Here is a 201,228-nt window from a genome sequence, read left to right on the forward strand (position 1 = left end):
TTTCCCCACGTCGGTGTGGGGGGAAAAAACGTTGGGGAGGGGGAGCAATCTCCCTCTCCACTGGGGAATGAGCCAGACTTGCGGACTGGCTCCATCGCACTCAACCCTCGAGCTTGCTTTTGAGCAGTTCGTTGACCTGTTGCGGGTTGGCCTTGCCCTTGGAGGCTTTCATGGCCTGGCCGACGAAGAAGCCGAACATCTTGCCGCGCTTGGCTTCGTCTGCCGCACGGTACTGTTCGACCTGCTCAGCGTTGGCCGCGAGCATTTCATCGAGCACGGCGCTGATCGCCCCGGTGTCGGTGACTTGCTTCAAGCCGCGCTTGTCGATGATCTCGTCGGCGCTGCCTTCACCGTTGGCCATGGCTTCGAACACCATCTTGGCGATCTTGCCGGAGATGGTGTTGTCCTTGATCCGCAACAGCATGCCGCCCAGTTGCTCGGCCGAAACCGGTGAGTCTTCGATTTCCAGGCCCTGCTTGTTCAGCAGGCTGCCCAGCTCGACCATCACCCAGTTGGCCGCCAGCTTGGCGTCGCCACCGATGCCCACGACTTTCTCGAAGTAATCCGCCTGTTCGCGGCTGGTGGCCAGGACGTTAGCGTCATAGCTCGACAGCCCGAACTGCGCCTGGAAGCGCTCGCGCTTCTGCGGTGGCAGTTCCGGCAGCGTGGCACGTACGTCATTGAGGAAAGAATCCTCGATGACTACTGGCAACAGGTCCGGATCGGGGAAGTAACGGTAGTCGTTGGCTTCCTCTTTACTGCGCATCGGACGGGTTTCGTCCTTGTTCGGGTCGTACAGGCGGGTCTGCTGGATGACCTTGCCACCGTCCTCGATCAGTTCGATCTGGCGCTGGATCTCGCTGTTGATCGCCTTCTCGATGAAGCGGAACGAGTTGACGTTCTTGATCTCGCAGCGCGTGCCGAATTCGACCTGCCCTTTAGGCCGGACCGAGACGTTGCAGTCGCAGCGCAGCGAGCCTTCGGCCATGTTGCCGTCGCAGATGCCCAGGTAACGCACCAGCGCGTGGATCGCCTTGACGTAGGCCACGGCTTCCTTGGCGCTGCGCATGTCCGGCTCGGAGACGATTTCCAAGAGCGGGGTGCCGGCACGGTTCAGGTCGATGCCGGTGGCGCCGTTGAATTCTTCGTGCAGGCTCTTGCCGGCGTCCTCTTCCAGGTGGGCACGGGTGATGCCGACGCGCTTGACCGTGCCGTCTTCCAGGGCGATGTCCAGGTGGCCCTTGCCGACAATCGGCAATTCCATCTGGCTGATCTGGTAGCCCTTGGGCAGGTCCGGGTAGAAGTAGTTCTTGCGGGCGAACACGTTGTGCTGGCCGATCTCGGCGTCAATCGCCAGGCCGAACATCACCGCCATGCGCACCGCCTCGGCGTTGAGCACCGGCAGCACGCCGGGCATGCCCAGGTCGACCAGGCTGGCCTGGGTGTTGGGCTCGGAGCCGAACGTGGTGGCGCTGCCGGAAAAGATTTTCGACCGGGTGGTGAGCTGGGTATGAATCTCCAGCCCGATCACGACTTCCCATTGCATGTGTTTCTCCTCAGAAGCCGGTTGGGGTGCGAGTGTGCCAGTCGGTATTGAGCTGGTACTGGTGCGCCACGTTGAGCAGGCGGCCTTCCTGGAAGTACGGCGCGAGCAGTTGCACGCCCACCGGCAGGCCATCGACGAAACCGGCCGGCATGGACAGGCCGGGCAGGCCGGCGAGGTTGGCGGTGATGGTGTAGACGTCTTCCAGGTAGGCGGCCACCGGGTCGCTGTTCTTGGCGCCGAGTTTCCAGGCCGGGTTCGGCGTGGTCGGGCCGAGGATCATGTCGACCTCGTTGAAGGCATTCATGAAGTCGTTCTTCACCAGGCGGCGGATCTTCTGCGCCTTGAGGTAGTAGGCGTCGTAGTAGCCGGCGGACAGCGCATAGGCGCCCACCATGATCCGACGCTGCACTTCGCTGCCGAAGCCTTCGCCGCGGGAACGCTTGTACAGGTCTATCAGGTTCTGCGGGTTTTCGCAGCGGTAGCCGAAACGCACGCCGTCGAAGCGCGACAGGTTCGAGGACGCTTCCGCCGGAGCGATCACGTAGTACGCAGGAATCGCGTGTTGCATGTTCGGCAGGCTGATCTGCTTGATGACCGCGCCGAGTTTTTCCAGCTCTTTGATGCTGTTCTGGATCAGGTCGGCGATGCGTGGGTCAAGGCCGGCGCCGAAGTACTCTGCTGGCACACCGATACGCAGGCCTTGCAGCGAACCGTTGAGGCCGGCGCTGTAGTCCGGCACCGGTTCGTCGATGCTGGTGGAGTCGTTCGGGTCGAAGCCGGCCATGCCTTGCAGCAGGATCGCGCAGTCTTCGGCGGTGCGCGCCAGCGGGCCACCCTGGTCCAGGCTGGACGCGTAGGCGATCATGCCCCAGCGCGACACGCGGCCATAGGTTGGCTTGAGGCCGGTGAGGTTGGTGAATGCGGCCGGCTGGCGGATCGAGCCGCCCGTGTCGGTGGCGGTGGCGGCCGGCAGCAGGCGCGCTGCCACGGCCGCGGCGGAACCGCCGGACGAACCGCCCGGTACATGTTCCAGGTTCCACGGGTTTTTCACTGCGCCGTAGTAGCTCGACTCGTTGGCCGAACCCATGGCGAATTCGTCCATGTTGGTCTTGCCCAGGGTCACGGTGCCGGCAGCGGCCAGCCTGGCGACCACGGTGGCGTCATAGGGAGCCTTGAAGTTGTCGAGCATCTTGGAACCGCAGCTGGTGCGGATGCCCTGGGTGCAGAACAGGTCCTTGTGGGCGATCGGCGCGCCGAGCAGGGCGCCGCTCTCACCGCCTGCGCGACGGGCATCGGCAGCCTTGGCCTGGCTCAGGGCCAGTTCTTCGGTGAGGCTGATGAAGCTGTTGAGCTGCGGGTCCAACTGGGCGATACGCGCCAGCAGGGTTTTGGTCAGCTCTTCGGAGGAAAACTTTTTGTCGGCGAGTCCGCGAGCGATCTCGGCCAGGGTCATGTGATGCATGAGAGGCTCTTTCCCTTTAGTCGATGACTTTCGGAACCAGGTACAGGCCGTTTTCGACCGCTGGCGCGATGGACTGGTAGGCCTCGCGGTTGTTCGGCTCGGTCACGACGTCGGCGCGCAGGCGCTGGCTGGCTTCCAGTGGGTGGGCCAGCGGTTCGATACCGTCGGTATTGACCGCCTGCATCTCGTCGACCAGCCCCAGAATGCTGTTCAGGGCAGAGGTGATGTGTGGAAGATCGGCTTCATTGAGGCCCAGGCAGGCCAGATGAGCGATTTTTTCCACGTCGGAGCGTTCAAGCGCCATGGGATTCTCCAGTGGAAAACAAAACGGACGCAGTTCGTCCGTGTGTTAGATTGTCGGAACACTACCGCAGTTCTACAGCCTTACGGCCGCGATTGTAGGGTTTGGTGCACAGAAAAGCGGCCAATTTAACATATTGGCGCCTTGCCCAAAATCCCTGTCGTTGTTAGAGTTTGCCGCACTTTTTTACCCACGCGTTGCCTAGGGTCCCTTTCCCATGTTCAAGAAACTGCGTGGCATGTTTTCCAGTGATCTTTCCATTGACCTGGGCACTGCCAACACCCTTATTTACGTGCGCGAGCGCGGTATCGTCCTGAATGAACCCTCGGTCGTGGCTATCCGCACCCACGGCAACCAGAAAAGTGTCGTGGCTGTCGGTACCGAAGCCAAGCGCATGCTGGGCCGTACTCCGGGCAACATCGCGGCCATTCGCCCGATGAAGGACGGCGTGATCGCCGACTTCAGCGTTTGTGAAAAGATGCTGCAGTACTTCATCAACAAAGTTCACGAAAACAGCTTTCTGCAGCCCAGCCCACGCGTGCTGATCTGCGTTCCATGCAAGTCCACCCAGGTAGAGCGTCGCGCCATCCGTGAATCGGCCCTCGGTGCCGGTGCCCGTGAAGTGTTCCTGATCGAAGAGCCGATGGCCGCTGCCATTGGTGCCGGCCTGCCGGTTGAAGAGGCCCGCGGTTCGATGGTCGTCGACATCGGTGGCGGTACCACCGAAATCGCGCTGATCTCCCTCAACGGTGTGGTCTATGCCGAGTCCGTGCGCGTGGGCGGCGACCGCTTCGACGAAGCGATCATCACCTATGTGCGTCGCAACTACGGCAGCCTGATCGGCGAATCCACCGCCGAGCGCATCAAGCAGGAAATCGGCACCGCCTACCCGGGCGGCGAAGTGCGTGAAGTCGACGTCCGCGGCCGCAACCTGGCCGAAGGCGTGCCACGTGCGTTCACCTTGAACTCCAACGAAGTATTGGAGGCTCTGCAGGAGTCCCTGGCTACGATCGTTCAGGCGGTCAAAAGCGCCCTGGAGCAATCGCCGCCGGAATTGGCGTCGGACATCGCCGAGCGCGGCCTGGTGCTGACCGGTGGTGGCGCGCTGCTGCGTGACCTGGACAAACTGCTGGCCCAGGAAACCGGCCTGCCGGTAATCGTTGCCGAAGACCCGCTGACCTGTGTCGCCCGTGGCGGTGGCCGTGCATTGGAAATGATGGACAAGCACACCATGGACCTGCTCTCCAGCGAATAAGTCGCGCCGGGTGGTCTATGTTGTTCGCTCCCGGGCAGCACTTTGCAGTGCTGCCCGTTGGCGTTTATCTTCTGTCATTCGTATCCAGGCCGGTTTGATACCGTATGAATAAAGCGAACATTTGCCTGGGAGGAGCGGCCTATTAAACCGCTTTTTGCCAAAGGCCCCTCATTGGGTGTGCGCCTGCTGGTGCTGGCCGTGCTGTCGGTCGCGCTGATGGTGGTCGATGCCCGCTTCACGCTGCTCAAGCCTGTGCGCAGCCAGATGTCGCTGGTGTTGATGGAGTCCTACTGGATCACCGACCTGCCGCAGCGCTTGTGGCAAGGTGTGGCCAGTCAGTTTGGCAGTCGCACCGAGCTGGTAGCCGAAAACGAGAAACTCAAGACCGAGAACCTGCTGTTGCAAGGGCGCATGCAGAAGTTGGCGGCCCTCACCGAGCAGAACGTGCGGCTGCGCGAGTTGCTCAATTCTTCCGCGCTGGTCAACGAGAAGGTCGAAGTGGCCGAGTTGATCGGCATGGACCCGAACCCCTTTACCCACCGCATCCTGATCAACAAGGGCGAGCGCGACGGTGTCGTGCTTGGCCAGCCGGTGCTCGACGCCCGCGGCCTGATGGGGCAGGTGGTGGAGTTGATGCCGTACACCGCCCGCGTGCTGCTGCTGACCGACACCACCCACAGTATCCCGGTGCAGGTCAACCGCAACGGCCTGCGGGCCATTGCCAGCGGCACCGGCAACCCGGAGCGCCTGGAACTGCGCCATGTCGCCGATACCGCCGACATCAAGGAAGGCGACCTCCTGGTCAGCTCGGGCCTCGGCCAGCGCTTCCCGGCCGGTTATCCGGTGGCGACGGTCAAGGAAGTGATACACGACTCCGGCCAGCCCTTTGCCATCGTGCGTGCGGTACCCACTGCCGCGTTGAACCGCAGCCGCTACCTGTTGCTGGTATTCAGCGATAATCGCACCCCGGAAGAGCGGGCCAACGACGCTGCGGTGGCTCAGGAAGCCCAGGACCGCCAGGGTGCTGAACCGGTCGCTCCCGGCGCCCAATCGCCAGCTGCGGTGCCGGCCACCGTGCCCAAGCCCGCACCGACTGCGCCGGCGGCCGCGACGCCTGCGGCTGCCCCAGCCGCCGCGCCTGCCGCGCCCTCAACTTCAACCCGTCCGGCCAGTCACGCGCCGGCAACGCAGCATGCCCGACCTGCGGCCAGGCCACCTGCTGCCACCCCGGCTCCCGCGCCGGCCACCAGGGGAGCACGAGAAGAATGAGCAGTACCCGATCCGGCAACGGCTGGATAGTCTGGCTGACCTTCGCCATCGGCCTGCTGCTGAGCGTTTCGCCGTTGCCGCAGTTCATGGAAATCCTGCGGCCCCTGTGGCTGGCTTTGCTGCTGGCCTTCTGGGCGCTGGCCTTGCCGCACAAGGTCGGGATGGTCACCGCATGGTGCCTGGGCCTGGCCGAGGACGTGCTTTATGGCACGCTGCTGGGGCAGAACGCGCTGATCCTGACCCTGATCACATTCCTGGTCCTGTCGCTGCAACAACGCTTGCGCATGTTCCCCATGTGGCAGCAATGCCTGGTGATCCTGGTGATCTTCGGCCTGGCGCAACTGGTCCAGCTGTGGCTCAGCGCGCTGACCGGCAATCGCCAGCCGACCCTGGCGCTGGTGCTGCCGGCCCTGGTCAGCGCCTTGCTCTGGCCCTGGGTCAGCTTCGCTTTGCGCGGCCTGCGCCTGCGTTTCAAGATCAACTGAATTCGGTCAGGAATCTACGTTTTCTGATTGAAATCCCTGTGGTGAGGGAGCTTTGTGGCGAGGGAGCTTGCTCCCGCTCGACTGCGCAGCAGTCGCAAAGTTCTGGGGCCACTTCGTGACTCAGCGGGAGCAAGCTCCCTCGCCACAAAAGCTGTTTGCATCCAGAGGGAGTTTATATCGATGAAACCGCTTTACCTCGCCTCCGGCTCGCCGCGCCGGCGTGAACTACTGACCCAGATCGGCGTGGCGTTCACCACTGTCAGCGCCGACATCGACGAAACTCCCCTGCACCACGAAAGCCCGGCGGCTTATGTCGAGCGTCTGGCTCGCGGCAAGGCCGAGGCCGGGCGCCGCGCTTTGGATGCCGGCGTGGACGCCTGTGTGCTGGGCGCCGACACGGCCGTGGTGCTGGACGGGCGGATTCTCGGCAAGCCGCTGGACCAGGCCGACTCGGTGGCGATGCTGCTCAGCCTGTCCGGCCGCGACCATGAGGTGTTGACCGCCGTAGCCGTGCTGGACGGCCAGCGTTGCGAATCCCGCGTAATCAGCAGCTGGGTGCGCTTTCGGCCCATCACCGAACAGGAGGCTCTGGCCTATTGGGCCAGTGGCGAACCCCGGGACAAGGCCGGCAGCTACGGTATCCAAGGCTTGGGGGCGGTGTTCGTCGCCGGACTCGAAGGCAGCTATTCCGCCGTTGTCGGCTTGCCGCTGTGTGAAACCGCGGAACTGCTGGGCCATTTCGGCATACCCTGTTGGCAAACCTTGAGCGCGCAGAGCGCCGACTGACCGATGCGGCCATAATCGTGAATATGTCTGAACGAGACCCTGCCATGAGTGAAGAGATCCTGATCAACATCACACCGATGGAATCACGCGTGGCGGTGGTCGAAAACGGAGTCCTGCAAGAAGTCCACGTCGAGCGCACGCAAAAACGCGGCATCGTCGGCAATATCTACAAAGGCAAGGTGGTGCGGGTGTTGCCGGGCATGCAGGCGGCCTTCGTCGACATCGGCCTGGACCGTGCGGCGTTCATCCATGCCTCGGAAATTTCCATGCGCGAGGGGCCTGCGGTGGAAAGCATCAGTGCGTTGGTCCATGAGGGCCAGAGCCTGGTGGTGCAGGTCACCAAGGACCCTATCGGCTCCAAGGGCGCACGCCTGACCACACAACTGTCGATCCCGTCGCGCTATCTGGTTTACATGCCACGCACGGCCCATGTCGGCATTTCCCTGAAGATCGAAGACGAAGCCGAGCGTGAGCGCCTCAAGCAAGTGGTCAGCGACTGTGTGGAAAAAGAAGGCATCAAGGAGGCCGGCGGTTTCATCCTGCGCACCGCCGCCGAAGGAGCCGGTGCCGATGAAATCCTCATGGACATCCGCTACCTGCGCAGGCTCTGGGATCAGATCGCCGCGCAGATCAAGACCATCGCCACCCCCAGCGTGATCTACGAAGACCTGGGCCTGGCGTTGCGCACACTGCGGGATCTGGTCAGCCCGAAGATCGAGAAGATCCGTATCGACTCTCGGGAAACCTTCCAGAAAACCACGCAGTTCGTCGCCGAACTGATGCCGGAAATCGCCGACCGCCTCGAACACTACCCCGGCGAGCGACCGATTTTCGACCTGTACGGGGTCGAGGACGAAATCCAGAAAGCCCTGGAGCGCAAGGTGCCGCTCAAGTCCGGCGGCTACCTGGTAGTCGATCCGGCCGAGGCCATGAGCACCATCGACGTCAACACCGGGGCGTTCGTCGGCCATCGCAATCTCGAAGAAACCATTTTCAAGACCAACCTGGAAGCGGCCACGGCCATCGCCCGCCAACTGCGCCTGCGCAACCTGGGGGGGATCATCATCATCGACTTTATCGACATGGAAGATGAAGAGCATCAGCGCCAGGTGCTGCGGACCCTGGAGAAACAGCTCGAACGCGATCACGCCAAGACCAATATCATTGGCATTACCGAGCTGGGCCTGGTGCAGATGACCCGCAAGCGCACCCGCGAAAGCCTTGAGCAAGTGCTTTGCGAGCCGTGCAGCAGTTGCCAGGGCCGAGGCAAGCTCAAGACCCCGGAAACCGTGTGTTACGAAATCTTCAGGGAAATCCTCCGCGAAGCGCGCGCTTACCAGGCGACCGGCTATAGAGTGTTGGCGAACCAGAAAGTGGTGGACCGTCTGCTCGATGAGGAGTCGGGCAATGTCGCTGAGCTGGAGGCTTTTATCGGTCGCACGATTCGTTTTCAGGTGGAAACCATGTACTCCCAGGAACAATATGACGTGGTGCTGCTCTGAAGGGCTTGGAAAGCGGCGTGCCCGCGAGTTCGAGTAACGCTGCCAGGGGAGCCCGTTGACATGGAGCGTCTGACACGCCTTTTGGCTACGCTGACCCGCTGGGGCCTGGGCCTGTGTGCGCTGCTGCTGGTGCTGTTGGCGTTGTATGTCAGCCTTGGGCGCGAGCTGGTGCCGCTGGTGGCTGAATATCGCGCCGAAGTCGAGAGTCGGGCCGCGCAAGCCCTGGGCATGCCCGTGCACATCGGCAGCCTGGAGGGCGGCTGGAGCACCCTGGCGCCGGTACTGGCGGCTCAGGACGTGGTGGTCGGCGATGGCGTGAACGCCTTGCACCTGGACCAGGTGCGGGCCGTGCCTGATGTCTGGCGCAGCCTGCTGACGCGGCAGGTGCGTATTGCCCATCTGGAAGTCAGTGGCCTGAAGATCAGCCTCAAGGAAAGCGCCGAGGGCAAATGGTCGCTGGAAGGCCTGCCGGTGCGGGACGACCAGCCCCTCGATCCGCAACAATTGCTGGAGCGAATACAGGTGGTCTCCCGGCTCTCGGTGCTCGACAGCCAGGTCACCTTGCAGCCACTGGACCAATCGCCGTTGACCCTGACCTACGTCGGCCTGAGCCTGCGCACCGGGGCCGTCCGCCAGCGCCTGGATGCTCGCCTGACCTTGCCTGACGGCCAGCCTGTGGCGATCAACTTGCGCACGCGGATCCGCGCCGCCGATTGGAAGAATGGCGAGGCCGACGTCTACCTGAGCTTGCCCCAAAGCGACTGGTCGAAATGGTTGCCGAAGCGTCTGACCCGGCAGTGGAATTTTTCCCGGATCCAGGCCGGTGGCGAATTCTGGCTCAGTTGGGGCGCGGGCACGCTGCAAAGCGCGGCGATGCGCTTGAACGCGCCGCAACTTCAAGGTGCGTACGCCGAACGCAAGCCGGTGCAGATCAACAACCTGGCCCTGAACGGCTATTTCCAGCGCGGCAGCCAGGGCTTCATCGCGACCTTCGACTCCCTGGCGATGAACCTGGGTGAGGTCCGCTGGGAGTCACGCCTGCAACTGCAACAGAGCAATGCCACGGACAAGGCTGAGGAGCTGTGGCATCTGCAAGCGGATCGCCTCGACCTGACGCCGCTGACCCCATTGCTCAATGCCTTGGCGCCGTTGCCGGAGGGTGTCGCGGCGGCGATCGACCATCTCAAGGTGACGGGCGGGCTGCGCAATGTATTGTTCGATTACCGGCCGCAGAACAGCGGCGATCAGAAAGTCAGCTTCGCCACCAACCTGGACACCGTCGGCTTCGATGCCTATCGGGGCGCCCCGGCGGCGCGCAACGTATCGGGAAGCCTGAGTGGCAATCTGGGTGGCGGCGAGCTGCGCATGGACAGCAAGGATTTTTCCCTGCACCTGGACCCGATCTTCGCCAAGCCCTGGCAATACCTGCAAGCCAACGCACGGCTGACCTGGAAGCTGGACAAGCAAGGCTTCACCCTGGTCGCACCCTATTTGAAAGTGCTGGGCGAGGAGGGTCGGATTGCCGGCGACTTCCTGATCCGCCTGCATTTCGATCACAGCCAGGAAGACTACATGGACCTGCGGGTCGGCCTGGTGGATGGGGATGGCCGCTACACTGGCAAATACCTGCCGGCGGTCCTCAGTCCGGCACTGGACGAGTGGTTGCGGACGGCAATCGTCAAAGGCGCGGTAGACCAGGGTTTTTTCCAGTACCAGGGCTCTCTGAACCACGGAGCAAGCGATGCGGCCCGCAGCATCAGCCTGTTCTTCAAGGTGCATGACGCCGAACTGGCGTTCCAGCCGGGCTGGCCGTCGGTCAGCAAGGTCAGCGGCGACGTCTTCGTCGAAGACAGCGGAGTGCGCATCTATGCCAGCCAGGGGCAGTTGCTGGACACCCAGGTCAAGGATGTCTCGGTAGAGGTTCCCCATGTGCCCAGCGGACAGAATTCCCACCTGCTGCTCGATGGCAGTTTCGTCGGGGGCTTGGGCGATGGCCTGAAAATCCTCCAGACAGCGCCAATCGGAACGGCCGAGACGTTCGCCGGTTGGGAAGGCGAGGGTAATCTGCAAGGCAGCGTGAAGCTCGATATTCCACTGGTCAAAGGCGAGCAACCGAAGATCCTGGTGGACTTCGCCACCGATAATGCCCGGCTCAAGCTCAGCGAGCCGGTGCTGGAGTTGACCCAGCTCAAGGGCGACTTCCGCTTCGACAGTAGCAAGGGGTTGAGCGGCAAGAACATCGGCGCCCGGGCGTTCGACCGGCCCGTGACCGCACAGATATTCGCCGAGGGCCGGGCGGGCGCGCTCAATACGCGGGTAACCGCGTCCGGGCGGGTGGAGGTCAAGAAACTCACTGACTGGCTGAACGTGACCCAACCGTTGCCCGTCTCCGGCGTGGTGCCTTACCAGCTGCAAGTGATACTCAACGCAGCGGACAGCCAGCTGTCGGTCAGCTCCAATCTCAAAGGCGTGGCCGTGGACCTGCCGGCGCCTTTCGGCATGGCTGCCGATGCCGGGCGCGACACGCTGTTTCGCATGACGTTGCAGGGGCCGGAGCGCCGTTATTGGGTCGACTACGGCGACCTCGCCAGCTTCACCTACGCCGCGCCGAGCGGGAAGGTCGCAGATGGCCGCGGCGAGTTGCTGTTGGGCGATGGCGATGCAGTGCTGCCGGGAGCCAAGGGGCTACGCCTGCGCGGGAACCTGTCGGAGCTGGACGTGGGTCCCTGGCAGGATCTGCTGAGCAAGTACGCCGGCCAGGACCCGGGAGGCAGCGCCAGGCAATTGCTTAGCAGTGCCGATCTTAAAGTCGGCAAGCTCACAGCCATGGGCACGACCCTGGACCAGGCCGCACTGCAGCTGGACCGCAAGCCGGAAGCCTGGGCCTTGCAGCTCGACAGCCAACAGGCCAAGGGCAGCGTGATCGTGCCCGACGCAAAGGCTGCGCCGATTGCCATCACGTTGGATTATGTCCGCCTGCCGGCCGCCGACCCTACCGTGCAGGCCGATGAAAACGCTCCGGATCCGTTGGCATCGGTCGACCCAACCAAGATCCCGGCGCTGGACATCGCTATCGACCAGCTGTTCCAGGGGCCCGACCTAGTGGGGGCATGGTCGCTGAAGGTCCGGCCGACCGCCAAGGGCATCGCCCTGAACGCATTGGACATGGGCCTCAAGGGCATGGTGCTGAACGGCAGCGGCGGCTGGGAGGGCGTGCCCGGGTCCACCACCAGCTGGTACAAGGGCCGGATCAGCGGCAAGAACCTGGCTGACGTGCTCAAGGGCTGGGGTTTTGCGCCGAGCGTGACCAGCCAGGAGTTCCGCCTGGATGTCGACGGGCGCTGGCCCGGTTCGCCGGCCTGGGTCGCCACCAAACGCTTCTCCGGAAGTCTCGATGCCTCGTTGAGCAAGGGGCAGTTCGTCGAAGTCGAGGGCAGCGCCCAGGCGCTGCGGGTCTTTGGCCTGTTGAATTTCAACTCCATCGGGCGGCGCTTGCGCCTGGACTTCTCCGACCTGTTCGGCAAGGGCTTGAGCTACGACCGGGTCAAGGGACTGTTGATCGCCAGCAACGGCGTCTACGTAACCCGTGAGCCCATCACCTTGACAGGGCCGTCGAGTAACCTGGAACTCAACGGTACGCTGGACATGGTGGCCGACCGGGTCGATGCCAAGCTTCTGGTCACGTTGCCGGTGACCAACAACCTGCCGATCGCCGCGTTGATCGTCGGGGCTCCGGCAGTGGGCGGGGCGCTGTTCCTGATCGACAAACTGATCGGCGACCGCGTGGCGCGCTTTGCCAGCGTAAGATACGACGTCAAGGGGCCGTGGAAAGAGCCTAAGATTACCTTCGATAAGCCGTTTTGATTGACTAAACAATTCACTGTGGGAGCGAGCTTGCTCGCGATGATGCAGGTATATCCAACATCTATGTTGACTGGTACACCGTAATCGCGAGCAAGCTCGCTCCCACAGGGGCACCACCAAGCAAAGGAGAACGGCCATGCCAGTCGCAGTCATCCAAATGGTCAGCCAGAGCGACGTACTCGCCAATCTGGCCCGGGCTCGGCTGCTGCTGGAGCAGGCGGCGGCCAAGGGCGCGAGGCTGGCGGTGCTGCCCGAGAATTTCGCCGCCATGGGCCGGCGGGACATTGCCGATATCGGTCGCGCAGAAGCCTTTGGTCAGGGGCCGATCCTGCCCTGGTTGAAACAGGCCGCCCGTGACCTCAGGTTATGGATCGTGGCCGGTACGTTGCCACTGCCGCCGGTGGATCGGCCCCAGGACAAAGCCCATGCCTGTTCGCTGTTGGTGGACGATCAGGGCCAGATCGTGGCGCGCTATGACAAGCTGCATCTGTTCGATGTGGATGTGGCGGACAATCGTGGGCGCTATCGCGAGTCCGATGACTATGCTTATGGCAGCAATGTGGTGGTCGCCGACACACCCGTCGGTCGGATTGGCCTGACGGTCTGCTACGACCTGCGTTTCCCGGAGCTCTATAGCGAGCTGCGGGCCGCCGGAGCCGAACTGATCAGCGCGCCGTCGGCGTTCACCGCGGTAACCGGTCTCGCCCACTGGGACGTATTGATCCGTGCCCGGGCCATCGAGACCCAGTGTTATGTGCTGGCAGCCGCCCAGGGCGGCGTGCATCCGGGGCCACGGGAAACCTTCGGCCATGCCGCGATCGTTGATCCGTGGGGCCGGGTGCTGGCGCAACAGGATCAAGGCGAGGCCGTGCTGGTGGCCGAGCGCGACGGCAACGAACAGGCGTCCATCCGGGCGCGCATGCCGGTGGCCAGCCATCGGCGCTTTTTCTCGCAGGGCGCTCGACAGCGGCCTGTCCAAGACGACGAATTCAAGGCGTAAAACATATGAGCGGGTTGTTGTCCTCAGTCAGTGAACACCTTTTAGCCCCCGGCGGCGTGACCCTCGAAAGCCTGCAAGGCGTGCTGGGCGAGCTGGCCGGCCCGGGCATCGATGCGGCCGACCTGTATTTCCAGGGTCAGATTTCCGAGTCCTGGTCGCTGGAAGACGGCATCGTCAAGGAAGGCAGCTTCAATCTCGACCAGGGCGTGGGCGTGCGTGCCCAGTCCGGCGAAAAAACCGGCTTTGCCTACAGCAATGCCATCACGCTCGAAGCCCTGGGCGCTGCGGCACGTGCGGCCCGTTCGATTTCCCGAGCCGGGCAGAACGGTACGGTCCAGGCCTTCAGCAGCCAGGATGTGGCGCAACTCTATGCGCCGGACAACCCGCTGGAAGTCATCAGTCGTGCGGAAAAGGTCGAACTGCTCAAGCGTATCGATCTGGCGACCCGTGCCCTCGATCCGCGTATCCAGCAGGTTTCGGTGAGCCTGGCTGGCGTCTGGGAGCGAATCCTGGTGGCCTCCACCGATGGCGGCCTGGCGGCGGACGTGCGGCCGCTGGTGCGCTTCAACGTCAGTGTGATCGTCGAGCAGAACGGTCGTCGCGAACGCGGCGGGCATGGCGGCGGCGGGCGCACCGACTATCGCTACTTCCTCAGCGAAGACCGCGCCATGGGCTATGCTCGCGAAGCGTTGCGCCAGGCATTGGTCAACCTGGAGGCCATTCCCGCCCCGGCCGGTACCTTGCCGGTGGTACTGGGCCCTGGCTGGTCCGGCGTGCTGTTGCACGAAGCGGTGGGGCATGGGCTGGAGGGCGACTTCAACCGCAAGGGCAGTTCGGCCTACAGCGGACGCATGGGCGAAATGGTCGCCTCGAAACTCTGCACCATCGTTGACGACGGTACGCTGGCCGGGCGCCGCGGCTCCCTCAGCGTGGATGACGAAGGCACCCCGACCGAATGCACCACGTTGATCGAGAACGGCGTGCTCAAGGGCTACATGCAGGACAAGCTCAATGCCCGCTTGATGGGCGTGGCCCGTACCGGCAATGGACGGCGTGAGTCTTATGCGCACCTGCCGATGCCGCGCATGACCAACACCTACATGCTGGGCGGCCAGAGCGATCCGGCGGAAATCATCGCTTCGGTGAAAAAGGGCATCTACTGCGCCAACCTCGGCGGCGGCCAAGTGGACATCACCAGTGGCAAGTTCGTGTTTTCCACCAGCGAAGCCTATCTGATCGAAGACGGCAAAATCACGGCACCGGTCAAGGGCGCAACCCTGATTGGCAACGGGCCGGAAGCCATGAGCAGGGTGTCGATGGTCGGTAACGACCTCGCCCTGGACAGTGGCGTAGGGACTTGCGGCAAGGACGGGCAATCGGTGCCGGTAGGCGTCGGCCAGCCGACCCTGAAGATTGATGCGATCACCGTGGGTGGCACGGGCGCGTGATATTCAAAGGTATGCATGAATCGTGGCGAGGGAGCTTGCTCCCGCTCGGTCGGTCCGACGCCTCGGGCGCGGCGACCGCATTGGGGCTACTGCGTAGCCCTGCGGGAGCAAGCTCCCTCGCCACAATAAAGGCAACTCCCAAAGGGGAGTGGGTGTGAGCGATCAACGCAAGCCGCGTTGGGTTTCGTCCAGCTCACGGATGTACTTGAAGATTTTACGGCTCGAAGCCGGTGGCTTGTTTTGCGCCACTTCGTGCTGGGCCTGACGGATCAGGGAGCGCAGCTGCTGGCGATCGGCCTCGGGGTAGTCGATGACGAATTTTTCCAGGGTGCCGTCATCGCCCGCGATCAAGCGATCGCGCCAGCGTTCCAGGTTATGGAAGCGTTCGTTGTACTGGCGGGTGGAGGCATCGAGTTGATCGAGCAGGACCAGGATGGCGCTGGTGTCCTGGTCGCGCATCAGTTTGCCAATGAATTGCAGGTGCCGTTTACGCGCGATATTCGCGGTGTGCTTGGGCGCATCGGCCAGGGCCCGGCGCAAGGCGTCGGTCAGTGGCAGTTTGGCCAGCAAGTCAGGCTTGAGTGTTGTCAGGCGCTCGCCGAGGTCAACCAGAGCATGCAGCTCGCGTTTGACCTGGGATTTGCTTTTTTCACCCTCGTAGAGGGAGTCGTCGTAAGAATCAACCATGGTGGCAGTCCGCAAAGAAACGCCGCCATGATAACCAGTCGGGGGCCACTTGTCCGGCCCGGTCGCTCGAAGGCCGTTACCGAAAGCAGAATTTGAGTGGAGAACACCATGAGTGCAGTTCAGAGCGTCGGCCCGCAAGCGTTGCCGGCCCTGCAGGAACAAGTCGAGCAGATCCTCGCCGAGGCCAAGCGGCAGGGCGCCAGTGCGTGTGAAGTGGCGGTATCCCTTGAGCAGGGCCTGTCGACCTCGGTGCGCCAGCGCGAGGTGGAAACCGTCGAGTTCAATCGCGATCAGGGCTTTGGCATCACCCTGTACGTGGGCCAGCGCAAGGGCTCGGCCAGCACTTCGGCCAGCGGCCCGGAAGCCATCCGGGAGACGGTCGCCGCTGCGCTGGCAATCGCCAGGCATACCTCCGAAGACGATGCCTCGGGCCTGGCCGATGCTGCGCTGATGTGCAAGGAACAGCGTGATTTCGACCTGTTCCACGCTTGGGACATCACTCCCGAACAAGCCATCGAACAGGCGCTGCGTTGCGAAGCGGCGGCGTTCGACGCCGACGCACGGATCAAGAACGCCGACGGCACGACGCTCAACACGCACCAGGGCTGCCGGGTCTACGGCAACAGCCACGGCTTTATCGGTGGCTACGCATCGACCCGCCACAGCCTGAGCTGCGTGATGATTGCCGAGGCCAATGGCCAGATGCAGCGCGACTATTGGTACGACGTCAATCGCCAGGGGCCGTTGCTGGCGGACCCGGTGAGCATCGGCCAGAAAGCCGCGCAGCGGGCCGCCAGCCGCCTTGGCGCGCGCCCGGTGCCGACATGCGAAGTGCCGGTGCTGTTTTCGGCGGAATTGGCCGGCGGCTTGTTTGGCAGTTTCCTGTCGGCGGTGTCCGGCGGCAACCTGTACCGCAAATCGTCGTTCCTCGAAGGCGCGCTGGGCCAGAAACTGTTCCCGGAGTGGATGACCATCGACGAGCGCCCGCATCTGTTGCAGGCCATGGGCAGTGCGGCGTTCGATGGCGATGGCCTGGCGACCTATGCCAAACCGTTCGTGGAAAACGGCGAGTTGGTGTCCTATATCCTCGGCACCTATTCGGGTCGCAAACTGGGGATGCCGAGCACCGCCAACGCCGGCGGCGTACACAATCTGTTCGTCACCCATGGCGAGGAAGACCAGGCAGCGTTGCTGCGACGCATGGGCCGTGGTCTGCTGGTGACCGAGCTGATGGGCCATGGGTTGAACATGGTGACCGGGGACTATTCTCGCGGTGCTGCAGGGTTCTGGGTGGAGAACGGCGAGATCCAGTTCCCGGTCCAGGAAGTGACCATTGCCGGGAACATGCGCGACATGTTCAAGCAGATCGTGGCGGTAGGAAGCGATCTGGAACTGCGCAGCAACATCCGCACCGGTTCGGTGTTGATCGAACGGATGATGGTGGCGGGGAGCTGAGGCCTGATGCATAAAAAAAAGGCGCGTCATCTTTGGATGTCGCGCCTTTTTTTTATAAACCAGAAATCCCCGTGGCGAGGGAGCTTGCTCCCGTTCGGCTGCGCAGCAGCCGCAAAAACTCAGCGACAATGAAGATTGAGGTAGCCCGATGGATGGGGTCTGCTTCGCAGACCAGCGGGAGCAAGCTCCCTCGCCACAAAAAGCCAGTCTCAAATGTGCATTGAGAAAGCTTACTCGCCCTCATCAAAATAGTTGTTGATCAACGCTACCAGCGCATCCATCGCTTCCTGTGCTTCATCCCCTTCCGTTGCCAAGTGGATCTTCGTGCCCTTGCCGGCGGCGAGCATCATCATTGCCATGATGCTCTTGCCGTCGATCATCGACTCGGGGCTGCGACCGACCCTGATGGTGGTGTCCTTGAATCGTCCGGCAACCCCGACGAACTTGGCCGATGCCCGGGCGTGCAGGCCCAGCTTGTTGATGATTTCAATTTCCTGAGCGGGCATCGCGGTGTGAATCCTTTAGCTGAGGTCGCGGTGGCGAACCTGGACGTTCTTCAGGGACTGTTGCAGGAGCTGACCCAGGCGTTCGGTCAGGTAGACAGAGCGGTGATGGCCGCCCGTGCAGCCAATGGCAATCGTGACGTAGGCACGGTTGCTGGCGGCAAAGCGGGGCAGCCACTTGAGCAGGTAGCTGGAAATATCCTGGTACATTTCCTCGACGTCCGGCTGTGCGGCCAGGTAATCGATCACCGGCTGGTCGAGTCCGGACTGCTCGCGCAATTCGGGTTTCCAGTAGGGATTGGGCAGGCAGCGTACGTCGAACACCAGGTCGGCGTCCACGGGCATGCCGCGCTTGAAACCGAACGATTCCACCAGGAACGCCGTCCCCGGCTCCGGCTGGTTGAGCAGGCGCAACTTGATCGTGTCACGCAGTTGATAAAGGTTCAGGTGCGTGGTGTTGACTTTCAGGTCCGCCAAATCGGCGATGGGCCCCAATAACTGGCTTTCATCGTCGATAGCTTCGGCCAGGGAGCGATTGGCGTTGCTCAGCGGATGGCGCCGGCGGGTTTCGGAAAAGCGCTTGAGCAGGGTCTCTTCGTCGGCATCCAGATACAGCACATCGCACTGGATATGCCGGCTGCGCACTTCCTCGAGCAGTTCCGGAAAGCGCGACAGGTGGCTTGGCAGATTGCGTGCATCAATGGACACCGCCACCAGCGGCTGCGCCAGCTCGGTATGGATCATCGCACGTTCGGCCAGCTCCGGCAGCAGCCCGGCGGGCAGGTTGTCGATGCAGTAGTAGCCGCTGTCTTCAAGCACGTTGAGGGCCGTGCTTTTACCGGAGCCGGAGCGACCACTGACGATGATCATGCGCATGTTTAATGACCGTTCTGCTCGTCCAGGACAACCTGATACAAGGCTTGGTTATTCGGTGCGCTGCGCAGTTTGTCGCGCACTTCCTTGCGGTCCAGCATGCTGGCTATCTGGCGCAGCAGCTCGAGGTGCGCATCGGTCGCCGCCTCCGGGACCAGCAGTACAAACAGCAGGTCGACCGGCGCGCCGTCGATGGCGTCGAAATCAATGGGGGCTTCAAGGTGCAACAGCGCGCTGATGGGCGCGGTACAACCCTTGAGGCGGCAGTGGGGAATGGCGATGCCGTTGCCAAAACCGGTGGAACCGAGTTTTTCACGGGCGACCAGGGCCTCGAAGACGCCCTGCATTTCCAGATCCGGCAGGTCGCTATGGATCAGGGTGGCGATTTGTTCGAGGGCTTTCTTTTTACTGCCGCCCGGCACGTTCACCAGGGAACGGCCGGGGGTCAGGATGGTTTCTAGTCGGATCATGGATTGGGGGGATTAACGACCGGTTGCGCCCTGAAGGAGGCTCTGGGTCTTTTCCTTATGCTTTTTGAGTTGGCGATCCAGCTTGTCGGTCAGCAGGTCAATCGCGGCATACATGTCTGTGTGCTCCGCGTTGGCAACCACCTCTCCGCCGGGAATATGCAGCGTGGCTTCGATTTTCTGCAGCAGCTTCTCGACATTCATCGTGACTTGCACATTGGTGATCTTGTCGAAGTGCCTCTCCAATCGGTCGAGTTTTTCGCCGATGTAGGTGCGCAGAGGTTCGGTCACTTCCAGTTGGTGTCCACTGATGTTGACTTGCATACAGCTTCTCCTTCGTTGCCAGTGCATAAAGCGGCAGGCAGAAATACCTGCCACTGGAACGCTGTGGCGTGGCCGGTTACATCAACCGCTTGCGTTCGCTCGAAGGCGCGATCCCGAGGGACTCGCGGTATTTGGCGACGGTACGGCGGGCCACCTGAATGCCTTGTGCCTCCAGTAAACCAGCGATCTTGCTGTCACTCAACGGCTTTTTCTGATTTTCCGCGGCCACCAGTTTCTTGATGATTGCGCGGATGGCCGTGGACGAGCATTCGCCGCCTTCGGAGGTGCTGACATGGCTGGAGAAAAAGTATTTCAGTTCATAGATGCCCCGTGGGGTATGCATGAATTTCTGGGTAGTCACCCGGGAAATTGTCGATTCGTGCATCCCTACCGCTTCGGCGATATCGTGCAGGACCAACGGTTTCATCGCTTCATCGCCGTACTCCAGGAAGCCGCGCTGATGCTCGACGATCTGGGTGGCAACTTTCATCAGGGTTTCGTTGCGGCTTTGCAGGCTCTTGATGAACCAGCGTGCTTCCTGCAACTGGTTGCGCATGAAGGTGTTGTCGGCGCTGGTGTCGGCGCGCCTGACGAAGCCTGCATACTGGGCGTTGACCCGCAGCTTGGGAACCGACTCCTGGTTTAGTTCCACCAGCCAGCGATCGTTGTGCTTGCGCACGATCACATCGGGTACCACGTACTCGGGTTCGGTGGATTCGATCTGCGAGCCGGGGCGCGGGTTGAGGCTCTGGACCAACTCGATGACCTGGCGCAGCTCGTCTTCCTTGAGCTTCATACGCCGCATCAGCTGGCTGTAGTCGCGACCGCCCAACAGGTCGATGTAATCGGTGACCAGGCGCTTGGCTTCGGCCAGCCAGGGCGTCTTGGCCGGTAACTGGCGCAGTTGCAGCAGCAGGCATTCACCCAGGTTGCGGGCCGCGACGCCGGCGGGCTCGAACTGCTGGATCCGATGCAGGACAGCTTCGATCTCGTCCAGCTCGATATCGAGCTCCGGGTCGAAGGCTTCGAGGATTTCCTCGAGAGTCTCGTCCAGGTAACCCTGATTGTTGATGCAATCGATCAGGGTGACGGCGATCAGGCGATCGGTGTCGGACATCGGCGCCAGGTTCAATTGCCAAAGCAGGTGGCTTTGCAGGCTCTCGCCGGCGGAGGTGCGGGTGGTGAAATCCCACTCGTCGTCATCGCTGCTGGGCAGGCTGCTGGCGCTGGTCTGGTAGACGTCTTCCCAGGCGGTATCCACGGGCAGGTCGTTGGGGATGCGTTCGTTCCATTCGCCGTCCTCAAGGTTATCCACCGTGGGCGCTGCGGCTTCCTGGTAGGACGGTTCCTGGATTTCGGTATGGGTCTTCTGTTCGACGTTGTCGGCCAGTGGATCGGAGTTGTCGAAGTCGTCGCCTTCTTCCTGGCGTTCGAGCATCGGGTTGGACTCCAGGGCCTCCTGGATTTCCTGTTGCAGGTCCAGGGTCGACAATTGGAGCAGACGGATGGCCTGTTGCAGCTGCGGTGTCATCGTCAGCTGCTGGCCCATTCTCAAGACTAGCGATGGTTTCATGGCAGGGGCTTAACACCTTATTCGCCGGCGCACATGCGCCATCCACTACAGGGCGCCGGAGCGCCAAACTTAAGCAAATTATATGCCTGAAACTGAAGTGTTTGCCTAGAGCGCCGCCACAATAAAATCAACAGCGCCCGGGCGACTTGCCAGACACTCGGGCTTACAGGCGGAACTCGTGGCCCAGATACACTTCCTTGACCAGGTCGTTGGCGAGGATGGCGGCGGAGTCGCCTTCGGCGATCAACTGGCCGTCATTGACGATATAAGCGGTCTCGCAGATATCCAGGGTCTCGCGCACGTTGTGGTCGGTAATCAAAACGCCGATCCCCTTGGCCTTGAGGTGGTGGATGATCTGCTTGATGTCCCCCACCGAGATCGGATCCACACCGGCGAACGGTTCGTCGAGCAGGATGAACTTCGGCGCGGTGGCCAGGGCGCGGGCGATCTCTACGCGTCGGCGCTCGCCACCGGACAGGCTCATGCCCAGGTTGTCGCGAATGTGACTGATGTGGAACTCCTGCAACAGGCTTTCCAGTTCCTGGCGACGGCCGGCCTTGTCGAGTTCCTTGCGGGTCTCGAGGATCGCCATGATGTTATCGGCCACCGACAGTTTGCGGAAGATCGACGCTTCTTGAGGAAGATAGCCGATACCGGCCTTGGCCCGGCCGTGCATCGGCTGGTGGCTGACATCGAGATCGTCAATCAGTACGCGGCCCTGGTCGGCCTGGACCAGACCGACAATCATGTAGAAGCAGGTGGTCTTGCCCGCGCCGTTCGGGCCGAGCAAGCCGACGATCTGGCCGCTGTCGATGGACAGGCTGACGTCACGCACGACTTGACGGCTCTTGTAGCTTTTGGCCAGGTGCTGAGCTTTCAGAGTTGCCATTACTGGGCCTTCTGCTCGGTTTTCTTTCTAGGCTGGATCACCATGTCGATCCGTGGACGCTGCTCGGTCACTTTGTTGCCAGTGGCGCGACCGGCACTGGCCAGTTTCTTGTTGGTGTCGTAGACGATTTTCTCGCCCTGGGTGGTGTTGCCGTCCTTGTCGATGACCTTGGCCCGGTCGATCAGGACAACGCGGTCCTGGGAGGCATGATACTGGATGGTGACGCCATAGCCCTGCACGGGCTTGGTATCGCCGGCCGTCTGCATCTGCTCGAAATAGGCCAGGTTGCCCACCGACGTCACCACGTCGATGTCGCCGGACTGGGTGCGGGTGAGGGTCACGGTGTTGCCGGTCACCTTCATCGAGCCTTGGGTGATGATCACGTCACCTTTGTAAGTGGCTACGCCGTTCTTGTCGTCCAGTTGCGCGTCGTCGGCCTGAATGCGGATAGGCTGGTCGCGGTCGGTGGGAAGAGCCCAGGCGCTCGCGCTTCCCAGTGCTGCGCCCAGACTGAGCAAAATAGGGAGGGTTTTAGCGAGCTTCATACTGTCCTCTTACGTTCGATAGCAGGTGTATCCTGCTTTCCTTCAAATACGCCTTCATTCCCGTGCCGGTCGATACACCTCCGGCGCCGTCGATTCTAACGGGTTGCTCGGTCTGCGCATATTGCTGCTGCGGGAACACGGTCATGCGACTGCTGGTGATGACGGTCGTGCGGTTTTTTTCGTCGGTACGGGCCACGCGCACCGAGTCGATCAGTTCCACCTCGGTGCCGCCGGAATTGACTTCGGCGTGCTCGCTCTGCACGTGCCATGGAAATTCTGTGCCGCGGAACATGTTCAGGTCCGGCTTGGTGACCAGGGTAATGTCGGTGGCCTTGACGTGGTCGACCTTGTCGGCCGTCATCTCGTACTGCACTTTGCCGTCGGGCAGGTATTGCAGGGTGTGGGTATTTGACGCATACCAGTCGATTCTTTCCTCGACCTTGGCCGCGGGCTGGTCGAGGAACCGTTCAGGGCTGATGTTCCAGTAGCCGACCGCGGCAAAGATCGCCGCGATGCAGCCGAACACCACGATGGTGCGAATTTTCTTGCTCAGCATAAATGGCTCACAGGTACGCGGCGTTGGCCGCTTCGAGGCGGCCCTGGGCGCGCAGGATCAGTTCACAGAATTCGCGGGCCGCGCCTTCGCCGCCGCGTGCCGTGGTGACGCCGTGGGCGTGCTCGCGTACGAAGCCGGCCGCGTTGGCGACTGCCATGCCCAGCCCGACCCGGCGGATCACGGGAAGGTCCGGCAGGTCGTCGCCCAGGTAGGCCACCTGTTCATAGCTTAGGTTGAGTTGGCCCAGGAGTTCGTCCAGCACCACCAGTTTGTCCTCGCGCCCTTGATAAAGGTGGGGAATGCCGAGGTTTTTCGCGCGCCGCTCGACCACCGGCGTCTTGCGACCGCTGATGATGGCGGTCTGTACGCCGGCGGCCATCAGCATCTTGATGCCCTGGCCGTCGAGGGTGTTGAAGGTCTTGAACTCGCTGCCGTCTTCAAGGAAGTACAGGCGACCGTCGGTCAAGACGCCGTCGACGTCGAACACCGCCAGTTTGATCGCTTGGCCACGGTGCAACAGGTCTGTGTTCATTACATGACTCCGGCACGCAGCAAGTCGTGCATGTTCAGGGCGCCCAACGGGCGGTCTTCGTCGTCGACGACCACCAGGGCGCTGATCTTGTGGTCTTCCATGATTCTCAAGGCCTCGGCGGCAAGCATCTCGGCGCGGGCAGTCTTGCCGTGGGGCGTCATGACCTGGTCGATGGTGGCGCTGTGGATGTCGATGGTGCGGTCCAGGGTGCGGCGCAGGTCGCCGTCGGTGAAGATCCCGGCCAGCTTGCCATCGGCTTCGAGGACCACGGTCATGCCCAGCCCCTTGCGGGTCATTTCCATGAGCGCGTCCTTGAGCAGCGTGCCGCGCAGGACCTGCGGCAGCTCCTGGCCGGCGTGCATCACATTCTCGACCTTCAGCAGCAGGCGTCGGCCGAGGGCGCCACCGGGATGGGAGAAGGCGAAGTCTTCAGCGGTGAAACCCCGGGCTTCCAGCAGTGCCACCGCCAGCGCATCGCCCATGACCAGGGCGGCGGTGGTGGAGGAGGTGGGCGCCAGGTTCAACGGGCAGGCTTCGTGCTCGACATGGACATTGAGGTTCACTTCGGCCGCCTTGGCCAATGGCGAATCCGGGTTGCCGGTGACGCTGATCAATTGGATGCCCAGGCGTTTGATCAGTGGCAGCAACGTGACGATTTCATTGGTCGAGCCCGAGTTGGACAGGGCCAGGATGATGTCGTCCCGGGTGATCATGCCCATGTCGCCGTGGCTGGCCTCGGCCGGGTGGACGAAAAAAGCCGTGGTGCCGGTGCTGGCCAGGGTCGCGGCGATCTTGTTGCCGATGTGCCCGGACTTGCCCATGCCGACCACGACCACGCGGCCCTTGCTGGCCAGAATCATCTCGCAGGCGCGTACGAAATCAGCGTCGATGTGGGGAAGCAAGCCTTGTACGGCTTCGATCTCGAGGCGGATGGTACGTTGTGCCGATTGAATCAGGTCGCTGGATTGGCTCATGTCAGAAATCGTATAGCCCGATGAAAAGGCGGCGATTATAGCGGTAATGAACGATTCCCTCACGTAAGTTCGTCATGCTTTGTGTGAATGGCTCGCCAGGCCTGAAATAAACTGTCGCTGTTTACTCGTGTGCGGACTGAACAGGCAGGGGGCTGGGCCTTGGGCGCATGGCGGTTGCAGTGATATAGTTCGCCGCCGGTTCGGGTGCCCGGCGGTGCTGGCGTCAGTCAGCCGGTCAGGGCATCCGGATGTGAGGCTGCATCGCAAGGAGTTTAGATGAGTGCCGACAACGCCTACGCGGTCGAGCTGAAGGGGCTGTCCTTCAAGCGAGGGACGCGCAGCATTTTCAATGACATCGATATTCGCATTCCACGCGGCAAGGTGACCGGCATCATGGGGCCTTCCGGGTGCGGCAAGACCACGCTGCTGCGCTTGATGGGCGCACAGTTGCGCCCCAGTGCCGGCGAAGTGTGGGTCAACGGCCAGAATCTTCCCGAGTTGTCACGCAGCGACCTGTTCGATGCGCGCAAGCACATGGGCGTGCTGTTCCAAAGTGGCGCGCTGTTTACCGATCTCGATGTGTTCGAGAACGTGGCGTTCCCCTTGCGGGTTCATACCGACCTGCCGGACGAGATGATCCGCGACATCGTCCTGCTCAAGTTGCAGGCGGTCGGGCTGCGCGGCGCCCTCGACCTGATGCCGGACGAGCTGTCCGGCGGGATGAAGCGTCGGGTCGCGCTGGCGCGGGCGATTGCCCTCGATCCGAAGATCCTCATGTACGACGAGCCCTTCGTCGGCCAGGACCCGATCGCCATGGGCGTGCTGGTGCGCCTGATCCGTCTGCTCAACGATGCTCTGGGCATCACCAGTATCGTGGTTTCCCACGACCTGGCCGAAACCGCGAGCATCGCCGACTACATCTATGTGGTAGGCGATGGCCAGGTGCTGGGGCAGGGCACGCCCCAGGAACTGAAGGATTCGGATAACCCGCGCATCCGTCAATTCATGAAGGGCGATCCGGACGGTCCGGTGGCGTTCCATTTTCCGGCCACGGATTACCGTACCGATCTGCTGGGGAAGCGCTGATGCGCAAGAAATCATTATTGGAAAGAATTCGGCTGTTCGGCCGCTCCGGCATCGACGTGGTAGCGGTCCTGGGCCGTTCCTCGCTGTTCTTGATGCACGCCCTGCTCGGGCGCAGTGCCACGGGCGGCGGTTTTGGCCTGTTGGTCAAGCAATTGCACTCGGTGGGTGTGATGTCCCTGGTGATCATCGTGGTCTCCGGGATATTCATCGGCATGGTGCTGGCCCTGCAGGGCTTCAGTATCCTGTCCAGCTATGGTTCCGAGCAGGCGGTAGGCCAGATGGTGGCGCTGACGTTGCTGCGCGAGCTGGGCCCTGTGGTGACCGCGCTGCTGTTCGCCGGGCGTGCCGGTTCGGCGCTGACGGCCGAAATCGGTAACATGAAATCCACCGAGCAGTTGTCCAGCCTGGAAATGATCGGTGTCGACCCGCTCAAGTACATCATTGCCCCGCGCCTGTGGGCCGGCTTCATTTCCTTGCCGGTGCTGGCCATGATTTTCAGTGTCGTGGGGATCTGGGGGGGCTCGTGGGTCGCAGTCGACTGGCTGGGGGTCTATGAAGGTTCCTACTGGTCCAACATGCAGAACAGCGTCGACTTCCTCGACGATGTCCTCAATGGCGTGATCAAGAGTGCCGTATTCGCCTTCGTGGTGACCTGGATCGCCGTGTTTCAAGGCTATGACTGTGAGCCCACCTCTGAGGGGATCAGCCGTGCCACAACCAAGACCGTGGTGTACGCCTCGCTGGCAGTCCTGGGCCTTGACTTTATTCTGACCGCCTTGATGTTTGGAGATTTCTGATGCAAAACCGCACCCTGGAAATCGGTGTCGGCCTTTTCCTGCTGGCTGGCATCCTGGCTTTGCTGTTGCTGGCCCTGCGGGTCAGCGGCCTGGCGCCGACAGCGAGCACCGATACTTATAAACTTTATGCTTATTTTGACAATATCGCCGGTTTGACTGTCAGAGCCAAAGTGACCATGGCCGGCGTCACTATCGGCAAGGTCACGGCAATCGATCTGAACCGCGAGGACTTCACCGGCCGGGTGACCCTGCAGCTGGAAAAGCGCGTGGATAACCTGCCGACCGATTCCACTGCATCTATCCTCACGGCTGGGCTGCTGGGCGAGAAGTACATTGGTATCAGCGTGGGCGGGGAAGAAACCGTGCTCAAGGACGGCGGGACCATCCACGACACCCAGTCGTCGCTGGTGCTCGAGGATCTGATCGGTAAATTTTTGCTCAATACCGTTAGCAAAGACGCTAAATGAGGAGCTTCTGAATGATCTCTATCCTGCGACGTAGCCTGTTGGTGTTGCTCGCGGCGCTGCCGTTGATGGCTAACGCCGTGGCCGCGCCTTCTGCACACGAAATCATCAAGACCACCACTGACCAACTGCTGGCGGACCTTTCCGCCAATAAAGAGCGGTACAAGAACGACCCGAGCGCTTTCTACGACTCGCTCAACCGTATCGTCGGGCCGGTGGTGGATGCCGACGGCATTTCCAAGAGCATCATGACCGTCAAGTATTCGCGCAAGGCAACCCCGGAGCAGATGGGCCGCTTCCAGGAGAACTTCAAGCGCAGCCTGTTCCAGTTCTATGGCAACGCCTTGCTGGAATACAACAACCAGGGCATCACGGTCGACCCGGCCAAGGACGAATCGGGCGAGCGCACCAGCGTCGGCATGACCGTCAAGGGCAACAACGGTGCGGTCTACCCGGTCTCCTACACGCTTGAGAAAATCAACGGCGAGTGGAAGGTTCGTAACGTGATCATCAATGGCATCAACATCGGCAAGCTGTTCCGCGATCAATTCGCCGACGCCATGCAGCGCAACGGCAACAACCTGGACAAGACCATCGACGGTTGGGCTGGCGAAGTGGCCAAGGCCAAGGAAGTCGCTGAAGACGCCCAGGAGAAGCAGCAGCAATGAGTGAGTCGGCTGTTCGTCTGGGGCAAGCCGGCGAGCTGATGCTCAGCGGCGTGCTCGACTATCGCACGGGCCCCGCGTTGCGCAAGCAGGGGCAGGCGCTGATCAAGTCCAGCGGCGCCGCCGAGGTGGTCATCGACTGCTCGCAGGTGCAGAAGTCCAGCAGTGTAGGTTTGTCGCTGCTGCTGTGCTTCATCCGGGACGCCACGGCGGCCGGCAAGACGTGGAGCATCCGTGCGATGCCCGAAGACATGCGTGAAATAGCCCAGGTCAGCGAACTGACCGAGTTGTTGACGCAACCCTGACCCACATCGCGAGCAAGCCCCCTGTCAGAGTCCTGCTACGCGGGGTTCGCAGGCGCGGGGCTTTTTTGTATGATGTGCGACCCGTGCGCACAGGGCGCCGATTGAGGTTGAGCATGCAGGCTGTAGAAGTTAAGAGCTTCCTTGAAGAAAAGCTGCCAAATACGCAGGTGGAAGTTGAAGGCGAAGGCTGCAACTTTCAGCTGAACGTGATCAGCGATGAACTGGCGGCGTTGAGCCCGGTGAAGCGTCAGCAGCAGGTCTATGCGCATTTGAACCCATGGATCACCGATGGCAGCATCCACGCGGTCACTATGAAATTTTTCAGCAGCGCGGCCTGGGCCGAGCGCACCTGAGCCCTAGGGCGTCGAGATTCTTATGGATAAACTGATTATTACCGGCGGCGTTCGTCTTGATGGCGAAATCCGTATTTCCGGGGCAAAGAACTCCGCCCTGCCGATCCTGGCCGCGACCCTGCTGTGCGATGGCCCGGTGACTGTAGCCAACCTGCCGCACCTGCACGACATCACCACGATGATCGAGCTGTTCGGGCGTATGGGCATTGAGCCGGTGATCGACGAGAAACTCAGCGTCGAGATCGACCCACGCACCATCAAGACCCTGGTAGCCCCGTACGAGCTGGTAAAAACCATGCGTGCGTCGATCCTGGTGCTGGGCCCGATGGTCGCCCGTTTCGGTGAAGCCGAAGTCGCATTGCCAGGTGGTTGCGCCATCGGTTCGCGTCCGGTGGACCTGCACATCCGCGGCCTGGAAGCCATGGGCGCGGTGATCGACGTCGAAGGCGGCTACATCAAGGCCAAGGCGCCTGAAGGTGGCTTGCGCGGCGCGCACTTCTTCTTCGATACCGTCAGCGTGACCGGTACCGAGAACATCATGATGGCCGCTGCACTGGCCAAGGGCCGCAGCGTGCTGCAGAACGCCGCACGCGAGCCTGAGGTGGTGGATCTGGCGAACTTCCTGATCGCCATGGGCGCCAAGATCAGCGGTGCCGGCACCGACACCATCACCATCGACGGCGTCGAGCGCCTGCATTCGGCCACTTACAAAGTGATGCCGGACCGGATCGAAACCGGCACCTATCTGGTGGCTGCTGCCGTCACCGGGGGGCGCGTCAAGGTCAAGGACACCGATCCGACCATCCTTGAAGCCGTCCTGGAAAAACTCAAGGAAGCCGGCGCCGAAGTCAACTGCGGCAAAGACTGGATCGAAGTGAACATGCACGGCAAGCGGCCCAAGGCCGTGAACGTGCGGACCGCTCCGTACCCGGCGTTCCCGACCGACATGCAGGCGCAGTTCATCTCCCTCAATGCCATTGCCGAGGGCACGGGCGCGGTGATCGAGACGATCTTCGAAAACCGTTTCATGCACGTGTATGAACTGCACCGGATGGGCGCCAAGATCCAGGTCGAAGGCAACACCGCCATCGTCACCGGCAACGAGAAGCTCAAGGGCGCTCCAGTCATGGCCACCGACCTGCGGGCCTCGGCCAGCCTGGTGATCTCGGCGCTGATTGCCGAAGGCGACACCCTGATCGACCGTATCTACCACATCGACCGTGGTTACGAGTGCATCGAAGAGAAACTGCAGATGCTCGGCGCCAAGATCCGCCGCGTACCGGGCTAGTCGCCTGCATGGGCACAAGGAGGTGCCTTGATTTCGTTTCAGGTCGAGGGTGGTTGCACCCTCGATGTATGTTCGGCGCCGCTTGCGACCGGACATGAGTACCTTGATAAGGACTGACGTTTCCCATGTTGACCATCGCACTGTCCAAGGGCCGCATCCTTGACGACACCCTGCCGCTTCTGGCTGAAGCGGGCATCGTGCCGACCGAGAATCCGGACAAGAGCCGCAAGCTGATCATTCCCACGACCCAGGCCGACGTGCGCTTGCTGATCGTGCGTGCCACCGATGTGCCGACCTACGTTGAACATGGCGCCGCCGACCTGGGTGTGGCGGGCAAGGACGTGCTGATGGAGTACGGTGGCCAGGGCCTGTACGAGCCGCTGGACCTGAAAATCGCCCGGTGCAAGCTGATGACCGCCGGCAAGGTCGGTGCCATCGAACCCAAGGGACGCCTGCGGGTCGCGACCAAGTTCGTCAATGTTGCCAAGCGTTACTACGCCGAGCAGGGCCGTCAGGTCGACATCATCAAGTTGTACGGCTCGATGGAGCTGGCGCCGTTGATCGGCCTGGCGGACAAGATCATCGACGTGGTCGACACCGGCAATACGCTGCGGGCCAATGGCCTGGAGCCCCAGGAGTTCATCGCCGACATCAGCTCCCGGCTGATCGTCAACAAGGCATCGATGAAAATGCAGCACGCCCGTATCCAGGCTTTGATCGATACCCTGCGCAAGGCAGTGGAATCGCGACACCGCGGCTGATCCACCTGCGCGACTGCGGTCGCGCCCGTCTATCCGTGTCATAGCCAATTTTCTCAGGTGCCCACGCGAATGGACTGGTAGCTTAGGGCGCCTGAGCATTTGCCATTAATGAGGCCCTCGCTATGACCGCACCCACATCGATTCGCCGACTCAACGCCGCCGACCCGGATTTTGCACATCATCTGGATCATCTGCTGAGCTGGGAAAGTGTGTCTGACGACTCGGTCAATCAGCGGGTGCTGGACATCATCAAGGCCGTGCGTGAGCGTGGCGATGAAGCACTGGTGGAATTCACCCAGAAATTCGACGGTTTACAAGTGGCATCCATGGCTGACCTGATCCTGCCGCGCGAGCGTCTGGAGCTGGCCCTGACCCGAATCAGCGTGCCCCAGCGCGAGGCCCTCGAAAAAGCTGCATACCGTGTGCGTGACTATCACGAGCGGCAGAAGCAGGACTCCTGGAGCTACACCGAGGCCGACGGTACGGTCCTGGGCCAGAAGGTCACGCCGCTGGATCGCGCCGGCTTGTATGTGCCCGGCGGCAAGGCGTCCTATCCGTCCTCGGTGCTGATGAACGCCATTCCGGCCAAGGTCGCCGGCGTCACCGAAGTGGTGATGGTGGTACCAACGCCGCGCGGTGAGATCAACGAACTGGTGCTGGCCGCTGCTTGTATCGCCGGGGTGGACCGGGTGTTCACCATCGGTGGCGCCCAGGCTGTGGCGGCGCTGGCCTATGGCACCGAGAGCGTGCCGCGGGTCGACAAAGTGGTCGGGCCGGGCAATATCTACGTCGCCACCGCCAAGCGTCATGTATTCGGCCAGGTCGGCATCGACATGATCGCCGGCCCTTCGGAGATTCTCGTGGTGTGTGACGGCCAGACCGATCCGGACTGGATCGCCATGGACCTGTTTTCCCAGGCCGAGCACGACGAGGACGCCCAGGCGATCCTGGTCAGCCCGGACGCCGAGTTCCTCGACAAGGTCGCCGCCAGCATCGACAAGTTGCTGCCGACGATGGACCGTGCCGAGATCATCAACACTTCGATCAACGGCCGTGGTGCGCTGATCAAGGTCAATGACATGGCGCAGGCCATCGAGGTCGCCAACCGCATTGCGCCGGAACACCTGGAGCTGTCGGTGGCCGATCCGCAGGCCTGGTTGCCGCAGATCCGTCACGCCGGCGCGATCTTCATGGGCCGTCACACCAGCGAAGCCTTGGGCGACTACTGCGCGGGGCCCAACCACGTGTTGCCGACTTCCGGTACCGCGCGCTTCTCGTCGCCGCTGGGGGTGTATGACTTCCAGAAACGTTCATCGATCATCTTCTGCTCCGAGCAGGGCGCGTCCGAACTGGGCAAGACCGCTTCGGTGCTGGCCCGTGGCGAGTCGTTGAGCGCCCACGCTCGTAGCGCCGAATACCGCATCGTCGATGAACAGGGGAACTGAACATGAGTAAATTCTGGAGCCCGTTCGTCAAGAACCTCGTGCCCTACGTGCCGGGCGAGCAGCCGAAGCTGACGCGGCTGGTCAAGCTCAACACCAATGAGAACCCCTACGGTCCATCGCCCAAGGCGCTCGCGGCGATGCAGACCGAGCTGAACGACAACCTGCGCCTGTATCCGGACCCCAACAGCGATCTGTTGAAGAGCGCCGTGGCCGGGTATTACGGGGTGCAGGCCAACCAGGTGTTCCTGGGTAACGGTTCGGACGAGGTGCTGGCGCACATTTTCCACGGCCTGTTGCAGCATGACCTGCCGTTGCTGTTCCCGGACATCAGCTACAGCTTTTATCCAGTTTATTGCGGGCTGTATGGCATCCAGTACGACGCGGTGCCGCTGGATGAGCAGTTCCGGATCGACCCGGCGGATTATGCCCGCCCCAACGGCGGCATCATCTTCCCCAACCCGAACGCACCCACAGGTTGCCTGCTGGCGCTGGACGCGGTCGAGCGGATACTCAAGGCCAGCCCGGAGTCGGTGGTGGTGGTCGATGAGGCCTATATCGACTTCGGCGGCGAGACGGCCATCAGCCTGGTGGACCGTTATCCAAACTTGCTGGTGACCCAGACGCTGTCCAAATCCCGCTCGCTGGCAGGGCTGCGCGTCGGCCTGGCGGTGGGGCATCCGGACCTGATCGAGGCGCTGGAGCGGATCAAGAACAGCTTCAACTCCTACCCGCTCGATCGCCTGGCGAATGTCGGCGGCGCGGCGGCGTTCGATGATCGTGAGTATTTCCAGCAAACCTGCCGGTTGGTCATCGAACACCGGGAGTGGGTCGTGACACAGTTGCAGGCCAAGGGGTTTGAAGTGCTGCCCTCGGCCGCCAACTTCATCTTCGCCCGCCACCCGCGGCACGATGCGGCGGGACTGGCAGCGAAGCTGCGCGAGCAGGGTGTGATCGTGCGGCACTTCAAGCAGGAACGGATCGCCCAGTTCCTGCGGATCAGCATCGGCACCCCGGAGCAGAACCAGGCGCTGATCGACGGCCTTGGCGAGCTCTAGAGCCCCTGTAATAGACCTGTGGGAGCGAGCCTGCTCGCGATAGCGTAGTGTCAGCCAATCTCTATGTTGCTGACCCACCGCTTCGCGAGCAGGCTCGCTCCCACAGTGTTTCCGGGTATCCGCAGGATTTGAATACACCGAAAATCCCCTGTGGGAGCGAGCTTGCTCGCGATGACGTAGTGTCAGCCAACGTTGATGTTGCTGACCCACCGCTTCGCGAGCAGGCTCGCTCCCACAGTTTTAAGGATCAGACCTCATTCGTGATGCGGTTCGCCGAGGAAAGTCAGTGAGGTGAACACGCCGCGGGTTGCCACGTCCTTGTTGTCCTTGAGCGGGATTTCCAGCTGCGCGGCGATGACATTCAACCCTTCGTTACGCACCAGCACCCGGGCCCGGCCTTCGGCATCGGTTTCGGTCGATACGGTGTTCGGCGCGCTGCGGTAGTCGCCCACCAGTTTCACACCGGCTGCCGGTTTGCCGTCGAGCAGCACCCGTACCGGCAGCGATTGGCCCGGTCCGACGGTCAGCGGATCGACCTCGGGCTGGATCAGGAACTTGATCGCCTCCAGTTTCGGCAGTTTCGCCCCCGGCTCATAAATGGCCAGGCTGTACTTGAAGGTGTGGGTCGACTCGATCGCACCGGGCACTTTGCTGCGACCTTCGTTGATCCATTTCTTTTCGGGCGTCTGGGACCACATGCCATTGTCCAGCGCCACAGCCAGCACGGCCGGTGGCTTGAGCGGTTGCAGGCGGGCGTGGTCCGGCAGGCGCTCGACCGTGACGGGGATCATCTTGCCGGCCAGATCATAAGCCCAGGCGCCGCTGATTTTCTGCGCCTTGAATGCATTGTCCTCGGCGCCGTGGCCGTAGATCACTTCGATGTTGCCGCGCCGTTGTTCCGTCCACAGGCCGTGGGCCGACGCTTGGGTAGCCAGGAGCAGGCCGAGAAGGGCGAATGTCTTGGAGTGTTTCATGCAGATGGTCCTTTACAGATCGAGGGTGAGGCTGAGGGTGAAATTGCGCGGCTCGCCGGGGTTGACCCAGTAATTGCTGTAGGAGCGCTCGTAGTATTTTTCGTCGAAGAGATTGTTGAGGTTCAGGCCCACGGTGACTTGGTCGCTGGCCTTGTAATGGGCCAGCAGGTCCACGGTGTGGTAGGCCGGCAGTTCGAAATCGCCGCCGGCTTCCCCCGAGCGATCTCCGACGTAGGTGAGCGCGGCGCCCACATCCGAACCCCGCAGGCGTCCGTCCTGGAATTCGTAGACCCCCAGCAGGCTGCCGCTGCGCTTGGCGACGCCGAGGATCCGGCTGCCGGTGGGAATGGCGGCGTCACCCTGGGTCACCTCGGCGTCGATGTAGGCGAAGGCGCCGATGACCCGGATGGCGTCGGTCAATTGCCCGGTGACTTGCAAATCGATGCCCTGGCTGCGGGCCTTGCCCATGGCGCGGCTGGTGTCGGTGCCGGGTTCCAGGGCCAGGACGTTTTCCTTTTCGATATGGAACGCCGCCAGAGTGGTGCTGAGGCGCTCATCGAACAGCTCGCTCTTGAGCCCGACTTCATAGCCGGTGCCTTCCTCCGGATCGAAGGGCTTGCCCTGGGCATCCAGGCCGTTGTTGGGCTTGAACGAGGTGGACACGTTGGCGAACAGCCCGACTTCAGGCGTCAGTTGATACAGCAGGCCGGCCCGTTGCGTCAGGGCGTCGTGGCGTTGGCGGCGGCTGAGGCCAGAGGTGTGATCATCGACATGCTGTTCGAAGTGTTCGTAGCGCACGCCGACCATGCCCCGTAACCGGTCGGTAAAGACGATCTGGTCCTGAAGGTTCAAGGCGCGGCTTTGCACGCGCTCGAAGAAGTCTGTGCCGGTGCGCAGACCATTGGGCTTTGGTTGGCCGTAGATCGGCTGGTAGATGTCGATGGGGTAGGCGCCGCCGTTGATGGTGGTGACGCGTTCGTTCTTGCGGTAGTCCTCGTACTCGCTGCCGATCAGCAGTTCGTGCTGCCAGGGACCGAGGTCGAACAGGCCGCGCAGTTCCAACTGGGTGATGCTGTCATGCCAATCGTTGTCCCGCTCGCGGTAGCGGCGATTGACGGTGTGGCCGTCGGCATTCAGTGGTCGTGCTTCGGAAGCGAACCCCCACAGTTCGCCTTGCTTGTAATGGCTGGCCAGGCGTACCTGCCAGGCGTCGTTGAGCTGATGTTCGAGGGCGGCCTGGAGCATGTTGTTGTGGTTGTCGATATCGCCGTCGTTGGGCTCGCCCAGGAAGGTCGAACGGGAAACGCCGCTCCAGCGATTGTTCGGGGCGACGATGCCGCGGTCGAACGTGGAGCTGTGGCGCACGATTTCGCTTTCCACCAGCAGGCGGGTGTCAGGGTTCAGTTGCCAGCTGAGAGTGGGAGCGACGAATACCCGTCGGCTGTCGACGTGGTCGCGAAAACTGTTGTTGTTTTCGACTGCCAGATTGACTCTCGATAACAGCTTGCCGTCGGCGTCCAGCGGCGTGTTGACGTCCAGCGCGGTGCGGTAGCGGTCCCAACTGCCGGCGCTGGTTTGCAGGGTAGTGAAGGCTTCGGGCTGGGGTTTCTTGGTCACGATATTGACCGTTCCACCGGGGTCGCCGCGCCCATATAGGCTGGCGGCCGGTCCCTTGAGCACTTCGATGCGCTCGATGTTGGCCGTGTCCGGGGTGCTCGGGTAGCCCCGGTTGGCGCTGAAACCGTCCTTGTAGAACTCCGAAGTCGTAAACCCCCGCACGCTGTATTCGTAAAGCGTCAGGCCGCCGAAGTTGTTTTGCCTGGAGACGCCGCCGGCATATTCCAGGGCCCGTTCGACATCGGTGCTGCCCAGATCCTTAAGTACGCTGGCCGGGACCACGCTGATGGCTTGCGGGATGTCGCGCAGGGCCGTATCGGTCTTGGTGGCGCTGGCGGAGCGGGTAGCACGATAGCCGCTCACGGGGCCGGTGGGGGATTCGTAGTCGGACGTCACGTTGATGGCGTCCAGCTCCAGGGGTTGGATATCTTCTGCGTAGCTGGGATCGCCCAGCAAGCCCAAGGCTAGGCTGGCCAGGGAAATCCGTTTCAAGGATGACATGTTATGTTGTTCCAATTCGATTTATTGAAACAATATAACACTACCAATGAGAATTTATGCTATCTCGGTTTTGTGAATTTCTTTGGGGCGAGGGAGCTTGCTCCCGCTGGGCTGCGAAGCAGCCCAAGGAGAATGGATGCGATCAGTCTGAGGTTTTGATGGGGCAGGTTTCAGGGCCGCTGCGCAACCCAGCGGGAGCAAGCTCCCTCGCCGGGTCTACTGCTCTTCCTTGACGGCCACCGGTGCCGGCGGTGGACGCAGGCCGATCTCGGCCGTGAGCTTGAGTTCCTTGCCGTTGCGCATGACCTGGATGGTCACCTTGTCGGTGGGCTTGATCCGCGCCACCTGGTTCATCGAGCGACGGCCGTCGCCGGCCGGTTCGCCGTCGATGCTCAGAATCACATCGCCCAGTTGCAGCCCGGCCTTCTGAGCCGGACCGTCGCGGAAAATCCCTGCCACGACGATCCCGGGGCGTCCCGACAAGCCAAAGGACTCCGCCAGTTCCTGGGTCAACGGCTGGACTTCGATGCCCAGCCAGCCACGAATCACCTGGCCGTGTTCAATGATGGACTTCATCACTTCCATCGCCAGTTTCACCGGAATGGCAAAACCGATGCCCTGGCTGCCGCCGGACTTGGAGAAAATCGCGGTGTTGATCCCGGTGAGGTTGCCGTTGGCATCCACCAGTGCGCCGCCGGAGTTGCCAGGGTTGATCGCGGCGTCGGTCTGGATGAAGTCTTCGTAGTTGTTCAGGCCCAACTGGTTGCGCCCGGTGGCGCTGATGATGCCCATGGTTACGGTCTGGCCGACGCCGAACGGGTTGCCGATGGCTAATGCGACATCGCCGATGCGGATGCTGTCGGAGCGACCGATGGTGATGGCCGGCAGGTTCTTCAAGTCGATCTTGAGCACCGCCAGGTCGGTTTCCGGGTCGCTGCCGATCACCCGGGCCAGGGTTTCGCGTCCGTCCTTGAGCGCCACCACGATCTGGTCGGCGCCGCTGGTGACGTGATTGTTGGTCAGCAGATAGCCTTCCGGGCTCATGATCACGCCCGAGCCCAGGCTCGACTCCATGCGTTTCTGCTTGGGTGAGTTGTCGCCAAAGAAGCGGCGGAACTGCGGGTCTTCGAACAGCGGATGGCTGGGCTTGTTGATGACCTTGGTGGTGTACAGGTTGACCACCGCTGGCGCGGCGAGGGTCACGGCATCGGCGTAGGACACCGGGCCCTGTTGCACGACCTTGCTCTGCGGCGCCTGTTGCAGATTGACGTCAAGGCTTGGCAGGCCGACCCATTGCGGGTACCGCTGGATAATCAGTAGAGCGACAAGCACGCCGGCCAACAGCGGCCAGCCGGAAAAACGCAGCGCCTTGAGCATGAAGCATGTCCCTACAAAGGTTGCAGGCGGGGTGAGACCGCCCATAATGTCGCGCATTATACGAGGCCGCGCGCGCCTCTGAACGGGATATTTAGGAGTCTTTTCATGGCCGTCGCCCTGAGCACCCTGGTCGAAGAAGCGGACCGCTACCTGGCAAGCAGCCGGATTGCCGATTACTGCCCCAACGGCCTGCAGGTCGAAGGCGCGCCTCAGGTGACGCGCATTGTCAGCGGCGTCACGGCCAGCCAGGCGTTGCTTGACGCAGCGGTCGAGGCGAACGCCGACCTGGTGCTGGTGCATCACGGTTACTTCTGGAAAGGCGAGAATCCTTGCATCACCGGCATGAAACAGCGTCGCCTCAAGACGTTGCTCAAACATGACATCAGCCTGCTGGCCTATCACTTGCCCCTGGATCTGCACCCCGAGGTCGGCAACAACGTGCAATTGGCCCGTCAGTTGGACATCACGGTCGAAGGCCCGCTGGATCCGGACAACCCGAAGATCGTCGGCCTGGTCGGCTCGCTGGCCGAACCGATGACGCCCCGCGATTTTGCCCGCAAGGTACAGGAGGCGATGGGCCGCGAGCCGTTGCTGATCGAAGGCGAACAGATGATCCGCCGGGTCGGCTGGTGCACCGGCGGTGGCCAGGGGTATATCGATCAGGCCGTGTTGGCCGGGGTCGATCTGTATATCAGCGGTGAAGCGTCGGAGCAGACCTTCCACAGCGCCCGGGAAAACCGCATCAGTTTCATTGCCGCCGGTCACCATGCCACCGAACGCTACGGCGTCCAGGCTTTGGGTGATTACTTGGCGCGACGCTTTGCGTTGGAACATATCTTCATCGATTGTCCGAATCCGATTTGATCCAACTCTGCCCCCAGTGGGAGCGAGCCTGCTCGCGATAGCGGTGAACCAGCCGACATTTAATGTGGCTGACACACGGCTATCGCGAGCAGGCTCGCTCCCACAGGGACATTGCATGGCCCGAACACCTGGGCATATCCATATGCTGTTTCGATCTAGTTGGCGCCCTGATTAGAAGAGGTCGCTGTGCTAGGATTCCTCGCTCGAACACGGCCCGCTGGCCGTTCATAAGAAAGCTTTCGTGAGTAGCCATGGTCGACAAACTGACGCATCTGAAACAGCTGGAGGCGGAAAGCATCCACATCATCCGCGAGGTGGCCGCCGAGTTCGATAACCCGGTGATGCTGTACTCCATCGGTAAGGATTCCGCCGTAATGCTGCACCTGGCACGCAAGGCGTTTTTCCCCGGCAAGCTGCCGTTTCCGGTGATGCACGTCGACACCCGCTGGAAATTCCAGGAAATGTACAAATTCCGCGATCGCATGGTCGAGGAAATGGGCCTGGAACTGATCACCCATGTGAACCCCGAAGGCGTGGCGCAGGGGATCAACCCGTTCACTCACGGTAGCGCCAAGCACACCGACATCATGAAGACCCAAGGCCTCAAGCAGGCGCTGGACAAGCATGGGTTCGACGCCGCGTTCGGCGGTGCCCGTCGCGATGAAGAGAAGTCCCGCGCCAAGGAGCGTGTCTACTCGTTCCGCGACAGCAAGCACCGTTGGGACCCGAAGAACCAGCGTCCGGAGCTGTGGAACGTCTACAACGGCAAAGTCAACAAGGGCGAGTCGATCCGTGTGTTCCCGCTGTCGAACTGGACCGAGCTGGACATCTGGCAGTACATCTACCTTGAAGGCATCCCGATCGTGCCGCTGTACTTCGCCGCCGAGCGCGAAGTGATCGAGAAGAATGGCACCCTGATCATGATCGACGACGAGCGCATCCTCGAGCACCTGTCCGAGGAAGAAAAAGCCCGTATCGTCAAGAAAAAAGTGCGTTTCCGTACCCTTGGCTGCTACCCGTTGACGGGCGCGGTGGAGTCCGAGGCCGAAAGCCTGACGGACATCATTCAGGAAATGCTCCTGACGCGAACTTCCGAGCGCCAGGGCCGGGTCATCGACCACGATGGCGCAGGCTCGATGGAAGATAAGAAACGGCAAGGATACTTTTAAGCTTTGAGTTACAAGCGGCGAGCTGCAAGTTAAAGGCGGTATGCGTAACTTCGCAGCTTGGTGCTTGCAGCCGGTTGTTGCGAGCCGTCATCGGATAATTCTCAATGGATTTCGAGAAACTGATTGTCTGGCAACGGAGCAAGTGTCTGGCGGTGGGGATTTTTAGAGAGTTTGCGCGATGCAGGGACTTTGGTTTCAAAGATCAGATCACTCGTTCTGCACTCTCGGTACCTTCCAATATTGCAGAAGGTATGGAGCGTGGTAGCGCTAGAGAAAAAGTTCGTTTCCTCTGGATCGCAAAAGCCTCCTGCGGGGAGTTACGTACGCAGCTCCTCATCGGTCGTGAAATTGCCTACATCGCAGACCCGCAGGCTGAGAATTGGATTACAGAAACCCGCGAGCTATCGAAAATGCTCTGCGGCTTGATCAACAAAATTTCTGACTAGCTGTACGCCGACAAGCTTGCCGCTTGAAGCTTACAGCTCGGAGCTTGAACCCAATGAGCCACCAATCTGATTTGATCAGCGAGGACATCCTCGCCTACCTGGGCCAGCACGAGCGTAAAGAGCTGCTGCGGTTCCTGACCTGCGGTAACGTCGACGACGGCAAGAGCACCCTGATCGGGCGCCTGCTGCACGACTCCAAGATGATCTACGAGGATCACCTGGAAGCCATCACCCGCGATTCGAAGAAAGTCGGCACCACCGGTGACGACATCGACCTGGCGCTGCTGGTCGACGGCTTGCAGGCCGAGCGCGAGCAAGGCATCACCATCGATGTCGCGTACCGCTATTTCTCCACCGCCAAGCGCAAGTTCATCATCGCCGACACCCCCGGCCATGAGCAGTACACCCGCAACATGGCCACCGGTGCCTCCACCTGTGACCTGGCGATCATCCTGGTGGACGCCCGCTACGGCGTGCAGACCCAGACCCGTCGCCACAGCTTCATCGCCTCGTTGCTAGGCATCAAGCACATCGTCGTGGCCATCAACAAGATGGACCTCAAGGGCTTCGACCAGGGTGTGTTCGAGTCGATCAAGGCCGACTACCTGCAGTTCGCCGAAGGACTGAAGAATCAGCCCACCAGCCTGCACTTCGTGCCGATGTCCGCCCTCAAGGGCGACAACGTGGTGAACAAGTCCGAGCGCTCGCCGTGGTACACCGGCCAGTCGCTGATGGAAATCCTCGAGACCGTGGAAGTGGCGGGCGACCGCAACTTCACTGACCTGCGTTTCCCGGTGCAGTACGTCAACCGTCCGAACCTGAACTTCCGCGGTTTCGCCGGCACCCTGGCCAGCGGCATCGTGCACAAGGGCGATGAAGTGGTGGTGTTGCCATCGGGCAAGAGCAGCCGCGTCAAATCCATCGTCACCTTCGAAGGTGAACTGGAGCAGGCGGGTCCTGGCCAGGCGGTGACGCTGACCATGGAAGACGAGATCGACATTTCCCGCGGCGACTTGCTGGTGCATGCCGACAACGTCCCGCCGGTGACCGACAGCTTCGAAGCAATGCTGGTGTGGATGGCTGAAGAGCCGATGCTGCCGGGCAAGAAATACGACATCAAGCGGGCCACCAGCTATGTGCCGGGCTCGATTGCCAGCATCGTCAACCGGGTCGATGTGAACACCCTCGAAGAGGGCCCGGCCAGCGCGTTGCAACTCAACGAAATCGGCAAGGTGAAGATCGCCCTGGACGCGCCGATTGCCCTGGACGGCTACGACAACAACCGCACCACCGGTGCGTTCATTGTCATTGACCGCCTGACCAACGGCACCGTTGGCGCCGGCATGATCGTCGCCCAGCCTCTGGCTCATGGCAGCAGCACTCATCACGGCAAGCTGGCCCATGTGTCGGTGGAAGAACGCGCCCAGCGTTTCGGTCAGAAGCCGGCCACGGTCCTGTTCAGTGGCTTGTCGGGTGCTGGCAAGAGCACGCTGGCCTATGCCGTGGAGCGCAAGCTGTTCGATTCCGGTCGCGCGGTGTTTGTGCTGGATGGCCAGAACCTGCGTCATGACCTGAACAAGGGCTTGCCGCAGGATCGCGCCGGACGCACTGAAAACTGGCGTCGCGCCGCCCACGTCGCCCGTCAGTTCAACGAAGCCGGCCTGCTGACCCTGGCGGCATTCGTTGCGCCGAGCGCTGAAGGGCGTGAACAGGCCAAGGACCTGATCGGTCGGGACCGTCTGCTGACCGTCTACGTCCAGGCCTCGCCGACGGTGTGTGCACAACGTGATCCGCAAGGGCTGTATGCCGCTGCTGGCGACAATATCCCGGGCGAGTCCTTCCCGTATGACGTGCCGCTGGATGCCGACCTGGTGATCGACACCCAGGCGCTGACACTGGAAGAGAGCGTCAAGCAAGTGCTGGAGTTGCTGCGCAAGCGCGGCGCGATCTAAGCGCAAGCGGCAATTAAAAAGCCCGCCGATGAGCGATCATCGGCGGGCTTTTTTTGTTGTCTGGAGGGATGCTATCGCGAGCAAGCTCGCTCCCACAGGGGATTGTCAGTGAATACAGAGTCGGCGTTCACCCCGATCCCTGTGGGAGCGAGCTTGCTCGCGATGAGGCCAGTGCAGCCACCTCAAGACTTGGCGGGATGTTCCCGATGCATCTGCTCCAGCAACGCATCCTTGTCCTGCCACAGCTGGTTGATCCAGCCCTGGAACTCCAGGCGATACGCGCCGTCCAGGTCGTAGCTCTTGCCGATGAACTGGGGTGGGATCTTCAGTTCCTGGAAGTGCACGACCACCTCGGCAACGTTGCCGCACAGCAGGTCCCAATACCCCGGACGACCGCCTGGGTAGTGAATAGTCACGTTGATGATCGACTCCAGTTGCTCACCCATGGCATCCAGCACGAACGCGATGCCGCCGGCCTTGGGCTTGAGCAGGTAGCGAAACGGTGACTGCTGCTGCGCATGCTTGCCTTCGGTGAAGCGGGTACCCTCGACGAAGTTGAAGATGCCCACCGGGTTGTGGCGAAACTTCGCGCAGGTCTTGCGGGTGGTTTCCAGGTCCTTGCCTTTCTTTTCCGGGTGCTTTTCCAGGTACGTCCTGGAGTAGCGTTTCATGAACGGAAAGCCCAGCGCCCACCAAGCGAGACCGATCACCGGCACCCAGATCAATTCCTGCTTGAGAAAGAACTTCAACGGGCGCACGCGACGGTTCAGCACGTACTGCAACACCATGATGTCGACCCAGCTCTGGTGATTGCTGGTGATCAGGTACGAGTGCTGGTAGTCCAGGCCCTCCAGGCCACTGAGGTGCCAGCGGGTGCGGCGCACCAGGTTCATCCAGGCCTTGTTGTTGCTGATCCAGGCTTCGTGAATGTGGCTCATCAGCCAGTCAGTGAAGCGCTGAGCGGCAGGAAACGGCAGCAGCAACTTGAAAATCGCCACGACGAACAACGGTGTGCAACAGACGATCGTATTGAGGGCTAGCAGCAGCGAAGCGATGACACCGCGCACGGCGGCAGGCAGGAAATCCAGCATTTAAAGGTCCATGGGTCGGTTGGCGGCTTGGATCGCGGTCAGGGCGATGGTGTACACGATGTCGTCGACCTGGGCGCCGCGCGGCAAGTCGTTCACCGGTTTGCGCAGGCCTTGCAGCATCGGCCCGAGGCTGACGCAATCAGCGCTGCGCTGTACCGCCTTGTGGGTGGTGTTGCCGGTGTTCAGGTCCGGGAAAATGAACACAGTGGCACGGCCGGCCACCTGGCTATTGGGGGCCAGTTGCCGGGCGACGGTTTCGTTGGCCGCGGCATCGTATTGCAGCGGGCCGTCGATCAGCAGGCTGTGCTGCGCCTCGTGAGCCAGCAGGGTCGCCTCGCGGACTTTCTCCACTTCTTCGCCACTGGCCGACTCGCCGCTGGAATAACTGAGCATCGCCACTCGCGGGGTGATGCCGAACGCGGCGGCCGAGTCGGCGCTTTGCAGGGCGATCTCTGCCAGCTCCGCAGCGCTGGGGTGCGGGTTCATCACGCAGTCGCCGTAGACCAGCACTTCCTCGGGGAACAGCATGAAGAACACCGAGGACACCAGGGAGCAACCCGGTGCGGTCTTGATCAGTTGCAGGGCCGGGCGGATGGTGTTGGCGGTGGAGTGGATCACCCCGGAAACCAGCCCGTCCACTTCATCGAGCGCCAGCATCATGGTGCCGATGACCACGGTGTCTTCCAGTTGCTGCTCGGCCATCGGTGCGTTCAGGCTTTTGCTCTTGCGCAGTTTCACCATGGGCTCGACGTAACGCTCGCGGATCGTGTCCGGATCGAGAATTTCCAGCCCTGGCGGCAGTTCGATGCCCTGGGCCCGGGCTACCGCTTCGACGTCGGCCGGTTTGGCCAGCAGCACGCAGCGGGCGATGCCCCGGGCCTGGCAAATCGCGGCGGCCTGCACGGTCAAGGGTTCGCTGCCTTCGGGCAGCACGATGCGTTTGTTGGCGGCCTGGGCGCGTTGGATCAGCTGATAGCGGAAGACCGCCGGCGACAGGCGCATCTCCCGTGGCGTGCCGCAGCGTTGGTGCAGCCAGTTGGCGTCCAGGTGGCTGGCGACGAAGTCGGTGATGATTTCGGCGCGTTCGCGGTCATCGATCGGGATTTCCTTGTTCAGGCCGTTGAGCAGGTTGGCGGTGTCGTAGGAGCCGGTGCTCACCGAGAGCACCGGCAGTCCGGCCTGCAAGGCGCCTCGGCACAGATCCATGATGCGTGGGTCGGGCAGGGTGTCGCTGGTCAGGAGCAGGCCGGCCAACGGCACGCCATTGATCGCTGCCAGACTGACGGCGAGAATGATGTCGTCGCGATCGCCAGGCGTCACCACCAGCACGCCGGGCTTGAGCAGTTCCACGGTGTTGCGCATGGTGCGGGCGCAAATGATGATGGTGCTCATGCGCCGGGTTTCGTAGTCCCCGGCATTGAGCACCTGCGCGCCCATCAGGTCGGCCACGTCACGGGTGCGCGGGGCGTTGAGCTCCGGGCGAAACGGGATGCAGCCCAGCAGGCGGAAGTCGCCGCTGCGCAACAAGGGCGAGTGCTCCTTGAGCCGTGCACTGAAGGCCTCGATGTTTTCGTCGGTGCGCACCTTGTTCAGGATCACCCCGAGAACTTTCGGGTCCTTCGGCCCGCCAAACAGTTGCGCCTGCAACTCCACGCGCCCGGAAAGCTCGGTCAGCACGTCGTTTTCCGGCGCCGACACCAGGATCACCTCGGCGTCCAGGCTCTTGGCCAGGTGCAGGTTGACCCGGGCGGCGTAACTGGCGCTGCGGGTCGGTACCATGCCTTCGACGACCAGCACATCCTTGCCGATGGCGGCCTGCTGGTAGAGGGTGATGATTTCTTCCAGCAGTTCATCGAGCTGGCCATCGCCGAGCATGCGTTCGACATGGGCCAGGCCCAGCGGCTGCGGTGGCTTCAGACCATGGGTGCGGGCCACCAGTTCGGTGGAGCGTTCCGGCCCGGTATCGCCAGGGTGGGGTTGGGCAATCGGTTTGAAAAAGCCGACTTTCAGCCCGGCCCGTTCCAGCGTACGCACCAGCCCGAGGCTGATGGAGGTCAGTCCCACTCCAAAATCGGTGGGCGCGATAAAAAAAGTTTGCATGCGGATTCCCTAAAGGTGCATGGCAAGGGCGAGGCCTATGTCTGGCCATCTGCCGTCAGATTCAGTCGCCAAGGTTATCGCTAACCGGGGTCTGTGCGCACCAGCCGCAACCGAAGCTCTGGCCTATTTTTTCAATACGTTGCGCCGGGTCCAGGACCCAGGCCCGTGACTGCCAGGGTGGCTGGTGACGCAGGTGCTGGGTATGGCCGCAGGACAGTTCGACCACCCAGTGGCCGTCCTCATCCTGGTGGAAACCGGTGACCGTCGATCGGTTCGAGCCAGCCCGTTTGTCCGGGTTCCGTTCGCTTTCGGGCAAATCCTTGTTTAGACTTGTCCGTTCTTCATTCTTATGCAAAAGGTCTCGCCCCATGCTGATCGCCGCCAATAAGGCTGTCTCCATTGACTATACCCTGACCAACGACGCTGGTGAGGTCATCGACAGCTCTGCCGGCGGCGCTCCGCTGGTCTACCTGCATGGCGCAGGCAACATCATCCCGGGCCTGGAAAAAGCCCTGGAAGGTAAAACCGCCGGTGACGAGCTGAGTGTTGCCGTTGAACCGGAAGACGCCTACGGTGAATACTCCGCCGAACTGGTCAGCACCCTGAGCCGCAGCATGTTCGAAGGCGTGGATGAGCTGGAAGTCGGCATGCAGTTCCACGCGTCGGCGCCCGATGGCCAGATGCAGATCGTGACCATCCGCGACCTGGAAGGCGACGATGTGACCGTTGACGGCAACCACCCGCTGGCCGGCCAGCGCCTGAACTTCAAGGTCAAGGTCGTCGACATTCGCGACGCCAGCCAGGAAGAAATCGCCCATGGTCACGTCCATGGCGAGGGTGGTCACCACCACTGATTTCTGCGCTACGCTCAGAGAACTGGAAAGGCGCCGTGAGGCGCCTTTTTTGGTCGGTTGCTGTTAGCATCGGCCGTGGCTGTTTCGAAAAGACCTGCAAACCTGGAGTTCGTCATGAGTGCTTTCCACGACCTTAAACTCAAAGCCCTGGATGGTCAGGAGCTTCCCCTGGCGCCGTTCAAGGGGCAAGTCGTGCTGGTGGTCAACGTCGCCTCCAAATGTGGCCTGACGCCGCAATACGCTGCGCTGGAAAACCTTTATCAACAGTTCAAGGACCGAGGCTTCAGCGTGCTGGGGCTGCCCTGCAACCAGTTTGCCGGTCAGGAACCGGGAACCGAGCAGCAGATCCAGGAGTTCTGCAGCCTCAACTATGGCGTCACGTTTCCCTTGTCCAGCAAGCTGGAAGTGAACGGTCCTGACCGCCATCAGTTGTATCGCCTGCTGGCGGGCGAGGGCGCTGAGTTTCCCGGGGACATTACCTGGAACTTCGAAAAATTCCTGCTCGGCAAGGACGGTCGCGTGCTGGCGCGTTTCTCGCCGCGTACGGCGCCGGATGATCCTGCGGTGATCCAGGCCATCGAAAAAGCGTTGGGCTGATTCCTGCGGTCAGGCAATCCCTATTGGGTCCAGGAGACATGCAGGCACCCTGAGGTGAGGGAGCTTGCTCCCGCTCGGTTGCGTAGCAACCGCAAAAACTTGGGGCTGCTTCGCACCCCAGCGGGAGCAGCTCCCTCGCCACAGGTATGGCGGCGCGCAAACTTTCCCATGCTGCTTTCTGATCCTTAATCACTCCAATCAATAGTGCTACCCAGCACTGCGCACGACACATATTATCCTCGTCATATCTGACCTGCGACCCTGTCCGTGGAGTGCCCCATGCCTGTAAAAGCCCTGTTCAAACCCTTTCATCTCGGCGCGCTCGAACTGCCGACCCGTGTCGTGATGGCGCCGATGACCCGTTCGTTTTCGCCGGGCGGCGTGCCGAACGCCAAGGTCGTGGAGTATTACCGTCGTCGCGCAGCGGCCGGGGTCGGTCTGATCGTCACCGAAGGCACGACCGTCGGGCACAAGGCTTCCAACGGTTATCCCAACGTGCCGCATTTTTACGGTGACGACGCGCTGGCCGGCTGGAAACAGGTGGTCGATGCGGTGCATGCCGAAGGCGGCAAGATCGTTCCGCAACTGTGGCATGTGGGCAGCGTGCGTCGCATCGGCACCGAGCCGGACGCCAGCGTGCCGGGCTTTGGCCCGTCGGAGAAGCTCAAGGATGGCCAGGTGGTGGTCCACGGCATGACCCAGGCCGACATCGACGACGTCATCGCCGCGTTCGCCCAGGCTGCCAAAGACGCCAAGCACATCGGCATGGACGGCGTGGAAATTCACGGCGCCCACGGTTACCTGATCGATCAGTTCTTCTGGGAAGGCAGCAACCAGCGCACGGACGGCTACGGCGGCAGCCTGGCCAATCGTTCGCGCTTCGCCATCGAGCTGATCCGTGCCGTGCGTGCGGCGGTGGGCGAAGGGTTCCCGATCATTTTCCGTTTCTCCCAATGGAAACAGCAGGACTACACCGCGCGTCTGGTCCAGACCCCTGAGGCCTTGGGCGAATTCCTCAAGCCGTTGTCCGAGGCCGGGGTGGATATTTTCCACTGTTCGACGCGGCGGTTCTGGGAGCCCGAGTTCGAAGGTTCCGAACTCAACCTGGCGGGCTGGACCCGCAAACTCACCGGCAAGCCCACCATTACGGTCGGTAGCGTCGGCCTGGATGGCGAGTTCCTGCAGTTCATGGTCAACACCGACAAAGTCGCCCAGCCGGCCAGCCTGGAGAAATTGCTGGAGCGCTTGAACAATGATGAGTTCGACCTGGTGGCGGTGGGGCGTGCGTTGCTGGTGGACCCGGACTGGGCGCAGAAGGTGCGCGACGGGCGCGAGCAGGAGATTCTGCCATTCAGCCGCGAGGCGTTGATGACGTTGGTTTGAGCGGCGCCTTGGCTGACGCTATCGCGAGCAGGCTCGCTCCCACATCGGTCCTCGGTGAGTATACGTTTTGTGTCCCGCCAAGCCTCCTGTGGGAGCGAGCCTGCTCGCGATGGCGGCCTCAGCATCATTGGGGATTCAGGGCATCGTCGGCGCAGCAGGTATCCCCTGTTCGCCGACGCAAGCCCCGCGCAACTGGGCCTCGAACTGCTCGATCACCGATGCCCAGCCCTGGCGGCTGGCATGCTGACGCGCATTGAGCCGCACGCAGCGCAGGTTCTCGCGAGCTTCCAATAGCCAACAGGCAGCCTCACAGAACGCCTCTTCATCCCCAGGCATCGCCAATACGCCGTTGTAGCCATGGCGAATGTGCTGCGCCGCCGCAGCCTGGTCGTAAGCCACCACGCCCAGCCCGGACGCCAGTGCTTCGAGCACGACATTGCCGAAGGTTTCGGTCAGGCTTGGAAAGATAAACACATCCCCGGACGCATAGTGGCTGGCCAGGGCCTCGCCTCGTTGCGAGCCGCAGAAGATCGCCTCGGGCAGTGCCTGTTCCAACGCCGAGCGCTGCGGGCCGTCGCCAACCACCACCAGTTTCATCCGACGCTCAGGGAACGTCTTGCACAGCGTGTCGAAACTGCGCTTGAGCAGGCCGAGGTTTTTCTCTGGTGCCAGGCGTCCGACATGGATCACGGCAATGTCGTCATCCCCAAGGCCCCAGGCCTGACGCAAGCAGGCCGAGCGCTTGACCGGATGGAACAACTGGCTGTCCACGCCTCGCGACAATAGCGCCACACGTTCGAACTGCCGTCGCTCCAGTTCCAGGCGCTGGCTGGGGCTGGGCACCAGGGTCAGGCTGGAGCGGTTGTGAAACCAGCGCAGGTAGTGGGTCAGTACGCGGCTCAACAAGCCGAGGCCGTACTGTCGGGTGTATTGCTGGAAATTTGTATGAAACCCACTGACCACCGCGATCCCCAGGCGCCGCGCCGCGCGCAGCGCGGATAAACCCAGCGGGCCTTCCGTGGCGATGTACAGCACATCCGGGCGATGACGTTTCCAACGCCGCATCAGCTTGTGCATCGACGACTGGCCCCACTGCAATCCCGGGTAACCCGGCAACGGCCAACCCCGACACAGCAGCAACTGCTCGTCACTGGTCCGGCGCTGATCCTCGGCCTGGCGCGGTCGGATCAGTTCCACCCGGTGTCCACGGGCACGCAGGCCTTCGTACAAGCGACCCAGGGTGTTGGCCACGCCATTGATTTCCGGCAGGAAGGTTTCGGTGACGAGCGTGATGTGCAGGTGTGTGGTCATGACCCCAGTGTCGACCGGGGCCATGTCGTCATTGTGACGCCCGTGTGATGGATTTGTGACCCGTCAGCCTCGCCGGGTCAGGGCCGTCTCGGCGCCTTGCTCGCGGACCCAGAACAGGGTCGCCCCGGCCACGGCCGCCGGCATCATCAGGATGTTCACCAGCGGGATCAGCAGCACCAGGTACACGCTGCCGCCAAAACCCAGGCTCTGCCAGCGCTTGTGCCGCAACCAGGCGAGCATTTCGTTCCAGCCCAGCTTGTGGTTGTCCGCCGGGTAGTCGATGTATTGGATCGCCATCATCCAGATGCCGAACAGCAGCCACAGCGGTGCTGCAACAACGTTGATCACCGGGATGAGCGACAGGACGAACAGGCCCAGGGCCCGCGGCAGGAAATAGCCGAGCTTGCGCGCCTCCCGAGCGAAGGTCCGGGGGACCATGGCAACCAATTCGCTCCAGCTGAAAGCGGGAAAGTCGTCGGTGCCACGGATGACCACCTCGACTTTCTCCGCAAGAAAGCCGTTGAAGGGCGCGGCGATGATGTTGGCGAGCATCGTGAACGTGAAAAACACCATCAGCACCACCAACACCACGAACAGCGGCCAGAGGATATAGCTGAGAAAGCTCAGCCAGTCAGGCAGCGTTGGCATCAGCGTATCGACCCACAGGCTGAACTGGTGGCCGGCCAGGTAGATCAGGCCGACGAAGAGCACCAGGTTGATCGCCAGCGGCAGGAGTACGAACAGGCGCAGGCCCGGGCTCAGGACCAGCTTGAGGCCTTCTCGCAGGTATTGCGGGCCGGACAGAACGGGGGCGGGCATAACGGGCTCCGAGCGAAGGTGAACGCGCCGACCTTACCGGCTTTGCTGTGCGCGGGAAAGCGTCGACACGGCATGTAACAACGTTTCCCGAGGCGATCGCAGCTATTGGAGGGGCCAAGGCGGATAGAGCTCACCTATGAGCTGGATTGTTAAACCGTATTTCCTTAATCTTCCCTCCCTCGATACGCTGCACCCATTCTTTTTCAGGACTGTCGAACCAAAGCCTTCCCCAAGTGCATCCACAGTCCTTTTTTACTTGCGCCGTTCACCCGGCGTTCCGGTCCGCAAGGTCCGGTCAACAGGAGCAGGTCATGTCTGAAGTCCGTCATTCGCGAGTGATTATCCTCGGTTCCGGCCCTGCCGGTTACAGTGCCGCGGTCTATGCGGCCCGTGCCAACCTCAAGCCGCTGCTGATCACCGGCATGCAGGCCGGCGGTCAATTGACCACCACCACCGAAGTCGACAACTGGCCGGGCGATGTCCATGGCCTGACCGGTCCGGTCTTGATGGAGCGCATGAAAGAGCACGCCGAGCGCTTCGAGACCGAAATCGTCTTCGATCACATCAATGCCGTGGATTTCGCTGCCAAGCCGTACACCTTGACCGGTGACAGCGCCACCTACACTTGCGACGCGCTGATCATTGCCACTGGCGCCAGCGCCCGTTACCTGGGCCTGCCGTCGGAAGAGGCCTTCATGGGCAAAGGCGTGTCTGCCTGCGCCACTTGCGACGGTTTCTTCTACCGCAACAAGCCAGTGGCCGTGGTCGGTGGTGGTAACACCGCTGTCGAGGAAGCCCTGTACCTGGCCAACATCGCCAGCACGGTCACGCTGATCCACCGTCGCGAAACCTTCCGCGCCGAGAAGATCCTGATCGACAAGCTCAACGCCCGTGTCGCCGAAGGCAAGATCATCCTCAAGCTCAACGCGACCCTGGACGAAGTGCTGGGCGACAACATGGGCGTGACCGGTGCCCGCCTGAAAAACAACGACGGCAGTTTCGACGAGATCAAGGTCGACGGCGTGTTCATCGCCATCGGCCATACCCCGAACACTTCGTTGTTCGAAGGTCAGCTGGAGCTCAAGGACGGTTACCTGGTGGTCAAGGGCGGCCGTGACGGTAACGCCACCGCCACCAGCGTCGAAGGCATCTTCGCCGCCGGCGACGTGGCCGACCACGTCTACCGCCAGGCCATCACCTCGGCCGGTGCCGGCTGCATGGCGGCCCTGGACACCGAGCGCTACCTGGACGGCTTGCAGAACGCTTCGTTCTGATTCGCCAGGCATGAAAAAACCGGCTTCGGCCGGTTTTTTCATGCCTGTCACAAGATCAGCGGCTGGACCCTGAGCCCTGTGGGAGCGGGCTTGCTCGCGAAAGCGGTATACCAGTCGACATCAATGTTAACTGACACACCGCCTTCGCGAGCAAGCCCGCTCCCACAGTTTTTGTGGGTCAGACGCAGTGCATTTCAGACCAGCTTCGCCAGGCACGCCTCCAGGATATCCAGCCCTTCCTCCAGCACTTGCGCTTCGGTGGTCAGCGGCGCCAGCAGGCGGATGATGTGCCGCGATTTTCCGCTGGGCATCAGCAGCAACCCCGCTTCCCGAGCCAGCGCCAGCAGTTGGGTCAATTGGGCTGCGGCCGGCGTGCCGTCGACGTGAGCCAGCTCCAGGCCGCGCATGGCGCCGACACCGGTGAGGCGGCCCAGGTAGGGCGTCAGTCCACGGCTGCGCCAGGACTCGTAACGGCTGACAATCGCTTCTTCCTGTTGCGTGCCCCAGGCCTTGAGGTTGGTGTCGCTCATCTCGTCCAGCGTCGCCAATGCAGCGGCGCAGGCGATGGGGTTGCCCGAGTAGGTGCCGCCCAACCCACCCTTGGGCAAGTTGTCCAGCAACGCCTTGCGCCCGACCACCGCGCCGAGGGGCACGCCGCCGGCGATGCTCTTGCCCAAGAGAATCAAATCCGGCTCGATGCCCAGTCGCGCGAATGCAAAGCGCTGGCCGGTACGGCCGAAACCGGACTGGATTTCATCGATGATCAGCACGATGCCTTTTTCGTTGCAGAACTGCCGCAGGGCCTGGGCGAAGGAGATATCCAACGCCAGGAAACCGGCTTCGCCCTGTACCGGTTCGACGATGAAGCAGGCCACGTCATTCACGTCGATCTCCACGCTGAACAGCCGCTCCATGGCCTTGAGCGCCTCGGCGCAGCTGATGCCGTTGTCCTTGCTGGGATAGGGCAGGTGATAGACCGGCCCGGGCAGGACGCCGATTTTCTGTTTGTAGGGCGCGACCTTGCCGTTGAGATTCAGGGTCGCCAGGGTGCGGCCGTGAAAGGCACCGTCAAAGGCAATGACTGCCGTGCGGCCGGTAGCGCCACGGACGATCTTCAAGGCGTTTTCCGCCGCCTCGGCGCCGCTGTTGGTGAGCATGCCGCTGACCGGGTAGTCCACCGGAATAAACGCCGCCAGGCGCTCCATCAGTTCAATGTAGGGTACATGGGGTGCGGCGTTGAACGCATAATGGGTCAGCCGCGTTGCCTGTTCGCGGATCGCCTCGACGATGCGCGCATGACAATGCCCCAGGTTCAACACACCGATGCCGCCCACGAAATCGATGTAGCGTTTGCCGTCGGTATCCCAGACTTCGGCATTCTTACCGTGGCTGAGGCTGACGGGATGAACGATGGAAATCGACTGACTGATGGTTTCACTGCTCATGGATTGCGGCTCGCAGGGGAAGAAGGGCAGGCCTTATTCAAGCGGCGAGCGCAGGGAGCGACAAACGAAATAAAGTTGCCGGGTCAATCTTAAAAGTCGGGTTGTGGGAAACGTAAGCCCAGCGACGGCTCTCTGTGGCGAGGGAGCTTGCTCCCGCTCCAGTGCGAAGCGCTGGCTGGGATGGGGCGGGGGGCTTGCGTTGTGAGTGCTGCGCACTCAAGCGGGAGCAAGCTCCCTCGCCACAAAAGCCGGCCCTGTCACAAAAACAGGGCGCGCCGCAAAAGTGGATCAACGCCGCCGTAACGGCTGCTCATCGAACTTGACGCCCGCCAGCCCATGGGCCATCAGTGCGCGGATGTTGCCATGATCCGTGCCCTCGGGAGTCGCCAGCACCGAACGGTAGTGTTCACCAAACGCCAGCAATGCTTCTTCATCGCTCAAGCCCTCAAGCAGCGCCAGGCCCAAGGTCTTGCACGAGCCTTCGTTCTGGCCGGCTGCGTTGTGCACGTCGCCATTGCTGAATGCCTGGGGCTGATAAGCGTAGCCGTCGGCGATAAAAGCCAGGGTCTGGGCGAAGGCATGCTCGCCGCTCTTGAGGTTCTTGCGGAAGGTGTTCAGGTCAGGCATCGGGTTTTCCTTTGGCGAACGCCGCTTGCTGCTCGGCGCTGGCTTCTTTCTGGTATTGGGCTTTCCATTCGGCGTACGGCATGCCGTAGACCCTTTCGCGGGCGTCGTCGAGGCTGACCTCGATCTGGCGTTCGTCGGCGGCGGCCTTGTACCACTTGGACAGGCAGTTACGGCAGAAACCGGCAAGGTTCATCAGGTCGATGTTCTGCACATCCTTGCGACTGTCCAGGTGGGCCACCAACCGGCGGAAGGCGGCGGCTTCGAGTTCGAGGCGTTGTTGATCGTTCATGGTGGTCTCTGCGAGACAGCTCCAAGCGGCAAGCTTCAAGCTGCAAGATGGATTGAGGTAGCCAAGCTTACCGCTTGTGGCTTGCAGCTTGAAGCGGCTACGAAGTAGCCCTGCTTGCCGCTAAAGTAATCGACACCGACTCGGCGAATCGCAGGGCGTGGGGCTTGTCGACCTCGACCTCGGCATACAGCACCGACTCGTTCGCCATGACCAGATCCAGCAACTCCTGGGTCAGACGTTCGAGCAGGGCGAAGCGGTTGCCTTCCACGTGGGCGATGATCGCCTTGGTGATGGTGCGGTAGTTCAGCGCGTGGTCGATGTCGTTGTCGCGTACCGCCTCCTGGGCGGCATAGAGGATGGTCAGGTTGATCAGCACATCCTGCTTGTTGAGGATTTCATCCTCGTTGATGCCGATGAAGGTGCGCAGGCGCAGGTCCTTGACCTTGATGCGTGCCATGGCTGGCTGTAGTTGTGGCATTTATTTGCTCCGTCGGATCAATTGCACGAACTCCTGGCGGCGGGTGCTGGGCTCGCGCAAGGCGCCCAGTAACACCAAAGTGTTCATGGTCGAGTTCTGTTTTTCGACACCGCGCATCATCATGCACCTGTGCCGGGCCTCGCTCACCACCGCCACGCCGGCGGCCGTGGTGTCGAGCAACCCTTCGCGCCGAGGCCGATGAGGACCCGGCGGTAATGCCGGGGCAAGGATAGCGTCATGGTGCCCTCCCAAGACAAGGCTATTTGACGTGCCGCCCGCCATTGACGGTCAGGGTCGTGCCGGTGACATAGGGGTTATCCAGCAAATAACGCAGGCCCTGGTAGATCACGTCGCTACCGGGCTCGATGCCCAGCGCGGATTTGGCCAGGGCCTTGGCACGGTACGCCGCGTCGTCGTCGGGATTGAACAATAGCAGGGCGGGGGCGATGCCGTTGACCTTGATGGCCGGCGCGTACTTCGCTGCGAATGACAGGGTCAGGCTTTCGAGGCCGGCCTTGGTGGCGCAATAGGCGATGTGCCGGCTGCTGCCCTTGCGTGTCACGTCATCGCTGATGTGCACGATATCCGCCGGCGTCGAGCGCTGCAGCAGCTCGGCGCAATGCAGGTTGATCAGGTAAGGCGCCAGCATGTGCACGCCGAACATGGCCTTGAAGGCTGCCGCTTCGTCTCCCGGGCTTTCCGGCAACCAGGCCGAGGCGTTGTGCACGATGGCCCGCAGTCGGTCGGTGTGCTGCTTGAGCTGTTCGATGAACGCCAGGACCCCCGCTTCGCTGGAGAAATCGGCAAACAGTAGGGTCGCCCCCAGGTCGCGCAGGGTCTGCACGCCCGCACGTTCGGTGCGATAGGTCGCGATCACCGGCTGTCCGGCTTCCAGCAAGCGTTGGGCGCAGTGCAGGCCGACGCGCTGGGCAGCGCCGGTGATCAGGATGGGAGCGATGGCGCTGGGCATGGGCAGGCTCGGTTCACGGCAAGGGCAAAACTATAACAGCGGCGTGCGATTGCGACGAATCCGTGGGACGCACATCTGTCTGCGGATACCTCTGAAGTTCGGCATTGCGCGTTAAACAACAAAACCGCGCCTCAATAGCGTTTGTTCTTGTAATAACGTGTCCGAGTGGAGTTAACTGGGATCCAATCTATTCGCCGGAATTGTCTGCAAATGACAGCAATCACAGACGATAGCTTTGTTTTCCAGGCATCAGGTGCGCTGAAAGGGGAAGATCTGTTTCCCATTCGCGAAGTGGCGCGCTTGACTGGTGTGAATCCCGTGACCCTGCGTGCCTGGGAGCGGCGCTATGGGTTGATCCAGCCCACCCGTACCGAAAGTGGCCACCGGTTATATTCCCTGGGCGATATCGAGCGGGTGCGCAGCATCCTGGGCTGGATCGAGCGCGGTGTGGCGGTGAGCAAAGTGGGCAAGATCCTGGCGAAGACCGAGTCGATCCAGCCGGTCTCCCCGTTGATTTCATCCGACCTGGTCAAGGCCGATTATATGCAGTGGCAACGCCAGGTGGCCGCTGCGGTCGGGGATTTCGACGATGTGGAGCTCGATCGTGTCTACGGGCAGATCTTTTCCACCTATGCCGTCTCGATCGTGTTCCAGGAAATCCTGATGCCGCTCTGGCGCCAATTGCTGCTGCGCCAGCAGGAATTCGGGCAGACCAGTGAATGGGTGTTCCTCGATGGTTTCCTGCGCTCGCGTATCATCCAGAGGCTGCTGCTCAAGCGCGAAGGTCGTGAACGGCGGGTCCTGGTGTGTGCCATTGCCGGTCATTGTCGTGAGTTGGACCTGCTGGTCACCGCTCTGTATCTGTCCAAGGCGGAGGTGGGCGTCAGGGTGCTGACGGTGGGATTGCCGTTCGATGAACTGGCCCTGGTGTGCCAGAAGATCCAGCCATTGGCGCTGGTGCTGGTGTCCAACCATGCACCTGTCCCGGACTTACCCAAACGCTTGCGTAAGCTGGCGATGAGCCTGGATTGTCCATTGATGCTGGCCGGCGATGCATCCGATCTGGCGCAGGACAGCCTCGCAGGCTCGTCGGTCGGTTGCCTGGGCAACGAGGGTAACGTGATGCGCCAACGCTTGCGCCAGCTATTGGCAGGGACTCTGGATACGTGATGGGCCGGTAGCGCAAGCGCCGCGCTAGATGTGCATGGCCGGGTGCGTCAGGCGATGTTGTTGCAGGATGTACTGGCGCAGGCGTTCGGTCTCATCCTCGTCGTTCTGGCTCAAGTGATAGGCAAGCAGGCCCCGGGCGGTTTCCCGCTCGAAAGTGCCCCGCAAGGAAATCCGTTCGTAGCCTGACGGGCTGAACCACAGGGCGAATTGCTTCGGTGGCTTGGCGCGACTGCGGTTTTGCAACAGAACGCCTTTGCACGACACTTCATGCACCCAGAGAGGTTCCGGCTGGCCCTTGATATTTTCCAGGGCGACCGCTTCTTCGAGCACCAGGCGCCAAGGGCGGATCTTGGGACCGTCCTCATAGATACTCGGCACACCCAGGCGCAGGTGCATCGCATGGAATTCGTCTTCCACCAGATGTAACGGAAAGGTCATCCGCTGGTTTTCGAAATTGGCTTGCAATGTGACCTGCTCGTTGGCGGCCAGGCGTGTCAGCAGGTCGCGGATCTGCGATCCACCATTGACCAGCAGGCTGGAGGTGACATCCCGCTCGTTCAACTGCGGGTTGTGCTGCATGGTCCGGATGAAGTCCAGCTCATCCTGGGTCAGAAGGGCATCGCGCGGCATGATGTGCTCGGATTGATGTTTCTTTTCGCTGGTGATTACAGAGAGTGACCGTTAATTCACCGATTTGTTTTCGCCGTTCGTCGCTTCAAGCCGAGCGATGGTTTCCCGTGCCTCGGCCAATTCCCGTTCCAACTGGACAACACGCTGCTGAGCCCTGACCTGGGCCGTCACGTCTTTTTGCACACCGACGAAATACGTGTGTCCGTCAGCGTCGTTTTTCACCGTGGTCAACGACAGTTCATTCCAGAACGGCGTGCCGTCCTTACGATAGTTGCGCAGCACCTCCCGACAGGCGCCGCCTTCCTTCAAGGTCCGGCGGATGTGCTCCAGAGCGGGTTGGTCGCGGTCACCCGATTGCAGGAAACGGCAATCCTGATACAGGATTTCGTCCCGGCTGTAGCCGGTCAACCGTTCGAAGGCCGGATTCGCGTAGATCAGGATGTTGTCCTCATCGCCTTCTTTTTCGGCGATGACAATCCCATCGTTCGAAGCATTGATGACCAGCTGCATCAGTTGCGCGTTGATCATGGGGAAACCCTCGGACGTCCTTGTTAGAGCAGGCATTCTAGAATAAATCGACAGGCTGTCCACTTGCCATTATCGCTTGATGAGAGCGATTCGCAGCCTGGCCGGTGCAACTGTTACTATCCGGCTCTTTATCAGGTTCAGGAACAGACAAATGAAAGTCGCCATTCTTTCCGGCTCGGTATACGGCACCGCCGAAGAAGTCGCCCGGCACGCCGCCAGGCTGCTGGACGCGGCAGGCTTCGAAACCTGGTACGACCCGCGTGCCACGCTGGCGCAGATCCAGGCATTTGCTCCCCAGGCATTGCTGGCGGTGACCTCTACCACCGGCATGGGTGAGTTGCCGGATAACCTGATGCCGTTGTATTCGACCCTACGCGATCAACTGCCGGCGGCGTTTCGCGGTTTGCCCGGCGCGGTCATCGGCCTGGGCGATGCCAGTTACGGGGATACCTTCTGCGGCGGGGGCGAGCAGATGCGCGAGCTGTTCGCCGAACTGGGCGTGCGCGAGGTGTTGCCAATGCTGCGCCTGGATGCCAGTGAAAGCGTTACGCCGGAAACCGACGCCGAGCCTTGGCTGGCAGAGCTGATCGAAGCGTTGCGTGCCTGAAGCGCTGCGATGACCCGCACGGCCAGTAAGCTGGCTGCCAATGCAACTATCGCCTCTGTGCGAGCTGACTAGACTGATTTTCCTGGGAGTAGAAATTTTGCCCGCCGGATTTACCTGAACATAATAAGAGCCGAGGTCATAGCCGTGAGCGTAGCGCCCCTCCAGACGACACCCAGCATCAAGGAACAGGTCAGTGCGGCCGAATGGCAAACCCGGGTGGACCTTGCCGCCTGTTATCGGCTTGTCGCGCTGCATGGCTGGGATGACCTGATCTTCACTCATATTTCCGCGAAAGTCCCCGGGACCGAAGACTTCCTGATCAACCCGTTCGGGTTGATGTTCCATGAAATCACGGCTTCGAGCCTGGTCAAGGTCGACCAGGTCGGCAACAAGCTGATGGACAGCCCCTACGAGATCAACCCGGCCGGCTATACCATCCACAGCGCGGTGCATGAGGTGCGCCATGATGTGGCGTGTGTGCTACACACCCACACCGCCGCCGGCGTTGCGGTATCGGCGCAGAAACAGGGCGTTTTGCCGATCAGCCAGCAATCGCTGTTCGTGCTGTCCAGCCTGGCCTACCACGCCTACGAAGGGGTGGCCTTGAATCACGAGGAAAAAGCCCGTTTGCAGGCGGACCTGGGCGACAGCAACTTCCTGATGTTGCATAACCACGGTTTGCTGACCTGCGGCGGCACCATCGCCGATACCTTCCTGATGATGTTCACTTTCCAGCGTGCCTGTGACATCCAGGTGCTGGCGCAGAACGGTGGTGCCGAATTGATCGCCATCGAGCCGCAGATCCTGGCCGGTGCCCGGGCGATGATCGCCGGAGTGACCAAAAGTGCCCAAGGCATGGGCGGCGCGTTGGCCTGGCCGGCGTTGCTGCGCAAGCTCGACCAGCAGGACTCGGGGTACAGAAGCTGATGCCCCTGGCCCAGATTCCCCTGCGTATCTGGCGCCAGCGCAGCCAGACCTTCATCTTCCGCGGCCACGCCATCCGCTATTGGGTCGCAGGCCAGGGCGAGCCGCTGCTGCTGATCCACGGTTTCCCCACCGCCAGTTGGGACTGGCATTACCTGTGGCAGCCGTTGGCGCAGCGCTATCGGGTGATTGCCTGTGACATGCTGGGTTTCGGCGACTCGGCCAAACCCAGGGAACATGTGTACAGCCTGCTGGAGCAGGCGGATCTGCAACAGGCCCTGCTGGCGCACCTGGATGTAAAACCGGCGGTGCATCTGCTGGCCCACGACTATGGCGACAGCGTGGCCCAGGAGTTGCTCGCGCGGCACTATGAAGCGCGCGTCGAGCTGGCCAGTTGTGTGTTCCTCAATGGCGGGCTGTTTCCGGAAACCCACCGCCCGGTGCTCGCCCAGAAACTATTACTCAGTCCCCTGGGCTGGCTGCTGGGACGGGCGTTCTCCCGGGTCAGTCTGGCAAAGAGCTTCCGGCAGATTTTCGGCCCCGCCAGCGGTCCCAGCGAAAGCGTCCTGGACGACTTCTGGAGCCTGATAGAAGTCAACCAGGGGCCGCGGATCATGCACAAACTGATCGGCTACATCCCCGAGCGACGGGTGCAACGCGATCGCTGGGTCCAGGCCATGCAGCGCGGCGAAGTGCCGTTGCGGGTGATCGACGGCGCGGTCGATCCGATATCCGGTGAACACATGGTGGCGCGCTATGAGTCGTTGATTCCCAATCCCGACACAGTGCTGTTACCGAATATCGGGCACTACCCACACACCGAAGCGCCGGTCCAGGTCCTCAAGCATTACCTGGCGTTTCGCGAAGCCATTACGCCGCGGTGCAGGAAGGTGGCGTGTTCCTGATCAATCAGCTTGCTCGCGAAATCTATGTCGATAGATACACCGCTATCGCGAGCAGGCTCGCTCCCACAGTTTTGACAGCGACATCCCCGATCCTATGCCGCCCACCGACCTTGTGGGAGCGAGCCTGCCCGCGATAGCCGTAAATCGGTCCAACACCGTTGCCTCACATCCGGTATCGCATCATCCCCCCACCTTATCGCCCACCATTCACTGGCTACCGTATTGATTGTGACCGACCGACAGGTGCCGGACACTCGGGCTCATTGTCCTATCGGCCTGCTGGAGTCCTGCCATGAATGAGTCTGTGCGCTTCGAAGATAAAGTCGTCATCGTCACGGGGGCCGGTGGCGGCCTGGGGCGTGCCCATGCGTTGTTGTTCGCCAGGCACGGCGCGAAAGTGCTGGTCAACGACCTGGGCGGGTCCGCCCAGGGGGAGGGCGCCAACGCTTCGGCAGCGGACCGCGTGGTGGCTGAAATCCGCGAGGCCGGCGGCATTGCCGAGGCCAACCACGACTCGGTCACCGACGGTGACAAGCTGGTACAGAACGCCCTCGACGCGTTTGGCCGGGTCGACGTAGTGGTCAACAACGCCGGGATTCTGCGGGATAAGACTTTCCACAAAATGGACGATGCCGATTGGGACCTGGTCTATCGGGTCCACGTCGAGGGCGCCTACAAAGTCACCCGCGCCGCGTGGCCGCACCTGCGCGAGCAAAACTACGGGCGGGTGATCTTCACCGCTTCCACCTCGGGCATCTACGGCAACTTCGGCCAGTCCAACTACGGCATGGCCAAGCTCGGCCTGTATGGCCTGACCCGCACCCTGGCCATCGAAGGCCGCAAGAACAACATCCTGGTCAACGCCATCGCCCCCACCGGCGGCACGCGCATGACCGAAGGCCTGATCCCGCCGCAAGTGTTTGACCAGCTCAAGCCCGAACTCGTCAGCCCCTTGGTGGTGTACCTGGCGAGCGAAACCTGCCAGGAAACCTCCGGCCTGTTCGAAGTGGGCGGCGGCTGGATGGGCAAGGTGCGTTGGGAACGCAGCCTGGGCGCCGGCTTCGATCCGCGCAAAGGATTTTCGCCTGAAGACGTCGCCGCCCATTGGCAGCAGATCTGCGACTTCGAGGATGCGGTTCATCCGAATGACAACCTTGAGGCGCTGAAGGAAATGATGGCGAATCTGCAGCGCTACGCCGTTTAGCCTCACCACTTCGATTCATTGCCGCTCCACGGCGGCAACCTGCCCTTGGTTGTCCGAGGCGTGCGCGATCGTCGTCTTCAGCCCCCGCGAAAAACACCCTGCATAAAAAAGGCCGCTGCAACAAAGCAGCGGCCTAAGCATGACGTTGGAAAGGAGCTACAAATCAACGTCGGTGTGCACGGGCTGATGGACCGATACGCCAATCCATCCGAATGACGGTGCGCCAGGCATGAGGGATGCCGTGGCGGCTTGTGCTTGCAGGCCCGTTGTCCTGAAAGCCCGGCCAGCATAGGGTCTGAGCGCCGCTGGAAACAGCCCGGTTCCGGACATGCACTGTTGCAGTGCGCGCAACAGTCGATCAAAAGGGTCGGGCATGGATTGCACTGATGACCCATCATCCAGTCCATCCATGCCTGGCGCAAAGGCCCGGCCCGCCTGGGCAGTCATCCTTTCGGGGGACAATGCGAATACCTCCTTGGTGCGCTTATCGCCCCTGGCTTGCGGCAGTAGGGTGAAGCCTCTGTCACTCACCGGGGAAGACGCATGACAACAATAACAATGCGCGCCATCTTCAAGCCGCAGGCGCTGGCCGCCGCGGTGGCCTTGGGTTGCTGTGCCCAGGCGCAGGCGGTTTCATTCAACATTGGCGAAATCGAAGGTCAGTTCGACTCTTCGTTGTCCGTGGGCGCGAGCTGGGGCATGCGCAATGCGGACAACGACCTCGTCGGCACTGTCAACGGCGGCAGGGGACAATCCTCCACCGGTGACGATGGACGATTGAACTTCAAGAAGGGCGAGACCTTCTCGAAAATCTTCAAGGGCCTGCACGATCTCGAACTCAAGTACGGCGACACCGGTGTGTTCGTCCGTGGCAAGTACTGGTATGACTTCGAGCTCAAGGACGAAAACCGCGAGTTCAAGGACATCAGCGACAGCAACCGCAAGGAGGGCGCGAAGTCTTCGGGCGCGCAGATCCTCGACGCGTTCGTCTATCACAACTACTCCATTGCTGACCTGCCGGGCACGGTGCGTGCCGGTAAGCAGGTGGTCAGCTGGGGCGAAAGCACGTTCATCGGCAACTCCATCAACAGCATCAACCCGGTGGACGTCTCCGCGTTCCGCCGCCCGGGTGCGGAGATCAAGGAAGGCCTGATTCCGGTGAACATGCTGTTCGCCTCCCAAGGCCTGACCGACAAGCTCACCGTCGAAGGTTTCTACCAGTTGGAGTGGGACCAGACGGTGGTCGACAACTGCGGCACGTTTTTCGGCAACGACGTGGTGGCCGACGGTTGCACCAGTGGCTACACCGTGGGCAGCCCGGCGATTGCGCCATTCGTGCCGTTGACCCGGTTGTTCGGCCAGGGCATCAATGTGTCGAGGGAAGGGGTGATCATTCCCCGTGGCGGCGACCGTGACGCCCGCGACTCCGGGCAATGGGGCACGGCGTTGCGTTGGCTCGGCGATGACACCGAGTACGGCCTGTACTTCATGAATTACCACAGCCGCACGCCGACGGTAGGCACCACCACGGCGGGCCTTTCCACGCTCGCGGCACTGCCGGGAATGGTCTCGATTGCCAACGGCCTGGCGCCTGGCAGCGGCGCCGGCCTGGCCCAGAGCGTGATGCTGGGGCGCGGTCAGTATTACCTCGAATACCCGGAAGACATCCGTCTGTACGGCGCCAGCTTCTCCACCACGCTGCCTACCGGCACCGCATGGACCGGGGAAATCAGCTACCGTCCCAATGCACCGGTGCAGCTCAACACCAACGACCTGACCCTGGCGCTGGTCAACCCGATTGCCGGCGGCGCGGCCTCGCCTATCGCCACTCGGCCGGGTGCGGATAACACCGGTTACCGGCGCAAGGAAGTGACCCAGATCCAGAGCACCCTGACCCACTTTTTCGACCAAGTGCTGGGGGCTGACCGCCTGACAGTGGTGGGCGAGGCGGCGGTGGTGCATGTCGGCGGGCTGGAGTCCAAGGACACACTGCGCTATGGCCGTGATTCGGTCTACGGCCAATATGGTTTTGGCGGGGATACCGATGGTTTCGTCACGTCGACCTCATGGGGCTATCGCGCCCGGGCGATCCTCGACTACTCCAACGTGATTGGCGGCGTGAACTTCAAGCCCAATGTGTCCTGGTCACACGACGTGGCCGGTTATGGCCCCAACGGTTTGTTCAACGAAGGTGCCAAGGCCATCAGCGTCGGCCTCGATGCCGACTATCGCAACACCTATACCGCCAGCCTGAGCTACACCGACTTTTTTGGCGGCGATTACAACGTTCTCGAAGACCGCGATTTCCTCGCGCTGAGCTTCGGCGTGAACTTCTGATCTGGCTGACAAGGAAAACCCAATGCGCAAGATGATCCTGCAATGCGGTGCCCTGGCTCTGAGCCTGTTGGCCGCGAACGTGATGGCGGCGGTGTCGCCCGACGAAGCGAACAAACTGGGCACCAGCCTGACACCCCTGGGCGCGGAAAAGGCCGGTAACGCCGACGGCTCGATCCCGGCCTGGACCGGTGGCATCCCGAAAAACGCCGGTGCGGTAGACAGCAAGGGCTTTCTGGCCGACCCGTTCGCCAATGAAAAGCCGCTGTTCACCATTACCGCGGCTACCGTGGACAAGTACAAGGACAAGCTGTCCGAAGGCCAGGTGGCGATGTTCAAGCGCTACCCGGAAACCTACAAGATCCCGGTCTACCCGACTCACCGCAGCGTGGGCCTGCCGCCGGAAATCTACGAGTCGGCCAAGCGCAGCGCGCTCAATGTCAACGCGATCAACGACGGCAATGGCCTGGCCAATTTCACCGGCAACCGCTACTACGCGTTCCCGATTCCCAAGAACGGCGTGGAAGTGCTGTGGAACCACATCACCCGTTATCACGGCGGCAACCTGCGCCGCATCATCACCCAGGCAATGCCGCAAACCAACGGCAGCTTCACGCCGATCCGCTTCGAAGAAGAAATCGCCGTGCCGTTCCTGATCAAGGACGCCGACCCGGAAAAGGCCAGCAACGTGCTGACCTATTTCAAGCAGGAGGTCACCGCCCCGGCACGCCTGGCCGGTAACGTACTGCTGGTGCATGAGACCCTCGACCAGGTGAAGGAGCCGCGCCTGGCGTGGATCTACAACGCCGGCCAACGCCGGGTCCGTCGGGCCCCGCAAGTGGCTTACGACGGCCCGGGCACTGCCGCCGACGGCTTGCGCACATCCGACAACTTCGACCTGTTTTCCGGCGCGCCGGACCGCTACGACTGGAAGCTGATCGGCAAGAAGGAAATGTACATTCCCTACAACAGCTACAAGCTCGACTCGCCGAGCCTCAAGTATGACGACGTGATCAAGGCCGGCCATATCAACCAGGACCTGACCCGCTATGAGTTGCACCGGGTCTGGGAAGTGGTCGGCACGGTCAAGCCCAGCGAAAGGCACATTTACGCCAAGCGCCACATGTACATCGATGAGGACAGCTGGCAGGCGGCACTGGTGGACCACTACGACGGTCGCGGCCAATTGTGGCGCGTGGCCGAAGGGCATGCGCAGTTCTATTACGACCATCAGAACCCGGGCTACACCCTCGAAGCGCTCTACGACATCATCGCCGGTCGCTACATTGCGCTGGGGATGAAGAACGAAGAGAAACACGCCTACGAGTACGGCTTCGAGGCCAGGGCGGCCGACTACACACCGGCGGCGTTGCGCTCCACGGGGGTGCGTTGATTTGCATGATCTGATTGCAGATGCGTGTGAATGAAGGGATCGCTTTTGTGGCGAGGGAGCTTGCTCCCGCTGGGGCGCGCAGCGCCCCCGAACCGGGCACCAGGGTTTATCAGGCCCAAACCAGGTGGGGCTGCTGCGCAGCCCAGCGGGAGCAAGCTCCCTCGCCACGGGATTGCGTCAAATTCATGAACGACCGGCAGCCGCATCTGCCGGTCGTTTTTTTATGGCTTGCAATCAGCGCGCTGAATACTTCTCCAAAGGTCTGCGACACAGGACTAGGGTGATGACACAACAATAAACAGGACCCACGCCCATGACCGCCATGACCCCGTGTCCGGACCGTCCAGGACTGCTCCCTCGCCTGTCCTCGACACATGTCCCGCGGCGGTCCCTGAGTGAGCCGTTGCTGACCTCCGAGGCCCGGGTAAAGCTGCTGTGCGCACCGGCCGGCAGTGGCAAGAGCGCGTTGTTCGCCGAGTGTTTTCTCCAGGCTCCCGCCGGATGTCGATTGCACTGGTTGCCGCTGGGCGGCGCGGCGCTGAGCCCGGTGCAACTGTGCGAGTGCCTGGCCCATACCCTCGGATTGCCACTGACGGATGAAGCGGGGTTGCTGGCACATCTGGCGCGGCTGCAAACCCCCACCTGGTTGTTCTTCGACGATTATTGCCGGGTGCCCAACCCGGAGCTGGACCGCCTGCTCGACCGTTTGTTGAACAGCAGCAGTCCGGCGTTGCACCTGTGGTTGAACGGGCGCCGTCGTCCCCACTGTAACTGGCCGCGCTTGTTGCTCGATGATGAACTGCACGAGTTCGACGCCCAGGCGTTGGTCTTCACTCCCGACGACGTCCAGTCATTGCTTCATCATCTGCCCGCGCCCCAGGCCGCCCGCACCGCCCGCGAGGTGATACAGCGCAGTGGCGGCTGGTGCGCCGGGGTACGCATCATTCTGCTCGAGCGCTGCGAATGGGCGCGCAGTCAGGCAACGCCGGGGCGAGTGGGGACGTTACTGGATTACCTGGAGCATGAGCTGTTCGGCACCCTGGCCCCGGAGCTGGCGCAGGCCTGGCGGGTGCTGGCGCATCTGCCGCGTTTCAACGCCCGGCTTTGCGAGCATCTATTCGCTGACACGGTGGGCGCTGAATGCATGCCGTTGCTGCGGGAGCTGGGATGTTTCATCGAGCCGTGGGAGCAGACTTGCGACTGGCTGCAGGTGCATCCGGCGCTGGCCCGACTGGTGCGCGAAGAACCCTGGCCGCAAGGGCGCTCCTGGCACCGGCGGGCCTGCCAGTGGTTTGCCGCCGAGCAGGATTGGCAGATGGCATTCGAGCAAGCCATGTTGGCTGAAGAGTTCGAGGCCGCTGTCAGTTTCCTTCAGCATCTGAGCTTCGAGCACATCCTGCAGCGTCGCAATGTGGTGCTGTTGCTGAATCTGCATGATCAACAAGGCGAAGCGCTGGCCCTCGGTACGCCACAATCGGTGGGATTGGTGACCGCCGCCCTGTTGTTCGCCGGGCGCTTCGACCAGGCATCGGTCTGCATCGAGCAACTGGCCCGTTTCGTACCGCAGCCAGTGGCCGGGCACCAGCAACAGTTGTTGGCGCGCTGGCTGGTCTTGCGGGGCTGGTTGTTGCACCTCTCGGGCGATGGTGACGGCGCACACGAACATTTCCTCCAGGCCCAGGCCAGCCTGGATCCGCAAGCGTGGGCCCTGCGCCTGTTGTGCCTGATGGGCCTGACGCAGCAGGCGCTGCTCAAGGGCGAGCTGGCGTCCGCGCAGTGGCTCAATCGCCAGGCGCTGTGCCTGGCCCGTGCGCAGGGTTCGCTGGTATTCGAAGGTTTGCTGGAACTCGACCATGCACAAGTGCTGGAACAACGTGGCGCGCCCCATCGGGCTGAACACCTGCTCGCGGCGGTCCAGGCGTTGCTCGATCGACCAGGGCAGGATTTTTCGGCCTTGTCGGGGCGCATTGCCTTGCGCCGCGGACGCCTGGCGTTGCGCATGGGGTTCGAAGAGCGAGCCGCAGAGCATTTCGAACTGGGGCTGGAGACGGGCTTGCTGTGCCAGGATAAACAAGTGCTCTACGGCTTTCTCGGCAAGGCCAGCCTGGCGGCGAACCAGGCCGACTACGACGAGGCTTTCCGACAATTGCGCGACGCCGAGCGGATCATGCAACAGCGGCACATTCCTGACACCGTCTACCGTGGCGTGTTGTTGCAAACCAGCTGCCAGTTCTGGCTGCAACAGGGGCGAGCGGAACTGGCCCACGAAGCCTTGAGGCGCGTGCTGCGGCATTTTCGCGGACCCCAGGCCAAGCATGCGCCACCCGCGACGCTGGAGTTGATCCCGCGACTTGAGTACCTGCTGGTGCTGGCCGAGGTCTATCTGCATCGGGCCCAGGACCCGCAGGCCCGTTTGCAGGCCATGATTGACCAGGCACAGCGTGGCGCGATGCACAGCCTGGAAACCGAGCTGTATCTGGCGCTGGCCGAGGTGTTGTGGTTGTCCGGCGACCGTTCCCAGGCCCGGTTGCTGGCGCAGCAGGGGCTTGAGCGCGTCAGTTGCTGGCGAGCCCGACAGGCCTGGTGTGAGTTGCGCCTGCGCCAGCCCGAACTGGCGTGCTCGGCACATTCGGTAGAGCCGAGCCAGGCCCCCGCGATCAGCGACGACACGTTGCTCAGTCATCGTGAGCTGGAGGTCCTGGAACTGATTGCCCAGGGGCATTCCAACCAGCAGATTGCCGAGCGCTTGTTCATCTCCCTGCATACGGTAAAAACCCACTCGCGGCGGATACATAGCAAGTTAGGGGTGCAACGGCGTACTCAAGCGGTGGCGAAGGCCAAGGTCATGGGGATGATGGGGTAGCTTGAATCAAACCGTGGCGACTTTACGGGCTCTTACATTTGCTTTTTCAAGTCGAAAGTGGGTTGAGGTATAACGGCGATGCGGTCGGACAGGAAGTTCGACACCTCACCATGACAAGGATGTTTATGAAGACTCGACTCTATTCTTTTTATTCTGAAAAACTGCTCGCCCTCAAGAACACTCGCGTGGATTTTGCCGTACAGGTGCTACTGGGCGAACATCTGGAAACGCTGGGCGTCAACCCGCTCAAAAACTATCTCAATACATTGGCGGCGTTTCCCGATCTTCAGGTCATATCGTCCAGGACGTTACTGGACGAAGCGCTGGCCTGCGTGGAAAAACAGCAATTGCCCCATTACACGCAAGGCATCAGCAACATCTTCAGCAAACGTTATTCCTTTGCCGACGAGGACCGGGTCAAGGCGCTGGACTTGATTACATTTGAAAGAATCGTTACGCATATTGTGACTAGCCTGGCGGAAAAGCCGGCAATGGATTTATCCGAGCGTTCCGTCATGCATCTGGACGCCGAGGATATTCATGGGGCTTTGAAAGTACACTTGCCCGATGTCGATCTGGAGAAAGTCTACGTCACCGGTTTTATTACGCATGACTCCGGCGAACGAGTAGTGTCATCTTCGGAGCCTCTGGTGGAATACCTGCTGGGCCATTTGCGCAATAACGAAATTCCTTACCACATCAAGGGCGATCACCAAGGCATTTACATGGTCGCGTTCAGTGGCGACGAGCGCGATCTTCATCCACGGTTGGCGCCCACTCATCTCAATGATCTATTGATCCGGATCGTGCCCGACTTCCTGGCTTGACCCTGGCCCGGTCTCATAGCCCATCCGCCAACTCACGGCCCGGGTCGCCGCCAGCAGGCGCTGCGCCGCCGGGCCATCTTCGTCGGCGTGAAACAGCGAGGTCGGACCGACGATGGTCATCACCGCCGCTACCTGGCCGATCGCATTGAACACCGGGGCGGACAGGGCATCTACCCCCGGCATCAACAGGCCATGCACATGGTGCAGGCCGCGCTGACGAATCTGTTCGCACAGCGTCGCATAAGCCCGGTCATCGGCCAGGGCGTGGTCTTGCGTGTCTCGCAGTTCCTGTTCCCGCAAGCCAATGGTCTCGCGCTCCGGCAGGTACGCGCCGAACACCAGCCCCGTGGATGAACTGAGCAACGGTAGCACCGAGCCCAGTTGGGTCACGACGGTCACAGCGCGGACCGCAGGTTCGATGCGCACCACGGTTGCCCCGTGATTGCCCCACACCGCCAGGAAGCAGGTTTCGTTCAGATCGTCGCGCAATTCGGCCAAGGGCAGGGCGGCCACTTGCAGTACGTCCATGCCGTTCAACGCGGCCAGCCCGACGCGCAAGGCTTCCCGGCCCAGGCCATAGTGGTTGGTCGCGGCGTTCTGCTCGGCAAACCCGCTGGCGATCAGGGCCTGCAGGTAGCGATGGACCTTGCTCGCCGGCATCTGCACGTGGTCGGCCAAGCGCGACAACGATGTGGAGGGTGAGAGTTCGGCCAGGGCCTTGAGAATGTCGGTGCCGACCTCGGCCGAGCGGACTTTCTGTTTAGCGTTATTGGGCGGGATTTGCATGGGCGTGCGAGGTCCGGAAGCGAATGGGCGTCTTTATAGCTTGACGGCCGCTGGTGAGCAAATTACGTTATGCGTAATTTGATTACGATAAAAACAACCCGGTGCGCCTCAGACTGCCCTTTGAGTGACGGACCGCATCTTAGGAGGCTCCATGAACCTCGATTCCACCGCGTCAGACCTGGCCTATCAGTCTGGCTTCGGCAATGAGTTCGCCAGTGAGGCACTGCCCGGCGCACTGCCGGTCGGCCAGAACTCCCCGCAAAAGGCGCCCTATGGTCTCTATGCCGAGCTGTTCTCCGGCACTGCATTCACCATGGCCCGCAGCGAAGCGCGGCGTACCTGGATGTACCGGATCCATCCCTCGGCCAATCACCCGGCCTTCGTCAAGCTTGAGCGGCAGATCGCTGGCGGCCCGCTGGGCGAGGTAACGCCCAATCGGCTGCGCTGGAATCCTTTGCAGATGCCCGCCGAGCCCACCGACTTCATCGACGGTCTGGTGCGCATGGCCGCCAATGCTGGCGCGGACAAACCTGCCGGCGTCAGCCTTTATCAGTACTGCGCCAATCGTGCGATGCAGCGGGTGTTCTTCAATGCCGACGGCGAATGGCTGCTGGTGCCGCAATCGGGACGGCTGCGCATTGCCACTGAACTGGGCGTGCTGGAAGTGGCCCCGCTGGAAATCGCCGTGCTTCCCCGGGGCTTGAAATTCCGGGTCGAACTGCTCGATCCAGAGGCCCGCGGTTATCTGGCGGAAAACCATGGTGCACCGCTGCGCCTGCCGGACCTGGGGCCAATCGGCAGCAACGGCCTGGCCAATCCTCGGGATTTCCTGGCGCCCGTCGCCCACTACGAAAACCTCGCGCAGCCGACCACACTGGTGCAGAAGTTCCTCGGCGAGTTGTGGGCGTGCGAACTGGGCCATTCGCCCCTGGACGTGGTGGCCTGGCACGGCAACAACGTGCCCTACAAATACGACCTGCGCCGGTTCAACACCATCGGCACGGTCAGCTTCGACCACCCGGACCCTTCGATTTTCACCGTGTTGACCTCGCCTACCAGCGTCCATGGCCTGGCCAATCTCGACTTCGTGATCTTCCCGCCGCGCTGGATGGTGGCTGAAAAGACCTTCCGTCCGCCGTGGTTCCATCGCAACCTGATGAACGAATTCATGGGCCTGATCCAGGGCGCCTACGACGCCAAGGCCGAAGGTTTCCTGCCCGGCGGCGCTTCGCTGCACAGTTGCATGAGCGCCCATGGCCCGGACGGCGAAACCTGCACCCGGGCGATCAATGCCGACCTTCAGCCGGCAAAAATCGATAACACCATGGCGTTCATGTTCGAGACCAGCCAGGTGTTGCGTCCAAGTCGCTTCGCCCTGGACTGTCCGCAGCTTCAAACCGACTACGATACCTGCTGGGCCTCGCTGCCTGTCACCTTCGACCCGACCCGGAGATAACCATGAGTCAATCTTTCCCTGCCCGTAGTTGGGTCGCCTGTGCCAACGGCCACGCCGATTTTCCGTTGCAGAACCTGCCTCTGGGCGTTTTCAGCATCGATGGCGGCACCCGGCGCAGTGGCGTGGCCATCGGTGAGCGGATCTTCGACCTGTCGGCTGCGCTGCACGCCGGCTTGTTCGAAGGCCTGTCGCGAGACGCCGTAGAGGCCATGGCCGGCGGTCAGTTGAACGGATTCTTCGAGCTGGGGCGCGGTGCTCGGGTTGCCCTGCGCGAACGGTTGCTGGAGCTGCTGCGCGAAGACAGTCCCTTGCGTGGCAAGGTGGAAAGCCAGGGTACGCAGTTGCTGCATGTCGCGGCTGAATGCCAGATGCACCTGCCGGCCCGGATCAGCGACTACACCGACTTCTACGTCGGGATCGAGCACGCGCAAAATGTCGGCAAGCTGTTTCGCCCCGACAACCCCTTGCTGCCCAACTACAAATACGTGCCTATTGGTTATCACGGCCGCGCCTCGACCGTGCGCCCGTCCGGCACCGACGTGCGTCGGCCCAAGGGCCAGACCTTGCCCGCCGGTCAGAGCGAGCCGAGCTTCGGCCCCTGCGCACGGCTGGACTATGAGCTGGAGCTGGGTATCTGGATCGGACGGGGCAATGCATTGGGCGAGCCCATCGCCATCGGCGATGCAGCCGAGCACATCGGTGGCTTTTGCCTGCTCAACGACTGGTCGGCTCGGGATATCCAGGCCTGGGAGTACCAGCCGCTGGGTCCGTTTTTGTCCAAGAGCTTCCTGACCAGCGTCTCGCCCTGGGTGGTGACGACCGAAGCGCTGGAGCCGTTCCGTCGCCCGCAAGCGCCGCGCCCGGAAGGCGATCCGCAGCCGTTGCCCTATCTGTCGGACAAGCGTGACCAGGCCGGCGGGGCATTCGATATCGAGCTGGAAGTGCTGCTGCTCACCGAAACCATGCGCGAGCAGAACCTGCCGGCCCATCGCCTGACGTTGAGCAATACCCAATACATGTACTGGACCGTGGCACAGATGATTGCGCACCACAGCGTCAACGGCTGTCAGTTGCAGGCCGGTGATCTGTTCGGCTCGGGGACCTTGTCCGGGCCACAGAACGGCCAGTTCGGCAGCCTGCTGGAAATCACCGAGGGCGGTAAAAAGCCGATCGAGCTGGCCTCGGGCGAAGTCCGGAAATTCCTCGAGGACGGGGATGAAATCATCCTGCGGGCCCGTTGCAGTCGCGAGGGTTTCGCCTCCATCGGCTTTGGCGAATGCCGCGGCAAGATTTTGCCGGCACGTTGAGGGGCAGGGCATGGATCTCTATACCTACTACCGCTCCACCTCGTCCTATCGGGTTCGTATTGCCCTGGCGCTGAAGGGGCTGGATTACCAGGCCTTGCCGGTCAACCTGATCGCTGCGCCGGGGGGCGAACACCGACAGCCGGCCTACCTGGCAATCAACCCGCAGGGCCGCGTGCCGGCCCTGCGCACCGACGAAGGGGCGTTGTTGGTGCAGTCGCCTGCCATCCTCGAATACCTGGAGGAGCGTTACCCACAGGTGCCGCTGCTGGGCGCTGACCTGGTGGTGCGTGCCCACGAGCGAGGGGTCGCTGCGCTGATCGGTTGCGACATCCATCCGCTGCATAACGTCAGCGTGCTCAACAAGCTGCGGCAGTGGGGGCACGATGAAACGCAGGTCAGCGAGTGGATCGGCCACTGGATCAGCCAGGGATTGGCGGCGGTGGAGCGGTTGATCGGCGACGAAGGCTATTGCTTCGGCGCAGTGCCCGGGTTGGCGGATGTGTACTTGATCCCGCAGCTGTATGCGGCCGAGCGGTTCAATGTGGACTTGCAGGCGTACCCAAGGATTCGTCGCGTTGCGGCACTGGCGGCTGCCCATCCGGCATTCCAACAGGCGCATCCGGCGAATCAGCCTGATACACCTTGATCTAAAGCCATGAAATCCTGTGGCGAGGCAGCTTGCTCCCGCTGGGGCGCGAAGCGGCCCCCGACCATAGCGGCATCAGGGACATAGGGCTGCTGCGCAGCCAGCGGGAGCAAGCTCCCTCGCCACAGAATCACCTCATCGCTGGCAGGGCAGCGGCCATCCCATCCCCTCAATGCACAATCGTATTGGGCGGCAAATGCCCCAGTCGCTCCGTCAGCCGGATTCGCTGGATCGGATCCTCACTGAGCATCAGTGCATGCTCCAGGTCGAATCGTTCGGCGTTGGGACAGTCGAGGCGCTGGTACAGGCTGGCCCGGGCCAGATAGTCGGCAGCGCTGGCGTTGCCCAGTTCCAGCACGCGCTCGGCGTCGATCAGCGCGGCGATGTATTCATCGTTCGCCAGATGCAACTGACGCAGGTTGCGCGAAAGGCGCTGGAGCATTTGTACCGGCTCGGCGTTGGCCAGGTGCTCGGCCCTGAGCGGCATGTTTGCACCGTATTGACGTTGCAGCAGTTCCCGACAGTCATTGGGATACAACCGACGGCCACCGCACGGGTCGAGCAGATGATCGGCGCCGCGTACCCTCAGGAGAAAATGGCCGGGGAAGTTGACACCGACCATCGGAATCTCCAGGCCCTGTGCCATTTCCAGGGCGATCAGGCCCAGCGCCAGCGGTTGTCCGCGCTTGCGCGCCAGTACCTTATCCAGCAATGCCGCCTGGGGTCGTAGCGGCGTGGAATCATCCTGGGCAAACCCCAGGTCGTTGAGCCGACGCAGCAAAGGCTGGCCCAGCTCAGTCACCGGCAGTATTGGCAGGTCATGGCCGACCCGCTGTTGCAGATCCTTGAAATCCTTTAGCAAAGCCGGCACGTCGACCCCGCGGTCATGTTCGGCCGCAATCCACAGCGCCGCTTCGAGCAGCGCCGGTGGCGAGTGGTGCAGGCAGTCAAGAAAGGCTTGGCGCGGTTTCATCAAACTCTCCGGGCTATGCCTCGTTTTAGCGCTGGCGTGCAATTTCGTCCAGTCCTCCACAAACGTCGTGACAGGTTATGCCCATAAGAGCCGGTGGCTGTCGCGGCTTATTCCGGCGTGTTTCAGCAAATTTCAGCTGCACGCCTATACTGGCGAAACAAGCAGAAGTGATTCGGGAGCCTTACGATGTTCGCTCTCATGCAAAGCTCCCGCCTTGAATCGCTGCACTTAAGCGTAGACCCGTTGACCGGGTTGAAGGCGGTGATTGCCATTCATTGCAGCCGCCCCGGGCCCGCCCTGGGTGGTTGTCGTTATCTTGCCTATCCCGACGACGAAAGTGCCGTGGCTGATGCTGTGCGCCTGGCCCAGGGCATGAGCTACAAAGCGGCGCTGGCCGGCTTGCCGGTGGGCGGCGGGGTGGCGGTGATCATGCGCCCGGCCCATGTTGAAAGTCGTGCGGCGTTGTTCGAGGCCTTTGGCCGTTGTATCGAGCAACTGGATGGACGCTACATCACCGCCATCGACAGCGGCACTTCTGTAGCCGACATGGATTGCATCGCCCAGCACACTCGCCACGTGACCAGCACCACCGCGGCGGGTGATCCTGCACCCCACGCCGCGATGGGGGTATTCGCGGGCATCCGCGCCACGGCCATGGCTCGCCTGGGCAGCGATAACCTGGAAAGCTTGCGGGTGGCGATCCAGGGCTTGGGCAACGTGGGTTTCGCCCTGGCCGAACAGTTGCACGCGGCCGGCGCCGAGCTGCTGGTCAGCGACATCGACCCCGGTAAGGTGCAATTGGCGATGGAACAGCTGGGCGCACACCCGATTGCCAACGACGCATTGCTCAGTACACCCTGCGACATCCTCGCGCCCTGTGGCCTGGGCGGCGTGCTCAACAGTCACAGCGTGGCGCAACTGCGTTGCTCGGCGGTGGCCGGTTCGGCCCATAACCAACTGAGCAATCTGCAAGTGGCCGATCAACTGGAAAGGCGCGGGATCCTCTATGCGCCCGACTATGTAATCAATTCCGGCGGCCTGATCTATGTCGCCCTGAAGCATCGCGGCGAAGAGCTGCCGACCATCACGGCGCACCTGTCGAAAATTGGCGCCCGGCTCACGGAAGTCTTCGCCCATGCCCAGGCGGAAAAGCGCTCACCGGCCCGGGTTGCCGATGAGTTGGCGGAGCGATTGTTGTACCGCTGAACAATCACCGGCCCCAATACTGAAAAAGACCGCAGCGTTCGACGGCGCCACAGGATCTACTCCCTGCGCGCCATCGAAGGCTGCGGTCTTTTCAAGTCATTCATCCGAAGGATTGAGCAGTTCGGACAAGGCGTCCGGCTGGCTCTTGAAGGCCTTGGCGAACACATCGCGATTCTTCGCCATGTAGATCCCGGCTTCCTCCACCTGTTGCTCGCTCAGCGATGGAACGGCTTTTTGCAACACCTCGGCCAGCAGTTCGGCGAGTTCCAGCATTTTGTCATGACGGTCAGCTTCGGCTTTATCCATGAACAAGCGCTCCAGATCTCGGCTGCTGCGGTATACCACTTCGACGGCCATTCACCACCTCACATGCCTTCACATTGGTTGTCTGTGTAACTACTGTATTTATATACAGGCAAAAGGATAAGCGAATCCTCTTGCTTTGGATAGTGGCTTTTCAATGTAGACCGATTTCGGCATAGGTGAGCAAAGCTTGCTCGCGAAGGGGCCAACGGGACACTGCCAAAAGTGTCGATTGCCAGCCCATCGCCATCTCACCTCCAGTCGCTGGCCTTTTTTCTGCATGCAGAACAATCGTCACGTCCAACCCGCATGATCCGGTCGAGTCGACCTAAGGAAACCACATCGTGAAAATCAACTGGGCCGAGAACCTGCGCCAGAACGTCCATCAAGTGGCCGAATCCCTGGGAAACCTGTTCGTCGAGACGTTCCACTACCTGGCATTGTTCGCCATCGGTGCAGTGACCGCTTGGGCGTCAGTCATGGAGTTCCTGCAGATGATCGAGGCGGGGCACATCAAGATCGATGACATCCTGCTGCTGTTCATCTATCTGGAATTGGGGGCGATGGTGGGGATTTATTTCAAGACCAACCACATGCCGGTGCGATTTTTGATCTACGTGGCGATCACCGCGTTGACGCGGCTGCTGATTTCCAACGTTTCCCACCACAATCCACCGGACCTGGGGATCATCTACCTGTGCGGTGGCATCCTGCTTCTGGCGTTCGCGATCCTGGTAGTGCGCTATGCCTCTTCGCAGTTTCCCTCAGTGAAAACCGAGCACCCGCACCGCAAGGTCGGCGCGGGCTCCAGCGAGCATACCGAAGTGGAGAAAGGCGAGGTCTAGAGGCCCGCAGCAGTCGAGGCCAAGCCTTGTGCCTGGGGAGGTGGCAGCTTGATGTTGTCGCTGTCGGTCATGGCTTCAAGAATGGACACGGCGCTGTGTCCTTGCTCGATAGCGATGCCGAACTGGATGCTCTGTACCAGGCGCTTGAGCTGCTGCGGGTCATTGCGCTGCTGGGCACTGATCATGCGCCTGGCAACGATGCGCCCGGCCTTGGACAGCGTCAGCATGATGCGGCCATCCAGGCCCTGGATGCTCAGGTTGATCTGGTAGTGCGGCGCAAAAGCGTCGGTAATGATCTGAAAAGGGTTGTCCATGATGCGTCACCGCCTGATTGAACGTGCAGTTGTTGACCGGCCATGATCGGGATTAGTTCGCAACACCGGACCATCGGCCATTCCATGATCATATTCATCGTGTGCTCCCAAGCGTCGCGGCGGGACAATCAGCAGAGAGGTCCCGATTGGCGGCGCTCTGTCATGGGGTAGCAAGGGGCATGCCGGAGGAATCGTCGGACAGTGTTCGCGGGGCATCAGCCTGGGACAGGCTGGAATGGGTCGGCGACGCTTACCCGTTTCGGGGCGCCATGTGCATCGACGGTGCAGCCAGGGTGATTTCCTGAGGGGATGACGCGGCGGGGAAACTCCCGACCTTAACAGCGCTTTTGTCCCTTGTCCGGCTTTATTTGCAAAACGATATTTATCTTTTTCCAGGGGTTGAATTGTTCTGTCGCCAGCCCGACTCTGTACTCAAGGGGTCGTAGAACCGATGTCGATGGCCCCCGGCGAGCTAGCTGAAATAAGGGATGAACTATGCAAATCCAAGTCAACAGCGATAACCATATTCAAAGCAGCATCCGACTGGAGGAGTGGGTACGTACTACCATCGAAAGCACGCTCGAACGCTACGAGGAAGACCTGACACGAATTGAAGTCCATCTGGGCGACGAGAACGGCGACAAGCCCGGTCCCCATGACATGCGTTGCCAGCTTGAAGCGCGGCCAAAGGGCCTCCAGCCAGTCTCGGTAACCCACAAGGCCGAATCGCTGGAGTTGGCGATCGAAGGGGCGGCCACCAAGCTGGAACACGCCCTGGAGCACTTGTTCGGCAAGCTGCGCGGCAAGCGCGCCGCCTCCACCACCCAGGCCGAATCCCTGGCGCTGGCCGATGCGATGCTGGAGCAGGAGTTCCTGGAGAATGAACGGGCGGCGCGGCACGGCTGAGCCGGCTGACTTTGCACTTCCACTGAAAAACGGGCCTGCAATGCAGGCCCGTTTTTTGTTTGTCATTCGATGTTGTGAGCTCAAGACGGTGTCCGTTCAGCTTGCCCCTGTGTTGAATGTGCCACCGCATCGCGAGCAGGCTCGCTCCCACAGGTTTCTGCGTAGGACTCATGGTCGCTGGAGATCCAATGTGGGAGCGAGCCTGCTCGCGATGACGGCAGCCGGGGCTAGCGCAGGAAGGCCTGGCGATATTCGCCAGGCGTCGCACTCAACGCTTGGCGGAATCGATGGGTGAAGTGGCTGGCACTGGCAAAGCCACACGCCATTGCCACCTCGCCCAGCGGCTGCGAAGTGCAACGCAGCAAGTGTCGCGCACGTGCCAGGCGCCTTGCCAGGAGATATTGATGAGGCGGCAACCCGAAGCTTTCGCGGAACATCCGTGCGAAGTGATATTCGGACAGCGTGCACAGGGCGGCCAATTGTCCCAGGCTGATGGCGTCGGCCAGATGGGTGTCGATGTAATCCACCAGCAAGCGTCGCTGATGGGCGGCCAACCCACCCTTGAGCCGTAGCCCCTGACGCTGGCCGACCTGACTGAGCAGCGCATGGTTGAGCAGGTCGTGCGCCAGGCTGGTGGTGAGCAGACGCTCACCGGGCTCGCTCCAGTTCAGCGCGATCAACTGGCGAAAGCGCTGGGCCTGTTGTGGATCGTCAAGAAAGGTCGCCTCGCGTAGCTGGACCTGGCGGGGTTCGCGATCCAATAGGGTGACGCAACCGAGGGCAAATTGCTCGGGGCTGAAATACAAGTGGGCGAGGCGAATGTCGCCGTTGATGACCCAGGCCGATTCATGCCCGGCCGGCAGGACGCAAAGCTTGCCGGGTGCCCCTGTGGTTTCGGGCCGTTCGCGACGAAACGTACCGGTGCCGCCGGCGATATAGCACGACAAGGTATGGTGGCTTGGCGCCTCGTAGTCCCGGGCGTCGTGATGATTGCTCCACAAAGCGGCCGCCATGCCATCTCCCAGTTCGGCGCTGTGCTCCAGGCGGGCATTGGGCGAACTGTTGAGCGCTTGAAAGACTTGCAGGGTTTGCAATGTAGGCATGATCGATTCTCTCCGGCCCCAATCCTACCCTGTCGACCGGTTCGTGCCAGCCTGCGCATCGAGAAAACCGCAATTTTACGCAAGCAGCGCAGAGGCAACGGCGGGACACTGAGCGTCCATGTCAGGAGTCGCCGCCATGAACCTCTCGTTGTACCTGCTCACCGTGCTCATCTGGGGCACGACCTGGATCGCGTTGAAACTGCAACTGGGTGTCGTCGCGATCCCCGTGTCGATCGTTTATCGCTTCGGCCTCGCGGCTCTGATTCTGTTTGCGCTGCTTCTGCTCAGCCGTCGCCTGCAGGCGATGGATCGCCGCGGCCACCTGATTTGCGTGGCCCAGGGCCTGTGCCTGTTCTGCATCAACTTCATGTGCTTTCTCACCGCCAGCCAGTGGATTCCCAGTGGCCTGGTCGCCGTGGTGTTTTCCACCGCCACCCTGTGGAACGCACTCAATGCCCGGGTGTTCTTCGGTCAACGGATAGCCCGTAATGTGTTGGTGGGCGGCGCCTTGGGACTGCTGGGGCTGGCCTTGCTGTTCTGGCCGGAACTGGCCGGCCATAGCGCGAGCCCGCAAACCCTGCTCGGGTTGGCGCTGGCATTGCTGGGCACCCTATGCTTTTCGGCCGGCAACATGCTTTCGAGCCTGCAACAGAAAGCCGGTCTCAAGCCGTTGACCACCAACGCCTGGGGCATGGCCTATGGCGCGACGATGCTGGCGCTATGGTGTGCGTTCAACGCGATCCCGTTCGATATGGAATGGAACGCCCGTTACATCGGTTCGCTGTTGTACCTGGTGATCCCGGGTTCGGTCATCGGCTTTACCGCCTACCTGACATTGGTAGGACGCATGGGGCCGGAGCGAGCGGCGTATTGCACGGTGTTGTTTCCGGTGGTGGCGTTGAATGTCTCGGCGTTCGCCGAGGGTTACCAGTGGACGACGCCGGCGCTGGTGGGCCTGGTCATGGTGATGCTGGGTAATGTGTTGGTGTTTCGCAAACCCCGGCCTTCGGCAGCGAAGGTCGCCTTGGGCGCACGCTGAGCTGAAGTCGGATGATAATCCCGTGGCGAGGGAGCTTGCTCCCGCTGGGCTACGCAGTAGCCCCGAGAGCAAGGGCCGCTTCGCGCCCCAGCGGGAGCAAGCTCCCTCGCCACGGGTTGGGCATCAAGCCTGGCGCGGGGTTATCTCCAGACTTGCGGGTTGACCAGGTGCTGCGGTCGCTCGCCCATCAACGCACTGCGAAGGTTATCCACAGCCAGATCGGCCATGGCGGCACGGGTCTCGAAGGTGGCCGAGCCGATGTGGGGCAGGGTGACGGCATTCTTCAACTGGAACAGCGGTGATTCAGCCAGCGGTTCTTTCTCGTACACGTCCAGCCCGGCGCCGCGGATGCGGTTGGTTTGCAGAGCGTTGATCAGCGCTAACTCATCCACCACCGGCCCGCGGGAGATGTTGACCAGGATTGCACTGGACTTCATCAGGCCCAGCTCGCGCTGCCCGATCAGATGGCGAGTCTTGTCACTCAATGGCACGACCAGGCAAACGAAATCTGCTTCGGCCAGTAATTGATCCAACTCGCGAAATTGCGCGCCCAATTGGTTTTCCAACTCGGGCTTGCGGCTGTTGCCACTGTAGAGAATCGGCATGTTGAAGCCGAACCGGCCACGGCGGGCAATGGCGGCACCGATGTTGCCCATGCCGACGATGCCCAGGGTCTTGCCGTGCACGTCGGTGCCGAACAATTGAGGTCCCACCGTTGCTTGCCATTGCCCGGCCTTGGTCCAGGCGTCTAGTTCGGCGACGCGCCGGGCGCTGCTCATCAGCAGGGCAAAGGCCAGGTCGGCGGTGCTTTCGGTGAGTACATCGGGGGTATTGGTGAGCAGGATCCCGCGTTCATTGAAGTAGGCCAGGTCGTAGTTGTCGTAGCCCACCGAGATGCTGGACACCACTTGCAGGTTCGCGGCGTGTTGCAGTTGCTCGCGCCCCAGCTTGCGACCGACCCCGATCAGGCCGTGGGCGTGGGGCAGGACTTCGTTGAACTGCGCGTTGATATCACCGTTCGCCGGGTTCGGAACGATCACCTCGAAGTCCTGTTGCAGGCGCTCGACCACCTGAGGCGTGATACGGCTGAAGGCAAGTACGGTTTTTTTCATCGTGCAAGGCTCGTCGGGCAGAGAATACCAAGCACGCTAACATTCTCGGCGACGGTTAGGCGAGAGGTGCTTGATGGAACGCCTATAAATTTCCCTCGTGGGGGCGGGCTCGCTCGCGAAGGCGTCGGGTCAGCTTGCATCAATGTTGAATGCCCGTCCGTCTTCGCGAGCAAGCCCGCCCCCACAGGGGATGACTTTGCCGTCCCGTAGACCTACGCAGCCCGCAGAGAAATAAACGCATAATCCAAGGCAGCCTCGGTGACGACCCGCGCCCCACAGGCCGTGACTTCGCGGGCTACGTCATCCCCGGACAGATGGAACAGCCATTCACCGGTTGCCTGCTCCGTCGGCTGCAAGGGCACCTGATCGATGGCGGCCGCGAACGCGACCATGTCCGGCAGGTAGGCGGTGAAGCCGTCGCCTTTGAGCGCGGTGGTGCGGATGCCCAGGGCCGCGCAGATGCGGTCCTTGGTCGCGATGTCTTCACGATCGGCCTGGCGCGAGCGTTCAATCAGCGTGGCCAGTTCTTCATCGGCCAGTTTGCCGCCCAGAATCAGTTGCGGGCCGGTTTCCCAGGATTGCGGTGGGCAGTCCTTGGCGGCCGGGTTGAGCGGGATGTGCGGGTTGATTTCCATCGGGTAGATGCGGCACACCAAGGGCCGCCGTTCGTAGATGCGACATAGGTTGTCCGCGTCAAGATTACGGCAGCGGCCCGCGTTATAGGCTGCAAAGGTGATTGCCACCCAGGCTTCGGCAGTGCCGCTGCGCACCACCGCCGAGCGACGCTGCGCATGTTCGCGCTGGGCCAGCGGCAGGCCGAGGCCAGTGGACAGGAAGGCTTCCACCAGAACAATGACCTGGCCGCCGTCTTCGGCCCACATCCGAGCCTCCGCGAGGGTCAGGGGGACATGATGGTCGGAGCAGCATTTGCCGCACCCTACGCAGGAAAACCTTGTGTTCATTGAGCGCCCGATCGCAAATGGTGGTAGGCGGCGACAGAAAAGCGCCGTGATCGGTCGGGCGAAGCAAGTTATGCGCCACTCACCGATCGGCAGGGGCGGGCCGGATCGAGTCCCACTCGGTCACATGGGCTGTCCTGGTCTTCTTGTGGTAGAGGCACAGCTCGGTACCGGTCGCCCCTTTCATGTGTTTCTGTGGGTATTGGCCCTGCAGTAACAGCGCGGTGTAGCCGACCCGATCGTCGAATTGCGCGGCGGTGCCCACTGGTTCAGCGTTCTTCAAGCCACTGGTCTTGATGCAGCTGGCCAGCACCGCTTTGTCGTAGGCAGCCCAGGTGTTGGGGCTGGAGGCATGAGCCTGGGCGGCCAGGGTCGTCAAGCCAAGAAGAATCAATGCGCGGGTTTTCATCGAAGGGCCTCGTTGCGGGAAGTCAGGTCGAGAGTATGCCTGAGGTTGCCGGACGACGACGGCCCCCGCGCTGCAACGCAGGCGCCGCAACCGCAAGCACCAGCGCTGCGACTCAGTGACCTTGTTCGGCCACGGCCTTGGCCGCCGTGATCAGGCACTTGGTCAGCTCTGGCGAGGAAAACTTGGTCAACACGCCGTTGGCCCCGGCCAGGCGTGCCTTTTCGCTGTTCATGGCGCTGTCCAGGGAAGTGTGCAGCAACACGTAGAGATGAGCGAAGTCCGGCGTTTCGCGCAGGGTCCGGGTGAGGGCGTAGCCGTCCATTTCCGACATTTCGATGTCGGAAACGATCAGGTTGATCTGCTCGGCCGTGCCTTGCAGGTCCAGCAGGCATTCGATGGCTTCCTTGGCACTACGGGCGGTGTGGCACTGCAAGCCCAGGTTGCGCAAGGTGTACACCGACTGTTGCAGCGCGACCTGGCTGTCATCGACCACCAGGATCCGCGCATTGCCCAGCACTTCGGCATCTTCCATGCTCAGTTCGGTGGGGGCGGTTTCGATCTGTGCAGGTGAAATGCCGTGGATGACTTTTTCGATGTCCAACACCTGCACCAGGGTGCCATCCACCGAGGTCACACCGGTGATGAACGCGCGCGTACCGCCGGAGCCATAAGGCGGCGGCTTGATGTCGGTGGTCAGGCAATGCACGATCTTGCTCACGGCCTGCACATGCAAGCCCTGCTTGGAGCGGCTGACGTCGGTGACAATCAGGCAGCCGCCATCCGGATCTTCCAGGGGCCGCTCGCCGATGGCGCGACTCAGGTCGATCACCGACAACGAGGTCCCACGCAGGGTGGCGATGCCTTTGACGTGCGGATGGGACTCCGGCAGCTTGGTCAATGGCGGGCAGGGAATGATTTCACTGACTTTCAGCAGGTTGATTGCCATCAGCTTGCCGCTGCGCAAGGTAAACAGCAGAAGCGAAAGTGAATCTGCGCGGGCTTTGTTGGAAGACATAAAAACCTTCTGTGGAAAAGGAGGGGCGAGCGTGAAGATCGCCAAAACAGCTTGTGATATCGGGTTATCGACTTGTCCGGGGCAGGCTTTAGGGCGAATGCTGTCGATGGCATGGATTGCCCGGGTAATGATCTGATGATTACCAAGCTGTTGTGGCGAGGGAGCTTGCTCCCGCTCGGCCGCGCAGCGGTCGCCAGATTCGCAGTCGCGCCACGGCTGATGGGAGCGCTGCGCACTCCAGCGGGAGCAAGCTTGCTCGCCACAACAGCCAGGCGCCGTTACTTGAGCCCCAACCGTTTCGCCATCCGCCCCAGGTTCGCCCGGTCCAGCCCCAGTTCCCGGGCGGCGCTGGCCCAGCTGTGCTGGTGGCGTTCCAGGCTGGCGCTGATCAGCCTGCGCTGGAAATCTTCCACGGCTTTGCGCAGGTCACCGGTGGGCGCAGGCATCGCCGGGGGAAGGTTGTCGGCTGCGGGCATGGCGTTCTCCGCCAGGGGTTGCGGCAAGTCCAGGTCCTGTGCGCTGAGGCTGAGAATTCGCGGGCGCGCCGGGCAATTGCCCAAGGCTTTCAGGGCGCTGCGGCCGATCAGGTGTTCCAGTTCCCGCACGTTGCCCGGCCAATCGTAAGCCAGCAGTGCGGCCTGGGCGTCGCTGGTCAGGCGCAGGCTGCCCAGGCCCATGCGTGACCGGTTCTGTTCGAGAAAGAAGCCACTGAGCAGCAACACATCCCGTCCCCGATCGCGCAGGGCAGGTACCTGCAACGGATAGACGCTCAAACGATGGTAGAAATCAGCTCGATAGCGGCCGTTGCGCACTTCTTCGGCCAGGTCGCGGTTGGTGGCCGCGATCAGGCGCACGTCCACCCGGTGTTCTTTGTCCGAGCCCAGGCGCTGCAATTGTCCGCTTTGCAGCACACGCAACAGCTTGGCCTGGACAGCCAAAGACAACTCACCGACTTCATCGAGGAACAGCGTGCCGCCGTCGGCCAGTTCGAATTTGCCGCGTCGCTCGTTCGTGGCGCCAGTAAAGGCGCCTCGTACATGGCCGAAGAGTTCGCTTTCCACCAGCGTGTCCGGCAGGGCCGCGCAATTGAGGCTGATGAGCGGCTGATCGGCGCGTTTTGACGCGGCATGAATAGCCTGAGCGACCAATTCCTTGCCGACTCCGGTTTCGCCGGTGATCAACACAGTCAGGTCACTGCCACCCACCAGGTTGATTTCTTCCACCAGGCGCTTGTGCGCTTTGCTCTGGCCGACCATGTCGCGATGTTGCTGGCCGCTGGCCTGGCGATAGACCTCGGCGCGACGATGCTCGTCCTCGGCCTTCAATGCCAGGCGTTCGATGCGTTCGGCGGCGCTGACCGTTGCGGCGGCGAGACTGGCGAAGGCTTGCAGGGCACTGAGATCGATGGGCTCGAAGCGTTCCGGGTTCAGCGAATCAAGGGTCAACAGGCCCCAGGGACGCTCATCGACGAACAAGGGGCAGCCCATGCAATCGTGGACTTCCAGGTGTTCATCGAGGCCGTCGACCAACCCGTCGTACGGATCGGGCAGGTCACTGTCGGCGGCGAAGCGGGTCGGTTGCGGGTTGGCCAGCAAGGCTTCGAAGCGGGGGTGTTCACTGACCTGGAAACGCCGACCCAGGGTGTCGGTGCTCAAGCCATCCACCGCCAGCGGCACCAGGCAGTCACCGTCCAGGCGCAACAGCGCCGCGGCGTCGCAGGGCAATAGGGCGCGCAAGGCGCCGAGCAGCCGACGATAGCGTTCGCCTTCAGGCAGCTCGCGAGACAGGTCGGCCACCAGCGGCAAGAGGGATGTCAGCAGGGAGGTTGCGGTCATAATGACTCCATGTAGTCAGATTGACTATATGACGAGCCGTGTCGTAATGACTACTCTATTTTTAACTTATTGATGTTTAAGTAAAAAATATGTGGCACGAAAACTGATAGACATGAGCATCAGTCAACAGGTCAGGAGTTACCTTATGCTCAGTCAAGAACAACGCGCCATTATCCGTTCCACCGTGCCATTGCTTGAAAGCGGCGGTGAAGCGCTGATCACCCACTTTTATCGCATGATGTTGTCCGAATACCCTCAGGTACGCCCACTGTTCAACCAGGCCCACCAAGCCAGCGGCGACCAGCCCCGCGCGTTGGCCAATGGCGTACTGATGTATGCCCGGCACATCGACCAGCTCGACCAGTTGGGCGACCTGGTGGCAAAAATCGTCAACAAGCATGTCGCCTTGCAGATCCAGCCAGAGCATTACCCCATCGTGGGCGCCTGCCTGCTGAGGGCGATCGCCGAGGTGCTGGGGGAAGAAATTGCCACGCCGCAAGTGATTTCCGCCTGGGGCGCGGCCTATAACCAACTGGCCGATATTCTGATCGGTGCCGAAGCCGGCCTGTATGACCAGAAGGCGGCAGCGCCCGGCGGCTGGCGTGGCGAGCGCGAGTTCATCCTCACGGCCAAGGTGCGCGAAAGTGCCGAGATCACCTCGTTCTACTTCGAGCCGGCGGACAAGGGACCGATCCTGCAGGCCGAGCCCGGCCAGTACATCGGTATGAAGTTGATGCTGGACGGCGAGGAAGTGCGTCGCAACTACTCCCTGTCGGCGCTGGCGGATAACGGCCAATACCGCATCAGCGTCAAGCGCGAGGCGGGTGGGCGAGTCTCCAACTACCTGCATCATCATTTCCAGATCGGCAGCAGTATCCAGTTGTTCCCGCCGTCCGGGGATTTCTACCTGACCGCCAGCGACAAGCCACTGGTGCTGATCAGCGGGGGCGTAGGCATCACCCCAACCCTGGCAATGTTGCAGGCGGCGCTGCAAACCGAGCGTCCGATACATTTCATCCATTGTGCGCGCAACGGTGGGGTCCATGCCTTCCGAGACTGGATCGATGACCTGGCGCAGCGGCATCCGCAACTCAAGCGATTCTATTGCTACGACGAGGATGACGGTGTGAGCCCGGCGGCTGACAAGGTCGGTTTGTTGAGCCAGGAGCAACTGGCGAAATGGCTGCCCGAGCAACGTGACCTGGACGCCTATTTCCTGGGACCGAAGGGTTTCATGGGCGCGGTGAAACGCCATCTCAGGGCGCTGGGTGTGCCTGATGGGCAGAGTCGTTACGAGTTCTTCGGCCCGGCGGCGGCGTTGGAATAAAAGCGGCGGCGAGCCTGGGCGACCGGGGCGCCATCATCGCGAGCAGGGCTCGCTCCCACCAGCAATGCTGTTCACTTAAGGTGTGTCACTTGTCGTGGCGAGGGAGCTTGCTCCCGCTGGGCCGGTCCGCGTTCGGGCGTAGCAGCCCAAAAGCTTGGGACCGCTGCGCGCTCCAGCGCGAGCAAACCTCCCTCGCCACGGAGTGGTGACGTCCTTGAGTGAACGGTATTACGCTCCCACAAGGGATTTATGGTGTGTTCACCACACCTTTCCCACCTGCCCGAATTAATCCGCACTTAACCCTCCCCTTGTCTATTGCCGTCAAAGTTGCCGGCGTCTGCTCGTTCGCTGTCATGGTCAGCGTGTAGACTTCGGCCATCCGACCGCGCCGGTATCGCAAGGCTGCGCGTCGATCCATGTCTATAAAGGAAAACGCAATGACTGAGGAAATGACGCGGTTAGGTCGCGAGCGGCGCTATCTGGTGCTGCTGGGACTGATCTGCCTGGGGCTGATCGGTGGGGCGCTGTACATGCAGGTGGTACTCGGTGAAGCACCGTGCCCGCTGTGCATATTGCAGCGTTATGCATTGTTGCTGATTGCCCTGTTTGCCTTCATCGGAGCGGCCATGCGCACCCGTCGCAGCCTGACCATTTTCGAAGGCCTGGTGGTGCTCTGCGCATTGGCTGGTGCCGGCGTGGCGGGGCATCACGTATACACGCAGTTCTTCCCGGCGGTCAGCTGCGGCGTCGACGTGTTGCAGCCGATTGTCGATGACCTGCCCCTGGCGAAGATCTTCCCGTTGGGGTTTCAGGTGGACGGCTTTTGCTCAACGCCTTATCCACCGATCCTGGGCCTGTCCCTGGCGCAGTGGGCATTGGTGGCCTTTGTATTGACGGTCGTGCTGGTGCCGTTGCTGGTGTCACGCAATCGCAAAGCGCTTCACTGAAACCCGTCGGTGAAACGCCCCGGTTCTCTCATACGGAGCCGGGGCGTTTTGCATTTCAGTCTTGAGCCGATTCGGCCTTGATCCGGCGCAAGAATGGGCTGCGACAGTGTGCGACACGTTGTCACATACCTGGGCGGTTACGGCATTTCCGACGTCGAATAAACACCTTTTCTTGTAACAAAAAACTGGGCGGTTTATCAGTTGCCCCTTCTCGTCCAGCAGGCATTTTTAACAGCGAAGCGCTGGATCGCCAGACCCCCGAAAAACGGGCGCTTGCCTGGTAAATGTCGACGGCATCAACCGCGCGGGCTGTCTGAATCGGGCGAAGTAGGCCTACGTTTTTTGGGGTTCTTGTTGAGAATTATTTTCGATAACATGCCGGCTCGTTGCGATTCGGACGATGGATTATTGCCTGTTCGGATAAAAATTATTTCGGGATAAGACATGGTCTACAGCGCCTCAGCTCACTACAATCGCCCGCACCGAATATCCGATCCGGCTCAGCTTGAGCGCGAGAGGTGGTCGAAGGGCGCCAGCGCCCCATGCGATCCCAAGTGTCGGTGCCTTCCAACTACCCGCACCAAATGGAATTGGGCTTGAACTAGGCCTTTGACCAACGAATAAGAACTCACTGCTGGCCCAGGATGTGTCGAACAGTGTCTGACGTTTGACGGGCAGCCCTTATTCAATCCAAGAAAATGCCAACCCTTGGCAGGGTGAAGTGTTGGCGATCAAAACCCAACTGCATTGCGCAAGCTGCTTTAGAGGTCGTGAGATGAGTAAAAACAGGTACCCCCGATTACTAGGCTTGTTGCCGTTGCTCGGCACGTTGCTGCTGGGAGGCTGCAACATGACCTTGCTCGATCCCAAGGGCCAGGTTGGCCTGGATGAACGAAACCTGATCATCACCGCCACGCTGCTGATGCTGTTGGTCGTCGTGCCGGTCATTGTCATGACGTTCCTGTTCGCCTGGAAATATCGCGCTTCCAACACCCAGGCCACGTACACGCCGAAGTGGTCGCACTCGACCAAGATCGAAGTGGCCGTGTGGACCATCCCGGTCCTGATCATCATTGCCCTGGGCTATGTCACCTACAAGTCGACCCACGCCCTGGACCCGTATCGTCCGCTGGAATCCGACGTCAAGCCGATCACCATCGAAGTGGTGTCGATGGATTGGAAGTGGTTGTTCATTTATCCGGAACAAGGCATCGCCACCGTCAACAAGATCGTGTTCCCGGCTCACACGCCGATCAACTTCAAGGTCACTTCCGACACCGTGATGAACTCATTCTTCATTCCGGGCCTGGGCGGCCAGATCTATGCGATGGCGGGCATGCAGACCAAGTTGCACCTGATCGCCAACCAGAACACTGAACTCGAAGGTATCTCCGCCAACTACAGCGGCGCAGGTTTCTCCGGCATGAAGTTCAAAGCGACCGCCACTACCCAGGAAGAGTTCGACGCCTGGGTCAACGAAGTGAAAAAGGCACCTAAACAGCTTGAAAAAGCTGAATACGAAGCCCTTTCCAAACCGAGCCAGAACAACCCAGTCGAACTCTACTCGTCGGTTACGCCGAACCTGTTCCAGACCATCATCGACAAATATGAAGGGATGAATCCAGGCAAGCCGATGCACCACGAGAAGCACGAGAAGGAAGTGGCGCACAACATGGAAGGGATGGACATGAGCTCGCATTCAGCTGCCGGGGCAGAGGAGTAAAAGATGTTTGGTAAATTAAGTTGGGAAGCGATCCCGTTCCACGAGCCGATTGTCATGGTGACCCTCGCCATCATCGCGCTTGGTGGCCTGGGGCTGTTCGCCGGTATCACTTATTTCAAGAAGTGGACCTACCTGTGGACCGAGTGGCTGACGTCGGTCGACCACAAGAAAATCGGCGTGATGTACATCATCGTCGCCATGGTCATGCTGCTGCGCGGCTTTGCCGACGCCATCATGATGCGTACCCAACAGGCCATGGCCACCGTAGGGTCGCCTGGCTACCTGCCGCCTGAACACTATGACCAGATCTTCACCGCCCACGGTGTGATCATGATCATCTTCATGGCGATGCCTTTCTTCACCGGCCTGATGAACCTGGCGGTGCCGTTGCAGATCGGCGCCCGTGACGTGGCCTACCCGTTCCTGAACTCCCTGAGCTTCTGGCTGCTGGTATCCGGCGTGGTGCTGATCAACGTGTCCCTGGGTGTCGGCGAATTCGCCAAGACCGGGTGGGTTGCTTATCCGCCGCTGTCGGGGTTGCAGTACAGTCCGGGTGTAGGGGTTGATTACTATATCTGGGCGCTACAGCTATCCGGATTAGGGACGACACTCACGGGGGTCAACTTCCTGGCCACCGTGCTGAAAATGCGTACTCCGGGCATGAAGCTGATGGACATGCCGATCTTCACCTGGACCTGCACCTGGGCCAACGTGCTGATCGTCGCTTCGTTCCCGATCCTCACCGCTACCCTGGCACTGCTGACGCTTGACCGTTACATGGATTTCCACATTTTCACCAATGAACTGGGTGGAAATCCGATGATGTACGTCAACCTGTTCTGGGCCTGGGGTCACCCTGAGGTGTACATCCTGATCCTGCCGGCGTTCGGTATTTTCTCCGAAGTCATCTCGACTTTCACCGGCAAGAAACTGTTTGGCCACCACTCGATGATCTACGCTTCGGGCGCGATCTCGGTACTGGGCTTCATGGTCTGGCTGCACCACTTCTTCACCATGGGATCGGGTGCCAGCGTCAACGCCTTCTTCGGCCTGGCGACGATGCTGATTTCCATCCCGACGGGTGTGAAGCTGTTCAACTGGCTGTTCACCATCTACCAGGGCCGGCTGCGCTTCACCAGCCAGGTGATGTGGACCCTGGGCTTCATGGTGACCTTCGCCATCGGCGGCATGACCGGCGTACTGCTGGCCATTCCGGGCGCGGACTTCGTGCTGCACAACAGCCTGTTCGTGATCGCGCACTTCCACAACGTGATCATCGGCGGCGCGGTATTCGGCTACATCGCGGGCTTTGCGTTCTACTTCCCTAAAGCGTTCGGCTTCAAGCTGCACGAAGGTTGGGGCAAGGCAGCGTTCGGCTTCTGGATCACCGGCTTCTTCGTTGCGTTCATGCCGCTCTATGCACTGGGCTTCATGGGCATGACCCGTCGCCTGAACACCACCACCAACCCTGAGTGGGTGCCGTACCTGTACGTCGCCATGTTCGGTGCGGTGCTGATCGCCTGTGGTATCGCCTGCCAGCTGATCCAGTTGTACGTCAGCGTGCGTGACCGCAAGAAGCCAGAAAACATGTGCGAACACGGCGACCCGTGGAATGCCCATACCCTGGAATGGTCGACCTCCTCGCCACCACCGTTCTACAACTTCGCCGTGCTGCCGAAGGCCGAAGTGATCGACCCGTTCACCGAAGCCAAGGAAAACGGTACCGCGTACCAGGCTCCGGCCAAGTACGAGCCGATCCACATGCCGAACAACACCGCGACCGGTGTGGTCATGGGTGCGCTGCTGACAGTGTTCGGTTTCGCCATGATCTGGCACATCTGGTGGCTGGCGATCGCCAGCCTGGTCGGCACCGTGGTGTATTTCGTGATCCATGCCGCCCGTGACGATCAGGGCTACATGGTGCCGGTGGATGTCATCGAGCGCATCGAAGCCGAGCAGCACAAACGTCTGGTCGCGGCCGGGAAGATCCCAGCCACCGCCACCCGTGTTGAAACCTCGTTGGAACAGGCTTAAACCATGTCTAATTTAGTGACCAATGTTGGACACGCCCATGGTCATGACCATGGGCACGATGACCATCACCACGACTCGGGCGAGATGACCGTATTCGGTTTCTGGCTCTACCTGATGACCGACTGCATCCTGTTTGCGTCGATCTTCGCGGTCTACGCGGTGCTGGTGAACAACGTCGCCGGTGGCCCGTCGGGCCACGACATCTTCGAACTGCCATACGTGCTGGGCGAAACCGCCCTGCTGTTGTTCAGCTCGATCACCTACGGCTTCGCGATGCTGGCCCTGTACAAGGGCAAGAAGTCCCAGGTGCTGGGTTGGCTGGCCATGACCTTCCTGTTCGGTGCCGGCTTCATCGGCATGGAGATCAACGAGTTCCACATCCTGATCTCTGAAGGCTACGGTCCCAGCCGCAGCGGTTTCCTGTCGGGTTTCTTCACCCTGGTCGGTACCCACGGCCTGCACGTGACCAGCGGCCTGATCTGGATGGCGATCATGATGTACCAGGTCCAGAAAAACGGCCTGACCGCCACCAACAAGACGCGCCTGAGCTGCCTGAGCCTGTTCTGGCACTTCCTGGACGTGGTGTGGATCTGCGTATTCACCGTTGTTTATCTGATGGGGACCCTGTAAATGGCTAACGCTCATTCCCATGATGGCCACGACGCCGGCCACGGCAGCGTCAAGTCCTACGCCATCGGTTTCATCCTGTCGGTGATCCTGACGGTCATCCCGTTCGGCCTGGTGATGTACCCATCGCTGCCGAAAAGCCTGACCCTGTGGATCATCCTGATCTTCGCCGTGGTCCAGGTCCTGGTGCACCTGGTGTACTTCCTGCACCTGGACCGCTCGGCCGCACAGCGTAACAACGTGGTCGCGTTTGTCTTCGCGGCGATCGTGATCATCCTGCTGGTCGGCCTGTCGTTGTGGATCATGTTCAGCATCCACACCAACATGATGGCGCACTGAGGAAAATCCGGATGTCCTTAAAGCACTTTATCCAAATCACCAAGCCGGGGATCATTTTCGGTAACGTGCTTTCTGTGGCAGGCGGGTTTTTCCTGGCCTCGAAAGGGCATGTCGATCTGGCCATCTTCCTGGCGGCGATGATCGGCACGTCCCTGGTGGTGGCGTCCGGTTGCGTGTTCAACAACTGCATCGACCGTGACATCGACATCAAGATGGAACGCACCAAGAATCGTGCCCTGGTCCAGGGCCTGATCCCGGTGCAACTGGCCCTGGCCTTCGCCACGGTGCTGGGTGTCGGCGGCGTTGCGTTGTTGTACTGGGTGGCGAACCCGTTGGCAGCGTTGTTCGCGGTCATCGGTTTCGTCATCTACGTTGGCCTCTACAGCCTGTACCTCAAGCGCAAGTCGGTCCACGGCACGCTGGTGGGCAGTCTGTCGGGGGCGATGCCACCGGTGATCGGTTATGTCGCGGTCAGCAACAGCTTCGACATGGCTGCGCTGACACTGCTGGTGATGTTCAGCCTGTGGCAGATGCCGCATTCCTACGCCATCGCGATCTTCCGTTTCAACGACTACCTGGCAGCCTCGATTCCGGTGCTGCCGGTCAAACGTGGCATCCGCGTGGCCAAGAAGCACATCCTGTTCTACATCCTGGCGTTCCTGGTGGCGACCTTGATGCTGACCTTCAGCGGCTATGCCGGCATGAGCTACCTGGCCGTCGCCGCCGCCATGGGCATGTACTGGCTGTACATGGCCTGGACCGGCTACAAGGCGGTGGATGACACGGTCTGGGCGCGCAAGCTGTTCGTGTTCTCGATCTTCACCATCACCGCCCTGAGCGTCATGATGTCCCTGGACTTCAAAGTGCCGAGTGAGCTGCTGCTGACTTACGCACCTTAAGCGCCAGACACCACACAAAAGCCCCGCCTTCGAGAGAAGAGCGGGGCTTTTTCATGGGTGGAGTCGTGGGAGCGGGCTTGCTCGCGAAGGCGTCAGCCCAGACGCCCCAAAACCTGTGGCGAGGGAGCTTGCTCCCGCTCGGCTGCGCAGCAGTCGCAAAACCGGCTCATGCGGTCTGCCCTGGAAAATGCAGGGGCCTGCTTCGCAGGCCGGCGGGAGCGAGCTCCCTCGCCACGGTGGGGTTGTGTGGCGCCGAATCAGGGATCGATCCTGGTTCCCCTGTGGGAGCGAGCCTGCTCGCGATAGCGGTGGGTCAGCTCGCAGGGATGACGGATATATCGACGCAATCGCGGGCAGGTTCGCTCCCACAGAAAAGCGGGGGAGGCGCTTTACTGTTGGGCGATGCTGTAGCCGTCGAAGGCCTTCTGCTGTTGCAGGGCGGTGACGATGCTCTTGCGGGTGGCCTGTTGTTCAATGCCGTCGTTGTCCAGGAAGGTTTCGCTTTCCAGTTCGGCTTCGTCGCCTTCACCCACGAAGTTGAAGCCGAGGAATTCGAAGGCCTCGCGGTCTACGTTCGGTTTGGAGCGCGGCGTGCGCAGCGGCAGGGTGACGCTGATGCCGTCCTTGCTGATGACGAAGATCTCGGCTTCCTTCCTGGCCCGTGAGGCCTTGCCTTTGCTGCCGCTCGGGTTGCTGATGGCCTGGTGGGTCTGGTTGAGCACCTTCAATGCCAGGCCATAGACCAGCTCCTGAAACGCTGGGTCGTCCTTGTAGCTGGAAAGGATGCGGCTGATGGGGAAGCGGCTGCTCAGGTCTTCCAGCGCCGCGAAGTCGGCGGCTTCGGCGTCCTTGAGTTGCTTGAGCTGGCCCATCAGTTCGTAGGCCTTGTCATCGTCGAAGGCATCGTGGGCCTGGCGGATGGCGGTGCGCAGCTCGCGGATCTGGTCGCTTTCGCGATTGGACTGGAACGCATCGAGGACCATCTCGCTGATGCTTTTGGCCTGGGGCAGATGCTGTGAAAGATTGATGGAGTTTTCGTATTCCGCTTTGCTCGACAGGGTGGCTACGGATTCAGCGGTGTTGGAATCGGACATTGAAATTTCACTACTTCTATTAGCTGGATAAGCCCAAAGGCGAGGTGCGTTTTTTCGGTCGCCTAATCTATTGGACCCAAGCGGTGTTGTCACGGCCGGACCGGTGAGAGGTCGCCATTTATTGCCAATGGTGGGCTCAAGTGCGCAACAGCTCCATCAATCGCAACGCATCGCCCGTCGCGGCGCCGCTGGCGGTGTTGTCGAAGATGCACCAGGTCGGTGTGTCCGGGTCGGCCTTCAGGTCTTTGGCAAACTGTTCCAGCCAGGCGTCTTCGTACGCGGAGTAATAAATCCGCGGCGAACCGTGCAAGCGGTAATACCGGATCCCGGGCCAGCCTGCGGGCCGGTCGCCTCCAGGCAAAGGCGATGGGTCGGCGCCGACACGCCCGATGCATGCGTCTTGTAGCAGCGCCGCAGCCTGGGCCGTGAGCCACTCTGGATGCCGCGGTTCCAGCACTGCATGTCCTTGATAGCGGTCGCGCAAGGTCGTGAAGAACGCCTCGGCATTCGCTTCATCGAACGCCAGCGACGGCGGCAACTGGATCAACAGGCAGCCGAGTTTTTCGCCCAGTTGCGAGCACTGGCCCAAGAACTCATCCACCAGGCCCTCGCAATCGCGCAGCCGTCGCTCATGGGTAATCGCCTTGGGGACCTTGACCGCAAACCGGAAGTCATCGGCAACGCTGTCCGCCCATTTGGCGTAGGTGGCGGGGCGGTGCGGGCGATAGAACGAGCTGTTGATTTCCACGGCCGGGAAGCGGGCGCCGTAGCGTTGCAAATGACTGCCTTGGGCAGGGAAGTCCGGCCAGTACATACGGGGCAGCGACCAGCCGGCGCAACCCAGGTAGAGACGGGGGGTAGGGGATCGGGTAGGCAAAGTGGAATCCCGGTGACAAGAGGTACAAGCTATGACCACCGCGAGCGCGGCAAAGGTGCATTCGTTTTTATTTCTGGCGCAGTACCCGGTTCACTCGCAAATAACGTTCTTGCCAGCCAGCTTGGAGCGGTACAGCGCCTGGTCCGCCCGGTGCAGCAAGGCCGCCTGCTGCTCATCGTCCAATCGTTGTACGACGCCAAAACTCAGGGTGATCCGAAAATCGCCCACCGGCAGCAGGTCGGACACGCTCCGGCGGATGGTTTCCGCCAGCAGGCAGGCGTCGGCCAATGTCGTGTTGGGCAGGATCATGATGAATTCATCGCCGCCCCAGCGCACAAGCAGATCGCCGTCGCGTTCGCAGCGTTCGACGCCCTGCACCACTTGCACCAGCGCGGCATCGCCGAAAGCATGGCCGTACCGATCGTTGATGTCCTTGAAGTCGTCCACATCCATGGCGATCAGGCACAGCGGCTGGCGAAAACGTTGGGCGCGCTCGCAAGCCAGCGGCAGGGCCTGTTCCAGGCGATAACGATTGGCGACCCGGGTCAGGGCGTCGGTTTCGGCAAGCCGGCGGTTTTCGTCGAGCTGGATCTGCAGCTGGTGGTTGACCCGCGACAACTCGCGGGTGCGTTCTTCGATGACCGCTTCCAGGGATTTATTGCGCCGCTCCAGTTGTTCGAACAGGCGTTTCTTGTCATCGATGCTGCGGTGGGCGCCGATCATGCGCGCCACCGTTGCGTCGGGATTGCGGGCGATCACATAGCCGCGATCCTCGATCCAGATATAGGACCCATCGCGCATGCGGCACCGATATTCGGCCTGGTAGCGTTGGGCGCGCTGTTCCAGGTAATCGTCGAACGCTGCCATCACTCGAGGATAGTCGTCCGGGTGGATGACGTTTTCCCAGGTCAGCACCGTGTTGCCGAGCGAATGAGGCGGGTAGCCCAACATCGTGTACCAGCCGGGGTTGCGGTAGACGAACCCGGTATTGGCATTCCAGTCCCAAATGCCGTCGCTGACCAGTTCCAGGATGGTGTGCAGCACGCCTTCGTCCAGATCGGACAGGTCGAACCGCAGCGTGTCCATGTTCGAGGCATCTTCCATGGTCGTTCCCCCAATCCCAAAGTGCTCGCTGAGGTGCAAGAGTAGCCGATGGGGCGGTGCGTCACTAGCGCTGCCGGAGCACCGCAGGCTCAGACAATCTTTGTGGCGAGGGGATTTATCCCCGTTGGGTTGCGAAGCGACCCCATGACGGTCGGCTCACTGTTCCAAGCATCGAGGCTGGCTATTATTGGGGCCGTTGCGCGCGCCAGCGGGGATAAATCCCCTCGCCACAATCATTCGGCTGCGGTTTGAGGCTTCCCCCATTTCTCCAACGCAAACTCGACAAAACTGCGCAGCTTCGGCAAGCGGTAGCGATCCGGCGCATACAAAAGGTTCATCGGGCGATGGGGTAGTTGATAGTCCTGCAACAGCGCCACCAGATGTCCATCCTTCAGGTCCTGGGCCACCAGCGCATCGGGCAGCATCACCACGCCCATGCCGGCCAGGGCGGCGCGGTGCAGGCCGGCGGAGCTGTTGATCAGCATCGGCCCGTTCACCGGCACCTTGATCTCACCCTTTGCGTCGTTGATCGGCCAGTGATCCTGAGCGAAGCGCCACTCGTCTGCGGCCGAATAGGCGAATGACAGGCAGTCATGGTGTTGCAGGTCCGCAGGCTGTCGCGGCGCGCCGCGTCTTGCCAGGTAGGCCTTGGACGCGCAGATGGTCAGGGTGTAGTCGACCAAGGGGCGGGCGATCAGTTTCGGATCGGGAAGGCCGAGGCGGATAGCGACGTCGAAACCGTGTTCGAGCAGGTCCAGACGCTGGTTGGTCAGCACCACATCGAGTTTGACCTGGGCGAAGCGTTGGCTGAATTCGGCCAGCGCCGGCGCAAGGCGTTCGGTGCCGAAAGTCAGCGGTGCGGTGATGCGCAGGGTGCCGGTGGGCTCGCCCTGAGTCTGTTCGGCCAGGCGTTCGGAATCCGCCACCAGTCCCAGAACTTCCAGGCAACGCTGATAGTAGGTCGAGCCGAATTCGGTCAGGCGCTGGCGACGGGTCGTACGGTTGATCAGTCGCACGCCGAGACGTTGCTCCAGCGCACGCAGGTGATTGCCCACCATGGTTGTGGACATTTCACACGCTTGGGCGGCGGCGGTCAGACTGCCGCCTTCCACCACTTTCACGTAAACGGTCATTGCCTGGAACAGGTCCATTATCAAGCTCGGCTTTTAAATGATTGAAGTGAGCTGGTGTTTATCCAGCATCAGTGGCTAACCATACTGGAAAAAACCACCCGATGGAGCCTGATCACCATGACCGCTGCCTGCCTGATGACCACCTACCAACCCTTGGCGTTGAATTTCACCCACGGATTGGGCACGCGCCTGTGGGACCAGGACGGCCGTGAGTACCTGGATGCGGTGGCGGGCGTGGCCGTGACCAATGTGGGGCACTCCCATCCCAGGTTGGTGGCGGCGATCAGCGAGCAGGCCGGCCTGTTGCTGCACACCTCCAACCTGTACAGCATCGATTGGCAACAGCGCCTGGCCCACAGACTTACCCAGCTCTCGGGTCTTGAACGGGTGTTTTTCAATAATTCGGGGGCCGAGGCCAACGAAACCGCGTTGAAACTCGCGCGCTTGCACGGCTGGCACAAGGGCGTCGAACAGCCCTTGGTGGTGGTCATGGAAAACGCCTTTCACGGGCGCACATTGGGCACGATGTCGGCCAGCGACGGTCCCTCGGTGCGGCTGGGCTTCAACCGGTTGCCGGGGGATTTCATCAAGGTGCCGTTCGGCGACCTCGCCGCGCTGGAAGAAGTCCGGCAGGCTCATGCAGAGCGCATCGTCGCGGTATTGGTGGAGCCGATCCAGGGTGAGAGCGGCGTGCAACTCGCACCGCCTGGCTACCTCAAGGCCCTGCGTCAGTTGTGCAGCCGGCGTGGCTGGCTGTTGATGCTCGACGAGATCCAGACCGGCATCGGCCGCACCGGCCAATGGTTCGCGTTCCAGCACGAAGGCATCGTGCCGGACGTCATGACCCTCGCCAAAGGGCTGGGCAACGGCGTGCCCATTGGCGCCTGCCTGGCGCGGGGCAAAGCCGCCGAACTGTTTACCCCCGGCAGCCATGGCAGCACGTTCGGCGGTAATCCGTTGGCCTGTCGGGTTGGCTGCACGGTGCTGGACATCATCGAAGCGCAAGGCCTGGTGGACAACGCCCGGTGTCAGGGCGAACGCTTGCTCAGTCGGCTCCGCGCAGAGCTTGCGGACAACCCTAACGTGCTGGCGATTCGCGGCCAGGGCCTGATGATCGGCATCGAACTCAAGCAGCCGGTCCGTGACCTGGCGCTGTGCGCAGCCCGCGATCATGGCCTGCTGATCAACGTCACCCGCAGCAAGGTCATCCGCCTGCTGCCGCCGCTGACGATTGACGAGCGGGAAGTGGCGATGATCGTCAGGGGTGTCAGTCGGGTTCTCGCGCAACCATGAGATCGGCCCAGACCCAATAGACAACGGCGGCTGCACTGATCAGCGCGCCCAACAGGCACACCGCGATCCAGCCCCACAGGGCATAGACCTGGGTCGCGGCAGCCGCCCCGGCGGCGCTGCCGACGGAGTAGAAGCACATGTACGCACCGACCAGCCGACTCTGGGCATCCGGCCTGGCAGCAAGAATCAGGCTCTGGTTGGTCACGTGGACGGCCTGCACGGCGAAGTCCAGCACGATCACCCCGACAATCAGCGCCAACAGCGACGTCTCGGCGTACGCCGTCGGCCACCAGGACAATGTCAGCAACGCCAGGGCGATCCCGGTGGTGCGCGATCCCCATCCGCGGTCGGCCCAGCGCCCGGCTTTCGAAGCGGCCAGTGCGCCCGCCACGCCCGCCAGGCCGAACAGACCGACCTGGGTGTGGGACAACGACAGCGGCGGCGCACTGAGCGGCAGCACCATGGACGTCCACAACACGCTGAACGCGGCGAAAATCAGCGCGGCCAGGACGCCCCTGACCCGCAGCGTGCGCTCGGTAATGAACAGCTCGAACAGCGAACCGAGGAGCGCCGGGTAAGAAACAGCGAGCCTGGGGAGGTCCCTCGAAGGCACATTCCTGGCAAGCACCCAGGCGAGCAAAACCATCAGCGCCGCCGATACGAAAAACACCGCGCGCCAGCCGGCCAGGTCAGCGATGATGCCTGATACCGCGCGGGCCAGCAGTATCCCCAGCACCACGCCGCTGGTGACCGTGCCCACGGCTTGCCCACGCTGTTGCGGCGAAGCGAGAGCCGCGGCGTAGGCGACGACGATCTGCACCAGCACCGCCATCATTCCCACCGTGACCATCGCCCCCAGTAACAACGGCCATTGCCCGGCGCTGCCCGCGATAACCAGTGCCACGGCTGACAGCAGCGTCTGGCAGACCATCAGTTTCTTGCGATTGACCAGGTCGCCAAGTGCCACGATGAACACCAGGCCCACCGCATATCCGGCCTGGGTTGCGCTCACGACGAAGCCCGCCAGGCCGGGGGCAATCTGCAGGCTCTGCGCGATGGCGTCGAGCAAGGGCTGGACGAAGTACACGTTCGCCACTGCCAGTGCGCACGTGATGGAAAACAGCAACGTGAGAGAACGGTTCAACACGTGGCCGCTGGCTGGCGACGTAGCGGGGAGAAGGGATGGCATGGGCGAATTCATGGAGGCTGCCTTTGCAGAAACAGGTTTCATTTGGAAACCACTTTCTTGAGTTTTAACTGCTTCGGTTTTAATCTGCAACCAGTTTATTTTTCAAGGGCAGCGGCATGACGCAGCAAGCATCTACTGGCAGCAATGAATGTCCTGTGGCACGGGCCGCTGAGATCATCTGTGATCGCTGGTCGTTGTTGATCATTCGCGAGGCGTTTGACGAAGTGCGCAGGTTCAGCGAGTTCCAGAAGAACCTCGGGCTGGCGAAGAACATTCTCGCGGCGCGGCTCAAGGCGTTGGTGGAGGTGGGCGTCTTTGAAACCAGGCCCGCCTCCGATGGCAGCGCCTACAAGGAATACGCATTGACGCAGAAAGGGCGCGAAGTCTTTCCGATCATGGTGTCAATGCGTCAATGGGGAGAGCGGCACTTGTTCAGCGCCGGGGAAACCCACTCCGTGTTGTTGGACAACGAGCATGATGAGCCTTTGGCGTTGCTTGAGGTTCGCTCGGCAGGGGGGAGGAAACTGGAGCCGGGCGACTGTCATCGACGCCGGGTGGTCAAGCCCTGAGCGGCGCGATTTACATATGTAAGCAATGGGTAAACGTGACGCAGCGGCACGGAATTTTTGATCATTGTCGTGTTCCAACGCCAGCCAGAGTCGATTGCCTACGCCCTGGCCTTTCAGAATGAAAATACCAGGAGCATTTCCATGTTCACCTCGCGTCGCTTGATTGTTGTCGCTACCGCCGTGGCCCTGTTGTCCGGCTGCGCGTCACCTAACCCTTATGACAACCAGGGACAGGCCTCCACCGAATCTTCCGGCATGAGCAAGACTGCCAAGTACGGCGGCCTCGGTGCTCTGGCGGGCGCACTGGCCGGCGCGGCCATCGGCCACGATAACCGTGGCAAGGGGGCGCTGATCGGCGCGGCAGTCGTGGGTGCCTCCGCAGCGGGTTATGGCTATTACGCCGACCAGCAAGAGAAGAAACTGCGGGCCAGCATGGCCAACACCGGCGTTGAAGTGCAACGCCAGGGCGACCAGATCAAGCTGATCATGCCGGGCAACATCACCTTCGCCACCGACTCGGCAAACATCGCGTCCAGCTTCTACCAGCCGCTGAACAACCTGGCCAACTCCCTCAAGGAGTTCAACCAGAACCAGATCGAAATCGTCGGCTATACCGACAGCACCGGCAGCCGCCAGCACAACATGGACCTGTCGCAGCGTCGTGCCCAGAGCGTGGCGACCTACCTGACGTCCCAGGGCGTAAGCGGCGCCAACCTGTCCGCCCGTGGCGCCGGCCCGGACAACCCGGTGGCGAGCAATGCCGACGTCAATGGCCGGGCGCAAAACCGTCGTGTCGAAGTCAACCTCAAGGCCATCCCCGGGCAGAACTACCAAGCGCCTCAGCAGCAGGGGCAGACTTACCAGCAATACCCATGATGCTTGGGCGTCAGTGAAACGGGGGCCATGGAGACATGGCCCCCGTTTTTATGCCTGAGACTCATCCCCTGTGGGGCGCGATTTCGGGGCTGATGAAGATCCAGTGTGGGAGCGAGCCTGCTCGCGAAGCGGTGTGTCTGTGTTGGTAATGTTGGATGTGCTGACGTCATCGCGAGCAGGCTCGCTCCCACACTGGATCGAGGGGCAAAGAAAAGCCCGCCGGGTCAACTGGCCGGGCGGGCTTCGGTGTCGCTTGGATATTTATTTCTTCAAACCGTAATGCTCATCGAGCATGCCGGGCGAATTGGGCGCCTTGGGGGCGTAGTCACGAGGAGGTTCCTGGACCTCTCTGGGCGGGGTCAGGCGTTCCCGTGGGGCCTGGCCTGCATCGGCGTGCAGGGCGGCCAGCAGACGTTGGCGGGTTTGCTCATCCAGGGCCAGGCGATTGGCGCCCTCGGACAGATGATCCTGGACATCCTGATAGCTCTGGGTGAGTTTTTTCACCAGGGCAGCGGTGCTGTTGAAGTGGGTGACCACTTCATTCTGATAACTGTCGAAACGTTCCTGGATGTCGTCCAGCTGACGTTGCGTGCTGTTAGGCACCGCGTTGGGCAGCAGTCGGGCAAGCAGGAATCCAATGGCGACACCCGCGACCAGGGCAAGAGTCGGCAACAACCAAACTAAGAGCGAGTGTTCCACGAGTCCTTCCTCTATAAACGGCTTTGCTTTACGTTAACGGCTCGGACCTGCGCTGTATACCGCGAAGAACATCGCAATCATGCCAGGCACAGACTTTTAGCTAGACGAGTCGACCCTATTCGGGGTCACGGAGTTCACCCCTTGCTTATGCGCGAAACCCCTGTATTCATCGATGGCCCGGTCGGCCAACTGGAAGCCTTGTACCTGGACAACGAGGCCCCCCGTGGCCTGGCACTGATCTGCCATCCCAACCCGGTACAGGGCGGGACCATGCTCAATAAAGTGGTCTCGACCCTGCAACGCACCGCCCGCGATGCCGGCCTGGTTACGTTGCGTTTCAATTATCGAGGTGTCGGCGCCAGCGCCGGGAGCCATGACATGGGCTCCGGCGAAGTGGACGATGCCCAGGCTGCGGCGGCGTGGTTGCGAGAAAAGTACCCGCAGTTGCCCCTGACCCTGTTCGGTTTCTCGTTTGGTGGCTTCGTCGCTGCCAGTCTGGGCGGACGGCTCGAAGCCCAGGGCCAATCACTCAAGCACCTGTTCATGGTGGCGCCTGCGGTGATGCGCCTGAACGAGCAGTCACCCTTGCCGATGGGCGGTGAGTTGACGGTGATCCAGCCGGAAAACGATGAAGTGGTCGATCCCACGCTCGTCTACGAATGGTCCGCCGCGCTCCAACGCCCCCATGAGCTGCTGAAAGTGGCAGAATGCGGACACTTTTTCCATGGCAAGCTGACCGATCTCAAGGATCTGCTCCTGCCGCGCCTTTCGAATTGACAGCAGTCTGACAAGCGATAACCCATGACGACTCGTACCCGCATCCTGACCGGCATCACCACCACCGGCACCCCGCACCTGGGCAACTATGCCGGCGCCATCCGCCCGGCGATTCTTGCCAGCCGCGACAACAACGCCGATTCGTTCTACTTCCTGGCCGACTATCACGCCCTGATCAAGTGCGACGACCCGCTGCGTATCCAGCGCTCGCGCCTGGAAATCGCCGCCACCTGGCTGGCCGGAGGTCTGGATGTCGAGCGTGTGACGTTCTATCGCCAGTCCGATATTCCTGAGATCCCCGAGCTGACCTGGCTGCTGACCTGCGTCGCCGCCAAGGGCCTGCTCAACCGTGCTCACGCCTACAAGGCCTCGGTGGACAAGAACGTCGAGAGCGGCGAAGACCCGGACGCCGGCATCACCATGGGGTTGTACAGCTACCCGGTGCTGATGGCCGCCGACATCCTGATGTTCAACGCCCACAAGGTGCCGGTCGGCCGCGACCAGATCCAGCACGTGGAAATGGCACGGGACATCGGCCAGCGCTTCAATCACCTGTTCGGCCAGGGCAAGGAGTTCTTCACCATGCCCGAGGCGCTGATCGAAGAAAGCGTCGCCACGTTGCCGGGCCTCGATGGTCGCAAGATGTCCAAGAGCTACGACAACACCATCCCGTTGTTCAGCAGCGCCAAGGACATGAAGGACGCGATCTCGCGGATCGTCACCGACTCTCGTGCGCCAGGCGAAGCCAAGGATCCGGACAACTCGCACCTGTTCACGCTGTTCCAGGCTTTCGCCACCCCGGCGCAGTCCGCCGAGTTCCGCAGCGAACTGCTGCAAGGCCTGGGTTGGGGCGAAGCCAAGAATCGCCTGTTCCAGTTGCTGGACAACCACCTGGGGGAGTCCCGCGAGCGCTATCACCAGTTGATCGAGCGTCCGGCGGACCTTGAGGACATCCTGCAAATGGGTGCGAAGAAAGCCCGGGCCGTGGCGACACCGTTCCTCAACGAACTGCGTGAAGCCGTTGGCCTGCGTTCGTTCGTCAACCAGGTCCAGGTCGCGACCAGCACCAAGAAAAAAGTTGCCAAGGCTGCTCGCTTCGTCAGTTTCCGCGAAGACGACGGCAGCTTCCGCTTCCGTCTGCTGGCGGCCGACGGCGAGCAGTTGTTGCTGTCGCGCAACTTCGTCGATGGCAAGGCCGCAGGCCAAGTCACCAAACAACTGCAAGCCGGCCAGCCGTTGGACGTGCGCAGCGACGAGCTGAGTTTCAGCGTCTGGATTGACAGCGAATGCGTGGCGGACAGCCCTGCTTTTGCGGATGCGGGTGCCCGAGACGCCGCCATTGATGCCTTGCGCGTTGCCCTGACGCCTGCCCAGGACTGATCCGGCGCGTCATCCGATCATCGGCTCGCCTATGGGCCGATTGCCATTCCTCTGGGCCGTCGCTACAGTGTCGGCCCGTTTTTGTTGCCTTGCTAACGAATATGACGCCCCTAGAACGATATCAAGCTGATCTGAAACGCCCGGAGTTCTTCCACGACGCAGCCCAGGAAACGGCCGTGCGCCATTTGCAGCGCCTGTACGATGACCTGATCGCCGCGTCGAACAACAAGCCGGGGCTGTTGGGCAAACTGTTCGGCAAGAAAGACCAGGCGCCGGTCAAGGGCCTGTATTTCTGGGGCGGTGTAGGCCGAGGCAAAACCTACCTGGTCGATACATTCTTCGAGGCGCTGCCTTTCAAGGAAAAAACCCGTACGCACTTCCACCGTTTCATGAAGCGCGTGCATGAGGAAATGAAGACCCTGGGCGGCGAGAAGAACCCGCTGACCATCATCGCCAAGCGTTTCGCCAGCGAAACCCGGGTCATCTGCTTCGATGAATTCTTCGTCTCCGACATCACCGACGCGATGATCCTCGGCACTTTGATGGAAGAGCTGTTCAAGAACGGCGTGACCCTGGTCGCCACGTCCAACATCGTGCCGGACGGCCTGTACAAGGACGGCCTGCAACGCGCGCGCTTCCTGCCGGCTATTGCGCTGATCAAGGAACACACCGAGATCGTCAACGTCGACAGCGGCGTCGACTATCGCTTGCGTCACCTGGAGCAAGCGGAGCTGTTTCATTTTCCCCTGGATGCCGCCGCCGAAGAGAGCCTGCGCAAGAGCTTCCGCGCCCTGACGCCGGAATGCACCCAGGCTGTGGAAAACGACGTGCTGATCATCGAGAACCGTGAAATCCGTGCGATCCGTACCTGCGACGACGTGGCCTGGTTCGACTTCCGCGAACTGTGCGATGGCCCGCGCAGCCAGAACGACTACATCGAACTGGGCAAGATCTTCCACGCCGTGCTGCTCAGTGGCGTGGAACAGATGAGCGTCACCACCGACGACATCGCCCGGCGCTTCATCAATATGGTCGACGAATTCTACGACCGTAACGTGAAGCTGATCATCTCGGCCGAAGTCGAACTCAAGGACCTCTACACTGGTGGTCGCCTGACGTTCGAATTCCAGCGAACCCTGAGTCGGTTGCTGGAAATGCAGTCCCACGAATTCCTGTCGCGGGCGCATAAGCCGTAAGCATCTCCCGGAATGTCAAAGGGTCTGCATTGCAGGCCCTTTTTTATGCAAATCACGTAACCCCTGTGGGAGCGAGCCTGCTCGCGATAGCGGCGGCACATTCAACATTGATGCTGACTGGACCACCGTCATCGCGAGCAGGCTCGCTCCCACAAGGGGCCGGTGTGCTTGGGGCTACGCCGCTCGCTGAAACTGCTGCCGATACTGGTTTGGCGACAAGTCGGTATGTTGCCGGAATAGTCGTGCGAAAAAGCTCGCGTCGTCGTAGCCGACTTCATAGCTGATGGTCTTGATGCTCTTGCGGCTGCCGGACAGCAGGCCCTTGGCGGTTTCGATCCGCAGCCGTTGCAGGTAATGCAGCGGTTTGTCGCCGGTGGCGGTCTGGAAGCGGCGCATGAAGTTGCGGATGCTCATGCCGTGTTCACGGGCGACGTCTTCGAAGCGGAATTTGTCGGCGAAGTGTTCTTCAAGCCAGTGCTGAATCTGCAGGATGATCACATCCTGGTGCAGTTTCTGCCCGCCGAAGCCGATCCTTCCGGGGGAGTAGCTGCGCTGCACTTCATACAGAATGTCCCGGGCCACGGCCTGGGCTATGTTGGCGCCGCAGAAGCGTTCGATCAGGTAGATGTAGAGGTCGCAGGCCGAGGTCGTGCCGCTGGCGCAGAACAGATTGTCGGCGTCGGTCAGGTGTTTGTCCTGATTGAGCTGTACTTGCGGGAAGCGTTCCTTGAACGCATTGAAGAAGCGCCAGTAAGTGGTCGCTTCCTTGCCGTCCAGCAGGCCGGCCTCGGCCAGCCAGAATACGCCGGTGGCTTCGCCGCAGAGAACGGCGCCGCGCGCGTGCTGTTCGCGCAGCCAGGGCAGGATCTGCGGATAGCGTTGGCACAACGCCTGGAAATCATCCCAGAAGGCCGGAAGGATGATGACGTCGGTATCTTCCAGGCCGCCGTCCACCGGCATGACGACGTCGCTGAAGCTGTTGACGGGCTTGCCGTCGGGGCTGACCAGACGGATTTCGAATGCCGGGGTCAGGCCGTGGCCCAGTTGCTTGCCGTAGCGCAGGCTGGCGAGGTGGAAGAAATCCTTGGCTTGCATGAGAGTGAAGGCAAACACCCGGTCGATCGCCAGGATGCTGACGCGCCGCAAGGGCGTGGAGGCGTGCATAGACATAGTTAATCTTGTTTTTATAGGGGAAAGTGGTCAATAGACGGCTGGATCGTCTTATTTTTTGTCGGATGTGTCCAGTGTCCTGTCGTACATCGCAGGCTTAGGCTCTGTGGGATAACACGCCCAACCCAGACCAAAGGTGCGCCATGATCCCAAGAACACTGTTCAGTCCCGAGCACGAATTGTTTCGCCAGAGCGTACGAACTTTCCTCGAAAAAGAAGCCGTGCCGCACCATGGCCTGTGGGAAAAGCAGGGCCATGTCGACCGCCAGCTCTGGAACAAGGCGGGGGAGGCGGGAATGTTGTGCTCCCACCTGCCGGAGGCTTATGGCGGATTGGAAGCCGACTTCCTCTACAGCACCGTGGTCATCGAAGAAATCGGGCGCCTGGGACTGACTGGGATCGGCTTCTCGTTGCATTCCGATATTGTCGCGCCGTACATCCTGCACTACGGCAGCGAGGCGCTGAAACACAAGTATTTGCCCAAGCTGGTCTCCGGGGAGATGGTCACCGCCATCGCCATGACCGAGCCGGGCGCCGGTTCCGATTTGCAGGGCGTAAAGACCACCGCGGTACTGGACGGTGACGACTATGTCATCAACGGTTCGAAGACCTTTATTACCAATGGTTTTTTGGCCGACCTGGTCATTGTTGTAGCCAAGACCGATCCCAAGGCCGGCGCCAAGGGCACCAGCCTGTTTCTGGTGGAGGCGGGCACGCCAGGTTTCGAGAAGGGCAAGCGCCTGGAAAAAGTCGGCATGAAGGCGCAGGACACTTCGGAACTGTTCTTCCAGGATGTTCGTGTACCGAAGGAGAACCTGCTCGGGCAGGCGGGGATGGGGTTCGCTTACCTGATGCAGGAGTTGCCCCAGGAGCGCCTGACAGTCGCCATTGGAGGCCTGGCCTCCGCTGAAGCGGCGTTGCAATGGACGCTGGATTACACGCGCGACCGCAAGGCGTTCGGCAAGTCCATCGCGGACTTCCAGAACACCCGTTTCAAGCTGGCGGAAATGGCTACAGAGATTCAGATCGGCCGGGTCTTCATCGACCGCTGCCTGGAGCTGCACCTGCAAGGCAAACTGGACGTGCCTTCGGCGGCGATGGCCAAGTACTGGGGCACCGACTTGCAATGCAAGGTGCTTGACGAATGCGTGCAGTTGCACGGCGGCTACGGCTTCATGTGGGAATACCCGATTGCCCGGGCGTGGGCGGATGCGCGTGTGCAGCGGATCTATGCCGGGACCAACGAGATCATGAAGGAGATCATTGCGCGGGCGCTTTGAATGGGTGTGAGAATGAGCCCGCTATCGCGAGCAGGCTCGCTCCCACACTGGATCGCCGTCTGATGAAAGAACGCGGTCTACTGTGGGAGCGAGCCTGCTCGCGATAGGGGTTAAGTATCAATCAAGGAGCCGGGTTCGGATGATCCTTGTGAATCGCCTCGATCCCCGCCAGGACCTCACCCGACAGTTTCAGGTCGAAGCTTGCGATGTTGCTGTCCAGTTGCTCCAGGGTGGTGGCGCCAATGATGTTGCTGGTCACGAACGGCTGTCGGGTGACGAACGCCAGGGCCATCTGCGCTGGGTCCAGGCCATGTTCACGGGCCAGCGCTACATAACGGCTGCACGCGGCTTCCGACTGTGGGTTGAAATAGCGCATGAAGCGGCTGTAGAGCGTCAAGCGACCCTTGGCCGGGCGGGCACCACCTTCATACTTGCCTGACAGGAAGCCGAACGCCAGGGGCGAGTAAGCCAACAATCCGCACTGTTCGCGAATGGCAATTTCCGAAAGACCGATCTCGAAGCTGCGGTTGAGCAGGTTGTAGGGGTTCTGGATCGACACGGCCCGCGGCCAGCCACGGGCTTCGGCCAGGGCCAGGAATTTCATGGTGCCCCATGGCGTTTCGTTGGAGAGGCCGATATGACGGATCTTGCCCGCGCGGACCTGTTCGTCCAAAGCCTCGAGGGTTTCCTCCAGCGGGGTGAAGGTTTCATCGGCGTTGTGCTTGTAACCCAGTTGGCCGAAGAAATTGGTGCTGCGTTCCGGCCAGTGCAATTGGTAGAGGTCGATCCAGTCGGTCTGCAGGCGCTTGAGGCTGGCGTCCACGGCTTCGACGATATGGCGGCGGTTGTGCTTGAGGTTCTTGTCGCGGATGTAGTCGATGGTGTTGCCGGGGCCGGCGATCTTGCTGGCCAGGATCCAGTCGGCACGGTCGCCCCGGCTCTTGAAGTAATTGCCGATGTAGCGTTCGGTGGTGGCGTAGGTTTCGGCTTTCGGCGGCACCGGGTACATCTCGGCGGTATCGATGAAATTGATGCCGGCACCCTTGGCGCGTTCGATCTGGGCGAAAGCCTCGGCTTCGCTGTTCTGCTCGCCCCAGGTCATGGTTCCGAGGCACAGGGCGCTCACGTTCAGATCGGTACGGCCTAGCTGGCGATAGTCCATCGTGGAGCTCCTTGGGCAAAACAACCATAAAAGCAGGTTGAAATATTTTTCGCAATCTGCATAATTGCGCACCTCTTTCTGCAGTGGAAGTGATGCGCCGCCGCCGAAGAATCTTGCCGTTGAACGGACGCGCCGACCCGAGCCCCCGAAAGCGTCTGTATCCGGCTGCCTTTGACTTGTCAAAGTACGCACTATTCAGTAAGATCCGCCGTCTAATTTACAGGCGGCCCCTGAGGCTATAAAGAATGAAAACTTTTACTGCTAAACCGGAAACAGTAAAGCGCGACTGGTTTGTCGTCGACGCTGCTGGTCAGACCCTGGGTCGTCTGGCCACCGAAATCGCGAGCCGTCTGCGTGGCAAGCACAAGCCTGAGTACACCCCTCACGTTGACACCGGTGACTACATCGTCGTGATCAACGCTGAGCAAGTACGTGTTACTGGCGCTAAAACCACTGACAAAATGTACTACTCCCACTCCGGTTTTCCTGGCGGCATCAAGTCGATCAACTTTGAAAAGCTGATCGCCAAAGCCCCTGAGCGCGTGATCGAGACCGCGGTTAAAGGCATGCTGCCTAAGAACCCGCTGGGTCGCGACATGTATCGTAAGCTGAAGGTTTATGCGGGCGCTGCTCACCCTCATACTGCTCAGCAGCCCCAAGAACTGAAGTTTTAACGGAATAGTTCATTATGTCGGCGACTCAAAATTACGGCACTGGCCGTCGCAAGACTGCAACCGCACGCGTTTTCCTGCGTCCGGGCACTGGTAACATCTCCATCAACAACCGCTCCCTGGATAACTTCTTCGGTCGCGAAACTGCCCGCATGGTAGTTCGCCAGCCGCTGGAAGTGACCGAGACCGTTGAAAAGTTCGACATCTACGTCACCGTGATCGGTGGTGGTGTAAGTGGCCAGGCTGGCGCAATCCGCCACGGCATCACTCGCGCCCTGATGGACTATGACGAAACCCTGCGTAGCACCCTGCGCAAAGCTGGTTTCGTGACTCGCGACGCTCGCGAAGTCGAACGTAAGAAAGTCGGTCTGCGTAAAGCGCGTAAGCGTCCGCAGTACTCGAAGCGTTAATTTCGCTTCCGCTTTCAGAAAACGCCCTGTTCCTCACGGAGCCGGGCGTTTTTTTATGGGCGAAATAATTGCTCTGTGACAACTTGCCACATTCGTAGAGCCCCTATACTACAAGGCCTGGCGGTTTGGCCGCTTGGTAATTACCTTGTCAGAATTGGGGCTTTTCATTACCATTCGGCAAAATTTTTATAAGTTCAGATTTTTACTTAGTAGACGCCTGATCTAACAGGCCACAAAGCTGATGGGAGAGGACTGAATGAGCAATGACGGCGTGAATGCAGGCCGGCGTCGCTTCCTGGTAGCAGCCACATCCGTGGTGGGTGCTGCAGGAGCGGTGGGGGCTGCGGTCCCGTTCGTGGGGTCATGGTTTCCCAGCGCCAAGGCGAAAGCCGCAGGTGCACCGGTGAAAGTGAATGTCAGCAAGATCGAGCCAGGCCAGCAGATGGTTGCTGAATGGCGCGGCCAGCCGGTGTTCATCGTCCGCCGTACAGAGGAGATCCTGGGGAATCTGAAAAAGATCGAGGGCCAGCTGTCCGATCCCTCTTCCAAGAACTCGGTCCAACCGGAATACGTCAATCCAGAAACGCGTTCGATCAAGCCTGAACTCCTGCTGCTGATCGGGATTTGCACGCACCTGGGTTGCTCGCCAACGTTCCGTCCTGAAGTGGCCCCTGCCGACTTGGGCAAGGATTGGGTCGGTGGCTATTTCTGCCCTTGCCACGGCTCCCATTACGATCTGGCCGGTCGCGTCTACAAGTCGCAGCCTGCACCTCTGAACCTGCCGGTTCCCCCGCATTCCTATGAGACCGATGAGCTCATTGTCATCGGCGTCGACGAGGAGAAAGCGTAATGAGCAAATTCATGGACTGGGTTGATGCGCGCTTCCCCGCGACGAAGATGTGGGAAGACCATCTCAGCAAATATTACGCTCCGAAAAACTTCAACTTCTTCTACTTCTTTGGCTCCCTGGCCCTGCTCGTTCTGGTCAACCAGATCGTCACCGGTGTCTGGCTGACCATGAGCTACACCCCTTCGGCGGAAGAGGCGTTCGCTTCCGTCGAGTACATCATGCGTGACGTCGAGTACGGCTCGATCCTGCGCCTGCTGCACTCCACCGGCGCCTCGGCGTTCTTCATCGTGGTCTACCTGCATATGTTCCGTGGCTTGCTCTACGGTTCGTACCAGAAACCGCGTGAGCTGGTGTGGGTGTTCGGCATGCTGATCTATCTGGCGCTGATGGCCGAAGCCTTCATGGGTTACTTGCTGCCATGGGGCCAGATGTCCTACTGGGGCGCCCAGGTGATCATTTCGCTGTTCGGTGCGATTCCAGTCATCGGCAACGACCTGACCCAGTGGATCCGTGGTGACTACCTGATCTCCGGCATCACTCTGAACCGCTTCTTCGCCCTGCATGTGGTCGCCTTGCCCATCGTGATCCTTGGCCTGGTGGTACTGCATATCCTGGCGCTGCACGAAGTCGGCTCGAACAACCCTGACGGCGTGGACATCAAGAAGCACAAGGACGAGAACGGCGTACCTCTGGATGGCATCGCCTTCCACCCGTACTACACCGTGAAAGACATCGTCGGTGTGGTGGTCTTCCTGTTCATCTTCTGTTCCATCGTGTTCTTCTTCCCCGAAATGGGCGGCTACTTCCTCGAGAAGCCGAACTTCGAACAGGCGAACGCGTTCAAGACTCCTGAACACATTGCCCCGGTCTGGTACTTCACGCCGTTCTACGCGATTTTGCGGGCGATCCCGGACAAGCTGCTGGGCGTCATCGCCATGGGCGCGGCCATCGCTGTGCTGTTCGTCCTGCCGTGGCTGGATCGCAGCCCCGTCAAGTCGATGCGCTACAAGGGCTGGCTGAGCAAGATCTGGCTGGTGGTGTTCTGCATTTCGTTCGTGATCCTGGGTGTGCTGGGCGTATTGGCGCCGACACCGGAGCGTACGCTGCTCTCGCAGGTGTGCACCTTCCTGTACTTCGCCTACTTCATTCTGATGCCGTTCTATACCAGGCTCGAGAAGACCAAACCGGTTCCGGAAAGGGTGACTGGCTGATGAAAAAGCTATTTGCTGTACTGATTCTTGCTGCTATGCCTGTATTGTCCTTCGCGGCCGAACACGGTGGTCCAGAGTTGGAAAAAGTCGACATCGACGTTTCCGACAAGGCGGCCATGCAGGACGGCGCCCGGACCTTCGCCAACTACTGCATGGGTTGCCACAGTGCCAAGTTCCAGCGTTACGAGCGCGTGGCCGATGACCTGGGCATTCCCCATGACCTGATGCTGGAAAAACTGGTGTTCACCGGTGCCAAGCTGGGCGACCACATGACGATCGGCATGCAGCCGGCAGATGCCAAGACCTGGTTCGGCGCCGCACCGCCAGATCTGACCCTGGTCGCCCGCGTACGCGGCACCGACTGGCTCTACGGTTACCTGCGTTCGTTCTATGAGGATCCTGCGCGTCCTTGGGGCGTGAACAACAAGGTCTTCCCGAACGTGGGCATGCCAAACGTCCTGGCCAGCCTGCAGGGGCGCCAGGTGGTAGGCTGCAAGCAGGTCCAGGTGGTCGAGCACGGTAAGAAACAATATGACCCGTTGACCGGCACCGCATTGACTCACGAAGCCTGCGACCAGTTGACCATTGTGCCGAATACCGGCAGCCTGACTCCGGAGCAGTTCGATGAGAAGGTCAAGAACCTGGTGACCTTCCTGGCCTACTCGGCCAACCCGGTGAAGCTGGAGCATCAGCGCATCGGTACCTATGTATTGCTGTACCTGGCGTTCTTCTTCGTATTCGCTTATCTGCTCAAGCGTGAATACTGGAAAGACGTTCATTGATAAAGCTGTAAGCCATTGCTGTTAATCGTGCGCGCCCAAGGGCGTCTCTGAAAGTGTAACAAGCCTGGTCGGCCAGGCGTTACGAGAGACGCCCTCTGGGCGCGCTCGTTTTTCCGTTTTTCGATAATTTCAACAAGCGAGGAGGATCGCCATGGGCGTGACCAATCGGTTGGCCTGTTACTCCGACCCCGCCGACCACTATTCCCACCGGGTACGTATCGTACTGGCAGAGAAGGGTGTCAGCGCCGAGATCATTTACGTCGAAGCCGGCCGTCAGCCGCCCAAGTTGATCGAGGTGAACCCTTACGGCAGTCTGCCCACATTGGTCGACCGCGACCTGGCCTTGTGGGAATCGACCGTGGTGATGGAATACCTGGATGAGCGTTATCCGCATCCGCCCTTGCTGCCGGTGTACCCTGTCGCACGCGCCAACAGTCGTCTGCTGATGCACCGCATCCAGCGCGACTGGTGTGGGTTGGTGGACCTGATCCTGGATCCGCGGACCAAGGAACCGGCGCGCGTGGTGGCGCGCAAAGAGCTGCGCGAAAGCCTGACGGGCGTGTCGCCGCTGTTCATCGACAAGCCGTTTTTCCTGAGTGAGGAACAAAGTCTGGTGGATTGCTGCCTATTGCCCATACTCTGGCGTTTGCCGATTCTGGGTATCGAACTGCCGCGGCCTGCCAAGCCGCTGCTTGATTATATGGAGCGCCAATTTGCGCGTGAGGCTTTCCAGGCGAGTCTGTCTGGTGTCGAACGCGACATGCGCTGAGGCTTAAGGAGCCGCTATGAACTCCAGTCGACCTTATCTGGTCCGCGCGCTCTACGAGTGGATTGTGGACAACGATTGCACCCCGCACATGCTGGTCAACGCCGAGTATCCTTCGGTGCAGGTGCCGCAGGGCTTTGCCAATGACGGGCAAATCGTCCTGAACGTATCGCCGGCTGCCGTGCGTCATTTGCACATGGACAACGATGCCGTCAGCTTCGAGGGCCGCTTCGGTGGTGTGCCGCACACGCTGTATGTGCCTATTGCTTCGATCCTGGGGATTTATGCTCGGGAGAATGGCCAGGGTATGGTGTTTGAGTTGGAAACGCCGATGGATGGTGAGGATGAGTACGAGGTGGATGATGACCTGCCGCCACCGGATGATGAGCCGCCGCGGCCTAGTGGGCGGCCTAGTCTTAAGGTGGTGAAGTAAGGATTGGTGTACATATCCGTTTCTTTGGTAATGGCTGCTTAGGGTTCCGCCCTTACGGCGGGTCACTTTTGGAAGAGCGCCAAAAGTAACCAAAAGCGCTTTGCCCCACCACTGGGCACCTCGCTTACGCTCGGTGTTCCCTCACTCCGGCATTGCTCCGTGGGCCCGCCGCGAAGGGCCATCCATGGCCCAGCGCGGCTATCCCGGCATCCATGCCGGGATGCCCACTACGCAATGCCTGCGTTCGGCCCTTGTGGTTGATGGGGCGCCTAAGATCAAAAGCCAGAGCAAAAGCCAGAGCAAAAGCGAGGCGGCCTAACGGCCGACCTATCTCCTGCGGTTGTACCCCGCTCCAAATTGTAGGAGCGAGCCTGCTCGCGAGGCGGCCTAAGAGCTGACCTATCTCTTGCGGTTATACCCCGCTCCAAATTGTGGGAGCGAGCCTGCTCGCGAGGCGGCTTAAGAGCTGACCTATCTCCTGCGGTTGTACCCTGCTCCAAACTGTGGGAGCGAGCTTGCTCGCGATGGCGGCCTAACAGCCAGCCTATCTCTCAATGAGTATCCCCAGTGAAGCGAATGCCATGGCCGAGCACAGCCCTGGATTGCAACACCCAGCCCCTGTGGCGAGGGAGCTTGCTCCCGCTGGGCGGCGAAGCCGCCCCAAAACCAGCGACACATTCCCCCAGGTACACCACCTGAACCCGGCCCACGACGGCTACGCCGCCGAGCGGGAGCAAGCTCCCTCGCCACAGAGGGTAGTCCTGTGCCCTCAGCTAAATGTTCAACCCGGCCATTTTGTCCCTGCAACCCCACATATCCTTGCGCCTTTGCCTACAACTACGCCCGAATCCGTCCGCTTGTGCGCCTTGTCCCTGGGTTTTATTGTCTTGTCTGCCACTGCTCATCAATGGTCGGGTTTAGTAGCCCGGTTAGTCATCTTCGGTTGCATGAGTGTCATCCAGTCAGGCCTTCGCCTGCACTTGATGGTGGCTGTGCGCATGGCGCCTTCGGGCGCACCGGGTTTGGTGACTTCACCGGTCTACTAACTTGCGCACCGCTGTCTCATTTCGTTTAGTAGCGAGACGGTTGCGGCCCTACTGAAGGAAGTCCCAGATGTTCAAAATAACTCCAAACCCTCCAGAAAAGACTCCACCGCCCAATCCGCATAATCCAAAGCCAAGCAGCAAGACGAAGCCACGATACGCGTGCTGGATCACTACTTGCTGCCGAAGCCGGATAAATCCCAAGACGCGCCAAAACCGGGCCAGGTATTCACCGTCGTGAAAGGCCTCGATAACGAATGCCTGCTCGCCAACCTCAGCGAAACCCTGGCCTCGGCAGACGCCATGGTCCACGAACTCGCATTCGACCTGGAAGGCTCACGGCGTAGCCTGGCACCGGGCATTCAGCAGTTGATCGAACTGAGTTCATTACTGGCGAACCAGGTGTTGGATAACGTCGACCCGCGATAGCCTTGCACTAAGCACCCTGCCCTCTGTGGGAGCGAGCCTGTTCGCGATGGCGTCAGGTCAGCAGCATTGATGTTGACTGACACACCGTCATCGCGAGCAGGCTCGCTCCCACAGTTGGATCGGGTACAACCGGAAGAGATAGGTCGGCTGTCAGGCCGCCTTCGCGGGCAAGCCCGCTCCCACAGGTGAATCCAGATACGGCGGGGAGAAACAGGTCGGCTTTAAAACCGCTTTGCTTTGCTTTGCTTTGCTTTGCTTTGCTTTGCTCTGGCTTTTGATCTTAGGCGCCCCGTTAACCACAAGGGCCGAACGCAGGCATTGCGTAGTGGGCATCCCGGCATGGATGCCGGGATAGCCGAGCAGGGCCATGGATGGCCCATCGCGGCGGGCCCACGGAGCAATGCCGGAGTGAGGGAACACCGAGCGTAAGCGAGGTGCCCAGTGGTGGGGCAAGAGCGTTTTGCTTACTTTTGCGCTCTATCAAAAGTAAGCCGCCGTAAGGGCGGAACCATAAGCCGCCGTCACCGAAGAAACGGATATACACACCAACTCAACCAAAAAAAACGGCGCTCCCCTATATAAAGGAGCACCGTTTTTCAGCCAAGCCAAGCCAAGCCAAGCCAAGCCAAGCCAAGCCAAGCCAAGCCAAGCGCAGCATCAAAGAACCGCGTCTACCCTCAGTCAATATACTCAAACAACTTCACAATCTTCTGCACCCCGGAAACCCCCTGCACCAGATTCGTCGCCTGTGCAGCCTCTTGCTTGGTCAGCAATCCCAGCAGATAAACGATGCCATTCTCAGTCACAACCTTGATCCGCGAACCGGGAATGCTCGCATCGGTGAGCATCTGGGTCTTGATCTTGGTGGTCAGCCAGGCATCGTTCTGACGCGCCAGCAAGGATGAGGGTTGCAGCACCTGCAACTCGTTATGCACCGTCTTGACCCGTTGCACGGCGCTGGCGGCTTGTTCGGCCTTGGCCTTGAGGTCGGCGCGTGGGGTCTGGCCGGCCAGCAGCACGACACCGTTGAAACTGGTGACGACGATGTGCGAGTTGTTGTCCAGGTCCGGGTCGGCCTTGGCAATGTTCACGCCGGCCTTGGTTTCGATCAGCGAGTCATCGATCTTGCTGCCGAAGGTGCGGGTGCCGCGGTCATCTTCGATCGGCGCTTCCCGGCTGGCGTTAACCACCGAGGTGCAACCGCTGATGCCAAGGCACAGGGTCAGGGCCAGAAGGCCGAGGCGATTAGGGGTCATTCTTCACTCCCGAACAGTTGGCTGTCGATCAAGTCGCAAAGGCAATGGATCGCCAGCAGGTGGACTTCCTGGATACGTGCGGTGACAGTGGCCGGTACGCGAATCTCGACATCTTCAGGCAGCAGCAGTGAAGCCATGCCGCCGCCGTCACGACCGGTCAATGCTACGACAATCATTTCGCGATCATGTGCGGCCTGGATCGCTTGAATAATATTGGCCGAGTTGCCGCTGGTGGAAATCGCCAACAGCACATCGCCGGGTTGGCCCAAGGCGCGGATCTGTTTGGAGAACACCTCGTTGTAGCTGTAGTCATTGGCGATCGAGGTGATCGTCGAGCTGTCGGTGGTCAGCGCAATCGCCGGCAGGCTCGGGCGCTCGCGCTCGAAGCGGTTGAGCAGTTCCGAGGAGAAGTGCTGGGCATCGCCGGCCGAGCCGCCGTTGCCGCAAGACAGCATCTTGCCCTCGTTGAGCAGGGCATTGACCATCACTTGGCTGGCTTGCTCGATGTGCGGTGCAAGGACGTCCATCGCCTGTTGCGTGGTATCGATACTGGCCTGGAAGAGCTGGCGAATTCGCGATTGCATGTCCATCTGTGTGACCTTAAGTAGCGCGACTTATCGGCACAAACGTGTGCGGCGCGCAAAGCAAAGAGCAGAAATTGGGTGGAAGTGTCCGGTTCGGCTTGTCATGAACATGGATGTTCAACTGTCGAAGGCGTTTTGCAGCCAGTTCAGCTGATCGGCATTGCTATCGATGGCAACCACGTCGAAACGGCAGGGGTGATCGGCCCAGCGGGTTTCGCGTTGCAGGAAATACTGCGCGGCGAAGATAAGCTTCTGACGCTTGCGTGCGTCGATGCTGTCGAGCGCGCCACCCCACTGGGTGTTCTTTCTGTAGCGGACTTCGACGAATACTACTGTATCGCCATCAAGCATGACCAGATCAAGCTCGCCGCGTTTGCACAGCCAGTTCTGCGCCACCAGCCGCAGGCCTTGCTGCTGGAGATGCGCGAGGGCCAGGCCCTCGGCATCCCGTCCGCTTTGCTGGCGTGATCGCTCAGGCATCAGCGCTGGGTGTCCGGCAGGCGCTGGATCTGACCGTTGACGAACTCGGCCCATGGCAATTGACGCTGTACGCGCTGGGACGCGGACACCGCCAGGCTACCCGACAGGCCTTCGATGCGGCTGTCCGGCAGGGTCTTGAGCTGGCCGAGGCGCGGTGCCAGGCGATAGGCATCTACACCCATCGCGTACAGCCGGCCCAGAGTGCCGCCGGCCTGTGGCCACTGGGCAGTGACCTGCTTGCGCAGCGGGTCATTGGCATCGAGCAGCCACGGGGTTTCGCAGAAGCGGATGCCGTTCATGTCGTTGTACTGGTTCTGGTCGCCACTGGCGCTGAACACCAGGGATGTCGCATAGACCGGCACGTCACCGGCGTACTGGAAGTTCAGGGTCGGCTTGATCTGCTGGGCCTGTTGCGGGGTCGATGCCAGGAAAATGAATTCGATGTCCTGGCGACGCGACGGCTGAGCGGCGACGTTGGTGCCAACGGTGCTTTGCAGGCTCTTGGCGCGACCTTCGCTCTGACGCAATTGGAACATGTCGGCGATCTGCTGGGCCAGTTGGACCGGCTGGTCGACGCGCTCCACGGCAATGATGGTGCCGCCGTTGCCTTGCCAGTCCTGGCTGAAGGCTTTCAATACGCGGTCACCCCATTCGCTCTTCGGCACCATCACGGCGGCGCGATGCAGGCCATCGGCGCGGGCGCGGCGAGCGACTTCGCGGGCTTCGTCCTCGGGAGCCAGGCCGAATTGGAACAGTTGCGGTGGCCCTTGTTCGCCTTCGCTGTAGTTCAGGGCGAGGGTAGTGATCGGCAGTTGCGGGCGGCTGCTGATCTGCTTGACCAGAGGTTTCTCCAGTGGGCCGACCACCAGTTGCACGCCGTCAGCCTGGGCCTTGCGATAGAACTCGTCCATGGAGGTCAGGCTGGAGCTGTCATAGAACTGGATGCTCGGCGGCTTCTGCCCGGCCTGTTGGGCCTGGTAGTGCGCGGCCATGAAACCATCACGCAGGGCCTTGGCGACGGAGGCCAGCTGGCCGTTCTGCGGCAGCAGCAAGGCGATCTTGCTCAGTGGCTGGCTGGCCAGTTCCTTGAGCTTGACCAGCGGCGTCGGCAGTTGCACGGCGGCGGGGTGCTTCGGGTTCTGTTCGCGCCAGTGGTCGATGGCCGCTTGCTGCTGTTCCAGGGTGCCGGCCGTCTTCACTACCTGGGCCAGGCTCAACCAGCCACCCAGGTCATCGTTGGAGGTCGGTTGCAGTTGGTCGGTGGGCAACGAGGCGATCAACGACCAGATGGCTTCGTGGTTTTTCGCCGCGGCGTCGTCCTTGAGCAGCGGCGCGATGAAGATGCGTTCCTTGGCGGCGGCCAGCGTCTGGCCTTCGGCCTCCAGGGCGCGGGCGCGCACGGTGCCGGTGCGCACTTGCTGCTCCACCGGCATTTCGCTCAGGTGTTGCAGGCTGGGATGGCTCAGGGCAGTCAGCGCGGCCTTGGGTTGATTGCGCGTCATTGCCAGCTCAGCCGACAGCGTGTTGGCGAAAATCTGCTGGCCAGGCTTGAGTTGCTCCATGGGTACTTGTTGCAGGATCTGTGCGGACTGGCCGGCGTTGCCCTGGCGATAAGCCAGGTCGGCGGCACTCAGGCGCAGCAGTGCGGCTTTTTCCGGGGTTTTGCTTTGGGCGGCCTCTTCGAGCAACTGCTCGATACTGGCATCCGGGGTCCGTGGAAGTTCGCCAAGACTGGACGAGGGCGAACTGGCGCAGGCCGCCAGGAGGGCAGCGAGGCAAAGGGCGGAGAGCAGCCGCAGGCAAGCGATCATGTAAATGTTCCTGATACGAGATCAAATTAGCGTCGAATTGTACCCAAGCACTGGCCGGGGCGCGATGTCGGTGGTGTGAATCGATCGATTTAGGTATTTCAAAGAGTGCGGCACCACAAAAGACTGGGTATTGCCTCTGTGGCGAGGGAGCTTGCTCCCGCTGGGCTGCGCAGCAGCCCCAACAAACCATTGAACAAGGTACATCACGATGCGGTTGCAGGTTTTTACGGCTGCTGCGCCCGACCGCGGACCGGCCGAGCGGGAGCAAGCTCCCTCGCCACAATGGCTGATGTGAACAGCTCAGACGACCGTCACACGCTACAATGGCGGTTTTTACCCATCATGAGGTGTGCGTTTTGACTGCTCCAGGTGCTTTGAATTCCGCTGCTGGCTCGCTTTATGTGGTGGCGACGCCCATTGGCAACCTGGACGATATCAGCGCTCGGGCGCTGAAAATCCTGCAGGACGTGGCACTCATTGCAGCCGAAGACACCCGCCATTCCCAGCGCTTGCTGCAACATTTCGGTATTTCGACGCCATTGGCGGCCTGTCACGAGCACAACGAGCGGGACGAAGGCAGTCGGTTTATCACTCGATTGCTGGCGGGCGATAACGTCGCGCTGATCTCCGATGCGGGAACGCCGCTGATCTCCGATCCTGGCTATCATCTGGTGCGCCAGGCCCGGGCGGCCGGGATCAACGTGGTGCCAGTGCCGGGGGCGTGCGCCCTGATCGCAGCACTGTCGGCAGCCGGCTTGCCGTCGGACCGTTTCATCTTCGAAGGTTTCCTGCCGGCCAAGGCTGTCGGGCGGCGCGCACGCCTGGAGGCTATAAAGGAGGAACCCAGGACGTTGATCTTCTATGAGGCGCCGCACCGTATTCTGGAGTGCCTGCAAGACATGGAGCTGGTATTTGGCGCCGAGCGTCCGGCGCTGCTGGCCCGTGAGTTGACCAAGACCTTTGAAACCCTCAAGGGCCTGCCATTGGCCGAGCTGCGTGCTTTCGTCGAGAGCGACAGCAACCAGCAGCGCGGTGAATGCGTGGTGCTGGTGGCGGGCTGGACGCCGCCGGACAACGAAGAGGCGGTCAGCAGCGAAGCGATGCGCATCCTGAACCTGCTGCTCGAGGAAATGCCCCTCAAACGCGCCGCCGCCCTCGCGGCGCAGATCACCGGCGAGCGCAAGAATGTGCTGTACCAGGTCGCGCTGGATAAACAGAAGGGCCAGTAAAGGCAGGGGGCGGGCTGGCCCAAGGCTTTTATCGCTTGTTCTTGCGGCGCTCTACCGTTAACCTTCGCGGCGGAGAGTCGATCGGACAGTCGCTGCCCCCTATGAAAATTAGGGGGGGGAGGAAAGTCCGGGCTCCATAGGGCGAAGTGCCAGGTAATGCCTGGGAGGCGTGAGCCTACGGAAAGTGCCACAGAAAATAACCGCCTAAGCGTTTCGGCGCCGGTAAGGGTGAAAAGGTGCGGTAAGAGCGCACCGCACGGCTGGCAACAGTTCGTGGCTAGGTAAACCCCACTTGGAGCAAGACCAAATAGGGTCCCAAGGCGTGGCCCGCGCTGGGACCGGGTAGGTTGCTAAAGATGTCCAGTGATGGCCATCGTAGACGAATGACTGTTCAAGACAGAACCCGGCTTACAGATCGACTCTCCACCTTTCCCCACCTTGCCGGAATCACTGGCAGGCGCAGTTCCTAAGACCAAAAAATTCTTACTCTTAATAAATTACTTTAACTTGTGCGCGCAGCCTCCTGTGCTCTCTCAAGTTGAGGCGAAATTTCCTACGTCAGATTCTTGTTTCCCCTCCTGAAACGCTCCTAAATCTCCGATCTATAAGGCTTTTCCTTCAATCCGCGCCTTGACGGTGCAGTGGGCGCATTCCTATAGTGTGCGCAAGTGGCGGAAAGTGGCATGAAGTGGGTTTTTTGAGCGTAAAACGCTAAATCTTGGAGAAACGCTGACGTGTTTCGCGGAGCTAACGCTATCAGTCTCGATGCAAAGGGCCGTCTCGCCATGCCGAGCCGGTACCGTGACGAGCTCGTTTCGCGTAGTTCTGGCCAATTAATCGTCACGATCGACGCCGTTGATCCATGTTTGTGCGTTTACCCTCTGGATGAGTGGGAAATCATCGAAACCAAACTGCGCGCACTGCCGTCCTTGCGTGAAGAAAATCGCCGCCTGCAACGCCTGCTGATTGGTAACGCGGTCGACCTGGAGCTTGATGGCAGCGGTCGATTTCTGGTTCCGCCGCGCCTGCGCGAATACGCCAGGCTCGACAAGCGCGCCATGCTGGTGGGGCAACTGAACAAGTTCCAACTGTGGGACGAAGATGCCTGGAACGCGGTTTCTGCCGCTGACCTCGCTGCTATTCAACAACCGGGCGCCATGCCTGATGAACTGCGTGATTTGATCCTGTGACTATTGATAGCGGCTTTAACCACATCACCGTACTGCTTGACGAAGCCGTCGAGGCTCTCGCCGTACGTCCTGATGGCTGCTATCTGGACGGTACGTTCGGGCGTGGCGGGCACAGCCGGTTGATCCTCAGCAAGCTCGGTCCGGGTGGACGGCTGTTGGGATTCGATAAAGATCCTCAAGCGATTGCCACCGGGCAAGCGCTGGCGGCCGAAGACGGCCGCTTTGTCGTTGTGCAGCGCAGCTTTGCCGAGTTGGGCTCGGAGGTCGCCGGGCGCGGCCTGACAGGCAAGGTCAACGGTGTTTTGCTGGATCTGGGCGTGTCGTCGCCGCAACTGGACGACCCGGAGCGTGGCTTCAGCTTCCTCAACGACGGCCCGCTGGACATGCGCATGGATCCGTCCCGCGGTATCAGCGCCGCCGAATTCGTCAATACCGCGCCGGTGGAAGAAATTGCCCGGGTCTTCAAGGAGTACGGTGAAGAACGCTTCTCCGGTCGGATGGCGCGCGCCGTGGTGGAGCGCCGTGACATCAAGCCATTCGAGCGTACCGGCGATCTGGCCGAGGTGCTGAAAGTTGCCAATCCGGCTTGGGAAAAGGGCAAGAACCCGGCGACCCGTGCTTTCCAGGGATTGCGCATCCACGTCAATAATGAGCTGGGCGACCTGGAGGCCGGCCTCGAGGCAGCGCTCGACGTCCTGGAAGTCGGCGGTCGTCTGGTGGTGATCAGCTTCCATTCCCTGGAAGACCGTATCGTCAAACTGTTCATGCGCAAACTCACCAAGGGCGAAGCCGATAACCTGCCGCGTAACCTGCCGGTGCGTTTCGAAGCCTTCGTGCCGAAAATCAAGATCCATGGCAAGGCCCAGTTCGCCTCCGAGGCCGAACTCAAGGTCAACCCTCGGGCCCGTAGTGCCGTCATGCGTGTTGCGGAGAAGTTGCGGTGAGCAAGCTCTTCGCCAAGCCACTGCCCGGCGGCAGCTTTTTCATGCTGCTGCTGTTTATCGGCGTGCTCGTGTCGGCCATCGCCGTATCCTATAGCGCGCACTGGAACCGGCAGTTGCTCAACACCCTTTACAACGAACTGAGCGTGCGCGACAAGGCGCAGGCTGAGTGGGGGCGGTTGATCCTGGAGCAAAGCACTTGGACCGCCCACAGTCGCATCGAAGTGTTGGCCACCGAACAACTGAAAATGCGCATTCCCGGCGCCGCCGAAGTGCAGATGGTGGCGCCATGATGAAGCTCGAAGGAGCATTGTTCCCGTGGCGGTTCCGTCTGGTCCTGGGGCTGCTCGGGATCATGGTGGCCGCGATTTCCTGGCGCATCATCGACCTGCAGGTCGTCGACCGTGATTTCCTCAAGGGGCAGGGCGATGCCCGCAGCGTGCGGCATATCCCGATCCCGGCTCACCGTGGCCTGATCACTGACCGCAATGGCGAACCGCTGGCCGTGAGTACGCCGGTGACCACCCTGTGGGCCAATGCCAAGGAAATGCAACAGGCCAAGGAAAAATGGCCTGCACTGGCCGCCGCCCTCGGGCAAGATCCCAAGGCCCTGGCCGAGCGCCTCGAATCCCAGGCCAATAAAGAATTCATTTATCTGGTGCGCGGGTTGACCCCCGAGCAGGGCCAGAGCGTGCTCGACCTCAAGGTACCGGGCGTCTATGGCATCGAAGAGTTCCGGCGTTTCTACCCGGCCGGCGAAGTCACGGCACACATGGTCGGGTTTACCGACATCGATGATCGAGGTCGCGAAGGTGTCGAGCTGGCCTACGACGAGTGGCTCGCCGGAGTCGCCGGCAAGCGCCAGGTCATCAAGGACCGGCGCGGCCGGCTGATCAAGGATGTCCAGGTCACCAAAAACGCCAAGGCCGGCAAGCCCTTGGCGTTGTCCATTGACCTGCGCCTGCAATACCTGGCCAACCGCGAGCTGCGCAACGCCATCGTCGAGAACGGCGCCAAGGCCGGTAGCCTGGTGATCATGGACGTCAAGACCGGCGAGATCCTGGCCATGGTCAACCAGCCGACCTACAACCCCAACAACCGCCGCAACCTGCAGCCGGCGATGATGCGCAACCGCGCGATGATCGACGTGTTCGAGCCGGGCTCGACCATGAAAGCCGTGTCCATGGCCGCTGCCCTGGAGACCGGGCGCTGGAAGCCGAGCGACACCGTCGAGGTGTATCCAGGCACCTTGCAGATCGGCAAGTACACCATTCGCGACGTGTCCAAGACCGAAGGCCCGGTACTCGACCTGACCGGCATCCTGATCAATTCCAGTAACGTAGGCATGAGCAAGATCGCCTTCGATATCGGCGGTGAAACCATCTACCGTCTCGCCCAGAAAATCGGCCTCGGCCAGGACACCGGCCTGGGCTTCCCTGGCGAGCGTGTCGGCAACCTGCCGAACTATCGCGACTGGCGCAAGGCCGAGACGGCTACGTTGTCCTACGGCTACGGTGTTTCCGTGACGGCGATTCAGCTCGTCCACGCGTTTTCCGCGCTGGCCAACAACGGGCGCATCGTCCCGCTGACCCTGATCAAGACCGACAAGCCGCCGCAGGCCACCCAGGTGATCCCGGAAAACGTCGCCAAGACCATGCAGGGCATGTTGCAGCAAGTGATCGAGGCGCCGCGTGGCGTCTATCGTGCCCAGGTCCCGGCCTACCACGTGGCGGGCAAGTCGGGTACGGCCCGGAAAACCTCCGTGGGCACCAAAGGCTATGCCGAGAACTCCTATCGATCGCTGTTCGCCGGCTTCGGCCCGATGAGCGATCCGCGCTATGCGATCGTCGTGGTCATCGACGAACCGAGCAAGGCCGGTTACTTCGGTGGTCTGGTTTCGGCGCCGGTGTTCAGCAAAGTGATGTCCGGCACCCTGCGCCTGATGAACATTACCCCGGATAACCTGCCGCCGACCCAGCAGGCCAATACCGCACCGGTCATTCCCTTGAAAGCCGAAGGAGGGCGTGGCTGATGTCCCTGAGCCTGAACAAGATTTTCGCCCACGCCGGTCACGACCTGCTGATCCGTGAGCTGGCCCTCGATAGCCGTAATGTACGGGCTGGGGACCTGTTCCTGGCTGTGCCCGGTGCCCGCTTCGATGGCCGTGCCCACATCGCCGACGCTCTGAAGCGTGGCGCGGCGGCGGTGGCTTATGAAGTGGACGGTGCCACCGTGCTGCCGATCACCGACGTACCGCTGATTCCGGTCAAGGGCCTGGCGGCGCAGCTGTCGGATATCGCCGGGCGCTTCTATGGCGAACCGAGCCGGCATCTGAACCTGATCGGCGTGACCGGCACCAACGGTAAGACCAGCGTCACTCAACTGGTGGCCCAGGCTCTGGACCTGCTCGGCCAGCATTGCGGCATCGTCGGGACCCTGGGCAACGGTTTCCATGGCGCGCTGGAGAGTGGCTTGCACACCACGCCGAACCCGGTTGCCGTACAAGCGACGCTGGCCGACCTGAAGAAGGCCGGTGCCAAGGCCGTCGCCATGGAAGTCTCTTCCCATGGCCTGGACCAGGGGCGCGTCAGCGCGCTCGCCTTTGACGTTGCGGTGTTGACCAACCTGTCCCGCGATCACCTGGATTACCACGGCACGATGCAGGCCTACGGCGAAGCCAAGGCCAAGCTGTTTGCCTGGAATGACCTGAAATGCCGGGTCATCAACCTCGATGACGAATTCGGCCGGCAACTGGCCGCCGACAAGCGCGAGTCGCGGTTGATCACCTATAGCCTGGAAGATGCCAGCGCCTACCTTTATGTACGCCAGGCGCAGTTCGATGACGAAGGCGTGCGTGCCACGCTGGTCACGCCCCAGGGCGAGCATCACCTGCGCAGCACCTTGCTGGGCCGCTTCAACCTGAGCAATGTGCTGGCCGCCATCGGCGCCTTGCTCGGCCTGGACTACGCGCTGGACGAAATCCTCAAGGTCCTGCCGAAGCTCGAAGGTCCGGCCGGACGCATGCAACGCCTGGGTGGCGGTACCCAGCCGCTGGTGGTGGTCGACTACGCCCACACCCCCGATGCCCTGGAAAAAGTCCTGTCGGCCCTGCGGCCTCACGCCAAGGGCCGGTTGCTGTGCCTGTTCGGCTGCGGCGGTGACCGTGATCGCGGCAAGCGCCCGCTGATGGCCGAAGTGGTCGAGCGGCTGGCCGATGGCGTGCTGGTGACCGATGACAATCCACGCAGTGAAGACCCGTTGCGGATCTTCGACGACATCCGTGCCGGTTTCTCGGCCGTCGATAACGTCGATTTCGTGGCCGGTCGCGGCCAGGCCATCGCCCGATTGATCGCCAGCGCCTCGGCGGACGACGTCGTCGTCCTGGCGGGCAAAGGGCATGAGGACTATCAGGAAATCAACGGTGAACGCCAGCCTTTCTCCGATCTGGTGGAAGCCGATCATGCCTTGACCGCGTGGGAGGTGGGCCATGCTTAAGGCCTTGAAGCTCAGCGAACTGACCAACGCCCTGAACGCACGCCTCGTCGCGGCCGACGCCAGTTTCGACGGCGTCAGCATCGACAGCCGGGCCATTGCAGCGGGGCAGTTGTTCGTCGCCCTGACCGGGCCGCGTTTCGACGGCCACGATTACCTCAACGAGGTCGCCGCCAAGGGCGCGGTCGCGGCACTGGTCGAGCGTGAAGTGACCAACAGCACCTTGCCTCAGTTGCAGGTAGAGGATACCCGCCAGGCCCTGGGCCAGCTCGGGGCGCTGAACCGCGCTGCCTTCGACAAGCCGGTCGCGGCCATCACCGGTTCCAGCGGCAAGACCACGGTCAAGGAAATGCTCGCGAGCATCCTGCGCACCCGCGGTCCGGTGCTGGCAACCCGTGGCAACCTGAACAACGACCTGGGCGTGCCGCTGACTTTGCTGGAGCTGGCGCCGGAACATAGCGCCGCGGTCATTGAGCTGGGCGCTTCGCGGCTCGGCGAGATCGCCTACACCGTGGGCCTGACCAAACCCCACGTGGCCGTGCTCAACAATGCCGGGACCGCCCACGTCGGCGAGTTCGGCGGCCCGGAAAAAATCGTCGAGGCCAAGGGCGAGATCATTGAAGGGCTGGCGGCCGATGGTGTCGCCGTGTTGAATCTCGACGACAAGGCCTTCGAGATCTGGAAGACCCGTGCCGGCGAGCGCAAGGTGCTGACCTTTGCCTTGAGCAACGTCGCGGCGAATTTCTATGCCAGTGACCTGGACCGCGACGCCCGGGGTTGCCCGGCTTTCAATCTGCACGGTCCGGATGGCGCCGAGCGGGTCCAGTTGAACCTGCTGGGCACTCATAACGTTGCCAATGCCCTGGCCGCCGCCGCTGCCGCCCATGCCCTGGGCGTGTCGTTGCCGGGCATCGTTGCCGGGCTGAACGCGGTGCAGCCGGTCAAGGGACGCACCGTCGCGCAGTTGGCCAGCAATGGCATGCGCGTGATCGACGACACCTACAACGCCAACCCGACATCCATGTGCGCGGCGGTGGATATCCTTGCCGGTTTTTCCGGCCGTACCGTGCTGGTACTGGGGGATATCGGCGAGCTGGGCGAATGGGCGCAACAAGGTCACCACGATGTCGGCGCCTATGCGCGCGGCAAGGTCGATGCGCTGTATGCCGTCGGTCCGATGATGGCCCATGCGGTCGCCGCCTTCGGCGAGCACGGCCGGCATTTTGCGACGCAGGCCGAGCTGATCCGGGCGCTGGGCGCCGAGCAGGACCCGAACACCACCCTATTGATCAAGGGCTCTCGTAGCGCAGCGATGGAAAACATCGTCGCGGCGCTGTGCGGCACCCGTACGGAGAAACATTGATGCTGCTGCTGCTAGCGGAGTACCTGCAACAGTTCTACAAAGGCTTCGCGGTCTTCCAGTACCTGACCCTGCGCGGGATTCTGGGTGTGCTGACCGCGCTGACGTTGTCACTGTTCCTGGGTCCGTGGATGATCCGCACTTTGCAGAACCTGCAAATCGGCCAGTCGGTGCGTAACGACGGCCCGCAATCGCACCTGTCCAAGTCCGGTACCCCGACCATGGGCGGTGCGCTGATCCTGTCCTCGATTGGCGTCAGTACGTTGCTGTGGGCCGACCTGGCGAACCGCTACGTCTGGGTCGTGTTGCTGGTGACCCTGTTTTTCGGCGCCATCGGCTGGGTCGACGATTATCGCAAGGTCATCGAGAAGAACTCCCGCGGGCTGCCAAGCCGCTGGAAGTATTTCTGGCAGTCGGTGTTCGGCCTTGGCGCAGCGATCTTCCTTTATATGACGGCCGCTTCGCCGGTGGAAACCACCCTGATCCTGCCGATGCTCAAGGACTACAGCATTCCGTTGGGTGCCGGCTTCATCGTCCTGACCTACCTGGTGATCGTCGGTTCGAGCAACGCGGTGAACCTCACCGATGGCCTCGACGGCCTGGCAATCATGCCAACGGTCATGGTCGGCGGCGCGCTGGGGATCTTCTGCTACCTGTCGGGTAACGTGAAATTCGCCGAGTACTTGCTGATCCCGTATGTGCCAGGGGCGGGCGAGCTGATCGTGTTCTGCGGTGCGCTGATCGGTGCCGGACTGGGCTTCCTGTGGTTCAACACCTACCCGGCGCAGGTCTTCATGGGTGACGTCGGTGCGTTGGCGCTGGGCGCGGCCCTGGGCACCATCGCGGTGATCGTTCGCCAGGAAATCGTCCTGTTCATCATGGGCGGCGTCTTCGTGATGGAGACCCTGTCAGTCGTCATTCAGGTCGCCTCCTTTAAATTGACCGGCCGCCGCGTTTTCCGCATGGCGCCGATCCACCACCACTTTGAACTCAAGGGCTGGCCCGAGCCACGTGTGATCGTCCGTTTTTGGATCATCACCGTGATTCTGGTGCTGATCGGCCTGGCCACCCTGAAGCTGAGGTAGAACGAGTGTCCCTGATCGCTTCCGACCACTTCCGCATCGTTGTCGGCCTCGGCAAGAGCGGCATGTCCCTGGTTCGCTTCCTGGCGAACCGGGGCGTGTCGTTTGCCGTTGCCGATACGCGGGAAAATCCACCTGAGCTGGCCACGCTGCGGCGTGACTATCCGCAGGTGGAGGTGCGTTGTGGCGAGCTGGACGTCGAATTCCTGTGCCGCGCCGATGAGCTCTACGTGAGCCCTGGCCTGGCCCTGGCGACCCCGGCCCTGCAGGCTGCCGCTGCCCGTGGCGTGCGTTTGTCCGGCGACATCGAGTTGTTCGCGCGTAACGCCAAGGCGCCAATTGTGGCCATCAGCGGTTCCAATGCGAAAAGCACCGTCACCACCCTGGTGGGCGAGATGGCGGCCGCGGCCGGCAAGCGCGTCGCCGTGGGCGGCAACCTCGGTACACCGGCGCTGGACCTGCTCAGCGACGACGTCGAGCTGTACGTGATGGAGCTGTCGAGCTTCCAACTGGAAACCACCGATCACCTGGGCGCCGAAGTGGCGACCGTGCTCAACATCAGCGAAGACCATATGGACCGCTACAGCGGCCTGCCGGCTTACCACCTGGCCAAGCACCGGATCTTCCGCGGCGCCCGGCAAGTGGTGTTCAACCGTCAGGACGCCCTGACCCGGCCGTTGCTGGGCGAGGGCATGCCGTGCTGGTCCTTCGGCCTGGGCGTTCCGGATTTCAAAGGCTTCGGCTTGCGCGAAGAGAACGGCGAGAAATACCTGGCCTTCGAATTCCAGAACCTGATGCCGGTACGTGAACTGAAGATCCGCGGCGCCCACAACCAGGCCAATGCCTTGGCGGCGCTGGCCCTGGGGCATGCGGTCGGCCTGCCGTTCGACGCCATGCTCTCGGCCCTGCGTACCTTCGCCGGCCTCGAACACCGCTGCCAGTGGGTGCGCGACCTGGATGGCGTGGCCTGGTACAACGATTCCAAGGCCACCAACGTCGGCGCCGCACTGGCCGCCATCGAAGGCCTGGGCGCGGATATTACAGGCAAGCTGGTGCTGATCGCCGGCGGCGATGGCAAGGGTGCCGACTTCAAGGACCTGCGTGATCCGGTGGCAGCCAACTGCCGCGCCGTGGTGCTGATGGGCCGTGACCGCGAACTGATCGCCCAGGCGCTCGGCGACGCCGTGCCGCTGGTGCGTGTGGCGTCGTTGGACGAAGCGGTGCAGCAATGCCGCGCCCTGGCACAACCGGGCGACGCGGTCCTGTTGTCGCCGGCCTGCGCCAGTTTCGACATGTTCAAGAACTACGAAGAACGCGGACAGTTGTTCGCCCGGGCCGCGGAGGACTTGGCATGAGCCTGATGAATGTCATCAAGCCCTATCCGTCACCGTTGATCACCGGGCGCGGCATCGACCTGGACTTCCCGATGCTTGCCGGTTGCCTGGCGCTACTGGGCCTGGGCCTGGTGATGATCACCTCGGCATCCTCGGAAGTGGCCGCCGTGCAGTCGGGCAACACGCTTTATCACATGATTCGCCACCTGATTTACCTGGTGATCGGCCTGGGTGCGTGCGTTGTGACCATGATGGTGCCGATCGCCACCTGGCAGCGCCTGGGCTGGATGATGCTGCTCGGGGCCTTCGGTCTGCTGGTGCTGGTGCTGGTGCCGGGCATCGGCCGCGAGGTCAACGGCTCGATGCGCTGGATCGGCTTCAGTTTCTTCAACGTCCAGCCTTCGGAAATCGCCAAGGTCTTCGTCGTGCTCTTCCTGGCCGGCTACCTGGTGCGGCGCCAGAAGGAAGTGCGCGAGAGCTGGATGGGCTTCTTCAAGCCGTTCATCGTCCTGCTGCCGATGGCGGGGCTGTTGCTGATGGAGCCGGACTTCGGCGCCACGGTAGTGATGATGGGCGCGGCGGCAGCGATGCTGTTTCTGGGCGGCGTCGGGCTGTTCCGTTTCATCCTGATGGTGGCGCTGGCAGTGGCGGCCGTGACGGTGCTGGTTCAGGCGCAACCCTATCGGATGGCGCGCCTGATCACGTTCACTGACCCGTGGGCCGACCAGTTCGGTTCCGGCTACCAGTTGACCCAGGCACTGATCGCATTCGGCCGTGGCGAATGGCTGGGCGTCGGCCTGGGCAACAGTGTGCAGAAGCAGTTCTACCTGCCGGAAGCCCACACCGACTTCGTGTTCTCGGTGCTGGCCGAAGAGCTGGGCGTGGTCGGTTCCCTGTGCACCGTCGCGCTGTTCGTGTTCGTCTGCGTGCGCGGCATGTACATCGGTTTGTGGGCCGAGAAGGCCAAGCAGTTTTTCGCGGCCTACGTAGCGTATGGCCTGTCGTTCCTGTGGATCGGCCAGTTCCTGATCAACATCGGCGTGAACGTCGGCCTCTTGCCGACCAAGGGCCTGACGCTGCCGTTTCTCAGCTATGGCGGTAGTTCCCTGGTGATCTGCTGTGCCTGCCTGGGTTTGTTGCTGCGCATCGAGTGGGAGAGTCGAACCCACCTGGGCAGCGAAGAGATGGAGTTCCATGAGAGCGACTTCGCCGAGGAGCCGACTCATGGGCGCTAACGTGCTGATCATGGCCGGCGGGACCGGCGGGCATGTGTTCCCGGCGCTGGCCTGTGCCCGGGAATTCCAGGCACGCGGCTATACCGTGCACTGGCTGGGCACGCCTCGGGGTATCGAGAACGAACTGGTGCCCGGCGCAGGCCTTGAGTTGCACCGGATCGACGCCAGCGGCCTGCGGGGCAAAGGCAAGCTGTCGCTGCTCAAGGCGCCGCTGATGTTGCTCCGGTCCATCTGGCAGGCCCGGGCGGTGATCCGTCGGTTGCGGCCGGTCTGCGTGGTGGGGTTTGGCGGTTATGTGACTGGTCCCGGCGGCGTCGCGGCCAAACTGGCCGGGGTGCCGGTGATCGTTCACGAGCAGAACGCCGTGGCCGGTACCGCCAATCGGTTACTGGTGCCGTTGGCCGCCCGGGTCTGTGAAGCCTTTCCCGACACCTTTACCCTGTCGGGCAGCCGCCGCACCACCGGTAATCCGGTGCGTACCGAGCTGTTTCTCGATACACCGCGCCCGGCCCTGGCCGGACGCAAGGCGCGCTTGCTGATCCTGGGTGGAAGCCTGGGCGCAGAGCCGTTGAACAAATTGCTGCCCGAAGCCCTGTCGCAGGTCGCACCCGAACTGCGTCCGGAAGTGTTTCACCAGGCCGGCAAAAACCACGATGGAGTGACCGCCGAACGCTACCGCGCCGCCGGCGTCGAGGCGCAGGTTCAGCCTTTCATCAAAGACATGGCCCAGGCCTATGGCTGGGCCGACCTGGTGGTGTGCCGCGCAGGCGCGCTGACCATCAGCGAACTGGCTGCCGCCGGTCTGCCCTCGATGCTGGTGCCCTTGCCCCATGCCATCGACGATCACCAGACCCGCAACGCCGACTATTTGGCTCGCGAAGGTGCTGCCTTCCTGATGCCGCAAAGAACGACTGGCGCCGCGGATCTTGCCGCCCGCCTGACAGAGGTTTTGATGCAGCCGCAACGACTTGAAGACATGGCCCGCGCCGCGCGCCGCCTGGCCAAACCCGATGCCACGGCCCAAGTGGTCGATACCTGCCTGGAGGTGGCCCATGGTTGAGAATCGCAAAGCCATGCCACAACCGGAAATGCGCCGTATCCGTCGCATCCACTTCGTCGGTATCGGCGGCGTGGGCATGTGCGGGATCGCCGAAGTGCTGCTGAACCTGGGCTACGAGGTTTCCGGTTCCGACCTGAAGGCTTCGCCGGTCACCGAGCGCCTGGAGTCCTTCGGCGCCCGGATTTTCATCGGGCATCGTGCCGAGAACGCCGCTGCTGCCGACGTGCTGGTGGTTTCCAGCGCCGTGAACACCTCCAACCCGGAAGTCGCCACCGCTCTGGAACGGCGTATTCCGGTGGTGCCGCGGGCCGAGATGCTGGCCGAGCTGATGCGCTATCGCCACGGCATCGCCGTCGCCGGTACTCACGGCAAGACCACCACCACCAGCCTGATCGCCTCGGTGTTCGCCGCCGGTGGCCTGGACCCGACTTTCGTGATCGGTGGCCGCTTGAATGCTGCGGGCACCAATGCCCAGTTGGGCACCAGCCGCTACCTGATCGCCGAAGCCGATGAGAGCGATGCCAGCTTCCTGCATCTGCAACCGCTGGTGGCGGTGGTCACCAACATCGACGCCGACCACATGGCGACCTACGACGGTGACTTCAACAAACTGAAGAAAACCTTCGTCGAGTTCCTGCACAACCTGCCGTTCTACGGTCTGGCGGTGGTGTGCCTGGACGATCCGGTGGTGCGCGAGATCCTGCCACTGGTCAAGCGTCCGACGGTGACCTACGGCTTTGGCGAAGAGGCCGACGTGCGCGCCATCAACGTGCGCCAGCAGGGCATGCAGACCTTCTTTACCGTGCTGCGCCCCGACCGCGAGCCGCTGGACGTGTCGGTCAACATGCCGGGCAATCACAACGTGCTCAATGCCCTGGCAACCATCTGCATCGCTACCGACGAAGGCGTCAGCGACGAAGCCATCGTCCAGGGCCTGTCCGGGTTCCAGGGCGTGGGCCGGCGCTTCCAGGTCTACGGCGAACTGCCGGTGGACGGCGGCAACGTGATGTTGGTGGACGACTACGGCCACCACCCGACCGAAGTCGCGGCGGTGATCAAGGCCGTGCGCGGTGGCTGGCCGGAGCGGCGCCTGGTGATGGTCTACCAGCCGCACCGCTATAGCCGTACCCGTGACCTGTACGACGATTTCGTCCAGGTATTGGCCGACGCCAACGTACTGCTGCTGATGGACGTCTATCCGGCCGGCGAAGAGCCGATCCCGGGGGCCGACAGTCGCCAGCTGTGCCACAGCATCCGTCAGCGCGGCCAGCTCGATCCGATTTACATCGACCGCGGCGTGGACCTCGCGCCGCTGGTCAAACCGCTGCTGCGCGCCGGCGACATCCTGCTGTGCCAGGGTGCCGGTGACATCGGAGGCCTGGCCCCGAAACTGTTGAAAAGTCCGTTATTCGCCGGAGCCATCGTGGCGCCCAGCGAGGGGAAACTGAAATGACTGCTGCCTACGCCAACCTGGCCTCGACCCTTGACCCGAAAGCCTTCGGCCGCGTGGCTGTGCTGTTCGGCGGCAAGAGCGCCGAGCGCGAGGTCTCCCTCAAGTCCGGCAATGCCGTGCTGCAAGCCCTGCAAGGTGCCGGTGTCGACGCGTTCGGCATCGACGTGGGCGATGATTTCCTGCAGCGCCTGCTGAGCGAAAAGATTGATCGTGCCTTCATCATCCTTCACGGTCGCGGTGGCGAAGACGGCAGCATGCAAGGCCTGCTCGAATGCCTGGGCATTCCCTACACCGGCAGCGGCATCCTGGCGTCGGCCCTGGCCATGGACAAACTGCGCACCAAGCAAGTCTGGCACAGCCTCGGCATTCCGACGCCGCGCCACGCCGTACTGGCGAGCGAGGCCGATTGTATTTCGGCGGCCACGGAACTGGGCTTTCCTTTGATCGTCAAACCGGCGCATGAAGGTTCAAGTATTGGCATGGCGAAAGTGAATTCGCTGCCTGAGTTGACCGCGGCATGGAAAGACGCCAGTTCCTACGATTCGCAAGTGCTGGTCGAGCAATGGATCACCGGTCCCGAGTTCACCATCGCCATCCTGCGTGGCCAGGTGTTGCCCCCGATCGCGCTGGGCACCCCGCACACGTTCTACGACTACGACGCCAAGTACATCGCCAACGATACCCAGTACCGCATTCCTTGCGGGCTGGACAGTGCCAAGGAACAAGAACTGATGGACCTCACGGCCAAGGCCTGCGAGGCGCTCGGTATTACCGGTTGGGGCCGGGCGGACGTGATGCAGGACGTCGATGGGCAGTTCTGGTTCCTGGAAGTCAACACCGCTCCCGGCATGACCGATCACAGTCTGGTACCGATGGCGGCCCGCGCCGCCGGCCTGGATTTCCAGCAACTGGTGCTGTCGATCCTGGCGGCCAGTGTCGACTCTCAAGAGTCAAGAGGTTAAGCCATGCAAGGCGCATCGCTTCGTCATCAGCCCTCCGCACCCGGTCGCAAGCCGGTGCCGCGGGGTGCCAGCCGAATGGTGGCCAAGGAGCCGATGTCGGCGCGCCTGCCGAAAGCCAATTTTGGTTTTCTCAAGAGCCTGTTCTGGCCGGTGCTGCTGGTGGCGCTGGGGTTCGGCACCTATGAAGGCGCGCAGCGGCTGCTGCCTTACGCCGACCGGCCGATCGCCCGGATCAACGTCCAGGGCGACCTGAGCTACATCAGCCAGCAGGCGGTGCAGCAGCGGATCGCCCCGTACGTGGCGTCGAGCTTCTTCACCATCGACCTGGCGGGCATGCGCACCGAGCTGGAACAGATGCCGTGGATCGCCCACGCCGAAGTCCGGCGCGTCTGGCCGGACCAGGTGTCGATCCGCCTGGAAGAACAACTGCCGGTGGCCCGTTGGGGCGACGAGTCGCTGTTGAACAACCAGGGCCAGGCGTTCACCCCACGGGAACTGGCCAACTATGAACATTTGCCTCAACTGTTCGGTCCACAGCGGGCCCAGCAGCAAGTGATGCAGCAGTACCAGGTGTTGAGCCAGATGTTGCGGCCGCTGGGCTTCTCCATCGCACGCCTGGAGTTGCGTGAGCGCGGCAGCTGGTTCCTGACCACTGGCGCGGGCAGCTCGGGACCGGGCATCGAGCTGCTGCTCGGGCGCGGCAACCTGGTGGAAAAGATGCGCCGCTTCATTGCCATCTATGACAAGACGCTCAAAGAACAGATTACGAACATTGCGCGCATCGATCTGCGCTACGCCAACGGCCTGGCTGTTGGCTGGCGCGAACCTGTAGCGCCGACGACGGCCGTACCCGCCGTCGCGAAGAATTAAGAAGAGGCAGGACCCATGGCAAACGTGCAAAGCGGAAAAATGATCGTCGGTCTGGATATCGGCACTTCCAAGGTGGTGGCGCTGGTAGGTGAGGTCGCGGACGACGGCACGCTGGTCATCGTCGGGATCGGTACGCACCCGTCCCGTGGCTTGAAAAAAGGCGTGGTGGTGAACATCGAGTCCACCGTGCAGTCGATCCAGCGCGCCATCGAAGAAGCGCAGCTGATGGCCGGTTGCCGGATCCACTCGGCGTTCGTCGGCGTGGCGGGCAATCACATCCGCAGCCTGAACTCCCACGGCATCGTGGCGATCCGTGATCGCGAAGTCAGCTCCGCGGACCTTGAACGCGTGCTCGATGCGGCCCAGGCCGTGGCGATCCCGGCCGACCAGCGGGTGCTGCACACCCTGCCGCAGGATTACGTGATCGACAACCAGGAAGGCGTGCGCGAGCCGCTGGGCATGTCCGGCGTGCGCCTGGAAGCCAAGGTCCACGTGGTCACCTGCGCCGTGAACGCCGCGCAGAACATCGAGAAATGCGTACGCCGTTGCGGCCTGGAAATCGACGACATCATCCTTGAGCAACTGGCTTCGGCCTACTCGGTGCTGACCGACGACGAGAAAGAGCTGGGCGTGTGCCTGGTGGACATCGGTGGCGGCACCACTGACATCGCGATCTTCACCGAAGGCGCCATCCGCCACACCGCGGTGATCCCGATTGCCGGCGATCAGGTGACCAACGACATCGCCATGGCGTTGCGCACTCCGACCCAGTACGCCGAGGAAATCAAGATCCGCTACGCCTGCGCCCTGGCGAAACTGGCCGGCGCCGGCGAAACCATCAAGGTGCCGAGCGTCGGCGACCGTCCGCCGCGTGAGCTGTCGCGCCAGGCGCTGGCCGAGGTGGTCGAGCCGCGTTACGACGAGCTGTTCACCCTGATCCAGGCCGAGCTGCGTCGCAGCGGCTACGAAGACCTGATTCCGGCCGGCATCGTGTTGACCGGCGGTACGTCGAAGATGGAAGGCGCGGTCGAGCTGGCCGAAGAGATTTTCCACATGCCGGTACGCCTGGGCGTGCCCCATGGCGTCAAGGGCCTGGATGACGTGGTGCGCAACCCGATCTACTCCACCGGCGTCGGCCTGTTGATGTACGGCTTGCAGAAGCAGTCCGACGGGATCTCGTTCTCCGGGATAGGCAGCCGCGACAGCTACAGCAGCGACGAGCCGAAGGCACCGCTGTTCGAGCGGCTCCAGGCGTGGGTCAAAGGCAATTTCTGATACAGGTTCAAAACTTCACGCGCCGGGTTTCAGGCCCGGCGCTGGAAGGCGGCAACAAACGCAGTAGGCGAAAAAAACTAGAGAATGAAAGGAGAGGGAAAATGTTCGAACTCGTAGACAACATCCCCGCTAGCCCGGTTATCAAGGTAATCGGTGTCGGCGGTGGCGGCGGCAACGCTGTCAACCACATGGTCAAGAGCAACATCGAAGGCGTCGAGTTCATCTGCGCCAACACCGATGCTCAGGCGCTGAAAAACATCGGCGCGCGGACCATCCTCCAACTGGGTACCGGCGTGACCAAGGGCCTGGGCGCGGGCGCGAATCCCGAGGTTGGCCGTCAGGCTGCCCTGGAAGACCGCGAGCGCATCGCTGAAGTCCTGGCCGGCACCAACATGGTGTTCATCACCACCGGCATGGGCGGCGGTACCGGTACCGGTGCAGCACCGATCATTGCCGAAGTGGCCAAGGAAATGGGGATCCTCACCGTTGCGGTGGTGACCCGTCCGTTCCCGTTCGAAGGCCGCAAGCGCATGCAGATCGCCGACGAAGGCATCCGTGCGCTGAGCGACAGCGTCGACTCGTTGATCACCATCCCCAACGAGAAGCTGTTGACCATCCTCGGTAAAGACGCAAGCCTCTTGTCGGCGTTCGCCAAGGCTGACGACGTACTGGCCGGTGCCGTTCGCGGTATCTCCGACATCATCAAGCGTCCGGGCATGATCAACGTCGACTTCGCCGACGTGCGCACCGTGATGTCCGAAATGGGCATGGCGATGATGGGCACCGGTTGCGCCAGCGGTCCGAACCGTGCGCGTGAAGCCACCGAAGCGGCCATCCGCAACCCGTTGCTCGAAGACGTCAACCTGCAAGGCGCTCGCGGCATCCTGGTGAACATCACCGCCGGTCCCGACCTGTCCCTGGGCGAGTACTCCGACGTGGGTAGCATCATCGAAGCCTTCGCCTCCGACCACGCGATGGTCAAGGTCGGCACCGTGATCGACCCGGATATGCGCGACGAACTGCACGTGACCGTGGTTGCCACTGGCCTGGGCGCGAAAATCGAGAAGCCGATGAAGGTGGTCGACAATACCGTGCAGACCGCCCTGGCATCGCAGCCACAACAGCAAGCTCCCGTTCGTCAGGAACAGCCTGCGGTGAACTACCGTGACCTGGACCGTCCGACCGTCATGCGCAACCAGGCCCAGGCCGGTGCTGCGACTGCCGCGAAGATGAATCCGCAGGATGATCTGGATTACCTGGACATTCCGGCCTTCCTGCGTCGTCAGGCCGATTGATGAAATGTATCAGGGGGATACGGGTGATTGGTGTTCAGCAAAGGTCTGGTCTGCTATCATCGCCAGCCTTTGTTGATACCAGTTCGCAATTTGCGCTGAAGCGGCCCATGCCATGATTAAACAACGCACCCTGAAGAATATTATCCGTGCCACAGGTGTCGGCCTGCACTCCGGCGAGAAGGTCTACCTGACCCTCAAGCCCGCGCCTGTCGATACCGGCATCGTGTTTTGTCGTGCCGACCTCGACCCTGTGGTGCAGATCCCTGCTCGCGCGGAAAACGTTGGTGAAACCACTATGTCGACCACGCTGGTCAACGGTGACACCAAGGTGGATACGGTGGAGCATTTGCTCTCGGCCATGGCTGGCCTGGGCATCGATAACGCCTACGTCGAGCTCTCCGCGTCCGAAGTCCCGATCATGGATGGCAGTGCCGGACCCTTCGTATTCCTGATTCAATCGGCTGGCCTGGAAGAGCAGGACGCCGCCAAGAAGTTCATCCGCATCCTGCGGGAAGTGACAGTGGAAGACGGCGACAAGCGCGCCACTTTCGTCCCTTTCGACGGTTTCAAGGTGAGCTTCGAGATCGATTTCGATCACCCGGTTTTCCGGGACCGCACCCAGAGTGCAAGCGTGGATTTTTCCAGCACTTCGTTCGTAAAAGAAGTCAGCCGCGCCCGTACCTTTGGTTTCATGAGTGACATCGAGTACCTGCGCAAGCACAACCTCGCACTCGGCGGCAGTGTGGAAAACGCGATCGTGGTCGATTCCGATGGTGTCTTGAACGAAGACGGCCTTCGCTATGAAGACGAATTCGTCAAGCACAAGATCCTCGATGCAATTGGTGATCTCTACCTGCTGGGCAACAGCCTGATTGGTGAGTTCAAGGGCTTCAAGTCCGGCCACGCGCTGAACAACCAGCTGCTGCGCAAGTTGATTGAGCAGAAAGATGCTTGGGAAGTCGTGACGTTTGAAGATGCCAGTACTGCACCGATTTCTTACATGCGTCCGGTTGCGGCGGTGTAAGTAAAAAACCTCTCTAGTTTTTTGAAGGCTGCCTTTGGGTGGCCTTTTTTTATGGGCTGGTTTTTTTGGTGTGTATATCCGTTTCTTCGGTGAGGGCCACTTACGGTTCCGCTCTTACAGCGGGTCACTTTTGAAAGGGCGCCAAAAGTAACCAAAAGCGCCTTGCCCCACCACTGGGCACCTCGCCAAGGCTCGGTGTTCCCTCACTCCGGCATTGCTCCGTGGGCCCGCCGCGATGGGCCATCCATGGCCCTGCGCGGCTATCCCGGCATCCGTGCCGGGATGCCCACTACGCAATGCCTGCGTTCGGCCCTTGTGGTTAACGGGGCGCCTAAGATCAAAAGCCAAAGCCAAAGCCAAAGCCAAAGCGAGGCGGCCTAACGGCGGGCCTGTCTCTTCGGCTGTACCTCAATCCAACTGTGGGAGCGGGCTTGCTCGCGAAGGCGGCCTGACAGCCGACCAATCTCCTACGGTTGTACCCCGATCCATTGTGGGAGCGAGCTTGCTCGCGATGGGGCGGTACAGTTGGCATTGATGCCAGCCGATACACCGCTATCGCGAGCAGGCTCGCTCCCACAGGGATCTGGGGCGGGTACAGGATTTTTGTTCACTGAAGATCTGATGTGGGCGGGTTTGCTCCGGGCGGCGATTCGGCGAAGGCGGCCTGCAGCCAACCTGGCTCTGCCGTTGTAGCCTATCCATTGTGGGAGCGAGCTTGCTCGCGATGGGGCGGTACAGTTGGCATTGATGCCAGCCGATACACCGCTATCGCGAGCAGGCTCGCTCCCACAGGGATCTGGGGCGGGTACGGGATTTTTGTTCACTGAAGATCTGATGTGGGCGGGTTTGCTCCGGGCGGCGATTCGGCGAAGGCGGCCTGCAGCCAACCTGGCTCTGCGGTTGTAGCCTATCCATTGTGGGAGCGAGCCTGCTCGCGATGGCGGCCTGTCAGTCAACCATGTACTGGGAGACACGACGCCCTCGTGCGCGCGCCTGCCCCCGCAGGATGAACGCCGTCACCAGCACATCACATCGCACAAACCACCCGATTGCGCCCACTCGCCTTGGCCTGGTACAGCGCTTTGTCCGCAGCCAGCAGCAGTTGTTGGACTTCGCCATAGGGCCCTTGCGCCCAGGTCGCGATGCCAATGCTGACCGTCATCGGCGTGTCGCCGGCGATGGTGGCTGGCAGTTGCTCCACCGCTTCGCGGATGTTCTGAGCCATGGTGAAGGCGCCGGCGGTGGTTGTTTCTGGAAGGATCACCGAGAACTCTTCGCCACCGTAGCGCGCTGCCAGGTCGGCGGGGCGGCGCACGTGTTGGTTGATGACCTGGGCCAGAGCCCGCAGGGCCGCGTCACCGCGCGGGTGGCCGTAGCGGTCGTTGAATGCTTTGAAGTGGTCCGCGTCAATCATCAATACCGACAGCGGCTGGCCTGAGCGCTGGGCCCGCAACCATTCCTGTCGCAGGGTTTCATCCAGGGCGCGGCGGTTCGCCAGGCCGGTCAATGCGTCGACGGACGCCAGGTGGGCCAGTTCTCGCTCGGCTCTGTGGCGGCGTCTCAGTTCGCGGCGCAGCAACCAGGTGAGCCAGAGCAAACCGATGCACAGAGCACCCGTAGCACCGCTGACCAGCAGCGCGGTGCGTTCCCAGGAGGCGAACACCGATTTGGAGGACAGCGCCACCACGACAATCAGCGGCAGGTCGCCAACCTGGGAAAAGGTGTACAGGCGTAGTGTCTGATCGACGCTGGAGACGCCGGTGAAACTGCCGTTGCCTTCACGCAGGATGCGCACGAAGTTCGGTCGTTTGCTGAAGTCCCGGCCAATCATGTCTTCGGCCAGCGGCGGTTCCTGTGCCAGGAGGATGCCGTCGCGGCTGACCAGGTTGACCGTGCCGCCATGACCGATGTTCAGGCTTTTGAATAATTGGCTGAAGTAGCTCAGGCGCATCGCGGCCTCCGCTACCCCTAGAAAACCACCCTGTTCGTCGTTCAGTCGATAGCTGAAGCTGATGCGCCAGTCGTGCTCGTCACTTCTTGCCCGGAACGGGCGACTGATCATCATGCGCGGGCTCGGGTCCTGGACATGGGACTGGAAATATTCCCGATCAGCGTAGTTACCCTTGCGCGGCTCGACCGAGGCGGAGTCGGCGATCACGTCGCCGCGCTTGTCGAGCAGCAGAATGTCGCCTTTATAGGGGGCGGCAGTGGCGCGGTCGAACAGGGCAAGGTGACGGATCGCCGGCGAAACGCCCTGCAGGTCGTCGCGTTTAGCGGCGGCAATCAGGCCCTGCAGCGACAGATCGTAGAGTTCGACATTGCGCAGCACATCGGCATCGATCAATTGCACGATGTTGGTCGCCGCGCGCGTTGCATCCTGTTGGGCGCTGGCCTGTTCGCGAATCAACAGGAAGGTCACGATGCTCAGGATGGCTACGACCACCAGGGAGCTGGCCAGTACGAGTACACGCTCCGAACGGATCGGAAGCGGGGTGTTGCCGGGTGTCGCACTGCTCGCGCTCATGGTTCGGGTGTCTGCATTGTGTGTGGCCGGGATCCATCCCGTAGGGTCGCATCACCGGCAATGAACCAGATGCTGGCCTTTTGCTTAATTGTGCTTGGATCGGCGAGGGCGAGCAATCGGTGTTCGCGCAATAACTCAGAGGTGTAGGCGAATGTCCGGATATTCTGCTCCAGCTGGCTTTCGCCCAGCATTCAGCGGCTGGGAAACCGTGCGAGCGTGGCCCGAGCCTTGGCAGGTGTCAGGCCGGCAAGCGGATCCCGAACGTGTTGGCGCCTTGGTCGCTGCGCACGAACACATCCCCGCCATGCATCAATGCGATGGCCTTGACGATGGCCAGGCCCAGCCCGTGATTGGCGCCGCTGTTGCTGCGTGAGGCATCGACCCGATAGAAGCGCTCGAACAGGCGCGGCAGGTGTACGCCGGCAATCGGTTCACCGGGGTTGGTGACGGCGAGGGTGATCTGGTCGCCGGCGGCCTCGATGCGCACGTCTATGACCTGTCCGGGCGCGGTGTGTTGCACGGCGTTGCTCAGCAGGTTGATCAGCGCACGGCGCAGGTGAGCGATCTCGATGTTGGCCTGGGCGTCGCCGCTGACGCGGACCTGGACCTGGGCATCTTCGAGGATGAAGTCCAGGTAATCGAGGGTGGTCGCCACCTCGCCGGCCAGAGAGGCGTTGGTCAACTTGGTGGCCTTGCTGCCCTGGTCGGCGCTGGCGAGGAACAACATGTCATTGATGATCGAGCGCAGTCGCTCCAGCTCTTCGAGATTGGATTGCAGGACTTCGAAGTAATGTTCGGCCGAGCGCCCACGGGTCAGGGCCACCTGGGTCTGGCCGATCAGGTTGGTCAGGGGCGAGCGCAGTTCATGGGCAACGTCGGCGTTGAAGGACTCCAGCCGCGAGTAAGCCTGTTCGACCCGGTCGAGGGTGGCGTTGAAGGAACTGACGAACTGGTTCAGCTCCGGCGGCAGCGGCGACAGGTGCAAGCGCCCGGACAGGCGTGGAGGCGCCAGGCGCCGGGCCTCATCGGACAGTTTGATCAATGGCTTGAGGCCGATGCGCGCCACCCAGTAACCCAGCAACGAGGCCAGGACCACGCCGATGATGGCCAGGCTCACCAGCGCCACCAACAGATGATGCTGGGTCTGGTAGAACGTCTCGGTGTCGATGCCGATCATGAAACGCAACGGCGGGCGCTGGTCCTTGGCGGGAAACTGGCTCACCAGTACCTTCATCGGGTAGTGCCGGTGAGGCAGCTTCAGGTCGCGTTTGCCCAGCGGGCCTGCGGCAAAGGCGCGGATCTGCTCATCGGGATCGCCGTATTCATACTTCGCGTCACCGCTGATGATCCAGAAATGGATGCGCTTGTCCTCTTCGCCCAGCAAGCGCAGTTTGTTGTGGATCTTGACCCAGTGCTCTGGCGTGCCGTAACGGCCCACCGTGGACTCGAGCACGCTGTAGCGAGCATCGAGTTCGGCTTCGGGCAACAGGCCCAGGCCTTTTTCCACTTGCTGGTACAGCGCGCCGCCGATCAACAGGAACACCAGTGCCGCGACCAGCGTGAACAGGCCACTCAGGCGCAGCGCGATGCTGTTACTCATGGCGGCTCTCGAGCACATAGCCCATCCCACGAATGGTGTGCAGCAGCTTGTGCTCGAAGGGGCCATCGAGCTTGGCGCGCAGGCGCTTGATGGCCACTTCCACCACGTTGGCGTCGCTGTCGAAGTTGATGTCCCAGACCATTTCGGCAATGGCGGTTTTCGAGAGGATCTCCCCTTGTCGGCGAGCCAGGACACTGAGCAGGGAGAACTCCTTGGCGGTCAGGTCCAGGCGTTGGCCGGCGCGGGTGGCCTTGCGGCTGATCAGGTCGATCCACAGGTCGGCGATGCTCACCTGCACGGGTTCATGGCCGCCGCTGCGCCGGGTCAGGGCTTGCAGGCGGGCCACCAGCTCCAGGAATGAGAACGGCTTGCCCAGGTAATCGTCGGCGCCGTCGCGCAGGCCCTTGATGCGATCTTCGACCCGTTCGCGGGCAGTGAGCATGATCACTGGCGTCTGTTTGCGTGCGCGCAGGGCCCGTAGCACGCCGAAGCCGTCCAGGCCGGGCAGCATCACGTCGAGCACGATCACCGCGTAGTCGGTCTCCAGGGCCAAGTGCAGCCCCTCGATGCCGTCCGGCGCCACATCCACGGTGTAGCCCTGTTCGGTCAGGCCCCGGTGCAGGTAGTCCGCGGTTTTTTCTTCGTCTTCGATGATCAGAACGCGCATGGCCCGGCCTCAGTCTGTGGTCGTCAGCGCCGTGGCTGGCGCGGGCTCAGGTGGAAGGGGGCGCCGATGGAACAGCCGCTCGAGCCCTAAGTATATGACCGGTGTGGTGAACAGCGTCAGCGCCTGGCTCACCAGCAGGCCGCCTACCACCGCGATGCCCAACGGCTGGCGCAGCTCCGCGCCGGGGCCATAGCCGAGCATCAGCGGCAGGGCGCCGAGCAGGGCCGCCAGGGTGGTCATCATGATCGGCCGGAACCGTGTCAGGCAGGCCTGGAAAATTGCCTCTTGCGGCGCCAGCCCACGGTTGCGCTGGGCATCGAGGGCGAAGTCGATCATCAGGATGCCGTTCTTCTTGACGATGCCGATCAACAGCACCAGCCCGATCAGCGCCATGATCGAAAAATCCTGGCCCAGCAGCCAGAGCATGATCAGCGCGCCGAGGCCGGCCGAGGGCAGGGTGGAGATGATCGTCAACGGATGCACGAAACTCTCGTAGAGCACGCCGAGGATGATGTACACCGCCACCAGTGCGGCGAGGATCAGCCACGGCTGGCTGGCGAGGGAGCTCTGGAAGGCCTGGGCCGCGCCCTGGAAGTTACCGGTGATGGCGGCCGGCATGCCGATCTCGTTCTTGGCCTGGTCGAGCATGCGCACCGCGTCGCCCAGCGCCACGCCCGGCGCCAGGTTGAACGACAGGTTGGCGGCCGGGAACATGCCGTCGTGGGCGATGGACAGCGGGCCGTTGCTCGGTGCATCGAAGCGGGCCAGGGCCGAGAGCGGCACCATTTCCCCGCTCAGGGGCGAACGCAGGTAGAAGTACGCCAGGCTTTCGGCCCTGCCGCGCTGGTGGGTATCGAGCTCCAGGATCACGTTGTACTGGTTGGTCTCGGTCTGGAATTCATTGATCTGGCGCTGGCCGAAGGCGTCGTACAGGGCCTGGTCGACATCCGTGGCGCTCAGGCCGAAGCGCGCCGCCGCGCTGCGGTCGATGTTGATGTGAGTGACACTGCCGCCCAGTTGCAAATCATTGGAGATGTCGCGGAACGCCGGATTGCCACGCAGCTTGTCGGTAAGTTTTTGCGCCCAGGCGTTGAGGCTCGGCCCGTCGTTGCTCTTGAGCACATACTGGTACTGGGCGCGGCTCGGGCCTGAGCTGAGGTTGATGTCCTGCCCGGCCCGCAGGTAGAGCACCACGCCGGGGATAGTCAGCAGTTTCGGGCGTATCCGGTCGATGAAGCCGCTGGCCGACACGTCACGCTGGTCCCGGGGCTTGAGGGCGATCCAGAAGCGGCCGTTGGCGATGGTCTGGTTGCTGCCCGAGACGCCGACGGAGTGCGAGAACGTCTGCACGGCCGGGTCGGCGGCGACGATTTCGGCCAGGGCCTTATGCTTGGCGACCATGTCCGGGAAGGACACATCGGCGGCGGCTTCGCTGGTGCCCAGTACCAGACCGGTGTCCTGCACTGGGAAGAAGCCCTTGGGAATGAACACGTAGCCGACCACCGCCAGGGCCAGGGTCAGGCCGAACACGCCGAGCATCAGCCTTTGATGGGCCAGGGCCCGGCGCAGGCCATGTTCGTACCAGCCCACCAGGCGCTCGCCGAACCCCGGTTGGGCGTGGGCATGATGCACCGGGGCACGCATGAACAGCGTGGCCAGTGTCGGCGCCAGGGTGAGCGAGACCACCACCGAAATCAGGATGGTCGAGGTGGCCGTCAGGGCAAACTCCTTGAACAGCCGCCCGACCACGCCGCCCATGAACAACAACGGAATGAACGCGGCGATCAGCGAAAAGCTGATGGACACCACGGTGAAGCCGATTTCGCCGGCGCCCTTGATCGCCGCCTCGCGCATGCCGTCGCCGGCCTCCAGGTGCCGGTGGATGTTCTCTACCACCACAATCGCATCGTCCACCACGAACCCCACCGAGATGACGATCGCCACCAGGGTCAGGTTGTTGAGGCTGAACCCCATCACGTACATCAGGGCGAAACTGGCCGTCAGCGAAACCCCCAGCACCGCCGAGACGATCAAGGTGGCCGAGAGCTGGCGCAGGAACAACGCCATCACCGCCACCACCAGCAATACCGCGATCAACAGGGTCAGTTCCACTTCGTGCAACGAGGCACGGATGGTCTGGGTGCGGTCGATCAGCACCTTGACCTGCACCGCGGCAGGCAACATGGCTTGCAGGGCGGGCAACGCAGCCTGGACGCGGTCGACCGTCTCGACGATGTTCGCCCCCGGTTGCCGGAAAATCACCAGGTTGACTCCCGGCTCGTCGTCGGCCCAGGCCTGGACGTAGGCGTTTTCCGAGCCGTTGACTACCTTGGCGATGTCCCGAAGGTGAACCGGCGCGCCATTCCTGTAGGAGACGATCAGCTCACCGTATTCCTCGGGCTGGAACAGCTGGTCGTTGGTGGACAGGGTGGAAATGCTCGAGTCGCCATACAGCGCGCCTTTGGCCAGGTTGAGGCTGGCCTGTTGCAGCGCCACGCGGATGTCCGCCAGGGTCAGGCCGATGGCCGCGAGCCGGTCGGCCGAAGCCTGGATCCGGATCGCCGGGCGTTGTTGGCCGGTGATGTTGACTTGTCCTACGCCATCGATCTGGCTGATCTGACGCGAGAGCAGGGTCTCGACGTAGTCGCTCAGTTCGGTGCCGGGCATCAGGGTGGAGCTGATGCTGAGGATCAGCACGGGGCTGTCGGCGGGGTTGACCTTGCGCCAGGTCGGCAGGTTCGGCATATCGTTGGGCAGTTTGCCGGCAGCGGTGTTGATGGCCGCCTGGACTTCCTGGGCGGCGGTATCGATGCTTTTGTCGAGGCTGAATTGCAGGATCAGGTTGGTCGAGCCCAGGGCGCTGCTGGAGGTCATCTGGGTAATGCCGGGGATCGCGCTGAATTGCACCTCCAACGGGGTTGCCACCGAGGAGGCCATGGTTTCCGGGCTGGCGCCGGGCAGTTGGGCGTTGACCTGAATGGTCGGGAATTCCGCCTCCGGCAGCGGCGCGACCGGGAGCTTGGGAAACGCGATAAAGCCCAACAGCACCAGGGCAAAGGTCAGCAGGACTGTGGCGATGGGGTGGTCGATGCACCAGGCCGAGATCGAGCCGCGGCCTTTCATGGCTGCGGCTCCGAGGTCTTGGCCAGGGCCGCAGGGTCGCTCAGGACCTGGACGCTGGAGCCCGGCTTGAGCCGCGACTGGCCGTCGCTCACCAACTGGTCGCCGGCGTTCACGCCTTGGATGATCTGCATGTCACTGTCCTGGTACACCGTCTTCACCGGCACGCTTTCGACCTTGTCGCCCTTGACCCGGTACACGAAGTGTTGCTCCAGCCCGCGCTGGACGACAGTCGGTGGAACTACCAGGGCGCCCTTGTCGACGGCGGTCTGGATCTTCAGGGTCACCAGTTGCCCCGGCCACAAGCGTTGCGCGGCGTTGTCGAACTCGGCCTTGGCCCGCAGAGTGCCGGTGCTGGCGTTGATCTGGTTGTCGATGAGGCTCAGGCGTCCCTCGCCAAGCAGTTCCCCCGAGGTAGTGCCTTCGGCGCCGATGTAGGCCTTGACCAGGGCCTGGTCGGGGGCCGCGATCAGTCGTTGCAGGGTGGGCAGCATTTGCTGGGGCAGGGAGAACTCAACGGCGATCGGGTCGATCTGGGTCACGGTAAACAGACCGTCGGCATCGCTGGTGCGCAGGAAATTGCCTGGGTCGACGTTGCGGATACCGACGCGGCCGGACACCGGCGAACGGATCTGGGTGTAAGACAGTTGCACCTGGGCCGCATCGATGGCCGCCTGGTTGCCCTGGGCGGTCGCCTTGAGTTGGTTCACCAGCGCCTGTTGCTGGTCGTAGGTCTGCTTCGATACGCCGTCATCGACGCTCAACAATTTGTAGCGCTTGAGATTGACCTGGGCCACCACCAGCTGTGCCTGGCTCTCGCCGAGCTGGGCGCGGGCCTGGTCGAGGCTGGCGCGGATCGAGCGGTCGTCGATGGTCGCCAGCAGATCACCTTTGCTGACCCGTTGCCCTTCCTTGACCAGCACCCGGGTGAGAATGCCGTCGATCTGCGGACGGATCACCACGCTGTGCAGCGACAGCACCGTGCCGATGCCACTGGCGAAGCGCGGCACATCCTTTTGCTCCACGCTGACGACCCGTACCGGAACGGCGGCGGGGGCTGCGGTTTTGTGGGCGACGGGTCTTGTGACAAACCAGAGGAGCGGCGCCGCAAGGGCGATCAGGAGCGCAACGAGCAGGACGGTTTTCTTCTGGGTGTGCATGTATGTGGAGCGCCGGTTCGGGACGATAGGATTGTGATTGTTCTTATATAGCGTTGCGAGGCGGTCAGGAAGGTGACGCCTAACTGTCAGGCTTGTCAGTTTTGTCCTGGCGTTCTGTCGGACGGTGGTGGCCCTGAGCCAATCTGGCCGATGCATTGCGATGGCGGGCGGGTATACTGCCGCCTTTCGCGGCCCGCACGGCATGGATTTTAGGGCTGCTGCGCCCAAGACGTCGGACCGTCCCAGCGGGAGCAGGCTCCCTCGCCACGGATTGATGTCCCCACCTTAAGTGAAACTATTTACATGACTTCCCAGACACCGTCGGCTACCGACGAACAGGCCGAATTGCCCGCCAGCGATGTTTCTAGCGCCGAGGGTGAAAAAGCATCGATTCCGGCCTTCAAATTCCCATTCAAGCCCGGCGAACTGGCCGCAGCCAAAGGTGCTGCGCAGCAGCCTTGGTACAAGAACGGTGTGAAGAACGGCCACACCAAGACCCCAGGCGCTGCGCCTCCCGGTACACGCCGGTCGATGGGCAAACGCTGAATTTCCCATCTGGCGCACACCTGCGGCTTCAGCTCGCGACCCGTGCGCCGGCCAGGCTTCCGCTCAACTCATAGGCCGTCAGCTCGGCCTGGTGCGCCGCGAGAATTTCCGGTAATGAGCCGCGCAGGTATTCGACCCAGGTCTTGATCTTCGCGTCCAGGTATTGGCGCGAAGGGTAGATCGCATAGAGGTTCAGTTCCTGGGAGCGGTAGTTCGGCATGACCCGCACCAGCGTGCCGTTGCGCAGCCCCTCGATGGCCGCGTACACCGGCAATACCCCCACGCCCATGCCGCTGGTGATTGCGGTTTTCATGGCATCGGCGGAATTCACCAGGAACGGTGAGCTGTTGATGGTCACCATCTCTTGGCCCTCGGGGCCGTCAAACACCCATTTCTCCAGCGGAATGACCGGACTGACCAGGCGCAGGCACGCGTGGTTGAGCAGGTCGCTGGGCTTTTGTGGGCAGCCGCTGGCTTTCACGTAGGCCGGCGACGCGCAGACGATGCTGTAGGTGATGCCCAGGCGCTGGGAGACGAAGCCTGAATCCGGCAGCTCGCTGGCGAGCACGATGGACACGTCGTAGCCCTCGTCGAGGATGTCCGGCACGCGGTTGGCCAGGGTCAGGTCGAAGCTCACGTCCGGATGGGTCTTGCGATACCGGGCAATGGCGTCGATCACGAAATGCTGGCCGATACCGGTCATGGTATGGACTTTCAACTGGCCGGCGGGGCGCGCATGGGCATCGCTGGCCTCGGCTTCGGCTTCCTCGACGTACGCCAGGATCTGCTCGCAGCGCAGCAGATAGCGTTTACCGGCTTCGGTCAGCGCGATGCGGCGGGTGGTGCGGTTGAGCAACCGGGTTTGCAGATGGGCTTCCAGGTTGGAAACCGCACGCGAGACATTGGCTGTGGTGGTGTCCAGTTGCACGGCAGCGGCGGTGAAGCTGCCGGCTTCGGCAACACAGCTGAACGCGCGCATGTTTTGCAAAGTGTCCATGGGGGGCTCTCTTGGGAGGTGGCAAATTGTGACATGAAGTTACGGCGATACCGACCCCGACTTATGGATTATCGCGTTAACGGTAACAAAGATTCGCAGAAAGGTCGGCTTATCGCCGGTGGGTGGCGTACCTAGAATTGCCGGCACTGTTGGAGCGCCTTGCACCGAGGTCCTAGCCCGGGCCTCGTGTGGGAGCGAGCTTGCTCGCGATAGCGGAGTATCAGCTTGCCAAGATGTTGAATGTGACGCCGCCATCGCGAGCAAGCTCGCTCCCACAGGTTTAGCGGCAACAGTTGCTACTTTCACGACGTCATGCCCACCTCAGGAATTTTTCGCCAGTGCCGCGTTGCATCAGCAGAGAGCTGAAGACTCTCAGTGTTTGGGTTTTGACGTCAGCCATCAGCGGTTGCATCGGGACAGGAGGGATTGCGCCGCAAGGCGAGGCGTTGCCGGTCAATCAACTGGCGACCGACGCCGCCATCCGCGAGGCCGCGCACGACGCCCACTGGCCCACCCGACAGTGGTGGACGGCCTACGGCGACCCGCAATTGGATCGCTGGATCGAAACGGCGCTGCAAGACAGCCCGAGCCTCGCCATGGCGGCGGCCCGGGTGCGTCAGGCCAAGGCCCTGGCCGGTGTGGCCGAGGCGGCCGAGTCGCTGCAGGTCAACGCTGATGCGACCCTCAAGCGCCACAACTGGCCCACCGATCAGTTCTATGGCCCCGGCGAGTTGGCCAACACCACCACCTGGGACAATAACGCGGGTCTGGGCCTGAGTTATGCACTGGACCTATGGGGCCGCGAACGCAACGCCAGCGGGCGGGCGGTGGACCTGGCGCACATGAGCGTCGCCGAAGGACGCCAGGCGCAACTGGAGTTGCAGAACAATATCGTGCAGGCCTACGTCCGGTTTTCGTTGCACTACGCCCAACGCGATATCGTCGCCGCGACGCTCCATCAGCAAGAGCAGATTCTGGAGTTGGCGCAAAGGCGCCTGGACGGCGGCATCGGCACGCATTTCGAGGTCAGCCAGGCCCAGGCGCCGCTGCCCGAGACCCATCGTCAACTCGACGCGCTGGATGAAGCCATCGCCTTGAGCCGCAATCAACTGGCGGCGCTGGCAGGCAAGGGGCCGGGTGAGGGGGCAGGGCTCAAACGGCCAACCCTGGTTCTTGGCGCCCCGTTGAAACTGCCTTCGGCATTGCCCGCAGAACTGCTCGGCCAGCGTCCGGATGTGGTTGCCGGGCGCTGGCAAGTCGCGGCCCAGGCCCGTGGCATCGATGTGGCTCGCGCCGGTTTTTACCCGAATGTCGATCTGATGGGCAGCATCGGCTACATGGCGACCGGCGGCGGGGCGCTGGAGTTTCTGACGGGCAAGAAGCTCACCTACAGCGTCGGGCCGGCCATTTCGTTGCCGATCTTCGACGGCGGGCGCCTGCGTTCGCAGTTGGGCGAGGCAGCGGCCGGTTACGACGTCGCGGTCGCGCATTACAACCAGACCCTGGTCGATGCGCTCAAGAGCATTTCCGATCAGCTGATCCGCCGCCAATCCATGGATAAGCAACAGGCCTTCGCCGCTGAATCGGTGGCCGCCGCCCAGCGTACCTACGACATTGCCATGATTGCCTTCCAGCGCGGGTTGACCGATTACCTCAACGTGCTCAATGCCCAGAGTCTGTTGTTCAAGCAGCAGCAGGTGCAACAACAGGTAGAGGCCGCACGGCTGAGTGTGCATGCCGAGTTGGTGACGGCACTGGGTGGCGGGCTAGACGCCGGTAACGACACCGCACCCGAACCCACTCCCCTGAGCCAGGCACCGTGGCGAGGGAGCTTGCTCCCGCTGGACTGCGAAGCAGTCCCCCTGGTTGTACCTACAAGTGGGTGCTGCGCACCCAAGCGGGAGCAAGCTCCCTCGCCACGATGCTGAGTCTCATGCGCTGGCTGTACCGCCTCGAATGGCGCCGTGGCTTTTACGATTGGGCCCGCAGCGACGGGGTGACCTGGGTGTACATCTTCAAGGTCCTGTTCGCCGCGTTCCTGACGTTGTGGCTGGCGATGCGCCTGGAGCTGCCGCAACCGCGCACCGCCATGATCACCGTGTTCATCGTGATGCAGCCCCAGAGCGGCCAGGTGTTCGCCAAGAGTTTCTATCGCTTTCTCGGCACCCTGGCCGGCTCGGCGGTGATGGTGGCGTTGATTGCGCTGTTTGCCCAGAACACCGAGCTGTTCCTCGGTTGCCTGACGATCTGGGTCGGCATCTGTACGGCGGGGGCGGCGCGTTATCGCAACTTCCGGGCCTACGGTTTCGTGCTGGCCGGCTACACCGCGGCGATGATCGGCCTGCCGGCCCTGGCGCATCCGGAAGGGGCGTTCATGGCGGCGGTCTGGCGAGTACTGGAAATCTCCCTGGGGATCGTCTGTTCGACCCTGGTCAGTGCCGCGATCCTGCCGCAGACCGCCAGCGCCGCGATGCGCAACGCCTTGTACCAGCGCTTCGGGGTGTTTGCCCTGTTCGTCACCGACGGGCTGCGCGGACGTAGCCGGCGCGAGGCGTTCGAGGCCGGCAACGTACGCTTCATTGCCGAGGCTGTCGGGCTGGAAAGCCTGCGCAGCGTGACCGTGTTCGAGGACCCGCACATGCGTCGGCGCAACGGTCGGCTCAGTCGCTTGAACAGCGAGTTCATGGGCGTCACCACGCGCTTTAACGCCTTGCACCAGTTGCTTGAGCGTCTGCGCAGCAGCGCGGCGGATCATGTCGTTGATGCCATCAAACCCGGTTTGTATACGCTGGCCGAATTGCTCGACGGCTTCAGCGGCCGGGCCCTGACCGATGCCGATGCGGCACGCCTGGCGTCGGCGCTGGCGCAGTACAAAGCCGAGCTGCCGGCCCAGGTGCGGCGGCTGCGGGTGTCGTTCCAGGAAACGCAGCCCAGCGACGCGCAACAGCTGGATTTCCACACCGCCTATGAGCTGCTTTATCGCTTTGTCGACGACCTGCACGGCTACGCGCTGACCCACGCTTCCCTGGCCGAGCACCACCACGAACGGGAGCGCTGGGACGAGCCGTTCGTGCCGCAGACCAATTGGCTGGCGGCGGCTGCTTCAGGCTTTCGTGCGGCGTTCATTCTTTTGGTATTGGGCAGCTATTGGGTCGCCACCGCTTGGCCGAGCGGCGCGACCATGACCATGATCGCCGCCGCCACGGTAGGCCTGTCAGCCGCCACGCCGAACCCCAAGCGCATGGCGTTCCAGATGGCGTGCGGCACCTTGTTCGGCGCGCTGGTCGGTTTCGTCGAGATGTTTTTCATCTTCCCGCTGATCGACGGCTTCCCCTTGCTCTGCGTGATGCTGGCGCCGGTGATCATGTTCGGCTCGTTCCTCAGTTCGCGACCGCAGTACGCCGGGGTCGGGCTGGGGTTGCTGATTTTTTTCTGCACCGGCTCGGTGCCGGACAACCTGACGGTCTACAACCCCTACGCCTTCATCAACGATTACCTCGCGATGATCCTCGGGATGTTGGTCTGCGCCGCCGCCGGGGCAATCATCCTGCCGCCCAACAGTCGCTGGTTGTGGCGCCGGCTCGAGCAGGACCTGCGCGAACAGGTGGTGTTTGCCATCAGCGGCAAGCTCAAGGGCCTGGCGTCGGGGTTCGAAAGTCGTACCCGGGACCTGCTGCATCAGGCCTATGGGCTGGCGGCGGGGCAGCCCCAGGTGCAGCGAGATCTGCTGCGCTGGATGTTCGTGGTGTTGGAGGTCGGTCACGCGATCATCGAGTTGCGCAAAGAACAGGCCATCCTGCCCGTGCATCCGGCGTATGCCGAAAGCCAGCCGTGGCGCCAGGCGATCCGCGTGATGGGACGCTCGCTGGTGCGCCTGTTCCGCCAGCCAGGCCCGAGCAATCTGCAGCGCGCCCTGGTGGCGGTGGACCATGCCATCAGCCGGGTGCAGGCCACAGACGAACCCTTCGCACCGCACTTCGACACCTCGGCCCTGCGTCGGGTGAAAAGCTACCTGCACTTTATCCGCACCTCGTTGCTCGACCCGCAATCACCGTTGGCGATCTACGCCACACCGCTGCGCCAGGAACCTGAACATGCCCCGTGAGATCGCCTTCCATGGCGTGTACATGCCGACCATGACCCTGATGTTTTTTATCGCCGCGGGCCTCGCCTGGGCGTTGGATCGCTTTTTGTCGGGACTGGACCTGTACCGCTATTTCTGGCACCCGGCGCTGCTGCGCCTGAGTCTGTTTACCTGCCTGTTCGGCGCGCTGGCGCTGACGGTCTACCGTTGAGATCGATGCGATGAAAAAGTTTTTCAGCCTGCTTGCGACGCTGCTGGTGCTGGCCCTGGCGCTGTGGATTGGCCGCGCGCTGTGGGAACACTACATGAACACCCCATGGACCCGCGATGGCCGGGTGCGCGCCGACATCATCAATGTCGCGGCGGATGTCAGCGGTGAGGTAGTGGACGTGCCGGTGCGCGACAACCAGTTGGTGAAAAAGGGCGACCTGCTGATGCGCATCGACCCCGAGCATTACCGCATCGCGGTGCAACAGGCTCGCTCACTGGTGGCGTCGCGCAAGGCCACCTGGGAAATGCGCAAGGTCAATGCCCATCGCCGCGCCGACCTGGACAGCCTGGTGATCTCCCGGGAAAGTCGCGACGACGCCAGCAATATCGCCGACTCGGCTCTGGCCGACTATCAGCACGCCCAGGCGCAGCTGGAGGCGGCCGAGCTGAACCTGTCGCGCACCGAAGTCCGCGCGGCAGTCGATGGTTATGTCACCAACCTCAATGTGCATCGCGGCGACTATGCGCGCATCGGCGAGGCGAAGATGGCCGTGGTGGATATGAATTCGTTCTGGGTCTACGGCTTCTTCGAAGAAACCAAGCTACCCAAGGTGCGCGTCGGCGATTCGGCGCAGTTGCAGCTGATGAGCGGCGAAGTGCTCAAGGGCCATGTGGAAAGCATCTCCCGCGGCATCTACGACCGCGACAACCCGCAGAGCCGTGAGTTGATCGCCGACGTTAACCCGACCTTCAACTGGGTCCGCCTGGCCCAGCGCGTGCCGGTGCGTATCCATCTGGATGAAGTGCCGCAGGGTGTGCTGCTGGCGGCGGGGATGACGTGTACGGTGGTGGTGGAAAACCAGGCTGGGCGCTGACTTTGGGATAACCATACGCTTCACCGCCAATCCCCTGTGGGAGCGAGCTTGCTCGCGATAGCGGTGGGGCAGTTGGCATTGATGTTGAAGGTGCCGCCGTCATCGCGAGCAGGCTCGCTCCCACAGGGATCTGCGGTGGGCTTGGAGTCACCGATCGTCTGTGGCGAGGGAGCTTGCTCCCGCTGGGTGGCGGAGCCGCCCCAACAGTGCCCGGGGTTAAAGCGAGCCCCCCAGGCCAAACCGTTTCATCAGTCCCTTCTCCAGCAACCCTTTGGGCAGCCAGCCTGCCATCAGCGGCAGCGACCGGCTGCCGTTGCCCAGGCGCAGCAAGCGCGGGGGCTTGGGTTGTCGGACGGCCTTGAGCAGCCCGGCGGCGAATTCGCTGGCCGGGGTGGGGTTGTCCTGGGACGCCTTGGCCCGGGCACGGATGCCGTCGCGCAACGGCCACCAGGGCGACTGCTCGCTGATCAACTGTTCGGCTTCATGACCGGCGTTCTTGGCAAAGCTGGAGGCAATGGCGCCGGGCTGGACCTCCATCACCCGGATCCTGAACGGCGCCAGCTCCATGCGCAGCGCATCGCTCAAGGCGTGCACCGCCGCTTTCGAGGCGCAATACGCTCCGGCAAACGGCGTGACCAGCACCCCGGACACGCTGCCGATATTCACCACCAGGCCCTTGGCCCGACGCAGCACCGGGAACAGCGCCCGAGTCACCCCGACGATGGCGAACACGTTGGTTTCGAACTGACGCTGCATGGCCGGCACGCCACCGTCCAGCAGCGGGCCCATGGCGCCGTAGCCAGCATTATTGATCAGCACGTCCAGGCCGCCGTGCTGCCGGTTGATCCGCTCGCTCAACTGCTCCAGCGCCGCACCATCATTCACGTCCAACTGAACGGCGGTAAACCCGGCAGCGTCCAGCGCCGCCACATCCTCAGCTTTACGCGCACTGGCCCAGACCTGGTACCCGGCGGCCTTGAAGGCGTCGGCCAGGGCGCGGCCGATGCCGCTGGAACATCCGGTGATCAACGCGACAGGCATGGTGCATTCCTTGTGCAAGAGAGTAGAGAAGTGGAGTCAGTTGGAGAAACTACCGTGCAATCGCTCGGCGCGAAACTCCAGGCTCTGCGCACGATAGCCCGGACGCAGTGGCGGCAAGGGCAGGCAGTCCTGCCAGTTGGCGCCCGGTTGCAGTTCGCCGGGACCACGGTAGCGCGGTGCATCGTAAGGGTTGTCAGCCAGATTGATGGTGTCCCCCGGGGCGTAGGCCGCGATCCGCCAGCGTAACTCAGTCAGCGGCACGTCGTTGCCGTTGTTCAGGGTCAACGACAGGGGACGGTCGGCGGGGCAGTGTTGGGGAGCGTAGGTCACCCGCAGTTCCAGGCGATCGAGCTGCCGGTTCTCGCGGTTTTCCTGCCAGAGCACCCAGCCGGCCACCAGGCCCAGCCCGACGAATGCCGCCAGGGACACTGGCAACGCCTTGGCCGGGTAGCGCAACAAGAGGATGAGCCAGGTGATGACCAGCAAGACGCCGATAAGCATGGTAGAAGCCTCCAGGACCGAAGGCACATCCTACCGAAGGAGGCGGGCAGTGTTGAAGCACTGATGTTCGCTGGCGCAAGTCGTAAAAAAAGCCCCCACCCAACCCGCTGCGGATAGGGGGCGCAGTGGGCTGGATGGGGGCTTCTTGTCCTGCTGATCGTTACTGCGCGATGGTTTTCACCGACACGCCGCGTTCGATCGGGGTGGAGCGACCGTAGATGTCTTCGAAGCGCTCGATGTCGTCTTCGCCCAGGTAGCTGCCGGACTGCACTTCGATGATTTCCAGCGGGATCTTGCCCGGGTTGCGCAGGCGGTGGACCGACGCGATCGGGATGTAGGTCGACTGGTTCTCGGTGAGCAGGAACACGTTTTCGTCGCAGGTCACCTCGGCGGTGCCGCTGACCACGATCCAGTGCTCGGCGCGGTGGTGGTGCATCTGCAGCGACAGGCACGCGCCCGGCTTGACCGAGATGTGCTTGACCTGGAAGCGCCCGCCCATGTCCACCGAGTCATAGGAGCCCCATGGACGGTAGACCTCGCAGTGGTTCTGGGTCTCGTTGCGACCTTGGGCATTGAGCGTATTGACCATCTGCTTCACGCCTTGGACCTTGTCCTTGTGAGCGATCATCATCGCGTCCTTGGTCTCGACCACGACGATGTTTTCCAGGCCGATCACCGACACCAGCTTGCCGTTGCCGTGGATCATGCAGTTGCGGCTGTCCTGGACCACGACGTCGCCCTTGGTGACGTTGCCATTGGTGTCTTTCTCATTGACTTCCCATAGCGATGCCCAGCAACCGACATCGCTCCAGCCGGCCGCCAGTGGGACCACGCAGGCGCGCTGGGTCTTTTCCATCACGGCGTAGTCGATGGAGTTGTCCGGGCAGCAGGCGAAGGTCGCTTCGTCGAGGGTTACGGTGTCGGCGGTCTGCTCGCTGCGCTCTAGCGTCAGCAGGCAGGTGTCGTAGATGTCCGGATCGTGCTTTTTCAGCTCTTCGAGGAAACGGCTGGCGCGGAACAGGAACATGCCGCTGTTCCAGAAGTAACCGCCGGCTTCGAGGAACTCGGTGGCGCGCTTGGCATCGGGTTTTTCGACGAAGTGCGAAACCCGGCTCACGCCCTCTGGCAGCAGCGCATCGTTGGTCGACTTGATGTAGCCATAACCGGTTTCCGGCTTGGTGGGCGGAACGCCGAACAGCACCATCTCGCCACGCTCGGCAGCCACAGTGGCCAGGGCCAATGCGCGTTGCAGGGCTTTCTGGTCTTCGATCACGTGGTCGGCCGGCAGCACCAGCATCAGCTCGTCGCGACCTTCGTTGACCAGCATCATCGCGGTCAGGGCCACGGCCGGCGCAGTGTTACGCCCGAACGGTTCCATCAGGATGCGCTGGGCTTCCAGGTTACGGTTGCTCAGTTGCTCGTTGACGATGAACCGGTGGTCTTTGTTGCAGACCACGATCGGCGTATCCATGCCTTCGAACACCAGGCGTTCGAGGGTCTGCTGGAACAGGGTGTGTTCGCCGGTCAGGGCCAGGAACTGTTTAGGGAATTGCTTGCGCGAAAGCGGCCAAAGACGTGAGCCACTACCACCTGACAAGATCACCGGAATCATGTTTGTTACTCCTTTGAAGCGAAATGGTTGTTAGAGCTACTGCGTTCTGTCGTTTCACTCTCTTGTTTTTGTTCCGTACCCGATTGACATCCCAATTCAGGGTGGGAGCGGGCTTGCTCGCGAAAGTGGTGTTTCAGCCAACATCAATGTTGAATGTGAGACCGTATTCGCGAGCAAGCCCGCTCCCACAGGACAGCGTCAATCAGGTGAATTGATCAGCGGGTCGACACGGGGCGTTTCACCCACACTGGCGACAGGCTGCTGCCTGAACCGGTGACGTACAGCACGGCCGCTTCACCGCGCTCCAGGGCCACGGGCTTGAGGTCGCCGACTTTCTTGTCGCCTTCGAACAGCGCCAGGCTGACTTTCACCGGGTTGATCTCACGCTCGCCACGGCCCTTGGCCGCGACGTTCGGCACCACTTCGGTCTTGCCGTCGGCGGTCTTGAGAGTCAGGGCCTTATCGGTGAGGTTCTGCACGCGGACCAGGGACTTCTGCTTGTTCTTGAACGGCGGCTCTTCGATCAGCTGCGGCTGGCCGGTGGCGTTGTTGACCAGGGTGTAGTAGTGATCGGGGGCCAGTTTGACCGGAACGGTCTGGCTGCCGACCTTGGCGCTGTAGTCACCGCCAGGCATGAAGCTGAAATCGCTGCTGGCCAGGGGGGCAACATCGTTGAGGCTGGTGCTGCCGACGGTGGCGCTGACTTCGGCGTTGCTGGCGTTGTAGATACGCACGAAGCTCGAACCTTTTGGCGCGACCGGACCGTACAGGGCCGAATCACCGGCAAAGGCGGACAGGGAAAGGGCGCTCATGCTGGCGACGAGGGCAACGGCCTTGAAGGAGCGAGCAGCGAGACGACGAGGAGTAGTGTTGAAAGTCATGGTGGACCTCTCTTTCAGTTTTGCGCCCGGTCGGGCGTCTCGGATTGAGTGTTGGCGGCAACGTTCTGTTGGCGCGCACCGGCTTGTTTGAGTTCTGCGACCCACTGCGGGTCGGCGTCGCCGATTTCGTTGTTCACGGGCAGATAGCGTTCAGGGAACTCCCAGATCAGCACCTGGGGCGGGCTGTTCTTGAAGGCGTCGCTCTTGAGGTAGCTGAGCATTGGCAGAATCGGGCCATGGCCGTCTTCGGCGTAGTTCACGACGTCGCTGTGCAGGGCTTGCTTGAGCGCGCCGACGAAGTTCCAGTTGGGATTGGCGCTGTAGCTGGTGCCGATCAGGGCCACGGGCACCTGGGCATCGGCGAACAGCGCATCGCCTTCGGCCGGCTGGTCGTCGGCTTCACGGGTGTTGCGCTTGACCAGCGGCTCCTGGGCCGGCATCAGGTTTTCGAACAGCGGGTCCAGCGGCAGGAACTGGCGCAGGTCGCCCTTGTGGGTGATTTTTTCCCCGGGCTCGGTGACGAAGCGTTGTGGTTCGCCTTCCAGCGGGGTGCGTTCGGCGATCGCCTTGGCAATGTTGTCTGCCGCGACCTGGGCGCCTTCCGGCGTCCAGTGTGTGTCGGTGCGCAGGAACACTTGCTGGCCGCTTTGCTTGGCCTGTTGCAGCGGGCCCAGCAGGTCCGGGGCGAGGATCTTGTCAGCCGCTACACGAGTGTGGAAGTCCTGGTACAGGTTGGTGTGAATGCTCGATGGCTTCACTTCATCCAGGTGCTCCGGGTACAGCCGCGCCTTGGCCGGCACGATGGCCATGACCAGGGTGATGCCTTGTTCCTTGAGTTTCTGGCGCACGCCTTCGATCAGCGCGTAGTTGTCCTGCAGGTTCACCTCTTCATTGACGATCGGATTGAACTCTTCGTCGCTGAACAGCCACTGGTCGCGTCCCAGGACCACGCCTTTGCGGCCTTCGTTGAACAGCTTGTAGTCCAGCGCGGCCCAGATGTTGGTGCCCAGGCGCTTGATCGGGAACTGGTCGTCGTAGTGGGTTTCCACGGCCTTGGCCCAGCGACCGTTGAGCACGGTCGCGTCGGGGTTGGTACTGAAGCCGAAGAAACTGCGCATCGACCACAGGCCCAGTGCTGTCAGGATCAGCAGGAACAGTGCGATGTAAAAGATGCGTAATGAGCGGGTCATGTTCAGATCCCTCAGAACTGGAAGTAAAGGAACGGCGAGAAGCTTTGCGCCGAGAGTTTGAGAATCGAGGCGATGAACAGCAGCAACACCAGGGCACGCATCACGTAGCGCGACCAGTCCACGGTCCAGTAGGCCGGTTGCACTTGGGCTTCGACGCCAACGGTGTAGCCAGGTTCATGGATCGTCGACGGGTTGTCGCCCGGCACGGCCTTGATCATTCCCGGTTGGGCGGTCGCCGGGCCGTCGGCCTTGGTGCTCACTTCTGGCTTGGTCTTGACCGGTGGACGGTTGGTGTAGAAGTCCCGCAGGCCGAAGAAGGCGAGGGTGACGTAGGCCACCACCAGCGTGGCGATCTGCAGGCCGGTGAGGTTGGCGCGGGTCAGTTCCGACAGCGACCAGTCATCGAAGCTGAACATGGCGCCGTACATGCGACCGGCCACGTGCAGGTTTTCGGCCCGGAAGATCACCCAGCCCATCACCACCAGCAGGAAGGTCAGCGCCCAGCGGATCGGGTTGATGGTGCGTGGCGTGGTGTTGATACCGACGGCTTTTTCGATGGCCAGCCAGATCCCGTGCCACGCACCCCAGATCACGTAGGTGATGTTCGCGCCGTGCCACAGACCACCGAGCAGCATGGTCAGGAACAGGTTGCGGTAGGTCATCAACGTGCCTTTGCGGTTCCCGCCCAGGGTGATGTAGAGGTAGTCACGCAGCCAGGTGGACAGGCTGATGTGCCAGCGGCGCCAGAACTCGGTGATCGACTGGCTGATGTACGGCTGCTTGAAGTTCTCCATGAAGCGGAAACCCATCATCAGACCCAGGCCGATGGCCATGTCGCTGTAGCCGGAGAAGTCGAAGTACAGCTGCGCGGTGTAGGCCAGGGCGCCGAGCCAGGCATCGCCGGTGGTCGGGTTCTGCAAGGCGAAGCAATGGTCGGCCACCACCGCCAGGGTGTCGGCAATGAACACCTTCTTGATGAAGCCCTGCATGAAGCGCGTGCAGCCTTCGGAGAACTTGTCCAGGGTGTGGGTGCGGTTGTTGAACTGGTCGGCCAGGTCACGGAAACGCAGCACGGGACCGGCGATCAGGTGCGGGAAAATCGCCACGAATGCCGCGAAGTCGATAAGGTTGCGGGTGGCCGGGGTGTCGCCGCGATAGACGTCGATGATGTAGCTGATGGACTCGAAGATGTAGAACGAGATCCCGATCGGCAACAGCACATGGGTCAGGATGAACGGGTTGAGACCGAAGCTGGTGATGATGGCGTTGAGGCTGTCCACGCCGAAGTTGGCGTACTTGAAATAGCCCAGGATGGCCAAGTCCACGCCCACGCCGAGCAGCAGCCAGCGCTGGGCCGGCTTGGTACGCACGCCGGCGGCACCGACTTTCAGGCCGATCCAGTAGTTCCACAGGGTCACGCCGGCGAACAGCGCCAGGAAGTCCACCCGCCACCAGGCATAGAACACATAGCTGGCGACCAGCAACAGCAGGTTGCGATAGCGTTGCCCGCTCAGGTAGTACAAGCCGAGAAAGATCGGCAGGAACAGGAACAGGAACACGTTGGATGAAAATACCATCCCGATCTCTCCATGTTGAATCAACAGTCAAGGGCCAGAGCCCCCCCAAACCCCCCCATGAAAACCGGGAGGTTTCATCACTTCAAAACACACCACATTCCCTGTGGGAGCGGGCTTGCTCGCGAAAGCGGTAGATCAGTCGACATCACTGTTGAATGTCAGACCGCATTCGCGAGCAAGCCCGCTCCCACAAGGGGATCGTGTTGGCCTACGAGCCTTTGCCTTTTTCGTTGGCCGGGTCATACACCTTGGTCAAATCCCCGCCCAAACGGAACGTCTTGAACGGCTGCATCTCATGCTTGCGCTCGAGGACATCCTCGGGGCAGGTGTAGAGGCTGCAGAACGGTTCGAGCCAGGCAAACTTGGAGTCGACCTTGAGGTCCTTCATGTCCTGTTCCTCGCCGTTCTTCTCTTCGAAGATGTCCGGATCTTTCACCCCGGCCAGGACGCGTTCACCCAACCGCTTGAGGGCGCCGTTGTTTTCCTGGCGCAGGTCCACACCGTTGACCTGGGCGAAACTGGCGATCATCGCCAGCGGCGGCAGGGCGTAGTTGTGGTAGGACAGCGCGCGTTGCTTGCGCTTGAGTTCGTTGGGCAGGAAGCCGTCGGCATCGACCTGGTTGACGCCGACCTTGTATTCCTTGACGGCCCAATCGAACAGGTCACGCCGGTTGGTTGCCACGGAGGTGGCCATGACCGACCAGGCGGCCCAGTAGGAGTGGTTGTTGGTCTTGTCCAGCGGCAGGTTGTCCCAGTCGCTGACCACCTGGTCGGCCATGCGGCTGAACCAGTTTTCGATCAGTTGTGCCTGCTCCTGATGGTTCGCCAACGGGCGGGACTCGGAGAACTTCAGGCGCACATAGGCCGAAGCCATGCTGCCCAGGGCCCATTTGCGCATCGACTTGCCGGTGTGGTTGAAGTCCTTGGACATCAGCGCATCGGCCTGGGCCCAGGTGGTCAGCCAGTTCAGGGTGCATTCCAGTTGTTCAGGGCGACCGTCACGCATGAATTGCATCACTTGCTTGCTGACGCCACGCTCGATCCGGGTGATGTCGGCGGTGCTGTCGCGAAAGGCTTTCTCCGACTGCACGTTCAGGGTCGCCCGGGCCTTGTCGGAGCCCTCGTATTTGCTGCGAAACTGCAGCGAGCCGGTATAGGGCGTCGGTACGGCGTCGCAGCCCTCGCCGCGCTCGCCGGCCTTGACCTTCTCGATCGGTGCAAAGTAGCCCTGTGGCGGGCGCAGCGGAGCGGCGGCCTGGGTGGCCCCGGCGAACATCGCCAGGGTCAGCAGGGACGGCGCCAGCAGCTGTTTCAACGTTCGGGTGTGCGTGGTTCTGGTCATGAGACGAGACCTCATTGTCCGATCTGAGCCGTTTGTTCGGCTTGCACAGATGCGTTTCGTTTGCAGACTTTCGCTTCCACCTGCTGTGGCGCTGCACCGGCTTCAGGCCCCTGGACTTCGACAGCCAGCAGATTTTGCGAAGCCCAGTCCGCGTCGGTGCGCAACTGGAAGGCGAAACGCCCGTCGGTTTCGGAGGTATCCGGTTTTTCGATCTTGATATCCTCGTGGCGCCCATTCATGTACCAGAGGGTGGCTTGCAAGGTTTTCACCGACGTATCGGCGAAGCGGATGTCGACTTGGTGACTGCTGTTGCGCAGGTCCATGTTCTTGCTGTTGACCATCAATTCGTTCTTGCCCGGTTTGAGCGCGGTCTTGCTGCTCATCAGGGCCGGCTTGCCTTCGCAACCGTTGTTGTCCAGCAGGGCAAACATCTGGCGATAGATGGTTTCCTGGTCCAGGCGATACAGCGGCGAGAATTCCCAGATGAGAATCTTCGGCGGGTTCTTCTGGAACTCCTCGCTGCCCAGGTACTGGATCATCGCGCCCTCGAAGCCGCCGCCCGGGAAGGCCACGTTGAGGATGTCGGCGCCGATGGCTTCTTGCAGGAAGCCGGCGAAGTTGTAGTTCTTGCCGCTGTGACTGGTGCCCACGAGGGTGATCTGCGGGTTGCCGGAATCGCCGAACAGGTCGCCGTCGCCGGCCTCGCCCTTGGGCTCGGTGGTGAACTGGTCCATGTACTGGATGGCGTAGCTGGTGCCGCACAGCTGCCCGGCCATGTTATGCAGGGTGCCGGTCTTGCCCATGCGTCCTGATTTCTTGGTCTCGAACTCGCGCTTGGGAATGTCGGCGAAGGCCGGGAGCTGCTTGACCTTCTCGGCGACGATCTTGGCTGTGCGCTGGGCACCGTAGGGCGTCCAGTGCTGGTCGCCACGGAAGTAGAAATCGTGGGCCGGCAGGGTCTCGGGCAGGTTCTCGTTGGTCAGCGGCGAGAGGTCAGGTACCACGTAGCCCATCTGGGCGAAGCGACCGAGCATGGTCTTGTAGTTGCCCAGGGCCTTTTCGTAGTCGAAGCTGGCCTTCTCCTGCGGGTTGAGCTTGTTGCGGTTCACCAGGCCACGGGTCGGCTGGTAGACGAGCACCAGCTCGACGCCTTTCTTCTTGAACGCATCATGCAACTGTTGCAGGCGCTGGTAGCCGGCCGGGGTGGTGTTGAATTCGGTCCGCAGGTCTTCCTGGGTCCGGAACAGCCAGTCGCCCTGGGCCTGTACCAGCGTGGTGAAGTTCTGCTGGTAACGGGTGGTGTAGTTCTTTGGATCGTGGGCTTGTGGGCACAGGTTGCAGCACGGTTCGGCGGTGAAGGTCGGCGCCTTGATTTCGTCGGCGCGTGCGCCGCTTGCAGCCGCGAGAATGCCGGCAGTCAGGGCGGACAGGCCCAGGAGTTTGATCATCTGTGGGTTCATAAAGGTCATCCTCAGTCCCGCAATTCGGTCTGGCGTTCGACAGGGTCGATCAGCACGGCTTTCTGCTGGCGCACCAGCAAATCGAGAATTTCATCCTGGCGTTCGCCCAGGATTCCCGTGAAGCTGATGCCGCTGGATTTGGTCGGCGCGAGCATGGACACGCGGTACAGCTCGACGCTCAACGGCGAGTCGATGGACAACGGGCCACTGCCGTTGCCGGCCAGTTCGCCTCCAACCACGATCAGCGACACTTGGGCGTCGAACGGGTCGAGCTTGATGTCCCGGTCGGTGTTGGACAGGTCCTTGATGTGGCCATAGAGGCCGGTCAGGCCGTTGGCCATGGACAGGTTTTCGTACAGGCGGATGTTCACGCTGTTACGAATCCGGATGCCGTGGCGCTGGTTGCTGATCACCTTGTTGCCCCACAACAGGTTGTCGGCACTCTCGTAGAGGGTGATGCCGTCGGTGTGGTTCTTGTAGATCTCGTTGTAGGCGATCAGGTTGTTCACACTGTTACGGTCGATCACCACGCCCGAGAGCTTGTTGTCGTAGCTGCGGTTGTTGATGATGAAACTGTCGTTGACCTCACGGGAAATGATGATCCCGTGCTTCTTCTTGGTCCCGTAGACGGTGTTGTCGGCAATGATCAGCCGATGGGAACGGTCGTGGGGGTCGATGCCGTAGACGATGTTGTCTTTGTAGGTGTTGCCCTTGACCACGAAGTCGCGGGTCTCGTAGCAGTAGAAGCCGTACCACATGTCCGAGAACTCGGAACCGATGATCCAGCCGGTCGGTTCCGGACGCTTGAGGACCTTGGCCATGTTCGGCGTGTACTGGGAAATACTCACCCCGTACGACTTACTGTTGGAGTAGCCGAAACTCGCCATCTTGGTGTTGACGATGTAGGTCTCGGTGCCGCCCCAGGACAGCAGGAACGGACGGAATTCCTTGGGCGAACGGAAGGTGGCAGGGCCATTATCCTTTTCGCGCCAGCCGGTGACCTTGGTGTCGCGGATGAACATCGTGCCGTCGTTGACCAGGAATGAGCCGCCCTCCTGGGACAGGCGCAGTTCTTGGGTCTGTTTGTCGATTTCCAGGATGCCCTTCTGGCCGACCACGATCGGAATCCTCGCCAGGTAGACACCCGGCGAGGTTTCGATCACGTACTTGGGCACCTTCTTGGCCAGGTCCTTGAGGTTCATGTAGCCATCGTCGAGGAAGATGGCCTGTGGGATACCGTGCTGGCGCACCACCCACTCGGCCATCTTGTTGTCCCCGCCGATGAAGTCCTTCAAGGCGTTTTCCTGCATCATCCGGCGCACGCTGATCTTGCCGACCTTGGTCCGCACGATCTTGGCTGCCACCGCTTCGGCGGTGTAGCCCCTGAGGTCGGGCAAGGTCGGCGTGGCCAGTTCCAGCGGGGCGGTCGGCGCGCTGCTGACGGTGTAGGTCTTGGCCCTTTGCAGTTCCTTGACCACGCTGCCCGGCTTGACCGCCGGTTCAACGTTGGCGAACGCCGGCGAGCCGGCCAGCAGCATGGCTGCGACCAACAGGCTGATCGAACCTTTCATCGCCTGGCTGTTCCTGAGGTAGCGGTTCATTTCGGGCACTCCCATGGTCATTCGCATCAGAAGCGCCAGATCACGTCGACGAAGGCGCGGTGCATGTACGAATCGACCTCTTTGCCGTAGGCGTCGCCTGGCTTGAACACGCCACCACGAAAGCGCACCAGCGCCGATGGCTCATCGATGGACTGGCTCAAAGCGGCCGGCAACAGGCCTTGCTTGAAGTATTTGGTGACGACCAGGTCGACTTCCTGGCCCAGGTCCTTGTCGCCGTCACGCAGCGGCAGGGTCGAGGTGGACAGGATCGCGCCGGTCACGTCGTCGGTGTTGTTTTCCACAGCGTTGATCCCGTTGCTGCCCACCGGCTTGTTGCCGTCCACGCGCCAGAACTTGTGGTACACCAGGCTGGCGTCGTATTCGTCGCGCAACTGCCAGGAACCGAACAGGCTGGCGCTTTGGGTGTTAGCCATTTCGCCACGGAACGCTTCGCCGAAGCGGTGCACGCGTGAGCGGGTACCGGTGAAGTTCGAGCGGTTGCTTTGCAGGCCGTTCTGTTGGTACTCGTCGCTGGCGCGGGCATAGGCCGCACCGACTTGCCACTGTGGATCGAGACGCAGGCGGATACCCAGGTCAGTGGCCCAGCCATTGAGGTCTTCGCTGCGCTTGGCTTGCGCCGGCCGCGTGCCGTCGGCATTGAGTGCGTTGACGGTGTCGCGGTCGCCGCTCATGCCGGTGAGGCTGGCCCAGTAATTGACGGTGTTGGTGTTGCGCCAGTTGTAGGCGTCGCTGTTGGCTTCCAGGCCCAGCCAGGAAATGTCGCCGTTCTGGGTCTTGTCCAGGGTGTCGGTGGGTTCGCCCGGAACCGGGTAGTCGAGGCTGCCGTTGTCGTGGGTGTGGTGGGCGCGGATACCGGCCCATTGGCCTGGCATCCACTGGTACGCCACGTCACCGTAGACGTGCAGGCGATCCTTGTCCTTGGGAGACAGTTCCTTGAGGTCGGTGCGGTATTCGCTGAAACGTTCGGCAACACCGACGTTGGCACGCAGCAGCGTGGTGTCGAAGGTCCAGTTCAAGGCTTCGATATTGGTGTCGCGCCATTGGCCGTCGTCGTTGCGCAGGCGCTGGCGACCGAACTTCAACTGCTCGCCCGGATACGGGGTCAGTCCGCTGTAGCCAATCCAGAATTCGCGCATCGCCAGGTAGCTCTTCTTGGCTTCGCGGTCGCCGCTGTCGGTCTGCTCGGTCGCGCCATCGGACTGTTGCAGGGTGTCGGTCTCGATGATATCGGTGGAGGTCACGGCCTGGGCCATGGCATAGGCGCTCCAGTTACCGCTTTCGCCGTAGACCCAGGGACGCAGGTCCAGGCCGATACCGTTGACGTCGCCACCGCTCTGGGTGCCGAGGTCGCGGTCGTCTTCGGATTGGCCGGTGATCTTCACTTCCAGGCCGAAGTTCTTGGTTTCAGTCAGCGCCGCCAGGGTCGGGCAGGACCACAGCAGGGCGCAGGTCAGGCCAATGCCGGCCTGCACAAAAGGATTGAGCTTCAATGGCTTCATGGTTTTTCCTCGCCGTCATCTTCTTTTAGGGCTTGCAGTTCCAGCGTATCGGGGCTCATCGCTCCACGAATGGCCTGCTCTTGTTGTAGCAGGCGTTGGGCTTGTGCAAGCTGCTGCGGCGGTAGCTGTGCTTCGAGGGTCTGGGCAAGCTCGATTGCTTGCGGGGTGTTCTGCGCCTTGGCCAACTGGCTGAACACATAGGCGTTGACCGGGTTGGGCTTGGTGCCCTTGCCCTGGGAGAACAACTGGGCGATGGCGAAGTCGGCGCTGTTCTGGCCGCTGCGGGCGGCCTTGAGCAGGTGGTCCAGGGCTTTTTGCGGGTACACCTGGCCCAGGTAGCCACGGCGATAGATCTGGCCCAGGTAATAGTCGGCAGACACTTCGCGGCCCACGGCTTTCTGGAAATGCGCCTCGGCGACCTTGGCGTCGGCCGGCACCCACTTGCCTTCGTAGTACAGCTTGCCCAGCAACACTTCGGCGCGCGGCTGGTCGGCGGCGCGGCCGTTTTCCAGGTACTGCATCATCTTGTCGACGTCACCCAGCTCGGGGAAATCGTAGAGCAGCTGCGCCAGGCTGACCCAGGCGGCAGGGTAGCCGGGGGCGATGCCTTCGAGCAGCGACTGGGCGGTTTTTTCGTCCGTCTTGCCCAGGCTGGCGTCGGCCAGGACTCGGGCGACGCTGTCCACGCGCTGTGCCGAGACCACGCCACGGGCGTGACCGGCCTGCATCTGCTGGATCAACGCGGCCTGCTGTTCCGCCTGGCCGCGTTTCTGATAGACCGTGGCCAGTTCGACGTAGCAGATATCGGTGGCGGCGAGGGCGGCCTTGCAGACTCTTTCCACTTCGTCCAGATGCTGGTCGTAGGTGCCCTGGGTGCGGTAAAGCAGAATCTGCGCCAGGCCGGCTTCCGGGTAGCCGGCGCTGCGCCATTGGCTGATCTGCTGCTGGGCGTTGACGTTCGGGAAGCTGTGCGGGTATTGCAGGTACAGCATCGCCAGCGGGATCAGCGTGTTGCCTTCACCATTGGCGAAGGCTTTTTTCAACAGGCCTTCGGCCTCGTGCTTTTCCGCCTCGGTGGAGCCGGGCTTGGCTACCAGCAGGCGACCCAGGCGTGCCTGGGCCCGTGGCGAAATGTCGGCCGCGGCGCGGTAGGTCGCCTCGGCTTTTCTCATCTGCTCCGGATCACGACTATCTACCTGGATATCGGCCAGGCCCACCTGGGCCTCGCTGTAGCCCAGGTCGGCCAGTTGCTGATAGTTCTGCTGCGCCAACGCCGTGTCGCCGCGCTTGAGGGCTTCGTTGGCCAGGCGCTGGTCGGGCAGGCCGGCACAACCGGCAAGGCTGACGGCCAGGGCAACGGCACACAGTGTTCCGCCGTGGGAAAGCATTCCTTTGTGGGAGCGACCCTGCTCGCCAGGCAGGCGCTGCGATCCTTCAGACACACCTCGCTGATCCCATCGCGAGCATGCTCGCTCCCACAGGGAGTGCAGCGCATTGTTGTTTTGTGGAGTCGTCACGGGCATGTCCTCTGCTTACTTACCAACAGCCATGGCTTTGTCGATCAGCCAGTTCAGGCTTGGGCCTCGGTCGCTGTGGACTTCGACCGGGCGACCGGCCAGCGCGCTGTCCAGGGGCTCGTCTGGCTTGATCAGGACACGGATATCGGAGGACAGGTCTTCGCTTTTCAGGCTGGTGCTGCTGACGATCTTGCCGGTGCGGGTGGTGTCTTCGCCGGCGACCTGGAAGTTGACCGGGGTGCCTGGGCGCACGTCGCCGAACTGGCGATAGGAGAAGCGTGCCTCGACGTTGGCCTCGGTGCCGCGTGGTACCAGTTGGAAAATCACGTCGCCTTTGCTGGCGTACTGACCGTTGGCAACCAGTTGTTGGGAAACGATGCAGTCGCAAGGGGAGGTCAGGGTGCCGGTCATTTGCTTGCCGAACAGTTCCTCGACCTTGGCCGGCTGCAGCTGGTTGTCGTCCAGATGGCCCTTGAGCACGTCGAGCATGCTGGTGCTGAAAGTCGCCAAAGGAGCGCCCTTGGCGGCCACGCCATCGGCCTTGACCAGGCTCTGCACGGTGCCGTCGCGCGGCATGGTGATCGCCATGCCCGGTACGTTCACCAGGCCCGCCTGGGCGTGGCTGACGAAGTACATGCCGTACACCGACTTGAAGATGAAGCCGAACGCCGCCAGGCCGACGATGAAGATCCCGAGGCTGAAGGTCACCGCGCGCAGGCGCCCGAAAGCCGTCATGCCGCCGCTTTCGTCTTTCTGCTTGCGTGCCTTGGTGAAGTTGTCGCGCTGCAAGGTCGCCAGCACGTCGCCGACACCGACGATGTCGCCGGCCAGGTGCGAGGTAATGATGTGGCGCAGCGTCGCGATGTCACGCGGTTCCAGGTTCTGGAACTGGCAACCGGTGCGGCCGGTCTGGCGGTCGTGGGAACGGATCTGCAGTTCCACGTCCATGGCCAGGCCAAGGTTGTCGATCACGAATTGCAGGCGCGCCTTGTAGGTTTCGCCAATCTTGAGCGGCGCCTGGCCGGCATTGAAGCACAGGCCGCCAGCGGACAGGTCCAGGACCTTGACTTCCATTGGCGTCCGGTCGGGACCGAAAAAGCGCAGCTTGGCCGGGATTTTCACCCGGGCGTGTTGGCGCTGGGCTTCGGATTCATGCACTACGTTGACATTCACGGCGGTATTCATAGGGGCGATTTCCTGGTTAATTCATTCAAGTCCGGTCAGACCATCGTCAGCAGCACGGCGACAAAAATGCTGCCGGCGGAGAAGGTCATGGTCCGAGACGACCAAGTGTTGAACCAACGTTGAAAGCTGGCGAGATCACGGGTCAGTGCAGTGGGCTGGCGGGTCCAGGACTGTTGGTCGAGGCGGAAGAACACGTAGATCTTCACCAGCGCGCCGACGATCTGGTTGTAATAGAGAATCATCGGGTAGGCCGGACCGATCCGGTGCCCGGAGCACGACAGCAGCAAGGTCAGGATCAACCGGGTGATGCCGATCCACAGCAGGTACACCAGGATGAACGCGGTGCCGTACTTGAAGCTGGCGATCAGTGCCACGGTCAGGCCCAGCAACGAAGTCCACATCGATACGCGCTGGTCGAGCAGCACGACCGAGGTGAACAGGCCCAGACGCCGCAGACCCAGGCCCAGCGCCCGGGAGTTCTGCCGCAGGTTGTTGCCATACCAGCGGAACATCAGCTTGCGGCTGGCCTTGATGAAGCTCTTTTCGGGTGGGTGCTCGACCGTGTTGATCGCCGCATCCGGCACGTAGAAGGTGTCGTAGCCCAGGCGCATCAGGCTGAACCAGCTCGACTTGTCGTCACCGGTGAGGAACTTGAAGCGGCCCAGGCGCCAGTGTTGCAGCGAGTCGCTTTCCACGTCGGCGATGAATTCCGGGTTGGTCACCACGGTGGCGCGGAACACCGACATACGCCCGGTCATGGTCAGCACGCGCTTGGACAGGGCCATGGAGCACATGTTGATGTGACGCTGGGCGAAACGCAGCTTGTGCCACTCGGCCATGATGTAGCCGCCGCGCACTTCGCAGAACTCGTTGGTGGTCAGGCCGCCGACATTGCCGAACAGCTGGAACCATGGCACGGTCTTGCGCACGACGCCTTCGGCGAGCACGGTGTCGCCGTCGATCACCGCCACCACGGCACGGTCGTCCGGCAGGTGGCGGGAGATGGCGCGGAAACCGTAGGCCAGGCCGTCACGCTTGCCGGTGCCGGGGATGCGCACGAAGTCCAGCTTGACCCGCTCTGGCGGGTTCATGCGGGCCCAGAGGCTCTTGACCAGCAGTTCATCGGACATCTCGACGATGGAGCAGACCACGGTGGTCGGCAGCCCGCAGTCGATGGCCTCGCGAATCACCGAACCGTAGACCTGGGCGGTGGTCAGCGCATCGATTCGAAAGCTGGTGACCATCAGGAACACGTGGGACGGATCCGCTGCCTTGCCCAGCTTGCGTACCTTGCGGCGCAGGTGTGGGTAGACGATGTACAGAAAGATCATGCCGCGAACGAAATGCGTCGCGCCCATGGAGTAACGCCAGATGCCCACGGCGCCGATCAGGAAGATGAAGTCCTTGGATTCGGAGTCGAACGTAGACGTGGGCAGCACCGCGGCGATACCCATCAATAAACTCAAGTAAAACAGCCAACCGGCGGCCTGAAGCAGGCCGTGCTTTAGCCTGTGCATAATCTTGATTCCCAGAATCAGTTGCAAGCTTCAAGCTGCAAGCCGCAAGAGGGCTTTCAGCTTGAAGCTTGAAGCTCGCAGCTTGGGGCTGCCTTACCAGCAGATGCCTTCGGCCCGGCCACTCTCATGAGTGGTCTTGGACATGAAGCCGACCAGGTCGATGACCTGCTTGCCTTCCGGTACGTTCTCGGTCAGCGCGCGGAACTTCTCGTCGCGGTTGCCCAGGATGATGATGTCGGAGCTGTCGATCACGGAGTCGAAGTCGGAGTTGAGCAAGGACGAGACGTGAGGGATCTTCGACTCGATGTAGTCCTTGTTCGCACCGTGGACGCGGGCATATTCGACGTTGCTGTCGTAGATGCGCAGGTCGTAGCCTTTGCCGATCAGCATTTCCGCCAGCTCAACCAGCGGGCTCTCGCGCAGGTCGTCGGTGCCGGCCTTGAAGCTCAGGCCCAGCAGGGCGACTTTGCGTTTCTCGTGGCTGGACACGATGTCGAAGGCGTTCTGCACCTGGGACTCGTTACTGCGCATCAGCGAATTGAGCAACGGCGCTTCCACGTCCAGGGAGCTGGCGCGGTAGGTCAGGGCGCGAACGTCTTTGGGCAGGCAGGAGCCGCCGAACGCGAAGCCAGGGCGCATGTAGTACTGGGACAGGTTCAGGGCCTTGTCCTGGCAGACCACGTCCATCACTTCACGACCATCGACGCCGACGGCCTTGGCGATGTTGCCGATCTCGTTGGCGAAGGTCACCTTGGTGGCGTGCCAGACGTTGCAGGTGTACTTGATCATTTCCGCGACGGCGATGTCTTTGCGGATGATCGGCGCGTCGAGTTCTTCGTAGAGCGATTGCAGGACGTCGCCGGAGGCTTTGTCGAATTCGCCGATGACGGTCATTGGTGGCTGATCGTAGTCCTTGATCGCGGTGCTTTCGCGCAGGAACTCAGGGTTGACCGCGACGCCGAAATCAACGCCGGCTTTCTTGCCGGAGCAGTCTTCGAGGATCGGAATGACAACGTTTGCGACGGTGCCCGGCAACACGGTGCTGCGAACCACGATGGTGTGGCGGGTGGTCTTTTCACGCAGGACAAAACCGATCTCGCGGCACACCGCTTCGATGTAGTTGAGTTCCAGGTCACCGTTCTTTTTACTCGGCGTGCCAACGCAAATCATCGACAGGTCGGTATCACGAATGGCTTCGGCGAAGTTGGTAGTGCCGCGCAGTCGACCTGTTTGAATACCTTGTGCCAGCAGTTCGCCAAGACCCGGTTCAACGATCGGCGATTTACCGGCGTTGATCATGTCGATTTTGTCTTTGGCGACATCTACGCCAACTACATCATGGCCCCGTGCAGACAGGCAACCGGCACATACTGCACCGACGTAACCCAAACCAAATATGCTAATGCGCATCGCATTTACCTCTGTTTTTCACGCCATTAAATGGCCGGAGTTAATAGTGTTCAGCGGTCATCGCGCACTCGGAAGTGTGGAATGCAGGCGCCACAGTGCCGTGTGCAGGCATACAAGTTCCGAGTGTCTAAATAATTGCACTCAAGTTGTGCGCAAAGCGGCCTAGTTGTTATGACCTGCCCTGTTATGCAGCCAGACCCCCGTTATCGGGGGCGTTCGTGCAAAAATCCATTACCTCCGATCTCTGGCAAAAAGCCCACAAAATCAGAAGCTTGTGTGCTCGGGTGAGCACGTTATAGGGGCGCAGCCTTGGCCTTGTAGGGGATACTAATGGTGCGTTATCTCCTGTCCTTTCATCTTGGGTCCATTTGTACGACCGTTTCACTTAGTTGTCGTGACAACTTGGTTACTCTGGTCGATACCCTATGTAAGTTTTCTCTTACAGACGCGGCGAGAATCGTTACGGGTGGTATGAGCCGTGCAAATTGACATAGTTCCTATCCGCTCATCGTGATTTTCGAAATTTTTCGAAATATTCTCGAAGATGGCACTGCTCGCAATATGATGGCACCTGCGATTTTGCCCTTTATTGATGGGGAGTTAGGCGGGGTAGATATTTTTGTGCCACTACTGGTAAAAAAATTTGGTGCCACTACGCAAAAAACTGACGAGTGTCGAGTGAAAGAAAAGTTAGCGATGGAGTGGGACGATTTATTGGCGTCATGGAACTGACGAACTAGGCGGGCAAGTAAGATGACAAGTGCGGATGTGATCGAAGCCCCCGATCAGGGGGCATATATGTTTATGCCTTATTCAGGTGCATGGTCGCGCAGGAAAACCAGTTTGTCCGGGCTCGACTGCTCCGGGGCGAACCGATAGCCCTGAGCGTCGAATTGCTTGAGTGACTGGGGATTGTTGATCCGCTCCTGAATGACAAAGCGACTCATCAGTCCTCGGGCTTTCTTGGCGTAGAAACTGATGATTTTGTATTGGCCGTTCTTCAGGTCCCTGAACTCGGTATCAATGACTCGCGCATTCAGTGCACTGCGCTTGACCGCTGAAAAATATTCGTTGGAAGCCAGGTTCAAGAGGATATCGTCGCCTTGATCAGCCAGGGCTTCGTTGAGCCATTCGCTGATACGCGTGCCCCAGAAGGCATAGAGATCCTTGCCGCGGGCATTGGCCAGCTTCGTTCCCATCTCCAGGCGGTAGGGCTGCATCAGGTCCAAAGGGCGCAGCAGGCCATAGAGTCCCGAGAGCATGCGCAAGTGTTTCTGGGCGTAGTCGAAATCGGCTTCACCCAGGCTTTGCGCATCCAACCCGGTATAGACATCGCCCTTGAAGGCCAGCAGCGCCTGCCTGGCATTGGCCGGGGTGAACGCTGGGGTCCAGCTTCCGAAGCGCGCAGCGTTCAGGCCGCCGATCTTGTCGGACACATGCATCAGTTCGCTGATCTGCGCCGGCGACAACTCGCGCAACTGCTCGATCAGCTCCTGGGAGTGGTCCAGATACTGCGGCTGGGTGAAACGCTCGGTGGCCGGCGGTGTTTCGTAGTCGAGGGTCTTGGCGGGGGAAATCACCATCAGCATGCGTTCGTCTCCTTTAAAGGTGCGGCGATTCTAGGGGGTTGTCCGGGTGGACTCCAGCTATTGGGGTGATAGGGGATGGGTGGTGCGATTCGAGCTGTAGCCTGGATGCGTAGACTCTTGTGGCGAGGGAGCTTGCTCCCGCTCGAGCGCGAAGCGGTCGCTGGCATTTGGGGCTGTTTCGCGACGGCACTCCTGGGACTGCTTCGCAGCCCAGCGGGAGCAAGCTCCCTCGCCACGAAAGCAGGTGGGCCAGATAAGGGGGCGCAGGCGAGTCCTCGCTCCAGGATCGGCTATGATGCCGCCGCGGGTTTCGTTATGGAGACATCCCTTTTGCGTATCGTTCTTCTGTTATCGGCATGGCTGTTGAGCCTGGGCGCCATTGCCGCGCCCATCGACGTCGCCACCCTGGATCGCAGCACCTGGCCGGAACAACTCACCAGCCCGACCCTGTTCGACGTGGCCTCGCGGGCCGAGATCCTAATGTTCGCCCGTGTGCTGCTCGACGTCGACGCCATGGACGAGACCGCGCTGAAACAGTACTTGGGGCTGCGCACGGTCAACATGGGCGCGATTGACGCGCTTCGCGAACGGCTTTGGCGTCGGCTGCTGACTGGCTACAATTTCGCTCAGCGCAGTTGTGACCAGGATGCGTCTTTCTGTTACCTGGTCGAGGATATGGCCACCCTGCGTGAAGAAGCCCGTCGATTCCATCTCGATGACGACTCCTACTACATCAAGTGGGCCGGGCCGAGCCAGATCTTCCACACACAATACCGGGATGAACTGTTGCGCAAAGCCGCGCTGTTTCCGCAATCGAGCAGCGAAATCGCCCGGTTCGGTGATTACGAGCGCAACGGCGAAGAAATGAACGACCGGCTGTTCCTGCTGACCTTCGACAGTGGCGCCAACGTCGTACCGGACCATACCCAGTGGCTGGCCGATTACCTGCGCAAGTCGAACATGAACGGCACGTTTTTCGTGCTGGGCAAGGACATCCAGGCGCGCCTGGCACAGCGCTCGGTCAACAGTCTTCAGGGGCTGTATTCAGGACAATGCGTGGGTGTGCAGGGCTGGGAATTCCGTTCCCACAGTTATTGGCAGGACTGGCAGGATTCGGTGCGACGCAGTGTCGAGTTGGTCAAGGGCAAGTTGCCGGAAAACTTTGTGCCGCTGTTCCGGCCACCCCAGGGCCAGCGCCGGGGCGATGCCGAAGGGTTTTTCCGCAGCCAGGGCCTGCAAGTGGCGCTGTGGGACATCGACCCTCTGGACAGCACCGGCCGGCTCAAGCCTGAGCAAAGCGCCCAGCGTGCGCTGACCCTGATGCTGTTGTGGCGCCATGGCGTGATCAATTTCAACGCCAGGCAGGATGGCGTGAAAACGGCATTGCCCTGGCTCATGACACAGACGGCGCAAAGCGGGATCGGTTGGGAGGATTGTCAGGAAGCGTTTCGCTGAACGCCCGAAAGGCCCGGAAACATTGGGGAAGGGGAAAATTGCGGCGCACATTCATGACGACCGGACTTCCGACTTTAACGGCGCGACGGCGGTACGCCAAGGGTTATTCGTCACTCTGCAAAATAAACTTCAAAAAAGCGTCAAAGTGCTTTTTCCTGTCATGGTTTTTGGAGTATCAAGAGGTCAGACCGCCGAAACCTGCAACACAGGTGGCGTCTTCCAAGACCCAGATTGTGTGCAGTTCACCTCATCCCCGCAGGTGAATTCGGTGGCTACTTCGAGGCGCAGCACTGTCACGGTATTGCGTCGAATGGCCCCCACATAGGTGACCGAGTATGGATGACCACGGACGTAGCCCTTCCTCCAACCAGCCAATCCTCTATGTACTCGATACCAACGTATTGATCCACGATCCAAACGCGCTCCTGAACTTCGAAGAACACCACGTTGCCATCCCGATGACCGTCCTTGAGGAGCTGGACAAACTCAAGAGCGGCCACCATAGCGTTGCGGCCGAATGCCGCCAGGCGATCCGCCTGATCGACAAGACCCTGGGCGATGCCTCCCCCGAGGACGTCGAGCTGGGGGTACCGATCCAGCGGGGCAAGAGCGGTCCCAAGGGCCTGCTCTCGATCCTGATGAGCAAGCGCACCGAACCTAACCTGGTACTGCCTGAACACCTGAACGACAACATCATCATCAACCAGTTGATCGACCTGCACGCGCGCAACAAGGATCAAGCCGTGGTGCTGGTGACCAAAGACATCAACATGCGCCTCAAGGCCCGCGCCTGCGGGATCGCGGCAGAAGACTACAGCACCGACCAACTGGTCGACGACGTCTCGCTGTTACCCAACGGCTACCACACCATGACCGGCTCGTTCTGGGACCGCGTGAGCAAGGTCGAAACCCGCCAGGACCATGGCCGCACCTGGCATCAGGTACAACTGATCGACAACCTGCCGGCCGTGCACATCAATGAATTCATCATCGACGAACAAGGATTCGTCGGCTGGATCAAGGAAATCCAGGACGACAAGTTGCTGATCCTCGACCTGCACCAGGAACCCCTGCTGCACCAGGAAGCCTGGGGTCTCAAGCCTCGTGACATCTATCAGAGCCTGGCGCTGTTCGCCCTGCTCGATCCGGATATCCACCTGGTCAACCTCTCCGGTGCCGCAGGCTCGGGCAAGACCATCCTGGCCCTGGCCGCGGCCATCGAGCAGACTATGGTCAGCAAGCGCTACCGGCGCATCATCGCCACTCGCAGCGTGCAGGGCCTGGACCAGGAGATCGGTTTCCTGCCCGGCACCGAGGCGGAAAAAATGGAGCCTTGGCTGGGGGCCATCACCGACAACCTCGAAGCCTTGCACATGGATGACGAAAGCACCCATGGCAGCGTCGACTACATCCTCAGCAAAGTGCCGTTGCAGTTCAAATCCCTCAACTACATCCGTGGCCGTAGCTTCCAGCAGAGCCTGATCCTGATCGACGAGTGCCAGAACCTCACGCCGCACCAGATGAAAACCATCATCACCCGTGCAGGTGCCGGTTCCAAAGTCGTGTGCCTGGGTAACCTGGCGCAGATCGACACCCCCTACCTGTCCGCGACCAGCTCCGGGCTGACCTACCTGACCGAACGCTTCAAGGACTTCCCCAACGGCGTCCACATCACCCTGCAAGGCGTACCGCGCTCGATCCTGGCCGAATACGCCGAATCGCACCTGTAACCCAACCAGACCGGACGGCCTCCAGGCCGCCCGGTTTTTTACGGCTGTACAAAAACCTGTGGGAGCGGGCTTGCTCGCGAAAGCGCTGTGTCAGACGCCTATTGAGCAATTGACCCACAGCATTCGCGAGCAAGCCCGCTCCCAAAAAGGGGATGTGCGGTGTCTGGGGCATTACAGCGCACCCCAGGTGCGACAATCAGGCGTGCCTGAATCTGACCCACGGGTTTACAATCGACACTCCCGATCAGGAGTAACCCTGTGCTGACTCATCTCGATTCCCAAGGTCGCGCCAACATGGTCGACGTCACCGACAAAGCCGTGACGTTCCGTGAGGCCACCGCCGAAGCCTTTGTGCGCATGCTGCCCGAGACCCTGCAGATGATCGTCAGTGGCGGTCACCCCAAGGGCGACGTGTTTGCCGTGGCGCGCATCGCCGGTATCCAGGCGGCGAAAAAGACCAGCGACCTGATTCCACTCTGTCATCCGCTGATGCTCACCAGCGTCAAGGTCGAACTCGATGCCCAGGGCGACGACCTGGTGCGTATCGTTGCTCGTTGCAAACTGTCGGGGCAGACCGGGGTGGAGATGGAAGCATTGACCGCCGCCAGTGTCGCGGCGCTGACGATCTATGACATGTGCAAGGCCGTCGACCGGGGCATGACCATCGAAGGTGTGCGGGTGTTGGAGAAACTGGGCGGCAAGAGCGGCCATTTCCAGGCGGATGCGTCATGAAAGCCATGAAAATTACCGTGAAATTCTTTGCCCGGTACCGTGAAGCGCTGGGGGTGGATTCGGTGGTGGTCGAAGGCGACTTCGCCACCGTCGATGACGTGCGTGCACTGCTTGCCAGGCGCGAGGGGGCCGAGGTGCTCAGGGAGCAGAACCTGATGTGTGCCCGCAACGAAGACTTGTGCCAGCTCGATGAGCCTCTGGTCGACGGCGACGAAGTCGCGTTCTTCCCCACCGTGACCGGAGGCTGAGCCATGGCCATTCGTGTGCAGGCCGAGCCGTTCGATCCGGGCGCTGAAGTCAACGCGATGCAGGCGGCCAACGTCGGTGTGGGGGCGGTGGTGAGTTTTGTCGGCTATGTGCGTGACTTCAACGATGGCCTCGATGTGTCCGGGATGTTCCTGGAGCATTACCCGGGCATGACTGAAAAAGCCTTGGCCAAGATCGCCACCGAGGCCGGGCAGCGCTGGCCGCTGCTCAAGCTGCAAGTGCTGCACCGCATCGGCGCCCTGGAACCGGGCGAACCGATTGTCTTCGTGGCCGCTGCCAGCGCCCATCGCCAGGCCGCATTCGATGCTTGCGCCTTTGTCATGGACTACCTCAAGACCCGCGCCCCGTTCTGGAAAAAGGAAAACACCGCCGACGGCCCGCGCTGGGTGGAAGGGCGGGACAGTGATCATGTGGCCGCGGATCGCTGGAAAAAGTAACCCTTCTGCTGTTTCTTCGGCGGATGTCAGTCCCCTATCGCGAGCAGGCTCGCTCCCACAATAAAGCTGAGTTAATACACGGGCCCCTGTGGGAGCGAGCCTGCTCGCGATGAGGTCATCAGCCTCCCATCCAATTCCCTGCCTGACCGATTGACGATTTGTACATTAAAGTCCAGTATGGATTTATAAGTACAAAACATCCTTGCACGCTTTTTTCTCTGCCAAACCAACAACAACCCGCGAGAGAACGTCATGAACAAATTTCCCCTCATCACCGGCCTGGCCTTGAGTCTGTTGGCCTCCAGCCATCTGTTCGCCGCCGACAAGACGCTGCGGATCGGCATCGAGGCGGCTTATCCGCCATTTGCGTCCAAGAATTCGGAAGGGAACATCGTGGGGTTCGACTACGACATCGGCAACGCCTTGTGTGCGCAGATGAAGGTCGAGTGCAAATGGGTCGAGGGTGAGTTCGATGGGCTGATTCCGGCGCTGAAGGTGAAGAAGATCGACCTGGCATTGTCCTCCATGACCATCACCGAAGAGCGCAAGAAGTCGGTGGACTTCACCCACAAGTATTACTTCACTTCGTCGCGCCTGGTGATGAAGGAGGGCGCGGTGGTCGATGATCAGTACGCCAGCCTCAAGGGCAAGACCGTGGGTGTGCAACGGGCCACCACGACCGATCGCTACGCCACGGAAGTCCTCGAGCCCAAGGGCGTGATCATCAAGCGCTACAGCAACAATGAAGAGATCTACATGGACCTGGCGTCCGGTCGCCTGGACGCGATCTTCGCCGACACCATTCCACTGGAAGACTTCCTCTCGATGCCGCGCGGCAAGGGCTATGCCTTTGTCGGTCCTGAACTCAAGGACCCGAAATACGTCGGTGAAGGCGCGGGCATTGCGGTGCGCAAGGGCAATACCCAATTGGTGGCGGACTTGAACAAGGCCATCGATGGGATTCGGGCCAGTGGGGAGTATCAGCGGATCCAGGCCAAGTATTTCAAATCCGATATCTATGGCGACTGACTGACCGCTATCGCGAGCAGGCCAGGCAACACAAATCCTAGCCCTTCAACTCCTTCAAATGCTTGTAAACCGTCGCCCGCCCCATGTTCAGTACATTGGCCACATAGTTGGAGGCGCTCTTGCCCTTGAAGGCGCCTTCAGCGTGCAACGCCAGCACCAGCTCGCGTTTGTGATCGCGGGTCAACAGATTCAGGCTCAGCTGACGTTCGCGCATCCAGGCGTGCAGGAAGGTGTTGATCCGTTCCTGCCAGTCATCGCGAAACAACGACTCCGGCTGGGGAATCAATTTGCCCGGCGACAGGAACAGGTCGAGGGCGGCCTTGGCATTCTCGAACAGCGAAATGTTCAGGTTGATGCACAGCACCGCCAGCGGGCGACCGTCGGCATCACGCAGGACGCTGCTGAGGCTGCGGATCTTCTGTCCGTCCCAGTTGAGTTTTTCATAGGGCCCGATGTTCCGTTCACTCACGTCTTCGCTGAGCATGTCGTCCAGGGACGAGTCGTCGCCGATCTCACGTTTGGAGAGGTTATTGGCGATGTAGTCGACTTTCTGCGTGCGCAGGTCGTGCAGCACCACCTCGGCGTGGGGGTAGAACAGCGTGGCGATGGCGTCGGCGATGGTGTGGAAGTTTTCCAGCGCCGGATCGGGTTGCGGGGCGTTCATGACAGGGCTCCAGGCAGCGTCAGCGCCCCGTGGAACAGGGGCGCGGGGGAGTGTGCCGCAATCGTGGCGATGCGTCACCTACGTAGCTTTTACCCGGTGCGTCAACCCAGACGTTCGGGGGAGAGCATTGCGCTGTTCAGGCCAAAACGGGCCAGCGCCTCGGGCAGCGGTTCGCCACGCACCAGTGCCGCACTGGCCTGGCCCATGGCGGGAGAGGTCTGGATGCCGTAGCCGCCCTGCGCCGCGACCCAGAAAAGGCCGGGAACCTGCGGATCGAAACCGCTGATCAAGTCCCCGTCGTGCACGAAGCTGCGCAACCCGGCCCACGTGCGGGTCGGACGGCGGATGGTGAGCGTTGTGGCTTCTTCGATCTGGTAGATGCCCATGGCGATGTCCAGTTCTTCCGGTTGCACGTCATGAGGTTCCACCGGGTCGGCGTTCGCCGGCGAGCCGAGGAACATGCCGGCGTCGGGCTTCATGTAGAACGATTCATCCAGACTTACCAGCATCGGCCAATCATGAATGTCCACGCCCTCGGGGCCGGCGAAGATGAAGGCCGCGCGACGCTTGGGTTGCAGGCCCAGTTTCGGCGCGCCGGCCATCTGCCCGATCTCATCGGCCCAGGCCCCGGCCGCGTTGATCAGCACAGGCGTCGTGAAGGTCCGGTCCGCGGTCCGTACCTGCCACATCCCCTGGTCGTCGCGACACAGGTCTAGCACCTCGCTGTCGGTATGCACCTCACCGCCGCTGCGCCGAATACCTCGCAGGTAACCCTGGTGCAGTGCATCGGTGTCGATGTCCGCAGCCGTGGGATCGTAAATGGCGCCGTGGACCTTTTCCCGTCGCAGGATCGGCAGTCGCACACACGCCTCTTCGGCGCTGAGCAGTTGCATTTGCGGCACGGTGGCCTTGGCGCTGAGGTATTGATTGTTCAGCTCCACCGGGTCGCCGGTGAAATCGACGGTCATTTCGCCCCGAGGGGTCAGCAATGGATGCTCGCAGAAACCCGCTGGCGGCGCGTCGAAAAAATCCCGGCTGGCCTGGGTCAGCGCCCGTACCTGCGCAGTGCCGTAGGCGGCTGTGTACAGCGCCGCCGAACGCCCGGTGGAGTGATAGCCCGGATGGGATTCGCGCTCAAGCACAATGACCCGGCCATGGGACGCCAGCCAGTAACCGGTGGAAGCACCGGCGATGCCACCGCCGATGATGATGAAATCTGCTGAGTTCATGTAGCTCTCCTGTGGAGCGCGATCCTGGGAATGTCGCTGGTTCCTTGTGGGAGCGAGCCTGCTCGCGATGACGGCCTGACCGGCGACATTGTTTTGAATGTGCCGGCCTCATCGCGAGCAGGCTCGCTCCCACAGGGGAATGTGGTGTATCAGTCGCGGAGGTGGTAAAGCGCATTCGCCAGCGCAACGTCCTCCAGCCCCAGGCCGATGGAGCGGAAGAACACATGGCGTTCATAGCCAGGACGCGCGACCTGTTCGCTGAGCAGCTCCGGCAAGTCGCCGACGATGTGCGACGCATCCCAGCCATGCTGCTCGCCGGCAATCAGCATTTCTCCGGCCGAACCCGGCGTGGTCTGACGATAATCGCAGAACACGTCCATGTCGTTCAGACTCTGCGGCGGCACTTCGTGGGCTCGCGGGGCGTTGGTGCTGATTGAAGTGATCAGTGTCGGTTTGCCGAGGACCTGAGGGTCGAGCACCGCTTTGGCGGACGAGGTGCAGAGCATGACCACATCGGCGTCGCTTACCGCAGCTTCCAGGCTTTCGGCCAATTGCAGGCGTGGGTCGAGGTCGTTGAGTGACGCCAGTTCTCCGGCAGATTTATCCTTCAGCCCGGGAGAGTAGAGGCTGATGCATTGCCAGTCCCGCAAGCCCTTGACGTATTGCACGTGGGCCCGCGCCACTGCGCCACTGCCGATGACGGCCAGGCGCTGGGCCTTGGACGGGGCAAGGGCATCGACGGCAACGGCGGTGGTTGCGGCGGTGCGGGCGGTCGTCAGCTCGGCGGCGTCGCACAGCAGCAGCGGCTGGCCGGTCTGCATCGACATCAGCAAGGTCCAGGCGGTGACGAGCGAGCCTCGCTCGCCGACGATATACGGCGAGGTCTTGACTCCGTATACCTGGTCTTCAGCCAGCACCCCCAGGTAATTGATGAAGTCCCCGGCGCCGTGGGGGAACACCACCCATTGCTGGGGTGGTTGCACCGCTTGCCCGGCGGCGAGGTCGCGAAACAGCTTGCGCAGGATCTGTGGCACGTCGACTTGTGCGAGGAGTCCTCGGGCTTGGGCATGGGTCATGACAGAGGGCGTGCTGGACATCGTGGACTCCGGGTGATGCCGGTAAACTTATTTGTCCATTATGGACTTTTTGTTTATTCGAGCAATATCCCAGGCAAAAAAAAGCGCAGCCATCAGGGCTGCGCTTGCTGATTTGCGACGAACGTCAGGAGCGTTTGCGCTCGACCGGCCGCAGCAGATGGGTGGGCGGCATCTCGCAACTGATCTTGCGCCCCAGCAGCGCCTCGATGGAGGGCAGCTGATAGGAATCATCCTCGCCAGCGAAGCTGATGGATACGCCCTCGGCGCCGGCGCGACCGGTACGGCCGATGCGGTGCACATAGTCGTCCGGGACTTCCGGCAGGGTGAAGTTGATCACATGGCTGATACCGTCGATGTGAATGCCGCGCCCGGCCACATCGGTAGCCACCAGTACGCGGATCTTGCCCTCGCGAAAGCCTTCCAGGGTCTTGATGCGCTTGTGCTGCGGCACGTCGCCGGACAGTTGCGCGGCATTGACGCCATCGCGCACCAGGCGTTCTTCGATGCGCCGCACTTCGTCCTTGCGGTTGGCGAACACCATCACCCGCTCCCAGCCGTTGTCGTTGACCAGGTTGTAGAGCAGCTTGTACTTGTCGGCGCTGGCCACCGCGTAGATGTGCTGTTCGACGTTTTCGCTGGCAACGTTTTCGGCTTCGATCTCGACGATGGCCGGGTCGGTGGTCCACTGCTTTGCGAGGTTCATCACATCGTCGGTGAAGGTCGCGGAAAACAGCAGGGTCTGGCGTTCGCTTTTCGGTGGGGTCTGGCGAATGATCTGGCGCACCTGGGGGATGAAGCCCATGTCGAGCATGCGGTCGGCTTCGTCCAGCACCATCACTTCGACCATGTCCAGATGGACGTCGCCGCGCTGGTTGAAGTCCAGCAGGCGGCCCGGCGTGGCCACCAGAATGTCGCAGTGGCGCGCTTCGAGGTGCTTGAGCTGCTTGTCGAAGTCCATGCCGCCGACGAAGGTCATGACGTTCAGGCCGGTGTACTTGGTCAGGTCGGCGGCATCCTTGGCGATCTGCACCACCAGTTCGCGAGTCGGCGCGATGATCAGCGCCCGCGGCTCGCCCATGTAGCGTTCCTTGGGCGGCGGGGTCTGCAGCAACTGGGTGATGATGGAAATCAGGAACGCGGCGGTCTTGCCGGTGCCGGTTTGTGCGCGGCCGATGGCGTCCTTGCCGGCCAGGGTGTAGCCCAGCACCTGCGCCTGGATCGGCGTGCAGTACGGGAAGCCCAGGTCGTGGATGGCATGCATCAGTTCAGGCGCGAGTTTGAAATCGTGGAAGCGGGTCTTGCCCTCCTGGGGCTCGACGACGAAGTCCTCCGGCTTCCAGGCGACCACCGGCGGTTTCGCGGCGCGTTCGCGGCGTGGCCGTGGGGCATCGTTGCGTGGCTTTTTCGGCGCTGGCGCCGCGACTGGCTCGGCAGTGGCCTCTTTCCTGGCTTCTGCAACGGGTGCAGGCCGGCGCGACTGATGGGGCGCTTCGGTGTGGCTCGGACCTGGGACGGGAGCGTTGGCGCCGGGCGCGAGCTGCTCGGCCTCGCTTTTACCGAACATCTTCTTGAGTGCTTTGAGCACGGTCATCTCATCGATTGGTTAAGGAATGTACGCCGGCCAGTGTAATGCAAGAAACGGGCGCGGCGTAGTGTGTTCATCGACAGCGGGTACGCGGCGAATCGCCCTTCAACGCAAACGTTCCGTCAACCAGGTGCCGATGTCGCCAATCTCCTCGGGTAACACTTCGTGGCCCATTGGGTATTCCTGCCATGTCACGGTGACACCATGCTGCTTCAGATACTCCTTCGCGGTCCGGCCCATGGGGTTGAGCACCACTTCGTCGTACTGCCCATGCAGTGCCAGCACCGGGATGCGTTGCTGGCTGGCCGACAATTGCAATTCATCACTGAAAGTCGGCGCGTAGGTGGACAGTGCAATCACGCCTCCCAACGGGCCCTGCCATTTCACGAAGGCCGTGTGATACACCACCGCGCCGCCCTGGGAGAAGCCCGCCAGGAAAATCCGCGAAGCGTCTATTCCGCTGGCTCGCTGGGTTTCGATCAGATCCATGACCCGCTGTGCCGAGGCCTCCAGTTGCTGTTCATCGATGGCTCGGGCGGGGCTCAGGGCACGAATGTCGTACCAGCTGGGCATGGCGTAACCGCCGTTTATCGTTACTGGTTGCGTCGGCGCCTGGGGTAGAACGAAGCGTGTAGTGAGCAGGGTTTGCTGCAGGATTTCGGCTACGGGCAGGAAATCATAACGATCGGCACCCAGGCCGTGGAGCCAGATAACGCACGCATCGACAGCGCTGCTGGGCTCGAGAATCAAGGGGTCGGTCATGGTCGTGCTCCAAATCTGTGCGGGTGCGCCCAATCAGTGCGTGATTGCGGTGCATGCCCGGTGCCTCAGTTAATTAGATGTCGCAAAGTTGAAAGTTTTTGTCTTGACGTGTTTTACATCGGCCAAGCGCAGCGCTCTGGTACGGGCTTTGCTATGGGGTAACCGAGTGATGATTCTTACGCTGCGCGGTAACACTATCAGTTCGACGCGACGCATGGGATATCAGAAATCCGGTGATGGATGTTCGCCAATAGCCGCTACGGGCTTCGCGAACGTGAAGGGCTACAGCCCGTTCGGCCGATTGGTGAGAAGTGAGGGCAGCCGCCAAGGCGCGTTCTCATTAATAGACTCATAGCGAAGGTCCAGACGTCGGTTGACCCTAAAAAAAGCCAACAAGGGTCGGCAATGCCTCAAAAGGGTGCGACAGGGCTCAAGCTCCGACACAACAAGAGCAAAACTGGAGGTTTGAATGAAGTTACTGAAATCCACCCTGGCTGTCATGACCGCAGCGGCTGTGCTCGGTGTGAGCGGGTTTGCACACGCGGGTGCGACCCTGGACGCCGTGAAAAAGAGAGGCGAAGTGCGCTGCGGTGTGAGTGATGGCCTGCCGGGTTTCTCGGTGCCTGATTCGACCGGCAAGATCGTCGGTATCGACGCCGACTTCTGCCGTGCCGTGGCCGCTGCCGTATTCGGCGATGCAAACAAGGTCAAGTTCAGCCAATTGAACGCCAAGGAGCGCTTCACCGCGCTGCAATCGGGCGAAATCGATGTGCTCTCGCGCAACTCCACCATGACCAGTTCCCGTGACGCGGGCATGGGCTTGAAATTCCCGGGCTTCATCACCTACTACGATGGCATCGGTTTCCTGGCGAACAACAAGCTGGGCGTCAAGAGCGCCAAGGAACTGGACGGTGCAACCATCTGCATCCAGGCCGGTACCACCACCGAGCTGAACGTTTCCGACTACTTCCGCGCCAACGGCCTGAAGTACACCCCGATCACCTTCGACACCTCCGACGAAAGCGCCAAGTCGCTGGAATCGGGTCGTTGCGACGTGCTGACCTCCGACAAGTCCCAGCTGTTCGCCCAGCGCAGCAAGCTGGCTTCGCCGAAGGACTACGTGGTCCTGCCGGAAACCATTTCCAAGGAGCCACTGGGCCCGGTCGTGCGTAATGGCGATGACGAGTGGCTGGCCATCGTCCGTTGGACCGGCTACGCCTTGCTCAACGCTGAAGAAGCCGGCGTGACCTCGAAGAACGTCGAAGCTGAAGCCAAGTCCACCAAGAACCCTGACGTCGCTCGTATGCTGGGCGCCGACGGTGAATACGGCAACGACCTGAAACTGCCGAAAGACTGGGTCGTCCAGATCGTCAAGCAAGTCGGCAACTACGGTGAAATGTTCGAACGCAACCTCGGCAAGAGCACTCCGCTGGAAATCGACCGCGGCCTGAACGCGCTGTGGAACGCCGGCGGCATCCAATACGCACCACCAGTGCGCTGATGGTTCTATCACCCGGTGGGCCAACCACCGGGTGATGTTCTGTTCCATTTCTTGCGGGGCACTTCATGCAAAATTCAATCGGCGCACCTAAGCAGAGGCTAAGCCTCAGCGATCCACGAGTGCGTGCGTGGGTATTTCAGATCGTCACGGTCGTGGCGGTTATCGCGTTTGGCTGGTATCTGTTCGATAACACACAAACCAACCTTCAACACCGGGGAATCACTTCCGGTTTCGGCTTTCTGGAACGCAGTGCCGGGTTCGGCATTGCCCAACACCTGATCGATTACACCGAGGCGGACAGCTATGCCCGCGTCTTTGTCATCGGGTTGCTCAACACGTTGCTGGTGACCTTCATCGGCGTGATCCTGGCAACCATCCTCGGGTTCATCATCGGCGTCGCGCGCTTGTCGCAGAACTGGATCATCTCCAAGCTGGCGACCGTCTATGTGGAGGTATTTCGTAACATCCCGCCGCTGCTGCAAATCCTGTTCTGGTATTTCGCGGTATTTTTGAGCATGCCGGGACCGCGTGCCGCCCACAATATCGGCGACACCTTCTTCGTCAGCAGCCGGGGCCTGAACATGCCCGCGGCGCTGATGACCGACGCGTTCTGGCCATTCGTGATCAGTGTCGTGCTGGCGATCGTCGCCATCGTGCTGATGAGCCGTTGGGCCACCAAACGCTTCGAGGCAACTGGCGAGCCGTTCCACAAGTTCTGGGTGGGCCTGGCGCTGTTCCTGGTCATCCCGGCAGTGTGTGTCCTGTTGTTCGGCGCCCCGGTGCACTGGGAAATGCCGCAGCTCAAGGGCTTCAACTTCGTTGGCGGCTGGGTGCTGATTCCTGAACTGCTGGCCTTGACCCTGGCGCTGACTGTGTACACCGCGGCGTTCATCGCCGAGATCGTGCGTTCGGGGATCAAGTCGGTGAGTCACGGCCAGACCGAAGCCGCCCGCTCCCTGGGGCTGCGCAACGGTCCGACCTTGCGCAAGGTGATTATCCCGCAGGCCCTGCGTGTAATCATCCCACCACTGACCAGCCAATACCTGAACCTGGCGAAAAACTCCTCCCTGGCGGCCGGTATCGGTTATCCGGAGATGGTGTCGCTGTTCGCCGGCACGGTGTTGAACCAGACCGGCCAGGCGATCGAGGTGATTGCAATCACCATGAGCGTGTACCTGGCGATCAGTATCAGCATTTCCCTGCTGATGAACTGGTACAACAAGCGCATTGCGCTGATCGAGCGGTGAGGAAACGCGCATGACATCCCATACTTTCAAACCTGACATGCCCCCACCGAGCAGTAGCATCGGCGTGGTGGCATGGATGCGCGCCAACATGTTCTCCAGCTGGATCAACACGCTGCTGACCCTGTTTGCGTTCTACCTGATCTACCTGATTATCCCGCCGCTGCTGCATTGGGCGATCCTGGATGCGAACTGGGTCGGTACTACCCGCGCCGACTGCACCAAGGAAGGCGCTTGCTGGGTGTTCATCCAGCAGCGTTTCGGGCAGTTCATGTACGGCTACTACCCGACAGAGCTGCGCTGGCGCGTGGACCTGACCGTGTGGCTGGCAGTGATCGGCGTGGCGCCGTTGTTCATCTCGCGCTTCCCGCGCAAGGCGATCTACGGCCTGAGCTTTTTGGTGCTGTACCCGATCATCGCCTGGTGCCTGCTGCACGGTGGCGTGTTCGGCCTGGACACCGTGACGACCAGCCAATGGGGCGGCCTGATGCTGACCCTGGTGATCGCCACCGTCGGTATTGCCGGTGCATTGCCGCTGGGCATCGTCCTGGCGCTGGGTCGGCGTTCCAACCTGCCGGCGATCCGTGTGGTCTGCGTGACGTTCATCGAGTTCTGGCGCGGCGTGCCGTTGATTACAGTGCTGTTCATGTCGTCGGTGATGCTGCCGCTGTTCCTGCCCGAAGGCATGAACTTCGACAAGCTGCTGCGGGCGCTGATCGGGGTGATCCTGTTCCAGTCGGCCTATGTGGCCGAAGTGGTGCGCGGCGGCCTGCAAGCCATTCCCAAGGGCCAGTACGAAGCGGCCGCGGCGATGGGCCTGGGCTACTGGCGCAGCATGGGCCTGGTAATCCTGCCGCAAGCCCTGAAGCTGGTGATCCCGGGGATCGTCAACACCTTCATCGCCTTGTTCAAGGACACCAGCCTGGTGATCATCATCGGCCTGTTCGACCTGCTCAACAGCGTGAAACAAGCTGCCGCCGACCCGAAATGGCTGGGCATGGCCACCGAAGGCTATGTGTTCGCCGCCCTGGTGTTCTGGATTTTCTGTTTTGGTATGTCGCGCTATTCCATGCATCTGGAACGCAAGCTCGACACAGGCCACAAGCGTTAGGAGTTGACTCATGAGTGAAGCAATCAAAAAGCCTGTGAGCCCTGAAGGCATTATTCAGATGCAGGGCGTCAATAAGTGGTACGGCCAGTTCCACGTGTTGAAAGACATCAACCTGAACGTCAAGCAGGGCGAGCGCATTGTGTTGTGCGGTCCGTCAGGTTCCGGCAAATCCACCACCATTCGCTGCCTCAACCGTCTGGAAGAGCACCAGCAGGGCCGTATCGTGGTCGATGGCGTGGAGCTGACCAACGACCTCAAGCAGATCGAAGCGATCCGTCGTGAAGTCGGCATGGTATTCCAGCACTTCAACCTGTTCCCGCACCTGACCATCCTGCAGAACTGCACCCTGGCGCCAATGTGGGTACGCAAGATGCCCAAGCGCAAGGCCGAGGAAATTGCCATGCACTACCTGGAGCGCGTACGCATTCCAGAGCAGGCGCACAAGTACCCGGGCCAGCTCTCCGGCGGTCAGCAGCAGCGTGTAGCCATCGCCCGTGCCTTATGCATGAAGCCGAAGATCATGCTGTTCGATGAACCGACCTCGGCACTGGACCCGGAAATGGTAAAGGAAGTGCTCGACACCATGATCGGCTTGGCCGAAGACGGCATGACCATGTTGTGCGTGACCCACGAAATGGGCTTCGCTCGCACCGTGGCCAACCGTGTGATCTTCATGGACAAGGGCGAAATCGTCGAGCAGGCTGCGCCGAACGACTTCTTCGACAACCCGCAGAACGATCGCACCAAGCTGTTCCTGAGCCAGATCCTGCATTGATTGACCTAGGGCAGTGAATAAACCCGGACGCTGTTCCTGACGCTGTTCACTTAAGGCTTATCACTTGTCGTGACGAGGGAGCTTGCTCCCGCTGGGCTGCGTAGCAGCCCCAGAAGCTTGGGACCGCTGCGCGCTCCAGCGGGAGCAAGCTCCCTCGCCACGGGGTGGTGACGTTCTTCAGTGAACGGTATTGGGACGCTGGTCCGGGTTTGTTTTTTGTGCAGCGGATACTCAGGGCATCGAAAGGGTTTCTTGCTCCTTGTGCGCCGTTGTCTTGAATTGCCTCAAGTCGGCGTCTTCCGTCAATGTTTTCGCGTCAGCGAGCAGGTGCGGGTGGCGGTCGAGCCTATTTCGCTTCATTTCCCTCCCCATCACCGTAGGCGGTTGCCGTCCCACATGAAGCTGACTAACATGTCAGAAAATTCGGATTGTGATTTCACCGCCGCCTGACCGGCACTCAGCGTGCTGTACCGCTATTTTCCAGCGCGATCAGTGCGCAATCGCGACCGGCGCCTCAGCAGCATCCCTCGTCATCAACCCGTGTCCGACTTGTTCCGCAACGGGGCAAGCCCGCTGCCGATGGTTGATCAATGAACCCTGATTCAGAGCCTTCCATGTCCCGCGATTCGCTTGACCCTATTGCCCAAGCCGCGCCTCAACGCGCTGGCGAACTTGAAGAACTGCTGATCGACGCCGAAGCCGACGACGAACAGGCCCAGCAGAGCCAGCCGTTGGTGCGCCGGCCCTGGTTGCTGCTGCTGGGGCTGATCCTGGTGGCGCTGAACCTGCGTCCGGCGCTGTCGAGCATGGCGCCGCTGCTCAGCGAAGTGTCCAGAAGCCTGGGTCTTTCGGCGGCCCAAGCGGGTTTGCTGACGACACTGCCGGTGCTGTGCCTGGGCCTGTTCGCGCCGCTGGCACCGGTGCTGGCGCGACGCTTCGGGGCGGAGCGGGTGGTGTTGGGGATCCTGCTGACCTTGGCCGGTGGGATCGTCCTGCGTAGCTCGTTCGGTCAGGTCGGGCTGTTCGCCGGCAGTATCCTGGCCGGTGCGAGCATCGGGGTGATCGGCGTTTTGCTGCCGGGCATCGTCAAGCGTGACTTCGCCAGACAGGCCGGGGCCATGACCGGTGTCTACACCATGGCCCTGTGCCTGGGGGCGGCGATGGCCGCGGGGGCAACGGTGCCGTTGAGCGAGCAGTTGGGCCACGACTGGACCCTGGGCCTGGGGTTCTGGATGGTCCCGGCATTGCTGGCGGTGGTGTTCTGGTTGCCGCAAGTGGGCCAGAAGCACGGAGCCCATCAGGCGGCGTACCGGGTCCGCGGCCTGCTGCGCGATCCCTTGGCCTGGCAAGTGACGTTGTACATGGGGCTGCAATCGTCGCTGGCCTATATCGTCTTCGGTTGGCTACCCTCGATCCTGATCGGTCGTGGCCTGAGCCCGACCCAGGCCGGGCTGGTGCTGTCCGGCTCGGTCATCGTGCAACTGGTCAGCTCACTGACTGCTCCCTGGCTGGCAACTCGCGGCAAGGACCAGCGACCGGCGATTGTGGTCGTCATGCTCATGACCCTGGGTGGTTTGTTCGGTTGTCTTTATGCACCCATCGATGGCCTGTGGGGCTGGGCAATCCTGTTGGGCCTGGGGCAGGGCGCGACCTTCAGCCTGGCGTTGACCTTGATCGTGCTGCGCTCGCGGGACGCCCATGTGGCGGCCAACCTTTCCAGCATGGCCCAGGGCTTCGGTTACACACTGGCGTCGCTCGGGCCGTTCGCGGTGGGCGTGGTCCACGACTTGACCGGTGGCTGGAGCGCCTTGGGCTGGATCTTCGGCCTGATCGGCCTGGGCGCGGTCATCGCCGGCCTCGGCGCAGGCCGGGCGTTGTACGTAGGCGTCAGCAGCGAAAGAGTCGAGCCTCTTCGCTGATATCATTTTCATGGCGAATGACGATAGCCTTCCCCACCACGGCAGATTATCGTGCAACCTCACTGAAATGATTCCGGAGCCTGCCCATGAGCGATGCCCACAATGCCCTGATCACCCGTTTCTACCAGGCGTTCCAGCGCCTGGACGCCGAAGCCATGAGCGCCTGCTACACCGATGACGTGGTGTTCAGTGACCCGGCGTTCGGTGAACTGCGTGGGCGTGATGCCGGCGACATGTGGCGCATGCTCACCACGCGGGCCAAGGATTTCTCCCTGACCTTCGATAACGTGCGCAGCGACGAACGCAGCGGCGGCGCGCATTGGGTCGCCACCTATCTGTTCAGCCAGACCGGCAACATCGTGATCAACGACATCCAGGCGCGCTTCGTTTTTCGCGACGGCAAAATCTGCGAGCACCATGATAGCTTCGACCTGTGGCGCTGGTCGCGCCAGGCGTTGGGCACCAAGGGCCTGTTGCTGGGTTGGACGCCGCTGGTGCGCAACGCGGTCAGGGCCCAGGCACTCAAGGGCCTACGGGCATTCCAGGCCAGTCGCTGATAAGATCGCGGCTTGTTTTTGCGCACCTGTTGAACATTCCTTGACGACCACCAACGAACATTCCGAGCTGCCTGCACAAAGCCCCGCCGAACCGGGCAAGACCTGGTACGTCTATCTGGTGCGGGCTGCCAATGGTTCGTTGTACTGCGGCATCAGCGATGACCCGGTGCGGCGTTTCGCCAAGCATCAGAGTGGCAAAGGTGCACGCTTCTTTCTGTCCAGCCCGGCCGTGGCGCTTGTGTATACCGAGGCCTGTCGCGACAAGGGCGAAGCCCTGCGCCAGGAACGGCTGATCAAGAAGCTCAGGAAAAGCGCCAAGGAGTGCCTGGTCGCCAGCATCCACCGCGCTGATACACCTTCATCAGACCAGTAGGCTGCTTGCGCGTGGCGCGCTAAGCTGCAGGCCTTCATTCCTGCAGCGGCCAATTCCATGTCAGAGCTGATCCTTCATCATTACCCGACGTCTCCATTTGCCGAGAAAGCCCGTCTGTTGCTGGGGTTCAAGGGCTTGTCCTGGCGCTCGGTGCACATCCCGCCAATGATGCCCAAACCCGACCTGACGGCGCTTACGGGAGGCTATCGCAAGACCCCTGTGTTGCAAGTCGGCGCGGACATCTATTGCGATACGTCCCTGATTGCCCGTCGGTTTGAGCAGGAAAAAGCCTCGCCGGCGTTGTTTCCCGAAGGCCGGGAAATGATCGCCGCGTCCTTTGCGGCCTGGGCCGATTCAGTGGTGTTCCAGCATGCGGTAAGCCTGGTGTTCCAGCCTGAATCCATGGCTGTGCGCTTCGCCAAGCTGCCGCCCGAGGCAGTCAAGGCATTCATCGCTGACCGCGCCGGATTGTTCAGCGGTGGCAGCGCCACGCGTTTGGCTGCGGAGCAGGCCAGGCATCAATGGCCGACGATCATGGCCCGTCTGGAGCAGCAATTGCAGCGCGAGGAGGGTGACTTCCTGCTGGGCGATCCGTCGATTGCCGACTTCGCCATGGCGCACCCGCTGTGGTTTCTCAAGGGCACGCCGGTCACCTCGCCGCTGGTGGACGCGTATCCGGCGGTTTCGGCCTGGTTGGGCCGGGTATTGGGTTTCGGCCATGGTGCGTCGAGCGCGATGAGTGCTGAAGAAGCCTTGGAAGTCGCCCGAAACGCCACCCCGGCAGCGTTGCCGGAAGAAGCCTTCGAGGAGCCGAACGGGTATGCCAAAGGGCAACAGGTGACCATCGCCGCAACCGATTACGGCGTCGATCCGGTGGCCGGAGAGTTGCTGTTTGTCGGAAGTGAAGAAATGATCCTGCGCCGCGAAGACGAGCGCGCCGGAGTGGTGCATGTGCACTTCCCGCGGCCGGGGTTTCGTATCGAGGCTCGCTGAGCTGTCATAACCTGTGGGAGCGAGCTTGCTCGCGATGGCGGTTTGACAGTCAGCGCATGTGTGACTGCAGTGCCCTCATCGCGAGCAGGCTCGCTCCCACAGTGGATTTGCGTTGTTCACAGATTCTCTTGTCGCCTGCGATCCCATGTGGGAGCGAGCCTGCTCGCGATTGGCCCGCAAGCCAGGCCCAGGGCTATGTGGCTGACAGCGCTTCAAGAATCCGCTGCGGCTCATACCCGCGAATCGACGTACCATTCACGTCCAGAATTGGAATCCCGCGCCCGCCCAGTGCTTCGTAGGCCTTGCGCGCCTCGGCATCTTTTTCGATATCGAACTCTTGAAACGGCACGCCTTTCTCATCCAGGAATCGCCGGGTCGCCTTGCAATAGCCGCACCAGTCGGTGGCATACAGCACGACGTGGGCGTTGCTGCGAATCTGCTGCGAAACCATCTGCGACGGGTTGAGAAATCGCTCGACCTTGCCCCAATTCTGATATGCCACCACGATCAGCAGAATCAGCAGAAACTTCTTCAGTACTCCGCCGAACATCAGCTACGCCGCTTGAGCTGATCGGTCAGCGAAGTCGGCAGCCCCTTGATGATCAGCGTGCCGGCTTCCTCGTCATACTCGATCTTCGAGCCCAGCAGGTGTGCTTCGAAGCTGATGGACAGGCCTTCGGCACGACCAGTGAAGCGGCGGAACTGGTTCAGGGTGCGTTTATCTGCCGGAATCTCCGGCGACAGGCCGTAATCCTTGTTGCGGATGTGATCGTAGAACGCTTTCGGACGATCCTCGTCGATCAGTTCGGAAAGTTCTTCCAGACCCATGGGCTCGCCCAGCTTGGCCTGGCTGCTGGCGTAGTCCACCAGGGTCTTGGTTTTTTCCCGGGCATCGTCTTCGGGCAGGTCTTCGCTTTCGACGAAGTCGCTGAAGGCCTTGAGCAGCGTCCGGGTCTCGCCGGGGCCGTCGACGCCTTCCTGGCAGCCGATGAAGTCGCGAAAATACTCCGAGACTTTCTTGCCGTTCTTGCCCTTGATGAACGAAATGTACTGCCTGGACTGTTTATTGTTCTGCCATTCCGAGACGTTGATCCGCGCCGCCAGGTGCAACTGGCCCAGGTCCAGGTGACGGGAAGGGGTCACGTCCAGCTCATCGGTCACCGCCACGCCTTCGCTGTGATGCAGCAGGGCGATGGCCAGGTAGTCGGTCATGCCTTGTTGGTAGTGGGCGAACAGCACGTGACCGCCCACCGAAAGGTTGGACTCTTCCATCAGCTTTTGCAGGTGCTCCACCGCCACGCGACTGAAGGCGGTGAAGTTCTTGCCGCCTTCGAGATACTCCTTCAGCCAGCCGCTGAACGGATGCGCCCCGGATTCGGCGTGGAAAAACCCCCAGGCCTTGCCTTGTTTGGCGTTGTAGCTCTCGTTGAGGTCGGCGAGCATATTCTCGATGGCCGTGGACTCTGCCAGTTCGGAATCGCGGGCATGGAGCACAGCAGGGGTGCCGTCGGGTTTTTTGTCGATCAGGTGGACGATGCAATGGCGGATCGGCATGGATTTCTCGGCTGATGGAAGAGAGGAGGGCGCGCTCCCCGAAAAAGGCCCAGTGTACCGCAATCACTGGTTTTGGAACCCGCCCGAGGCCCTTTCAGGCCGTTGCGCCGCCCTATATGCATTTTTTTACCGTTTTAGCGCAAGAAAGCTGACCAAATGGGTAGCTGGAAGCGGATATTTCAAAGGCATTGTGCTAGTTTTGCCCGGTCTTACGCGAAGTCACTGCGTTAAGCGTGCATTCAGCATTTGTCAGGTCGAACCAAACCCGGTTTTCGGCATCTATTACCCCGATCCGTCGCGGTGATTGCCGAGGGTGCCCGATTACAAGATCTGGCTCGATGGCTGACACTGCACTCTGCAATCCACATGAATTTGATAGGGAAGGAACACTACATGGCTCTTACTAAAGACCAACTGATCGCTGACATCGCTGAAGCAATCGGCGCGCCGAAAACCACCGCGCGTAACGCCCTGGACCAACTGGGCCAGATCGTTGCCGATCAGTTGGAAAATGGTGACGAAATCACCTTGCCAGGCATCGGCAAGCTGAAAGTCACCGAGCGTCCTGCCCGTACCGGCCGTAACCCTTCGACTGGCGCTGCCATCGAAATCGCTGCCAAGAAAGTGGTCAAGTTCGTTCCAGCCAAAGCGCTGACCGACGGCATCAACAAGTAAGACCGCTTTAATGAAAAACCGCGCCACGGAGCGATCCGGGCGCGGTTTTTTATTGCCTTGGAAAAGTGGTCAGCGGCGAGGGGAGAAATCCCTTTGCCAAAGCGTCATAGCGGGGCTTTTGTGGTAAGGGAGCAAGCTCCCTACTCGCCACAGGAGTGAGCGCTCAGCCGATTCAATCCTTGCGGATCCAACGCGCCTGTTGCCAGGCCTGTTGCTGCGCCTCTGTCTGGAAGGTCCAAGCCACGAAGCGGCTCTGTTTTTGCCCCTGGGACATTTCCACCACCTGGCTGTGCAGCGCGCCGGCCTTCTTCAGTGCGGCCTGAATCGCCGGCAGGTTCGAGGCTTTCGACACCAGCGTGCTGAACCACAGCACTTGCGTGGCCAGTTGGGCGCTTTCGCCGATCAGTTGCGTCACGAACCGAGCTTCCCCACCTTCGCACCACAACTCAGCGGCCTGGCCACCGAAGTTCAGCACCGGCAGCTTGCGTTTCGGATCGGCCTTGCCCAGTGCTCGCCATTTACGCTGGCTGCCGCGGGTGGCTTCCTCCAGGGAGGCGTGGAACGGTGGATTACACATCGTCAGGTCGAACCGCTCGCTGGCCTCCAACAGGCCCAGCAGAATCTGCTTGCGGTTGGCTTGCTGGCGTAATTCGATGGCCTTGTTCAGCCCGTTGGATTGAACGATGGCTTTGGCTGAGGCAATCGCCACTGAGTCGATCTCCGAACCGAGGAAATGCCAGCGGTAGTCGCTATGGCCGATCAACGGATAGACGCAGTTGGCCCCGGTGCCGATGTCCAGCACCTTGACTGCCGCACCCCGTGGGATTTCCCCGTCGTTATGACTGGCGAGCAGGTCGGCGAGAAAGTGCACATAGTCTGCACGGCCAGGCACCGGCGGGCACAGGTAGTCCGCCGGGATGTCCCAGTGGGCGATGCCATAGAAGGATTTGAGCAGCGCCCGATTGAACACCCGCACGGCCTCGGGGCTGGCAAAGTCGATGCTTTCCTTGCCGTAGGGGTTGATGATCACGAACTTCGCCAGCTCCGGCGTTGACTTGATCAACGCCGGGAAGTCATAGCGGCCCTGGTGGCGGTTGCGCGGGTGCAGGCTGGCTTTCTCCCGTGGCGCCACGGTCTTCGCCTCGGTGGCGGGCTTGGGCTTCTGGCGGGCTGGTTTTGGAGAGCGAGGGGCGGTCATGGGCGAGTCGATTCGGGGGTGGCTCAAAAAGTGGCGGGCATTGTCCCACATCCAGCCCGGTCTTGATGACCGCAGTTCAAATGTGGGAGCGAGCTTGCTCGCGATGGCGGCGACACATCCAACATTGATGCAAACTGATCCACCGCCATCGCGAGCAAGCTCGCTCCCACAGGGGCTCAGCATGAGTAGTAAGAAAGTGTGCCAGGCAGAAAAAAGGAGGCCACCAGGGCCTCCTGCTTCCAGCTACGGACTGCCCTTACAGGCTAGAGATCCGCGCGTGCTGCTCGGCCAGCTTGCCCAAAGCCTGTTCGGCCTCGGCCAGTTTGGCGCGTTCCTTCTCGATGACGTCGGCCGGGGCCTTGTCGACGAAGCCGGAGTTGGACAGCTTATCGCCGACCCGCTGCACTTCGCCTTTGAGGCGCAGGATTTCCTTGTCCAGGCGCGCCAGTTCGGCGGCCTTGTCGATCAGGCCGGCCATCGGCACCAGCACTTCCATCTCGCCAACCAGCGCGGTGGCCGACAGCGGCGCTTCTTCGCCAGCAGCCAGGACAGTCACCGACTCGAGCTTCGCCAGTTTCTTGAGCAGCGCCTCGTTTTCGTTGAGGCGGCGCAGGTCTTCGGCGTTGGCGTTCTTCAGGAACAGGGTCAGCGGTTTACCCGGGCCGATGTTCATTTCGGCGCGGATGTTACGCAGGCCGAGCATGAAGGTCTTGAGCCATTCGATGTCGTCTTCGGCTGCCGGATCGATGCGGCTTTCGTTGGCCACCGGCCAGGGTTGCAGCATGATCGTCTTGCCCTGGGCACCGGCCAGCGGCGCGACGCGCTGCCAGATTTCCTCGGTGATGAACGGCATGAACGGATGGGCCAGGCGCAAAGCTACTTCCAGCACGCGAACCAGAGTACGACGGGTGCCGCGCTGACGCTCGACCGGGGCGTTTTCGTCCCACAGCACCGGCTTGGACAGTTCCAGGTACCAGTCGCAATACTGGTTCCAGATGAACTCGTACAAGGCTTGTGCGGCCAGGTCGAAACGGAACTGGTCCAGTTGGCGGGTCACTTCGGCTTCGGTGCGTTGCAGCTGGGAAATGATCCAGCGATCAGCCAGGGTCAGTTCGAAGGCTTCGCCGTTCTGGCCGCAGTCTTCACCTTTGTCCAGCACGTAGCGCGCGGCGTTCCAGATCTTGTTGCAGAAGTTGCGATAGCCTTCGACGCGGCCCATGTCGAACTTGATGTCGCGACCGGTGGACGCCAGCGAGCAGAAGGTGAAACGCAGGGCGTCGGTGCCATAGCTGGCGATGCCCTCGGCGAATTCTTCGCGGGTGGCCTTCTCGATTTTCTTCGCCAGTTTCGGCTGCATCAGGCCGGAAGTACGCTTTTGCACCAGCGTTTCCAGGTCGATGCCGTCGATGATGTCCAGCGGGTCCAGGACGTTGCCCTTGGACTTGGACATCTTCTGGCCCTGACCGTCGCGCACCAGGCCGTGGACGTAGACCGTCTTGAACGGAACCTGCGGCGTGCCGTCCTCGTTCTTCACCAGGTGCATGGTCAGCATGATCATCCGGGCGACCCAGAAGAAAATGATGTCGAAGCCGGTGACCAGTACGTCGGTGGAGTGGAATTTCTTCAGAAATTCGGTCTGCTGTGGCCAGCCCAGGGTCGAGAAGGTCCACAGGCCCGAGCTGAACCAGGTGTCGAGCACGTCGTTGTCCTGTTGCAAGGCAACGTCCGGGCCGAGGTTGTGCTTGGCACGGACTTCGGCTTCATCGCGACCGACATAGACCTTGCCCGATTCGTCGTACCAGGCCGGGATGCGGTGGCCCCACCACAGCTGACGGCTGATGCACCAGTCCTGGATGTCGCGCATCCACGAGAAGTACATGTTTTCGTACTGCTTGGGTACGAACTGGATACGACCATCTTCGACGGCGGCAATCGCCGGCTCGGCCAGCGGCTTGGTGGACACGTACCACTGGTCGGTCAGCCACGGTTCGATGATGGTGCCGGAACGGTCGCCTTTCGGGACTTTCAGGGCGTGATCGTCGACGCTGACCAGCAGCCCGGCGGCCTCGAAGGCTGCGACGATCTGTTTGCGCGCTTCGAAGCGGTCGAGGCCGGCGTACTCAGCCGGAATCTGGCCGTCGATGCTTTCGTTCAACGTGCCGTCAAGGTTGAACACTTGTGCGGCCGGCAGGACGTTGGCGTTCTTGTCGAAAATGTTCAGCAGCGGCAGGTTGTGACGCTTGCCGACTTCGTAGTCGTTGAAGTCGTGGGCCGGGGTGATCTTCACGCAGCCGGTGCCGAACTCGGGGTCGCAGTAGTCATCCCCGATGATCGGGATGCGACGACCCACCAGCGGCAGCTCGACAAACTTGCCGATCAAGGCCTGATAGCGCTCGTCGTTCGGGTTCACCGCCACGGCGGCGTCGCCGAGCATGGTCTCCGGACGCGTGGTGGCCACGATCAGGTAGTCTTTGCCTTCGGCAGTCTTGGCACCGTCGGCCAGCGGGTATTTCAGGTTCCACAGGAAACCTTTCTCGTCGTGGTTCTCCACTTCGAGGTCGGAAATCGCCGTGTGCAGCTTGGTGTCCCAGTTGACCAGACGCTTGCCGCGATAGATCAGCCCGTCTTCGTGCAGGCGCACGAAGGCTTCCTTCACCGCTTCCGAGAGGCCGTCGTCCATGGTGAAGCGCTCGCGGCTCCAGTCCACGGACGAGCCGAGGCGGCGGATCTGACGGCTGATGTTGCCACCGGACTCGTCTTTCCATTCCCAGACTTTCTCGAGGAATTTCTCACGGCCCAGGTCATGGCGATTCTGGCCCTGGGCTTCGAGGCGGCGTTCCACCAGCATCTGCGTGGCGATACCGGCGTGGTCGGTGCCGGGCTGCCACAGGGTGTCGCGACCCTGCATGCGGCGGAAACGGATCAGCGCGTCCATGATCGCGTTGTTGAAGCCGTGGCCCATGTGCAGGCTGCCGGTGACGTTCGGCGGCGGGATCATGATGGTGTAGGAATCGCCCGCGCCTTGCGGAGCGAAATAATTCTCGGACTCCCAGGTGTTGTACCAGGAAGTTTCAATGGCGTGCGGCTGGTAGGTCTTATCCATGCGCGGCGGGACCCTATAGGCATTTATTCAGGAAAAGCCGGGAAGTATAGCCGCCGGGCCGGCGGCAAGCTATAAGCGGCAAGCGGCAAGCGGCAAGCGGCAAGCGGCAAGCGGCAAGCGGAGAAACTGGCTTTTGATTTTGCTTTTACTTGCAGCTCAAAGCTTGCCGCTTGCAGCTGCGGCGACCAGCCGCTCCATCCTTGCTTCCAGCCGGCGCTTGATCTCGGTCTCGATGTGCGGGGCGAAGTCGTCGATGACGTCTTGCATGATCAACTGCGCGGCGGCCCGCAGCTCGCTGTCCAGATGCAGCAGCGCGTCGGGACCCTTGGGTTCGGCCTTGGCGACAGGCTTGGGTTCGGGCTGGCCGTGGATCGGGTCGAACAGCAGCGGGATCTGTTCTTCATGCACGGGCGCTTGCACGACCGTGTCGGTCAACAGGGGCGGTTGCAGAGTGTCGTCGCCGAGCAATTGGCGGATCGACTCGAGGTCATCCAGCAGATGTGCGGGTTTTTGCGGCGGTTTTGGAGTGTCCATCGTAGGCTCAGAGTCGCTGTAAACGGTGGTCTTGCAGAGAATAGCCCTGTTCGCGGTAGAAACGGAAACTCTCGCGCGCGGCTTGCCGGATGGTCGGGTCTTCCACCACCACTTCTGCCACGCGGGCAAAGCGTGGGGCAAAGGCTGGTACTTTCAGGTCGAGGTTGACCAGCAGGTCCTGGTGCTGACCGCAGTCATCCCCCAGCCCCAGCACGATCAGCCCTTCGGGTTCGCTTTCGGCCGGCCCGTGGGGCACGAAGCTTTCACCCTTGAAGGCCCACAGGCGTGCATCCAGGTCCTCGCGCTGGGCGGCATCGCTGCAATGCAGGTAGATGCGGTGGCCCATGCGCCAGGCTTTTTCGGTGAGCTTGCAGGCGAAATCCAGTCGTGCCGCCGGATCGGCGCTGGGCAGGATATAGAAATCGACTTTGGTCATTGCGGTTCCTGAGCCGTTCCTGGGGGCAACCACAAAGGGAGACAAAAAAAAGTAGCCATTTCTAGTC

187 protein-coding genes, 1 other RNA gene and 1 pseudogene are annotated in these 201,228 nt (G+C 61.6%); 104 read left to right on the forward strand and 85 right to left on the reverse strand.

The genetic code is table 11. The annotated features are described in order from the left end of the window. Positions 1–100: 100 nt before the first annotated feature. From gatB to gatC, 3 genes are read right to left on the reverse strand one after another with little or no spacing between them, the layout of a single operon-like run. Positions 101–1,546, reverse strand: a complete 1,446-nt coding sequence (gatB, locus tag ACLEJR_RS13750) for an Asp-tRNA(Asn)/Glu-tRNA(Gln) amidotransferase subunit GatB (protein ID WP_440814586.1) — start codon at positions 1,544–1,546, stop codon at positions 101–103. A gap of 10 nt (positions 1,547–1,556) precedes the next feature. Beyond that, positions 1,557–3,008, reverse strand: a complete 1,452-nt coding sequence (gene gatA, locus ACLEJR_RS13755; protein WP_440793764.1) for an Asp-tRNA(Asn)/Glu-tRNA(Gln) amidotransferase subunit GatA — start codon at positions 3,006–3,008, stop codon at positions 1,557–1,559. 16 nt (positions 3,009–3,024) lie between these two features. Further along, positions 3,025–3,312: an Asp-tRNA(Asn)/Glu-tRNA(Gln) amidotransferase subunit GatC gene (gene gatC / locus ACLEJR_RS13760; RefSeq protein ID WP_053152244.1), complete on the reverse strand. Its 288-nt coding sequence runs from the start codon at positions 3,310–3,312 to the stop codon at positions 3,025–3,027. Between the two features lie 214 nt (positions 3,313–3,526). Here gatC and mreB point away from each other — a divergent pair, with 214 nt between their 5' ends. The 8 genes from mreB to tldD all read left to right on the forward strand — a co-directional run bounded on the left by mreB (position 3,527) and on the right by tldD (position 14,918). Further along, complete coding sequence (mreB, locus tag ACLEJR_RS13765) at positions 3,527–4,564, forward strand: rod shape-determining protein MreB (RefSeq protein WP_002555108.1); 1,038 nt, start codon at positions 3,527–3,529, stop codon at positions 4,562–4,564. A gap of 141 nt (positions 4,565–4,705) precedes the next feature. Then, positions 4,706–5,833 (forward strand): rod shape-determining protein MreC, encoded by a 1,128-nt coding sequence (gene mreC, locus ACLEJR_RS13770; RefSeq protein WP_440814766.1) that lies wholly within the window; start codon positions 4,706–4,708, stop codon positions 5,831–5,833. Next, positions 5,830–6,318, forward strand: a complete 489-nt coding sequence (gene mreD / locus ACLEJR_RS13775; RefSeq protein WP_440793766.1) for a rod shape-determining protein MreD — start codon at positions 5,830–5,832, stop codon at positions 6,316–6,318. Before mreC ends, mreD begins: the two co-directional genes overlap by 4 nt. A gap of 180 nt (positions 6,319–6,498) precedes the next feature. After that, positions 6,499–7,104 (forward strand): Maf family protein, encoded by a 606-nt coding sequence (locus ACLEJR_RS13780; protein WP_440814588.1) that lies wholly within the window; start codon positions 6,499–6,501, stop codon positions 7,102–7,104. Positions 7,105–7,148: 44 nt separating this feature from the next. Next, positions 7,149–8,606 (forward strand): ribonuclease G, encoded by a 1,458-nt coding sequence (gene rng / locus ACLEJR_RS13785; protein WP_018613976.1) that lies wholly within the window; start codon positions 7,149–7,151, stop codon positions 8,604–8,606. 60 nt (positions 8,607–8,666) lie between these two features. Further along, positions 8,667–12,470: a YhdP family protein gene (locus ACLEJR_RS13790; protein WP_440814591.1), complete on the forward strand. Its 3,804-nt coding sequence runs from the start codon at positions 8,667–8,669 to the stop codon at positions 12,468–12,470. Positions 12,471–12,606: 136 nt separating this feature from the next. Then, a complete protein-coding gene (locus ACLEJR_RS13795) occupies positions 12,607–13,470 on the forward strand; it encodes a carbon-nitrogen hydrolase family protein (protein ID WP_440814593.1) in 864 nt (287 codons plus the stop codon). Positions 13,471–13,475: 5 nt separating this feature from the next. Next, the gene (gene tldD, locus ACLEJR_RS13800) at positions 13,476–14,918 is read left to right on the forward strand and encodes a metalloprotease TldD (protein WP_440793772.1); all 1,443 of its coding nucleotides are present in this window, start codon (positions 13,476–13,478) and stop codon (positions 14,916–14,918) included. A gap of 162 nt (positions 14,919–15,080) precedes the next feature. On the opposite strand, the gene yjgA is transcribed toward tldD, so the two are convergent. After that, positions 15,081–15,605: a ribosome biogenesis factor YjgA gene (gene yjgA / locus ACLEJR_RS13805; protein ID WP_440793774.1), complete on the reverse strand. Its 525-nt coding sequence runs from the start codon at positions 15,603–15,605 to the stop codon at positions 15,081–15,083. A gap of 108 nt (positions 15,606–15,713) precedes the next feature. On the opposite strand from yjgA, the gene pmbA reads away from it, so the two are divergent. Beyond that, complete coding sequence (pmbA, locus tag ACLEJR_RS13810) at positions 15,714–17,060, forward strand: metalloprotease PmbA (protein ID WP_440814596.1); 1,347 nt, start codon at positions 15,714–15,716, stop codon at positions 17,058–17,060. 230 nt (positions 17,061–17,290) lie between these two features. On the opposite strand, the gene ACLEJR_RS13815 is transcribed toward pmbA, so the two are convergent. The 10 genes from ACLEJR_RS13815 to ACLEJR_RS13860 all read right to left on the reverse strand — a co-directional run bounded on the left by ACLEJR_RS13815 (position 17,291) and on the right by ACLEJR_RS13860 (position 24,296). Continuing rightward, positions 17,291–17,566, reverse strand: coding sequence for an HPr family phosphocarrier protein (locus ACLEJR_RS13815; protein WP_440793778.1), 276 nt, complete (start codon positions 17,564–17,566; stop codon positions 17,291–17,293). Positions 17,567–17,581: 15 nt separating this feature from the next. Then, positions 17,582–18,439 (reverse strand): RNase adapter RapZ, encoded by an 858-nt coding sequence (rapZ, locus tag ACLEJR_RS13820; RefSeq protein ID WP_440814598.1) that lies wholly within the window; start codon positions 18,437–18,439, stop codon positions 17,582–17,584. A gap of 2 nt (positions 18,440–18,441) precedes the next feature. After that, entirely contained in the window at positions 18,442–18,906 is a 465-nt protein-coding gene (ptsN, locus tag ACLEJR_RS13825; protein ID WP_440793782.1) for a PTS IIA-like nitrogen regulatory protein PtsN, read from the reverse strand. A gap of 12 nt (positions 18,907–18,918) precedes the next feature. Next, positions 18,919–19,227 (reverse strand): ribosome hibernation-promoting factor, HPF/YfiA family, encoded by a 309-nt coding sequence (gene hpf / locus ACLEJR_RS13830; protein ID WP_003178005.1) that lies wholly within the window; start codon positions 19,225–19,227, stop codon positions 18,919–18,921. A 76-nt stretch (positions 19,228–19,303) separates the two neighbouring features. Then, the gene (locus ACLEJR_RS13835; protein ID WP_440793784.1) at positions 19,304–20,800 is read right to left on the reverse strand and encodes an RNA polymerase factor sigma-54; all 1,497 of its coding nucleotides are present in this window, start codon (positions 20,798–20,800) and stop codon (positions 19,304–19,306) included. Between the two features lie 163 nt (positions 20,801–20,963). Beyond that, the gene (gene lptB / locus ACLEJR_RS13840) at positions 20,964–21,689 is read right to left on the reverse strand and encodes an LPS export ABC transporter ATP-binding protein (protein ID WP_018614004.1); all 726 of its coding nucleotides are present in this window, start codon (positions 21,687–21,689) and stop codon (positions 20,964–20,966) included. Continuing rightward, entirely contained in the window at positions 21,689–22,234 is a 546-nt protein-coding gene (lptA, locus tag ACLEJR_RS13845) for a lipopolysaccharide transport periplasmic protein LptA (RefSeq protein WP_440793786.1), read from the reverse strand. The genes lptB and lptA overlap by 1 nt, the downstream gene beginning before the upstream one ends. Continuing rightward, positions 22,221–22,790, reverse strand: a complete 570-nt coding sequence (gene lptC, locus ACLEJR_RS13850) for an LPS export ABC transporter periplasmic protein LptC (RefSeq protein ID WP_440793788.1) — start codon at positions 22,788–22,790, stop codon at positions 22,221–22,223. Before lptC ends, lptA begins: the two co-directional genes overlap by 14 nt. Before the next feature lie 7 nt (positions 22,791–22,797). Next, positions 22,798–23,322: a KdsC family phosphatase gene (locus tag ACLEJR_RS13855; protein WP_440793790.1), complete on the reverse strand. Its 525-nt coding sequence runs from the start codon at positions 23,320–23,322 to the stop codon at positions 22,798–22,800. Next, complete coding sequence (locus ACLEJR_RS13860; protein WP_440793792.1) at positions 23,322–24,296, reverse strand: KpsF/GutQ family sugar-phosphate isomerase; 975 nt, start codon at positions 24,294–24,296, stop codon at positions 23,322–23,324. Before ACLEJR_RS13860 ends, ACLEJR_RS13855 begins: the two co-directional genes overlap by 1 nt. A gap of 276 nt (positions 24,297–24,572) precedes the next feature. Between ACLEJR_RS13860 and ACLEJR_RS13865 the strand changes: the two genes are divergently transcribed. From ACLEJR_RS13865 to hisC, 10 genes are all read left to right on the forward strand, one after another. After that, positions 24,573–25,382, forward strand: coding sequence for an ATP-binding cassette domain-containing protein (locus tag ACLEJR_RS13865; protein WP_440814601.1), 810 nt, complete (start codon positions 24,573–24,575; stop codon positions 25,380–25,382). Then, on the forward strand, positions 25,382–26,179 hold the full coding sequence (gene mlaE / locus ACLEJR_RS13870) for a lipid asymmetry maintenance ABC transporter permease subunit MlaE (RefSeq protein WP_440793796.1): 798 nt from the start codon (positions 25,382–25,384) through the stop codon (positions 26,177–26,179). Before ACLEJR_RS13865 ends, mlaE begins: the two co-directional genes overlap by 1 nt. Then, positions 26,179–26,646 (forward strand): outer membrane lipid asymmetry maintenance protein MlaD, encoded by a 468-nt coding sequence (gene mlaD / locus ACLEJR_RS13875; protein WP_245138906.1) that lies wholly within the window; start codon positions 26,179–26,181, stop codon positions 26,644–26,646. Before mlaE ends, mlaD begins: the two co-directional genes overlap by 1 nt. An 11-nt stretch (positions 26,647–26,657) precedes the next feature. Continuing rightward, on the forward strand, positions 26,658–27,311 hold the full coding sequence (locus ACLEJR_RS13880; RefSeq protein WP_440793798.1) for an MlaC/ttg2D family ABC transporter substrate-binding protein: 654 nt from the start codon (positions 26,658–26,660) through the stop codon (positions 27,309–27,311). Further along, the gene (locus ACLEJR_RS13885; protein ID WP_440814603.1) at positions 27,308–27,613 is read left to right on the forward strand and encodes an STAS domain-containing protein; all 306 of its coding nucleotides are present in this window, start codon (positions 27,308–27,310) and stop codon (positions 27,611–27,613) included. The genes ACLEJR_RS13880 and ACLEJR_RS13885 overlap by 4 nt, the downstream gene beginning before the upstream one ends. Before the next feature lie 113 nt (positions 27,614–27,726). Continuing rightward, the gene (locus ACLEJR_RS13890; protein WP_245138909.1) at positions 27,727–27,966 is read left to right on the forward strand and encodes a BolA family protein; all 240 of its coding nucleotides are present in this window, start codon (positions 27,727–27,729) and stop codon (positions 27,964–27,966) included. Between the two features lie 22 nt (positions 27,967–27,988). Continuing rightward, entirely contained in the window at positions 27,989–29,254 is a 1,266-nt protein-coding gene (gene murA / locus ACLEJR_RS13895) for a UDP-N-acetylglucosamine 1-carboxyvinyltransferase (protein WP_440793802.1), read from the forward strand. A gap of 125 nt (positions 29,255–29,379) precedes the next feature. After that, positions 29,380–30,015 carry an ATP phosphoribosyltransferase gene (gene hisG, locus ACLEJR_RS13900; protein WP_440793804.1) on the forward strand — a complete coding sequence of 212 codons (636 nt, stop codon included), beginning with the start codon at positions 29,380–29,382 and terminating at the stop codon, positions 30,013–30,015. A 122-nt stretch (positions 30,016–30,137) separates the two neighbouring features. Then, positions 30,138–31,460, forward strand: a complete 1,323-nt coding sequence (gene hisD / locus ACLEJR_RS13905) for a histidinol dehydrogenase (protein WP_440814606.1) — start codon at positions 30,138–30,140, stop codon at positions 31,458–31,460. A gap of 2 nt (positions 31,461–31,462) precedes the next feature. Beyond that, entirely contained in the window at positions 31,463–32,515 is a 1,053-nt protein-coding gene (gene hisC / locus ACLEJR_RS13910; RefSeq protein WP_440814608.1) for a histidinol-phosphate transaminase, read from the forward strand. A 254-nt stretch (positions 32,516–32,769) separates the two neighbouring features. Here hisC and ACLEJR_RS13915 read toward each other — a convergent pair whose 3' ends face one another. From ACLEJR_RS13915 to algW, 3 genes are all read right to left on the reverse strand, one after another. Then, positions 32,770–33,489: a DUF4198 domain-containing protein gene (locus ACLEJR_RS13915; protein ID WP_440814610.1), complete on the reverse strand. Its 720-nt coding sequence runs from the start codon at positions 33,487–33,489 to the stop codon at positions 32,770–32,772. A 12-nt stretch (positions 33,490–33,501) separates the two neighbouring features. Continuing rightward, a complete protein-coding gene (locus ACLEJR_RS13920) occupies positions 33,502–35,607 on the reverse strand; it encodes a TonB-dependent siderophore receptor (RefSeq protein ID WP_440814612.1) in 2,106 nt (701 codons plus the stop codon). Positions 35,608–35,823: 216 nt separating this feature from the next. After that, a complete protein-coding gene (gene algW / locus ACLEJR_RS13925; protein WP_440793813.1) occupies positions 35,824–36,984 on the reverse strand; it encodes a Do family serine endopeptidase AlgW in 1,161 nt (386 codons plus the stop codon). A 105-nt stretch (positions 36,985–37,089) separates the two neighbouring features. Here algW and ACLEJR_RS13930 point away from each other — a divergent pair, with 105 nt between their 5' ends. The 4 genes from ACLEJR_RS13930 (at position 37,090) to cysN (ending at position 41,415) form a co-directional block, all read left to right on the forward strand. Further along, positions 37,090–37,848: a Nif3-like dinuclear metal center hexameric protein gene (locus ACLEJR_RS13930; RefSeq protein WP_440793815.1), complete on the forward strand. Its 759-nt coding sequence runs from the start codon at positions 37,090–37,092 to the stop codon at positions 37,846–37,848. 251 nt (positions 37,849–38,099) lie between these two features. Then, complete coding sequence (gene cysD, locus ACLEJR_RS13935; RefSeq protein WP_440793817.1) at positions 38,100–39,017, forward strand: sulfate adenylyltransferase subunit CysD; 918 nt, start codon at positions 38,100–38,102, stop codon at positions 39,015–39,017. A gap of 104 nt (positions 39,018–39,121) precedes the next feature. Further along, the gene (locus ACLEJR_RS13940) at positions 39,122–39,463 is read left to right on the forward strand and encodes a four helix bundle protein (RefSeq protein ID WP_440814614.1); all 342 of its coding nucleotides are present in this window, start codon (positions 39,122–39,124) and stop codon (positions 39,461–39,463) included. Between the two features lie 53 nt (positions 39,464–39,516). Then, positions 39,517–41,415 carry a sulfate adenylyltransferase subunit CysN gene (cysN, locus tag ACLEJR_RS13945; RefSeq protein WP_440793819.1) on the forward strand — a complete coding sequence of 633 codons (1,899 nt, stop codon included), beginning with the start codon at positions 39,517–39,519 and terminating at the stop codon, positions 41,413–41,415. Positions 41,416–41,597: 182 nt separating this feature from the next. Here the strand turns inward: cysN and ACLEJR_RS13950 are convergent, their stop codons facing one another. From ACLEJR_RS13950 to ACLEJR_RS13960, 3 genes are all read right to left on the reverse strand, one after another. Then, the gene (locus ACLEJR_RS13950) at positions 41,598–42,506 is read right to left on the reverse strand and encodes an acyltransferase (RefSeq protein WP_440814616.1); all 909 of its coding nucleotides are present in this window, start codon (positions 42,504–42,506) and stop codon (positions 41,598–41,600) included. Further along, positions 42,507–44,606, reverse strand: coding sequence for a phosphate acetyltransferase (gene pta, locus ACLEJR_RS13955; protein ID WP_440814618.1), 2,100 nt, complete (start codon positions 44,604–44,606; stop codon positions 42,507–42,509). It abuts the gene before it with no gap. Between the two features lie 61 nt (positions 44,607–44,667). Further along, positions 44,668–45,006, reverse strand: a complete 339-nt coding sequence (locus ACLEJR_RS13960) for a DUF3565 domain-containing protein (protein WP_440793825.1) — start codon at positions 45,004–45,006, stop codon at positions 44,668–44,670. Here ACLEJR_RS13960 and ACLEJR_RS13965 point away from each other — a divergent pair. The 3 genes from ACLEJR_RS13965 (at position 44,975) to ACLEJR_RS13975 (ending at position 47,440) form a co-directional block, all read left to right on the forward strand. Continuing rightward, entirely contained in the window at positions 44,975–45,460 is a 486-nt protein-coding gene (locus ACLEJR_RS13965) for an FKBP-type peptidyl-prolyl cis-trans isomerase (RefSeq protein ID WP_440793827.1), read from the forward strand. The two genes, ACLEJR_RS13960 and ACLEJR_RS13965, sit on opposite strands and share 32 nt — an antisense overlap. A gap of 114 nt (positions 45,461–45,574) precedes the next feature. Then, positions 45,575–46,057, forward strand: a complete 483-nt coding sequence (locus ACLEJR_RS13970; protein ID WP_440793829.1) for a glutathione peroxidase — start codon at positions 45,575–45,577, stop codon at positions 46,055–46,057. A 279-nt stretch (positions 46,058–46,336) separates the two neighbouring features. Next, positions 46,337–47,440, forward strand: a complete 1,104-nt coding sequence (locus ACLEJR_RS13975) for an NADH:flavin oxidoreductase (protein WP_440793830.1) — start codon at positions 46,337–46,339, stop codon at positions 47,438–47,440. Positions 47,441–47,575: 135 nt separating this feature from the next. On the opposite strand, the gene ACLEJR_RS13980 is transcribed toward ACLEJR_RS13975, so the two are convergent. Continuing rightward, complete coding sequence (locus tag ACLEJR_RS13980; protein ID WP_440793832.1) at positions 47,576–48,775, reverse strand: glycosyltransferase family 4 protein; 1,200 nt, start codon at positions 48,773–48,775, stop codon at positions 47,576–47,578. 39 nt (positions 48,776–48,814) lie between these two features. Then, positions 48,815–49,570, reverse strand: coding sequence for a sulfate transporter CysZ (gene cysZ / locus ACLEJR_RS13985; RefSeq protein ID WP_440793834.1), 756 nt, complete (start codon positions 49,568–49,570; stop codon positions 48,815–48,817). 311 nt (positions 49,571–49,881) lie between these two features. Between cysZ and trxB the strand changes: the two genes are divergently transcribed. Further along, positions 49,882–50,844 carry a thioredoxin-disulfide reductase gene (gene trxB, locus ACLEJR_RS13990; protein ID WP_047228640.1) on the forward strand — a complete coding sequence of 321 codons (963 nt, stop codon included), beginning with the start codon at positions 49,882–49,884 and terminating at the stop codon, positions 50,842–50,844. 194 nt (positions 50,845–51,038) lie between these two features. On the opposite strand, the gene ACLEJR_RS13995 is transcribed toward trxB, so the two are convergent. The 6 genes and pseudogenes from ACLEJR_RS13995 to folM form a co-directional block, all read right to left on the reverse strand. Continuing rightward, positions 51,039–52,289: a 2-aminoadipate transaminase gene (locus tag ACLEJR_RS13995; protein WP_440814620.1), complete on the reverse strand. Its 1,251-nt coding sequence runs from the start codon at positions 52,287–52,289 to the stop codon at positions 51,039–51,041. A gap of 288 nt (positions 52,290–52,577) precedes the next feature. Next, complete coding sequence (locus ACLEJR_RS14000; RefSeq protein WP_440793838.1) at positions 52,578–52,916, reverse strand: HopJ type III effector protein; 339 nt, start codon at positions 52,914–52,916, stop codon at positions 52,578–52,580. Beyond that, positions 52,909–53,205 (reverse strand): DUF1244 domain-containing protein, encoded by a 297-nt coding sequence (locus ACLEJR_RS14005; RefSeq protein WP_440814622.1) that lies wholly within the window; start codon positions 53,203–53,205, stop codon positions 52,909–52,911. Before ACLEJR_RS14005 ends, ACLEJR_RS14000 begins: the two co-directional genes overlap by 8 nt. Before the next feature lie 97 nt (positions 53,206–53,302). Further along, positions 53,303–53,683 carry a dihydroneopterin triphosphate 2'-epimerase gene (folX, locus tag ACLEJR_RS14010; RefSeq protein WP_025211888.1) on the reverse strand — a complete coding sequence of 127 codons (381 nt, stop codon included), beginning with the start codon at positions 53,681–53,683 and terminating at the stop codon, positions 53,303–53,305. Next, positions 53,684–53,854, reverse strand: a pseudogene (locus ACLEJR_RS14015) (GTP cyclohydrolase I); the annotation flags it as partial. Between the two features lie 88 nt (positions 53,855–53,942). Beyond that, positions 53,943–54,653, reverse strand: a complete 711-nt coding sequence (folM, locus tag ACLEJR_RS14020) for a dihydromonapterin reductase (RefSeq protein WP_440814624.1) — start codon at positions 54,651–54,653, stop codon at positions 53,943–53,945. 210 nt (positions 54,654–54,863) lie between these two features. Between folM and ACLEJR_RS14025 the strand changes: the two genes are divergently transcribed. Continuing rightward, the gene (locus ACLEJR_RS14025; protein WP_440793843.1) at positions 54,864–55,823 is read left to right on the forward strand and encodes a MerR family transcriptional regulator; all 960 of its coding nucleotides are present in this window, start codon (positions 54,864–54,866) and stop codon (positions 55,821–55,823) included. Positions 55,824–55,847: 24 nt separating this feature from the next. Here ACLEJR_RS14025 and ACLEJR_RS14030 read toward each other — a convergent pair whose 3' ends face one another. Then, on the reverse strand, positions 55,848–56,453 hold the full coding sequence (locus ACLEJR_RS14030; protein ID WP_440814626.1) for a hypothetical protein: 606 nt from the start codon (positions 56,451–56,453) through the stop codon (positions 55,848–55,850). A gap of 51 nt (positions 56,454–56,504) precedes the next feature. Then, positions 56,505–56,981 (reverse strand): PAS domain-containing protein, encoded by a 477-nt coding sequence (locus ACLEJR_RS14035; RefSeq protein ID WP_440814628.1) that lies wholly within the window; start codon positions 56,979–56,981, stop codon positions 56,505–56,507. A gap of 151 nt (positions 56,982–57,132) precedes the next feature. On the opposite strand from ACLEJR_RS14035, the gene ACLEJR_RS14040 reads away from it, so the two are divergent. From ACLEJR_RS14040 to ACLEJR_RS14075, 8 genes are all read left to right on the forward strand, one after another. After that, positions 57,133–57,588, forward strand: coding sequence for a flavodoxin (locus ACLEJR_RS14040; protein WP_440814630.1), 456 nt, complete (start codon positions 57,133–57,135; stop codon positions 57,586–57,588). A gap of 144 nt (positions 57,589–57,732) precedes the next feature. Next, positions 57,733–58,515 carry a class II aldolase/adducin family protein gene (locus ACLEJR_RS14045; RefSeq protein ID WP_440793849.1) on the forward strand — a complete coding sequence of 261 codons (783 nt, stop codon included), beginning with the start codon at positions 57,733–57,735 and terminating at the stop codon, positions 58,513–58,515. Further along, positions 58,515–59,417 carry an alpha/beta fold hydrolase gene (locus tag ACLEJR_RS14050; protein WP_440814631.1) on the forward strand — a complete coding sequence of 301 codons (903 nt, stop codon included), beginning with the start codon at positions 58,515–58,517 and terminating at the stop codon, positions 59,415–59,417. Before ACLEJR_RS14045 ends, ACLEJR_RS14050 begins: the two co-directional genes overlap by 1 nt. Positions 59,418–59,709: 292 nt before the next feature. Beyond that, a complete protein-coding gene (locus ACLEJR_RS14055) occupies positions 59,710–60,621 on the forward strand; it encodes an SDR family oxidoreductase (RefSeq protein ID WP_440814633.1) in 912 nt (303 codons plus the stop codon). A gap of 543 nt (positions 60,622–61,164) precedes the next feature. Further along, positions 61,165–62,958 (forward strand): DUF1302 domain-containing protein, encoded by a 1,794-nt coding sequence (locus ACLEJR_RS14060; RefSeq protein WP_440814636.1) that lies wholly within the window; start codon positions 61,165–61,167, stop codon positions 62,956–62,958. Positions 62,959–62,980: 22 nt separating this feature from the next. Next, the gene (locus tag ACLEJR_RS14065; protein ID WP_440814639.1) at positions 62,981–64,348 is read left to right on the forward strand and encodes a DUF1329 domain-containing protein; all 1,368 of its coding nucleotides are present in this window, start codon (positions 62,981–62,983) and stop codon (positions 64,346–64,348) included. Between the two features lie 313 nt (positions 64,349–64,661). Further along, complete coding sequence (locus tag ACLEJR_RS14070; RefSeq protein ID WP_440814641.1) at positions 64,662–67,211, forward strand: LuxR C-terminal-related transcriptional regulator; 2,550 nt, start codon at positions 64,662–64,664, stop codon at positions 67,209–67,211. 125 nt (positions 67,212–67,336) lie between these two features. Next, on the forward strand, positions 67,337–68,038 hold the full coding sequence (locus tag ACLEJR_RS14075) for a hypothetical protein (protein WP_440814642.1): 702 nt from the start codon (positions 67,337–67,339) through the stop codon (positions 68,036–68,038). On the opposite strand, the gene ACLEJR_RS14080 is transcribed toward ACLEJR_RS14075, so the two are convergent. Further along, complete coding sequence (locus ACLEJR_RS14080) at positions 68,003–68,824, reverse strand: IclR family transcriptional regulator (protein WP_440814645.1); 822 nt, start codon at positions 68,822–68,824, stop codon at positions 68,003–68,005. The two genes, ACLEJR_RS14075 and ACLEJR_RS14080, sit on opposite strands and share 36 nt — an antisense overlap. Positions 68,825–68,975: 151 nt before the next feature. Here ACLEJR_RS14080 and hmgA point away from each other — a divergent pair, with 151 nt between their 5' ends. From hmgA to maiA, 3 genes are read left to right on the forward strand one after another with little or no spacing between them, the layout of a single operon-like run. Next, a complete protein-coding gene (hmgA, locus tag ACLEJR_RS14085; protein ID WP_440814646.1) occupies positions 68,976–70,280 on the forward strand; it encodes a homogentisate 1,2-dioxygenase in 1,305 nt (434 codons plus the stop codon). A 2-nt stretch (positions 70,281–70,282) separates the two neighbouring features. Continuing rightward, positions 70,283–71,587, forward strand: a complete 1,305-nt coding sequence (gene fahA, locus ACLEJR_RS14090; RefSeq protein ID WP_440814647.1) for a fumarylacetoacetase — start codon at positions 70,283–70,285, stop codon at positions 71,585–71,587. 10 nt (positions 71,588–71,597) lie between these two features. Next, on the forward strand, positions 71,598–72,233 hold the full coding sequence (maiA, locus tag ACLEJR_RS14095; RefSeq protein ID WP_440793869.1) for a maleylacetoacetate isomerase: 636 nt from the start codon (positions 71,598–71,600) through the stop codon (positions 72,231–72,233). A 169-nt stretch (positions 72,234–72,402) separates the two neighbouring features. On the opposite strand, the gene ACLEJR_RS14100 is transcribed toward maiA, so the two are convergent. After that, positions 72,403–73,206, reverse strand: a complete 804-nt coding sequence (locus tag ACLEJR_RS14100) for a SirB1 family protein (protein ID WP_440814649.1) — start codon at positions 73,204–73,206, stop codon at positions 72,403–72,405. 186 nt (positions 73,207–73,392) lie between these two features. Between ACLEJR_RS14100 and ACLEJR_RS14105 the strand changes: the two genes are divergently transcribed. Then, entirely contained in the window at positions 73,393–74,412 is a 1,020-nt protein-coding gene (locus ACLEJR_RS14105; RefSeq protein ID WP_440793873.1) for a Glu/Leu/Phe/Val dehydrogenase dimerization domain-containing protein, read from the forward strand. A gap of 96 nt (positions 74,413–74,508) precedes the next feature. On the opposite strand, the gene ACLEJR_RS14110 is transcribed toward ACLEJR_RS14105, so the two are convergent. Beyond that, positions 74,509–74,769: a YebG family protein gene (locus tag ACLEJR_RS14110; RefSeq protein ID WP_003205410.1), complete on the reverse strand. Its 261-nt coding sequence runs from the start codon at positions 74,767–74,769 to the stop codon at positions 74,509–74,511. Between the two features lie 290 nt (positions 74,770–75,059). Here ACLEJR_RS14110 and ACLEJR_RS14115 point away from each other — a divergent pair, with 290 nt between their 5' ends. Further along, positions 75,060–75,560, forward strand: coding sequence for a phosphate-starvation-inducible protein PsiE (locus ACLEJR_RS14115; protein ID WP_440814651.1), 501 nt, complete (start codon positions 75,060–75,062; stop codon positions 75,558–75,560). Here the strand turns inward: ACLEJR_RS14115 and ACLEJR_RS14120 are convergent. After that, positions 75,557–75,874 (reverse strand): DUF3509 domain-containing protein, encoded by a 318-nt coding sequence (locus ACLEJR_RS14120; protein ID WP_440793877.1) that lies wholly within the window; start codon positions 75,872–75,874, stop codon positions 75,557–75,559. The two genes, ACLEJR_RS14115 and ACLEJR_RS14120, sit on opposite strands and share 4 nt — an antisense overlap. 495 nt (positions 75,875–76,369) lie before the next feature. On the opposite strand from ACLEJR_RS14120, the gene ACLEJR_RS14125 reads away from it, so the two are divergent. Next, on the forward strand, positions 76,370–76,780 hold the full coding sequence (locus ACLEJR_RS14125; RefSeq protein WP_440793879.1) for an HPF/RaiA family ribosome-associated protein: 411 nt from the start codon (positions 76,370–76,372) through the stop codon (positions 76,778–76,780). 227 nt (positions 76,781–77,007) lie between these two features. Here ACLEJR_RS14125 and ACLEJR_RS14130 read toward each other — a convergent pair whose 3' ends face one another. Further along, positions 77,008–77,883: a helix-turn-helix domain-containing protein gene (locus ACLEJR_RS14130; RefSeq protein ID WP_440814654.1), complete on the reverse strand. Its 876-nt coding sequence runs from the start codon at positions 77,881–77,883 to the stop codon at positions 77,008–77,010. Positions 77,884–78,019: 136 nt separating this feature from the next. On the opposite strand from ACLEJR_RS14130, the gene ACLEJR_RS14135 reads away from it, so the two are divergent. Further along, positions 78,020–78,922 (forward strand): DMT family transporter, encoded by a 903-nt coding sequence (locus tag ACLEJR_RS14135; RefSeq protein WP_440814655.1) that lies wholly within the window; start codon positions 78,020–78,022, stop codon positions 78,920–78,922. A 140-nt stretch (positions 78,923–79,062) separates the two neighbouring features. On the opposite strand, the gene ACLEJR_RS14140 is transcribed toward ACLEJR_RS14135, so the two are convergent. The 5 genes from ACLEJR_RS14140 to norR form a co-directional block, all read right to left on the reverse strand. Next, on the reverse strand, positions 79,063–80,034 hold the full coding sequence (locus ACLEJR_RS14140) for a 2-hydroxyacid dehydrogenase (RefSeq protein ID WP_440814656.1): 972 nt from the start codon (positions 80,032–80,034) through the stop codon (positions 79,063–79,065). 212 nt (positions 80,035–80,246) lie between these two features. Further along, positions 80,247–80,996 (reverse strand): YkgJ family cysteine cluster protein, encoded by a 750-nt coding sequence (locus ACLEJR_RS14145; protein ID WP_440814658.1) that lies wholly within the window; start codon positions 80,994–80,996, stop codon positions 80,247–80,249. A 79-nt stretch (positions 80,997–81,075) separates the two neighbouring features. Continuing rightward, positions 81,076–81,402 carry a hypothetical protein gene (locus tag ACLEJR_RS14150; RefSeq protein ID WP_440814660.1) on the reverse strand — a complete coding sequence of 109 codons (327 nt, stop codon included), beginning with the start codon at positions 81,400–81,402 and terminating at the stop codon, positions 81,076–81,078. A 112-nt stretch (positions 81,403–81,514) separates the two neighbouring features. Further along, positions 81,515–82,417 (reverse strand): chemotaxis protein CheV, encoded by a 903-nt coding sequence (locus ACLEJR_RS14155; protein ID WP_245142114.1) that lies wholly within the window; start codon positions 82,415–82,417, stop codon positions 81,515–81,517. Positions 82,418–82,695: 278 nt separating this feature from the next. Beyond that, entirely contained in the window at positions 82,696–84,252 is a 1,557-nt protein-coding gene (norR, locus tag ACLEJR_RS14160) for a nitric oxide reductase transcriptional regulator NorR (protein ID WP_440814662.1), read from the reverse strand. A gap of 145 nt (positions 84,253–84,397) precedes the next feature. Here norR and hmpA point away from each other — a divergent pair, with 145 nt between their 5' ends. From hmpA to cyoE, 7 genes are all read left to right on the forward strand, one after another. Then, positions 84,398–85,579 carry an NO-inducible flavohemoprotein gene (hmpA, locus tag ACLEJR_RS14165; protein ID WP_440814664.1) on the forward strand — a complete coding sequence of 394 codons (1,182 nt, stop codon included), beginning with the start codon at positions 84,398–84,400 and terminating at the stop codon, positions 85,577–85,579. A gap of 437 nt (positions 85,580–86,016) precedes the next feature. Continuing rightward, positions 86,017–86,526 carry a disulfide bond formation protein B gene (locus tag ACLEJR_RS14170; protein WP_440814665.1) on the forward strand — a complete coding sequence of 170 codons (510 nt, stop codon included), beginning with the start codon at positions 86,017–86,019 and terminating at the stop codon, positions 86,524–86,526. Positions 86,527–87,301: 775 nt separating this feature from the next. Then, positions 87,302–88,249, forward strand: a complete 948-nt coding sequence (gene cyoA, locus ACLEJR_RS14175; protein WP_440793897.1) for a ubiquinol oxidase subunit II — start codon at positions 87,302–87,304, stop codon at positions 88,247–88,249. 3 nt (positions 88,250–88,252) lie between these two features. Next, positions 88,253–90,283 carry a cytochrome o ubiquinol oxidase subunit I gene (gene cyoB / locus ACLEJR_RS14180; protein WP_440793899.1) on the forward strand — a complete coding sequence of 677 codons (2,031 nt, stop codon included), beginning with the start codon at positions 88,253–88,255 and terminating at the stop codon, positions 90,281–90,283. A 3-nt stretch (positions 90,284–90,286) separates the two neighbouring features. Then, a complete protein-coding gene (locus ACLEJR_RS14185; RefSeq protein ID WP_440793901.1) occupies positions 90,287–90,913 on the forward strand; it encodes a cytochrome o ubiquinol oxidase subunit III in 627 nt (208 codons plus the stop codon). Beyond that, positions 90,914–91,249 carry a cytochrome o ubiquinol oxidase subunit IV gene (gene cyoD / locus ACLEJR_RS14190; RefSeq protein WP_440793903.1) on the forward strand — a complete coding sequence of 112 codons (336 nt, stop codon included), beginning with the start codon at positions 90,914–90,916 and terminating at the stop codon, positions 91,247–91,249. A gap of 11 nt (positions 91,250–91,260) precedes the next feature. Next, the gene (gene cyoE / locus ACLEJR_RS14195; RefSeq protein ID WP_440793905.1) at positions 91,261–92,148 is read left to right on the forward strand and encodes a heme o synthase; all 888 of its coding nucleotides are present in this window, start codon (positions 91,261–91,263) and stop codon (positions 92,146–92,148) included. 389 nt (positions 92,149–92,537) lie between these two features. Here the strand turns inward: cyoE and ACLEJR_RS14200 are convergent, their stop codons facing one another. The 4 genes from ACLEJR_RS14200 to ACLEJR_RS14215 all read right to left on the reverse strand — a co-directional run bounded on the left by ACLEJR_RS14200 (position 92,538) and on the right by ACLEJR_RS14215 (position 96,374). Further along, complete coding sequence (locus ACLEJR_RS14200) at positions 92,538–93,242, reverse strand: hypothetical protein (protein ID WP_440793907.1); 705 nt, start codon at positions 93,240–93,242, stop codon at positions 92,538–92,540. A gap of 136 nt (positions 93,243–93,378) precedes the next feature. Next, positions 93,379–94,119, reverse strand: a complete 741-nt coding sequence (locus ACLEJR_RS14205; protein ID WP_440814668.1) for a DUF72 domain-containing protein — start codon at positions 94,117–94,119, stop codon at positions 93,379–93,381. A gap of 90 nt (positions 94,120–94,209) precedes the next feature. After that, positions 94,210–95,223, reverse strand: coding sequence for a sensor domain-containing diguanylate cyclase (locus tag ACLEJR_RS14210; RefSeq protein ID WP_440814671.1), 1,014 nt, complete (start codon positions 95,221–95,223; stop codon positions 94,210–94,212). A gap of 233 nt (positions 95,224–95,456) precedes the next feature. After that, positions 95,457–96,374 carry a LysR family transcriptional regulator gene (locus tag ACLEJR_RS14215; RefSeq protein WP_440814672.1) on the reverse strand — a complete coding sequence of 306 codons (918 nt, stop codon included), beginning with the start codon at positions 96,372–96,374 and terminating at the stop codon, positions 95,457–95,459. Positions 96,375–96,473: 99 nt separating this feature from the next. On the opposite strand from ACLEJR_RS14215, the gene ACLEJR_RS14220 reads away from it, so the two are divergent. After that, positions 96,474–97,649: an aspartate aminotransferase family protein gene (locus ACLEJR_RS14220; protein ID WP_440814675.1), complete on the forward strand. Its 1,176-nt coding sequence runs from the start codon at positions 96,474–96,476 to the stop codon at positions 97,647–97,649. Here the strand turns inward: ACLEJR_RS14220 and ACLEJR_RS14225 are convergent. Then, a complete protein-coding gene (locus ACLEJR_RS14225; RefSeq protein WP_440814677.1) occupies positions 97,624–98,838 on the reverse strand; it encodes an MFS transporter in 1,215 nt (404 codons plus the stop codon). The two genes, ACLEJR_RS14220 and ACLEJR_RS14225, sit on opposite strands and share 26 nt — an antisense overlap. 116 nt (positions 98,839–98,954) lie before the next feature. On the opposite strand from ACLEJR_RS14225, the gene ACLEJR_RS14230 reads away from it, so the two are divergent. Together ACLEJR_RS14230 and ACLEJR_RS14235 are read left to right on the forward strand one after the other, a co-directional pair. Next, the gene (locus ACLEJR_RS14230; protein ID WP_440814680.1) at positions 98,955–99,407 is read left to right on the forward strand and encodes a winged helix-turn-helix transcriptional regulator; all 453 of its coding nucleotides are present in this window, start codon (positions 98,955–98,957) and stop codon (positions 99,405–99,407) included. A 141-nt stretch (positions 99,408–99,548) separates the two neighbouring features. Continuing rightward, positions 99,549–100,283, forward strand: coding sequence for an OmpA family protein (locus ACLEJR_RS14235; protein ID WP_440793919.1), 735 nt, complete (start codon positions 99,549–99,551; stop codon positions 100,281–100,283). Positions 100,284–100,544: 261 nt separating this feature from the next. Here ACLEJR_RS14235 and ACLEJR_RS14240 read toward each other — a convergent pair whose 3' ends face one another. Next, positions 100,545–100,982, reverse strand: coding sequence for a YhcB family protein (locus tag ACLEJR_RS14240; protein WP_072396905.1), 438 nt, complete (start codon positions 100,980–100,982; stop codon positions 100,545–100,547). 117 nt (positions 100,983–101,099) lie between these two features. Here ACLEJR_RS14240 and ACLEJR_RS14245 point away from each other — a divergent pair, with 117 nt between their 5' ends. The 3 genes from ACLEJR_RS14245 (at position 101,100) to zapE (ending at position 104,335) form a co-directional block, all read left to right on the forward strand. Next, on the forward strand, positions 101,100–101,759 hold the full coding sequence (locus tag ACLEJR_RS14245; RefSeq protein ID WP_440814768.1) for an alpha/beta hydrolase: 660 nt from the start codon (positions 101,100–101,102) through the stop codon (positions 101,757–101,759). A 24-nt stretch (positions 101,760–101,783) separates the two neighbouring features. Continuing rightward, positions 101,784–103,139 carry a tryptophan--tRNA ligase gene (locus ACLEJR_RS14250; RefSeq protein ID WP_440814682.1) on the forward strand — a complete coding sequence of 452 codons (1,356 nt, stop codon included), beginning with the start codon at positions 101,784–101,786 and terminating at the stop codon, positions 103,137–103,139. 101 nt (positions 103,140–103,240) lie between these two features. Beyond that, on the forward strand, positions 103,241–104,335 hold the full coding sequence (gene zapE / locus ACLEJR_RS14255; RefSeq protein ID WP_440814685.1) for a cell division protein ZapE: 1,095 nt from the start codon (positions 103,241–103,243) through the stop codon (positions 104,333–104,335). Positions 104,336–104,509: 174 nt separating this feature from the next. On the opposite strand, the gene ACLEJR_RS14260 is transcribed toward zapE, so the two are convergent. Beyond that, positions 104,510–105,430 carry a GlxA family transcriptional regulator gene (locus tag ACLEJR_RS14260; RefSeq protein WP_440793963.1) on the reverse strand — a complete coding sequence of 307 codons (921 nt, stop codon included), beginning with the start codon at positions 105,428–105,430 and terminating at the stop codon, positions 104,510–104,512. Positions 105,431–105,648: 218 nt separating this feature from the next. Between ACLEJR_RS14260 and ACLEJR_RS14265 the strand changes: the two genes are divergently transcribed. Continuing rightward, complete coding sequence (locus ACLEJR_RS14265; RefSeq protein ID WP_440814687.1) at positions 105,649–106,785, forward strand: acyl-CoA dehydrogenase family protein; 1,137 nt, start codon at positions 105,649–105,651, stop codon at positions 106,783–106,785. Positions 106,786–106,906: 121 nt separating this feature from the next. Here ACLEJR_RS14265 and ACLEJR_RS14270 read toward each other — a convergent pair whose 3' ends face one another. Continuing rightward, on the reverse strand, positions 106,907–107,947 hold the full coding sequence (locus ACLEJR_RS14270) for an NADP(H)-dependent aldo-keto reductase (protein ID WP_440814690.1): 1,041 nt from the start codon (positions 107,945–107,947) through the stop codon (positions 106,907–106,909). Between the two features lie 245 nt (positions 107,948–108,192). Between ACLEJR_RS14270 and rplM the strand changes: the two genes are divergently transcribed. The 8 genes from rplM to ACLEJR_RS14310 all read left to right on the forward strand — a co-directional run bounded on the left by rplM (position 108,193) and on the right by ACLEJR_RS14310 (position 114,542). After that, positions 108,193–108,621 carry a 50S ribosomal protein L13 gene (rplM, locus tag ACLEJR_RS14275; protein WP_003205365.1) on the forward strand — a complete coding sequence of 143 codons (429 nt, stop codon included), beginning with the start codon at positions 108,193–108,195 and terminating at the stop codon, positions 108,619–108,621. Between the two features lie 14 nt (positions 108,622–108,635). Further along, positions 108,636–109,028, forward strand: a complete 393-nt coding sequence (gene rpsI, locus ACLEJR_RS14280; protein ID WP_440793928.1) for a 30S ribosomal protein S9 — start codon at positions 108,636–108,638, stop codon at positions 109,026–109,028. Positions 109,029–109,284: 256 nt separating this feature from the next. Then, on the forward strand, positions 109,285–109,878 hold the full coding sequence (gene petA, locus ACLEJR_RS14285; protein ID WP_440793930.1) for a ubiquinol-cytochrome c reductase iron-sulfur subunit: 594 nt from the start codon (positions 109,285–109,287) through the stop codon (positions 109,876–109,878). Next, positions 109,878–111,089 carry a cytochrome b gene (locus ACLEJR_RS14290; RefSeq protein ID WP_440793932.1) on the forward strand — a complete coding sequence of 404 codons (1,212 nt, stop codon included), beginning with the start codon at positions 109,878–109,880 and terminating at the stop codon, positions 111,087–111,089. The genes petA and ACLEJR_RS14290 overlap by 1 nt, the downstream gene beginning before the upstream one ends. Continuing rightward, entirely contained in the window at positions 111,089–111,871 is a 783-nt protein-coding gene (locus ACLEJR_RS14295; RefSeq protein WP_440793934.1) for a cytochrome c1, read from the forward strand. The genes ACLEJR_RS14290 and ACLEJR_RS14295 overlap by 1 nt, the downstream gene beginning before the upstream one ends. A 151-nt stretch (positions 111,872–112,022) precedes the next feature. Beyond that, entirely contained in the window at positions 112,023–112,640 is a 618-nt protein-coding gene (locus ACLEJR_RS14300) for a glutathione S-transferase N-terminal domain-containing protein (RefSeq protein WP_245142020.1), read from the forward strand. 16 nt (positions 112,641–112,656) lie between these two features. After that, positions 112,657–113,070, forward strand: coding sequence for a ClpXP protease specificity-enhancing factor (locus ACLEJR_RS14305; protein ID WP_440793936.1), 414 nt, complete (start codon positions 112,657–112,659; stop codon positions 113,068–113,070). Positions 113,071–114,275: 1,205 nt separating this feature from the next. After that, on the forward strand, positions 114,276–114,542 hold the full coding sequence (locus tag ACLEJR_RS14310) for a DUF6124 family protein (protein WP_440814693.1): 267 nt from the start codon (positions 114,276–114,278) through the stop codon (positions 114,540–114,542). A gap of 150 nt (positions 114,543–114,692) precedes the next feature. Here ACLEJR_RS14310 and ACLEJR_RS14315 read toward each other — a convergent pair whose 3' ends face one another. From ACLEJR_RS14315 to ACLEJR_RS14335, 5 genes are all read right to left on the reverse strand, one after another. Next, positions 114,693–114,911, reverse strand: coding sequence for a hypothetical protein (locus tag ACLEJR_RS14315; protein ID WP_440814772.1), 219 nt, complete (start codon positions 114,909–114,911; stop codon positions 114,693–114,695). Positions 114,912–115,219: 308 nt separating this feature from the next. Then, positions 115,220–115,798, reverse strand: coding sequence for a BON domain-containing protein (locus ACLEJR_RS14320; protein WP_440798834.1), 579 nt, complete (start codon positions 115,796–115,798; stop codon positions 115,220–115,222). Then, on the reverse strand, positions 115,795–116,388 hold the full coding sequence (locus ACLEJR_RS14325; RefSeq protein ID WP_440814694.1) for a phosphoheptose isomerase: 594 nt from the start codon (positions 116,386–116,388) through the stop codon (positions 115,795–115,797). Before ACLEJR_RS14325 ends, ACLEJR_RS14320 begins: the two co-directional genes overlap by 4 nt. A 111-nt stretch (positions 116,389–116,499) precedes the next feature. Continuing rightward, the gene (locus tag ACLEJR_RS14330; protein ID WP_440814696.1) at positions 116,500–116,862 is read right to left on the reverse strand and encodes a YraN family protein; all 363 of its coding nucleotides are present in this window, start codon (positions 116,860–116,862) and stop codon (positions 116,500–116,502) included. After that, the gene (locus ACLEJR_RS14335) at positions 116,862–118,673 is read right to left on the reverse strand and encodes a penicillin-binding protein activator (RefSeq protein WP_440814697.1); all 1,812 of its coding nucleotides are present in this window, start codon (positions 118,671–118,673) and stop codon (positions 116,862–116,864) included. The genes ACLEJR_RS14330 and ACLEJR_RS14335 overlap by 1 nt, the downstream gene beginning before the upstream one ends. 323 nt (positions 118,674–118,996) lie before the next feature. Here ACLEJR_RS14335 and rsmI point away from each other — a divergent pair, with 323 nt between their 5' ends. The 18 genes from rsmI to lpxC all read left to right on the forward strand — a co-directional run bounded on the left by rsmI (position 118,997) and on the right by lpxC (position 138,475). Further along, on the forward strand, positions 118,997–119,902 hold the full coding sequence (rsmI, locus tag ACLEJR_RS14340; protein WP_440814699.1) for a 16S rRNA (cytidine(1402)-2'-O)-methyltransferase: 906 nt from the start codon (positions 118,997–118,999) through the stop codon (positions 119,900–119,902). Between the two features lie 73 nt (positions 119,903–119,975). Further along, positions 119,976–120,329: RNase P RNA component class A (rnpB, locus tag ACLEJR_RS14345), an RNA gene on the forward strand. A gap of 307 nt (positions 120,330–120,636) precedes the next feature. Further along, positions 120,637–121,092 (forward strand): division/cell wall cluster transcriptional repressor MraZ, encoded by a 456-nt coding sequence (mraZ, locus tag ACLEJR_RS14350; RefSeq protein ID WP_186530428.1) that lies wholly within the window; start codon positions 120,637–120,639, stop codon positions 121,090–121,092. After that, positions 121,089–122,036, forward strand: a complete 948-nt coding sequence (rsmH, locus tag ACLEJR_RS14355) for a 16S rRNA (cytosine(1402)-N(4))-methyltransferase RsmH (protein ID WP_440814701.1) — start codon at positions 121,089–121,091, stop codon at positions 122,034–122,036. The genes mraZ and rsmH overlap by 4 nt, the downstream gene beginning before the upstream one ends. Further along, a complete protein-coding gene (gene ftsL, locus ACLEJR_RS14360) occupies positions 122,033–122,326 on the forward strand; it encodes a cell division protein FtsL (RefSeq protein ID WP_003178214.1) in 294 nt (97 codons plus the stop codon). Before rsmH ends, ftsL begins: the two co-directional genes overlap by 4 nt. Beyond that, positions 122,326–124,065 (forward strand): peptidoglycan D,D-transpeptidase FtsI family protein, encoded by a 1,740-nt coding sequence (locus tag ACLEJR_RS14365; RefSeq protein WP_440798840.1) that lies wholly within the window; start codon positions 122,326–122,328, stop codon positions 124,063–124,065. Before ftsL ends, ACLEJR_RS14365 begins: the two co-directional genes overlap by 1 nt. Next, complete coding sequence (locus ACLEJR_RS14370) at positions 124,065–125,528, forward strand: UDP-N-acetylmuramoyl-L-alanyl-D-glutamate--2,6-diaminopimelate ligase (protein ID WP_440814703.1); 1,464 nt, start codon at positions 124,065–124,067, stop codon at positions 125,526–125,528. The genes ACLEJR_RS14365 and ACLEJR_RS14370 overlap by 1 nt, the downstream gene beginning before the upstream one ends. After that, a complete protein-coding gene (locus ACLEJR_RS14375) occupies positions 125,521–126,888 on the forward strand; it encodes a UDP-N-acetylmuramoyl-tripeptide--D-alanyl-D-alanine ligase (protein ID WP_440814705.1) in 1,368 nt (455 codons plus the stop codon). The genes ACLEJR_RS14370 and ACLEJR_RS14375 overlap by 8 nt, the downstream gene beginning before the upstream one ends. Then, a complete protein-coding gene (gene mraY, locus ACLEJR_RS14380) occupies positions 126,888–127,970 on the forward strand; it encodes a phospho-N-acetylmuramoyl-pentapeptide-transferase (protein WP_440798818.1) in 1,083 nt (360 codons plus the stop codon). Before ACLEJR_RS14375 ends, mraY begins: the two co-directional genes overlap by 1 nt. Before the next feature lie 5 nt (positions 127,971–127,975). Beyond that, complete coding sequence (gene murD, locus ACLEJR_RS14385; protein WP_440798816.1) at positions 127,976–129,322, forward strand: UDP-N-acetylmuramoyl-L-alanine--D-glutamate ligase; 1,347 nt, start codon at positions 127,976–127,978, stop codon at positions 129,320–129,322. After that, positions 129,319–130,536 (forward strand): putative lipid II flippase FtsW, encoded by a 1,218-nt coding sequence (gene ftsW / locus ACLEJR_RS14390; protein WP_440798814.1) that lies wholly within the window; start codon positions 129,319–129,321, stop codon positions 130,534–130,536. Before murD ends, ftsW begins: the two co-directional genes overlap by 4 nt. Continuing rightward, the gene (gene murG / locus ACLEJR_RS14395; protein ID WP_440814709.1) at positions 130,526–131,596 is read left to right on the forward strand and encodes an undecaprenyldiphospho-muramoylpentapeptide beta-N-acetylglucosaminyltransferase; all 1,071 of its coding nucleotides are present in this window, start codon (positions 130,526–130,528) and stop codon (positions 131,594–131,596) included. Before ftsW ends, murG begins: the two co-directional genes overlap by 11 nt. Further along, the gene (murC, locus tag ACLEJR_RS14400) at positions 131,589–133,049 is read left to right on the forward strand and encodes a UDP-N-acetylmuramate--L-alanine ligase (RefSeq protein WP_440798810.1); all 1,461 of its coding nucleotides are present in this window, start codon (positions 131,589–131,591) and stop codon (positions 133,047–133,049) included. Before murG ends, murC begins: the two co-directional genes overlap by 8 nt. Continuing rightward, on the forward strand, positions 133,046–134,011 hold the full coding sequence (locus ACLEJR_RS14405; protein ID WP_440814710.1) for a D-alanine--D-alanine ligase: 966 nt from the start codon (positions 133,046–133,048) through the stop codon (positions 134,009–134,011). The genes murC and ACLEJR_RS14405 overlap by 4 nt, the downstream gene beginning before the upstream one ends. Positions 134,012–134,014: 3 nt before the next feature. Further along, entirely contained in the window at positions 134,015–134,881 is an 867-nt protein-coding gene (locus ACLEJR_RS14410; RefSeq protein WP_245144145.1) for a cell division protein FtsQ/DivIB, read from the forward strand. A 15-nt stretch (positions 134,882–134,896) separates the two neighbouring features. Then, entirely contained in the window at positions 134,897–136,156 is a 1,260-nt protein-coding gene (gene ftsA / locus ACLEJR_RS14415) for a cell division protein FtsA (protein WP_003205342.1), read from the forward strand. Between the two features lie 101 nt (positions 136,157–136,257). After that, a complete protein-coding gene (gene ftsZ / locus ACLEJR_RS14420; RefSeq protein WP_440814713.1) occupies positions 136,258–137,451 on the forward strand; it encodes a cell division protein FtsZ in 1,194 nt (397 codons plus the stop codon). Between the two features lie 112 nt (positions 137,452–137,563). Next, on the forward strand, positions 137,564–138,475 hold the full coding sequence (lpxC, locus tag ACLEJR_RS14425; protein ID WP_010452622.1) for a UDP-3-O-acyl-N-acetylglucosamine deacetylase: 912 nt from the start codon (positions 137,564–137,566) through the stop codon (positions 138,473–138,475). A gap of 1,027 nt (positions 138,476–139,502) precedes the next feature. On the opposite strand, the gene ACLEJR_RS14430 is transcribed toward lpxC, so the two are convergent. From ACLEJR_RS14430 to ACLEJR_RS14450, 5 genes are all read right to left on the reverse strand, one after another. Beyond that, positions 139,503–140,999, reverse strand: coding sequence for a GGDEF domain-containing protein (locus tag ACLEJR_RS14430; RefSeq protein WP_440814715.1), 1,497 nt, complete (start codon positions 140,997–140,999; stop codon positions 139,503–139,505). 238 nt (positions 141,000–141,237) lie between these two features. Then, positions 141,238–142,599, reverse strand: a complete 1,362-nt coding sequence (locus ACLEJR_RS14435; RefSeq protein WP_440814717.1) for a heavy metal sensor histidine kinase — start codon at positions 142,597–142,599, stop codon at positions 141,238–141,240. Then, complete coding sequence (locus tag ACLEJR_RS14440) at positions 142,592–143,266, reverse strand: heavy metal response regulator transcription factor (RefSeq protein WP_440798800.1); 675 nt, start codon at positions 143,264–143,266, stop codon at positions 142,592–142,594. The genes ACLEJR_RS14435 and ACLEJR_RS14440 overlap by 8 nt, the downstream gene beginning before the upstream one ends. 9 nt (positions 143,267–143,275) lie before the next feature. Then, positions 143,276–146,389, reverse strand: a complete 3,114-nt coding sequence (locus ACLEJR_RS14445) for a multidrug efflux RND transporter permease subunit (RefSeq protein WP_440814720.1) — start codon at positions 146,387–146,389, stop codon at positions 143,276–143,278. Continuing rightward, positions 146,386–147,546 (reverse strand): efflux RND transporter periplasmic adaptor subunit, encoded by a 1,161-nt coding sequence (locus ACLEJR_RS14450; protein WP_440814722.1) that lies wholly within the window; start codon positions 147,544–147,546, stop codon positions 146,386–146,388. The genes ACLEJR_RS14445 and ACLEJR_RS14450 overlap by 4 nt, the downstream gene beginning before the upstream one ends. Before the next feature lie 303 nt (positions 147,547–147,849). On the opposite strand from ACLEJR_RS14450, the gene ACLEJR_RS14455 reads away from it, so the two are divergent. After that, the gene (locus tag ACLEJR_RS14455) at positions 147,850–148,092 is read left to right on the forward strand and encodes a hypothetical protein (RefSeq protein ID WP_440814724.1); all 243 of its coding nucleotides are present in this window, start codon (positions 147,850–147,852) and stop codon (positions 148,090–148,092) included. Between the two features lie 28 nt (positions 148,093–148,120). On the opposite strand, the gene ACLEJR_RS14460 is transcribed toward ACLEJR_RS14455, so the two are convergent. Beyond that, positions 148,121–149,089, reverse strand: a complete 969-nt coding sequence (locus ACLEJR_RS14460) for a LysR family transcriptional regulator (protein ID WP_440798794.1) — start codon at positions 149,087–149,089, stop codon at positions 148,121–148,123. A 338-nt stretch (positions 149,090–149,427) separates the two neighbouring features. Between ACLEJR_RS14460 and ACLEJR_RS14465 the strand changes: the two genes are divergently transcribed. Genes ACLEJR_RS14465 through ACLEJR_RS14480 form a run of 4 tightly spaced genes read left to right on the forward strand, consistent with a single transcriptional unit; the run spans position 149,428 to position 154,258 of the window. Continuing rightward, entirely contained in the window at positions 149,428–151,017 is a 1,590-nt protein-coding gene (locus ACLEJR_RS14465; protein ID WP_440814726.1) for an efflux transporter outer membrane subunit, read from the forward strand. Positions 151,018–151,022: 5 nt separating this feature from the next. Next, entirely contained in the window at positions 151,023–153,194 is a 2,172-nt protein-coding gene (locus ACLEJR_RS14470; protein WP_440814727.1) for an FUSC family protein, read from the forward strand. Further along, positions 153,184–153,384 carry a DUF1656 domain-containing protein gene (locus tag ACLEJR_RS14475; protein ID WP_440814730.1) on the forward strand — a complete coding sequence of 67 codons (201 nt, stop codon included), beginning with the start codon at positions 153,184–153,186 and terminating at the stop codon, positions 153,382–153,384. Before ACLEJR_RS14470 ends, ACLEJR_RS14475 begins: the two co-directional genes overlap by 11 nt. Positions 153,385–153,394: 10 nt before the next feature. Then, positions 153,395–154,258, forward strand: coding sequence for an efflux RND transporter periplasmic adaptor subunit (locus ACLEJR_RS14480; protein ID WP_440798786.1), 864 nt, complete (start codon positions 153,395–153,397; stop codon positions 154,256–154,258). 216 nt (positions 154,259–154,474) lie between these two features. Here the strand turns inward: ACLEJR_RS14480 and ACLEJR_RS14485 are convergent, their stop codons facing one another. From ACLEJR_RS14485 to ACLEJR_RS14550, 14 genes are all read right to left on the reverse strand, one after another. Next, positions 154,475–155,299, reverse strand: coding sequence for an SDR family oxidoreductase (locus ACLEJR_RS14485; protein WP_440814731.1), 825 nt, complete (start codon positions 155,297–155,299; stop codon positions 154,475–154,477). Positions 155,300–155,335: 36 nt separating this feature from the next. Next, positions 155,336–155,800: a multidrug transporter gene (locus ACLEJR_RS14490; protein ID WP_440814733.1), complete on the reverse strand. Its 465-nt coding sequence runs from the start codon at positions 155,798–155,800 to the stop codon at positions 155,336–155,338. Between the two features lie 160 nt (positions 155,801–155,960). Continuing rightward, complete coding sequence (locus ACLEJR_RS14495; RefSeq protein ID WP_440798780.1) at positions 155,961–157,412, reverse strand: mannose-1-phosphate guanylyltransferase/mannose-6-phosphate isomerase; 1,452 nt, start codon at positions 157,410–157,412, stop codon at positions 155,961–155,963. Between the two features lie 215 nt (positions 157,413–157,627). Further along, positions 157,628–158,293 (reverse strand): alginate O-acetyltransferase AlgF, encoded by a 666-nt coding sequence (locus ACLEJR_RS14500; RefSeq protein ID WP_440798778.1) that lies wholly within the window; start codon positions 158,291–158,293, stop codon positions 157,628–157,630. A gap of 14 nt (positions 158,294–158,307) precedes the next feature. Further along, a complete protein-coding gene (locus tag ACLEJR_RS14505) occupies positions 158,308–159,483 on the reverse strand; it encodes an alginate O-acetyltransferase (protein WP_440798776.1) in 1,176 nt (391 codons plus the stop codon). A gap of 11 nt (positions 159,484–159,494) precedes the next feature. Continuing rightward, entirely contained in the window at positions 159,495–161,060 is a 1,566-nt protein-coding gene (locus ACLEJR_RS14510) for an MBOAT family O-acyltransferase (protein WP_440814736.1), read from the reverse strand. Between the two features lie 208 nt (positions 161,061–161,268). After that, positions 161,269–162,402 carry a mannuronate-specific alginate lyase gene (locus tag ACLEJR_RS14515; RefSeq protein WP_440814737.1) on the reverse strand — a complete coding sequence of 378 codons (1,134 nt, stop codon included), beginning with the start codon at positions 162,400–162,402 and terminating at the stop codon, positions 161,269–161,271. 11 nt (positions 162,403–162,413) lie between these two features. Further along, positions 162,414–163,862 (reverse strand): alginate O-acetyltransferase, encoded by a 1,449-nt coding sequence (locus ACLEJR_RS14520; RefSeq protein WP_440814740.1) that lies wholly within the window; start codon positions 163,860–163,862, stop codon positions 162,414–162,416. An 11-nt stretch (positions 163,863–163,873) separates the two neighbouring features. Further along, on the reverse strand, positions 163,874–165,463 hold the full coding sequence (gene algG / locus ACLEJR_RS14525; protein ID WP_440798768.1) for a mannuronan 5-epimerase AlgG: 1,590 nt from the start codon (positions 165,461–165,463) through the stop codon (positions 163,874–163,876). Between the two features lie 26 nt (positions 165,464–165,489). Next, a complete protein-coding gene (locus tag ACLEJR_RS14530; protein ID WP_440814770.1) occupies positions 165,490–166,974 on the reverse strand; it encodes an alginate export family protein in 1,485 nt (494 codons plus the stop codon). Between the two features lie 5 nt (positions 166,975–166,979). Then, positions 166,980–168,506 (reverse strand): alginate biosynthesis TPR repeat lipoprotein AlgK, encoded by a 1,527-nt coding sequence (gene algK / locus ACLEJR_RS14535; protein WP_440814743.1) that lies wholly within the window; start codon positions 168,504–168,506, stop codon positions 166,980–166,982. Between the two features lie 9 nt (positions 168,507–168,515). Continuing rightward, on the reverse strand, positions 168,516–169,685 hold the full coding sequence (locus ACLEJR_RS14540) for an HlyD family efflux transporter periplasmic adaptor subunit (RefSeq protein WP_440798765.1): 1,170 nt from the start codon (positions 169,683–169,685) through the stop codon (positions 168,516–168,518). A 35-nt stretch (positions 169,686–169,720) separates the two neighbouring features. Next, positions 169,721–171,202 carry a mannuronan synthase gene (gene alg8, locus ACLEJR_RS14545; protein ID WP_440798763.1) on the reverse strand — a complete coding sequence of 494 codons (1,482 nt, stop codon included), beginning with the start codon at positions 171,200–171,202 and terminating at the stop codon, positions 169,721–169,723. 93 nt (positions 171,203–171,295) lie between these two features. Beyond that, entirely contained in the window at positions 171,296–172,612 is a 1,317-nt protein-coding gene (locus ACLEJR_RS14550; protein WP_440798761.1) for a nucleotide sugar dehydrogenase, read from the reverse strand. A 510-nt stretch (positions 172,613–173,122) separates the two neighbouring features. Here ACLEJR_RS14550 and ACLEJR_RS14555 point away from each other — a divergent pair. Continuing rightward, on the forward strand, positions 173,123–173,344 hold the full coding sequence (locus ACLEJR_RS14555; protein ID WP_440814744.1) for a hypothetical protein: 222 nt from the start codon (positions 173,123–173,125) through the stop codon (positions 173,342–173,344). Positions 173,345–173,421: 77 nt separating this feature from the next. On the opposite strand, the gene yaaA is transcribed toward ACLEJR_RS14555, so the two are convergent. Further along, positions 173,422–174,201 carry a peroxide stress protein YaaA gene (yaaA, locus tag ACLEJR_RS14560; protein WP_440814746.1) on the reverse strand — a complete coding sequence of 260 codons (780 nt, stop codon included), beginning with the start codon at positions 174,199–174,201 and terminating at the stop codon, positions 173,422–173,424. A 330-nt stretch (positions 174,202–174,531) separates the two neighbouring features. Between yaaA and ACLEJR_RS14565 the strand changes: the two genes are divergently transcribed. The 6 genes from ACLEJR_RS14565 (at position 174,532) to ACLEJR_RS14590 (ending at position 179,851) form a co-directional block, all read left to right on the forward strand. Continuing rightward, on the forward strand, positions 174,532–175,656 hold the full coding sequence (locus ACLEJR_RS14565; protein ID WP_440814747.1) for a polysaccharide deacetylase family protein: 1,125 nt from the start codon (positions 174,532–174,534) through the stop codon (positions 175,654–175,656). Between the two features lie 335 nt (positions 175,657–175,991). Continuing rightward, positions 175,992–177,386 carry a PhoH family protein gene (locus ACLEJR_RS14570; RefSeq protein WP_042730167.1) on the forward strand — a complete coding sequence of 465 codons (1,395 nt, stop codon included), beginning with the start codon at positions 175,992–175,994 and terminating at the stop codon, positions 177,384–177,386. Between the two features lie 258 nt (positions 177,387–177,644). Further along, positions 177,645–178,118 (forward strand): cyclic pyranopterin monophosphate synthase MoaC, encoded by a 474-nt coding sequence (gene moaC / locus ACLEJR_RS14575; RefSeq protein ID WP_440814748.1) that lies wholly within the window; start codon positions 177,645–177,647, stop codon positions 178,116–178,118. A gap of 5 nt (positions 178,119–178,123) precedes the next feature. Beyond that, positions 178,124–178,366 (forward strand): MoaD/ThiS family protein, encoded by a 243-nt coding sequence (locus ACLEJR_RS14580; RefSeq protein WP_440798836.1) that lies wholly within the window; start codon positions 178,124–178,126, stop codon positions 178,364–178,366. 3 nt (positions 178,367–178,369) lie between these two features. Then, the gene (gene moaE / locus ACLEJR_RS14585) at positions 178,370–178,822 is read left to right on the forward strand and encodes a molybdopterin synthase catalytic subunit MoaE (protein ID WP_440798751.1); all 453 of its coding nucleotides are present in this window, start codon (positions 178,370–178,372) and stop codon (positions 178,820–178,822) included. Positions 178,823–179,074: 252 nt separating this feature from the next. After that, positions 179,075–179,851, forward strand: a complete 777-nt coding sequence (locus tag ACLEJR_RS14590) for an ABC transporter substrate-binding protein (RefSeq protein ID WP_440798749.1) — start codon at positions 179,075–179,077, stop codon at positions 179,849–179,851. A 37-nt stretch (positions 179,852–179,888) separates the two neighbouring features. Here ACLEJR_RS14590 and ACLEJR_RS14595 read toward each other — a convergent pair whose 3' ends face one another. The 5 genes from ACLEJR_RS14595 to ACLEJR_RS14615 all read right to left on the reverse strand — a co-directional run bounded on the left by ACLEJR_RS14595 (position 179,889) and on the right by ACLEJR_RS14615 (position 185,188). Beyond that, complete coding sequence (locus tag ACLEJR_RS14595; RefSeq protein ID WP_440798747.1) at positions 179,889–180,515, reverse strand: helix-turn-helix transcriptional regulator; 627 nt, start codon at positions 180,513–180,515, stop codon at positions 179,889–179,891. 101 nt (positions 180,516–180,616) lie between these two features. Further along, a complete protein-coding gene (locus tag ACLEJR_RS14600) occupies positions 180,617–181,744 on the reverse strand; it encodes an NAD(P)/FAD-dependent oxidoreductase (RefSeq protein ID WP_440814750.1) in 1,128 nt (375 codons plus the stop codon). 149 nt (positions 181,745–181,893) lie between these two features. Continuing rightward, on the reverse strand, positions 181,894–182,841 hold the full coding sequence (locus ACLEJR_RS14605; RefSeq protein WP_440814751.1) for an ornithine cyclodeaminase family protein: 948 nt from the start codon (positions 182,839–182,841) through the stop codon (positions 181,894–181,896). A 124-nt stretch (positions 182,842–182,965) separates the two neighbouring features. Continuing rightward, a complete protein-coding gene (gene rhlB / locus ACLEJR_RS14610; protein ID WP_440798741.1) occupies positions 182,966–184,432 on the reverse strand; it encodes an ATP-dependent RNA helicase RhlB in 1,467 nt (488 codons plus the stop codon). Between the two features lie 99 nt (positions 184,433–184,531). Continuing rightward, the gene (locus ACLEJR_RS14615) at positions 184,532–185,188 is read right to left on the reverse strand and encodes an alpha/beta hydrolase (protein ID WP_440814753.1); all 657 of its coding nucleotides are present in this window, start codon (positions 185,186–185,188) and stop codon (positions 184,532–184,534) included. Positions 185,189–185,657: 469 nt separating this feature from the next. Between ACLEJR_RS14615 and ACLEJR_RS14620 the strand changes: the two genes are divergently transcribed. From ACLEJR_RS14620 to ACLEJR_RS14655, 8 genes are all read left to right on the forward strand, one after another. Then, on the forward strand, positions 185,658–186,689 hold the full coding sequence (locus ACLEJR_RS14620) for an amino acid ABC transporter substrate-binding protein (protein ID WP_440798737.1): 1,032 nt from the start codon (positions 185,658–185,660) through the stop codon (positions 186,687–186,689). Between the two features lie 65 nt (positions 186,690–186,754). Beyond that, entirely contained in the window at positions 186,755–187,936 is a 1,182-nt protein-coding gene (locus ACLEJR_RS14625; protein ID WP_440798735.1) for an amino acid ABC transporter permease, read from the forward strand. A 10-nt stretch (positions 187,937–187,946) separates the two neighbouring features. Continuing rightward, positions 187,947–189,044: an amino acid ABC transporter permease gene (locus tag ACLEJR_RS14630; protein WP_440798733.1), complete on the forward strand. Its 1,098-nt coding sequence runs from the start codon at positions 187,947–187,949 to the stop codon at positions 189,042–189,044. Positions 189,045–189,054: 10 nt separating this feature from the next. Next, the gene (locus ACLEJR_RS14635; RefSeq protein ID WP_042730176.1) at positions 189,055–189,819 is read left to right on the forward strand and encodes an amino acid ABC transporter ATP-binding protein; all 765 of its coding nucleotides are present in this window, start codon (positions 189,055–189,057) and stop codon (positions 189,817–189,819) included. Between the two features lie 614 nt (positions 189,820–190,433). Then, positions 190,434–191,738, forward strand: a complete 1,305-nt coding sequence (locus tag ACLEJR_RS14640; protein ID WP_440797478.1) for a CynX/NimT family MFS transporter — start codon at positions 190,434–190,436, stop codon at positions 191,736–191,738. An 86-nt stretch (positions 191,739–191,824) separates the two neighbouring features. Continuing rightward, a complete protein-coding gene (locus ACLEJR_RS14645) occupies positions 191,825–192,295 on the forward strand; it encodes a nuclear transport factor 2 family protein (RefSeq protein ID WP_217861316.1) in 471 nt (156 codons plus the stop codon). Between the two features lie 40 nt (positions 192,296–192,335). Next, on the forward strand, positions 192,336–192,668 hold the full coding sequence (locus tag ACLEJR_RS14650) for a GIY-YIG nuclease family protein (RefSeq protein WP_440814755.1): 333 nt from the start codon (positions 192,336–192,338) through the stop codon (positions 192,666–192,668). 57 nt (positions 192,669–192,725) lie between these two features. Beyond that, entirely contained in the window at positions 192,726–193,661 is a 936-nt protein-coding gene (locus ACLEJR_RS14655) for a glutathione S-transferase family protein (protein WP_440814756.1), read from the forward strand. 193 nt (positions 193,662–193,854) lie between these two features. Here the strand turns inward: ACLEJR_RS14655 and ACLEJR_RS14660 are convergent, their stop codons facing one another. Continuing rightward, positions 193,855–194,211, reverse strand: coding sequence for a glutaredoxin family protein (locus ACLEJR_RS14660; RefSeq protein WP_440814758.1), 357 nt, complete (start codon positions 194,209–194,211; stop codon positions 193,855–193,857). Next, positions 194,211–195,215, reverse strand: a complete 1,005-nt coding sequence (yejK, locus tag ACLEJR_RS14665; protein ID WP_440814760.1) for a nucleoid-associated protein YejK — start codon at positions 195,213–195,215, stop codon at positions 194,211–194,213. Before yejK ends, ACLEJR_RS14660 begins: the two co-directional genes overlap by 1 nt. Positions 195,216–195,608: 393 nt before the next feature. On the opposite strand from yejK, the gene ACLEJR_RS14670 reads away from it, so the two are divergent. Next, positions 195,609–195,890 (forward strand): HU family DNA-binding protein, encoded by a 282-nt coding sequence (locus ACLEJR_RS14670; protein WP_440797467.1) that lies wholly within the window; start codon positions 195,609–195,611, stop codon positions 195,888–195,890. 172 nt (positions 195,891–196,062) lie between these two features. Here ACLEJR_RS14670 and rlmF read toward each other — a convergent pair whose 3' ends face one another. The 4 genes from rlmF to ACLEJR_RS14690 form a co-directional block, all read right to left on the reverse strand. Continuing rightward, positions 196,063–197,088 carry a 23S rRNA (adenine(1618)-N(6))-methyltransferase RlmF gene (gene rlmF / locus ACLEJR_RS14675; protein ID WP_440814762.1) on the reverse strand — a complete coding sequence of 342 codons (1,026 nt, stop codon included), beginning with the start codon at positions 197,086–197,088 and terminating at the stop codon, positions 196,063–196,065. A 256-nt stretch (positions 197,089–197,344) separates the two neighbouring features. Next, positions 197,345–200,191: a valine--tRNA ligase gene (locus ACLEJR_RS14680; RefSeq protein WP_440814764.1), complete on the reverse strand. Its 2,847-nt coding sequence runs from the start codon at positions 200,189–200,191 to the stop codon at positions 197,345–197,347. 156 nt (positions 200,192–200,347) lie between these two features. Beyond that, entirely contained in the window at positions 200,348–200,725 is a 378-nt protein-coding gene (locus tag ACLEJR_RS14685; RefSeq protein WP_440797461.1) for a DNA polymerase III subunit chi, read from the reverse strand. 7 nt (positions 200,726–200,732) lie between these two features. Then, on the reverse strand, positions 200,733–201,161 hold the full coding sequence (locus ACLEJR_RS14690; protein WP_440797460.1) for a DNA polymerase III subunit chi: 429 nt from the start codon (positions 201,159–201,161) through the stop codon (positions 200,733–200,735). Positions 201,162–201,228: the final 67 nt, after the last annotated feature.

It is taken from the genome of Pseudomonas sp. SMN5 (assembly GCF_052041925.1).
Lineage (GTDB): Bacteria > Pseudomonadota > Gammaproteobacteria > Pseudomonadales > Pseudomonadaceae > Aquipseudomonas.

Excerpts from the sequence above, each read along its gene's own strand:
- ACLEJR_RS13880 (WP_440793798.1), top strand. The coding sequence starts at position 26,658 with ATGATCTCTATCCTGCGACGTAGCCTGTTGGTGTTGCTCGCGGCGCTG.
- ACLEJR_RS14155 (WP_245142114.1), bottom strand. The coding sequence starts at position 82,417 with ATGTCTTCCAACAAAGCCCGCGCAGATTCACTTTCGCTTCTGCTGTTT.
- ACLEJR_RS14460 (WP_440798794.1), bottom strand. The coding sequence starts at position 149,089 with ATGGACACTTTGCAAAACATGCGCGCGTTCAGCTGTGTTGCCGAAGCC.
- ACLEJR_RS14070 (WP_440814641.1), top strand. The coding sequence starts at position 64,662 with ATGACCGCCATGACCCCGTGTCCGGACCGTCCAGGACTGCTCCCTCGC.
- ACLEJR_RS14505 (WP_440798776.1), bottom strand. The coding sequence starts at position 159,483 with ATGACCCGCTCATTACGCATCTTTTACATCGCACTGTTCCTGCTGATC.
- ACLEJR_RS13975 (WP_440793830.1), top strand. The coding sequence starts at position 46,337 with ATGCCTGTAAAAGCCCTGTTCAAACCCTTTCATCTCGGCGCGCTCGAA.
- ACLEJR_RS14060 (WP_440814636.1), top strand. The coding sequence starts at position 61,165 with ATGACAACAATAACAATGCGCGCCATCTTCAAGCCGCAGGCGCTGGCC.
- ACLEJR_RS14365 (WP_440798840.1), top strand. The coding sequence starts at position 122,326 with ATGAAGCTCGAAGGAGCATTGTTCCCGTGGCGGTTCCGTCTGGTCCTG.
- ACLEJR_RS14475 (WP_440814730.1), top strand. The coding sequence starts at position 153,184 with ATGCCCCGTGAGATCGCCTTCCATGGCGTGTACATGCCGACCATGACC.
- gatB (WP_440814586.1), bottom strand. The coding sequence starts at position 1,546 with ATGCAATGGGAAGTCGTGATCGGGCTGGAGATTCATACCCAGCTCACC.
- ACLEJR_RS14265 (WP_440814687.1), top strand. The coding sequence starts at position 105,649 with ATGATCCCAAGAACACTGTTCAGTCCCGAGCACGAATTGTTTCGCCAG.
- ACLEJR_RS14640 (WP_440797478.1), top strand. The coding sequence starts at position 190,434 with ATGTCCCGCGATTCGCTTGACCCTATTGCCCAAGCCGCGCCTCAACGC.
- cyoD (WP_440793903.1), top strand. The coding sequence starts at position 90,914 with ATGGCTAACGCTCATTCCCATGATGGCCACGACGCCGGCCACGGCAGC.
- mraY (WP_440798818.1), top strand. The coding sequence starts at position 126,888 with ATGCTGCTGCTGCTAGCGGAGTACCTGCAACAGTTCTACAAAGGCTTC.
- lpxC (WP_010452622.1), top strand. The coding sequence starts at position 137,564 with ATGATTAAACAACGCACCCTGAAGAATATTATCCGTGCCACAGGTGTC.
- ACLEJR_RS13890 (WP_245138909.1), top strand. The coding sequence starts at position 27,727 with ATGCAGGCTGTAGAAGTTAAGAGCTTCCTTGAAGAAAAGCTGCCAAAT.
- ACLEJR_RS14170 (WP_440814665.1), top strand. The coding sequence starts at position 86,017 with ATGACTGAGGAAATGACGCGGTTAGGTCGCGAGCGGCGCTATCTGGTG.
- ACLEJR_RS14225 (WP_440814677.1), bottom strand. The coding sequence starts at position 98,838 with ATGCCATCCCTTCTCCCCGCTACGTCGCCAGCCAGCGGCCACGTGTTG.
- cyoA (WP_440793897.1), top strand. The coding sequence starts at position 87,302 with ATGAGTAAAAACAGGTACCCCCGATTACTAGGCTTGTTGCCGTTGCTC.
- ftsZ (WP_440814713.1), top strand. The coding sequence starts at position 136,258 with ATGTTCGAACTCGTAGACAACATCCCCGCTAGCCCGGTTATCAAGGTA.
- ACLEJR_RS14615 (WP_440814753.1), bottom strand. The coding sequence starts at position 185,188 with ATGACCGACCCCTTGATTCTCGAGCCCAGCAGCGCTGTCGATGCGTGC.
- trxB (WP_047228640.1), top strand. The coding sequence starts at position 49,882 with ATGTCTGAAGTCCGTCATTCGCGAGTGATTATCCTCGGTTCCGGCCCT.
- murC (WP_440798810.1), top strand. The coding sequence starts at position 131,589 with ATGGTTGAGAATCGCAAAGCCATGCCACAACCGGAAATGCGCCGTATC.
- lptB (WP_018614004.1), bottom strand. The coding sequence starts at position 21,689 with ATGGCAACTCTGAAAGCTCAGCACCTGGCCAAAAGCTACAAGAGCCGT.
- ACLEJR_RS14690 (WP_440797460.1), bottom strand. The coding sequence starts at position 201,161 with ATGACCAAAGTCGATTTCTATATCCTGCCCAGCGCCGATCCGGCGGCA.
- ACLEJR_RS14370 (WP_440814703.1), top strand. The coding sequence starts at position 124,065 with ATGTCCCTGAGCCTGAACAAGATTTTCGCCCACGCCGGTCACGACCTG.
- ACLEJR_RS14030 (WP_440814626.1), bottom strand. The coding sequence starts at position 56,453 with ATGCCGCGCGATGCCCTTCTGACCCAGGATGAGCTGGACTTCATCCGG.
- ACLEJR_RS14040 (WP_440814630.1), top strand. The coding sequence starts at position 57,133 with ATGAAAGTCGCCATTCTTTCCGGCTCGGTATACGGCACCGCCGAAGAA.
- mlaD (WP_245138906.1), top strand. The coding sequence starts at position 26,179 with ATGCAAAACCGCACCCTGGAAATCGGTGTCGGCCTTTTCCTGCTGGCT.
- ptsN (WP_440793782.1), bottom strand. The coding sequence starts at position 18,906 with ATGATCCGACTAGAAACCATCCTGACCCCCGGCCGTTCCCTGGTGAAC.
- cyoB (WP_440793899.1), top strand. The coding sequence starts at position 88,253 with ATGTTTGGTAAATTAAGTTGGGAAGCGATCCCGTTCCACGAGCCGATT.
- ACLEJR_RS14250 (WP_440814682.1), top strand. The coding sequence starts at position 101,784 with ATGACGACTCGTACCCGCATCCTGACCGGCATCACCACCACCGGCACC.
- norR (WP_440814662.1), bottom strand. The coding sequence starts at position 84,252 with ATGACCGCAACCTCCCTGCTGACATCCCTCTTGCCGCTGGTGGCCGAC.
- ACLEJR_RS14635 (WP_042730176.1), top strand. The coding sequence starts at position 189,055 with ATGAGTGAAGCAATCAAAAAGCCTGTGAGCCCTGAAGGCATTATTCAG.
- ACLEJR_RS14655 (WP_440814756.1), top strand. The coding sequence starts at position 192,726 with ATGTCAGAGCTGATCCTTCATCATTACCCGACGTCTCCATTTGCCGAG.
- ACLEJR_RS14125 (WP_440793879.1), top strand. The coding sequence starts at position 76,370 with ATGCAAATCCAAGTCAACAGCGATAACCATATTCAAAGCAGCATCCGA.
- ACLEJR_RS14445 (WP_440814720.1), bottom strand. The coding sequence starts at position 146,389 with ATGAAAGGCCGCGGCTCGATCTCGGCCTGGTGCATCGACCACCCCATC.
- ACLEJR_RS14220 (WP_440814675.1), top strand. The coding sequence starts at position 96,474 with ATGACCGCTGCCTGCCTGATGACCACCTACCAACCCTTGGCGTTGAAT.
- cyoE (WP_440793905.1), top strand. The coding sequence starts at position 91,261 with ATGTCCTTAAAGCACTTTATCCAAATCACCAAGCCGGGGATCATTTTC.
- ACLEJR_RS14480 (WP_440798786.1), top strand. The coding sequence starts at position 153,395 with ATGAAAAAGTTTTTCAGCCTGCTTGCGACGCTGCTGGTGCTGGCCCTG.
- ACLEJR_RS14050 (WP_440814631.1), top strand. The coding sequence starts at position 58,515 with ATGCCCCTGGCCCAGATTCCCCTGCGTATCTGGCGCCAGCGCAGCCAG.
- ACLEJR_RS14595 (WP_440798747.1), bottom strand. The coding sequence starts at position 180,515 with ATGAACGCCCCGCAACCCGATCCGGCGCTGGAAAACTTCCACACCATC.
- ACLEJR_RS13965 (WP_440793827.1), top strand. The coding sequence starts at position 44,975 with ATGCTGATCGCCGCCAATAAGGCTGTCTCCATTGACTATACCCTGACC.
- murG (WP_440814709.1), top strand. The coding sequence starts at position 130,526 with ATGGGCGCTAACGTGCTGATCATGGCCGGCGGGACCGGCGGGCATGTG.
- ACLEJR_RS13795 (WP_440814593.1), top strand. The coding sequence starts at position 12,607 with ATGCCAGTCGCAGTCATCCAAATGGTCAGCCAGAGCGACGTACTCGCC.
- pta (WP_440814618.1), bottom strand. The coding sequence starts at position 44,606 with ATGCAAACTTTTTTTATCGCGCCCACCGATTTTGGAGTGGGACTGACC.
- ACLEJR_RS14235 (WP_440793919.1), top strand. The coding sequence starts at position 99,549 with ATGTTCACCTCGCGTCGCTTGATTGTTGTCGCTACCGCCGTGGCCCTG.
- murA (WP_440793802.1), top strand. The coding sequence starts at position 27,989 with ATGGATAAACTGATTATTACCGGCGGCGTTCGTCTTGATGGCGAAATC.
- ACLEJR_RS13970 (WP_440793829.1), top strand. The coding sequence starts at position 45,575 with ATGAGTGCTTTCCACGACCTTAAACTCAAAGCCCTGGATGGTCAGGAG.
- cysZ (WP_440793834.1), bottom strand. The coding sequence starts at position 49,570 with ATGCCCGCCCCCGTTCTGTCCGGCCCGCAATACCTGCGAGAAGGCCTC.
- folM (WP_440814624.1), bottom strand. The coding sequence starts at position 54,653 with ATGCCCAGCGCCATCGCTCCCATCCTGATCACCGGCGCTGCCCAGCGC.
- mreB (WP_002555108.1), top strand. The coding sequence starts at position 3,527 with ATGTTCAAGAAACTGCGTGGCATGTTTTCCAGTGATCTTTCCATTGAC.
- mreD (WP_440793766.1), top strand. The coding sequence starts at position 5,830 with ATGAGCAGTACCCGATCCGGCAACGGCTGGATAGTCTGGCTGACCTTC.
- ACLEJR_RS14600 (WP_440814750.1), bottom strand. The coding sequence starts at position 181,744 with ATGAACTCAGCAGATTTCATCATCATCGGCGGTGGCATCGCCGGTGCT.
- ACLEJR_RS14435 (WP_440814717.1), bottom strand. The coding sequence starts at position 142,599 with ATGAGTAACAGCATCGCGCTGCGCCTGAGTGGCCTGTTCACGCTGGTC.
- ACLEJR_RS14230 (WP_440814680.1), top strand. The coding sequence starts at position 98,955 with ATGACGCAGCAAGCATCTACTGGCAGCAATGAATGTCCTGTGGCACGG.
- ACLEJR_RS14260 (WP_440793963.1), bottom strand. The coding sequence starts at position 105,430 with ATGCAAGCCAAGGATTTCTTCCACCTCGCCAGCCTGCGCTACGGCAAG.
- ACLEJR_RS14405 (WP_440814710.1), top strand. The coding sequence starts at position 133,046 with ATGACTGCTGCCTACGCCAACCTGGCCTCGACCCTTGACCCGAAAGCC.
- yejK (WP_440814760.1), bottom strand. The coding sequence starts at position 195,215 with ATGCCGATCCGCCATTGCATCGTCCACCTGATCGACAAAAAACCCGAC.
- gatC (WP_053152244.1), bottom strand. The coding sequence starts at position 3,312 with ATGGCGCTTGAACGCTCCGACGTGGAAAAAATCGCTCATCTGGCCTGC.
- ACLEJR_RS14375 (WP_440814705.1), top strand. The coding sequence starts at position 125,521 with ATGCTTAAGGCCTTGAAGCTCAGCGAACTGACCAACGCCCTGAACGCA.
- hisD (WP_440814606.1), top strand. The coding sequence starts at position 30,138 with ATGACCGCACCCACATCGATTCGCCGACTCAACGCCGCCGACCCGGAT.
- ACLEJR_RS14200 (WP_440793907.1), bottom strand. The coding sequence starts at position 93,242 with ATGTCCGATTCCAACACCGCTGAATCCGTAGCCACCCTGTCGAGCAAA.
- ACLEJR_RS14005 (WP_440814622.1), bottom strand. The coding sequence starts at position 53,205 with ATGAACGATCAACAACGCCTCGAACTCGAAGCCGCCGCCTTCCGCCGG.
- ACLEJR_RS14075 (WP_440814642.1), top strand. The coding sequence starts at position 67,337 with ATGAAGACTCGACTCTATTCTTTTTATTCTGAAAAACTGCTCGCCCTC.
- ACLEJR_RS14000 (WP_440793838.1), bottom strand. The coding sequence starts at position 52,916 with ATGCCTGACCTGAACACCTTCCGCAAGAACCTCAAGAGCGGCGAGCAT.
- ACLEJR_RS14305 (WP_440793936.1), top strand. The coding sequence starts at position 112,657 with ATGAACTCCAGTCGACCTTATCTGGTCCGCGCGCTCTACGAGTGGATT.
- ACLEJR_RS13940 (WP_440814614.1), top strand. The coding sequence starts at position 39,122 with ATGGATTTCGAGAAACTGATTGTCTGGCAACGGAGCAAGTGTCTGGCG.
- petA (WP_440793930.1), top strand. The coding sequence starts at position 109,285 with ATGAGCAATGACGGCGTGAATGCAGGCCGGCGTCGCTTCCTGGTAGCA.
- ACLEJR_RS14500 (WP_440798778.1), bottom strand. The coding sequence starts at position 158,293 with ATGACTTTCAACACTACTCCTCGTCGTCTCGCTGCTCGCTCCTTCAAG.
- ACLEJR_RS14065 (WP_440814639.1), top strand. The coding sequence starts at position 62,981 with ATGCGCAAGATGATCCTGCAATGCGGTGCCCTGGCTCTGAGCCTGTTG.
- ACLEJR_RS14410 (WP_245144145.1), top strand. The coding sequence starts at position 134,015 with ATGCAAGGCGCATCGCTTCGTCATCAGCCCTCCGCACCCGGTCGCAAG.
- ACLEJR_RS14330 (WP_440814696.1), bottom strand. The coding sequence starts at position 116,862 with ATGCCTGAGCGATCACGCCAGCAAAGCGGACGGGATGCCGAGGGCCTG.
- ACLEJR_RS14145 (WP_440814658.1), bottom strand. The coding sequence starts at position 80,996 with ATGAACACAAGGTTTTCCTGCGTAGGGTGCGGCAAATGCTGCTCCGAC.
- ACLEJR_RS14320 (WP_440798834.1), bottom strand. The coding sequence starts at position 115,798 with ATGACCCCTAATCGCCTCGGCCTTCTGGCCCTGACCCTGTGCCTTGGC.
- ACLEJR_RS14105 (WP_440793873.1), top strand. The coding sequence starts at position 73,393 with ATGTTCGCTCTCATGCAAAGCTCCCGCCTTGAATCGCTGCACTTAAGC.
- ACLEJR_RS14510 (WP_440814736.1), bottom strand. The coding sequence starts at position 161,060 with ATGGTATTTTCATCCAACGTGTTCCTGTTCCTGTTCCTGCCGATCTTT.
- ACLEJR_RS14295 (WP_440793934.1), top strand. The coding sequence starts at position 111,089 with ATGAAAAAGCTATTTGCTGTACTGATTCTTGCTGCTATGCCTGTATTG.
- hisC (WP_440814608.1), top strand. The coding sequence starts at position 31,463 with ATGAGTAAATTCTGGAGCCCGTTCGTCAAGAACCTCGTGCCCTACGTG.
- ACLEJR_RS13930 (WP_440793815.1), top strand. The coding sequence starts at position 37,090 with ATGGCCGTCGCCCTGAGCACCCTGGTCGAAGAAGCGGACCGCTACCTG.
- ACLEJR_RS14625 (WP_440798735.1), top strand. The coding sequence starts at position 186,755 with ATGCAAAATTCAATCGGCGCACCTAAGCAGAGGCTAAGCCTCAGCGAT.
- ACLEJR_RS14335 (WP_440814697.1), bottom strand. The coding sequence starts at position 118,673 with ATGATCGCTTGCCTGCGGCTGCTCTCCGCCCTTTGCCTCGCTGCCCTC.
- rlmF (WP_440814762.1), bottom strand. The coding sequence starts at position 197,088 with ATGACCGCCCCTCGCTCTCCAAAACCAGCCCGCCAGAAGCCCAAGCCC.
- ACLEJR_RS13915 (WP_440814610.1), bottom strand. The coding sequence starts at position 33,489 with ATGAAACACTCCAAGACATTCGCCCTTCTCGGCCTGCTCCTGGCTACC.
- moaE (WP_440798751.1), top strand. The coding sequence starts at position 178,370 with ATGGCCATTCGTGTGCAGGCCGAGCCGTTCGATCCGGGCGCTGAAGTC.
- ACLEJR_RS14140 (WP_440814656.1), bottom strand. The coding sequence starts at position 80,034 with ATGAAAAAAACCGTACTTGCCTTCAGCCGTATCACGCCTCAGGTGGTC.
- pmbA (WP_440814596.1), top strand. The coding sequence starts at position 15,714 with ATGAGTGCAGTTCAGAGCGTCGGCCCGCAAGCGTTGCCGGCCCTGCAG.
- hmgA (WP_440814646.1), top strand. The coding sequence starts at position 68,976 with ATGAACCTCGATTCCACCGCGTCAGACCTGGCCTATCAGTCTGGCTTC.
- ACLEJR_RS14485 (WP_440814731.1), bottom strand. The coding sequence starts at position 155,299 with ATGCCTGTCGCGTTGATCACCGGATGTTCCAGCGGCATCGGCCGCGCC.
- ACLEJR_RS14270 (WP_440814690.1), bottom strand. The coding sequence starts at position 107,947 with ATGGACTATCGCCAGCTAGGCCGTACCGATCTGAACGTGAGCGCCCTG.
- rng (WP_018613976.1), top strand. The coding sequence starts at position 7,149 with ATGAGTGAAGAGATCCTGATCAACATCACACCGATGGAATCACGCGTG.
- ACLEJR_RS14440 (WP_440798800.1), bottom strand. The coding sequence starts at position 143,266 with ATGCGCGTTCTGATCATCGAAGACGAAGAAAAAACCGCGGACTACCTG.
- ACLEJR_RS14290 (WP_440793932.1), top strand. The coding sequence starts at position 109,878 with ATGAGCAAATTCATGGACTGGGTTGATGCGCGCTTCCCCGCGACGAAG.
- ACLEJR_RS14455 (WP_440814724.1), top strand. The coding sequence starts at position 147,850 with ATGACTTCCCAGACACCGTCGGCTACCGACGAACAGGCCGAATTGCCC.
- yjgA (WP_440793774.1), bottom strand. The coding sequence starts at position 15,605 with ATGGTTGATTCTTACGACGACTCCCTCTACGAGGGTGAAAAAAGCAAA.
- ACLEJR_RS13885 (WP_440814603.1), top strand. The coding sequence starts at position 27,308 with ATGAGTGAGTCGGCTGTTCGTCTGGGGCAAGCCGGCGAGCTGATGCTC.
- ACLEJR_RS13995 (WP_440814620.1), bottom strand. The coding sequence starts at position 52,289 with ATGAGCAGTGAAACCATCAGTCAGTCGATTTCCATCGTTCATCCCGTC.
- ACLEJR_RS14495 (WP_440798780.1), bottom strand. The coding sequence starts at position 157,412 with ATGATTCCGGTGATCTTGTCAGGTGGTAGTGGCTCACGTCTTTGGCCG.
- ACLEJR_RS14100 (WP_440814649.1), bottom strand. The coding sequence starts at position 73,206 with ATGAAACCGCGCCAAGCCTTTCTTGACTGCCTGCACCACTCGCCACCG.
- rhlB (WP_440798741.1), bottom strand. The coding sequence starts at position 184,432 with ATGACCGTGCTCAAAGCACTCAAGAAGATGTTCGGTAAAAGCGAGGCC.
- ACLEJR_RS14520 (WP_440814740.1), bottom strand. The coding sequence starts at position 163,862 with ATGAACCCACAGATGATCAAACTCCTGGGCCTGTCCGCCCTGACTGCC.
- ACLEJR_RS14605 (WP_440814751.1), bottom strand. The coding sequence starts at position 182,841 with ATGTCCAGCACGCCCTCTGTCATGACCCATGCCCAAGCCCGAGGACTC.
- ACLEJR_RS14025 (WP_440793843.1), top strand. The coding sequence starts at position 54,864 with ATGACAGCAATCACAGACGATAGCTTTGTTTTCCAGGCATCAGGTGCG.
- cysD (WP_440793817.1), top strand. The coding sequence starts at position 38,100 with ATGGTCGACAAACTGACGCATCTGAAACAGCTGGAGGCGGAAAGCATC.
- ACLEJR_RS14120 (WP_440793877.1), bottom strand. The coding sequence starts at position 75,874 with ATGGACAACCCTTTTCAGATCATTACCGACGCTTTTGCGCCGCACTAC.
- algG (WP_440798768.1), bottom strand. The coding sequence starts at position 165,463 with ATGAACCGCTACCTCAGGAACAGCCAGGCGATGAAAGGTTCGATCAGC.
- ACLEJR_RS14620 (WP_440798737.1), top strand. The coding sequence starts at position 185,658 with ATGAAGTTACTGAAATCCACCCTGGCTGTCATGACCGCAGCGGCTGTG.
- ACLEJR_RS13865 (WP_440814601.1), top strand. The coding sequence starts at position 24,573 with ATGAGTGCCGACAACGCCTACGCGGTCGAGCTGAAGGGGCTGTCCTTC.
- ACLEJR_RS14645 (WP_217861316.1), top strand. The coding sequence starts at position 191,825 with ATGAGCGATGCCCACAATGCCCTGATCACCCGTTTCTACCAGGCGTTC.
- ACLEJR_RS14570 (WP_042730167.1), top strand. The coding sequence starts at position 175,992 with ATGGATGACCACGGACGTAGCCCTTCCTCCAACCAGCCAATCCTCTAT.
- rpsI (WP_440793928.1), top strand. The coding sequence starts at position 108,636 with ATGTCGGCGACTCAAAATTACGGCACTGGCCGTCGCAAGACTGCAACC.
- ACLEJR_RS14550 (WP_440798761.1), bottom strand. The coding sequence starts at position 172,612 with ATGCGCATTAGCATATTTGGTTTGGGTTACGTCGGTGCAGTATGTGCC.
- rplM (WP_003205365.1), top strand. The coding sequence starts at position 108,193 with ATGAAAACTTTTACTGCTAAACCGGAAACAGTAAAGCGCGACTGGTTT.
- ACLEJR_RS14300 (WP_245142020.1), top strand. The coding sequence starts at position 112,023 with ATGGGCGTGACCAATCGGTTGGCCTGTTACTCCGACCCCGCCGACCAC.
- ACLEJR_RS14325 (WP_440814694.1), bottom strand. The coding sequence starts at position 116,388 with ATGGACATGCAATCGCGAATTCGCCAGCTCTTCCAGGCCAGTATCGAT.
- ACLEJR_RS14315 (WP_440814772.1), bottom strand. The coding sequence starts at position 114,911 with ATGGCCCTGCTCGGCTATCCCGGCATCCATGCCGGGATGCCCACTACG.
- ACLEJR_RS14150 (WP_440814660.1), bottom strand. The coding sequence starts at position 81,402 with ATGAAAACCCGCGCATTGATTCTTCTTGGCTTGACGACCCTGGCCGCC.
- tldD (WP_440793772.1), top strand. The coding sequence starts at position 13,476 with ATGAGCGGGTTGTTGTCCTCAGTCAGTGAACACCTTTTAGCCCCCGGC.
- ACLEJR_RS14210 (WP_440814671.1), bottom strand. The coding sequence starts at position 95,223 with ATGGAAGATGCCTCGAACATGGACACGCTGCGGTTCGACCTGTCCGAT.
- ACLEJR_RS13855 (WP_440793790.1), bottom strand. The coding sequence starts at position 23,322 with ATGAACACAGACCTGTTGCACCGTGGCCAAGCGATCAAACTGGCGGTG.
- ACLEJR_RS14215 (WP_440814672.1), bottom strand. The coding sequence starts at position 96,374 with ATGGACCTGTTCCAGGCAATGACCGTTTACGTGAAAGTGGTGGAAGGC.
- ACLEJR_RS14670 (WP_440797467.1), top strand. The coding sequence starts at position 195,609 with ATGGCTCTTACTAAAGACCAACTGATCGCTGACATCGCTGAAGCAATC.
- gatA (WP_440793764.1), bottom strand. The coding sequence starts at position 3,008 with ATGCATCACATGACCCTGGCCGAGATCGCTCGCGGACTCGCCGACAAA.
- yaaA (WP_440814746.1), bottom strand. The coding sequence starts at position 174,201 with ATGCTGATGGTGATTTCCCCCGCCAAGACCCTCGACTACGAAACACCG.
- ACLEJR_RS14580 (WP_440798836.1), top strand. The coding sequence starts at position 178,124 with ATGAAAATTACCGTGAAATTCTTTGCCCGGTACCGTGAAGCGCTGGGG.
- ACLEJR_RS14110 (WP_003205410.1), bottom strand. The coding sequence starts at position 74,769 with ATGGCCGTCGAAGTGGTATACCGCAGCAGCCGAGATCTGGAGCGCTTG.
- ACLEJR_RS13860 (WP_440793792.1), bottom strand. The coding sequence starts at position 24,296 with ATGAGCCAATCCAGCGACCTGATTCAATCGGCACAACGTACCATCCGC.
- ACLEJR_RS14185 (WP_440793901.1), top strand. The coding sequence starts at position 90,287 with ATGTCTAATTTAGTGACCAATGTTGGACACGCCCATGGTCATGACCAT.
- lptC (WP_440793788.1), bottom strand. The coding sequence starts at position 22,790 with ATGCTGAGCAAGAAAATTCGCACCATCGTGGTGTTCGGCTGCATCGCG.
- hmpA (WP_440814664.1), top strand. The coding sequence starts at position 84,398 with ATGCTCAGTCAAGAACAACGCGCCATTATCCGTTCCACCGTGCCATTG.
- ACLEJR_RS14055 (WP_440814633.1), top strand. The coding sequence starts at position 59,710 with ATGAATGAGTCTGTGCGCTTCGAAGATAAAGTCGTCATCGTCACGGGG.
- ACLEJR_RS13790 (WP_440814591.1), top strand. The coding sequence starts at position 8,667 with ATGGAGCGTCTGACACGCCTTTTGGCTACGCTGACCCGCTGGGGCCTG.
- mlaE (WP_440793796.1), top strand. The coding sequence starts at position 25,382 with ATGCGCAAGAAATCATTATTGGAAAGAATTCGGCTGTTCGGCCGCTCC.
- ACLEJR_RS13920 (WP_440814612.1), bottom strand. The coding sequence starts at position 35,607 with ATGTCATCCTTGAAACGGATTTCCCTGGCCAGCCTAGCCTTGGGCTTG.
- ACLEJR_RS14490 (WP_440814733.1), bottom strand. The coding sequence starts at position 155,800 with ATGCTTATCGGCGTCTTGCTGGTCATCACCTGGCTCATCCTCTTGTTG.
- ACLEJR_RS13980 (WP_440793832.1), bottom strand. The coding sequence starts at position 48,775 with ATGGCCCCGGTCGACACTGGGGTCATGACCACACACCTGCACATCACG.
- ACLEJR_RS14590 (WP_440798749.1), top strand. The coding sequence starts at position 179,075 with ATGAACAAATTTCCCCTCATCACCGGCCTGGCCTTGAGTCTGTTGGCC.
- ACLEJR_RS14515 (WP_440814737.1), bottom strand. The coding sequence starts at position 162,402 with ATGACCAGAACCACGCACACCCGAACGTTGAAACAGCTGCTGGCGCCG.
- ACLEJR_RS14630 (WP_440798733.1), top strand. The coding sequence starts at position 187,947 with ATGACATCCCATACTTTCAAACCTGACATGCCCCCACCGAGCAGTAGC.
- ACLEJR_RS14470 (WP_440814727.1), top strand. The coding sequence starts at position 151,023 with ATGCGCTGGCTGTACCGCCTCGAATGGCGCCGTGGCTTTTACGATTGG.
- ACLEJR_RS13815 (WP_440793778.1), bottom strand. The coding sequence starts at position 17,566 with ATGCCCGCTCAGGAAATTGAAATCATCAACAAGCTGGGCCTGCACGCC.
- ACLEJR_RS14135 (WP_440814655.1), top strand. The coding sequence starts at position 78,020 with ATGAACCTCTCGTTGTACCTGCTCACCGTGCTCATCTGGGGCACGACC.
- ACLEJR_RS14080 (WP_440814645.1), bottom strand. The coding sequence starts at position 68,824 with ATGCAAATCCCGCCCAATAACGCTAAACAGAAAGTCCGCTCGGCCGAG.
- ACLEJR_RS14660 (WP_440814758.1), bottom strand. The coding sequence starts at position 194,211 with ATGTTCGGCGGAGTACTGAAGAAGTTTCTGCTGATTCTGCTGATCGTG.
- ACLEJR_RS14035 (WP_440814628.1), bottom strand. The coding sequence starts at position 56,981 with ATGATCAACGCGCAACTGATGCAGCTGGTCATCAATGCTTCGAACGAT.
- lptA (WP_440793786.1), bottom strand. The coding sequence starts at position 22,234 with ATGAAGCTCGCTAAAACCCTCCCTATTTTGCTCAGTCTGGGCGCAGCA.
- ACLEJR_RS14680 (WP_440814764.1), bottom strand. The coding sequence starts at position 200,191 with ATGGATAAGACCTACCAGCCGCACGCCATTGAAACTTCCTGGTACAAC.
- hisG (WP_440793804.1), top strand. The coding sequence starts at position 29,380 with ATGTTGACCATCGCACTGTCCAAGGGCCGCATCCTTGACGACACCCTG.
- hpf (WP_003178005.1), bottom strand. The coding sequence starts at position 19,227 with ATGCAAGTCAACATCAGTGGACACCAACTGGAAGTGACCGAACCTCTG.
- algK (WP_440814743.1), bottom strand. The coding sequence starts at position 168,506 with ATGCCCGTGACGACTCCACAAAACAACAATGCGCTGCACTCCCTGTGG.
- ACLEJR_RS13835 (WP_440793784.1), bottom strand. The coding sequence starts at position 20,800 with ATGAAACCATCGCTAGTCTTGAGAATGGGCCAGCAGCTGACGATGACA.
- ACLEJR_RS14685 (WP_440797461.1), bottom strand. The coding sequence starts at position 200,725 with ATGGACACTCCAAAACCGCCGCAAAAACCCGCACATCTGCTGGATGAC.
- cysN (WP_440793819.1), top strand. The coding sequence starts at position 39,517 with ATGAGCCACCAATCTGATTTGATCAGCGAGGACATCCTCGCCTACCTG.
- alg8 (WP_440798763.1), bottom strand. The coding sequence starts at position 171,202 with ATGCACAGGCTAAAGCACGGCCTGCTTCAGGCCGCCGGTTGGCTGTTT.
- ACLEJR_RS13780 (WP_440814588.1), top strand. The coding sequence starts at position 6,499 with ATGAAACCGCTTTACCTCGCCTCCGGCTCGCCGCGCCGGCGTGAACTA.
- fahA (WP_440814647.1), top strand. The coding sequence starts at position 70,283 with ATGAGTCAATCTTTCCCTGCCCGTAGTTGGGTCGCCTGTGCCAACGGC.
- ACLEJR_RS14450 (WP_440814722.1), bottom strand. The coding sequence starts at position 147,546 with ATGCACACCCAGAAGAAAACCGTCCTGCTCGTTGCGCTCCTGATCGCC.
- ACLEJR_RS13960 (WP_440793825.1), bottom strand. The coding sequence starts at position 45,006 with ATGGAGACAGCCTTATTGGCGGCGATCAGCATGGGGCGAGACCTTTTG.
- ACLEJR_RS14430 (WP_440814715.1), bottom strand. The coding sequence starts at position 140,999 with ATGAGCGCGAGCAGTGCGACACCCGGCAACACCCCGCTTCCGATCCGT.
- maiA (WP_440793869.1), top strand. The coding sequence starts at position 71,598 with ATGGATCTCTATACCTACTACCGCTCCACCTCGTCCTATCGGGTTCGT.
- rsmI (WP_440814699.1), top strand. The coding sequence starts at position 118,997 with ATGGCGGTTTTTACCCATCATGAGGTGTGCGTTTTGACTGCTCCAGGT.
- ftsW (WP_440798814.1), top strand. The coding sequence starts at position 129,319 with ATGAGCCTGATGAATGTCATCAAGCCCTATCCGTCACCGTTGATCACC.
- ftsA (WP_003205342.1), top strand. The coding sequence starts at position 134,897 with ATGGCAAACGTGCAAAGCGGAAAAATGATCGTCGGTCTGGATATCGGC.
- algW (WP_440793813.1), bottom strand. The coding sequence starts at position 36,984 with ATGCTCAAGGCGCTGCGTTTTTCCGGCTGGCCGCTGTTGGCCGGCGTG.
- zapE (WP_440814685.1), top strand. The coding sequence starts at position 103,241 with ATGACGCCCCTAGAACGATATCAAGCTGATCTGAAACGCCCGGAGTTC.
- ACLEJR_RS13950 (WP_440814616.1), bottom strand. The coding sequence starts at position 42,506 with ATGCTGGATTTCCTGCCTGCCGCCGTGCGCGGTGTCATCGCTTCGCTG.
- ACLEJR_RS14540 (WP_440798765.1), bottom strand. The coding sequence starts at position 169,685 with ATGAATACCGCCGTGAATGTCAACGTAGTGCATGAATCCGAAGCCCAG.
- rapZ (WP_440814598.1), bottom strand. The coding sequence starts at position 18,439 with ATGCGCATGATCATCGTCAGTGGTCGCTCCGGCTCCGGTAAAAGCACG.
- ACLEJR_RS14130 (WP_440814654.1), bottom strand. The coding sequence starts at position 77,883 with ATGCCTACATTGCAAACCCTGCAAGTCTTTCAAGCGCTCAACAGTTCG.
- folX (WP_025211888.1), bottom strand. The coding sequence starts at position 53,683 with ATGCCACAACTACAGCCAGCCATGGCACGCATCAAGGTCAAGGACCTG.